This is a genomic window from Paenibacillus cymbidii, assembly GCF_004764705.1.
GTDB classification, from domain to species: Bacteria; Bacillota; Bacilli; order Paenibacillales; family NBRC-103111; genus Paenibacillus_AN; species Paenibacillus_AN cymbidii.
In genome coordinates this window covers 57,672-288,357 of record NZ_SHLX01000009.1, presented here as the reverse complement: position 1 = coordinate 288,357, position 230,686 = coordinate 57,672, and the positions used below count along the sequence as shown (strand labels likewise).

General features: G+C 58.1%; 187 protein-coding genes (2 of these 187 only partly in view). 26 read left to right on the top strand and 161 right to left on the bottom strand.

The features are described 5' to 3' along the window. The 7 genes from EXY20_RS15030 to EXY20_RS15000 all read right to left on the bottom strand — a co-directional run. A protein-coding gene (locus tag EXY20_RS15030; protein WP_167859244.1) for a glycoside hydrolase family 32 protein crosses the window boundary here: on the bottom strand, positions 1-948 show its 5' portion. The gene continues 459 nt to the left of window position 1, outside the view; only the first 948 of its 1,407 coding nucleotides appear in the window; its start codon is at positions 946-948; its stop codon lies off the left edge, out of view. 157 nt (positions 949-1,105) lie between these two features. Next, positions 1,106-2,656 (bottom strand): hypothetical protein, encoded by a 1,551-nt coding sequence (locus tag EXY20_RS15025; RefSeq protein ID WP_135552431.1) that lies wholly within the window; start codon positions 2,654-2,656, stop codon positions 1,106-1,108. Further along, entirely contained in the window at positions 2,653-4,182 is a 1,530-nt protein-coding gene (locus tag EXY20_RS15020; RefSeq protein ID WP_167859243.1) for a glycoside hydrolase family protein, read from the bottom strand. The genes EXY20_RS15025 and EXY20_RS15020 overlap by 4 nt, the downstream gene beginning before the upstream one ends. Before the next feature lie 72 nt (positions 4,183-4,254). Beyond that, a complete protein-coding gene (locus tag EXY20_RS15015; RefSeq protein WP_135552427.1) occupies positions 4,255-5,646 on the bottom strand; it encodes a glycoside hydrolase family protein in 1,392 nt (463 codons plus the stop codon). 82 nt (positions 5,647-5,728) lie between these two features. Continuing rightward, positions 5,729-7,354 carry an extracellular solute-binding protein gene (locus EXY20_RS15010; RefSeq protein ID WP_167859242.1) on the bottom strand — a complete coding sequence of 542 codons (1,626 nt, stop codon included), beginning with the start codon at positions 7,352-7,354 and terminating at the stop codon, positions 5,729-5,731. A 164-nt stretch (positions 7,355-7,518) separates the two neighbouring features. Further along, the gene (locus EXY20_RS15005; protein ID WP_135552422.1) at positions 7,519-8,415 is read right to left on the bottom strand and encodes a carbohydrate ABC transporter permease; all 897 of its coding nucleotides are present in this window, start codon (positions 8,413-8,415) and stop codon (positions 7,519-7,521) included. After that, a complete protein-coding gene (locus EXY20_RS15000) occupies positions 8,409-9,332 on the bottom strand; it encodes an ABC transporter permease (RefSeq protein WP_135552420.1) in 924 nt (307 codons plus the stop codon). Before EXY20_RS15000 ends, EXY20_RS15005 begins: the two co-directional genes overlap by 7 nt. A 412-nt stretch (positions 9,333-9,744) precedes the next feature. Between EXY20_RS15000 and EXY20_RS14995 the strand changes: the two genes are divergently transcribed. After that, positions 9,745-11,823 (top strand): YheC/YheD family protein, encoded by a 2,079-nt coding sequence (locus tag EXY20_RS14995; protein ID WP_167859241.1) that lies wholly within the window; start codon positions 9,745-9,747, stop codon positions 11,821-11,823. A gap of 214 nt (positions 11,824-12,037) precedes the next feature. Here the strand turns inward: EXY20_RS14995 and EXY20_RS38935 are convergent, their stop codons facing one another. The 4 genes from EXY20_RS38935 to EXY20_RS14975 all read right to left on the bottom strand — a co-directional run bounded on the left by EXY20_RS38935 (position 12,038) and on the right by EXY20_RS14975 (position 18,663). Further along, complete coding sequence (locus EXY20_RS38935) at positions 12,038-14,035, bottom strand: S-layer homology domain-containing protein (RefSeq protein ID WP_167859240.1); 1,998 nt, start codon at positions 14,033-14,035, stop codon at positions 12,038-12,040. A gap of 280 nt (positions 14,036-14,315) precedes the next feature. After that, on the bottom strand, positions 14,316-14,474 hold the full coding sequence (locus tag EXY20_RS38930) for a hypothetical protein (RefSeq protein ID WP_167859239.1): 159 nt from the start codon (positions 14,472-14,474) through the stop codon (positions 14,316-14,318). A 62-nt stretch (positions 14,475-14,536) separates the two neighbouring features. After that, a complete protein-coding gene (locus tag EXY20_RS14980) occupies positions 14,537-16,585 on the bottom strand; it encodes an ABC transporter ATP-binding protein (RefSeq protein WP_135552474.1) in 2,049 nt (682 codons plus the stop codon). A gap of 305 nt (positions 16,586-16,890) precedes the next feature. Continuing rightward, the gene (locus EXY20_RS14975) at positions 16,891-18,663 is read right to left on the bottom strand and encodes an ABC transporter ATP-binding protein (protein WP_135552472.1); all 1,773 of its coding nucleotides are present in this window, start codon (positions 18,661-18,663) and stop codon (positions 16,891-16,893) included. A 261-nt stretch (positions 18,664-18,924) separates the two neighbouring features. On the opposite strand from EXY20_RS14975, the gene EXY20_RS14970 reads away from it, so the two are divergent. Then, entirely contained in the window at positions 18,925-19,947 is a 1,023-nt protein-coding gene (locus EXY20_RS14970; RefSeq protein ID WP_135552411.1) for a D-2-hydroxyacid dehydrogenase, read from the top strand. 75 nt (positions 19,948-20,022) lie between these two features. Here the strand turns inward: EXY20_RS14970 and EXY20_RS14965 are convergent, their stop codons facing one another. From EXY20_RS14965 to EXY20_RS14940, 6 genes are all read right to left on the bottom strand, one after another. Then, positions 20,023-21,054 (bottom strand): Ldh family oxidoreductase, encoded by a 1,032-nt coding sequence (locus EXY20_RS14965; protein ID WP_235885920.1) that lies wholly within the window; start codon positions 21,052-21,054, stop codon positions 20,023-20,025. A gap of 91 nt (positions 21,055-21,145) precedes the next feature. After that, entirely contained in the window at positions 21,146-22,747 is a 1,602-nt protein-coding gene (locus EXY20_RS14960) for an extracellular solute-binding protein (RefSeq protein WP_135552407.1), read from the bottom strand. Positions 22,748-22,837: 90 nt separating this feature from the next. After that, positions 22,838-23,710 (bottom strand): carbohydrate ABC transporter permease, encoded by an 873-nt coding sequence (locus tag EXY20_RS14955; protein ID WP_135552405.1) that lies wholly within the window; start codon positions 23,708-23,710, stop codon positions 22,838-22,840. Positions 23,711-23,726: 16 nt separating this feature from the next. Then, positions 23,727-24,632, bottom strand: coding sequence for an ABC transporter permease (locus tag EXY20_RS14950; RefSeq protein ID WP_135552470.1), 906 nt, complete (start codon positions 24,630-24,632; stop codon positions 23,727-23,729). Positions 24,633-24,671: 39 nt separating this feature from the next. Further along, positions 24,672-25,745: a sialidase family protein gene (locus EXY20_RS14945; RefSeq protein WP_135552403.1), complete on the bottom strand. Its 1,074-nt coding sequence runs from the start codon at positions 25,743-25,745 to the stop codon at positions 24,672-24,674. Positions 25,746-25,785: 40 nt separating this feature from the next. Further along, positions 25,786-26,706: a dihydrodipicolinate synthase family protein gene (locus EXY20_RS14940; RefSeq protein WP_135552401.1), complete on the bottom strand. Its 921-nt coding sequence runs from the start codon at positions 26,704-26,706 to the stop codon at positions 25,786-25,788. Between the two features lie 143 nt (positions 26,707-26,849). On the opposite strand from EXY20_RS14940, the gene EXY20_RS14935 reads away from it, so the two are divergent. Further along, positions 26,850-27,815 (top strand): hypothetical protein, encoded by a 966-nt coding sequence (locus EXY20_RS14935; RefSeq protein ID WP_135552399.1) that lies wholly within the window; start codon positions 26,850-26,852, stop codon positions 27,813-27,815. Positions 27,816-27,891: 76 nt separating this feature from the next. Then, a complete protein-coding gene (locus EXY20_RS14930) occupies positions 27,892-28,707 on the top strand; it encodes an IclR family transcriptional regulator (RefSeq protein WP_135552397.1) in 816 nt (271 codons plus the stop codon). Positions 28,708-28,770: 63 nt separating this feature from the next. Here the strand turns inward: EXY20_RS14930 and EXY20_RS14925 are convergent, their stop codons facing one another. Both EXY20_RS14925 and EXY20_RS14920 read right to left on the bottom strand, forming a co-directional pair. Continuing rightward, positions 28,771-31,287: a DUF3656 domain-containing U32 family peptidase gene (locus tag EXY20_RS14925; protein WP_135552394.1), complete on the bottom strand. Its 2,517-nt coding sequence runs from the start codon at positions 31,285-31,287 to the stop codon at positions 28,771-28,773. 321 nt (positions 31,288-31,608) lie between these two features. Then, positions 31,609-33,612 carry a hypothetical protein gene (locus EXY20_RS14920; protein ID WP_135552392.1) on the bottom strand — a complete coding sequence of 668 codons (2,004 nt, stop codon included), beginning with the start codon at positions 33,610-33,612 and terminating at the stop codon, positions 31,609-31,611. 170 nt (positions 33,613-33,782) lie between these two features. Here EXY20_RS14920 and EXY20_RS14915 point away from each other — a divergent pair, with 170 nt between their 5' ends. The 3 genes from EXY20_RS14915 (at position 33,783) to EXY20_RS14905 (ending at position 37,043) form a co-directional block, all read left to right on the top strand. After that, positions 33,783-35,078 carry a glycosyltransferase gene (locus EXY20_RS14915; RefSeq protein WP_135552390.1) on the top strand — a complete coding sequence of 432 codons (1,296 nt, stop codon included), beginning with the start codon at positions 33,783-33,785 and terminating at the stop codon, positions 35,076-35,078. Positions 35,079-35,339: 261 nt separating this feature from the next. Continuing rightward, the gene (locus tag EXY20_RS14910; RefSeq protein WP_135552388.1) at positions 35,340-35,960 is read left to right on the top strand and encodes a DUF47 domain-containing protein; all 621 of its coding nucleotides are present in this window, start codon (positions 35,340-35,342) and stop codon (positions 35,958-35,960) included. A 78-nt stretch (positions 35,961-36,038) separates the two neighbouring features. Next, the gene (locus EXY20_RS14905) at positions 36,039-37,043 is read left to right on the top strand and encodes an inorganic phosphate transporter (RefSeq protein ID WP_135552386.1); all 1,005 of its coding nucleotides are present in this window, start codon (positions 36,039-36,041) and stop codon (positions 37,041-37,043) included. A gap of 46 nt (positions 37,044-37,089) precedes the next feature. On the opposite strand, the gene EXY20_RS14900 is transcribed toward EXY20_RS14905, so the two are convergent. Then, on the bottom strand, positions 37,090-37,842 hold the full coding sequence (locus tag EXY20_RS14900; protein ID WP_135552384.1) for a sugar phosphate isomerase/epimerase family protein: 753 nt from the start codon (positions 37,840-37,842) through the stop codon (positions 37,090-37,092). A gap of 195 nt (positions 37,843-38,037) precedes the next feature. Between EXY20_RS14900 and EXY20_RS14895 the strand changes: the two genes are divergently transcribed. From EXY20_RS14895 to EXY20_RS14855, 9 genes are all read left to right on the top strand, one after another. Further along, positions 38,038-41,274: an FG-GAP repeat domain-containing protein gene (locus EXY20_RS14895; protein WP_135552381.1), complete on the top strand. Its 3,237-nt coding sequence runs from the start codon at positions 38,038-38,040 to the stop codon at positions 41,272-41,274. A 36-nt stretch (positions 41,275-41,310) separates the two neighbouring features. Next, a complete protein-coding gene (locus EXY20_RS14890) occupies positions 41,311-41,562 on the top strand; it encodes an acyl carrier protein (protein WP_135552379.1) in 252 nt (83 codons plus the stop codon). A 6-nt stretch (positions 41,563-41,568) separates the two neighbouring features. Then, a complete protein-coding gene (locus tag EXY20_RS14885; RefSeq protein ID WP_135552377.1) occupies positions 41,569-42,759 on the top strand; it encodes a class-II aminoacyl-tRNA synthetase family protein in 1,191 nt (396 codons plus the stop codon). A 55-nt stretch (positions 42,760-42,814) separates the two neighbouring features. Then, complete coding sequence (locus EXY20_RS14880; protein ID WP_135552375.1) at positions 42,815-43,735, top strand: hypothetical protein; 921 nt, start codon at positions 42,815-42,817, stop codon at positions 43,733-43,735. Positions 43,736-43,812: 77 nt separating this feature from the next. After that, positions 43,813-44,967, top strand: coding sequence for an MBOAT family O-acyltransferase (locus tag EXY20_RS14875; RefSeq protein WP_135552373.1), 1,155 nt, complete (start codon positions 43,813-43,815; stop codon positions 44,965-44,967). A 58-nt stretch (positions 44,968-45,025) separates the two neighbouring features. Next, on the top strand, positions 45,026-45,994 hold the full coding sequence (locus tag EXY20_RS14870) for a sugar phosphate isomerase/epimerase family protein (protein ID WP_135552371.1): 969 nt from the start codon (positions 45,026-45,028) through the stop codon (positions 45,992-45,994). A 148-nt stretch (positions 45,995-46,142) separates the two neighbouring features. Continuing rightward, positions 46,143-47,096 (top strand): lysylphosphatidylglycerol synthase transmembrane domain-containing protein, encoded by a 954-nt coding sequence (locus tag EXY20_RS14865; protein ID WP_135552369.1) that lies wholly within the window; start codon positions 46,143-46,145, stop codon positions 47,094-47,096. 104 nt (positions 47,097-47,200) lie between these two features. Further along, positions 47,201-48,502 (top strand): DUF3900 domain-containing protein, encoded by a 1,302-nt coding sequence (locus EXY20_RS14860; protein WP_135552367.1) that lies wholly within the window; start codon positions 47,201-47,203, stop codon positions 48,500-48,502. 615 nt (positions 48,503-49,117) lie between these two features. Next, the gene (locus tag EXY20_RS14855) at positions 49,118-49,885 is read left to right on the top strand and encodes a transposase (protein ID WP_167859238.1); all 768 of its coding nucleotides are present in this window, start codon (positions 49,118-49,120) and stop codon (positions 49,883-49,885) included. Here the strand turns inward: EXY20_RS14855 and EXY20_RS14850 are convergent. From EXY20_RS14850 to uvrB, 18 genes are all read right to left on the bottom strand, one after another. After that, entirely contained in the window at positions 49,817-53,233 is a 3,417-nt protein-coding gene (locus tag EXY20_RS14850) for a glycoside hydrolase family 44 protein (RefSeq protein ID WP_135552363.1), read from the bottom strand. The two genes, EXY20_RS14855 and EXY20_RS14850, sit on opposite strands and share 69 nt — an antisense overlap. 126 nt (positions 53,234-53,359) lie before the next feature. Beyond that, positions 53,360-53,515, bottom strand: a complete 156-nt coding sequence (locus tag EXY20_RS38925; RefSeq protein WP_167859237.1) for a hypothetical protein — start codon at positions 53,513-53,515, stop codon at positions 53,360-53,362. A gap of 266 nt (positions 53,516-53,781) precedes the next feature. After that, complete coding sequence (locus EXY20_RS14845) at positions 53,782-56,382, bottom strand: glycoside hydrolase family 15 protein (protein ID WP_135552361.1); 2,601 nt, start codon at positions 56,380-56,382, stop codon at positions 53,782-53,784. Next, positions 56,382-56,921 (bottom strand): CBM35 domain-containing protein, encoded by a 540-nt coding sequence (locus EXY20_RS14840; RefSeq protein ID WP_135552359.1) that lies wholly within the window; start codon positions 56,919-56,921, stop codon positions 56,382-56,384. Before EXY20_RS14840 ends, EXY20_RS14845 begins: the two co-directional genes overlap by 1 nt. 27 nt (positions 56,922-56,948) lie before the next feature. After that, entirely contained in the window at positions 56,949-58,787 is a 1,839-nt protein-coding gene (locus EXY20_RS14835; RefSeq protein WP_135552357.1) for an alpha-amylase family glycosyl hydrolase, read from the bottom strand. Between the two features lie 349 nt (positions 58,788-59,136). Beyond that, complete coding sequence (locus tag EXY20_RS14830; RefSeq protein WP_135552355.1) at positions 59,137-60,981, bottom strand: glycoside hydrolase family 13 protein; 1,845 nt, start codon at positions 60,979-60,981, stop codon at positions 59,137-59,139. 41 nt (positions 60,982-61,022) lie between these two features. Next, positions 61,023-61,841 carry a carbohydrate ABC transporter permease gene (locus EXY20_RS14825; protein ID WP_135552353.1) on the bottom strand — a complete coding sequence of 273 codons (819 nt, stop codon included), beginning with the start codon at positions 61,839-61,841 and terminating at the stop codon, positions 61,023-61,025. 4 nt (positions 61,842-61,845) lie between these two features. After that, on the bottom strand, positions 61,846-62,730 hold the full coding sequence (locus EXY20_RS14820) for a carbohydrate ABC transporter permease (RefSeq protein WP_135552351.1): 885 nt from the start codon (positions 62,728-62,730) through the stop codon (positions 61,846-61,848). A 1-nt stretch (position 62,731) separates the two neighbouring features. Then, complete coding sequence (locus EXY20_RS14815) at positions 62,732-64,084, bottom strand: ABC transporter substrate-binding protein (RefSeq protein WP_135552349.1); 1,353 nt, start codon at positions 64,082-64,084, stop codon at positions 62,732-62,734. 115 nt (positions 64,085-64,199) lie between these two features. Beyond that, a complete protein-coding gene (locus EXY20_RS14810; protein WP_135552347.1) occupies positions 64,200-65,771 on the bottom strand; it encodes a response regulator in 1,572 nt (523 codons plus the stop codon). Beyond that, entirely contained in the window at positions 65,768-67,591 is a 1,824-nt protein-coding gene (locus EXY20_RS14805) for a cache domain-containing sensor histidine kinase (protein ID WP_135552345.1), read from the bottom strand. The genes EXY20_RS14810 and EXY20_RS14805 overlap by 4 nt, the downstream gene beginning before the upstream one ends. Positions 67,592-67,734: 143 nt before the next feature. Further along, entirely contained in the window at positions 67,735-68,091 is a 357-nt protein-coding gene (locus EXY20_RS14800) for a YmaF family protein (RefSeq protein ID WP_235885909.1), read from the bottom strand. Positions 68,092-68,237: 146 nt separating this feature from the next. Beyond that, positions 68,238-68,462: a hypothetical protein gene (locus tag EXY20_RS14795; protein ID WP_407944916.1), complete on the bottom strand. Its 225-nt coding sequence runs from the start codon at positions 68,460-68,462 to the stop codon at positions 68,238-68,240. Positions 68,463-68,669: 207 nt separating this feature from the next. Beyond that, a complete protein-coding gene (locus tag EXY20_RS14790; RefSeq protein ID WP_135552341.1) occupies positions 68,670-69,845 on the bottom strand; it encodes a Ger(x)C family spore germination protein in 1,176 nt (391 codons plus the stop codon). Then, a complete protein-coding gene (locus EXY20_RS14785; RefSeq protein ID WP_167859236.1) occupies positions 69,842-71,278 on the bottom strand; it encodes a spore germination protein in 1,437 nt (478 codons plus the stop codon). The genes EXY20_RS14790 and EXY20_RS14785 overlap by 4 nt, the downstream gene beginning before the upstream one ends. Further along, positions 71,275-72,357: a GerAB/ArcD/ProY family transporter gene (locus tag EXY20_RS14780; RefSeq protein WP_135552337.1), complete on the bottom strand. Its 1,083-nt coding sequence runs from the start codon at positions 72,355-72,357 to the stop codon at positions 71,275-71,277. The genes EXY20_RS14785 and EXY20_RS14780 overlap by 4 nt, the downstream gene beginning before the upstream one ends. 137 nt (positions 72,358-72,494) lie before the next feature. Further along, the gene (gene uvrA / locus EXY20_RS14775; RefSeq protein WP_135552335.1) at positions 72,495-75,470 is read right to left on the bottom strand and encodes an excinuclease ABC subunit UvrA; all 2,976 of its coding nucleotides are present in this window, start codon (positions 75,468-75,470) and stop codon (positions 72,495-72,497) included. A gap of 91 nt (positions 75,471-75,561) precedes the next feature. Next, positions 75,562-77,559, bottom strand: coding sequence for an excinuclease ABC subunit UvrB (gene uvrB, locus EXY20_RS14770; RefSeq protein ID WP_135552332.1), 1,998 nt, complete (start codon positions 77,557-77,559; stop codon positions 75,562-75,564). A gap of 226 nt (positions 77,560-77,785) precedes the next feature. Here uvrB and EXY20_RS14765 point away from each other — a divergent pair, with 226 nt between their 5' ends. The 3 genes from EXY20_RS14765 to EXY20_RS14755 all read left to right on the top strand — a co-directional run bounded on the left by EXY20_RS14765 (position 77,786) and on the right by EXY20_RS14755 (position 80,838). Continuing rightward, on the top strand, positions 77,786-78,580 hold the full coding sequence (locus tag EXY20_RS14765) for a flagellar motor protein (RefSeq protein ID WP_135552330.1): 795 nt from the start codon (positions 77,786-77,788) through the stop codon (positions 78,578-78,580). After that, complete coding sequence (locus tag EXY20_RS14760) at positions 78,564-79,412, top strand: OmpA/MotB family protein (protein WP_135552328.1); 849 nt, start codon at positions 78,564-78,566, stop codon at positions 79,410-79,412. Before EXY20_RS14765 ends, EXY20_RS14760 begins: the two co-directional genes overlap by 17 nt. A 109-nt stretch (positions 79,413-79,521) precedes the next feature. After that, positions 79,522-80,838 carry an ABC transporter substrate-binding protein gene (locus EXY20_RS14755; RefSeq protein ID WP_167859235.1) on the top strand — a complete coding sequence of 439 codons (1,317 nt, stop codon included), beginning with the start codon at positions 79,522-79,524 and terminating at the stop codon, positions 80,836-80,838. A 68-nt stretch (positions 80,839-80,906) separates the two neighbouring features. Here EXY20_RS14755 and EXY20_RS14750 read toward each other — a convergent pair whose 3' ends face one another. The 5 genes from EXY20_RS14750 to EXY20_RS14730 all read right to left on the bottom strand — a co-directional run bounded on the left by EXY20_RS14750 (position 80,907) and on the right by EXY20_RS14730 (position 89,526). Further along, positions 80,907-81,308: a DUF6220 domain-containing protein gene (locus EXY20_RS14750; protein ID WP_135552324.1), complete on the bottom strand. Its 402-nt coding sequence runs from the start codon at positions 81,306-81,308 to the stop codon at positions 80,907-80,909. 12 nt (positions 81,309-81,320) lie between these two features. After that, entirely contained in the window at positions 81,321-81,833 is a 513-nt protein-coding gene (locus tag EXY20_RS14745) for a hypothetical protein (RefSeq protein ID WP_135552322.1), read from the bottom strand. A gap of 46 nt (positions 81,834-81,879) precedes the next feature. Further along, the gene (locus EXY20_RS14740; RefSeq protein ID WP_135552320.1) at positions 81,880-82,611 is read right to left on the bottom strand and encodes a response regulator transcription factor; all 732 of its coding nucleotides are present in this window, start codon (positions 82,609-82,611) and stop codon (positions 81,880-81,882) included. Further along, positions 82,608-84,131 carry a sensor histidine kinase gene (locus EXY20_RS14735; RefSeq protein WP_235885908.1) on the bottom strand — a complete coding sequence of 508 codons (1,524 nt, stop codon included), beginning with the start codon at positions 84,129-84,131 and terminating at the stop codon, positions 82,608-82,610. The genes EXY20_RS14740 and EXY20_RS14735 overlap by 4 nt, the downstream gene beginning before the upstream one ends. A gap of 415 nt (positions 84,132-84,546) precedes the next feature. Continuing rightward, positions 84,547-89,526 (bottom strand): tandem-95 repeat protein, encoded by a 4,980-nt coding sequence (locus tag EXY20_RS14730; protein ID WP_167859234.1) that lies wholly within the window; start codon positions 89,524-89,526, stop codon positions 84,547-84,549. Positions 89,527-91,002: 1,476 nt separating this feature from the next. Between EXY20_RS14730 and EXY20_RS14725 the strand changes: the two genes are divergently transcribed. After that, entirely contained in the window at positions 91,003-92,130 is a 1,128-nt protein-coding gene (locus tag EXY20_RS14725; RefSeq protein ID WP_235885906.1) for a response regulator, read from the top strand. A 28-nt stretch (positions 92,131-92,158) separates the two neighbouring features. On the opposite strand, the gene EXY20_RS14720 is transcribed toward EXY20_RS14725, so the two are convergent. The 5 genes from EXY20_RS14720 to ftsE all read right to left on the bottom strand — a co-directional run bounded on the left by EXY20_RS14720 (position 92,159) and on the right by ftsE (position 98,805). After that, on the bottom strand, positions 92,159-93,478 hold the full coding sequence (locus tag EXY20_RS14720; protein WP_135552316.1) for a PDZ domain-containing protein: 1,320 nt from the start codon (positions 93,476-93,478) through the stop codon (positions 92,159-92,161). 871 nt (positions 93,479-94,349) lie between these two features. After that, entirely contained in the window at positions 94,350-95,810 is a 1,461-nt protein-coding gene (locus tag EXY20_RS14715) for a S41 family peptidase (protein ID WP_135552315.1), read from the bottom strand. A gap of 129 nt (positions 95,811-95,939) precedes the next feature. Beyond that, positions 95,940-97,163: a murein hydrolase activator EnvC family protein gene (locus EXY20_RS14710; RefSeq protein ID WP_135552314.1), complete on the bottom strand. Its 1,224-nt coding sequence runs from the start codon at positions 97,161-97,163 to the stop codon at positions 95,940-95,942. A 51-nt stretch (positions 97,164-97,214) separates the two neighbouring features. After that, positions 97,215-98,129 carry a permease-like cell division protein FtsX gene (gene ftsX / locus EXY20_RS14705; protein WP_135552313.1) on the bottom strand — a complete coding sequence of 305 codons (915 nt, stop codon included), beginning with the start codon at positions 98,127-98,129 and terminating at the stop codon, positions 97,215-97,217. Further along, entirely contained in the window at positions 98,119-98,805 is a 687-nt protein-coding gene (gene ftsE / locus EXY20_RS14700; protein ID WP_135552312.1) for a cell division ATP-binding protein FtsE, read from the bottom strand. Before ftsE ends, ftsX begins: the two co-directional genes overlap by 11 nt. Positions 98,806-99,164: 359 nt before the next feature. Between ftsE and EXY20_RS14695 the strand changes: the two genes are divergently transcribed. Continuing rightward, complete coding sequence (locus tag EXY20_RS14695) at positions 99,165-99,875, top strand: phytanoyl-CoA dioxygenase family protein (protein WP_167859233.1); 711 nt, start codon at positions 99,165-99,167, stop codon at positions 99,873-99,875. A gap of 119 nt (positions 99,876-99,994) precedes the next feature. Here EXY20_RS14695 and EXY20_RS14690 read toward each other — a convergent pair whose 3' ends face one another. The 12 genes from EXY20_RS14690 to EXY20_RS14635 form a co-directional block, all read right to left on the bottom strand. Then, a complete protein-coding gene (locus EXY20_RS14690) occupies positions 99,995-100,867 on the bottom strand; it encodes a helix-turn-helix transcriptional regulator (RefSeq protein WP_167859232.1) in 873 nt (290 codons plus the stop codon). A gap of 53 nt (positions 100,868-100,920) precedes the next feature. Then, entirely contained in the window at positions 100,921-103,377 is a 2,457-nt protein-coding gene (locus EXY20_RS14685; protein ID WP_135552307.1) for a glucosidase family protein, read from the bottom strand. After that, positions 103,374-105,197, bottom strand: coding sequence for an FAD-dependent oxidoreductase (locus tag EXY20_RS14680; protein WP_135552305.1), 1,824 nt, complete (start codon positions 105,195-105,197; stop codon positions 103,374-103,376). Before EXY20_RS14680 ends, EXY20_RS14685 begins: the two co-directional genes overlap by 4 nt. A gap of 71 nt (positions 105,198-105,268) precedes the next feature. Continuing rightward, positions 105,269-106,516, bottom strand: coding sequence for an alpha-L-fucosidase (locus tag EXY20_RS14675; protein WP_135552303.1), 1,248 nt, complete (start codon positions 106,514-106,516; stop codon positions 105,269-105,271). Between the two features lie 59 nt (positions 106,517-106,575). Then, on the bottom strand, positions 106,576-109,488 hold the full coding sequence (locus EXY20_RS14670; protein WP_167859231.1) for a glycoside hydrolase family 2 protein: 2,913 nt from the start codon (positions 109,486-109,488) through the stop codon (positions 106,576-106,578). 163 nt (positions 109,489-109,651) lie between these two features. Further along, positions 109,652-113,332: a carbohydrate-binding protein gene (locus tag EXY20_RS14665; protein ID WP_167859230.1), complete on the bottom strand. Its 3,681-nt coding sequence runs from the start codon at positions 113,330-113,332 to the stop codon at positions 109,652-109,654. Positions 113,333-113,360: 28 nt separating this feature from the next. Then, positions 113,361-114,734 (bottom strand): family 16 glycoside hydrolase, encoded by a 1,374-nt coding sequence (locus tag EXY20_RS14660; RefSeq protein WP_135552296.1) that lies wholly within the window; start codon positions 114,732-114,734, stop codon positions 113,361-113,363. Positions 114,735-114,818: 84 nt separating this feature from the next. Then, positions 114,819-116,744 carry a type 2 periplasmic-binding domain-containing protein gene (locus EXY20_RS14655; protein ID WP_135552294.1) on the bottom strand — a complete coding sequence of 642 codons (1,926 nt, stop codon included), beginning with the start codon at positions 116,742-116,744 and terminating at the stop codon, positions 114,819-114,821. 63 nt (positions 116,745-116,807) lie between these two features. Next, on the bottom strand, positions 116,808-117,716 hold the full coding sequence (locus EXY20_RS14650; protein ID WP_135552292.1) for a carbohydrate ABC transporter permease: 909 nt from the start codon (positions 117,714-117,716) through the stop codon (positions 116,808-116,810). An 18-nt stretch (positions 117,717-117,734) separates the two neighbouring features. Then, complete coding sequence (locus EXY20_RS14645) at positions 117,735-118,619, bottom strand: ABC transporter permease (RefSeq protein ID WP_167859229.1); 885 nt, start codon at positions 118,617-118,619, stop codon at positions 117,735-117,737. Positions 118,620-118,794: 175 nt separating this feature from the next. After that, positions 118,795-120,627, bottom strand: coding sequence for a sensor histidine kinase (locus EXY20_RS14640; protein WP_135552288.1), 1,833 nt, complete (start codon positions 120,625-120,627; stop codon positions 118,795-118,797). Between the two features lie 16 nt (positions 120,628-120,643). After that, positions 120,644-122,290 carry a response regulator transcription factor gene (locus EXY20_RS14635; protein ID WP_167859228.1) on the bottom strand — a complete coding sequence of 549 codons (1,647 nt, stop codon included), beginning with the start codon at positions 122,288-122,290 and terminating at the stop codon, positions 120,644-120,646. 105 nt (positions 122,291-122,395) lie between these two features. Here EXY20_RS14635 and EXY20_RS38920 point away from each other — a divergent pair, with 105 nt between their 5' ends. Next, positions 122,396-122,566, top strand: coding sequence for a hypothetical protein (locus tag EXY20_RS38920; protein WP_167859227.1), 171 nt, complete (start codon positions 122,396-122,398; stop codon positions 122,564-122,566). Further along, the gene (locus EXY20_RS14630; protein ID WP_167859226.1) at positions 122,556-123,449 is read left to right on the top strand and encodes a helix-turn-helix transcriptional regulator; all 894 of its coding nucleotides are present in this window, start codon (positions 122,556-122,558) and stop codon (positions 123,447-123,449) included. Before EXY20_RS38920 ends, EXY20_RS14630 begins: the two co-directional genes overlap by 11 nt. 21 nt (positions 123,450-123,470) lie before the next feature. Here the strand turns inward: EXY20_RS14630 and eno are convergent, their stop codons facing one another. Genes eno through EXY20_RS14615 form a run of 3 tightly spaced genes read right to left on the bottom strand, consistent with a single transcriptional unit; the run spans position 123,471 to position 126,493 of the window. After that, complete coding sequence (gene eno / locus EXY20_RS14625; RefSeq protein ID WP_135552282.1) at positions 123,471-124,763, bottom strand: phosphopyruvate hydratase; 1,293 nt, start codon at positions 124,761-124,763, stop codon at positions 123,471-123,473. An 18-nt stretch (positions 124,764-124,781) separates the two neighbouring features. Beyond that, positions 124,782-125,783 carry a phosphotransferase family protein gene (locus tag EXY20_RS14620; protein ID WP_135552280.1) on the bottom strand — a complete coding sequence of 334 codons (1,002 nt, stop codon included), beginning with the start codon at positions 125,781-125,783 and terminating at the stop codon, positions 124,782-124,784. A gap of 47 nt (positions 125,784-125,830) precedes the next feature. Then, entirely contained in the window at positions 125,831-126,493 is a 663-nt protein-coding gene (locus EXY20_RS14615; protein WP_135552278.1) for a GntR family transcriptional regulator, read from the bottom strand. Between the two features lie 220 nt (positions 126,494-126,713). Between EXY20_RS14615 and EXY20_RS14610 the strand changes: the two genes are divergently transcribed. Further along, positions 126,714-128,033 (top strand): M20 family metallopeptidase, encoded by a 1,320-nt coding sequence (locus EXY20_RS14610; RefSeq protein WP_135552276.1) that lies wholly within the window; start codon positions 126,714-126,716, stop codon positions 128,031-128,033. A gap of 24 nt (positions 128,034-128,057) precedes the next feature. Beyond that, positions 128,058-128,813 carry an SDR family NAD(P)-dependent oxidoreductase gene (locus EXY20_RS14605; protein WP_135552274.1) on the top strand — a complete coding sequence of 252 codons (756 nt, stop codon included), beginning with the start codon at positions 128,058-128,060 and terminating at the stop codon, positions 128,811-128,813. 241 nt (positions 128,814-129,054) lie between these two features. On the opposite strand, the gene EXY20_RS14600 is transcribed toward EXY20_RS14605, so the two are convergent. The 24 genes from EXY20_RS14600 to EXY20_RS14485 all read right to left on the bottom strand — a co-directional run bounded on the left by EXY20_RS14600 (position 129,055) and on the right by EXY20_RS14485 (position 155,905). After that, a complete protein-coding gene (locus tag EXY20_RS14600; protein WP_135552272.1) occupies positions 129,055-129,912 on the bottom strand; it encodes a phytanoyl-CoA dioxygenase family protein in 858 nt (285 codons plus the stop codon). 17 nt (positions 129,913-129,929) lie between these two features. Beyond that, entirely contained in the window at positions 129,930-130,814 is an 885-nt protein-coding gene (locus EXY20_RS14595; RefSeq protein WP_135552270.1) for a phytanoyl-CoA dioxygenase family protein, read from the bottom strand. 66 nt (positions 130,815-130,880) lie between these two features. Continuing rightward, entirely contained in the window at positions 130,881-131,708 is an 828-nt protein-coding gene (locus EXY20_RS14590; protein WP_135552268.1) for an HpcH/HpaI aldolase family protein, read from the bottom strand. A 276-nt stretch (positions 131,709-131,984) separates the two neighbouring features. Beyond that, positions 131,985-132,443 carry a YhcH/YjgK/YiaL family protein gene (locus EXY20_RS14585; protein WP_135552266.1) on the bottom strand — a complete coding sequence of 153 codons (459 nt, stop codon included), beginning with the start codon at positions 132,441-132,443 and terminating at the stop codon, positions 131,985-131,987. An 88-nt stretch (positions 132,444-132,531) separates the two neighbouring features. Next, entirely contained in the window at positions 132,532-133,338 is an 807-nt protein-coding gene (locus tag EXY20_RS14580; RefSeq protein ID WP_135552264.1) for a phytanoyl-CoA dioxygenase family protein, read from the bottom strand. Between the two features lie 77 nt (positions 133,339-133,415). Next, positions 133,416-134,594, bottom strand: a complete 1,179-nt coding sequence (locus EXY20_RS14575; protein ID WP_135552262.1) for a sialidase/neuraminidase family protein — start codon at positions 134,592-134,594, stop codon at positions 133,416-133,418. Positions 134,595-134,608: 14 nt separating this feature from the next. After that, positions 134,609-135,085 carry a YhcH/YjgK/YiaL family protein gene (locus EXY20_RS14570; protein WP_167859225.1) on the bottom strand — a complete coding sequence of 159 codons (477 nt, stop codon included), beginning with the start codon at positions 135,083-135,085 and terminating at the stop codon, positions 134,609-134,611. Next, positions 135,082-136,266, bottom strand: a complete 1,185-nt coding sequence (locus tag EXY20_RS14565; protein ID WP_135552258.1) for a sialidase/neuraminidase family protein — start codon at positions 136,264-136,266, stop codon at positions 135,082-135,084. Before EXY20_RS14565 ends, EXY20_RS14570 begins: the two co-directional genes overlap by 4 nt. A gap of 90 nt (positions 136,267-136,356) precedes the next feature. After that, the gene (locus EXY20_RS14560) at positions 136,357-137,298 is read right to left on the bottom strand and encodes an aldo/keto reductase (RefSeq protein ID WP_135552256.1); all 942 of its coding nucleotides are present in this window, start codon (positions 137,296-137,298) and stop codon (positions 136,357-136,359) included. Next, entirely contained in the window at positions 137,295-137,774 is a 480-nt protein-coding gene (locus tag EXY20_RS14555; RefSeq protein ID WP_167859224.1) for a YhcH/YjgK/YiaL family protein, read from the bottom strand. Before EXY20_RS14555 ends, EXY20_RS14560 begins: the two co-directional genes overlap by 4 nt. Positions 137,775-137,807: 33 nt before the next feature. Then, positions 137,808-138,596 carry an SDR family oxidoreductase gene (locus EXY20_RS14550; RefSeq protein ID WP_135552252.1) on the bottom strand — a complete coding sequence of 263 codons (789 nt, stop codon included), beginning with the start codon at positions 138,594-138,596 and terminating at the stop codon, positions 137,808-137,810. Between the two features lie 42 nt (positions 138,597-138,638). Next, the gene (locus EXY20_RS14545; protein WP_235885904.1) at positions 138,639-139,562 is read right to left on the bottom strand and encodes a carbohydrate ABC transporter permease; all 924 of its coding nucleotides are present in this window, start codon (positions 139,560-139,562) and stop codon (positions 138,639-138,641) included. Between the two features lie 2 nt (positions 139,563-139,564). After that, positions 139,565-140,497, bottom strand: coding sequence for an ABC transporter permease (locus EXY20_RS14540; RefSeq protein WP_135552250.1), 933 nt, complete (start codon positions 140,495-140,497; stop codon positions 139,565-139,567). A gap of 133 nt (positions 140,498-140,630) precedes the next feature. Continuing rightward, positions 140,631-142,370 (bottom strand): type 2 periplasmic-binding domain-containing protein, encoded by a 1,740-nt coding sequence (locus EXY20_RS14535; protein WP_135552248.1) that lies wholly within the window; start codon positions 142,368-142,370, stop codon positions 140,631-140,633. A 95-nt stretch (positions 142,371-142,465) separates the two neighbouring features. Then, positions 142,466-145,228: a cache domain-containing sensor histidine kinase gene (locus tag EXY20_RS14530; RefSeq protein WP_135552246.1), complete on the bottom strand. Its 2,763-nt coding sequence runs from the start codon at positions 145,226-145,228 to the stop codon at positions 142,466-142,468. Then, the gene (locus EXY20_RS14525; RefSeq protein WP_135552244.1) at positions 145,225-146,064 is read right to left on the bottom strand and encodes a response regulator transcription factor; all 840 of its coding nucleotides are present in this window, start codon (positions 146,062-146,064) and stop codon (positions 145,225-145,227) included. The genes EXY20_RS14530 and EXY20_RS14525 overlap by 4 nt, the downstream gene beginning before the upstream one ends. A gap of 176 nt (positions 146,065-146,240) precedes the next feature. After that, positions 146,241-147,656, bottom strand: a complete 1,416-nt coding sequence (gene argH / locus EXY20_RS14520) for an argininosuccinate lyase (protein WP_135552242.1) — start codon at positions 147,654-147,656, stop codon at positions 146,241-146,243. 461 nt (positions 147,657-148,117) lie between these two features. Then, positions 148,118-149,356, bottom strand: a complete 1,239-nt coding sequence (locus tag EXY20_RS14515; protein ID WP_135552240.1) for an argininosuccinate synthase — start codon at positions 149,354-149,356, stop codon at positions 148,118-148,120. Positions 149,357-149,437: 81 nt separating this feature from the next. Further along, entirely contained in the window at positions 149,438-150,388 is a 951-nt protein-coding gene (argF, locus tag EXY20_RS14510) for an ornithine carbamoyltransferase (protein WP_135552237.1), read from the bottom strand. A gap of 46 nt (positions 150,389-150,434) precedes the next feature. Continuing rightward, positions 150,435-151,631: an acetylornithine transaminase gene (locus tag EXY20_RS14505; RefSeq protein ID WP_135552235.1), complete on the bottom strand. Its 1,197-nt coding sequence runs from the start codon at positions 151,629-151,631 to the stop codon at positions 150,435-150,437. Positions 151,632-151,674: 43 nt separating this feature from the next. Next, complete coding sequence (gene argB / locus EXY20_RS14500; RefSeq protein ID WP_135552233.1) at positions 151,675-152,475, bottom strand: acetylglutamate kinase; 801 nt, start codon at positions 152,473-152,475, stop codon at positions 151,675-151,677. 19 nt (positions 152,476-152,494) lie between these two features. Further along, positions 152,495-153,718: a bifunctional glutamate N-acetyltransferase/amino-acid acetyltransferase ArgJ gene (gene argJ, locus EXY20_RS14495; RefSeq protein WP_135552459.1), complete on the bottom strand. Its 1,224-nt coding sequence runs from the start codon at positions 153,716-153,718 to the stop codon at positions 152,495-152,497. A 65-nt stretch (positions 153,719-153,783) separates the two neighbouring features. Then, the gene (argC, locus tag EXY20_RS14490) at positions 153,784-154,833 is read right to left on the bottom strand and encodes an N-acetyl-gamma-glutamyl-phosphate reductase (protein WP_135552230.1); all 1,050 of its coding nucleotides are present in this window, start codon (positions 154,831-154,833) and stop codon (positions 153,784-153,786) included. 202 nt (positions 154,834-155,035) lie between these two features. Beyond that, positions 155,036-155,905 carry a YitT family protein gene (locus EXY20_RS14485; RefSeq protein WP_135552228.1) on the bottom strand — a complete coding sequence of 290 codons (870 nt, stop codon included), beginning with the start codon at positions 155,903-155,905 and terminating at the stop codon, positions 155,036-155,038. Positions 155,906-156,780: 875 nt separating this feature from the next. Here EXY20_RS14485 and EXY20_RS14480 point away from each other — a divergent pair. Next, on the top strand, positions 156,781-157,026 hold the full coding sequence (locus EXY20_RS14480; RefSeq protein ID WP_135552226.1) for a hypothetical protein: 246 nt from the start codon (positions 156,781-156,783) through the stop codon (positions 157,024-157,026). Positions 157,027-157,191: 165 nt separating this feature from the next. On the opposite strand, the gene EXY20_RS14475 is transcribed toward EXY20_RS14480, so the two are convergent. The 74 genes from EXY20_RS14475 to terS all read right to left on the bottom strand — a co-directional run. Further along, entirely contained in the window at positions 157,192-158,721 is a 1,530-nt protein-coding gene (locus EXY20_RS14475; RefSeq protein ID WP_135552224.1) for a glycoside hydrolase family 10 protein, read from the bottom strand. A 37-nt stretch (positions 158,722-158,758) separates the two neighbouring features. Then, entirely contained in the window at positions 158,759-159,649 is an 891-nt protein-coding gene (locus tag EXY20_RS14470; RefSeq protein WP_135552222.1) for a carbohydrate ABC transporter permease, read from the bottom strand. A gap of 13 nt (positions 159,650-159,662) precedes the next feature. Next, positions 159,663-160,592: an ABC transporter permease gene (locus EXY20_RS14465; RefSeq protein ID WP_235885897.1), complete on the bottom strand. Its 930-nt coding sequence runs from the start codon at positions 160,590-160,592 to the stop codon at positions 159,663-159,665. A 91-nt stretch (positions 160,593-160,683) separates the two neighbouring features. Further along, positions 160,684-162,240, bottom strand: coding sequence for an extracellular solute-binding protein (locus EXY20_RS14460; RefSeq protein WP_135552220.1), 1,557 nt, complete (start codon positions 162,238-162,240; stop codon positions 160,684-160,686). Positions 162,241-162,449: 209 nt separating this feature from the next. After that, complete coding sequence (locus EXY20_RS14455) at positions 162,450-164,831, bottom strand: helix-turn-helix domain-containing protein (RefSeq protein WP_167859223.1); 2,382 nt, start codon at positions 164,829-164,831, stop codon at positions 162,450-162,452. A gap of 249 nt (positions 164,832-165,080) precedes the next feature. Continuing rightward, on the bottom strand, positions 165,081-166,343 hold the full coding sequence (locus EXY20_RS14450; protein WP_135552216.1) for a J domain-containing protein: 1,263 nt from the start codon (positions 166,341-166,343) through the stop codon (positions 165,081-165,083). A 13-nt stretch (positions 166,344-166,356) separates the two neighbouring features. Further along, positions 166,357-168,246 carry an Hsp70 family protein gene (locus EXY20_RS14445; protein ID WP_235885895.1) on the bottom strand — a complete coding sequence of 630 codons (1,890 nt, stop codon included), beginning with the start codon at positions 168,244-168,246 and terminating at the stop codon, positions 166,357-166,359. 16 nt (positions 168,247-168,262) lie between these two features. After that, positions 168,263-168,904, bottom strand: a complete 642-nt coding sequence (grpE, locus tag EXY20_RS14440) for a nucleotide exchange factor GrpE (protein WP_135552211.1) — start codon at positions 168,902-168,904, stop codon at positions 168,263-168,265. Positions 168,905-168,948: 44 nt separating this feature from the next. Continuing rightward, positions 168,949-170,065, bottom strand: a protein-coding gene (gene prfB, locus EXY20_RS14435) for a peptide chain release factor 2 (RefSeq protein ID WP_135552209.1) whose coding sequence is annotated in 2 segments (ribosomal slippage) — positions 168,949-169,992 and positions 169,994-170,065 — 1,116 coding nt in all. Because the reading frame shifts where the segments join, the coding sequence is not laid out codon by codon here. Between the two features lie 69 nt (positions 170,066-170,134). After that, positions 170,135-172,636: a preprotein translocase subunit SecA gene (gene secA, locus EXY20_RS14430; protein WP_135552206.1), complete on the bottom strand. Its 2,502-nt coding sequence runs from the start codon at positions 172,634-172,636 to the stop codon at positions 170,135-170,137. 145 nt (positions 172,637-172,781) lie between these two features. Continuing rightward, entirely contained in the window at positions 172,782-174,335 is a 1,554-nt protein-coding gene (locus EXY20_RS14425) for a hypothetical protein (protein ID WP_135552204.1), read from the bottom strand. A gap of 4 nt (positions 174,336-174,339) precedes the next feature. Further along, the gene (locus tag EXY20_RS38915; protein ID WP_167859221.1) at positions 174,340-174,498 is read right to left on the bottom strand and encodes a hypothetical protein; all 159 of its coding nucleotides are present in this window, start codon (positions 174,496-174,498) and stop codon (positions 174,340-174,342) included. A 241-nt stretch (positions 174,499-174,739) separates the two neighbouring features. Then, complete coding sequence (gene hpf / locus EXY20_RS14420) at positions 174,740-175,288, bottom strand: ribosome hibernation-promoting factor, HPF/YfiA family (protein WP_135552202.1); 549 nt, start codon at positions 175,286-175,288, stop codon at positions 174,740-174,742. A gap of 166 nt (positions 175,289-175,454) precedes the next feature. Continuing rightward, complete coding sequence (locus EXY20_RS14415; RefSeq protein ID WP_025847772.1) at positions 175,455-175,652, bottom strand: cold shock domain-containing protein; 198 nt, start codon at positions 175,650-175,652, stop codon at positions 175,455-175,457. A gap of 101 nt (positions 175,653-175,753) precedes the next feature. After that, positions 175,754-179,500: a hypothetical protein gene (locus EXY20_RS14410; protein WP_135552200.1), complete on the bottom strand. Its 3,747-nt coding sequence runs from the start codon at positions 179,498-179,500 to the stop codon at positions 175,754-175,756. A 134-nt stretch (positions 179,501-179,634) separates the two neighbouring features. Next, complete coding sequence (locus EXY20_RS14405; RefSeq protein ID WP_135552197.1) at positions 179,635-179,973, bottom strand: hypothetical protein; 339 nt, start codon at positions 179,971-179,973, stop codon at positions 179,635-179,637. Next, positions 179,966-180,352, bottom strand: coding sequence for a flagellar export chaperone FliS (gene fliS / locus EXY20_RS14400; RefSeq protein ID WP_135552195.1), 387 nt, complete (start codon positions 180,350-180,352; stop codon positions 179,966-179,968). Before fliS ends, EXY20_RS14405 begins: the two co-directional genes overlap by 8 nt. Positions 180,353-180,363: 11 nt before the next feature. Then, a complete protein-coding gene (fliD, locus tag EXY20_RS14395; RefSeq protein WP_135552193.1) occupies positions 180,364-181,863 on the bottom strand; it encodes a flagellar filament capping protein FliD in 1,500 nt (499 codons plus the stop codon). A 23-nt stretch (positions 181,864-181,886) separates the two neighbouring features. Next, the gene (locus EXY20_RS14390; protein ID WP_235885893.1) at positions 181,887-182,288 is read right to left on the bottom strand and encodes a flagellar protein FlaG; all 402 of its coding nucleotides are present in this window, start codon (positions 182,286-182,288) and stop codon (positions 181,887-181,889) included. Positions 182,289-182,364: 76 nt separating this feature from the next. Then, positions 182,365-183,078 (bottom strand): acylneuraminate cytidylyltransferase family protein, encoded by a 714-nt coding sequence (locus EXY20_RS14385; RefSeq protein WP_135552191.1) that lies wholly within the window; start codon positions 183,076-183,078, stop codon positions 182,365-182,367. Continuing rightward, positions 183,075-184,124: a nucleotidyltransferase family protein gene (locus EXY20_RS14380; protein WP_135552189.1), complete on the bottom strand. Its 1,050-nt coding sequence runs from the start codon at positions 184,122-184,124 to the stop codon at positions 183,075-183,077. The genes EXY20_RS14385 and EXY20_RS14380 overlap by 4 nt, the downstream gene beginning before the upstream one ends. Then, entirely contained in the window at positions 184,121-184,753 is a 633-nt protein-coding gene (locus EXY20_RS14375) for an acetyltransferase (RefSeq protein ID WP_135552187.1), read from the bottom strand. The genes EXY20_RS14380 and EXY20_RS14375 overlap by 4 nt, the downstream gene beginning before the upstream one ends. After that, on the bottom strand, positions 184,750-185,829 hold the full coding sequence (neuB, locus tag EXY20_RS14370) for an N-acetylneuraminate synthase (protein WP_135552185.1): 1,080 nt from the start codon (positions 185,827-185,829) through the stop codon (positions 184,750-184,752). Before neuB ends, EXY20_RS14375 begins: the two co-directional genes overlap by 4 nt. After that, on the bottom strand, positions 185,826-186,500 hold the full coding sequence (locus EXY20_RS14365; RefSeq protein ID WP_135552183.1) for a PIG-L deacetylase family protein: 675 nt from the start codon (positions 186,498-186,500) through the stop codon (positions 185,826-185,828). The genes neuB and EXY20_RS14365 overlap by 4 nt, the downstream gene beginning before the upstream one ends. Next, positions 186,500-187,663: a UDP-N-acetylglucosamine 2-epimerase gene (gene neuC, locus EXY20_RS14360; RefSeq protein ID WP_135552181.1), complete on the bottom strand. Its 1,164-nt coding sequence runs from the start codon at positions 187,661-187,663 to the stop codon at positions 186,500-186,502. Before neuC ends, EXY20_RS14365 begins: the two co-directional genes overlap by 1 nt. Positions 187,664-187,668: 5 nt before the next feature. Continuing rightward, a complete protein-coding gene (locus EXY20_RS14355; protein WP_135552179.1) occupies positions 187,669-188,322 on the bottom strand; it encodes an HAD family hydrolase in 654 nt (217 codons plus the stop codon). After that, positions 188,303-189,196: an ATP-grasp domain-containing protein gene (locus EXY20_RS14350; protein WP_135552176.1), complete on the bottom strand. Its 894-nt coding sequence runs from the start codon at positions 189,194-189,196 to the stop codon at positions 188,303-188,305. Before EXY20_RS14350 ends, EXY20_RS14355 begins: the two co-directional genes overlap by 20 nt. 32 nt (positions 189,197-189,228) lie before the next feature. After that, the gene (locus EXY20_RS14345; RefSeq protein WP_167859220.1) at positions 189,229-190,344 is read right to left on the bottom strand and encodes an ATP-grasp domain-containing protein; all 1,116 of its coding nucleotides are present in this window, start codon (positions 190,342-190,344) and stop codon (positions 189,229-189,231) included. Positions 190,345-190,389: 45 nt separating this feature from the next. Next, positions 190,390-191,061: a class I SAM-dependent methyltransferase gene (locus EXY20_RS14340; protein WP_135552172.1), complete on the bottom strand. Its 672-nt coding sequence runs from the start codon at positions 191,059-191,061 to the stop codon at positions 190,390-190,392. A 21-nt stretch (positions 191,062-191,082) separates the two neighbouring features. Further along, positions 191,083-192,270: a LegC family aminotransferase gene (locus EXY20_RS14335; RefSeq protein ID WP_135552170.1), complete on the bottom strand. Its 1,188-nt coding sequence runs from the start codon at positions 192,268-192,270 to the stop codon at positions 191,083-191,085. Next, a complete protein-coding gene (locus EXY20_RS14330) occupies positions 192,267-193,271 on the bottom strand; it encodes an NAD-dependent 4,6-dehydratase LegB (protein WP_135552168.1) in 1,005 nt (334 codons plus the stop codon). Before EXY20_RS14330 ends, EXY20_RS14335 begins: the two co-directional genes overlap by 4 nt. 22 nt (positions 193,272-193,293) lie before the next feature. Then, positions 193,294-195,012, bottom strand: a complete 1,719-nt coding sequence (locus EXY20_RS14325; RefSeq protein WP_167859219.1) for a motility associated factor glycosyltransferase family protein — start codon at positions 195,010-195,012, stop codon at positions 193,294-193,296. Then, entirely contained in the window at positions 194,997-195,473 is a 477-nt protein-coding gene (locus EXY20_RS14320; RefSeq protein ID WP_135552164.1) for a hypothetical protein, read from the bottom strand. The genes EXY20_RS14325 and EXY20_RS14320 overlap by 16 nt, the downstream gene beginning before the upstream one ends. A gap of 138 nt (positions 195,474-195,611) precedes the next feature. Then, on the bottom strand, positions 195,612-196,424 hold the full coding sequence (locus tag EXY20_RS14315; protein ID WP_135552162.1) for a flagellin N-terminal helical domain-containing protein: 813 nt from the start codon (positions 196,422-196,424) through the stop codon (positions 195,612-195,614). 212 nt (positions 196,425-196,636) lie between these two features. Next, the gene (csrA, locus tag EXY20_RS14310; RefSeq protein WP_135552160.1) at positions 196,637-196,870 is read right to left on the bottom strand and encodes a carbon storage regulator CsrA; all 234 of its coding nucleotides are present in this window, start codon (positions 196,868-196,870) and stop codon (positions 196,637-196,639) included. 15 nt (positions 196,871-196,885) lie between these two features. Then, complete coding sequence (gene fliW, locus EXY20_RS14305) at positions 196,886-197,332, bottom strand: flagellar assembly protein FliW (RefSeq protein ID WP_167859218.1); 447 nt, start codon at positions 197,330-197,332, stop codon at positions 196,886-196,888. Between the two features lie 77 nt (positions 197,333-197,409). Next, positions 197,410-197,979, bottom strand: coding sequence for a DUF6470 family protein (locus tag EXY20_RS14300; protein WP_235885914.1), 570 nt, complete (start codon positions 197,977-197,979; stop codon positions 197,410-197,412). Positions 197,980-198,000: 21 nt separating this feature from the next. Next, positions 198,001-198,924 (bottom strand): flagellar hook-associated protein FlgL, encoded by a 924-nt coding sequence (gene flgL / locus EXY20_RS14295; protein WP_135552156.1) that lies wholly within the window; start codon positions 198,922-198,924, stop codon positions 198,001-198,003. Positions 198,925-198,976: 52 nt separating this feature from the next. Then, positions 198,977-200,521, bottom strand: a complete 1,545-nt coding sequence (gene flgK, locus EXY20_RS14290; RefSeq protein WP_135552154.1) for a flagellar hook-associated protein FlgK — start codon at positions 200,519-200,521, stop codon at positions 198,977-198,979. 24 nt (positions 200,522-200,545) lie between these two features. Next, a complete protein-coding gene (locus tag EXY20_RS14285; protein WP_135552152.1) occupies positions 200,546-201,046 on the bottom strand; it encodes a flagellar protein FlgN in 501 nt (166 codons plus the stop codon). A 33-nt stretch (positions 201,047-201,079) separates the two neighbouring features. Further along, positions 201,080-201,358, bottom strand: coding sequence for a flagellar biosynthesis anti-sigma factor FlgM (flgM, locus tag EXY20_RS14280; RefSeq protein ID WP_135552150.1), 279 nt, complete (start codon positions 201,356-201,358; stop codon positions 201,080-201,082). A gap of 150 nt (positions 201,359-201,508) precedes the next feature. Further along, the gene (locus EXY20_RS14275) at positions 201,509-201,928 is read right to left on the bottom strand and encodes a TIGR03826 family flagellar region protein (protein WP_135552148.1); all 420 of its coding nucleotides are present in this window, start codon (positions 201,926-201,928) and stop codon (positions 201,509-201,511) included. A 499-nt stretch (positions 201,929-202,427) separates the two neighbouring features. Beyond that, positions 202,428-202,691 (bottom strand): hypothetical protein, encoded by a 264-nt coding sequence (locus EXY20_RS14270; protein ID WP_135552146.1) that lies wholly within the window; start codon positions 202,689-202,691, stop codon positions 202,428-202,430. Beyond that, a complete protein-coding gene (locus tag EXY20_RS14265; RefSeq protein ID WP_135552144.1) occupies positions 202,681-203,055 on the bottom strand; it encodes a hypothetical protein in 375 nt (124 codons plus the stop codon). Before EXY20_RS14265 ends, EXY20_RS14270 begins: the two co-directional genes overlap by 11 nt. A gap of 206 nt (positions 203,056-203,261) precedes the next feature. Beyond that, positions 203,262-203,888, bottom strand: a complete 627-nt coding sequence (locus EXY20_RS14260; RefSeq protein ID WP_135552142.1) for a hypothetical protein — start codon at positions 203,886-203,888, stop codon at positions 203,262-203,264. 6 nt (positions 203,889-203,894) lie between these two features. Then, entirely contained in the window at positions 203,895-204,287 is a 393-nt protein-coding gene (locus EXY20_RS38910; RefSeq protein ID WP_167859217.1) for a hypothetical protein, read from the bottom strand. Positions 204,288-204,525: 238 nt separating this feature from the next. After that, positions 204,526-205,713 (bottom strand): hypothetical protein, encoded by a 1,188-nt coding sequence (locus EXY20_RS14250; protein ID WP_135552138.1) that lies wholly within the window; start codon positions 205,711-205,713, stop codon positions 204,526-204,528. Positions 205,714-205,855: 142 nt separating this feature from the next. After that, the gene (locus EXY20_RS14245) at positions 205,856-206,593 is read right to left on the bottom strand and encodes a DUF1906 domain-containing protein (protein WP_135552136.1); all 738 of its coding nucleotides are present in this window, start codon (positions 206,591-206,593) and stop codon (positions 205,856-205,858) included. After that, a complete protein-coding gene (locus EXY20_RS14240) occupies positions 206,577-207,050 on the bottom strand; it encodes a phage holin family protein (RefSeq protein WP_207671273.1) in 474 nt (157 codons plus the stop codon). Before EXY20_RS14240 ends, EXY20_RS14245 begins: the two co-directional genes overlap by 17 nt. A 74-nt stretch (positions 207,051-207,124) precedes the next feature. Next, positions 207,125-207,346 (bottom strand): hypothetical protein, encoded by a 222-nt coding sequence (locus EXY20_RS14235; RefSeq protein ID WP_135552133.1) that lies wholly within the window; start codon positions 207,344-207,346, stop codon positions 207,125-207,127. A gap of 69 nt (positions 207,347-207,415) precedes the next feature. Beyond that, positions 207,416-208,030, bottom strand: coding sequence for a hypothetical protein (locus EXY20_RS14230; protein WP_135552131.1), 615 nt, complete (start codon positions 208,028-208,030; stop codon positions 207,416-207,418). A gap of 64 nt (positions 208,031-208,094) precedes the next feature. Further along, positions 208,095-210,197, bottom strand: coding sequence for a phage tail spike protein (locus EXY20_RS14225; RefSeq protein WP_135552129.1), 2,103 nt, complete (start codon positions 210,195-210,197; stop codon positions 208,095-208,097). A gap of 11 nt (positions 210,198-210,208) precedes the next feature. After that, entirely contained in the window at positions 210,209-210,967 is a 759-nt protein-coding gene (locus tag EXY20_RS14220; RefSeq protein ID WP_135552127.1) for a phage distal tail protein, read from the bottom strand. A gap of 61 nt (positions 210,968-211,028) precedes the next feature. After that, positions 211,029-211,163, bottom strand: a complete 135-nt coding sequence (locus EXY20_RS14215) for an XkdX family protein (protein WP_135552125.1) — start codon at positions 211,161-211,163, stop codon at positions 211,029-211,031. Continuing rightward, complete coding sequence (locus EXY20_RS14210) at positions 211,156-211,461, bottom strand: hypothetical protein (protein ID WP_135552123.1); 306 nt, start codon at positions 211,459-211,461, stop codon at positions 211,156-211,158. The genes EXY20_RS14215 and EXY20_RS14210 overlap by 8 nt, the downstream gene beginning before the upstream one ends. Positions 211,462-211,472: 11 nt before the next feature. Beyond that, positions 211,473-212,588 carry an NHL repeat-containing protein gene (locus EXY20_RS14205; RefSeq protein WP_135552121.1) on the bottom strand — a complete coding sequence of 372 codons (1,116 nt, stop codon included), beginning with the start codon at positions 212,586-212,588 and terminating at the stop codon, positions 211,473-211,475. A 12-nt stretch (positions 212,589-212,600) separates the two neighbouring features. After that, entirely contained in the window at positions 212,601-212,945 is a 345-nt protein-coding gene (locus EXY20_RS14200; RefSeq protein ID WP_135552119.1) for a hypothetical protein, read from the bottom strand. Then, a complete protein-coding gene (locus tag EXY20_RS14195) occupies positions 212,946-215,465 on the bottom strand; it encodes a hypothetical protein (protein ID WP_135552117.1) in 2,520 nt (839 codons plus the stop codon). A 14-nt stretch (positions 215,466-215,479) separates the two neighbouring features. Further along, positions 215,480-215,875: a phage tail fiber protein gene (locus EXY20_RS14190; RefSeq protein WP_135552115.1), complete on the bottom strand. Its 396-nt coding sequence runs from the start codon at positions 215,873-215,875 to the stop codon at positions 215,480-215,482. Between the two features lie 19 nt (positions 215,876-215,894). Continuing rightward, entirely contained in the window at positions 215,895-216,449 is a 555-nt protein-coding gene (locus EXY20_RS14185; RefSeq protein WP_135552114.1) for a phage tail domain-containing protein, read from the bottom strand. Then, the gene (locus tag EXY20_RS14180) at positions 216,446-221,032 is read right to left on the bottom strand and encodes a hypothetical protein (RefSeq protein WP_135552112.1); all 4,587 of its coding nucleotides are present in this window, start codon (positions 221,030-221,032) and stop codon (positions 216,446-216,448) included. Before EXY20_RS14180 ends, EXY20_RS14185 begins: the two co-directional genes overlap by 4 nt. Before the next feature lie 341 nt (positions 221,033-221,373). Next, positions 221,374-221,676 carry a hypothetical protein gene (locus EXY20_RS14175; protein WP_135552110.1) on the bottom strand — a complete coding sequence of 101 codons (303 nt, stop codon included), beginning with the start codon at positions 221,674-221,676 and terminating at the stop codon, positions 221,374-221,376. An 8-nt stretch (positions 221,677-221,684) separates the two neighbouring features. Then, entirely contained in the window at positions 221,685-222,464 is a 780-nt protein-coding gene (locus EXY20_RS14170) for a hypothetical protein (RefSeq protein WP_135552108.1), read from the bottom strand. A gap of 30 nt (positions 222,465-222,494) precedes the next feature. After that, a complete protein-coding gene (locus EXY20_RS14165; protein WP_135552106.1) occupies positions 222,495-222,689 on the bottom strand; it encodes a hypothetical protein in 195 nt (64 codons plus the stop codon). 6 nt (positions 222,690-222,695) lie between these two features. After that, positions 222,696-223,139, bottom strand: coding sequence for a hypothetical protein (locus tag EXY20_RS14160; RefSeq protein WP_135552104.1), 444 nt, complete (start codon positions 223,137-223,139; stop codon positions 222,696-222,698). Positions 223,140-223,142: 3 nt separating this feature from the next. Beyond that, positions 223,143-223,727 carry a hypothetical protein gene (locus EXY20_RS14155; RefSeq protein ID WP_235885891.1) on the bottom strand — a complete coding sequence of 195 codons (585 nt, stop codon included), beginning with the start codon at positions 223,725-223,727 and terminating at the stop codon, positions 223,143-223,145. Further along, positions 223,724-224,281: a hypothetical protein gene (locus EXY20_RS14150; protein ID WP_135552102.1), complete on the bottom strand. Its 558-nt coding sequence runs from the start codon at positions 224,279-224,281 to the stop codon at positions 223,724-223,726. Before EXY20_RS14150 ends, EXY20_RS14155 begins: the two co-directional genes overlap by 4 nt. Then, positions 224,281-224,670, bottom strand: coding sequence for a hypothetical protein (locus tag EXY20_RS14145; protein WP_135552100.1), 390 nt, complete (start codon positions 224,668-224,670; stop codon positions 224,281-224,283). Before EXY20_RS14145 ends, EXY20_RS14150 begins: the two co-directional genes overlap by 1 nt. A 14-nt stretch (positions 224,671-224,684) precedes the next feature. After that, positions 224,685-225,254, bottom strand: coding sequence for a hypothetical protein (locus tag EXY20_RS14140; RefSeq protein ID WP_135552098.1), 570 nt, complete (start codon positions 225,252-225,254; stop codon positions 224,685-224,687). Further along, entirely contained in the window at positions 225,251-226,216 is a 966-nt protein-coding gene (locus EXY20_RS14135; protein WP_235885889.1) for a hypothetical protein, read from the bottom strand. The genes EXY20_RS14140 and EXY20_RS14135 overlap by 4 nt, the downstream gene beginning before the upstream one ends. Before the next feature lie 39 nt (positions 226,217-226,255). Next, the gene (locus EXY20_RS14130) at positions 226,256-227,065 is read right to left on the bottom strand and encodes a 3-oxoacyl-ACP reductase (protein WP_235885887.1); all 810 of its coding nucleotides are present in this window, start codon (positions 227,063-227,065) and stop codon (positions 226,256-226,258) included. A 247-nt stretch (positions 227,066-227,312) separates the two neighbouring features. Beyond that, positions 227,313-228,638: a phage portal protein gene (locus tag EXY20_RS14125; RefSeq protein ID WP_135552094.1), complete on the bottom strand. Its 1,326-nt coding sequence runs from the start codon at positions 228,636-228,638 to the stop codon at positions 227,313-227,315. Between the two features lie 23 nt (positions 228,639-228,661). Further along, positions 228,662-230,062: a DEAD/DEAH box helicase family protein gene (locus EXY20_RS14120; RefSeq protein ID WP_135552092.1), complete on the bottom strand. Its 1,401-nt coding sequence runs from the start codon at positions 230,060-230,062 to the stop codon at positions 228,662-228,664. Then, positions 230,046-230,686, bottom strand: the 3' portion of a protein-coding gene (gene terS, locus EXY20_RS14115) for a phage terminase small subunit (RefSeq protein ID WP_135552090.1). 115 nt of this gene lie beyond the right edge of the window; 641 of the gene's 756 nt are visible here — the last part of the coding sequence; the start codon falls outside the window, past its right edge; it ends in the stop codon at positions 230,046-230,048. The genes EXY20_RS14120 and terS overlap by 17 nt, the downstream gene beginning before the upstream one ends.

Below are 230,686 nucleotides of genomic sequence, written 5' to 3'. Positions count from 1 at the left end.
TTCGCCGGTCACTTGTCTAAACTGATTATACCGGACAATTCCCGAACTGTTAAAGGGAGACAGGAAAATTTCCGGACATTCGAGCGTCAACGTCCCGTCCGCTCTTTGGCGAAGCTCCCGCGGCGTGACGAACGTTCCTCCCCACAAAGCGGAAGCGGCGTCGCGGCCGCCCGCCAATTCGCCGCACCAGCCGAGCAGGAAGCGGCGATTGCCGTCAAACACCGTTTTGGCCGCGTAGAAGAAGTAATCGCCGGCGTCGAAATGGGGGGACGCCGGCGTCTGCCACGGACCGTGCGGCGAACGCGCCATGCGGTACTCCGTCCGGCCGAACTGGGAGAACAGCAAGTACCACCAGTCGCCGATCCGGAACAGGTCCGGACATTCGAGCGAAGGATACTTGCGCGGCGCGTACAAAGGCGGACGGAACTCCCACCGCTCCATATCGGCGGACACGGCAAGGCCGATAACGCCCCGGCGCACGCCGCACAACGGGCGGCGTTCCCCCGCCGTAAACAGCATCCAGTAGCAGCCCTCTTCCTCGTTCCAGAAAACGTACGGATCGCGGAAATCTTCCCCGGCGCCATAATAGGAATCGTCCAACCGCAGCACCGGATTGGCTTCGTTCTTGCGGAAGCGGATTCCGTCCTCGGAGACGGCGTGCATGATCTGCTCCCTGCCGGCAGGATGGCCCGGGCTGAACCCCGTATAGAAAATGTGGATTCGTTCGCCGCGGCGGATGACCGAGCCGGTGAAGCAGGCGCCGCCGTCCGGCGCGTCCTGCGTGCCCGTCGCCAGCGCGTCGGGCAGCTCCTCCCAAGCGGACAAATCGCGGCTGCGAATATGCGCCCACGGCGTATGGTGCCGGCTCCATCCCGAACCGTCCGCAAATCCTTTCAAATAAAACGCGTGATAGTACCCGGTATCGTAAAAAGGGATTATGTCCGCCACAATGCGACCCCGATCAGCTGCATAACGCAATGCCATAGTGTCCTCCTGATCCGTATCCATTAATGATATCGTTGTCACATTTAATCATTATTATAGAGGATTAATACGAGCCATGTAAATCAAATTAAGACTTTCCCTGTTGGCAACGTTGCCACATTCATCCGCCGGGCTCGTTCAACTCATAAACCCTGACGTTGTCGAAGCCGGCGCCGTCAGCCGAGGCGAAGACGCCGAGTTCAGCCGCCGACAGTGCATAAGGAATGCGGGCGGCAAGCGAATACCGCTCGTTCAGAAACAATTCGAGCATATCGCCTTCGATGACGACCCGCAGCTTGCCGGGAGCGGCGAAGACGTCCGGAGCCACCGCAAGCTCGCTGTAGACGGTCCCGCTTCCCGAGCCGTTCGTGCCGCTGCCGACGCGAAGCGATCCGCTCTCACGATCGAGCGCCACATAAACGGCGTCAACTGCGGCCGAGGCCGTGGCCGTGGCTGCCCCGGACGGGCCGCCAACGATCGTCAGCCCCGCGCGCGAAGCCGTTGGCCCGAGACTCACGTCCAGCTCGAGATCGGCATGGGCGTATGTTCCCGGCAGCCGGGCCCCGGCCGCGAGCGGAGCGCCAGCTCCGACGGCGTACAGCAGCCGGCCGCGAATCGCCGCGCCGAACGCCGGCTCCAGCCGGGAAGCGAGCGTGCCGTCGGCAAGCGGCACGATTTCGCGCGGGAAGCTCAAGTGGCCGCCCCACGCGTTGCCTTCGGCCTGCTGCGGAATCCAGCCGAGCAGCAGCCACCGGTCGCCGCTCGGAACCAGCTGCGCCGCCGCCAAATCTTCGCCGTCCAGGCTGAAACGGGGCTTCTCCTGCCAGTTGTCGCGGTCGATCGGCGTGCCGGCAGCGCCGATCCAATAGCTCGGTTTGCCGACATGGTGCACGGATTGGCCGGCGATGCTGGCCAGCAAATACCACCGGTCGCCGATCCGGGCCAGTTGCGCCACTTCCGGGTCCTGCGCCTTGGCAAGCGGCACGTCCCGGTTCGGAAAACGAACCAAATCGACCGGCGGTCCCCAATCGGTCAAATCGCCGTCCCGCGCCGTCGACAGTACGATCGATGCGTCCAGACCGCTGCCGACGCCGCTTTTTTCCTTCGTGCGGTAGGCTGTGGCGACCATCCGGTACGAAGCAAGATCCGGGTCGTAGAATACGTACGGATCCCGCGTGCCGCCCGGATACGTCTGCGCGTCTCCGGGGATATCGTAAGTAAAGTCGGCATTGGTCCAGTGCAGCAGATCCGCGCTCTCGGAGCCTTTCATCCGGAACTGGCTGCCGTAGTAGCTGCGATACAGCCCGTCGGCGCGGTCCCGAAACACGCCTAGGGCGTAGTAGGGCGCGAAGGGGGCAAGACCGCCGCGAGTCAGCTTCGCCTCCCGCCAGTCGATCATATTCTGCGAAGTCGCCAGCAACGACTCATAGTTGCCCGGCTTCAAGAAGAACAAATAATACGTGCCCGCTTCATAAAAAGGATGGACGTCGCCAAGCGCAAACGCCTCCGGCCGATAGTGAAGCAGCGCGCGCTTCGCCGGCTCGTTTGCCGCCGGGGCAGCAGCTCCGGTTTCGCGCTGTCCGGTCGAAGCCGGCCAACCGGACACCGCCGCCCAACCAGCCGCCAACAACAGCGGGGCCGCCAGCAGCGCAAGCAGCCTGCGCTTGCTCATGGCTCATCCGAGCCGGCGGCGAGCGCATAAATGCCCAGGCCGCCGATCGTCGCAACGGCGCGGTCGACGAACAAGCCGACGCTCGGCCGCGACGCATCGGCGAACTTGCCGCCGAACTGCAGCGCCAGCATGTCGTCGATGTACACTTCCACGCGCGGCCGGCGCACGACGACGCGCATATGGCAGGCGCGCCAATGCTCGATGCGCCAGCCCCGGCTCCACGGTTCGCCGAACTCGGCGGCGATGCCCGCCCGAACGACGCCTTCGTCGGCATCGATCATGACAACCAGGTCGCCGCTGGCGTCAGCCTTCTCTGTGTCGGCGCGCCAGACGAGCCCCGCCGCAACGCCCGACTCAAGCGTTACCTCCGCTTCAATCTCCACGTCGGCGCTGCCGATGCCGAGATCGGCGATTTGCCAGCCGCGCCCTGCCGCAACGCCGCGATACGCTGCGGCAGCCGCGTCCATTTCCCATGCGCCGCCGGGAAGCCCCCAGATCGCGTGGCACCAGGGCAGCCGGACGATGCCCGGCAGCTGTCCGGGGGCCGACACCGTGAGCTGCCGCCAGCCTGCGGTGAGCGGGCTGTACCTTAGCCGCAGCCAACCCTCGCGGGTTGCGGCCAGCTCCATCGGCGGCGAAATCGTGTTCTTCCCCCGTTCCGTATACAAGGCGTAGCGTTTGCCTTGCCACAGGAAGCTGCGGCACGAATAGCCGCACGAATAATCGCCGGCGAGCAGCAAGTGGTCGTCCGGCAGCTCGCGGTACGGCCCCTCGATCGAATCGGCGACCGCGTAAATCGTGCCGCGAAACGCCGCCCTGTCGGCGAAGATGCCGCGATTGCCGTAGCCGTGCCCGGTCAGGCACGTCATGTACCAGCGCCCGTCGATCGCAAACACGTCGGGCACTTCGACGACCGCGTACTTGCGCGGCACGAAGGCGGGCGGCAAGTGCTCCCAGTGCACGAGATCGTCGCTGCGGACGACGGCGATCGCCGCCCCTTCGGTCAGATCGTCCGCCGGAACGCGGGCGGCGTAGAAGCCGTACCAGCCGGTCCCGTCGGGATTGTCCACGATGACCAGATCGCGGCAATCGACCACCCCGCCCGGCAGCGGACATTCGCGATCGACATACCAGCGAGGGTCGGGAGCAATCACCGGGTTGCCTTCGTACCGGCGAAAGCGTGTCAGATCGTCGCTTGTCGCCAGGCCGATGTGCTGCGTTCGCGCCCCGTCCCGGCTGGAGCGCATCGTGTAGTACAAATAATACGTGCCGCCGTGCTCGTACAGGCAGCCGGTCCACGGCTGCAGATCGTCAAGCCCGCCCTCCTCGCCGGGAGCGAACGCGGGCGCCAGCTCGCGCCAATGCAGCAGGTCGTCCGAAACGGCGTGGCCGAGACTGTCCGCCTCGAGCCGGCTGCGCGCCGACTCCGGCGACAGGAACTGCAAATGCAGCATGTGCGCCCTGCCTTCGCGCTCGATGCACCACGCATCCCACATTTCCAGGCCATGCGGCTTGTAGCCCAACATCAACGAACCCCTCGCCTTCCTTGCGTCGTTTGCTTCCTTCGCATTCATCGCGCCACTTCTGTCCGCCGCCGATCAAAATCCGGGCCGCACCGTCGGTTCAATACCTTCGTGAACGTAACGCCAGCATTGCCCGGCATACAGCGAGGCGATTTCGCCGCGAATGGCGTACAAGCGGGCGTTCAGCAGCTCCACCTCGACGCGGATCGCTTGCCCCGCCAGCTCGTCGATGCACTTGCCGCCCTGCCACTGCGGCTTCCACGCCGGATCGTCGCCGCTGAACGGCAAACTTTCGTCGAAGGTGTAACCCTCCAGCGGCTGCCCCGACCAGTCGGTGAGCTGCACCTTCGCATAGCCGCCCTGGCTTTGCACGTTGAATTCGATGTCGCCGCCCCGGTACAGCAGCGGTTTCGTCCCTATCGTTCCTGCGCCGCCGTTGCTGCGCAAGTATGCGAACCCATCCCGGCGCAGCGCGTACGTTATAATCGACGTCGCGCCGGGCATGGCATGTTCGTGCGTGCTGGCGGATGCATACAGGAGCAGCGAGCCGTCCTTCAGTTGTCGAAGGTGCGAAGGATATACGCAGCCCGCATCGGGCTCGCCCGGCTCGCCGTTCGTCACGAACGGCGTGCGCAAGCCGCGCATGAAGTGGCGTCCGTTCAGGCTGTACGCCAGCTGGCAATCGACGTTGCCGCCAAGAAACTTATGCGGCGAGAAGCCCTTCACTTCCTGCGACGGATGATACACCCACAGGAAACCGATGTAGATGCCTTCGTACGGGAACACCGGCATGCCGTAAAGATTGGCGAGCGGCGTATCGAGCGCGTCGGCCTGCAGCGCCAGCTCCGGCTCGGAGAACGTTCGCCAATCTTTCGTTTCGTACACCGTCAGCCGGCGATCCGTCCAGTCCGGCCGGGACACGAACGTAAAGCTTTGGCGCGCTTCGTTCCAGAAAGCATGCGACAGCGGATCGCCGGCGATGCGCTGCCACTCCGCTCCCGGCCGTTCCGTCCAGCGTACGCCGTCGGGCGACACCCACAAGTGCGATTTCAGAAAATGACGGCTCGTATGCTCGACCACCAACCCCTTGTACCGCTCTTCGGGCGGCGCGTACGGGTCGATCACCGTCGTCGACCACTCCGAAAACTCATCGACCGGCAGCAGTTGGTTATCGCGCAAACGGCCCGCGATCGCCACCTCCCGCGTCGTATCCCGCGGTTGCCAGCGCAGCCCGTCATCGCTTTCGGCCAGCAGCGGAATTCGCGGGAACGTCGTGCTGCAGTGCTGGTAAGTCATCCGCCACTTGCCGCTCGCCTCGTCCCGGAATACCGTCGGATAACCCCAGGCGATTTCATTCAGCGGATCCCGGTACGTATATTCGTCCAGTCGCTGCGGACTTCCGATGCGGCGTTCCACATTGCGGCTCAAATTCAAATGATGATCGTCCAGAAACAGCAAGGTTGCCATGTTGTCCTCATCCTCCCGCAATCGCGCAATCAGCCGAAGCCGGGGAAGGCTGCCGAACAGAAGCAGCCTCCCCATTCCTGCTTTATTTGATTGCCTTGTAGCTGTCGTACGCCTCCTGGTACACCTGAAGGTACGTTTTCAGCCCGATTTTGTCCAGTTCCTTCAAGTAATCGTCCCACTTGCTTAGCGGGGTCTGGCCGGTGATGAATTTGCCTTCCATCTCCTGCACGTAGTTAAACAAGCTGCCTTTAACCGTGCTAAGCGCTTCGCTTTGCTTCTGGCTGAAGCGCAGCGTCGGATACACTTCCTTCGGGAAGTACGGTTCGTACATTTTGGTGTGGTCGATGTAGGCCTGCTCGATCGGCGAAGACACTTTGCCTTTCTGGTTCAGCGCTTCGCTCATCCAGGTCAGCCCGTAACCGCCGGGCGAATTGCCGTTGCGGAACGTGTTGGAATTGACGCCCGCCGGCGGCGGCAGCACTTCCCATGTGCCATCGCCATTCCATTTCCAGGCCACGTTCTCGGGACCGAAGTTGAATTCCAGCGCGCCCTGTTCGGTGAACATGTAGTCCAGCCAACGAATGGTGTCCTCGGGATGCTTGTTTTTGTTCGTGATGACGAACGTATTGAGCATCAGCCGCGGAAAGTCGATTTTGGTCGCCAGCTGCAAGCCGTCCGGCCCTTTCAGCACCGGCACGGCGACGTAGTCCTTGAACCGGTCGGTGCCGACGACATAGTCGCCGATGTGGCGGATGAAGCTGCCCACCACGACATCTTTGCCGCTGCCCTTGGCCGTAAGCTGCTGATCGGTTTGGGTAAACACCTCCTGATCGATCAGCCCTTCCTTGTACAGTTTGTTCAGGAACTCGAGGCCTTTGCGGTATCCTTCCTGGGCCGGTACGAACACGACTTTGCCGTTGTTCAGCATCGTGTGATCGCGCGCGTTGTCGGGCACGCCCCACGAGCCGAACAGCGTGTCCAGGCCGTCGTATCCGCCGGCGACCCAAGTCGTGAACGGGATTTCGTCCGCCTTGCCGTTGCCGTTCAGATCGTTCGCCTTAAATGCCTTGAGCACCTCGTACAGCTCGTCGGTCGTCGTCGGCACCTTCAGCCCCAGCTTGTCGAGCCACACTTTATTAATGTAAAACTTGTGCTCGGTCTGAATGTGATAGGCGCTGGCCGGGTTCGGAATGGAATAAATTTTGCCGTCGACCATGCTCCTCGCCCTTGCTCCGGGCACCGTGTCGAACATTTTTTTGATATTGGGCGCATACTTGTCGATCAGATCGTTCAGCGGGAGGAAAACCCCGCTTCTGCCGTACATCTCGTCGAGACCGGAGTTTTCCATGCCTCTGCCGTAGAACGCTTCCGGATAGTCGCCGCTTGTCAGCATCAGGTTCCATTTTTCGGTAAAATTTTGCTGCGGCACTTCCACCCAATCGATATGAATGTTGCTCTTCTGCTCGTAATCGGTCACGACCTTCATCGTTTTGAAGTCGCCGTGATCGGCCGCCTTCATGATGCCCATCTTGATCGTGACCTTCTCCTTGGCCGGCGTTGCCGAGCCGGCTGCGGACGGGGCGGCGCTGCCCGAGGGAGCCGCGCTGCTCTTGCTTTCGCCATCGCTTTTGCCGCCGCTGCATCCCGCCACGGCCGCCGCCAGGAGCGCCGCCGCCAGCAAGGCGGTTCCATTCCTGCGCATATCCATCGCCATTCCTCCTTGTTTCTTGCCAACGTCATTCCTATTTGCGGTTTTTGCCGCAATCCCCTGTTATCGTGCGTCGTTAGACTCGCATTCCGTTTTTTCCGTTCCTGGCTGACAGCCGCTCCCGCCCGGCCGCGTCCGGCCGGCGGTTCCTTGCCTCCTCCGCGCTATCCTTTGATCGCGCCGATCATCACCCCCTTGATGAAATATTTTTGCACGAACGGATAGATGACAAGCATCGGTACCGAAGAGACGACGATCAGGCCGTATTTGATCACTTCCGCTATCCGGTCCTGTTCGGCAAAATCGGTAAACTGGTCGAGCATTTGTTCCGACAGCATGTTTTTGATCAGAATGTTGCGCAAAATAAGCTGCAACGGGTATTTGTCCTCGTCGTTCAGGAAGATCAGCGCGTCAAAAAACTTGTTCCAATGCCCGACGCCGTAGAACAGGACGAGCACCGCGACGATCGGCTTCGACAGGGGCAGCACAACGCTGAGCAGGTAACGGAAATTGCGGCAGCCGTCGATTTGCGCCGCTTCGTAAAGCTCGTTCGGGATCGACATCTGAAAGTACGTGCGCGCCACGATAATATTCCAGATCGACACGGCGCTTGGAATGATGAGCGCCCACATCGAATTGAGCAGCCCAAGCGACTTGACCACCATGTACAACGGAATGAGGCCGCCGCTGAAAAACATCGTAAACGCGAACAGAAACATGAAGAAATTACGCGCCATAAAATTGCTTCGCGAGAGCGGGTAAGCCGCCATAATCGTCAGCACCACGTTCACCGTCGTGCCGACGAGCGTATACACGATCGCGTTTTTGTAGCCGTTCCATATGTCGTCGCTGGCGAAAATTTTGTCGTATCCTTCCCAGGTGAAGCCGACCGGCCATAGCAGCATTTGCCCGTTGGTCACCGCGTAAGGGTCGCTGAAGGATGCGCTGACGATGTACAGCAGCGGGTACAGCACGACAAGCAGCAGCAGCGCAAGCAGCACATGCACAACGATGTCGAACGCGCGGTCCGAACCTCCTGCGGCAATCCGCCTTTTTACCATAATCCCGTCCTCCCCATCTTTTTCACCAGGCCGTTGGCCAGCAGCAGCAGGGCAAAATTGATGACCGCATTAAACAGCCCGATCGCCGTCGCGTAGCTGTACTGCACGCCGACAAGCCCCACGTTGTACACGTACGTCGATATGATTTGCGAGCTGGATACGTTCATGCTGTTCTGCATCAGGAACACTTTCTCGAAGCCCACATCCATGATGTGGCCGATCTGCAGCACCAGCATGATCGTGACGATCGGCATGATACTGGGCAGGTCGATCGACCATATTTTGCGCAGCTTGGTGATGCCGTCCACCTTGGCCGCCTCGTACAGCTCCGTATCCACCGACGCCAGAGCGGCGATGTAGATGATCGCGCCCCAGCCCACCCCTTGCCAGATGCCGGAAAACACGTAAATGCTTTTGAAATAGCCGGGGTTTTGCATAAAATGGATCGGCGCAAGCCCCACCTTCTGCAGCAAAATGTTGATGATCCCCGAAGATGGCGACAGGAAGGCGATCAGCATGCCGACGAACACGACGGTGGAAATAAAGTGCGGCGCGTAAGTGACCGTCTGCACCAGTTTCTTGAAGCGCCTCGAGGTGACTTCGTTCAGCATCAGCGCCAGCACGATCGGCGCCGGAAAACCAATCGCCAGCGAATACAGGCTGATGAGCACCGTATTGGCCACAATCCGGTTGAAATCGTAGGCATGGATGAAGCGCTCGAAGTATTTCAGCCCGACCCACTGGTCGCCGAAGATGCCGTGAATGGGCGAAAACTCCTTGAACGCCAGCTGCACGCCGATCATCGGGACGTAATGGAAAATAATAAAATAAGCAACTACCGGCAAAATCAGCAAATACAAGTCGTACTCGCGAATCACATTGTTCAGCAGCCTCTTGCCGAAACGGGTTCCTCTCATCGTCCGCCCCTCTTCGTCACATCCATTCGAAAGCGCTTTCCAAGCGGTGCGAAAGCGATTATTGCGCATGATGCCACTCCGCTTCGCACCTTGCCCCGGGATCTTGTGCAAGCGTCGCAGCCGCCCGGAACGTGGCGTCAAGCGATAGCCCCACTCTGCTTCGAATATGTGACAACGTTGTCTTACTTTCTTTAGTCACATTATAGGTTCGTTCATTTGAACTGTCAACAGCGCATTTTGAATTTGAAATGCATGGATGATATCGTTGTCACATTTCGCAAGCATAATGGCGCCGCATGCTGTCGGAATCCCCGTTTCCTCCTGCTCCTATCCGCGTTTCGCAAGGCTTGTTATAATGAAGAACAGAAGCTTGCCCGTCAGGCGGGACAGTCAACGAAGGAGGAACATCACGGTGCAGTTGGGCGTTTTTCATCCTCACGATCCTTTTGCGGTTATGCCCGAAGGTCGCGTTCAAGCCATCGCGGAAGAAGCCGTTCGCCAACACGCGCAAGCGGTTTTTTTCAACGAATCGGGCATCGATTTGGATAAAAGAACCGTATCTGGCCGCGTATTTGCCGGCGGCGGCTGGGAAACGGGGGTGTTTCCGTTTCCGCAGGCCGTCATGAACGTCAGGCCGTGGGGACCGCGCCGGCGGTCGGATCGGGAGCTCATTTTCCGCAAAATGGTGCCGTTCACGGCCTTCCTGATCGACGACAAATGGGCCGTGACGAACATGATCGCCTCCGTGCCTTCGCTTGCGCCGCACGTTGTCCCGACCGCACTCCTGCGCGATGCGGATCAAATCGACGATTTGTTCGCGTCGCACGACAAGCTCATCCTCAAGCCCTCGCAAGGCAGCCGCGGCGCGGGCGTGCAGGCGCTTGTGCGCGAAGGGAGCCGGTACGGCCTGCAGCGAGGCGCGGAGTGGGTTTGGCTGGACCGCGGCCAACTGGCCGAGTTCGTCCGCCAGTTAAGACGGGATTATTTGATCCAGCCGTATATCGTATGCCTGACTCCGGAGGGCGAACCGTACGACTTTCGAATTCTCGTTCAGCGGGACGGGACGGGCAACTGGGGCGTCAGCCTGATGTATCCGCGCATCGGAGGCAAGGATACGGTGACGAGCAATGTCAGCGTTGGCGGTCGGACCGAGCCGCTGGGCGATTTTTTGCAGCGCCTGTTCCCGAACGATTGCGCCGCATTCCCGCAGCGCCTGGCCGAGCTGGGCCTGGCCATCGCCGTTTTCCTCGATTCCCGCTACGCCCATCCGCTCGACGAGCTTGGCATCGACCTGGCCATCGACGCGCAGCGGCGCATCTGGTTCTACGAAGCCAATACGTGTCCCGGGACGTTGTTCTATGAGAAAGAGCGCGCCGTGCAAACCGTAGCGTATGCCAAATACGTCGCCGCACAGGCGATGAACGCGCAAGCTTCGATCGGCGCGGCACCGGGAGCCGACGCTACGCTCGGGCTGCTGCTCGGCCGCTCGTCCTCTCCCGGGGAGCTTGAGGCGTATGTGGATGTCGCAAGGAATTACGGCGTGAAGCTCGCTTATTTTTATTTGGACGGCGTCGGCTTCCGCTCGAGCTCGGTAACCGGCTTCCGGCACGACGGTCGGCAATGGCAAGCCGCCACCTTTGCCGCTCCCGACATCGTGTACAACATGCTCGATGCCGCAGGGGCGGAAGCGGACGCGTCGCACGCCCTGTACCGCCCGAGCTCCAATCTGCCGCTGACCTCCCGGGAGCCAAAAGGACCGATTCCGGCCCCGTTGTTTTTTGCCATTGCCGCGCGGAATCCGCAGTTGGCGGGGCATCTGCCGCACTTCCTGCGGCCGTCCGACCCGCAAGCGGCCAAACGTTTCGTCGACCGCCACGAATTCGTTGTGATGAGATCGGATGCCGCTTCGCAGACCGGGGACATGCTGCTGCTCAAACGATTGCCCACGCATTATGCGGTCCACGAAGCCGCTCGGATGCACGCTTTCAACGAGGCCGAATTTCTCGAATTCCTCGCGTTGTTCGACGACGCCAACTATATCCTGATCGAAAAAATGGACAGCCGCACGCATGACGGACATGCGCTTCATATTCACGCCAACTTGTCGAGACAACCCGGCGGCGGCTGGGAAGTCGCCCGAATCGTCCCGCTGCTGGCGCTGGCTTCTCCCGATCCGACGAGTGCGCTTCCTTTTGCCGCCGACTGGGACTGGCTGCTCGACCGGGAATACGGCGAAGCGGCCGAGACGATCGATGCGCAAATCCGCGCGTTGGCCGGCACGTCCGCCAAACAGCTGCAAGCGGCCAACCGCAACCGGCTGCATGAGCTTGTGCTCGATTTTGCCATCGATGCCGAACGTGTCCCCCGTCTTCTCGGCGGGGAAATCGACGGCCCGGGAGACGCCGTTCATCCTTACGACAATGCCCGGCGCGTCATCCCGTTCGCGCTGTCGCTGCTGCAAACGCGGTACGAAAAAGCCAGCAAAAGCTGACACGGGGGAGGAAGCAGCTCGTTCGGCCAAATGCTGCAGGCGAGCGCGAATAACGGGAAAACCTCCCGCTAATTTTCGCCTTTTCCCCGAAAACCGGGGTTTGGCGCTGAAATAGCAGGAGGTTTTCCCTCTAATTTCGATTATTCGCGAAAATACGAAAAAATAACGGCAGGTTTTCCAGTTAAGCCTTGTTGTTAAGCCCGCTTGCGCTTACTTAATTGATCAGACCGGTAACCTGCAGGAAGCGGCGAATCAGGGCAACCGCCTCGGCACGAGTGCCCGGTTGCAGCAGGCGGACCGTGCCGTTCTCGTAGCCGGCAATAATGCCCGCTTGCCCGGCCTCCCGGGCATCGGCCTCCGCCCACTCCGAAACAAGGCCGCCGTCGCTGAACGCGGACAACCGAACCTCCGCCGAGGCCGAGCCGGTGTCCAGATCGAACGCGCGGTAGAAGCGCATCAGCACGGCCACAATTTGCTCTCGCGTCACTTCCTGATCGGGAGCGAAAATGCCGTCCGCCACGCCCTCGAACAGGCCGGCTTGCGCGGCGATGCTTATGCTTTCCCGGGCAGCGGCGTCGCTCGGCAGATCGGTAAATGCCGGCCCGCCCGCCATCGCCGTCTTCTGATGACCGAGTCCGAACGATTTGACCAGCAGCTCGGCAAATTCGGCCCGGGTCAGCTTCGCGTCCGGCTGATAGCTGCCGCTGTCGTCGCCGTCGGTATTCCCTTTATCCGCCATCCGCACAATATCGTCATAGCCCCAATGCGTCTCCGCATTCGGGAACCGTTTGTCGCGCTGAATCAGAATTACCGTCGCATTGGTAGGCGCATGGACGAGCGCATGGCCGTCGTCCACGATCCGCACGGGGGCCGGCACATACTTGCCGTCAAGCATAATGACCGCGCCGAGAGAATGCGCATCCCTCACTCCCGCGGGAATCGGAATCGTCATATTGGCATAAGCGTTCCCGTACTGCACGACAGGAGTGGAGACCGTTCCGTCGTTCACCTGCAGCGAGAAGCGGAACGGCTCGCCGACAACGGACGCCCCTTGCGCCGCCACCCATCGATTCGCATCCTCTTTAACGGCAGCCGGTTGCTTGGCAATCGTCAGTTCCAGCTTCAAACGGTCGACCGGCACGCCGCTGCTCTGCGCAAGCGCACCGAGCGGAATCGACGCCGTCGGGAACTCGATCGCCACGTCGCCGGTAATGACGGCCAAGCGCTGCTGATTGGCCTGCAGCGTGGCCAGCGCGTCGCCGGCGATATCCGCCAGCACCGTATTCGCGCCTCGCAGTGTTGCGGCACGAACCGCTATCGTTTCCTTCTTGCTCGCATCATGCGAGGAACGAACGACTCCCTCCGGAACGAAGTGGAAAGAAGCTCGCTCAATGCCGTTGCCGTTTCGGGTCAGCGTCAGTTTGGCCGAATCGTTCGTTTCGACATTTTGCTTGACCGCCACGACTTCAATCAACGACTCCTCATCTTGCGGTAAGGGGGTCGGCGTTGGCGCAGGCGTTGGCGTCGGTGTCGGTGTCGGTGTTGGTGTTGGAGCAGGAGTTGGCGTTGGTGTTGGTGTTGGATCCGGCGTCGGCTCGGGCGTTGGTTCCGGCTGGACGGCGCTAGTCGCCGCGCTCTTCGTCTCCTCCCCGTCAAACGGCTCTACCTTCGAGCGCGGCGTGACGGCAAAGGTAATGTATTTGCCCCCATCGGCGCCGGTCAATGTGTAGGAAGCGCCAGTCGCCCCCGGAATCGGCGTCCAGTTGAGCGTCTGCTCCGCATTGTCCGAACGGTACCACTGGAATGTCGTTCCCTGCTCGTTATGGTCGCTGTCGGAGTCGTCTTCGTCGCGATAATCGTACGCTCCGTGCAGGATCTGCCCGACCATGGCAGTTCCGGAAATGCGTACATTATCGGCCGTTGGCGGGGCTCCTTCCCCTACGCCCAACGTATGGTAGCCCGATTGGGGCAAAAACTGGTTTCGAAAGTAGTCGAGCGAATTGCCGGTGTACGGAGTCGGCGACGGAGCCGTCAATTGCTGATTCGGATCGCTCGCGTTCGGCTGGTCCGCATTCGCCGTCTGCACAGCCAACCAGTTGACGCCCATCGTAACCGCCAGCATCGACGTGCGAGCGATTCTCGCCGCCTTCTTCATCGCCGCTCGTTGGCGCTCGGACGCCAGCACATCATCATTGTCCCGTTTGTCAGCCATCGTCAGTTCTCCTCATTCTGGATGGAAGTCTACCCACATGCCGTAACAATCAACCATGAAACGCCAAAACTTTCGACATTTTCCGGGACTTTTTTCCTGCTTTTAGGCACGAAATTTGTCGTTTGTGGTACGATTATAGCATACTCATCCAGACATGTAAGGAATATTTACAAGACAATTCCCATCGCCGAACCACACCTCCCGCCAAAATAGCCCATAAAAAATGGCCAATTTGCCCATTTTTCCTCCGCCGTTGGCAATTAGCCAGCAAAAATACTGGCTATTTCCACCAAACCAGCTCGAAATCGAACATTTCATTCAAATAGCCAGTGATTTCGCTGGCTATTTCGCTGCCACCCACCATTTTTAATGAAATAGGCAATAAATCATGGCTTATTTGAAAATACTCGGGCAAATGGACGACAAAAAGAGCCGACACAAGTCGGCTCCTTCAATCGCCGCCCCGTCTTCGGGGCGCTCCGCTTCGATCGCGGATCGCAGCTATTCCCCCGCCGCCGCCGGCGCCGCGTCGCCGAACTGCATGCGGTACATCTGCGCATATTTGCCGCCGCGGGCGAGCAGCGACTCGTGGTCGCCGCGTTCGGCGATGCGGCCTTCGTCGAGCACGAGGATCAGGTCGGCGCTCTTGATCGTCGACAGCCGGTGGGCGATGACGAACGTCGTCCGCCCTTTCTTCACGACCTCCAGTGCGTTCTGGATGACCGCTTCCGTCTCCGTGTCGATGTTCGACGTCGCCTCGTCGAGGATCAGAATCGCCGGGTCGTAAGCGAGCGCCCGCGCGAACGACACGAGCTGCCGCTGGCCGGCCGACAGCGTGCTGCCCTTCTCGATCACCGGCTCGTCGATGCCTTGCGGCAGCTGCTCCAGCAGCCGCTCCGCGCCGACATCGAGCAGCGCCTGCCGCACTTGCTCGCGGCCGATCGCCGGGTCGTCCAGCGTCACGTTCGACGCAATCGTGCCGGTGAACAGGAACGGGTCCTGCAGCACGATCCCCATATGCCGGCGCATCCCCTGCCGCGGCAAACCGGCGATGTCGACGCCGTCGATCGTAATTGCGCCGCTGTCCAGGTCGTAGAAGCGGAACAGCAAGTTCAACACCGAGCTTTTGCCCGAGCCGGTATGGCCGACCAGCGCCACCGTCTGCCCTTGCTTCGCTTCGAACGAAATGCCTTTGAGCACCGGCTCGCCTTCGATATACGAGAACCAGACGTCGCGGAACGCAACATCGCCTTTAAAGCGCGGCACTGTAGCGTCGGATACCGCTTCGCCGTCTTCGTCCAGCAGCTTGAACACCCGCTCCGCCGAAACGAGCGCCGTCTGCAGGTTCGGCAGCTGATTGACGATGTTGACGATCGGGTTGAACATCCGGTTCAAGTAGTCGACGAACGCATACAGCACGCCGACCGACACGATGCCGGCCCCGCCCGACAGCGAAGCGCCGCCGAAATACCAGATCAGCGTCACGTAAGCGACGTTGCGAATGAACCCGACGAGGTTGTGGCCCGTCACCGCGTTCAGGCTGAGCAGCTTGTTCTGGAACGTGAACAGCCGCGTGTTGTGCGTCTCAAATTCGCGCTCCGTCGTCTTCTCCCGGCGGAACGCCTTGATCACCGGCATGCCTTGAATCGCTTCGTTGATCATGCCGTTGATTTCGCTGACCGTGGAGCGAATGGTGCGGTTGTACCGTTTGGCCACGCGCCCGTAAGCGTAAATCCACACCGCCAGCACCGGCAGGATGAACAGGCAGATCGTCGCCAGCTTCGCGTTCAGGATGAACAGCGCAACGAAGATGCCCGCCAAATAAACGCCGCCGGAAAAAAAGTTCGTCAACACCGTCACATACAGCTCGCGGATCGTTTCCGTGTCGTTGGTCATGCGCGAGACGATTTTGCCGGCCGGGAGCCTGTCGAAATAGCTGATCGCCAGTTGGTTGATGCGGCCAAGCACGTCGAGCCGCATGCGACGGATGATGCGGTTTGCCGACGCCTGCAGCAAATAGCGCTGGCCATAGGAGAACCCGGCCGACAGCACAAGCAGGCCCAGATAAAACGCGCACAATTGCAGCACGCCGGCAAATTCCGGCTTGTAGAAAGCGTACAGCTCCGCCGTACTCAGCTTGCGGGCGTCGTACACCGCCTCCGCGCCGTCCGGCGACGTCACGGCCAAGCGGCCGTCGGCCCTGACGCTGCGCTGGCCGGCAGCGACCGCGCCGGCGACGAAGTAATAGCTCTTGCCGATCTGCAGCACACGTGCCTCGGCGCCGCGCGTCTCGCCGGCGGTGAAACGGTCGCCGCGCTTGTAGGTGCCGCCGCCGTAGGCGACCGCATACGCGCTGCCGGAGTCGGCGGCCGTTTCGTACCACGGCCGCTCCACGCCGGCGATATGCTCGTCGATGAGCCGCTTCGCCACGAGCGGGCCGGCCAGATCGGTCGCCACGGCCAGCGTGAGCAGCAGCAGCGCCGCCAGCAGCGGCTTCTTGAACCGCAGCGCGTAGCGGAACAGCCGCTTCGCCACCGCCCCGCGGTTCATGGCGCCGCCTTCCTCCGCCAACAGTTCGTCGTATTCCCTATCCTCATGCATGGATGAAATCACCTGCTTGCTTGTAAAGTTCGCGTTACGTTTGTGTCGATTCCGCATTAAAATCGTGTTCAAAAAGTTGGCTTTTCAGCACCGAGAAGGTTGCGAGAACCTGAAGAAGGAGTAGCGGAGTTTAGGCAAAACCCAATATAGGGAGTTTAGCTTGCTAAACTCTCCCCGCTAACGAAATGAGCAACGCACTTCAAGGGTGAACGCAAGATTCGATGCCGATTGTGCTTCCCGATTATACTTCGTGATCAAAAGCCGACTTTTTGAACTTCCGCTTGTTGGCGCTCGAATTGCTCGCGATACCAGCCTCCTGCGGCCAACAGTTCGGCGTGGGTGCCTTGCTCGACGATGCGCCCTTCGTCGAGCACGAGAATCCAGTCCGCGTGTTCGACGGCGGACAGCCGGTGCGTGGCGATCAGCGTCGTTTTGCCCGCGCGCTGCTCGCGGATGTTGGCGATGATCTCCGCCTCCGTGCGCGCGTCGACCGCCGACATCGCGTCGTCCAGCAGCAGAATCGGCGGATCGGCAATCAGCGCCCGCGCGATCGAAATCCGCTGCTTCTGCCCGCCGGACAGCTGCGCTCCCTTTTCGCCGACGAGTGTCTCCAGCCCCCGCGGCAGGAAGGCGGCGTCCTTGGCGAACGCCGACATCGCCACCGCGTGCGCCAGCTCCCCGTCGCTTGCGCCGTCTTTGCCGAAGCGAATATTTTCGCGCACCGTGCGCGAGAACAGAAACTGCTCCTGCGGCACATACCCGTACCACGATTTCAACCGATCGAGCCCGATCCGGTCGATCGGCACATCGCCAAGCGCAATCTCCCCGGCATCCGGCACCGGATATTCGCGCAGCAGCTGTTTGATCAGCGTCGACTTGCCGCTGCCCGTGCGGCCAACGATGCCAAGCGTCTGCCCCTGCTCCAGCGTAAACGTAATGTCGGCCAAATTGTCGGCTATCGCCGACGGGTAACGGAACGTCACCCCGCGGAATACGATCGCGCCCGGCTGCGCCGCTGCGGCATTGCCTGCCCCGGCAGCGGCATCGTCAGCCGGTTCCGGTACGTCCGGCTTGTAGCCGAGCGTTTCGTTCACCCGGTCGAGCGAAGCGTTGCCGCGCTGCATAATATTGATCAGTTCGCCGATGGCGAACATCGGCCAGATGAGCATCCCCAAATAAACGTTGAACGACACCAGCGCGCCGACCGTCAATTCGCCCCGGTACACAAGCAAGGCGCCGTAGCCAAGGCCGATCAAATAGCTGATCCCGACCAGCACCTTCACCGTCGGTTCGAACAGCGCTTCGATGCGGACGACGGCAAGGTTTTTGCCGAGCACCTTCTGCGTAATTGCCGCAAACTGCCGCTCCGCCTCGCGCTCCTTGACGTACGCGCGAATGACGCGGATGCCGCCGATCGTCTCCAGCACGCCGTCGTTCATTTCGCCGAACGCGTCCTGCGCCTCCATGAACCGGCGATGAATGCGCGAGCCGTACAGGCTGAGCAGCCCCGCCATCAGCGGCAGCGGCAGCAGGCACGCCAGCGTCAGCTTCCACGACAGGCCGATCGACATGACGAGCAGCAGCGTCGCCATCCACAGCGTCGAGTCGATCAGCGTCATGATGCCGAAGCCGGCCGTCTGCGCCACCGCGCTCAGGTCGTTCGTCGCCCGCGCCATCAGATCCCCGGTCCGGTTGCGCGCGAAGAACGTCGGCGTCATCCGCAGCAGCTGCCGCATCAGCTTCGAGCGCAGCATGCGCTCCACGGCGAACGAACCGCCGAACAGCTTATACACCCAGAAATACGATATGATATAGACGCCGATCGTAATGCCGCCAAGCTGCAGCAGCGTCGTCGTCATCGTTTGCCAAGTCAGCGTCTCCAGCTGAATCGCATCGATCGCCCGCCCCACCAGCATCGGCGGCACAATTTCCATCGCTCCTGCCGGAATGAGCAGCGCAATGGCCAGCGCGTACCTTCCCCATTCCAGCCGGAAAAACCAGCCCAATTTCCTCATCACCGCAAACATGCCGCTTCCCACACCTCTCTCCCACAACACGCAGCGATCCCGTTCCGAAAGCCGCATGCGTTCATGCGTTCCCCCTATCATACCTGTTTCTGACGCATCAACGCCATGGGAAGTTCCGCTATAACAGATGTATGCCGAAACGAGTTTGATAAAACCCGAAACATCACTATTTCTACGGTTCTTAATTGCATATTATGAATATTAATTTTATAATTTGATATATAATTTCATAAAAACCCAAGAAAGGAGCCCCACCCTCCCATGGTCAAAAGCATTCTTGTCGACGTGCACGGCTCCCCGGAAGCGTATCGGCGGCTGCAGGCCGTACCCGGCATTCGGGTCGAAGCGATCGAGCCGGACGAAACCGGCCGACGGACGCTGCCCCGCGCCTTGCTGGCGCAGCAGCACGCGCTGGTCTGCATGTATCCGCCGCTGAACATCGCGGACATGGCCTCGCTGGAATGGATCCAGCTCGCTTCCTCCGGATATTCGCAGCTGTTCGGACTTGGCCTGGCGGAACGGGGCGTACGCGCGGCCAACTGCCGGGGCAATGTCGACGTGCCGATTGCCGAATGGAACCTGGCGATGATGCTGAACCTTGCCCGCGATGTGCCGGGCATGCTGCGCAACCAGTCGCAGCGGTTGTGGCGGAAGGAAGAGCGGTATTCCCGCGAAATCCGCGGGCTCGCCGTCGGCATCTGGGGGTACGGCTGCATCGGGCGGGAGACGGCCCGGCTTGCCCGCGCGTTCGGCATGCGCGTGCGTGCCCTGGACCGGCACTTCTACACCCGAAACGACGGACCGCTTCTTTACGAGGTACCGGGCACGGGCGATCCCGACGCCGAACTGCCGGAGGCCTTCTATTCGCCGGGAGAGGAAGAACGATTTTTGCGCGGGCTCGATTACCTCATTCTGACGATGCCGCTCACCGAACGCACGCGGGGCATCGTCGGCGAACGCGAGCTGCGCGCGCTGCCGCCTCACGCGTACGTGCTCAACCCGGCGCGCGGGCCGCTGATCGCCGAAGACGCGCTGCTGCGGGCGCTGCGCGAAGGCTGGATCGCCGGCGCTGCGCTCGATACGCACTACTATTATCCGATGCCGCCGGAGCACCCGCTCTGGACGATGCCGAACGTCGTCATGACGCCGCACGTGGCCGGCTCGCCGTTGACGCCGCATTTCCGCGAGCGGCTGTGGGAAATGATTATCGCCAACGCGGAGCGTTTCGCGGAAGGCCGGCCGCTGTTGAACGAGCTGAGCCCGGAGCAGCTGCTCGGACGCTGACGAAGCAGCGCAATCAGCCGGCCCCGCCGGCGGAGCGATCCGCCGTTGGGGCCGGCTGTTGCATGTGGCCGTCGATTACACCGCGCAGCCGACCGAACGCGCCGCTTCGGCGATCGCCGCCCAGGTCGCATCGTCGATCGGAATGCCATCGCGCAGCCGCCGTTCCTTGACGCGGAAGTTCGGCGCGCCCGGCAGCTGCACCGCTTCGAAGCCGGGAGCCGGCGGGCACGAGACGATATACGCGCACCACTCGTCCATAAGCCGGACGAAACGCTCCCGGCCGACAAACGCATCGGGATCGATCGCGATCAGACACAGGCCGTTCGTATAGTCCGTATCGTCCGGAATGGACACCCCGGCCAGCACGCTGCCGAGCAGATCGACCAGCAGCCCGAGGCCGAAGCCCTTGTATCCGTGTGCGCCGCCGAACGGCAGAATCGTGCCCCGGGGCGGCCCGTAGAAGTCGTCCGGGGCGACGCTCGGCCGCCCTTCCGCATCGAGCATACACCCCGGCGGCACCGTTTCGCCTTTGTTGCGCGCCAGCCGGATGCTGCCTTCGGCGATCATCGAGGTCGCCATATCGAACACGATCGGCTGCCCGCCGCCGGTTGGCGCCGCATACGCAAGCGGGTTCGTCGCCAGCCTGCCTTCGCGCCCGCCCCAGGGGGCAACGACGTGCCCGCCTTTATAACCGCCGGCGAACGCCAGGCCGATCATGCCTTGCTCCGCGATTTGCTGCACCCAGGCGCCGAGCCGCCCGACATGCCGCGACCGCCTGCCGGTGACACAGGCCATATGCGAGCCCGCCGCTTTCTCCAGCGCAATCCGGGCCATCCGGTCGGCGCTCACCGCGCCGAAATTGTGCCCGCAATCGACAATTGCGGAAACCGCCGTTTCCTGCACAATCGCGATCGGTGCGCCGGGGACGATTTTGCCGCTGGCCACTTCGCCCACGTACTGCACGATGCGCAGCGCGCCATGCGAATCGAACCCCATCAGGTTTGTCTCGACCAGTTCGTCCGCCACGATATCCGCTTCCTCCGGCGGCGCCCCGCAAGCACGCACAATGCCGGCGATCAGCCGGCGCAGCTCGTCGGCCATTATCACTTTCAAGTTCGACGCCTCCTCGCATCGCCCGGCCGCAAAAAAGACGCCGCCGCCACAGCGAACGGCGCCTTCCCCGCACAGCGACGACGGCTTATTTTAAAATGCCCGCCTGAACCAACTGCTTGCGATACGTTTCCATCAGATCGCCGAGCTTGAACTTGCTCTCCAGCGTCTTGACGTAGTCGTCCCACTTGCTTAGCGGCTCCTTGCCGGTAATGAACTTGATGTTCATCTCCTGCACATATTTGATCCGATCGGTGTACAGCGTATCCGCGGGGTCCTGCGACAAGTACGGGAACACCGGATTTTCCTTGATATACTTGCGGTTGATCGCCTGGTAGTCATTCGTTTTCGGGTTGCGGATGTTGAAGTACAGCGGATCGTCTCCCTTGCGGACGAAGGCGTAATGACGGATCCAGAAATTGTTCGGGTCGAGGAAAGCGTCGGTCGTGGCGATTTTGCCGCCTTCTTCTTTCCAGTGCACGTCCTTGACGCCGTAGGCCAAATACGGATAAATCTCCTTGTCGGTATAGAAATATTCGAGCATCTCCATGATCCGCTTCAGCTTGCCCGGGTCTTTGGCCGCTTCCTTGGAAATGACCCACATGTTTTTCTGAAACTTCTGCACTTCCAGCGCCTGATCGCCGCGCGGGCCTTTCATCGACGGAATGACGACCCACTCGGGCACCGAGCCGCCGATGTCCTGCATCTGCTTCGTATAGTTCGGCTCCATCAGCCGCCAGTCGTTCAGCGTAAAGCCGACCTTGCCTTTGAAAATACGCTCCTTGAACTTGGCGTCGTCAACCAGCGTAACCCAGTCGGGGTCGATCAGGTTTTCCTTGACTATCGTGTTCAGATAGCCAAGCGCGTCCTTCATCCGCGGATCGGCATTGTCGTAGACGAGTTTGCCGTTGTCCAGGCTGACGTAAGGAGGGTTGACGTCATGGAAGGACGGGTTGACGCCGAACATCAGGCTGAGCTGGTCCATGCCGCGGTTGGCGCCGACGAGAATGCCGTACGTATCCTTTTTCCCGTTGCCGTCCGGGTCGTCGTTCGTAAACGCACGCAGCACCTGCAGCAGCTCGTCGGGCGTCGTCGGCACCTTGAGGTTCAGCTTCTTCAGCCAATCGTTGCGGATCCACCAGCCGTTGATGCCGGAGATGTCGTCATAGGAAGGGATGCCGATCGTTTTGCCTTCGAACTTCATGCCTTGCCACCACTTGTCGTCGTAAAGCGCTTTCAGCTTCGGCGTCTGGTTCAGCGCCTCGTCGAGCGTCGCCACGACGCCTTGCTGGTACAGCTTGACCGCTTCCGCCCGGTTCGACCAGATCAGGTCGGGCGTGCTGCCGCCGGCGATCATGACGTTCAGCTTGTTGAAGGCGTCCTGCGCCACGATCGTCAGATCGAAATCGATGTTCAGCTTCTTTTCGATCATTTGCCGGATCGGGTCCTGTTCGCGCGGAATGTGCGGCCGGTCCAGCGCGAAGCCGGCGTTGTACACCTTGATCGCATACGACTTCGTATCGACGGCTGCGGCGGTCGGCTTGGCCGATCCCGCCGGCGTGGCGGGAGCCGGGCTGCCCGTCCCTGCCGCCGTCCCCCCTCCGCCTCCGCCGCCCGAACAGCCGCCGAGCACAACGGCGGCGCCCAGCGTCAAACCGAGCAAACGCATCTGCGTTCGTTTGATCTCCATCGTTTTTGTCTCCCCTTGGTTTCGATTATAGTAAGGTGGCCCTATGGCTCTTAATACCGCCTTGCATCGAACGGAGCCCGCCGGGCCCGATCAGCCTTTCACCGAACCGAGCAGAACGCCTTTCGTAAAATATTTCTGGATAAACGGATACACGAGCAGAATCGGCACCGTCGTCGTGACGACCGCCGCCATCTGAATGGCGATCGGATTGACGGCGTCTTCCGGCAGCGGCGTATATTCCGCCGAAACGTCGGTCGCCCCGAGCAAAATGTTGCGCAGCACGATCTGCATCGGAAACCGCGTCGCATCGTTGATGTACAGCACGGCGCTGAAATAGCTGTTCCAATGGTCGACGGCGTAGAAAAGACTGACGGTCGCCATAATCGGCAGCGACAGCGGCACGATGACGGCGAGCAGGATGCGAAGCTCCCCCGCCCCGTCGATGCGGGCCGCGTCGTCGAGCGCTTCGGGCAGCTGCTCGAAGAACGTCTTGACGATCATCAGGTAAAACGCGCTGACCAGCCCGGGCACGACCAACGACCAGACGCTGTTCAGCAGCCCGAGCTGCTTGACCAGGATGTACTGGGGAATGAGCCCGCCGCTGAACAGCATCGTAAACACGATGTACAGCAGCGCCGCATTGCGGCCGGGCAGCTGCTTGCGCGCCAGCGGGTAGGCGGTGACGGTCGTCACCAGCACGTTGAGCGCCGTGCCGACGATAGTCACGAACAGCGTGATGCGGAACGACTGCAGGAGCATGTCATTGGCGAAAATTTCCCGGTAAGCCGCCGCCGTCGCCCGGTGCGGGATGAGCACGATGCCCCGGCGGGCGGCTTCCTCCAGCGTCGTCAGCGAAACGCCGACGGCGTACAGGAACGGGAACACGCAGCTGGCGCCGAGCAGCGCAAGCAGCGCGACGATCAACCATTGCCCGGCTTTGTCGCCGAGCGTTCTTGTAAGCATGGGCCTCACCTCGCGATTACCAGATCTGGCCGTCGTATTTTTTGGCGATGCGGTTGGCGCCGACGATCAGCGCGAAGCCGATGACCGATTTGAACAGCCCCACGGCGGTAGCCAAGCCGAGCTGCATCTCCTGCAAGCCGGCGCGGTATACCCAGGTTTCGATGATATCCGCCTTCTCGCGGTTAAAATTGTTGAGCATCATGAACACTTGGTCGAAGCCGACGTCGAGCACCTTGCCGAGCCGCAAAATGAGCATCAGCACGATCACGTTGCGGATGCCGGGCAGCGTGATGTGCCACAGCTGCGACCAGCGCGTGGCGCCGTCCACGCGGGAAGCTTCATACAGCGAAGGATCGATCCCGGTCAAAGCGGCCATATAGATGATTGCGCCCCAGCCGATCTCGTGCCAGACGTCGGAGCCGACAATAATGGCGCGAATCCATTCCGGTTCGGTCAGGAACGAAATCGCCGGCACCTCGAACCGGGCCAGGATCAGGTTGAACAGCCCTTCGCCGGGGGAAAGAAAAGCGATCAGCAGCCCGTAGATAATGACCCAGGACAGGAAATGCGGAATGTACGACACCGACTGGACCAGCCGCTTGAACCAGGCGACCCGCACTTCGTTCAGCATCAGCGCCAGTACGATCGGCGCCGGGAAGCCGAAGGCGAGCTCGTAAACGGAAATAAGCACGGTGTTCCGTAAAATTTGCCAGAAATACACGCCGTCGAAAAACCGCTGAAAGTTGGCCATGCCGACCCAGGGGCTGCCCCAGATCCCGTCCGCCAGCCGGTACTGCTTGAACGCGATCGCGATGCCGCCCATCGGCACGTATTTGAACAACGTAAAATACAGGATGCCGGGCAACAGCAGCGCGTACATCATGCGATGCCTCTTCCAGATTGCCGCAGCGCTTCTTGCCATCCCCAAGCAAACTCCTCCTTTCCGGCTGCGGCGCCGGCCTCAGTACCGGTACCGGTTCTCCTGCAACCGGCGCAACAGCTTCTCCCAGTCGAACGCCAGCCATACAATATCCGGCGTTTCGCCGGCGACCGGCGGCGCATAGGTGACAACCGCCCACCTGGTGCGTCCGTCGTCCGCTGCGCAAAAATACCCTTCGGCGTAATACGACTCGCCGGGGGCGCCGTCGTTCGTGTCGAGCAGCGCGTTTGCGACCGGCAGCAGCCGCTCCGGGTCGATCTCGTACAGCTGCAAGTCGCCATGGTTGTTGCCGGCGGCGATATTGCGGCACAGCACGTAGTAACGGCCGTCCCGTTCAAACAGCTTCGGCCGGCCGACGTAGTCGATCGCCTCGCAACGCTCCGACCAGTTGCTGGCCGCTTGCACGCGGAACTCGCGGTCGGTGCGGTACGCCCGCGTACTGCGGTCGTACCCGCGCGCGACCAGCAGGTAGCCGTCGGCATAAGGCAGCAGCGTGCTTTCATTAAAGTCGAAGCCGAATTCGTCGTTCAGGTTGCGAACATGCGTCCAGGTGGCGCCGTTGTCGGCGGTGCGAAGCGCATGGACGGCGCGAACGCCGCCCGCAAGCTCGGCGAACGACATGACGAGCATCGTCACGCGGCCTTCGTCGTCCGTCGCGTCGTCGAACGAGTAGCCGTACTCGTAGCCGCCGGCTTGCGGGAACGGCCCGCGGTCGCGAAACGTTGCGCCGCCGTCGCTCGAAGCGTACGTCCACAACCCGGTCCGTTCCTTGCGCCCGCTGCGCTGAATATCGACGTACAGCATGATCGTCCCGTCCGGCATCCGCATCAGTTCCGGGTTCTGGTTGTTGCGCCCCGGCGTGCGGTCAACCGTGCGCCGCGACCGGACTTGCCCGGTTGCCGGGTCGATGGACAGCAGCTCCAGCGGCGCGCTTGCGTCGGCCATGTGGGCTTCGCCGTCCTTGAACGCGACAAGCACCTCCGCTTCGCCGCTGGCGAGCAGCGACGGAAACGCGTAGTACCGGCGCCGTCCGCCGGAAGCGCCGGCATCGCTTATCGTCCGTTTGGTTTCATAAAGGCTCGCGTTTGTTTGCATCGCTGCGTCCCGCTCCTTTTTGCTGCAAAATGGTTGGCGGTCACGCCGTCACAACTGCGGCTTCCGCGACGTAGCGCATGATTTTGTCGTGCACGCGCCGGATGGCCGGATAGTTGTCCGCCGTCGCCGGCGGAAGCGGCAGCCGCGGACTGCCGCAGTCGACGCCCCGCAGCTTGATGATCTCTTTCACGGCGGCGAACAAGCCGATGCTGCGAATGTCCGTGATGATGTCGTTGACGACGAACTGCCAATATTGCGCCCGCTGCATGTCGCCCTTGCTGAAATAATGTTCGATCTTGAGAAACAATTCCGGCATCACCCCGTACGTGCCGCCGATGCCGCCGCTTGCCCCCATGGCGCGCCCGGCCAGATACTGCTGGTCGGGGCCGTTGAAAACGACGAAACGATCGCCGCCGATCGCTTTGAACTGCTGCAGCTCGTACGTGCTGAACGTGGTGATCTTGATGCCGGCGAGCCGCTCGTGCGACGTCAGCTCCTTGAGCAGGCCGGACGACATCTGGAAGCCCGTCGCCGCCGGAATGTAGTAGATGAAGAACGGCAGCGACGTGCTGTCCATCATCGACAGCCAGTATTGCTTCACCGCCGCCTCCGTATAGGAGAAGTAAAACGGCGCAATCGACGATATGCCGTCAATGCCGACCTTCTCGGCGTGCCGGGCCAGCTTGACGCTGTCTTCGGTCGTGATCGCGCCGATATGGGCGATCACGGTGACTTCGCCCTTGCTCTCCGCCGCCACCGCCTCGAGCACCTCCATCCGTTCCTCAGCCGTCTGCAGCGGCCCTTCGCCTGTGCTGCCGCCCACGTACAGCCCCTGCACCCCCTTGTCGATGAGAAAACGGGTCAGCTTGCGGGCCGCTTCCGGGCTTACTTTGCCATCCGGGCCGTAACACGAATTCATCGCGACATGAATCCCGGAAAATTTGTTTGCTTCCTTCCCCATTGCCGAATCGCCCCCAGCCAAAAATAAAATGCCGTCTTCAAATCGGGAACTACGTGAGTAATTGTAGTACACGATATTGTATATTGCAATACAATTTTATATTATGAGATTATAATTCTCAAAATCGAAAATGGAGGCGCGCCATGCAAACGAACGAACCGCCACGACAGATGGCCCCGGGGAGTGTCCGGATCTACCGTTACGAACGAATGGAAGGAACGGGCGAAGGCGGCGACGAAACCGGGAGCGAGGGCGAAATCGGAAGCGAGGCCGGCGACTGGTGCTTCGTCCGCCTGCCGCAGCGTTATGCCGCGGACGGCCCGCCTTGCCCCTGGATCGTTTGCAACCATGGAAACGGCTGGCGGATGGACGGCTCGGAGCGATACGCGAACTTCTCGGGGAAAACGCAATACGGCGTCGACCCGCAGCGGGACGGCGCGTATTTGCGCCCGGATCTGGATGGAGGGCGCTTCCGGCTGTATTCCAATCCGACGATCGAAGCGCTCCTCGCGGCAGGCTATATCGTCTGCGGCGCTCAGAACGGCGGCGACCTGCTGTACGGCAACCGGGCTTGCCGTCTGGCATGCGCGGCATTCGTCCGCCATATGAAACGGACGTACCGCGTGGAGGAGCGCTGCGCGATGCTGGGCGTTTCGAACGGGTTCCTCACCTCGCTCGGGGCCGCGGCCGAGCTCGGCGGCGCCGGCGCGGTGTCGGCGCTGATCGGCCTTTACCCGCTGTGCAACCTGCGCCACGCCTGCGAGCATACGCATCGCGACGGAGTGAAGCGCGCCTTCGGCATCTCATCGGACGATCCCGGCGAATTTGCGGCCAAGGCGGGGGCGTTCGACCCGTGCGGCGACCGCAACGGGAGCGGCAGCGCAACCGCCCCGGCGCCGCAGTATCCGCCGACGCTGCTCGTCTGGTCGGCGACGGATCAGGTTCTGCCGATGGGCGAGCATGCGGTCCGGCTGGCCGCGCGGCTGCGGGCGGACGGCGTCGACGCCTGCGACATCCGGATCGATGGCGACGGGGAGGTTTGTTTGCATGGCGATTGGCGGCATTTTATGCCGGAGCGGTTCGTCGCCTGGTGTGAAAGGAATCGATGAATGGATACAGTCAGTTTTTTATAGTAGAATGGACATGTAAATAGGGAAATTTGATTTTACGGAAGGAAGATCGCTGTTGAAACCCGACAAAACCGACAAGGCCGACCAGTCCGGCGCCATGCTTACGCAAAGCGTCACGCGCGCGCTCGGCATTCTCTCCTGTTTCTCCAACGAATACCCGGAGCTGCGCGTCATCGATTTTGCCAAGATGCTGAATTTGACCCAAAGCAACGTGTCCCGTCTGCTCTCGACCATGGTGTCGCTGGGCTATGTGATCAAAGACGACATGACCGGCTATTACCGGCTCGGCAACGAAATCATTACGCTCGGCGGCATTGCGCTCAACCATTACGAAATCCGCAAACAGGCGCTGCCCGAGCTGTACGAGACGGAGAAGAAGCTCGGCTTCGATACGAACCTCGCGATTGTGGACCGGAAGACGCTGTTCTACCTGGCTCATGTCGACAGTTACGGTTCGCCGCGGATGTATACGTTTATCGGCCGGCGCAACCCGCTGCACGCCACGGCGATCGGCAAAGTGCTGCTGGCCCATATGGAGCCGGAGGAAGCGTCCGAGCTGCTGGCCGGGGAGCCGCTGAAGGCGTACACCGACCGGACGATCGTCGATATGGCCGCCTTGACGGAGCGTTTCGAGCTGATCCGCAGGCGCGGCTACGAAACCGAAATCGAGGAACTGGCGCTCGGCCGCGCCTGCATGGCCGCCCCCATCTTCGGCCGGACCGGCAAAGTAGTGGCGGGGATGAGCATATCCAGCTCTTTGTCCAAAATCAACCTGAAAGAACGCGAAGAAGAGTTGGCCGGCTATTTGATCGAAATGACCGACCGGGTGTCGATGAAGATGGGCCGCATTTCGGCCACTTATTCCGGCTGATGGTGACGGCTACTAACGCGAAAAAGGCGATGCAGGGTTCGTTCCCGCATCGCCTTTCTTCGTTTACTTCACCAACTGGCCGCGCGTGACGCCGAGCTGGTTCGTCGCCTTCAGCTTGCGCCAGACGTCGCTGCCGCCGATGCGGCCGCGCAGCGCCTGGCTGTACAGCCGCAGCACCTCGGCTACCTTCTCCGGCGTTTCTTCGAGAAATTCGATCCGGTACGAGGCGACGCCGAGTTCCATAAACGTCGTCAAATATTCCGCCCCCGATTGTTCAATGGCGTTATAGACCGTATTGCGGCAGCCTTCGTCGACGCGCACCGGATGCGACATGCCGATGCGGTCCTGCAGCGAGGCGCGATGCTCCTCGCACGGCCGGCCGCAGTTCGTGTAGTCCGTGCCTTTGCTCAGGAACGTGCAATAGACGCAATGCTCCGTATGGAACATCGGCATATGCTGGTGCAGCACGATCTCGAGCTTGGACGTGTCGGCCTGCCGCAGCATGTCGACCATCTGCTGGATGTTGAGGTCGTAGGACGGCGTCACGACACTGCAGCCGGCATCGACGAACAGCGCCGCCGTCTTGTGGTTGGCGACATTCAGCGAGAAGTCGCCGATCAGCTCGGGATGGCGCCGATCCGGATGCTCGGCGCGTTCTTTCATGTAGTAGTAAAGCGCGCCGGTATTGCGCACGAGCACCGCATCCGGCTGCAAGTTGGCGATATTGCGGAAGTAGCCGGTTTCGCCGGGCATGTGGATGCGCGGCGTCGCCAGCGCAATCTTCGCGCCCGCGGCCCGCACCGCTTCCACCGCAGCCGGAAACTGCTTGATGAACTCGAAGTCGGCGTAGATCATGCCGACTCCCGCTTCCAGCGCCGCATGCACCTGCGGCAAGCTGCGGCACAGCACGGTCAGCCGCGGCTCGCTCGCGCCGGCGCTCCAGCCGGCCGCCGACGCCGGTTGCGCAGCGTCGGCGTAAGCGTCGACCTCGCGCCGCGTATACGCGCGCGGCTTGCGCCGGGCCGCCTCGAGCAGCTCCGCCGCGCGGCGGCGCATCCGGTTCAGCTCGCTCATCGGCACGATGACGGCGCCTTCGAGCGCCGCTTCCAGCCCCGCGAGCGCAAACACCGTGCCGCCGAGCCGCCCGAACTGCTCGGCGAGCAAAGCCTCGTCCATCGGCCGTTTCTCGGCCTCGGCCAGCGGCAGCTCCGACGCCACCTCGACCGTATTCCCGGCGGCGACGTCGGTCCACCGGCTGCGCAGCGGCTCGCCTGCGCGGCCTTCAACATGCACCGTCACCGGGAACGTGCGGTACGGCTTGTCGGTTTCGAACGTTTGGCGCAGCCGCTTGTCGAGATGCGGGTCGTTCGTTTTCCAGATGCGGTCGCCGACGTGCAGCCGCGACAGCTCGACATCGTTTCGGCCGCAGACGATTTCGATCAGGCCGCCGGGCGCTTCTCCCTCCAGCTTGACGCCGCGGCGGCGGATGTCGTATACGCGTCCGCCCTCTTCCTTCTTCGTCGGGTCGCCGGCGTCAAACACGATGCCGTCGCCGCGCTTCAGCGGCGCTTCGAGCTCGCACTCGACGCCGTCCCGGAGCAGCCGCTTCACCCGGCCGAGAAACACGCCGCGGCTTTTCGGATACGTGCCTTCGACGAGCTTCTTGTTGTTCGTGCCTTCGAAGAAGCCGTGCGTAAACCCGCGCGAGAAGCTTTGCTCCAGCTCGCGGACCTCTTCCTTCGACGGCGCGGCGTCCTTGCCGGCGAAATAACGATCGATGGCCGCGCGATACTTGCTCACCACATTGGCGACATACTCCGGGCTTTTCAGCCGCCCTTCGATCTTGAACGAGTGCACGCCCGCCTCGATCAGCTCGGGCATGATGTCGATCGCCGCAAGATCTTTCGGCGACAGCAAATACGCCACGTCTCCCATCGGCTTCTGCGCGCCGTCGACCATCAGGTCGTACGGCAGCCGGCACGCCTGCGCGCATTCGCCGCGGTTGGCCGAACGGCCGCCCCACATTTCGCTGGTCAGGCACTGCCCCGAATACGATACGCACAACGCGCCGTGCACGAACACCTCCATCGGCAGCTTGGCTTGTTCGCCGATGGCGCGGATGTGCTTCAGGCTGTTTTCGCGGCCGAGCACGACCAGTTCCAGATCGAACGGCTTCGTGAACTCCACCGCCTCCGGCGATGTAATCGTCATCTGCGTGGAGCCGTGAATCGGAAAATCCGGCGAAATGTCGCGAATCATTTTGACCAGCCCCAGATCCTGGACGATGACCGCGTCGACGCCGGCGGCGATGCATGCTTCGATCAGCCGCTTCGCGTCCTCCAGTTCGTCCTCGAATACGAGGATGTTGAACGTAAGGAAGCCCTTGACGCCATATAGATGAAGAAAGGACATGATGTCCGGCAGCTCGTCCGTATGAAAATTGTGCGCCCTTGCCCGTGCATTAAACTTCTCCACGCCAAAATAGACCGCATCCGCCCCGTTCGCCACGGCAGCCCGCATGCAGTCCCAATCGCCGGCCGGCGCCAGCAGCTCGACGTCTTCCCTTGTTTTCGTTGTCATTGCCATCCCCCGCGCTTCGCTTGTCATCCTCCTAGTGTACCAGAAATGCCGTTTCTTTCGCCAATGGAGCCGACTGCCATCCCAGATGGGGCGAGAGGGGCGGAGCGGGCTCCCGTTCGGGTGCGCCCATTTTCTGCACGTCATGCATATATGCAGATGGCGCAGAAAAGCAAGCGCCCGGCCCCAGCGCCCCATTTCTGAGCATCATGCATATATGCAGATGGCGCAGAAAAGCAAGCGGCCCGGCCCTGGCGCCGCTTTCTGAGCGTCATGCATATATGTACATGGCGCAGAAGAGCGTCCGGCTCGAAACCATCGGGGTCAAGGCCCCTCCGGTTTCAGCCAATTTCCCACAACCCGGATCACCTCGCCCCGCATCCGAAAATACGTCGCCCGGCTCACATGCAAACGCTCGGCAGCTTGTTCCGCCGACAAGCTGGCCTGCTCGCACATTTGGCGCAGCATCTGCTGCATGCGATCGTCGAGCGGATAAACCGGCGCGCCCTCCAGCAACTTCTGCAGCTTCTCGTGCAACTCGCCGCCGCCAATGCCCAGCAAACGGGCGAGCTCGGTACGTTCGAGACGATCCGGATCCAAGGCGAACGGCAAAGCGGATCGAATCATTTTATCGGGAATCGCAGGGGCATCCACGGTAGACGGGGCAGTCGCGTCCATACCCGGCATGCCAAGGATCACGTCGCCGATATCCACGGTGCGCCAATCCAACTCGCGGACTGTCGCACGGCTGAACGGATGGTCTTCCGGGAGCCCGGACAGCGGTCTCATCCGGTAACCCAATTGCAGCAACACTTCATTTAGCCCGTCAAACGTATTAATCATCACCGCCCGCATCCCGGCCGAGTGGACAATCAACCAGTACGATATAACAATGCCGATCAGTTCCAGAAAAGAATAGTCGGGATTGTGCACTGCCGTACCGGCCAACAATTGGTAAAACGTATCCGCCTGTTCCGCAGTCCGGCGGCGCATGGCTTCGATTTCGTCGGGATAAGCCCGCTCCAACACGCCCGGGAAAAACGTTTCATGAAACCGGGTCGTGTCCCGATCTAAATAAAATCCGGCGCAAAACGCAAGCGGCACCCCTTCCCTGGAACGGAAAACGCGAATGCACGCCGGGAATTGCTCTGCAAGCGCCCGCAACACGGCCAAATCGCGCTCAATCGAGACGGCCAGCTCGCTTTGTTCCTGCAGGATGCGTTGCAAATACGGCAAATCGTTTTGCCGGAACGTCTCCATCTGCTGTTGGTCCGCGTGCTGCGGAAGGACAGAGATTGCCCCGATCCGGAACGCGTCCCTGGTGACGGACAACAGAACGGCGACCAGTTTGCTGCGCCCATACGAATCCGTTGCGGCCTTAATGTCTCCAACCAAATCTCTCGCGATCTGCGCGCGCAATCTGCTCATCCGGTCCGGTTCCCGGCGCATGAAGTCTTCCTTCAAGTAATATCGCGCAACGTCGTGCAAAGCCAAACCTTCCTCGGTAGGACGAACGAAGGAAAGGCGGCTTAGCTGCAACAAACGGTCGGCTCCCAAAGGAACGCGAAGCCAACGGGCGAACCATTCCGGAGCAGCTTGCGGCAGAATGCATAACAAATCCAGCGTTTCGCGCAGATCGGGCGACGTCACCTCGCGCAGGAGATCGGCGCTGATCCGCAGCGCAAGCGGCCACGTCTCCGTACCGGAAAGACGCCGCTTTTCCGCTGTAACGGCCAAAGCCAGCGGCAAACCTTGCGTCTCCGCCATCAGCCGTTCGATATCGCAAGGCGCCACAGCGCTATTGCGCGTCCAGTATTCGCTCGCTTCCTGCCTGGAAAATGGCTGCAGCGTCATATGCCTGACCCGGCTTCGCCAAGCCAGATCGGTCAGCCACGATTCCGTCAAGTTTTGCCTGGAGACCAAGAGAACCAGCAGACCGACATCGGGCATTTGCGGGAGAAACGCTTCCCGAAGCCAGCTGTCTATCATATGAATCGTGTCGTAGTTGTCGACGCAAAGGATGGACTTGGTCCTGAACATGGCGCGAAAAGACGTTTGATCGGCAGACACCGCCTCGATAAACCCCGCCGGCGATTCCCGGCAAGTCCGGCCGTCGATCCATATCGTCCCCAGACCGGCTTGCGCAGCCAAGTCGAGCGTTTTCAACAGGAACGAAGTTTTGCCTACTCCGCCGATGCCCGAAACGAACAACACGCCGGTTGGCGCCATACGGTCATGAATCCAAGCGCGGATCGCGGCAAATTCCGCATTCCGTCCAACGAACAGCCGGCCTCGTTCGATGGCAAGCGTTTCTCCCAACCTTCCCACGCGTTCATCACCCTAGCGTTCAAATCCATTTACATTCCAATTCGGCAATACGGGACATTTTCCTCCAGCATGCGCCATATGAATGAGACGAAATTGAGACACCACGGCGGCCAATCCTTGTTATACTGGGAGAAGTCAATCTTTTAATTTGGGTCCGGGAGCTTGATACCATGAAAATTACGCTGCTGGCGATGGGCACTTTCGGAGATATACGGCCCTTTCTCGCCCTGGCCTACGGGCTGGAGGAGCAGGGGCATCGCGTTACTTTGGCCGGGCCGGAAAATTTTCACGATTACGTCGTCCATTCCTACCGCAGACCCTACCATCCGATCGGCATCGATTCCCAGCAAGTGTTGGAATCCGAAGAGGGCCGCAAATGGATGGCGTCGGGCGACGTCAAACAATTTTTGAAACAATTGAATCTGATCAATCACCAGAATCGGTTTGCCATGCAGAAAGATGCCGCCGCCGCTTGCGCGGATGCCGAGCTGATCATCGCCCACCCGCTCCAGCTGTATTTTGGCTGCTGCCTGTCGGAGAAGATGAACATCCCGATTATTGTCGCCAACCCGTTCCCGGTTGCGCCTGCGACCCGGGCGTTCCCGCATTTCCTTGCGACCGCGAAGGGGTTGCCTCTCGCCTTTCTCAACAAAGCTTCCTATCGCCTGGTTGCCAGCGCCTATGAAAAAGGGCAGCGCCCCGACATGATCGAATGGAGAGCGCAGCTTGGACTGACCCGTCCCCGGGGAAGCCTGTTCAACAAGATCGAAAAGCAGCGCATTCCGGTCATGCAAGCGTTCAGCCGCGAGCTTGTGCCGAAGCCCGCCGATTGGGGCGATCTCGTCGAGGTGACCGGTCCATGGAAAATACCGAACCGCTACGTACCGGAACATGAGAAGGCGCCGCTGGATGCGGATCTGGACGGCTGGCTGCAAGAGGGCCCTGCGCCGATTTATTTCGGATTCGGCAGTTTGCCGGTATTGGAGCCGCGCAAGATGATCGACATGGCGATCGAGCTTGCACGCACGCTGCAAACGCGGGCGATTATCGCTTCCGGTTGGACCGTTATGGACGGCGTGGAAGGCACTCTTCCCGATACGGTGCGCATGATAAAGTCGGCCAATCATGAACGGCTGTTTCCGCGATGCAGCGTCATCGTTCACCACGGGGGAGCCGGCACGACGCATACGGCAACGGAAAGCGGCACCCCCTCCATCGTATGCTCCACCTATGCCGATCAGCCGTTCTGGGGGGAACGATTGGCTACGCTTGGCATTGGCCGGCACATCCCGTTCCCGAAGCTGGCCAAGGAAAAGCTGCTGCAAGCCATCCGCGAGCTGCAAAACCCGGCTGTCGGCGCCAAAATCGCTCCAATCGCCAAACGGATGAAGGCAGAGAACGGTCTGGAGTCGGCGCTGCAATTTTTGAACCGCTGCATGGAATCTGCCCCCGTTTATCGAAACTGAATGCGAACCAAATTAGCGTGTACGGCTGAGCGGATTAACGCTCGGCTTTTTTGTCTATCCCGCCCTCGCCGCATATTTTCCAGCCGCATTTTGCAAGCTATAGAAGCCGCCCTTTGTCACCGAACCTTCAAACTTTGACGCATGCGGCAAAATAACGCCTTCCCTCGTATTTACAAAGCATTTACGAAACCTTTACAATAAATAAGATCGACATGATCCGACATATAACGGCGATCCGTAATCGATGGGGGTTCAACTCGCATGGTGTTCCGCAAAAAAAACGAAGTCAATTTTCTGCTGCTGCTGATCCAGGCCGCAGACAACACGCTGCAAGCCGCACAAATGTTCCGCAGCGCGATGATGGGAGACAAGCCCCCGGCGTCCTACTACGCGGCGCTCAAAGAGATGGAGCATAAAGGCGACCAATTCACCCACGATATTATCAAAGGGCTGAACCAGGTATTCATGACTCCGCTCGACCGCGAAGACATTATGGAGCTGGCCCTCAAGCTCGACGACGTCATCGACGGCATCGAGGCGTGCATCGCCCGATTCGATTATTTGAATATCTCCTACACCGACGATTATATGAAAAATTTCTCCGCCATCATCGTATCGTCGTGCAACCATATCCTGTCCGCCTTCAAGCTGCTCGAGGCCAAGAAGTTCCTGCCGATCCGCGAGCACACGATTGCGCTCAACAAGCTGGAGAACGAAGCCGACACGCTTATGCGCGAGAGCATCCGCAACATTTTCACCCATCCCAAAGATCCCTACGAGGATTTCAAGTTGAAAGAGCTGTACGAACGTCTCGAAGAAACGACCGACCGCTGCGAAGACGTCGCCAACATTCTCGAGAGCGTGCTGCTGCGCTACTCGTAACCGCCGATCGAAACGCATGCAAAGGGGGACGGAATTGCGTAAATTCGCGGTTGCACGGATTTTCGCAATGAACAAAGGATGGATTACGGGCTAATCAGCATTATCGTGGTCGTCATTTTGGCGCTCGGCTTCGACTTTATCAACGGCTTTCACGATACGGCCAATGCGATCGCCACTTCGATCTCAACCCGGGCGTTAACGCCGCGGCGGGCGATTCTGCTCGCGTCTACGCTCAATTTGGTCGGCGCGCTCGTGTTTACCGGCGTCGCCAAAACGATCGGAGGCAGCATCGCCGATCCGGCCAAACTCGAGCACGGCATGGAAGTCGTCATGGCCGCCTTGATCTCCGCCATCGCCTGGAACTTGATTACGTGGTGGTTCGGCATCCCGTCGTCGTCGTCGCACGCGCTGATCGGCTCGCTCTCCGGCGCCGTCATCAGCAACGCCGGCATTCACGGCATCAACGGCTCCGGTTTCACCAGCATTGTCAAAGCGCTTATTTTTTCGCCCATCATCGCCTTTGTGGTCGGCTTTCTCGTCATGACCCTATTAAAACGCCTGTTCGCTTACTCCAGCCCGCACAAGGTCAACAAAGGCTTCCGGTTCCTGCAGGTGTTCTCCGCCGGCCTCCAGGCGTTTACGCACGGCACGAACGACGCGCAGAAAGCGATGGGAATCATCGTATTTGCGCTTGTGGCGGGCGGGTTCCAGACGGAAGGCGTGTCGACGATCCCGCTCTGGGTAAAACTGTCGGCGGCGCTCGCCATGGCGCTCGGCACGTCGGTCGGCGGCTGGAAAATCATCAAGACCATGGGTACGAAAATGTACAAAATCGAGCCGATCAACGGGTTTGCGGCCGATCTGACGTCTTCGAGCATCATTTTCGCTTTCACGAAGCTGGAGCTGCCGGTCAGCTCGACCCACGCGATTACTTCGGCCATTCTCGGCGTCGGCGCGTCCAAACGCGCTTCCGACGTCAACTGGGGCATCGCCGGCCGGATCATCGTCACCTGGTTCATCACGATTCCGCTCACCGCCGCTTTTGCCTGGCTTGTATACCGGGTGTTCGCTTTGTTCCTGTAAAAAAAGCAGCCTGCTCGCGGATGAGCAGACTGCTTTTTTGCATTCGTCATGTTCCCGGCTTGGCCCAGTAACGCTGCAAATAATCGTGCGCTCCGGCCAAATACCGCAACGTGTTTTCGCTGTCCTTCACTTCCATCTCCACGACGATGTTGCCGCGGTAATCGACGCTGCGCAGGTGGGCGAACAAGCCGGGCAAATCAATTTCCCCGGTTCCAAAAGGCACCGACTGCGCGCCGATTTGATCCTTGATATGCACGAGCGCTATCGACTCGGCGAGCAGTTCGCAGCCTTCGCGCCAGCTGACGCCGACCGAATGGAAGTGGCCGACTTCCAGCAGCGTTTTCATCCTTGCGTCGCCGATGCCGGCGATCACTTCGCGAAAATCGGCCAGAGTGGAAATGGCGGTGCCGGCGTGATTTTGCAGCACGGGAGTGATGCCGAGGTCCGCCGTCGCATCCAGGAACGGTTTCGCCGCGGCGATGTAGAGCGGCCGCGTCTTCGCTTTGAACAGAACGACGCCGGCGCCGAGTTCCTTGGCAAACCGTGCCGCGGCAATCGCCTCTTGCAGGCTCTCCTCCACGTCTTCCGTCACAGGGGGAAGATGATACGAACTGAACCGCATGCCGTACCGGGCGGCAAGCGACGCATAAGCGGCCGGATCGCGGCGATAATCGAGCGCCGACCGGGCCCAGCTGGAGAACCCTTCGAACTGCCCGAAGCCAAGCGCGGCATATTCCCGCAGCGCCGGCTCCAGCTCCAATTCCGGATTGCTGCAAGGGCTGATGGCAATTTGTTTCATGGCGGACCTCCTCCGAAATGATTCCTCATTTTCAACTATAATTCAACAGTGTTGAATTAGTCAATCCCGTCGCCATGCCGCTGTCGAAACGGGCCGGTCGGCCCCGCTTCTTTAACAACGCCGTCGAAAAATGGTATACTAGGCGTATTGCTGTACGTCAGTTACCACTCAATTTGCCAGTCAGAGGGATTTCCGTTGAAATATGCGAAACGTATTTGTTACGCGGCGGGCGGCTTGTTGCTGCTGCTCGTCGCTGCGCTTTTTTTCGTGCCGAAGAACGACGAGCTGCGCGTGCTGTACGCCACCGGCGATTCGTTCGACGCCGCCGCCTACGACGGCTTCCGGCAGACGCTCGTCGCGAATGCGGCGATCCAGAAGTGGAAGCTGCGCGACTTGGGCAGCCGCAAGCTGGCCGGGTATGACGCCGTTTATGTCGATCCCGGATTGGCCGGAACTTCCGAGTTGGCGCAAGAGAGCGGGCTCTTGATCGACTACGTCCGCCAAGGCGGTCGGCTGTTTCTGGAGAACGGGTTCGCGGCCGACTTCCCCGCCGACTTCTTCGGCGCGACGAAGCTGGTCGACATTCCTACGCCCGGCGTCGGCGTCAAGGAAGCGTTCGCGTACCCTGCGGTGGAGCCGGATTTGCAAGGCATGCAGGAGGTGTTTCGGCTGTTTGCCGACAGCGCGGTGAAACGCGAGCTCGATTTGCCCGGCTTCCGCTGGGGCAAAGGCATCCAGCCGGCGCCGGGCGCCGCGGTCGAGACGCTCGCCGCCATCAACGGCGTGCCGGCGATGGTCGCCAGCCGCTACGGCAGCGGCACGGTCGTGCTGGCCAGCGCGTTCCTGCCGAACCGCTACTTCATCACCGGCGCCGACATGACCAGCGGCATGGACGCGTCGCTCGGCTTCGCCGAATACGCCCGCGTCTACGAGGCTGCCGTCGCCGGCGCCGAGAAGAAAGAACGGGTGCAGGCGCAGAAGCCGGAGAGCGGCCGCGCCTACTTCCAGTTCAAGCAGCAGGCTAAGCTGGAGCCATACTTCAGCTTCTCGTTCGCGGCGGCCAACGCGCAGCTGCGCAGCGCGTTCCTGACCTTCGCCTCGAAAGACCGGTTCGGCTACAGCGTCACGAAGACGCTTGGCCCTTACGGCCGGCCGGCGATGGCGTTCCAGAACCATTTTGAAGCGCTGCCGGCGTTCCAGGGCCGGGACGGCATCCAGTGGGCGGAATTTCTCAAGAAGCGCAACTTCGTGCCTTCCTTCTCGCTGGTCCGCGCTTCGTACGACTGGGGCCATTGGCAGGAAAGCGTCATCGTCCATTTGAATGTCGGCACGTCGACCGAGCCGCATTTTATCGGCGACTATGACAATTCGTTCTACAGTTCCGGCGCGCATCTGTCGGCCGGCGGCAAGTACGCGCTGCTGGCGCCGTACCCGGACTACCGCGAGCTGGCCGGCCGCATCGAGCTGCCGTACCGCGCGTATCCGGCGATCGCCGATCTTGACGGCGACGGCAAGCCGGACCTGCTCGCCGGCAGCGCCGACGGCAGCGTGTACGCGATGCGCGGCCTGGGCTCCCAGCCCGCCGCGTACGCGAACCAGCCGCTGCCGCAAGGGCTCGCCGCGCCGGACGCTTTCGCCGCCGCGGAGAAACTTTCGCTGCCGCCGCCCGCGGACGCCGCCGCAGGAGCAGCAGCCCCCGGCTACGCCGCCGTCGCAACGCTGGACGCGAACGGCGACGGCAAGCCGGACCTGCTGCTCGGCTACGGCGATGGCGCCGTGCGGCTCGCGCTTGGTCTCGGCGGCATGGCGTTTGCGCCGCCGCAGGTTGTGCTCGCCGCAGGCGAGCCGCTGCGCGTGCCCGCGTATGCCGCGCCGGCCGTCGCCGACATCGACGGCGACGGCGTGCCTGATCTTGCCGTCGGCGATGGCGACGGCAAGATCAGGCTGTACCGCGGCGAGCGCGCAGCGGACGGCTCGCTCGGCTTTGCCGCAGGCGCCGCCGTCGCGGAGCTCGGCGGCACGTTTGCGGCGCCGTCGCTGCGCGACATGAACGGCGACGGCAAGCTCGATCTGGCCGTCGGCACGGGCGAAGGCGACGTGGTCGTGTTCGTCCGCCAGGCGACGGCGGACCCGTTCGTCGCCGCGAGCTGGACGAAGCGCGGCCCGATCGAAGGCCAGACGACGAACCAGGTCGGCTCGAAGGCGCTGGTCGGCGGTCATAACGCCGTGCCGATGTGGTATGATATCAACCATGACGGCAAGGACGACCTGATCGTCGGCCAGCTCGAATTCGGCATCGCCTACACCGTCGACGATCCCGCTTTCCCATACGCGGACGGCTTGCGCGAGTTCCTGCAGTACACGCGCGACAACAAACTGGAGCTGGTGCCGCATACGTTCGTCACCGGCTACCGCAGCGCCGAGCAGGAGAAACGGGAACTGGCGCTGCAGCGGCAATCGTTCGACAAGCTCGGCATCCCGTGGACATTCACCGGCACGAACCAGCACACGTGGCGGATTAACAACGCCGAACGGCTGCAGACGCTGGAGAACGAAAGCGAGGCCGGCATCTGGTACAACTTTGGCTTCCGCCCGTCGCAGTCGCCTTCGGATCCTCCCTGGGGCCTCGGCTACATGTGGGGACTGCCGTTCCTGCTGCAGGACGACAAGCTGGAGCAGCCGATGCTGTTGTACACGCCGGCTTCGCCGCTGGACAGTTCGCTCGGCAACGCCGATATATACGAAGCGTACGCCAAGCTGGACATGCCGATTGATTATTTCGAGCATATCGAGTATCATTTTCCGGCCCGTACGGACGATTTGGAAACATTCGTCGACTATCTCGACAAGCTGCGCACCGCGCAGGATTACAACGCCATGAGCGAGCCGCAGATGGCCCGTTCCTTCCTCACCGCCTTGACGGCGAAGGTGACGATCGGGCAATCGTGGGGCAGCTACTATATCGACCGGCTGAAGGACAAGCTCCGCTCCGGCAAGCACAAGTCGCTGACGATCCGGGCGCAACTGGCCGGCGTGCCGAAGCAGGCGGACAATTACCGCGACACGCTTGGCCTGGCGATCGAACGCGGCAGCCGTATGGGCGACTATCCGCTCGGAACGGACGCTGACATCTTCATGCGCCGCGGCGACACGCTTTACACCGCCGTGCAAGGCAACACCCGCTTCACGTTCGTGTGGCACGACAAGCCGCGCCATATCCTGCGCGCCAACGTGCCGCTCGCGATCGACAAGCGCGGCGAGCGCTGGACAATCTCGCTGGAAGGCGAAGGCATGCAGCAGTTCAAGCTATACAGCGAAACGCCGGTGAACGTCACCGGCGACAGCCTGATCGTCGAGCGCAACGATGCCGAGCATACAGTGACGGTCACCCATTTCGGCGCCAAAACGAAGGTTGTCGTCGAACCGCAATGACGGCTATCCGCAGCAGAATCATTCAGGAGGAACAACATGCAGAACATCGCCGAGCAGCTTGACGCTCACATCCGCATTCGGTACGAAATCGACGAGGACGACGACGATTTTACGCCGGACGTGCATTTGTTCGATTACGGCTATCTCGATTCGGTCGGCGCTACGGCGCTGATCGCCCATATCGAGCAAACGTACGGCATCGCCGTGACCAACCAGGATCTGATGCTGCATTCGATGAACACCATCAATGAAATCGCCGCTTTTATCGGCACGAAGATCGCGAGGTAACCGAACATGGAATGCATCATATCGCTGGAACGGCTGTCGCCTTCCCAGTACGGCCAGTTGAAATACTCCTGCGCCTTCGTCGACGAGCAGATCGATGACATCCTCATTGAAGGCGCCACGCTGCGCATTGCGCATCATTCGCCGCACGGCGAACGCATCGCGGCGCGCGTCGAGCGGTTGATCGACCGTTTCAACAGCGGCGACTACGGCTTCAAGGAAAACATCATTTACACGAACGAAGGCGCCATGCCTTACCGGGGCGACATCATTGCCGAACTTGCAGCGACAAAAACGATCAAAATGCTCGAGCCCGGCATGTTCATTTTCCGCGAGCCGTTTTCGAGCCTGATGCGCTTTTTCGACTATTCGTTCGTTACCCGCATCGCGCGCCGCTTCCCGGTCAAGGAAGAAGCGTATCCGGCCGTCATCCATTGCGACACGCTGAACAAAACGAACCACTTCACCTCGTTTCCCGAGCACATTCACTTCGTGGCGCATCTGCGCGAAGATCTTGACGTGATCGAGCGGTTCTCGCAGTCGATTCGCGACAGCGGCGGCTGGAAACACGAAGACGCGCTGGCGCTGGACGAGCACTTGCCTAAGCCGAAGCTGGCGATGAATCCGGCGACATGCTACCACTGCTACGAGGGTCTGCAGGACGAAACTCTCGAAGGCGACGGGGTCATCGTCACGGCCATTTCCAAGTGCCACCGCTTCGAGTCGAAAAATCACGCCGATTTCGGCCGCCTGCTCGATTTCAGCATGCGCGAAGTGATTCTCGTCGGCAAACCGGAGTTCGTCAAGGAAAACCGGATGAAGGCACTCGGCTACGTGCAGGAGCTTGCCGCCGAGTGGGGCATCGACTGCTTCATGGAAAACGCGAACGACCCGTTCTTCACCAACGACTATCAAGTGAAGGCCTCGTTCCAGCGCAACCAGGAGATGAAGTTCGAGCTGCGTCTGACCGTGCCGTATTTGGACAAGTCGCTCGCCTGCTGTTCGGTCAACTTCCACAGCAGCACGTTCGGCGCCGCCTTCAACATCAAAGCCGGCAAACGCACCGCCGTCACCGGGTGCATCGCCTTCGGCATCGAACGCTGGACGTTTGCGTTCCTGTCCCAGTTCGGCCTCGATCCGGCGAATTGGCCGGCGGCCTTCCGCGAGCAATACGACGCGTGGCAAGAAAAGGCGCTGTAAAGCCAAATCTGCTGTTTCCGGAGTTTCCAGACACGCCCAAAAGTGGTGAACGCCCTTGTTTTCCTTTATCCGCAAAAACAGCTTCATCCTGCTCCTCTTGCTGCTGTTCGTGCTGTCGGACCTGCTGATTTCGCGGTGGGATCCGATGGCGCATTCGCGGCGCTTTTACAAAAACGACTTTACGAAAACGTTGTTTCATCACAACTGGCAGGATACGGGGCCGGTTTTTTTCGGCAATTCCGCGGTGACGGCTTCCTACATCGAAGAGCAGTCGACCCACAAGCTGACCGAGTTCGGCCTCTCCTACGGCAAAATCACCGACCTGAAGCAAATTCTTGCCCACCCGTGGTACCATGTCGAAGGCGAGTTGGTCGTCGGCATCGACGTCCATACGATGATGGACGCTATGGAAACCGATCCGACCTACCAGTGGCACAAGAAGTGGTACCAACCGTACATCTACGCATACCGGGATTATTTCCGCGATTCCGGCAAGGAGTTTGCCCGCAATCTGTATGCCGGCGTCGTCGAGTTGAACCGCAACAAGCTGCTCGCGTACGAGCCGCGCTGGATCGACAAGGAGCTCTACTACGGCAACCAGTCCGATCAGTGGCTGAAGGACAAATGGGATGACTACGACAAGCGGTTCGGCTGGATGACGACGGAAGATTTCCGCGGCAATCTGGATGCGCTTGAATGGGTCGTGAAGTATGCCGCGGCGCACGATTTGCATCTGAAGGTCGTCTGGATGCCGTGGAACAAGGCGTATCCGCTTCCTCCGTACATGCCTGCGCTGAAAGATGAAGCGAACCGCATTCTCGCCGCCGGCAACGTGCCTGTTTTCGACGTGATGGACCGCTACGATCCGAAGCTGTTTCACGACCTCGTCCACTTGAACCGCCATGACGGGGCGCCGATTTTCACCCGGGAGGTGGACGCGTGGCTCAATTCTTTCGCAAGTTCGGCGAAGCCTTGATCTATCTCGTCATGCTGTTGTTTGTGCTGGCTTATTTTACGGGCAAGGGCTTGTTCATTTACGAGGGGTTTTAGACGATGTGGTATTTAAACATGAACGCCGTCGTCGCGATGGCGGCGATGGTGGCGGCGCTGATGCTGACGCGCCGGTGGCCGGCTAACAAACGCGTGCTGCTGCTCGCGTTCAACCTCGGCTTCCTGTACGTGTTCAGCGAGAAGCTGGCGCTCTTTTACGCGGCTTATACGCTGCTCAATTATATCGCCTATAGTTTTCTGTGCCGCGTCCCGTCGATGCGCCGCATGTGGTTCGTGCTGTTTATCGCGCTGAACGTTGCCGCCGTGTCGGTGCTGCGGCTGTTCGTCATGGGCGAACTGCATCATCCGCTGTTCGAAGCCGTCATTACGCTCGGCCTCATTTACAACGTGCTGAAAGTGATCGACGCGCTTTATTTCGCCTACTTCATCGGGCGTGACGGGCAGTGCAAACTGATCGATTATGCCAACTACGTGCTGTTTGTGCCGACGTTTACATCAGGGCCGATCCTGAAATTCCGCGACTTCATCGCCGATGCGAAAAAGCCGTACGCCGTCGATGCAGCCGCTTTCGAAATGGGGATCAAACGCATCATCCTCGGCATGTTCAAAAAAATCGTGCTCGTCGCCTGGATGACCTCCGTCTTCGACCACGTCATGGGCCGGGAGCTGCATACGCACGAGTCGTTGTTCCTGATGATCTGGTTTTATGCGCTGATCTATTTCGACTTCTCCGGCTACTCCGACATTGCCGTCGGCATGGGCCGTCTGTTCGGCTATACGATCCCGGAAAACTTCAAGAAGCCGTTCCTCTCCCCTACCCTGACCCAATATTGGCGCAACTGGCACGCCACGCTAGGGGACTGGTTCCGCGACCATATCTTCATGTTCTTCTCGCGACGCGCGCTGACGCGGGTCGAAGGCGCCGGCTTGTCGCTGCTTGTCATGACGCTGATCGGCATTTGGCACGGCTTCACGTGGCCGTACATCGCCTGGGGCGTCTACCACGGCTTGCTGCTGGCCGGCGAGAACCTGCTGCAAAAGACGACCGTGAACAAAAAGAAAGTGTCGCGCGCCTACTATTGGTTTCGCATCGCGCTCACCCAGGCGTTCGTCACCTCGGCGATTATCGTTTACGGGGGAGCGCCGGAAACGGTGCTGAAGGTGTACCGGGGCTTGTTCCATTTGCCTTCATTTTGAAGATGGGGCATGATATAATCGAGTTTGGAAAAGGAAACCCAATTCGGAGGTGCCATTCATGAAATTAGGCGTTTTTACCGTCTTGTTCGGACAACAATCTCTCGAAGAAGCGCTCGATTACATTGCATCCAAAGGACTTGACGCCGTCGAGATCGGCACCGGCGGCTGGCCCGGCGACGCGCATTGCAAACCGGCGGAGCTGCTCGCCGACGCCGGCAAGCTGAAAGCGTTTCAGCAGGCGATCGAGTCCCGCGGTCTGACGATCAGCGCGCTGAGCTGCCATAACAACCCGCTTCATCCGCAGAAGCATATCGCCAAGGAAGCGCAGGAGACGATCAACATCACCGTCGAGCTGGCGCAGCGCCTCGGCGTACCGGTCGTCAACACGTTCTCCGGCTGCCCGGGCGACCATGAGGACGCCAAGTATCCGAACTGGCCGGTAGCGCCTTGGCCGAACGATTACCAGGAAATACTCGACTGGCAATGGGCGAACAAAGTCATTCCGTACTGGACCGAAGCCGGCAAATTCGCTGCAGCGCGCGGCGTCAAATTCGGCTTGGAGCTGCACGGCGGCTTCTCCGTACATACGCCGGCGACGCTGCTCCGACTGCGCGAAGCGGCAGGCGACGTTATCGGCGCCAACCTCGACCCGAGCCACATGTGGTGGCAAGGCATCGACCCGGTGCAAGCCGTGCAAATTCTCGGCCGCGCCGGAGCGATCCATCACTTCCACGCGAAGGATACGTCGATCGATCCGATCAACGTCAACCGCTACGGCTTGACAGACATGCAGTCATACGCCAACATGCTTGACCGCGCCTGGCAGTTCCGCTCCGTCGGCTTTGGCCACGACTTGAAGACGTGGGCCGACATTATCAGCGCGTTGCGTCTCGTCGGATATGACTACGTCGTCAGCATCGAACACGAGGACGGTTTGATGTCGGTCAACGAAGGCTTCTCCAAGGCGGTAGCGAACCTGCAGCAAGTGCTGATCCGCGAACCGCTCGGCGATATGTGGTGGGTATAACGATCAGCAACGGGAAGTAACGACAATCGCGTTTCCGATCGACACGACACGAGCCTCAGGCCATGCGCCTCAGGCTCTTTTTGTTGCCCGTATGTGTAACCCTTCCGCCGGAAAAGATATACTGAATAGGAAGGAGGCGACGATACGGATGTTTTCGTGGAAAAAAGCGCTGCCCGTTCTGATTCAACTCCTCATCGCCGGTATCGTGGTCTATTTTGTCGCGGCCAATTTGCCGCTCAAGTTTGTCGAACTCCTCGACTACTTGAAGCATACGGGCTACTTGTTCTATAGCTCGCTGGCGCTTTTCACCATCTTTCTGTCGCTGCAGGCCGGCATTTGGGTGCTCATTTTGAATGACACCGGACGGCAGCTGACGATGCGGCAAGGGCTCACCGTCTTCATCAACTCGCAATTCGCCAAATATATCCCGGGCGGCATCTGGAACTACGCCGGACGTGTCGTGCTGGCCAGTCGGCACGGCGTTTCGCTGGCCTCTCAGACGACGGCGCTGCTGTACGAAAATGTGCTGCTCATCCTTGCCGCCTTCCTTTATTCGCTCGTTGTGATCGTCGATGCCGGGATGGCTTCGTGGCCGGTCGTCGTGCTGATCGCCGGCTTGCTGCTCGTTTTTTTCGTGTTTTATACCCCGCTGTTTGCCGCTTTCGGCAAAGGCTTGCGAACGCTCCTCGGCAAGTTTCCGCTCAAGCGGTTTACTTCAAGCTTAAGCGCCTTGGAAGTCGCGATGCCGCGCAACCGGTTCTTTCTGTACCTCGGCTGCTTTCTCGCCAGTCATTTCGTGATGGGCGTCGCCTTTTGGCTGCTGCTTCGCAGCTTTGGCGTTTTTCATGTCAACGTGTTTTTTGCCGCAGGCACTTTCGCTGCCGCATGGCTGCTCGGCATGCTCAGCCCGCTTCCGGGCGGACTCGGGGTGCGGGAAGGATTTCTGGTGTATTTTCTTTCCTATCAAATGGATACGACTACCGCGCTGCAAATATCTGTCATCGCACGGGTGTGGAACATCATGAGCGAAATTTTGTTCTTCCTCGTGTTGAACGGAATGAACCTCGTGTTTTCCTCGTTGCGGCCGCGGCAAAAAGCGTGAAGCGGCCTCCGGCTCGCCGCGGCGCCCCCTTCCCTACTCCGATTCCTCTATGGTACAGTTAAGGATGTTGTTTATTGACGTCATGAACTGCCGGGGTGCCGACCATGGATTTTACCATTCAATATCTTTCCTTCTTCGTCATTCCGACCGAGGAACGGGAGCCGGAAACGGCCAAACGATACAAACATTACCAGACATTGGACCGCGACGACTATGAGGAAAGCGAAATCAAATCGTTCCTTGACGGCGAATTCGCGCGAATCGGCAAGCGAAAAGCGGAGTTGAATGCCGCCAGCGAAAACGCCCCGACGAAAATCGGCCGTTTTATGGCGGAGCCGGGCCAGGAGTTGGCGAGCAATCCCAACTATAATTTGTTCCAACGTCTGCGCACCGCTCACGGCAAAGAATCGTTCCAGGAAGCGGGCGACGAGTTGGCACGGATGTATGTGGACACAAGCGCGGTCAGGGGCGGCGCGCTGATTGTGGCCAGTGCCATGTTGACCCGGTATTTCGACGAGCCGTTCGTTTTTGTGCTGAAATGCGATTTCGAGTCCAAAATCGCCCGCGTCTCCGACGAGCGCAGCTTGATCTCCCGCGTCGAAATGGCCATCAGCGCCCGCAACATCAAATCGATCCAGTACCCAAACATGCCGGAAGAAGGCATGCGGGACGAATGGGAACTGAAAATTCATCAAGCGTCGCATGCTCGTTACTTCGAAGACTTTTTGCGCTATGTCTCGTATGAAAAGTCAATGCCCGAAATTGTCAGCGAGCGGGTGCTCGGTATGGTGCAGCAGTATGTGGCGGAATCCGGCGGAGAAGCTGCCGCTTGGCCGCCCATTCAGGCGCCGGCGGCTCAGGATGCGAGTCCCGTTCCTGTCTCCGCTCCTTACAACGGCCCTGCCGATGAAGAGATCGGTGCAGCATCGCATTCCGGTTATAGCGAATGGAGCGAAACAACCGGAAGCCAGGCTGACGACGGTTATATCAATAATGGGCAGCCGCCGCTTTATGCGCAGTCTGCCGCTCCTTCGTTGCCCGGTAACGCTCGTGGACCTGCGGACGAACGACTGGAGCGTTGGGCGTACAGCGACAAGCGCGGGCTGCAGGAAGAATGGACACACGAGCGGGTAGCCGAAGCGACCGCACAATTGGTTGAGCTGCAGCCGGAATTGGAGCTGAAGCTGAAGCTCGACCATGTCGTCGTCCGCGGCAAAATGGCCGACTACGGCGACCGTGTCCATCTTGCCCGGATCGGCGACCAGTATGCGGTCGTAATCGTCGGCGACGCTTTCCAGTTCGACAAAGGCGTATCTCCGGTGGAATTGCTCCAGCCGGAGGAACTCGAGCAAGTGGCAGGCCGGATCCGCTCATTGGCGAAACGGCGAAGAGAGGACTCTTTTTAACTTGTATGTAGAGACGGACTGACAGGGGTGGCCCCTTCAGTCCGTTTTTTAGTGCCGCCTTCTCTCCTTGCTTCCCCCTTCTCGCTATTCCCTCCCACACTAATGCTTTAACACATGGAATTGTTGAGGCGTGTATATCTCGCCGCCCTTCTTTCTGCATGTTATGCATATATGCACTTTGTTACGAACTTTCTGCACGTTGTACATATATGCAGTTCGTTACGAGACTTCTATTCGTCATACCTACATGGCTCCATTAAAGGAATATCTGCACGACATGCATATATGTATTTAGTTACGAACTTTCTGATCGTCATGCATATATGCATAACGCTACGGAAACAGCGGCGCGCGAAACAAAACGCTCGACCGGCTCCAGTTATCAATGCCATCAATGATACACTGCGTAAGCCATTATCTCTGATAACCGCATTATATGAAGAGGCACCTTGTTGAGCACGACAGCAGGCTTGACAAGAACCCAAATTTTAACTATGATAATCAAAATAAGAACACATGTTCTAATTCATGGAATCTACTTCAGTGTTTTTATTTAAGATTAGGGGGCAATTGGAGGTATTTATGAAGCAGGAAATAATGGAGCAATTTAACAAGTTGTTTCCGGACGAAGCGGCGTGCCGCGAGCATTTGTTCCGCGTACGTTGGCCGCAGGAAGTTTTTTGTCCGCGCTGCGAAAACGAAAGCTGCTACCGCATTCCCAAGCGAGGACTGATGCAGTGCAAGGAATGTCGGCTGCAGTTTTCCGTTACGACCGGGACAGTCATGCATAGAACGAAGCTGCCCGTGCGGCACTGGTTTCTGGCGATGTACTTGATCGCCGCCGACCAGCCTTGTTCCGCTCGGTGGCTCGCAGCCAAGCTTGCCATCAATTATCGTTCGGCGCTTGGCCTGCTTCGTAAGATCCGATACATCCTCAGCCAAGAGAACGGCCCGCATCCGCTTAGCGCGGCTGCACTGGGCAACCGGCCGATCGACGCGGTGCTGCGCAAACTCTTTCCAGACAAGCATGCCGAGGAAGAAAACAAGCGGAACAGCACCCCTGAAGTCGTACAGCGTGCCGTGCGGATCATGCTGGACCGTGCGGCCGGTTTTATCCGTACCATGTATCGCAATGTGTGGCCGGAGAATGAGCAGATTTACGTGGATGAATTTTATTATCGCAGCACAAGCAACGGGGCTCCGGAACGGTTTGGCCGCCTCCTGGATACGAGTGTCATGTGTACGCTGATGACACATATGCCCGCATGCGTAATGAAGGCACGCCCGTTAGAGGGCGTGCCCGGTTTGTACGCGTCATGGAATAACAAGCAACGTTGCCGAACGTTTGGGAAGCCGCAGCGCAATCGTCCCATCGTCGGATGATGCCACCGTTCCTGCAGCCGCCAGGCGGGTATTGGCATCGAACCGATACACGTCGGCTGACGTATCGCCGGTGGAACCCGTCTTTACATTCACTGCGCGGGTTACGGTATCTTTGTTAAACAACAGCACGTATTGCTTGCCGTCATTTCCGGCGATGGTGTAGGAGCCAATCGCATCGGACAAGGTTGAGCTTGTCGGCACGCTGCTCCCTTCGATTTTCGAGCCGTTGCCATCGTAGTTGAGAAACAGCTTGAACGCGTCCTCGATCGGCGTACCGGCTTGGAAGTTGCCGAACCGGGTCGCCAGATCGACTCCCTCCCGGCCGAAGATCGCCAACGCTTCCGCTTGTGCCAGTCCGGCCGTAATGCCGTCGCCATTGCCGAAGTTGTATTCGGTAATCGCCAGTTTGACACCCGGCAGCTGTTCGGCAATCGTTTCTTTCATTCTCGGGATGAGCCGGATCGGCTCCTGAATCCACGACTGATCGACAAAGTTGTCATCATAAAGCGACTTGAGCGCCTGGAACCGGCGTTTGGCCGTTGCCGGACTTTCATCCGTAGAAGGCACGCCGTCTTCCTGGGAGTAATAATGAATGTCCAGATAGTCGATCAGACGGATGCCGGTTTGTTCTTCATACGCTTGCGCTTGCTTCAGATACCAAGCAAGGAACGGCATGCCTTCATGCGCCTGCCGATCCGGTCCGTCCGCGCAATTGTCGGCCGACGAGTAGAAGTAAGCGCACCAGCCCCAGGATACCGGACCGAACAACTGCGCTGCCGGATCTTTCTGCTTGATCGCCGTCCCGTATTGTACGGTTTTGTTCCACAGTTCATCGTACGTCGGCGCATTCGGATGAACGTCTCGGTGCGTCACGTGCCAGATTTCCGGCTCGTTGTCGAGCGCATACATATGAACGCCGCCGGCCGTTTGCTGTGCAATATGGTCCATCCAGCGGGTCACAAAGTCGGGACCGATCGGCTTGGACGTATCGTAGGGATCGTTGCCAGTCACGAGGCTGCCGCCTGGGAACACGCCGCTGCCCGCATCGCGAAGCTCCGGCGCGCCGCTCGTTTGCGTCCCATACTTTTGCTGCGAGAAGCCGTAGCGAACGACACGATCTTTAGGCGTCCAGCCGATCGTCGGCACCGTCAGCAGCACATTGCCTCCGGCGCCGCCGTTGCTGCCGTCGCCGCGCACCATGTCGATGAACCGGTCGGCCATCGACCCGTTCGGCAGTTGCTCCGGTTGATCCGTTTCATACGGATAGTTCATGAAGTACCAGTCCGACGCACGGTTAGCCACGTCAAGCTCCCAATTGTAGCGCGTCGTTTGGTTGCCGCCCCAGCGCTGCACCGGGAACGGCAGCTTCGAGTCGGTCGGATGCGATTCGTCGTAGTTAATGCCATATATATTATTGCTGATCGGCTTGCGCGCCGCTTCGGTGTCGACCGTGACACCGATGATCGGCAGTTCCGGCTCGGGCAGTTGGCCCGGGTTCGGATTGCGCAGCAATTCGATATCGTCGATGTATACGGCGTCCTGATTCCCTTCGGTTGCCGCTTGCAGGATGAAACCGTCAAACGAGCCTGTTTCCAAGCCGACATCGGCCATATTGACCGTTATTTCCGTCCATTGCCCGGGCAGCAAGCCGCCTTCCGGCAAATAGCGGTTCACATCGATTGCGCCTAGCGAAGTACCGCCTTCGTAAATGTGAAACAACAGCTTCTGCCCGCCTGTTGCCCCGCCAAACAAGCGGAACCGTACGCCGTAATAATCGGCAAGCGCCTTCTCTGCCGCGCTGGCGATCCATACGCCGTCCCAGCCGTCGGGCTCAAACTTGATCGATCGCATACCGCTGTGCGCCTGCTCTGCATTGGCGAAGTCTTTGTCATGCCAGCTGAGGTTGCGGTACCCTTCCTCCAGTTCATCGGCATAAACCGGTTCCGAGATAACGTCTGTCACTTGTACATATGCCTCGGCATGCAAACCTTTGTAGGTTGCCGTCACCTTGGCGATACCCGGTGCAAGCGCCGTCAATCGCCCTTTCTCGACCTGCAGCACGTCCGGCCGGTCGGTCGACCATTCGGCTTGCTCAGTCACGATACCAGTGTCCCCCGAAGCGAGAAAAGTTTCGCTTTGCAAGGTCTGATGTTCACCGGGCAGCATAACGAAGCGATTTTTATCCATGCGCACTTCAACGACAGCGGCTTGTGCAACCTGTTTGGCCATCAGCGCCATGTCGTCCACGTACAGTGCCGCTTGTTCGCCCGGCACCGTGCCGGCCAGCATGATGCCGTCGAACAATTGCCCCGGCAGTTGGAGGTCCGCCAGCGCAATGTCGACAAGCGCCCATTGTTCGGCAGGAATGCCTTCCGGCAGCCAGTCACTCAGCGAATGTTCGGCAACCGCCTGGCCGCCCGACAGGAACACAAGCTTCACCTGTTGGCCGCCCGAAGCGCCGCCATTCACCCAAAGCTTCAGCCTCTCATACTCTTTGGTCAGCACAATGCGATCGCTGTACAGATACAACGCCGCGTCCCCATCTGGCTGGAAGCGAATGGAACGCGATCCGGTATGAACGGTTTCGCTCTCTTCCAAACTATGCTGCGCCCAGCTGTAATCGGTGAACGAATCGGCGAGCGCATCGTCGAATACGTACAAGCCTTCGACGGGCTCAATCGGATCGCCCGGAGCTGGCGAGGATGACGGCGAAACCGAAGGTTTCGCCGTCGGTCCTCCGGAAGGCGACGGCGTCGGCGACGATGTTGGCCCCGGCGTCGGCGACTGTCCTGGCGCCCGCACGGTGAAGGCGATATCGTCGAGATAGAGCGGCTCCTGATCGCCGGCTCCCCAGATCAGGATGCCGTCCAGCAAGCCGGTCGCACCATAATCCGCCAGCGGCACGTCGACCTGCTGCCAAGCGCCGGCGACTCCTCCTGCCGGCAGCAATGCGTTTGACGGAATTTCCGCCACGGCTTGTCCGCCCAACGTCAATACCAGCGTAAATTGCTGGCCGTGGCCGGCTCCGCCATGGATCCAGAATCGCAAGGAGCCGTAATCGGCCGCGTTTATAATCCGGTCTTTATAAAAATACAAGGCCTGTCCTTCGTCCGGATCGAACCGGATCGCCTGCGACCCGCTATGCACGATGCCCGTTTCCGCCAAGTTATGTTGTGCCCATCCATAGTCGGCAAACTCGGCGGAAAGCGCGTCGTCATAAACGACCAACTCCCCTGTTGCCGCCTGTGCAGGCTGTACGGGCGCGATGCCAAGCGGAGCCGCCAGCATGGTCGCCAGCAGCAGGCCGGACAACAGGCGCCGCCATGACCGTTTCTTGTTGATGCTCATCTTTCGTTCCCTCCTGTTTCTGGGCGGGCTTTCGTCTTTCCACTCCCGCCAGCATCATCATAACGAAAGGGACCGCAGGCGAACAGTTACGGATTGTCATCGTTTTTGTCATGGCCATGAACGGATTTATTGCATCGTCACCCCGTTCGCTTGCAAATACTGCATCGCCCCACGCAGCAGCGCGTCCACCTCGCCATTCGGCGACTCTTCGTCGACGATCAAGAATGCCGAACGCCGTAGCGGTTCCCCGCGCGCGTTCGAAGTCGAGGTCGCAGTTCGCAACAATTTCCGCGCCTTGCAGCCACGAGAAGCAAGGATATACATTGTGGGCTGCGTGCCGGCCCGCGCCAATCATGCAAAGTCGGATTGCCTGATTCATCATGGGTCTCCCCTTTATATTCAATAGTGTTTCATTTTGTTATAAACTGTTTAACACAAGGGAACGGTTGCAAAAAGCCTGTTCGGCCATAACTTCAGCCAAACAGGCTTTTCACCATAACCATTCGCTCTAGCTTGGTTGACTCGACATGGCGTTACTCAAAATGGTGTTACTCAAAATCGCCGAACAACCAGGCAGTACTGCTGCCGGTCACGCGGTAATGGTTGGCGAACGCGTCCAGATCCGTCCACGTGCCGCTGACTTTCTTGCTCAGTACTACCTTCAGGCGAAACCAGTCGTTCGATCCCGGCGTCGAATGGCCGATGGCGGACAGCGGAATTTTCACCTCGATGCGGCCGGTCGCCGTGTCCCATTCGACTTGCCCGCCCGAGACAGTGCCGGCCGATGTCCAGTTGCCGCCCGACACCGTATATTTGTTGAAATTGTTCGAGTCGCTGTCGCGCTTGAACAAATACGCCATGTTGCGGCCGAGCGCGGTGCCGTTGATCGATGTGTTCTTCGTCGCGTCAGTGCTCGTGAAGTCCTCGGCGTACACCGATACTTGGAACAGCTTGCTCGGATCGTTAAAGCCCGGCAGCGAACCGGATTCATTATCGATGCGAAGCACCAGGTTTGTGCCGTCGTTAGCAGCATAAACTTTCCGGATCGCGATGTCGCCGTCGCTCGAATCGCCCGCGGCGTCGAGATAGTACGGCACGTACTGGTACTGCGGCCAGTCGCCGGTTGTGCCGGCGGAGACGGTCAGCGCCTTGTATGCGCCGGCGTTCGATTCATCCGGCACGATGCGCATGTCGATCGCGCCTGTTTTGGTCAGCGCGGCCAGCACGAATGCAGCCGCGGTCACCGGTTCGCTGGCGGTGGAAACGATCGGCTTCTCGGAGACGTCGCTGACGGCTTCCCCGGTCACCATCCAGCCGGCGGCGGTGCGATGCTTGAACCAGTTGAAGATATTGGCCGCCTCGGTACTTTCGTTGTTGTACACGTGCGTGATCGCGTTCCAGGCCGACATTTGCGGCCAACTGGGCGATATTTCGAGCGCTTCGTCGCCAGCCGGCGAAAAATAGGAATCGCCCGAGTAGTACGTGTCGTTGCCGAAGCGCGCCAGCCCATAGGTGTCGGACCCGAGGTCGGCTTCGAAACGATCGACCGTGCTGGCGGTCCGCGACGAATGCGGGTCGATGACGCCGAGCGTAAACAGGATGAGGCCCGACGCGTCCTCCATCGTGCTGAGCGTGCCGTCGTAGCGAATGCTCTTGTCGTAGTAGCCTTCGCTCCAGTTCCACAGCCCGACGTCGGACGCGGTGTCGTCGCGGTTGATCGCCGTCTTGATCGTGCTGGCGGCGCCGTTGTAGTTGTCGGCCAGCGTGCCGAGCCCTTTGGCCGCCGCCATCTTCGCCGCCGCTTCGAGGCCGGCGACATAAAGCGCCTGCGTATACGCATAAATGCCGTAGTTGTCAAGATCCTCCCAGATCGAGAAGTCCTGCGGCCCGTAGCCGTCGGCGTCGATATTGTTCATGATGTAGTCGGCGGTCGCCTTCAGCTGCGTCCAAATGTCGTCGCGCAGCGTATTGTCGCCCGTCTCCAGCCCATGGCGGTAGACGCCGTAGAGGAACCAGCCGAGTATATCGTGCTCCGGTTCGATGAACTCGACGCGCGCGTTCGTCCACACGTTGATCGTCGTGTTGAACTTGCCGGCGTCGCCGCCCGTCAGCTGCCGCGCCGCCAGCCAGCGCCAGTAGCGCTCGCCTTCGTCCGCGAAGCCGGCGGCGTCGAGCGCCACCGCCGTCGTGGCGGAATCGCGCGTCCATACTTTGTAGCTGTACGTCGCCGGGTTCGTCGTTGCCGGCATCGCCCCGTCGCCGGTCGATGTTCCGGGACGGATCGCGTTTTTGATCATGACAAGATTGTTTTTGTACAACGCGGTCAAATCGCTGTCGCCCAGGCTCGGCACCGGCTTGGCGTTAGCGAACCAGTCGTCGTAGTCGTCCGCCGTCTGCGTGAACCAATAGTCGCCGGTATGCGCCCGCGCAGTATCGGCGACAGCGTTGACTTCCGTCGCGTCTTCGCCGAGCGCCAGATAGAAATAAACGTACTCGGTCGTTCCTCCCGCGACGGACACGCTTTGGTTGAAACCGACGGAGATGTCCTGCGCCGTCACCGAACCGTTGTTCTTGAGCGTGCCGTTGTTGTCGAACGTCACCCACGGCGAAGCTTTTGCATCGGCCGTATTGGTGACCGTGTCGTCGGCCGACTGATAACCGGTCGGCGTGGCGAATGCGCCGAGCGCCAGGTAATATTGCGACGCTGCCGACATATTGACGACCAGCGCCTTGCGCGTGCCGTCGTAGGAAGCGCCGATGCTGCTGCCGCTCGTGTTGTTGACGTGCAGCATGTCGAGCACGTTGACCGTTTTGCTTGAACCGCTGTTGTTCTTGAGCGCGTAGCGGGCGACGATAAACTTCTCGTGCGGCACCATCACGTAATCCCGAGACAGCTCCAAATTGGATGGATAGGACCCGTTGTACTTGAGGTAATCGGCACGAAGCACTCCCTCTTCGTCGAAGTATGCCTCGCTGTCGAATTTGGTGCCGTCGTTGTATTTGACGCTCGCCGTCTCATCGCGAAAAAACCCGCTCCAATCCTTGATCTGGTTCGTCTCCCAATCGTCCGCGTAGTGCAGTTCGTCGATGCGCGGACCCTTTACCGCCGTTTCCGCGTCGTTCAGCTTCGCGGCTTTCCAGATCGCCATCATGTCGTCCAGTTCGACATATAAAAACTGCGGGTCGATTCGTGCTTCGGCGTCACGAGCAGGTTATCGAGATTGATCGCGTGATTGTTGTACGCAATTTTGACCGTATGCGAGCCGGAGCTCAAATACGTGCCGACTTCAGCCGTTCCCCACGCATCCCAGCTCACCAGATCGGGAAATACCGCCAGCGCCGTGTCGACACCGTCGACGTATACCCGGTGGGACGCCTTGTAACCGGTATCGTTGGCGTAGCGGAACAGCAGCGTATAGTCGCCCGCTGCGGCGACGCTGATCGAGAACTGCACGTAGTCGCCGCTGGCGCTGAAGCCGTCAACGAAGCCGCTGCCGGTGTATCCGGTATGGTTCGTATTCGTCGACGCGTTGTGCAGCGTTGCGCTTTCCGCTTCATAGACCGTTTCGCTGTACGTTTTGGCCAGCGCCCGGTTCACCGGAGCGCCCAGGCCGAGGACGAGCGCCGCCGCCGTCGCGGCCGCAACGGCGGACGACAGCCATCTTTTTCCACTGCGTTTGCGTTTCATAAGGTTACATCTCCTTTCGCTCGCGAATTAGAAACTCGGATAAATGTCGACCGTGCTGCCGGCGGTGACACTGTGGTTGCCGCCCGTTTCCCATGTGGAATCGTTCAGCAGCACCTTGAACTGGATCGTACCCGACGTCGGGCGCTCCATGACGTACTGCCACGTGTTCGCATCGACATTTTCCGCCTTTTGCCCCCAGGTCCAGTTCAGCGGTGTCGTATCCCCGCGGACGGAAATGGAGTTGCCGAAGCCGGCGTTGTAATGCACGATGATTTTCGTCTGTGTCGGCGAAGGCGGCGCGTATTCGGCCGGATAGCCGTTCGTCAGCAGCATCGCGGAGTTGCCGGGGATCGTTACCGTGATTTCGCGCGAATTGGCCACAACGCCTTCCGCAACCGTCACCGTTGTCCCGGTATTGAGCAAGTCGGTCAAATGCGTGCCGATCGTCCAGCTCGACGTTGCCTGACTGATCGCAATCGTTTTTGTTTGCGGGTTTGGCGACTTGTTGAAAATGCCGACCACTTCGTCCCCCGTGCTGTCGTTGCGCCGGCTGACCGCGTAGACCGGGTCGGAGCTGTTGTAGTAAATTTCGCGCTGCTTGCCGTTGACGAGCGCCGACTTGTAATCCTTGCGGATCTGGTTCAGCCGCTGCACCCAATTGAACGTTGCGCTGCCATCGCTGAACGAAGGCATCACTTCGCGATTGACCGTATTCTGGATGTCGTCGCTATACTTGTGTTCGCCGGCCATCCCCTGCTCGGTGCCGTAGTAGACATCCGGAATGCCGCGGACCGTGTACAGGAAAGCGAGTGCGAGACGCGATTTCGCATAATTGTCGGCGCAATTGTTGAGGAAACGCGGTCGGTCGTGGTTGTCGAGGAAGGTGACCAGTTGGTTCGCTTTTTTGTACTTGTAATCCTGGTCGAACACGCCCTTCACGTCGCTCCACGACGTATTGTTGCAGAAGACATTGTTCATGCCAAAATAAAGCGGGAAATCGAGCATGCCCCAGATGTAGTTTTGCAGCCCGGAGACGACGTCGACGGAAGACGTGTACGCTTCGCCGAACGTCTTTTTGCCAATGTGGCCTTCGAACGCCTGGAGCTTGTCGGTCGGAATTTCCAGCACCGCGTCGATGCGCCCGCCGTCGAAGCCATAGTCGAACCAGCCGTCGTAAGCGTCCAGCAGCGCATCCCACGTGTCGGGATTGCTTTGGTCGAGGTCGTCGAGGCCGCCAAGGCTGTAATTGAGCAGTTGGTAGCCGTCGTTAAAATCGGTGATATTCGGGTTGTTGTGGTACCAGGTCGGATCGTCGAACGGCGCCGCAGGCTTGTAGGTGGACGGGCTGTACGACGTCGACGGATAGGCGAGGTAGTCCGCCGTATGGTTGAGCTGGGCGTCGATGATCACCTTGATACCGCGGTCGTGCGCTTCGTCGATCAGCGTTTGCAGTTCGGTCGTTGTACCGAAGTGATCGTTCACATCGTTAAAATCATGCGTAAAATAGCCGTGATAACCGGCTTCGTCGCCGCTGCGGCTGAACTTTTCATTGTCCTGCGGCGGGGAAATCCAGATCGCCGTGAAACCCATCTCCTTGATATAATCGAGCTTGTCGACGAGCCCTGCCCAGTCGCCGCCTTGGTAATAGTGCATATCGCCCGGACGGTAATCGTCGGTTAGCGTGCCATTATTGCCGCTGTCGCCGTCGTAGAAGCGGTCGGTCATTACCATGTAGATCGTGTCGGACGTCCCGATCGAGCCGATGCTGCTCCCGCTTGCGTTTGCCGGGGCTACCGGCGGCAGGCCGGCGGCGCAGACGAAGACGAGCGCGAGCAGTGCGGCGAGCCATACGTGTTTCCGTTTCATTCGTCAATCCCTTCCTTTCGCCTGAAATTGGATGCTGATTTGCGAGTGTGCCGATTCATGCGTGCAAGCGATTCCACGATTCTTGCAAACTGCCTGGGCAAAACAAGCCAACCAACAACGATGATTGTCTCTTTTGCAGCATCACCCCCTTTCGGAATTCGGTTGAAAATACTATATTTTACATTTCATCTAAAATGAGTGATGTTCAGCAGCTCGACTATTGCGGGCAAGTACTTTCTGATCGTCATGCATATATGCATGACGATCAGAAAGCCGCGGCGCCGGATATAAAGCTCCTCCCCCAGCCCCGGCAGGAGGCTTATCGGATGACGGCAATAAAAGCGCCGGCTCAACGAGTCAACAGACAGGCTTGATAAGGCGCCAACGTCACCCTCACTTCGCCCGTCCAGCGATACAAATCGTGATTGCGGTGCTCCCGCCCTGGTTCCGGCAAGCCAAGCGGAGCCACAGGGAACACCGCTGCCTGCCCCTCATCGGCAAACCGGTCGTGCAGCTGGGTGCCGACTGCCTCTTTCACCGGCAACGCCAGCGTCACCGCCGCAGAACCGGTATTAAAGACGGCGTAGACGCGCATCGTAGCGCCGGGGTCACCGCCGTCCGCAGTACCGGCCTCATCCTCGCGCATGAAGCCGTACCCGCTGCCGCTGCAATAGCTGCTCGCATACGAGCCGCTGCGCAATACCGGCAACTCGGCGCGCAGTCGCGCGAGCCGCCGGAACCATGCCAGCAGTTCCGCGTCCTGCCGCTGCGGATCCCACTCCATCGCCTTGCGGCAGCCCGGATCGCGTCCGCCGTCCAGCCCGACTTCGTCGCCGTAATAAATAACGGGCACGCCGGGGAAACAAAACTGAAACGCCGCCGCCGCCATCAGCCTGCCCCGCTCCCCGCCGCACAGTGTCAGGAAGCGCGCCGTATCATGGCTGCCGAGCGGGTTGAACAAGATTTCCCGGGCGATGAGCGAATACGCGCCGAGCATCCGGTTGATGCGTGCATCGAACGCCTCGGCATCGATCGTGCCTGCCGCGAAGAAGTCCGCTACCGCATCGCGAAACACATAATTCGTCACCGTGTCCATCTGGTCGCCGCGCAGCAAATCGCGGTTTTCCTTCCACGTCTCCGCCAGCAGCAGCGCCTCCGGCGCTACCGCCTTCACCGCTTTGCGCAAATCCTGCCAGAACGTGTAGTCGACTTCTTCGGCAACATCGAGCCGCCAGCCGTCGATGCCCGCTTCGCGGAGCCAATACAGCGCCACGTCAAGCATATAAGCCCGCGCCGTTTCGTGGCGAAGCCGCACTTTCGGCATCAGCGCATAGTAGCCGATCGTTTCGTAATTGAGCCGCTCGGGATTCAACGGAAATTCGTCCGCGTAAAACCAGTCGCGATATTCCGACCGGCGCCCTTTCGCCAAGACGTCCCGAAACGGCGGGAATTCGAATCCGCAATGATTGAACACCCCGTCAAGCATGACCCGTATGCCCAGTTCATGGCATGTCCGCACTAGGCTGCGCAAGTCGTCCATCGTGCCGAACTGCGGATCGACCGCATAATAATCGGCCGTGTCGTATTTATGGTTGGACGGCGCCGCGAAAATCGGGTTCATGTAAAGCACCGTCACGCCAAGCGCATACAAATACGGGACGCGGCTGGCAATGCCGGCCAAATCGCCGCCCATAAAGTTGTCGCGCGTCGGCTCGCTTCCCCAGGCTGCGGCTCCCGGCGGATCGTTGGCCGGATTGCCGTTGCAGAACCGTTCCGGAAACGCGTGATAAACGACCGCACCGCGCACCCAGTCCGGCACGACGAACGGCTCGCCTTCGTTCGTATAGCAATATTCGTAAAATCCCCCCTCCGGTTCCCCGTTTCCTGTACCGTAATACGTTTTCCGCAAAGTTCCATGCGCGCTTTCCACTTCGAAATAGTACAAAACATAACGCGTCGCCTTCTCCGTTTCGATGACGGCTTCCCAATAATCGAACTCGTCGTCCCGCGCATAACACGCCAGCGGCGTTCGCGCCGGATGCTTGCTGTCCCCGAGATTGCGGTTCCAATGCAGCACCGTGCAGCTTCCGGCCGACGCCATGCCGCACGACACGCGCAGCCGGATCGCCAGCCGCGTACGGCTGAGCGGGTAGGCGTATTCCCGTGTCGGTTCGTGCAAAATCAAACCGGCCATACGCGACCTCCCCTCCGTTATTAATCGACGGTCGGGAGCGCTTACGTTTTCAGCGCTCCGGCGACCAGGCCTTTGATGACGAACCGCTGCATCAGCAGGAAAAACGCCACAAGCGGCAGCGTCGAAACGACGAAGCCCGCCATAATCAAATGCCACTGCTGGTTGAACTTGCCGTAAAAATACATTTGCGACAACGGCACGGTCAGCGGTTTGGCCAGGATGAGGTAGGGCAGCAGGAAGTCGTTCCAGATCCACATCGCGTTCAGCACCGCAACCGTTGCCGTGATCGGCAGCAGCAGCGGCAGCACAATCCGCAGCAGCAGCTGAAAGGTGCCGCAGCCGTCGATGATGCCGGACTCCTCCAGTTCGATCGGCAGCGACTTGACGAAGCCTCGGTACAAAAACAGCGTCAGCGGGCACATGAGGCCGCCGTATACGGCGACGAGCCCGGCGAAGTGGCCGGTTGCGCCCACTTCCTTCGCGGTCATGACCAGCGTAATCATGATCGTGTGGAACGGCACGAACATCGAGCTCATGAACGCGAGCATGAGCCAGCCCGCCGCCCTGCGCCGCCACCGGGCCAGCGCGTAGCCGCCGGCTGCGCTTACCGCCAGAATGAGCGCCACGCTTGCCGCCGTCAGCAGCACGCTGTTGACGAAGACGCGTCCGAAGTGGGCGGTCGTCAGCACCGTGCGGTAATTGTCCAGCCGCAAGGCGGACGGAAACGCCAGCGCCGACACCAGAATCGCGCGCTTGTCTTTGAACGAATTGAGGATGGCGATAAACACCGGGAACAGGTACAGCACCGCAAGCAGATAAGCGGCGGCGGTTGGCAACAGGCGCGACCCAAATTTGCTCATGCGGCTACACCTTCTCTTCCCGGGCGCGCAGCGCCGCCAGCAATCCCGCGGTGACGAGCGCGATCAGCACGAACAGCAGCACCGACACCGCCGTGGCGTACCCGGTCCGCTGCGAGCGGAAACCGAGCGTATAAATGTAGTAGGCGACCGTCGTCGTCGCCGTGCCCGGTCCGCCCGACGTCATCGCCAGCGGGAAGTCGAACGCCTTCAGGCATGTCGTCGCCGACAGGATGACATTCATCACGACGACCGGCGACAGCAGCGGCAGCTTGATCCGCCACAGAATGTCGCGCGCCGTCGCGCCGTCGATGCGGGCCGCTTCGAGCACGTCGCCCGAAATATTTTGCAGGCCGGCCATGTAAATGACCATCGTATAACCGGCGCCTTGCCAGATAGCGGCCAACCCGATCGAATAGATCGCCATCTCCGGATTGCCCAGCCAACTGATCTGCAGCGTTTCCGGGCTGCCGAGCGCACGAACGAACGAGCGGAACACGTCGCCGTACAGAAACGTCCAGACAAAGCCGACGATAATCAGGCTCATCAGATTCGGCAGGAAGAAGATGGCCCGCAGCGCATGTTTGCCGGCAATGCGCGCGCTGTCGGCCACAAGCGCCAGTGCCAGCGCAAACGCGTTGCCGGCCAGCGCAACGAAGCCGGTGTATTTCAGCGTCACGACCAACGCGTCACGGAACGTGGCATCGCCAAACGCCTCGACGAAGTTGCCCAGCCCGATGAACCGGATATCGGGGTTGTAGCCGTATTGATCGGTGAACGACACATACAAGCTGCGAGCGAACGGCACGAGGAAAAACAGCCCGAACAGAACGAACGCCGGCAGCAGCAGCAGCGCATATGCGGCGTCCGTTCGCCATTTGCGGATGAGCATCTTATTTCGCCGCTTTGGCCGCGTTGGTCCAAGCCGCGTCGAGCTGCTTCAGCGAATCCGGCACGTTCCGCTTGCCGAGCAGGAACTCGGAAATCGCTTTGTCAAACTCCGGCTGGAATGGCGACGGCCAGCCGCGGTCCGCTTGCGAGACGGTTTGACCGGCGGCGATCGTCTTCTCGACGTCGGCGGCAACCGGGTCGAAGTTGGTCGAGACTCCTTTGACGGCGGAGAACAGGCGTGCCTTGTTGCTCCACAACTGGGCGATTTCCGGCGTTGTCATAAACTCGAGAAATTTCTTGGCTTCCGCCGTATATTTGGACTTGCTGGAGATGCTCAGGCTGAAGTCCGGGAACACGTGCAGCTTGGCGTCGTTCGCGTCCTCCGACGTCGGCATGGCAATCAGGCCGATGTCGAGCGTCGGCGCGATTTTGCGAATCGGCTCCAGCGCCCACAGCCCTTGCGGCATCATCGCCGCCTGGCCTTGCGCGAACATCGCCACGGCGCCGTTGTAGTCGGTGTCGAAGGCGGTTTTTGTATTGCCGGTGTCATAGATCGTCTTCAGGTTGTTGAAAGCGGCCGCCCATCCGGGCGTGGCCTCGAACGTCGTTTTGCCGGCGTTTTTGTCGGTGTCCCAATTGATGTTTTTGCCGTAGACGGCAGGCGAAAAGGAGCTGATGATCGCCATCTTGATCGTCCAGCTGTCTTTGAAGCCAAGCGCAAAGGCGGGGATATTTTTGCTTTTGAACGTGTCGGTCACTTTCTTCAGCTCGCTCAGCGTGCGGGGCGGGGTCAGGCCGTTGTCGGCGAACATTTTTTTGTTGTAGAAAATGCCGATACTGCTGCCGTCAACCGGCAGCGCCCACGTTTTGCCGGAGGCGTCGGTGAATGAAAGCGATTTCAAAGAGGTGTCGACGATATTTTTTAAATACGGCTCGTTCGTCAGTTCCGCCATATACCCGCCTTTGGCGATATCCATGACTTCGATGCCGGCGCTGAAAATATCGGGAATTTCATTGGTGGCGATACGCGATTTGAGCACGGCGGACGGATCGTTGGTCACGACCTCCTGCGTCACTTTGATGTTCGGATATTTGGCGGTAAATTTCTGGATGATTTCGTTGAATGTATCTTGCGCTTCCTGCTTGCCGTGAAACAGCTTCAGCGTCACGGGAGCCGCCGACGGGCTGGGCGTTGCGCTCGGGCTTGCACTGGCCGAGGCGCTCGGCGCCGTGCTTGCGGCTTGGCTCGGCTTGACGCTGGGCGACGCTCCCGAGGAGCTGTCGTTTTTGCTGCAACCGGCGGCGAGGCCGGCTGCCAATGTGAAAGCGGTAACAACTAGCGGTAACTTGCGCATGGACTATCCCCTTTTCCACCTTGAAAGTGATCGCACACGGCCATGTGTTCCTCTCCATCATAATCCGCCTGGAGCCGGGGAAGTAGATACGAAATAAACCTCTCATTGAAAAAAATTAACTTTCCTGCAGATCGGCAGCACTGCCCTCATCCGCGCCGGCAAAAAATTTCCGGTAGCTTCTGGCGAAGTAGTACGGGTTCTGATAGCCGACCATTTCCGCCACTTCGCGCATTTTCAGCCCGCCGTGCCGCAGCAGTTCCCGTGCCTTGTTCATGCGAATGCGCGTCAGGCAGTCGATGAAGTTTTCGCCTGTCTGCTGTTTGAACAGCCGGCTGAGGTAAATGTGGTTCATGTAATATTTGCGGGCCAGCTCGATCAGATGGATGTCTTCCGCATAGTGGGCTTCGAGGTATTTCTGGATCTCTTGCGCGATATCGACGCCGTTGCCGCTGCGGTTGCGCATGTAGCCCGCCGTTTGCTGCATGGCGTCGACGCTCCACGCCTCGAGCGCCGCCAGCGAATGGATCGCTTCCACGCGCTCCAAATAGCTTTCTCCGCTGCCGGTGAACGCGGGCGGTTCCGCTCCGGCTTTGCGGCAGCAGCTTTCGGCCGCCAGCAGCAGCGCGATGACCGCCTTGTGCAAATCGGGCAGCCGCACAACCCGCCGCTCCCGCTCCGCCGCGAAGAAGGAGCGCAGCAAACCGGCCAGTTCGTCCGGTTTACCTTTCTCCAGCAAATAGGCAATCTGGCTCTCTTCGACGATGCGCATATCGTCCCGCGCCGACAGATGGCGCACCTCGTCGTACGCCACGACGTCGGTCGCGCCGATACGCTCGAAGCGCAGCGCCCGCCGCGCTTCCTCATGCGACGGCCGGATGCCCGCCGCGCCGGCTTTCCAGCCGCCGATGCCGATCCGCGCCGCCACGCCAAAACGCTCCGCCAGCGAGCCGGCAATCGCCTCCGCCGCCTCCCTCTGCTCCGCCGCCTGCCGGCCCGGACGCTGGCCGTCGCCGCCCCACAACACAAGCGCCATGCCGTCCGCGCTTGTAAACACAACCGCCTGCCGCCAAGGCCGGGCCGCTTCGCGAATGACAGCGGCCAACTGCGGCGGCCCTACCGAACCGGCGGCTCCCCACGGCGCCACCGCTTCCTTCGGCAATGACAGCACCGCCATTACCGAAAACGACACCCACTCGCCGAGCGACGCCAACGGCTCCGGCAACGACGCACCGTCGGCCGTTTCGCCGGCGATCAGCCGCACAAACGCCTGCTCGGCCGCTAGCGACGAGCGGTCGCCGCGCTCCTTGCGCTTCCGCTCGATCCGCTCCATCGCGTTCGCCAGCGCGGCGTTCAGCTCCGCCGCATCGACCGGCTTGAGCAAATATTCGCACACGCCCGAGTGAATCGCCTGCTTCATGTAACCGTAGTCGGAGTAACCGCTAAGCACGATGATTTCGCAGCCGGGTTCGATCGTCTCCAATCGGCGCAACAACTGCAGCCCGTCCTCCTTCGGCATCTTCATGTCCGTGATGACCAGTGCGGGCCGCACCGTCTCGATCAGCCGCCACGCATCTTCGCCGTTCTCCGCTTCTCCCGCCAGCGTCAAGCCGTGGCGCTCCCAGTCGATCATGCCCACAATTCCTTTGCGCACCCAGCTTTCGTCTTCGACGATGATCGCCTGGATCATGCCGCTCCCTCCCCTTCTCCGGACGCCGGCAGTCCCGGCATGCGCACCGTCACGCACGTGCCGACGCGTTCCTCGCTTTCGATCGCCAGCGTCGCCCGCTCGCCGTAGCAAATGCGAAGCCGCGCGACGACGTTGGCGATACCGATGCCAACTGATTCGGCGCGGCTGATCGCCGCCAACCGCTCGGGCGGGATGCCGGCCCCGTCGTCGGAGACGTCGAAGACGAGCGTGTCCCCTTCCAGTCGGCCGACGATGCTGACGATGCCGCGCTCCTCCATATTCGCGAAGCCATGCAGAATCGCGTTCTCCACCAGCGGCTGCAGTGTAAATTTGAGCATCGGCTGTGCCCTTAACTGCGGCGGCACGTCCAACTCGTAGCCGAGCTTGTCGCCGAAACGGATTTGCTGAATCGCCAAATAGCTGCCGACATGTTCGATTTCTTCCCCGACCGTAACCAGGTTTTCGCTCGTGCGGATGTTGTAGCGCATCATTCTGCCTAGCGATTTGGCCATGACGACGATTTCGCCGATGCCGTGCAGATGGGCAATCGCCCCGATCGACTGCAGCACATTGTACAAGAAGTGCGGGTTGATCTGCGACAGCAGTGCCCGCATTTCCGCCTCCTGCTGGCGGATGCGCGCTTCGTATTCATTCGTGATCGCGTTGTTCAGCTTCGCCATCAGCCGATTGAAGCTGCGTGCCAGAATGCCGATTTCGTCGCGACTGGAAACGTCGGCGCGAAGCTCCAGGCTGCCGATATCGATGCGGTTGATGACGCGGGTCAATCCTTCGATCGGGCCGGAGATATAACGCGACACCAAATAGGTGACGAGCACGGTGAACATGGCGCCCAGCAGCACGATCAGCAGCGCGCTGTTGGTAACGGCCGCGATGCCGGCCGCATACTCCTGCTGCGGAATGAAGTTGACGACCTTCCAGCCCAGCGTCTCGCTTGTCGTATATACCGCCGTCCAGCGGCTCCCGTTCAGAGTCAGCTGGCTTTTGCCGCCGCCGCTTCCCGCATTCAGCTTCTTGAGCGCCGCCTCCTCCAGCTTGCCGCCAATCCGCTTCTCCGTCGATTCGTACACGATCGTACCATCGCCCGCGACTATGTAGGTTACAGCATCCGGATAAGGCCGGATTTCGGAGGAAATTTTGCGCAGCGTCGTCATATCAAGATGGATGAACAACGTGCCAAGCGTCGCAAAGCCATGATCGACATCAAGAATGTGGCGGGCGATGCCGTACACCTTCTCATCCTGCGGCGTTACTTTGAAATCGAGCGGAAGATGGCCGCGCGTCGGCACAATCGCCTGGCCGTTCTCCGGCTGCAGACCGGTCACCGTGTCACGCACGCCGTCCGGCAGCGAACCGGTGTCGAACCGGGAATAGCCCGCTTCCGTGCGCGTCGTGTAGACGAGATAACCGTTCCGGTCAAAATAAACCATGCTGAATATATACTGCCGGGTATTCAAGTAAGTGTGCAGCATGTTTTTGATGTCGGTGTAGCTTTGTACGACGGCGTAGTCGTCCTGGGTGCCGCCGGCTCCTACCGCTTCGTGAAACCGGATGAAGGTGCCGAATTCCTTGTTGAGGTAAATCGAGCGGAAGATGTTGTCCACTTCGCTGATCGACGTTTCGAGGTTGTTTTTGCCGAGTTCGACCAGCTTGTTGTTCAAGCCGACGGACTGATCGCGGATAATGCCGGTGGAGTTATGATAGGCGATATACATGACGGTGACGAGCAATGTCAGTGAAAAAAGCAAAATGAGCAAGGCCAGCTTATAACGAATGCGGTTCATGCGCAAACGGAGCAGCATGAGGCTTTCCCTCCCGGGGTTCCCGACTGACGTGCGGCGACGTCACTTAATAAAATACCAGATTTTCGGGAAAAGGGAATGGGGTGCAGAAAGAAGAAAACAACGCCCCACCGCATGAAGGTGGAGCGCTGCTTCGTTACCTGTCACACAAGCGGCTGTTGAATCAAGGTGCTGAAATTGAATGGATGCCGATGGCCTTCTCTTACTGTCGTCATGCCGGACACGAAATGAACATGCTTCCCATTGCCGACCGGAATGGCGAGTCCGGTGCGAACTCGTTTCAGGTTATGAAAATGGTCTAAAAAATCGGTATGATTCAAGACGATTTCATGAACATGGCTTTTGCCGACCGGGATGACTTGCCCGGTGACGCCGGCAAACCGATGGTTGTGCCGATCGGCCCCTTGCTCCGCCAGCTTCGTGCTCCCTTCGAACTCATGCACGTGCGTTTGCACCTTCCCGATTTTCGTCCTGCTGCTTAGCCTCAATTGCCTGTTCATCATCCCAACTATCCCCTTCCTCTGACCTTCACCGTCAGTATAGGGAAAGCGATGGTTGTCCGGTAAGGGGCGACTGTCGCCGCAAACAAAAAACAGCCTTTCGCCGCGAGCCGCGGAAAAGGCTGTCCATTCGTTGCCGGCTGCCGTTACAGCAAGCCGAGCCAGTTCTTCACCATGACAAAATCGAGGAACAAAAACACGAGCAAGCTGACAACGCCGACGGCGATGGCGAACTTGTTCTTCTCTCTGGCCCCCAGGGAACGGAAAACGCCGATGGCGATAATGATCGTAAACACAATAATAAACACGTCAAACGTATCGAATTTTGATGGTTCCGAGGCTGCTGCCGCCTCTTCGGCTAAGTATATCACGGAAGACCCTCCCTTGGGCTGCAAAAGTGGCTTATTTGTCCCGTTCACGGTCATAAGCATTCTTATTCTATGTTAGCCGGTGTTGCTTGTCGATGCAAGCGGTTTATCCATCTGTAACAACTTTGTCAATTTTGCGCAAGCTGCTTTTACAGTATGTCCGAATTCGCGGCGCTTCATGTTGAAGCGGCGGGACGTTTTTTGCGCCGCTCAGGTCGGTTCTTCTTTCTCCGCAATCTTCGCCTTGTATTTGCCGGAATACCGGATCAGCACATGCGCATTGATTTCGCCCAACTCGAAATTGTCGCGGCGCAGATCCCCGTCGCCGAATATGCGTTTCCACTGCTTGTAATGATGGCGGTGCAAATGTTCGTTCAAGTTGAACACATCCGCATGAATGCTTCGCCCTTGCTCGAACGTATACCGAATTTGCTCCTGCAGCTTGCGCTCCAGCGCTTTCTTCAACTCGTGTTCTGCCGCGTTGTCCAGCATTTCTTCCATGTAGGTATCGATGCGATAGTCCAGATCATACACCACTTTATCGCCGACCAGACGATGTTTAATCGCATATTTCGGCGAAATCATCACAAAACCGGCTGTAGGTTTGCCGTCCTTGTCGAGTCTCAGCAAAGCCCGATTCATTTTTTTGTTCATGAACGGGGCTCCGCTCAACTGCTTGCCGGTCAAATGACCGATATAGTGCCGATTGCGGAAGAAGTATCCGCCGTCGATAACGAGTTCCCTCGTCTTCTTCTCCCCTTCTCGCCAATGCGAGTCCGTAAGAGTCAGGTTGGGAATCGTCATCGTCGTTCCCCGTTCGAACAAGTCGGATAATGCCCGGTAGGTGTAGATCGGCTTCATGTAAGAATATTGCCGGTACGTATCCTGCGGATGCAGCATCAGCGAATCGTAAACCGACAGATTGAAAAAGTTGTGCGCTGTCATCAACTTGTCGATCGGTTCTTCCGTCCCGTAGAGCCAGATGTTGTAGCGAATTTCGCGGTAACGGTTGAACAAATCGGTCAAATCGATAAGCCCTACATGCTCCAGCGCCGTTTTGCTAAAAATCAACCCGGTCAGGTGCCCCCAGTACATCCGAAATTGTTCCGAACGATACAGGTCGAAGATCGCTTGACCGAGCGATGGGCCGCGGCTGATACCAATCAACGAAGGAATCGTTTCCGGCAGCCGACCGCCTTCTTGCTTGGCGATGCTGTTGAAATTGAGCGATTGCACATACAGCACGAACTCGTCTTGCTGGTAATCGACGCCAATTGTGACCGAATAATTAAGTTTATGAATTTCCCGATAATCCCAACAGGCCGGCAGCGTAACCAACAGGACCGCCGCAAGCAGCAATTTTGCCATCAGGCGCAGCCGCATCATGGACGATCCGCCCGTTTCCGTTTGCTCAAATAAACGGGGACGAAGGAGCGCAAGTTCCTTGGCAGCAGCAGCATCGACCTTGCCACATCTTTGAGCGTAATCGGCGTGATCGGCGCCAAATACGGCACGCCGAAGGAAGTAAGGCCGGCCAAATAAACCGTTACGAACAGAATCGACAACATGAATCCGTACATGCCCAGCAGCGACGCAATGAGCAGCGCGCCGTAACGGAGCATGCTGACGGTGCTGCTCAGCGTTTGGCTGATCAATGTGGAGCCGGCGACGACCGAAATGGCGGAAATGACGACCATCGACGGCGAAGTAAGCCCCGACCGGATGGCTGCGTCACCGATAATCAAGCCGCCGACGACCGTCAACGTTTGCCCGATGGAGGAAGGCAGCCGGAAGCCCGCTTCTTTGAACGTTTCGAGCAGAAACAGCACTACAAACATTTCAATCGGCGTCGTGAACGGAACGCCAAAGCGGGAGACGGAAATGGTGGCGAGCAGCGGAAACGGAATTTGATCTTGATGGTACCCGGTCAAAGCAACAAAAAAGCTGGGCAAAAAAATCGACAGCAGCAAACAAACGAGCCTCAGCACCCGACCAAACGAAGCGGAAACGAAATTGAAATGGCTGTCCTCCGGCGTTTTGATCAGCAAGAACAGCGACGCAGGCGCAATCATGGCCCCTGGCACGCCGTCGATCAGCACGGCGAACCGCCCTTTGAGCAAACAAGCCGCAATGAAATCCGGTCTGCCGGAATATACCGTCAGCGGGAACACACTGTGCGGATGATCCGATATCAGTTCCTCCAGTTGGCTGGCGCTCAGCACATCTTCCACCGCCTGCTGCACAGCGGTCAGCCTTTCGTCGATTTGACGCAGCGTATCCGGATGAAGCACCTGTTCGTCGTAAATCAGCGCCGTTTTCGTCTGCGTTTTCGTCCCGATGGTATAGAACCGTACGGATACATTCGGATTCGGCAAGCGCAAGCGAATGAGCCCCAGATTGGTGTGCAGCGATTCGACCAGCCCGTCCTTGGGGCCGCGAATCGACACTTCGATGTTCGTCTCTTCCGTATTGCGCTGCGGCAAGGTGGCGAACGGCACGGCAAACCACAGATCGGGAACGGAAAACACAACGATCGCCGATCCGTTGAACACCAGGGAATCGAGATTCGTTCCTTCCCGATTCGATATGGCTCTCATCCCCAAGGTTTGGTTTTCCTCCACGGCGACGATATCGGCCAAATGCTCCTGCTCCTGCAGGCGGCGCAGCTGCGGCATCAGTTGGCGATCGATCGCCTGCAGGTCGCATAACGACTGATGGCCCACCACGATGACTTTCAAACCTGCAAGCGGGTATTCTTCGATCGCGACGTCGGCGCATCGCTCGTATCGCGCCAGCAACTCGGGCAATGTCAAACTCACGCGGCTTCCCTCCGTATCGGCTTCTTCCCGATGGCGACGAGCAGCGTGATCCAGAGCAGCAAGAGCAGCATGCCATAAAACGTCGCCGGGAAGTAGAAATCGCGCAAAAAAGCAAAAAACTTCATATCGCCCAATGGATATAAAATGATCATAAACATCGCCACGCAGAGCGCAAACACAATCCGCTTGCGATAAACGAGCGGGAACGACTCCGAAACGATCAGCAGCAAAAAGCTCATGCGTACAAAAGCGCCGGTCACCCATTGAAAAATCGACAAAAAGTCGACATGCGAAATGTAGCTGCCGATCTGGACGAGCCTCCACTCTTCGAACGGAGGATAACGCTGCATTGCCGCTTCCACGGGACCAAATTCGGCGATAGAGCCGGTCACAGGCCCGACAGACAGCCCCAACAGCAGCAAACCGAGAATGATCACGTGCCGCCGCTTGACCGCGGTCGACAGATGGTGCTGCAAGAACAGCAGCAGCGTCAGCTCCGCGAACCCGGTATCGGCGCACAAAAAGCCTTTCCACATCCGCTCCTGGCCGTATTCGAATACAGGCAGAAGCATATCGTACTCCTTGTGCTGGAAGTTCGCGAACATCACGAATTCGCCGAACAAGACGACAAACGGCAGCAGCATGGAGGCGCAATAGGAAACGGTGCGAAATCCTTTCCACACCGCATAACCGGCGATCAGGATAAGCGTCGCCACAATAATCACGGACGGCGTTGCCGGCAAATACGAAGCGGTCGTCCAAATTTTGACGTCCTTGCAAGTCACCATAAAAGAGAGCAGCATGAACACGCTGGCATATACGGCGATCGTATGCGCCATCCAGCCGCCGTAACGCTCCGCGATCCAGCCGAGCAGCGGCTTCTGCTCCGTGCGCCGGATCAGACTGGCGATCAACCAACTGACCGGGATGAAGGTGACGCCGGCAAGCAGGACGGACAACCACGCATCGCGCCCGGCTACGTCCATGAGCACCGGGATGAGCAGCACGTGATTCATCAAGCCGATAGAGAACAGAAACAGGCATGAAATTTGCACGAATGAAAACGTTGCATTACGCATGACGGCCCTCCTCGGGGTGGAATGAAAGGTCCCGTTTTACTATGTCCCGTGGCGGCTGGAATATTCGGCTAACGCAGGAAAAGAGCCGGAAGCATCCGGCTCATGGGTGGTGGGATATTCGAACGGAAGGCGTTTCGCTAAACGGCGGTATGTTCCGTTTCTTCGGCGAGGGCGACTTCTTTTTTGCCTTTCTTCCTCTTGCCGCCCGCTGGGCCGGCTGGCACTTCTTCCTTGGCGGCAGCCGAGGCCAACGCGGCTGTCGTTTCCGCAGCAGCAATCGTACGGGCGCGGTCCCGCTCCAGGATCGGCTTCAGGTAGCGGCCGGTGTACGAAATTTCCTCCTTGACGACATCCTCCGGCACGCCGGCAGCAATAATCGTTCCGCCGCGGGTGCCGCCTTCGGGGCCGAGATCGATCAAATAATCGGCCGTCTTGATCACGTCGAGGTTGTGCTCGATGACGAGCACCGTTTCGCCGCTGTCCACGAGCCGGTGCAGTACGGTCAGCAAGCGGGCGATATCGTGAATGTGCAGCCCTGTCGTCGGCTCGTCGAGAATGTAGATCGACTTGCCGGTGCTGCGCCGGTACAACTCCGCGGCCAGCTTGACGCGCTGCGCTTCGCCGCCGGACAACGTCGTCGCCGGTTGGCCGAGGTTCATGTAGCCGAGACCAACGTCAAGCAGCGTTTGCAGCCTGCGATGAATGCGCGGCAAGTTTTTGAAAAACTCGGTGGCGTCTTCGATTGTCATCTCCAATATTTCGGCGATGTTCTTTCCCTTGAACTTCACTTCGAGCGTTTCGCGGTTGTAGCGTTTGCCCTTGCACACTTCGCACGGCACGTAGACGTCCGGCAGGAAGTGCATTTCGATTGTGATGATGCCGTCGCCGCGGCACGCCTCGCAGCGGCCTCCCTTGACGTTGAAGCTGAAGCGGCCTTTCTTGTAGCCGCGGATCTTCGCTTCCTGCGTATTGGCGAACACATCGCGAATATCGTCGAACAGGCCGGTATACGTGGCCGGGTTGGAACGCGGCGTGCGCCCGATCGGCGATTGGTCGATATCGATGACTTTCTCCACATGCTCCAGGCCGAGCACTTCCTTATGCTCGCCGGGGCGCACCTTGGCGCCGTTCAACTCGCGCGCCAGCGTCTTGTACAGGATCTCGTTGATGAGCGTGCTCTTGCCGGAGCCGGAAACGCCGGTAACGCAAGTGAACACGCCTAGCGGGATCCTGGCATTCGTATTGCGCAGGTTGTTTTCTTTGGCGCCTTTGATTTCCAGCCACTTGCCGTTCGTCGGCCGGCGCTTGTCCGGCACCGGGATGAACATCCGGCCGCTCAAATATTGGCCGGTCAGCGAGTTCTCGTCAGCCATGACCTGCTGCGGTGTGCCTTGCGCCACGACACGGCCGCCGTGAATGCCGGCGCCGGGGCCGATGTCAATGATGTAGTCGGACGCCAGCATCGTATCTTCGTCATGCTCGACGACGATCAGCGTGTTGCCGAGGTCGCGCATGTGCTCCAGGGTGCGAATGAGCCGGTCGTTGTCGCGCTGGTGCAAGCCGATGCTCGGCTCGTCGAGGATGTAAAGCACGCCCATCAGGCTCGAACCTACCTGCGTCGCCAGCCGGATGCGCTGCGCTTCGCCGCCGGACAGCGTTCCCGCCGCACGGCTCATCGTCAGGTAGTCAAGCCCGACATTGACGAGAAAACCGAGTCGCGCCTTGATTTCCTTCAGGATCAAGTGGGCGATCGTCATCTCGCGTTCGGTCAGCTGCAGCGAATCGAAAAACTGCTGCGCCTCCCCAATCGACAGGCTTGTGGCGAAAGCGATGTTCTTCTTGCCGACCGTAACGGCCAGCGTCTCCGGTTTCAGGCGCTGCCCCTTGCACTTGTGGCAAGGCTTGGCGCTCATGTACGCTTCGATATATTCACGGATGCCGTCCGACGCCGTTTCACGGTAGCGGCGCTCCAGGTTCTTAATAACGCCTTCGAACGGCACCTGCGCTTCCCTGCGGTGGCCGAAGTCGTTCTCGTACAGGAAACGGATCCGTTCCCCGCCGGTGCCGTACAGCAATACCTTCATCTGATCGGGAGTCAGCTCGGCTACCGGCTTGTCGACCGGGATGCCGTAGTGGCCGCACACCGCTGCCATAAACTGCGGGTAGTAGTTGGACGTGCTGCCCGCCCACGCTTCGAAAGCGCCTTGTTCGATGGACAGCTTCGGGTTCGGCACGAGCAGTTCCGGGTCGACGATCATCTTCACGCCGAGGCCGTCGCAATCGGGGCAAGCGCCAAACGGACTGTTGAACGAAAACATCCGCGGCGACAGCTCTTCGATGCTGAAGCCGCATTCCGGGCAGGCGAGGTTCTGGCTGAACAGCAGTTCCTCGTGCTCCATGACGTCGACGATTACGCGGCCTTCGGCCAGCTTGAGCGCCGTTTCGAGCGAGTCGGCGAGCCGCGTCTGCACGTCGTCCTTGACGACGATGCGGTCGACGATGACTTCGATCGAATGCTTCTTGTTCTTGTCCAGCTCCAGCTTGTCCGTCACTTCGTGCGCTTCGCCGTCCACGCGGATGCGGACGAAGCCTTGCTTCTGAATATCGGCGATCAGCTTCGTGTGTTCGCCCTTGCGGCCGGAGACGAGCGGCGCCAAAATTTGCAGCCGCGTCCGCTCCGGATATTCCATGATCCGGTCGACCATCTGCTCGACCGTCTGCGACGTAATTTCAATGCCGTGCTCCGGGCAATGCGGCTTGCCGACGCGGGCGAACAGCAGCCGCAAGTAGTCGTAAATTTCCGTGACGGTGCCGACCGTCGAACGGGGGTTGCGGCTCGTCGTCTTCTGGTCGATGGAAATCGCAGGCGACAACCCGTCGATCGAATCGACGTCCGGCTTCTCCATCTGGCCGAGAAACTGCCGCGCGTAAGCCGACAACGATTCGACGTAACGCCGCTGCCCTTCCGCATAAATCGTGTCGAACGCGAGCGACGACTTGCCGGAGCCGCTCAATCCCGTCAACACGACGAACTTGTCGCGCGGGATCGTGACGTCCACGCTCTTCAGATTGTGCGCGCGGGCGCCTTTGATGACAATATTATCGCTTGCCACTCCACTCATCCTTTCTCGAATGGGCAGTTCAAAAAGCCGACTTTTTGAACACGCATTTAAATGGGCCCCTTCATCCCGCCGACGAGGCCGCTCAATCTTGCGCTTTCAACTCCAGCAAGGCGTCGCGCAGTTCGGCGGCACGCTCGAACTGGAGATTCTTCGCCGCTTCCTTCATCTCCGCCGTCAGCCGTTCGATCACGCGCTCGCGGTCCTTCTTCGACATCTTCTCTTCCTTGATGCCGGTCAAATAATCCGCCTTCTGCTCCGCAACCTTGGTCGCTTCGATGACGTCGCGCACCTTCTTGCGGATCGTCTGCGGCGTGATGCCGTATTGCTCGTTGTGCGCCACCTGCAGCTTGCGGCGCCGCTCGGTTTCGCGAATCGCCTTGTCCATCGAATCGGTGATCTTGTCGCCGTACATGATGACCTTGCCTTCGGCATTGCGCGCCGCGCGGCCGATCGTCTGGATGAGCGAACGCTCCGCGCGCAGGAAGCCTTCCTTGTCCGCGTCGAGGATCGCCACCAGCGACACTTCCGGCAAGTCGAGCCCTTCCCGCAGCAAGTTGATGCCGACAAGCACGTGAAACACGCCAAGCCGCAAATCGCGCAGGATCGCGAGCCGCTCCAGCGTCTTGATATCCGAATGCAAATAGCGCACCTTGATGCCGACATCCTTCAGATAGTCGGTCAAATCCTCGGCCATCTTCTTCGTCAGCGTCGTAACGAGCACGCGTTCGTCCTTGGCGATGCGGTCGTGGATCTCGCCGATCAGATCGTCGATCTGCCCCTTCGTCGGCCGCACCTCGATCACCGGATCGACAAGCCCCGTCGGCCGGATGATCTGCTCGACCATCTCCGGGCAATGCTCCAGCTCGTAAGGCCCCGGCGTCGCCGAGACATACACGATCTGGCTGATTTTCTCCTCGAACTCCTCGAACCGCAGCGGCCGGTTGTCGAGTGCCGACGGCAGGCGGAAGCCATGCTCCACCAGCACTTCCTTGCGTGCCCGGTCGCCGTTGTACATCGCGCGGATCTGCGGCAGCGACACGTGCGACTCGTCGATGACGAACAGCATGTCCTCCGGAAAATAATCCAGCAGCGTATAAGGCGTAGCGCCCCGCTCGCGGAACGTCAGCGGTCCGGAGTAGTTCTCGATACCGGAGCAGAAACCCATCTCCAGCATCATCTCCAGGTCGTAGCGCGTCCGCTGCTCGAGCCGCTGCGCTTCCAGCAGCTTGCCGGCGCCGCGCAGCTCCGCCAGCCGCTCCTCCAGCTCGCGTTCGATATTGACGACGGCCCGCTTCATCGTGTCCTCGTGCGTGACGAAGTGAGACGCCGGAAAAATCGCGATATGATCGCGCTCGCCCAGGATTTCCCCGGTCAGCACGTCGATCTCCACGATTCGTTCGATCTCGTCGCCGAACAATTCGACCCGCACGGCATGCTCGCTGTGCGAAGCCGGGAATATTTCCACCACGTCGCCGCGCACGCGAAACGTGCCGCGCGTGAAGTTAATGTCGTTGCGCTGGTACTGGATGTCCACCAGCCGATGCAAAATTTCGTTGCGCGGCTTCTCCATGCCGACCCGCAGCGACAGCAGCAAGCTGCCGTATTCGCTTGGCGAGCCGAGGCCGTAAATGCACGAAACGCTGGCGACGATAATGACGTCGCGCCGCTCGAACAGCGCGCTCGTTGCCGAGTGGCGAAGCTTGTCGATTTCGTCGTTGATGCTGGAATCTTTCTCGATGAACGTGTCCGAGGAGGGAATATACGCTTCCGGCTGATAATAGTCGTAATAGCTGACGAAATATTCGACCGCGTTGTCCGGGAAAAACTCCTTGAACTCGCTGCACAGCTGCGCGGCCAGCGTCTTGTTGTGCGCAACGACGAGCGTAGGCCGGTTCAGCTGCGCGATCATGTTGGCGATCGTGTAGGTCTTGCCCGTCCCCGTCGCCCCAAGCAGCGTCTGATGCTTCTTGCCTTCCGCAATGCCTTCCACGAGCTGGCCGATCGCCCGCGGCTGGTCGCCCTGCGGCTTGTAATCCGACTTCAGTTCGAATTTGCGATTGCTTACGATCAACTCGCTCATGCCCCGCATCACCGCTGCCCTTCGCTAGATTCCTCTAAACTTTCTTTCGCCAATTTCCGATATAAAAATAGTAACTCCGACATTGGACGAAAATAGGAATATTTGTTCTCATTATTATACCTCTTTTACCCTTTCGTTGCAAACGATTGGGAACGAATTCCGACGCTTCGCATTCGTTTCCGGATCCGAACCCATACCCACACCAGATGATTTAGGAGGTCCCGTTGTGGATTTTACAACGATTCTAGGCATTGTTCTCGGCATCGGTTCTTTGCTTCTCGGTTATGCGCTCGACGGCGGCCATCTGTCCGCTCTGTACGTGTTCAGCGCCATCCTGATCGTTGTCGGCGGCACGATCGGCGCGGTCGTCGTCGCTTTTCCCTTTTCCAAGCTCAAGGAAGTGCCCAAGGCTCTCGGCATGGCGTTCAAGGAAACCAAAAACGACCCTTCCACCATTATAGAAGAAATCGTCGATATGGCGACCGTGGCCAGACGCGAAGGCGTGCTTGCGCTGGAGCAGCGGGCGCAGGAGCATCCGAACCCGTTTCTCAAGGACGGCCTGATGATGGTCGTCGACGGCACCGATCCCGAACTGACGCGGCAAATTTTGGAGCTGGAGATGGATGCGCTGGAGCACCACCATGAAGGCTACGCCAAAATTTTCGAATCCGCCGGCGGTTTTGCGCCGACGATGGGGATTATCGGTACGGTCATGGGGCTTATTCACGTACTCGGCAACTTGTCCAGCCCCGACTCGCTCGCTCCGGCGATTGCCGTCGCTTTTACGGCTACGCTGTACGGGGTTTCGACCGCTAATATTATTTATTTGCCTATCGCCAACAAGATCAAAATCCGCAGCCGCGAGCAAATTTCCCAGATGGAACTGATGCTCGAAGGCATTCTCGCCCTGCAGGCGGGCGAAAACCCGCAGCTGATCAAGAAGAAACTCAGCTCGTTCATTCATCAGAAGAACAAGAAAGCCGTGACGGAAGCGGGGGGAGACAATGGCGAGGAGAGGTAAGCGGAAGGCGGCCGCGGAAGACCACGGCGGCAACGAGCGCTGGCTGATTACGTACGCCGACTTGATTACGCTGTTGCTCGTGTTTTTCGTCATCATGTACGCCATGAGCAAGATCGACATCGCCAAGTTCGACGTCATCGCCCAGAGCCTTTCCTTCCAGTTCAAGAAGTCGGACACGCTGCTTCCGCACGGCAACGGCTTTCTCAAGCAATCCGGACCGGGAGCCGGTTCGGGCGGCGACGCCAGCAAGAAGAACGACAGTACGGAAGAAGAGCAGTTCCCCGCGGCGAAAACGAAGGAAGAAATCATCAAAGACGCCCAGCGTCAGGAGCAGGTGCTGCAGGAGCTGAAGGAGAAGCTGTCGAACTACGTCGAGGCGAACAACTTGCAGACGCAGATTCATGTAACCGACACGCCGCGCGGCATCGCCGTTACGCTGGAAGATTTGTTCCTGTTCGATCTCGGCAAGGCGGATCTGAAACAACCGTCCTTCCCGCTGCTCGACAAATTGGCGACTTTCCTGCCCACACTGAACTCGAAAGTCAGCATCGAAGGGCATACGGACAATTTGCCGTTAACGACCGGGGCGCTTTATAAAGACAATTGGGACTTGTCCTATTACAGGTCGAAATCCGTGCTGGATTATTTCGTTAAGCAGAAGCTGCCGGACAATATGTTCGTCATTCAGGCAAAAGCCGATACGGAACCTGTAGCGCCGAACGATACGCCGGAGCACCGGCAGCAAAACCGCCGCGTCGAAATCGTTGTGCTGCGCGACCAGGTCGATCCGAATGCGGCCGCCGCCACCGATACAGCAGTGAAGGCGGAATAAGCCGCCAAGCAAGGACATCACCGTCGATTCCTCCTTCCGAAGGGGAACGGCGGTTTTTTATTCCATTCGAATCGTGTGGGGGGAAAATATGAACGATAAACGCCATTATTTGCTCGCGATTATCTTGATTCTCTTTTTGAGCGGGTGCACTTTATTAGGCCAATCATCCAAGAAGGCGACCGAAGAGGAGCCCGCAAAACCGCCGGAAACCAGCGAACTTAGCGGTAAAGTAAAGGTAGCCTACCTTTTGAACGCGGATCAGTTTATGCGCGATTATGGCAAACTCCTTCAGACGAAGTATCCACAAGTAACGTTCGAAGTCATTCCGCTCCCGTCGCTTAGGCAAGCTGATTATGAAAGTACGCTAAAAAAATTAATCGAGGAGAACGAGGTCGATCTTGTCTATCCCCTCACGTCCTTTCAATACCTGGCGGCAAACAATGAGTTGTATGAGCTGAATCCGTTAATCAAACGCGACAATTTTGATTTGTCGCACCTCTATCCTCCGGTTATCGGGAAACTGCAACAATTGGGTGGCGACATCAAACTTTACGGCCTGGCCCCCACTTTTCTGATGAAAGGGCTGTATTACAACAAAGATTTGTTTGACAAGTATGCGGTTCCGTACCCGAAAGACAATATGACCTGGATGGATGTCCTGGCCCTTTCCAGAACGTTTAATGCCAAAGCCGCCGCCGATCATGTCGTCGGGCTGTCCATTGGCGATCCAAGTCTGTATCAGTTGGTGCGCAACATTGCGAATTCGGAAGGTTTGAGCGAATTTGACGCATCCGGCCGGTTTGCGATTTCGACAAAAGAATGGATGTCCCTCTGGGACTTCGTCGTCGAGCAAATTCGCTCCCGCAACATCGTGATGGAAGGGGAAAAGCAAATCGGGGCTACATTGGAGCAAACGGTTAATGCCTTTCGCCAGGGCTCGTCCGCGATGACGATCAGCAACAACGTAATGGTTCGCGAATTGTTTCAAGCCGGCGCGTCCTTCGATTGGGCGGTCGTAACCGAACCTGTCAATAAAAACTTCCCCGGCGAATCGGATTCCTTTGTTTTAACCGATGTATTCAGCATCTATGCCAAATCGAAACAAGTCGATCTCGCCTGGGAATTGCTCAAGTTTCTGCATAGCGATGACGGCACTGCGCTGCTGCAGCAACAAAACAACTACGTACTCACGTCCCATACTCCATATGTGAAAGAAGTACGCGGACGCGACGTCAACGCCTTTTACAAGCTGCAGCTCAAAAAAACGATTCCCGACCGGGTGCCGCCCAGCTTCTATGCGCAGCTCGACGCTCCGTCCACAGCCGAAATCGCCGATATGGTCAAAGGCAATAAATCGATCGCCGACGCCATCCAGGCATTGGAGAAGAAAGGCAATGAAATCTTGCAAGCTTTTGCCGCCAAATAGGATGCCGCCAAAGGCTATCGCATTGCAGCACATCTGCAAGCGATAGCCCTGTCTTGCGCTTTCGAACTCTATGCGGCGATCGTTCCGGAATCCTGCCGCAGCAAGAGCCAGCGCCACGATTGCCGGACGCCGTAGGCGGAGAACATGAACAGCAGCATCGCGATGATCGGATGCAGCGCGCCGAGCACCCACACGTCCGCCAGCAACTGAACGGTAATATGCTGCAGCGAGCAAAGCACGAACAGCACCAAGCCGAGCCAGCGCATCAACCCGCGAATGCGCCCCGGGAAGGCAAGAATGAACATGAGAATCGGGACATATTCAAAATAGTTGATGAAGCTGCGGTGCAAACTCCAATCGCCGACATGGACGAACAGCGCCATGCCCGCCAGAAACACCTGCACGACGATCGCCGCGGCGAACACCAACGCCAGCAGCGCAAATACGAATCGCACAACGGGAACCCTCATGACAACCCCTCCTTATTTGGCCGAGACCGCAGCTTTCCGTTTTCCCCACGGTTTATATACCGACAGCGCCATCATCGCCACCAGCGAAACGAGTTGGATCACAATGCCGGTCATCAGATACAGCCGATTCGTTTCAAAAGGTGTGCCGGTGACCAACCCGACGCCATCATGCATCATCGTCAAGCCGCGCAAGCTCCAGACGTACATGCCGTAAAGACCGGTGGCGATCGTCACGAGCGTCAGCAGCTCCTTGGCGATGATCCAGTAATAGCGGAACAGCCCCCAATGCGTCCATACCGACAGCAGCACGCCGGTGATGACCGTGCCGATCGTCGATGCGCGCATGGACGTGTCCGACAACAGGTGCATCGCGCGATAACACGCTTCCAGGATCGACATGTCGTGTGTCGACGCCGCCACGAGACTGAAGATGAAGAAGGCGACCGAACCGCCCAGCATAATCGCGGAAAAGATGATATGCAGCGTCAGCAGCAGCTTTCGGCCGCCCATCGAGATCGGTTTCATTCGCGCCCTCCTCCCGCCGTTCCGTAGTCCGTTCACGTTCATCCGTTTACCCGTTCATACGGTAGCCGACTCCCCAAATCGTTTCGATATAGCGCGGCTTGGCGGGATCGCGTTCGATTTTTTCCCGCAGCCGGCTGATGTGCACCGTTACGGTCGGCAGCTCGCCGAGCGAGTCGAGCCCCCAGACCCGCTCGAACAGCTCTTCTTTGCTGAACACGCGATTCGGGTGCAGCGCCAGAAACAGCAGCAGCTCGTACTCCTTGGCCGTCAGCGCCGCTTCCTTCTCGTTGATGTAGACGCGCCGGGCCAGCTTGTCGATGCGGATGCCTTGCACGCGCAGCTCGTCCTTGTCCTTGTCGGCGCCAGCCGTTTCTCCCGCCGCGTTTCCGCCGCCGGCGCTGGCGCGATGGACGAGCCGGTCGTAGCGGGCCATGTGCGCTTTCACCCGCGCGACGAGCTCGCCCAGGCTGAACGGCTTGACGATGTAATCGTCGGCGCCGAGGCCAAGGCCGCGAATTTTGTCCACGTCCTCCTTGCGCGCCGACACCATCAGCACCGGAATGTCGGAGACGGCACGCACTTGCCGGCATATTTCGAACCCGTCGGTGTGCGGCAGCATCAGATCGAGCACGATCAGATCGTAGCCGCCCGCCAGTGCAAGGCGCAGCCCTTCGTCGCCGGTCGCGGCGATATCCGCGGCGAAGCCATGGGCGGTCAAATAGTCCCGCTCCACCTCGGCAATGACCGATTCGTCCTCAATAATCAGAATGCGCTTCACACCGTCTCCTCCTCGGCCGCCGCTGTGGGCAGCGCCACATAAATCGTCGTTCCCGCTCCTTGCTCGCTCTCCGCCCATACGCGCCCGCCGTGCTCCGCGACGATCTGGCGCACGATCGCCAGCCCGAGACCGCTGCCTCCGGTTTGCGTATTGCGCGACTGCTCCGCGCGGTAGAACCGCTCAAAAATATGCGGCAGCGCCGCCTGCTCGATGCCCGGGCCGTTGTCGCGGATCGAAACGATCGCCTCGCCGCCTCGTTCCTCGAGCCGAACCGTGATCCGCCCGTCCGCCCGATGCATATACTTCAGGCTGTTGGCCGCGACGTTCGCCAGCGCGCGTTGCAGCTTCTCGCCGTCGGCGTTGACGAGCAGCGCTCCCTCCTCGCCGCCCGGCGCAGCGTTCTCGAACGCGACCGTTACGCCGCGGCGCGACGCGTCAAGCTCCAGTTCCTCCGTATAATCACGCAGGTACCGGACCAGATCGACCTTGGCGAACGTAAACGGCAACCGCCGCAGATCGAGCTTCGAGAACAGGAACAACTCGTCGATTTGCCGGTCCATCTCGTCCGCTTTCGAGGCGATCATCGCCAGATAGCGTTCCCGTTTTTCCTCGGTGTCGGCCACGCCGTCACGAATGCCTTCGACACAGCCTTTGATCGCCATGATCGGCGTCTTCAGGTCGTGGGAAACGTTCGCCAGCAGCTCCTTGCGGTTCGTTTCGTATTGGTCCCGCAGGCGGACCGATTCCTGTAACCTCCCGCGCATCTCCTCGAACGCATCGCCGAGCGCGCCGATTTCATCCTTGCGCCCGAGCCGCACGGCCTGGTCGAGGTTGCCTTCCTTGATCTGTCCGGCGGCGCGCTGCAGCGCCTGCAGCGGCCGGATGATGCTTCGCGAAACGGCGTACGTGAGCAGCCCGTTAGTCAGCGCCAGCACGGCCAGCAGCGTCAGCAGCATAAACGGGATGAAGCGGTGGAAGAAGCGGCTGGCGTCGTTCGTTTCGGCGAGCCGGTAGATCGCGCCGGCGGTTCGGTCGGCGAAAGAGACGTTCACGCTGTCCACCGCATACATGCGGCCGCCCAGCTCGATGGAAGTCGCGGAAGCGGAAGCCGCGCCGTCCTGCGGCTGCTGCGCCAGCATGTCCGCCACGCCGCCCTGAACCTGTTGCAACTCCGGCGACATATACAGCGCCTTTCCTTGCTTCGCGACAACAAGCAGCGCGTCGTTCTCCGCCAGCTGCCGGTCCGCTTCCCGCTGCCAATCGCCGCTGTCCAGCTTGGCGGGGTCGGCTTTCGCTTGCTCGGCCAATGCGGCGAAGCGCTCGTCGCCCGCCGCGGCGCTGCCGCCGCGCACGGCCCACGGCGGCCCGTCTTGCGACGACCAGGAGCCGCCAGTGTGCCGCCCGTCGGTGAAGCCTCCTCCGGAAAGCGAAATGAACAGCGCGATCGAGCAGCCGAACAACACCAGCGGAATCACAATCATCGCGATGTAGGACAGCACCAGCTTTTTGCGGATCGACATGGATGTTCCTCCTTGCCTATGTCATCAGGCTTGCGCCCTCTTTATCGTAGCAAGCGATTCTAACCCCCGCGTAAAGCAAATCTAACGAAAGTATAAAAAAAGCTTCGGGGGAAGTCTATATCGGGGGAGTTGGGTTGGTGGTGGTGATGAGTTGTTGTGAAAATTGGTTTGTTTTAGTGTGGTTATTTTCGCTGCGATGACCCGGTGCAAACGTGGCTTTGCGGCCGTCAGGACTTTTCCCGACTTTTCCCCGAAATAGCCAGCAGTGAAATCGCTGGTTATTTCCCCACACTCCCCTCTTTTCGGCGCAAAAAGACCATATAAAATAGATTGTATCTCCATTACCAGAAAATTCTTATACAGCCGAAAAACGCGGCCACCCCTATCGGGCAACCGCGTTTCGCATTCCTTATCTTTATTGCACGTTGTCGTTCACATGCTGCACGAACACTTCGCTGCCGTCTTCCCGCCGCGTTGCGTCGTGCGATTGACTTGCCTCTTCGACGTGGCCGAAGCCCCAATTGTCCTTCGGCACATCCGGGAAGGACGGCTCCACACTGGTCAGCGGGCCGCGGAACAACATCCGGTTAATCAGCGTCACGGCTTCCAGCCGGATGATGCTGCCCGCCGGTTGGAACGTGCCGTCCGGATACCCTTGGACAAGACCGTTGCGGTACAACGCTTCGATCGCCGTCGTCGACCAGCGGTCGCTCGCGTCAGCGAAATGTTGGTCGATCGATTGCGGCGTGTCCAGCTTCAGATAACGCGTCATAACGGTTGCCAATTCTTCGCGCGTCACCGGTACGTCCGGATGGAACGTACCATCCGTAAAGCCGGTAAAGATGCCGGCATCCGTAGCAATCCGGATATAGCCGCTGGCCCAATGCGATGCAGGAACATCGCTGTACGCTGCCTTCTTGTCCGTGTTCCCGCCATTGATCAATCGCGCCACGATCGCGGCCAGCTCCGCTCGGCTGAGCGAGCGCTGCGGCTTGAACTCGCCGTCCGGATAGCCGAGGATATAACGCGTATGCTCCACTGTGCCGTAACGATTCGAGAACAACAGCAGCTTGAGCGAGGACCTGGCGTTGGCCTTGTTGGCCATCACGCCGGATACGGCCATCGATGTTTCGACATCTACGGTTTGTTCCGCTGCCTTCGACGCCGGGAACTTCACTTTAATAAACCGGCTGCCTTCGCCGCCCGCCGCCAAATCGACGATGCCCCAGGCAATTTTATTGCCGTCGACTGTGCCGCCGTCAGGATCGACGATCGTCACGCCTTGCGGCAGCGTCACCGTCAGCATTCCCGCCGACAGCGGTTTGTCGCTGATGTTGACGTAGTCGATCTTCAGCGGCACCAAGCTTCCCTCTTCATAGGAACTGCGCGCCGTAGTAATGTTGACCGCTACATCCGCGTCGACCTTTGGCTCCGGCGTTGGCGTTGTTGTTGTCGGCGTCGGCGTTGGCGTCACAACCGGAGCCGGAGCTCCGCCGCCTGTAGCTGGCGGAACCGGCGTCATTTTGATATCGTGCCGTACAATGGCGTAATCGACGGAAATGGTCGGACTCGTGTACGGCTCATATCCGTCCTTGGTGACACGGATGACATACTGCGTTGTCGGATACACCATGTAGGCGTATTTCCCGCCGTTTTTGCTTGTTTGCGGGTTGGCGTTATCGTTCGGATCAAAGCCGACGATCGCCGGCAGCCACACTTGCTGCCCCTCTTTACCGACATTGCCGGGATAGGCAGGATCGCTCGTGCTGGCATAATATAGCGTGACGGTTGCGCCGTCGATCGGCGCGTTCGTTGTCGCGTCGGTGATATCGCCGTACGGGTCGATCAGTTCGGAAACGATGTTCAGTTCGCCGGTTGCCGTTACCGTCACGACCGGAAGCGTGCCCGCCGCGTCAAGCGCATTAATGATAATTTCCTTGTCCAGCGCATGATTGGTCGGATCTGCCGCATTCGGAACGACGAACCGGACTTCCAGTTCGTAATCGCCGGCCGGGATTTCGGCGTTAAACACGCCATTATCCAAGGTAAATGCGGTCGGTGTCGCGTTGCCGCCTACGTAAGTGCCGGTGGCTTTATCTTTCAAATACACCTTCACCGCATTTTTCATCTGGTTGTTATTGTCGATTACTTGCGACTGGCCTGCCGGAGGTTTCAACGCGATAACGCCCGTTACCGCCTGATTGGAATCGTAGTTGACTCCCGTTCCGGTAACATTTCCGACTGGCGCATTTTGCACGAACGTAACCGATTTTTCCACGCCGTCGATCACTACCGGTTTCGTTACTTGCAGCTTGTAATCCTGGTTGCCCTTCGGCACCGCGATCGTATAGTTGCCATTTTCGTCGGTCACCGCTTCCGCGGCGAAATCGATGATACCGTCATGATTGAAGTCTTCGACAATTTTTACCGTTACGCCAGCCTGTGTCACGCCATTCTGTTTAATGACGCCTTTGATCGACGTCGGCTCGAAAGTAACGATGATCTGCTCCTGTGCGTACAAGCTTCTGGCCGGATCGTCCGCCGTCGCCGTAACGGGAATTTGTTGCGAAATGACGCCTTCGATCGCGGCCGATTTATAATAAATGTACGCTTCTCCAAACGCATTCGTAATCACTGTATTCGGCAATGGGGAAGAAATGTCCCCCGCCAGCTTCTCGAAAGTGCCGACGCTCGCCGTGAATGTCACGGGCACATTCGCCAGCTCGACGCCGCTGCCGTTGCGCAGCACCGCTTTCAGCAACGATTTGGAGTTGCCGTCGCCAACGATTGAGCTCGGATTGGCCGTCAATTGCAAATTATACTCTACCAGCGCAAAATCTTGCCTGATCACCGTCGCATCCGGGTCGGTCGGAAGCGTGTTGACAATCCGCTTCTGTGTTCCATAGCCCGTCTTCTCCACCACAATTAAATATTGTTCGGTGGCAACGCTAGGGAAGTTGTAGTTCCCGTTCGCATCGGTTGTCGTTTCCGCGACCTTGACAGTGCCGGTCGGATCGTACAGCGAAACCTTCACATTGGCGATCGGTGCGCTCGGCCCGTTCGTATAGTCGTATACGTTGCCTGTCACTGCGATACGGGCAATGACTTTAAACTTGTTGTTCGTAAGCTTGGCTGCCGGTTCTGCAAGCGCAGGCGTCCATGTCCCGGGAGATGTTTCAATATACGTGGCAAACTGCGCCTGATAAACGCCGGTTGTCACAGTATAAGGCAAACTATACGTAGTAGCCTCCCAACGCTGCGTACCGTTGTTCACGGCACCCACAGGCGACAGTTCCACCGCCGTGCTGCCGCCCTCAAAGTCAAATGTTGCGCTGACTTTCCCTACTGCTGCCGGCGCAAAGGCGGACAGCTTCAACGGCTTGCCAGGCGCCGCCACCCATATTGGCGACACGACTTCGTAGCCGCGGCTTCCGGCCCAACCTTCCAACTGCTCTACCGTAAGGATGACGTTGGCATCCACTGCAGCATAATCTACTCCGTCGTTCCCGTTCCAAGCGAAGCTTGTCGTGCCATTCCAGTCCGCATTCGGCTCGAACGTCATTCCGCTCAGCGCTACTGTGTTGATTTCCTGATACACCGTAACGGCGACGCCGTTAAGCTTGAGCGTACCGTGTTCCGGCAATGACATGACTTTTACCCTGCTCAGCTCATCGCCGTCGAGGTCCGTAAACTTGTTTTCAAAATCCGTTGCGCTAAACGCGATTGGTGTGCCATCGCCGCTCTTGGCGATGTCGGCAACTATCGGCTTGTCGTTCACCGCCGCGATCTCGATCGTCACCTTCGCATCGAGTTCCGCATAGAGGGAGCCGTCCTTGCCATTCCAGTGGAACGTTGTCTCACCGTTCCAGTTCGGGTCCGGCGTGAACTTCAGGTTGCCAAGCGCCGACGCATCGATCTCCTGATACACTGTAACAGTGACGCCGCCCAGCTTCAACGTGCCGTGCGCCGGCAGCGACGTAATCTTCACTTTGCTCAGCGAGTCGTTGTCCACATCCGTAAACTTGACCGTAAAGTCGTCTGCTGTGAACATAACGTCCGTGTCCTCGGTGCCATCCTTATCGATGTTCGCTACTACCGGCTTGTCGTTCTCTGCCGCGATCTCGATCGTCACCTTCGCATCGAGTTCCGCATAGAGGGCGCCGTCCTTGCCATTCCAGTGGAACGTTGTCTCACCGTTCCAGTTCGGGTCCGGCGTGAACTTCAGGTTGCCAAGCGCCGACGCATCGATCTCCTGATACACTGTAACAGTGACGCCGCCCAGCTTCAACGTGCCGTGCGCCGGCAGCGACGTAATCTTCACTTTGCTCAGCGAGTCGTTGTCCACATCCGTAAACTTGACCGTAAAGTCGTCTGCTGTGAACATAACGTCCGTGTCCTCGGTGCCATCCTTATCGATGTTCGCTACTACCGGCTTGTCGTTCTCTGCCGCGATCTCGATTGTCACCTTCGCATCGAGTTCCGCATAGAGGGCGCCGTCCTTGCCATTCCAGTGGAACGTTGTCTCACCGTTCCAGTTCGGGTCCGGTGTGAACTTCAGGTTGCCAAGCGCCGACGCATCGATCTCCTGATACACTGTAACAGTGACGCCGCCCAGCTTCAACGTGCCGTGCGCCGGCAGCGACGTAATCTTCACTTTGTTCAGCGAATCGCTGTCCACATCCGTAAACTTGACCGTAAAGTCGTCTGCTTTGAACATAACGTCCGTGTCCTCGGTGCCGTTCTTGTCGATGTTCGACACCACTGGCGGTGCGTTTACGGTAATACTCACCGTAGCCTGAGCGCTTTCCAGACCGGCCTTGTCCTTCACCGTAAACGTAAAGCTATCTGAACCGGTATACCCCGTCGCCGGAGTATAGGTCACACCGCTGCCGGTGCCGCTCTGTACAAGCGTACCGCCTTGCGCGGTAGTCAAACTCGACAATTGATACAACAAATCACCTGCCGCCGTCAGCGCGTCCGAGCCGCTTAACGTGATCGACTTGGCCGTATTTTTATCCGTAACAACGGACTGGGCATTGGCGGTTGGCGCCGTCGTATCCTTGACGGTCGTATCGTTAGCCGTGGTAGCCGGGTTACCGGCCGTATCGACGACATCCGCATTGACCGAGATCGTGCCATCCGCAAAACCCGACAGATTCGCCGAAACGGAGTAAGTACCACCGGACAGGACAGGCGCTTGCAGCACAGTCACCACATTCGTCGAGCTCGTCAGCGTCAGATTAACGGTTTGCCCGACTTGTGCGGTAGTCGTTCCGGAAATCGTCACCTGCGTCAAATTTTGCGGCGCGGACAAAATCCCGTCCCCGCCGTCGTCAATCGCGACGGTAATCGTCGGAGATATCGGATTGGGGACGCTGACCGGAGTCGTAAACACACCGCCGGGCGCACCGAAATTAAGCGAAAATTGCCGGGCGGTAGAACTTGTATTATTTTTACCGGTACTACCAATGACAAAACTCAAGGACGAAATAGGGGCTGAATAATAAGCGATAAAAGATGCTCTGTCCTCGAAGCTGACGCCGTCAAGCCCATCTTGTATCGATAAAAACCGGGTTCGCCCTTGGTATGCCGCATCACTGCTGATTGTCAACTCGTTCAGACTGGAAATCTGGTAACTGGCATAGCCCGATATTTCCACATACTCCCGATTGGACGAACTTGCATAGTCAATATCAACGGCTGTCAAATAAAAATTTTTTAGATAGACAGGCGTCTGAGTATCGTGAAGCAGGAAATCAACCTTGTACGTCAGCGACCCTCCAGAAGAATCATTCGTCGTCAGTTGCGGATTGAATCTGGATTCCGGACCGGTCGTCTTCTGGTCGTAGTCATACAGCGTCGTGTTTCCCGTCTTGCCGGTAACTGTGATCAATGCATCGATCGAAATGGCAGAACCGGAAGTATCATTTCCCTGGTAGACGTTTTTGTACAAAAAGGTAGTCCCGACTCCCGCGGGGATCGTCCGGCTGGAAGAAGGCGAAGGCGCGGGACTGACCACAGCCGGATTGCCAAAATCCATTAGCTGCCCGGCGATATCAATAAAGTGAGGGGTGGGGCTAGTCGCCTTCGCTGAACGCGGCAAAATGGTCAGCGTACTGAAGATCAAAGCCACAATCAATATTACGGACCAAACTCTCTGCCGATCTCTGAAACGTGAACCGAATGCTGAACCCATGAGTTAAATCCTCCCAATTCGTTATACGATAAGGCTGAAGCACGTTCGTAAAGGCATAGCGGAAAACGGTTGTCTTTCACCCGTGAACGTTATATGGCAGATAAACATTGCTTTAGTAGAAAATCAGCCAAAAAAACAACAAAATTCGACATTTTCCACCACTTTCGAACCATACCTATCCTACTATAATAGTCCTGGATAATGAACAAAAACTGAACAACGATTGATTGCTGTAGTTGTAAAATTCGACAGCCTACAACATTTGGCGCCGCCTTGCGTATAACTAGCTAGATCGAACTTCCTTCGGTTGAACAAGGATGAAGATACTTCGGGGTTCCCGATGCCGCATGAAACAGCCCCTTCCAGGTCGATCCGACCCGATCGGCCGGTACCAGGAGAGAGGCTAGAGTCTCGGCTTGCGTTATCATAGCTTGACAATCTGAACAAAAAATGAATTCATTTGCAACTTGTGACACTTTTCGTAAAGTTTCATTTCAGTTTCCATAACCTCAGGAACGCCTATTAACTGAATACGCGTTTAACCCGATATTGTCAGTAGGGGCTTCAACCGGACGTACCATGCACCTCTCCCTGCATCCTACCTTGCCTGCACGCCTGACGATAAACGATACCGCACCATTAACGTTCCTGCTCACGAGAATGAGGTGACATTGTTTGAAAGCCATACTAGTGGACGATGAAATGCTGGCGCTGCGCGATCTGGAGCGGCAGCTGCAGAAAATCGGAGGAATCGAGGTCGCGGATAAATTTCAGGACGGAGCGAGCGCTCTGGAAGCGGCTCCGGGCATTCAGCCGGACGTCGTGTTCCTCGACATCGACATGCCGGAGATGAACGGCGTGGAGCTGGCGGAGCGCATCCAGGAGCTGCTGCCGCGAACGGAAATCGTATTCGTTACCGCCTACGAGGAATTTGCGGTCAAGGCGTTCGAGCTGAATGCCATCGACTATGTGCTCAAGCCGGTGCACAGCGAGCGGCTGGTGCGCACGATCGCCCGGTTGTCCAGCCGCAAGGAAGCGGCCGACGAGGAAGACACTCCGGAGGACAAGCCGACCCTGATCCGCTGCTTCCAATGCTTGCAAATCGATTTTGCCGAACCGGAATCGATCCCGTGGCGCACGTCGAAATCGCAGGAGCTGTTCGCGTATCTGATTCACCGGAGGACGCAGCCGGTGCGCAAGGACGCGCTGCTGGACCTGCTCTGGCCGGAAGCGGATTTGAAACGCGGCTATACACAGCTGTATACCGCCATCTACCAGATCCGCAAAACGTTGACCGCACGCGGCATCGACATCCAGATCGGCAATCACGAGAAAGGTTACCTGCTTCACCTGAACGGTCTGAAGCTGGACGTGGACGAGTGGGAACGCGGCCTGCAGCAGGCGCCGCCGCTGACGGCGGATACGCTTGCCCAGCATATGGCGCTGGTCGACTTGTACCGCGGCGACTATTTGGCCGAATACGATTATTTGTGGGCGGAGGGGGAGCGCGAGCGGCTGCGCCGGGCATGGCTGGGCCATACGATGCAGGTCGGCAAGTTTCTGACCGAAACCCGCGCGCTGAGCGAAGCGGTGGCTCTGTACGGCCGAATGAAACGGCTGCTGCCCCATGCGGAGCAGGTTTATTTTGCACTGATGGAGACGTATCACAAGTTGGACGATTCGGTCGCCGTAGTGCGGGAGTATACCAGTCTGTGCGACATGCTCGACACCGAGTTCGGCACCAAGCCTCCGGCGCAAATCGAAGCCTGGTATCGCGAGTGGAAACAAAACAGCGGCCGCTGACCGGCCGCTGTTGTTCGTATTTCTCACGTCACGCTTCTTCCGAATGCGTATGCGATTCTCCGCGTCCTCCCCGCCTGACGCCGAACCAGCGGCGCGCCAGCAGCGCGGGAAGCGGCACCGCCTGCTGCTTCTCCGGCACATAATACGGCGCCTGCTCGTCCGGGCACAACAAGATGCCAAGTTGATGATGCTTGTCCGCAAACACCGCGCTGCCGATGAATTTCACATGCCCCGCCAAATTGACGACCTCCAGCTTGCAGAACGCCGGATTGAGCCGCATCGCCAAATGCATCTCTTCCTTGTTTCTCACCCGCTCGCCGTTTACCTTGCTGATCGTTTCGCCGACAGCGATGCCCATCGCTTCCGCCGCGCTGCCCGGCAACACGGCGAGCACCTTGAGGCCGCTCTCGTCGTGCACATACAGCGGGCTGCGCCGCTCTTCCTCGCGGCTGCCGTAAGCGATCAGCGCTTCATGCAGCGCGATGACCGTCACCGACGCAGCCAGCGACAGCAGCGGCAGCGACCAATAATACGCCGCATAGGCGAGCAGCAGCACTACCGGCGCATAGATCGACAGCCGGAGCGCCACCAGACGCATCTTCGCCCGCGGCAGCAGCGACTGCGTGCGGTCGGCGAAGCCGATCACGACCGGGAAAGCGACGAGCCCCCAGCCGAGCGTTGCGCCGCCGTCCATCAGCAGCGGCTGCCACGGCAGCGTCAGCCCGCTGCCTTCCAGCGGCACCAGCAGGAACAGCGGCACCGGCCAGAAGCCCAGCAAGTTGTAGCCGCCGACCGCGCGCCCCCGCTTGCCTTCGAAGAACAGCGGCGTTGCCATGCGATGCCCCTGCAGCCGAACCAGCAGCGCTTCCGCCAGGTGCAGCGCCCCGACCAGGGCAAGCAGCGGCGGCAACTCGATCGCGGCCAGCGAGTTGGCGGCATCCTGCAGCACGCTTGCGCTGTTCAGCGCCGCTTGCGGCAGCAGTTCGGCCGCCGCCTGCAGCACGCCGATGATGCCGACCGCGTAAGCCAGGCACAGGAAACGAATGCGCAGCCAGACGAGCACGAACATGATCGCCCACAGCCACAGCAGCGCTTCGAACGACACCGCGGCGCCGACGAACGCCATGGCGATCGACGCGGCAATTCCCGCCGCCCAGCCCCATAGTACCGTCCGCCACGTCTCGCCGATAATGGAATGCAGCCTCGTGTGCAGCAGCTTGCGCTCCAGCGCCACTTCCCGCCGATATTGCAGCACCACGAACACGATGCCGACGTAATAAAACGGATTCGCAAGCATACGCAGCAGCGACCAGCCCGCCTCCGCCAGCCAATCTTGGACAAGTGCCATCGACTGAGCTCCTTACCGTCTATATTTCCAAATGGTCTTGAATTCGAAAAAAAGAAGGTCGGGTTCGCCAACCTTCTCTAGTACATTCGACGCGGCCCGCACGATTCCTTCCCTCGCCCGCCGTGCGCCAACCGGTATTTATTTGGTAATCGCGGGCTATCGCAGAATCTCCTCCTCCCGTTCCACTTCGGCCGGCAGCATCATGGTCCTCATCATGCGGGCGTCGCCGGTTCCGCTGAATGTAGAGTATGTGTACTACCCGCGCTCTTAACCCGGCCATATTGGGGGATCTCCGTAACTTCCTTTCTGCCCGTTATCCCCTTGACTCAATCTCAAGCATCAACAACTTGAACTTGTACCCATCTCTAGAAAAGCGCCCCCTACGATGCAGTGAAACCATTCAGATAAACGCTTCCAAACCCGATACATCCCAACGCCACCTTGAGCCAACGGGATAACCAGCAAACACGTTCTTCCGTTAACCACCGCCGCCTAGCTCCCTCCTTTCCCCATATACTTCACTGCTGCACCAGTCTGAGCCGGCGGGATAAGCTTGAATTGATGGGATAACACTCTTAACCTGACAACATTGGGGGTGGCGGGCTTGGCTCGGGGCAAATAGGCCATAAAAAGTGGCTTATTGGCCCCATTTTGAAGGTTTCATCGAAAATAGCCAGTGAAAACACTGGTTATTTCGGCCAAACAGCCTCAATCCGGGCAGATTTACGCGAATAGCCAGTGAATTCACTGGCTATTTTGCGGCGACTACCCATTTTGGACGAAATAGGCCATAAAAAGTGGCCTATTCCGCCATTCCTTTGATTAAGGGAGGTCAGCAAAAAACCAGCCTCGAATCGGCTGGCTTTTTGCGTTATTTCTTCGCTATCGTTTCCTGCAAGTAAGATACGGCCGCTTTCAGCTGCGTATCGTTTTTCGGCTCGCGGATTTGCGCGACGATCGCCTTCTCCAGCTTATCCATCGTCGCCGTGTCAACTTCCCCGGTCATCGGCAGCTCCTGCAGCCGCTGGAACGCTTTGACCGCGGTGGCCGTCTTCTCGCTGAAGTAGCCGTCCGTCCGGTCCGTCGGCAAGCCGAGGCCATTCAGCATCAGCTGCAGGCTCCTGACGTCGTCGCCGGTCATGTCCGCTTTCAGCGTCGCCTTGCGGCTGAACGGCGCCGCCTTGAAATAGGCGGGAAGCTCGACCTTGAGGTCCGGTTCGATGCCCTTCTGGTGAATCCAGTTGCCGTTCGGCGTCAGCCACTTGTAAATCGTGATCTTCAAGTTGCTGCCGTCGCCCATTTCTTCCGCGAACGTCGTCTGCACCGTGCCTTTGCCGTACGTTTTCTCCCCGATCAGCTTGCTGCCGGGGACCGCCTCCTGAAACGCGCCGGCGAGAATTTCCGATGCGCTGGCGCTGCCGCCGTTAATCAATACGGCCACAGGATATTTCTTCGTATCTCCGGGATTCTCCGACAGGGTCGCCTTGCGGTTGCCTTGCCGGTCTTCGATCTGCACGATCGGTTTGCCTTTGGCGACGAAAGGCTGGATAATATCGACCACAACGGGCAGGATGCCTCCCGGATCGTTGCGAACGTCGAGAATCAGCCCTTTCATCCCTTGCGCCTCCAGCTTGCCCAACTCCTCCTTCACCCGATCGGCCGTCGAATAGGAAAACTGGCGGATTTCCAGCTTGCCGATCTGGCCGTCCAGCATCTCGGCATAAACCGTCTCGACCGGAATTTCGTCGCGCACGACGATAATTTCGATCGGCTCCGTTGCACCGCCGCGCAGGATGCCAAGCTTCGCTTGCGTTCCTTTCGGTCCGCGGATTTTGGCTACCGCCTGGGTGAGCGTCAAGCCGTCCAGTTTCTCCTCGTTGACCGACACGATAATGTCGCCGGCATGAAGCCCCGCCTTCTCGGAAGGAGTGCCCTTGATCGCCGATACGATCGTGATGTTCCCGTCCTCCTGCGCCACCTCCGCGCCGATGCCTTCGAACGACGAGGTGACGGACTGGTCGAACTGCTTCGCTTCCTTCGCGTCCATATACAACGAGAACGGATCGTCCAGCGCGCCGATCATGCCGTTGATCGCTCCGTCGAGCACTTTGTCCTTGTCGATCTGCGTGTAGTACTTCGTCCGGATGAGTTCATACGCCGTGCTCAGCTTGGCCAGTTCCTTGGCCGAGAGCGACCCCGAGGATGCCGCGCCGGCGGCGTTGCCGCTTGGCCTGGCGAGCATCGCCGGATCGACGAGCGTCAACGTCAAAACCGCCGTGGCAAAAACCGCCAGCAGCACAAAAGCCAGCACGGTGCGCCCGCGAAACACCATCGTTCCCTCCACCATCCGTTCCCATTGTGGCGTAGCTTGCTCCGGGACATTGGAAACGGCCGCTTGTCCGGCGGCCGGTCCGAGTCACGTTTAGTATACGATGCCGATTGGCGGAATATGCCAAGCCGTTTATTTGGCGCCCAGGTACGGCATCGGATCGGTCGCCTCGCCGTTGATGCGCACTTCAAAATGCAGGTGATTGCCGGTCGAATCGCCGGTCGAGCCGACTTCGGCGATCTTCTGCCCCTTCTTCACCGTATCGCCTTCGTCTACCTTGATGCCGTTCTCGCGGATGTGGCCGTACCAGGTCCAATAGCCGCCCCCATGATCGAGGACGACCGTATTGCCGTAGCCGTTCGTCCACGAAGCGATCAGCACCGTGCCCGCCTCCGCGGCAAGAATGGCCGTTCCGTTCGGAGCGGCGATGTCGACGCCCTTATGCAGCTTGCGCACTTTGGCGATCGGGTCGATCCGGTAGCCGTACGGGTCGCTGATGATCCCGTTGATCGCCAGCGGCCAGCCGAACTTGCCGCCCTTGAACGCCGGCGTCTGGGCAGCCTGGGCGGCTGCCTTCGCCCTGTTCTCGGCCGCCTGGGCCGCCTTCATCTCGTCATTGAGCGCCTGCCGCTGCTTGGCGAGCGCCACGATCTGCGCTTCAGCTTCGTCGCTGATGCTCTCTTCGGTCTTGACCTGCTTGTCCAGGCTCGCGATCAGCACCTGCTTGCGTTTCTCCTGCGCCTGCAGCGTCGCCTGCGCTTCCTGCGCCTGGGCGTACAGCGTCTGCAGCTGCGCCAGCTGCTTCTCTACTTCCGCCTTCTTCACCACGATCAGATCGCGGTCCTGCTTGTTCGCTTCAAGAATCGTCTTGTCCGAGCCGACGATCGTGCCGAGCTGGGTGAACCGATCGATAAAATCGGCGAAGCTCTTCGCGCTCAGGATTACGTCCAGATACGAAACCGAACCGTTCATATACATGAGCCTTACCCGCGACTTGAGCAGCTTGTCGCGCGAGTCGACGCGATCCTCCGCCTCGTCGAGCTGCTGGCCCGTGGCTACCAGCGTCTGATTAACGCCGATAATTTGCGTGTTCAGGTCGTTCACCTTGTCGCCTTGCACCTTCATATCGGCGCGCAGCGCGTCCAGGTTCGTCGCTTCCTGCTCCTGCTGCTTCTTGAGCGAAGCCGCCAGCTGATCCGCTTCCTGCTGCTTCTTCGCGTTTTCCGCTTCCTTCTTCTTCGTTGCGTCGATCTGCTTCTGTATTTCCACGCTGGACCGGGCCATACCGCGATCCGGCAGCGCGACGGAACCGATCAGCGCAAGGGCGACAAACAGCGGCAATAGCGTTTTTTTCACAGGCATACCCTCCTGGTAATAAAACGGGCGCCGTAACGCCCTTGGTCGCAACTACACTTTCAGAAACTTGCGCACCGACAGCGTGCTTCCCCAGACGCCGATCAGCACGCCGAGCAGCAGCAGCATGCCGCCGAGCGGATAGCTAAGCTCCTCGAACGGCTTCAGCTCCATGAAATAGCTGAATTCCAGATCGGAGACGCTCATCAGTTCCCAGTAACCGTAGGTGAGCAGAATAACAGGGATGAGCGAGCCGACGAACCCGAGCAGCGCCCCTTCGATAAAAAACGGCCAGCGAATGAAGCTGTTGGTCGCGCCGACCAGCTTCATGATCCGGATCTCGCGGTTGCGCGCCATAATCGTCAGCTTGATCGTATTCGAAATAAGGAACATCGCCGTCAAGCCCAGACAAAGAACGAGCGCGATGCCGATGTAACGGACGTAGCGCGTGACGGTGAACAGCGTTTCGACCGTGCCTTTGCCGTAGTCGACCTTGATGATCGGCTCGGGATTGCTTCCGGTCTTGATTGCGGCGATGGCGGCCGCTGCTTCGGCGACTTGCCGCGGTTCGCGCACTTCGACATTAAACGAGTCGTTCAGCGGGTTGTTCTCCCCGTCCAGCCCCTCCAGCAAAGGGCGGCCGCTGTCGCCCATGCGCTCGCGCATGATTTGCAGTCCTTCGGCCTTCGACACGAACGTGACCTTGCCGACCTCGGGCATTTCGGTCATCGTTTGCTGCAGCGAATCGATCGTAGCTTGCGGGGTGTTCACGTCGAGGAAGACGCGGATCTCCACCTGGTTTTCGATCTGCTTGGCGAAATAATCGACATTAACGGCAACAACGACAAAGACACCGAGGATGAATAGCGAAATGGCGATGGAACTGACGGAAGCGAACGTCATCCAGCCGTTGCGGACGAGGCTTTTGCCGCCTTCGGCGATGTGACGGCCCATCGTGCTAATTTTCATAGCCGTACTCTCCCCTCGCTTCGTCGCGGGCGATAAGGCCCTTCTCGATGGCAATGACGCGTTTGCGGAGGGTGTTCACGATTTCCTTGTTATGGGTCGCCATGATGATCGTCGTGCCGCGATAGTTGATCTCCTCCAGCAGCTTCATAATGCCCCAGGAGGTGTCCGGATCGAGGTTGCCGGTCGGCTCGTCGGCGATGATGACGCTCGGGCTGTTGACAATCGCGCGCGCGATGGCGACGCGCTGCTGTTCGCCGCCGGACAGCTGGGTCGGCAGCGAGTTCGCCTTCTCCTTGAGGTGGACGAGCTCGAGCACCTCCATCGACCGCTTCTTGATCAGCTTCTTCGGCGTTTCGATTACCTCAAGGGCGAACGCGACGTTCTCGAACACCGTCAGCTTCGGCAACAGGCGAAAATCCTGGAAAATAACGCCGATGCTGCGGCGCAAATACGGAATTTTCCGCTGCTTGAGCTTGCCGAGGTTGAAGCCGCTGACGTAGATCTGCCCCTTCGTCGGTTTCTCTTCTCTATAGATCATCTTCATGAACGTCGATTTGCCGGCGCCGGAAGGCCCGACGACGTACACGAATTCATTGCGGTCCACCTTCAGGTTGATGCCCCGAATGGCGTGCGTGCCGTCGGGGTACGTCTTCCATACATCTTGCATTTCGATCACGCGATCACATCCGTTAAAAAGTTGTCTTGCCCAAGATGCTATAGTCCGTGCTGCGCATAGGAGAGTCGTCAAAAAGCTCAAGGCAGACTATATGATTTCGACACCGGCTGGCAAAATCCTTTCTTCCGCCGACATTTTCCGAATATTTTCACATTGGTTCCTTGATTGTAAACGAACGGAAGGATCGGGACCTTAAAAGGGGATTAATTTGCGATGAGCCTTATGTGAACAAAAGTACCAGCGATCATGCCGAAATGGAGCGGCGCGGGCGAAGCGAAGGCACTACAATGAGGACGACGACAGAAAACAAGGACGGCGGCCGGACGGCCGGTCCGCTCCGAAAAAGGGAGGAAAACAAGATGTCGAACGCTGTTGTGTCGCCCGACTTTACGCTTGCGGAGGAAACCGTCGAAGGCTTTTACCGGGACGGGTACTTTTATGCACCCGGATTGCTTACCCGGGATGCGGTCGACCGTTTGAACGCCGAAAGCGCGCCGTACGTGAGCGCGATTCAGGAGGGGGCGGAATGGAAGGCGCGGTCCTTCTCGCATTTCGACAAGCATGAAGCCGAGATGCCGGAAACCGCCCGTTTGCTGCGCGATCCGGCGATGGTCGGCGTGTTCGAGCGGGCGCTCGGCGGCAAAGTGCGGCTATGGGTCGGCATGCATGCGATTGTCGCACCTTACGGCAGCGGCCTCGAATGGCACCAGGACAACATGTATACTCACGTGCTCGGGCATATCATGAATGTGTTTATTGCGCTCGATTTTATTACGCAGGAAAACGCCGGCCTGTGGATTGCGCCGGAGTCGCACCGGCTCGGACGGCAGCCGAATCTGTTCGACGAAAACAACCCGCACCGCAAGGCCGCCGAACCGGCCAACGGCATCCCTTGCCAGCCGATGGCGCCGGGCGATGCGGTATTCTTCTTCCGCGACACGCTGCATCACAGCAAGAAGAACCTTACCGACAAGCCGCGGCGCGCGCTGGCGCTGCAGATAGCCTCGGACACGTGCCGGATCGCGGCATCGGGCAAACGCGTGGACATGCGCCAGATGCTGTCGCGGTAAAACGGACGGTGTACGAAAGCCGGCAATCTCACGCGCTGCAGCCAGGCGCACCGCAACAAAGCCGGAGAAAGCAAGCGGATACCCGCTGCCTTCCCCGGCTTCTCCGCACGCTGCCGCGGCTACACGGACAGCAAGCGGCCGGAGGCGCCCGCGCCGAGCAGCTGCTGCCGCCGTTCGCCGGGAGCAATGCCGATCTGTTTCTTGAACTGCTTGTTGAAATAGCTGAGCGACTGAAAGCCGCATTCGAAAGCGATTTCCGTAATCGAACAATCGGGCCTGGCCAGCAGAACGAGCGCATGCTGCAAGCGCAGCCGATTGAGAAACATGTTGGGCGACAGCCCCGTCGCCTGCTTGAACAGGCGATAAAACTTCGTCTTCCCGTGTCCCGACCCGGCAATCAGCGCCTCCATGTCGATCGGTTCCGTGTAATGGCCCAGCACATGCTCCACGGCGGCAGTCACACTGCAGTCGCTGTACTCGACGTTCCGTCCGCCGCCGCTTGGCACGGTTTCGAAATAGCGGTGCACGTGCAGCAGAATGGCGACCAGATGCATCCACGCCCCCGTCTGCCAGCCTGCCTGCCGCGCCCGTTCCTCCTTGACCGCCTCTTCGGCGTGGTACTGAATGGCGGCGGCATGAGGCGTTTCCGCCGGGATTAGCGGAGAAACGAGATCCGCGGCGTAGAACGGCGCCAGCAGCCTGCTCCCGCCCGGGATCGTGCGGGCGATCGACGGCGCGAACAGCACCTTCGTCCACGAGCAAGGCGTGCCGGCCTGCTTCGCTACGTTCGCGTGCGGCTCGAACGGGCGGAAAATGCACACGTCGCCCGGCTTGCCGGAATAGTCGCATGCCGAGGTGCGGAACAAACATTCCCGCTCCTTCAGCACGCTGATTTCCAGCACGTCGTGCATGCTAAGCTCGCGACCGATCGCCTCCTCCCGGTTCGACTCGAACCGATATTCCCGCTCCAGCTGGACCCGCTCGAAATGCATGGCTCTCCCTCCGCATGCCTCCGCCGGCTGCCGCCGACGGACTTCTCGGCCGATCATGAAGTGGATAATTTCGTCCCGATGCGGATTGCTTTCTTGATGCCGGGTATGCACTTCATTTCCACCATGGCCGTTTGGTTATGTTCGTCGTATGAGGCGTCGACCGGCTTGCCGTCGACATGAACGACCGGCCGCCGCGGCGAGCCGATTGTCAGCCGGACGGTTCCGGCTCCTTCCGCCTGCGCCGAAATGCCATCCGCTCCGTACGAAAAGTCGATCAGCCGGAAGCCGTAGCCATGGATGATATGCAGCGGATGCGGATTGACTCCGGTCCGGTTGACGCGAATCGCGACCGCTTCGCCTTCCGCCTCCGCAATCAAATCGTCGGGCACCTTGTTCGTGCCGATGACCGTTCGTCCGGCGATTTCAATCGAAGCGACAAAACGGCCGGAGCCTTTCATTTCAATCGTCAGCTTCTTGCCCCGGTAATGCAGGTTGCGCAGCGTCAACGGTTCTCCGGCGTAAGGATAGACATGCAAGCCGCCGACCTCCGCATCGACGCCGACGACGCCGTGAACGGCGGCCTGGTACCAGCCGCGCATGCTGTACGCCTGCCAGGCGCCGCGCAGCGAATTCCAGCGGTCAAGCTCGGGCTCGGCCGACTCCGTATACAGCGGAATACCCTCGGGGCATGTCAGATGCCGCGACCAGTAGCCCACCCAGCCGATCCACTGCGCGATCCGGTCGCTGCGATTCATGGCGTTGATGAGCCGCATGTAATATTCGCCGGTCACCGGCCACCAGCAGTGCAGCTGGTTCGCGTCGGCGTCGAATGCGCCGCTCCAGAGCGGAATTTCGCGCAGCCCCGACGGCGTGACCGCGTGCTCCTCCAAGAAAGAGAGACAGCGTTCGTGCACATCGGCAAGCAGCTCGCGGCAGTAGTTGTTGTCCCACTTGACCGCGTTGGCGTTGAACGAATCCCGGCGCTGCAGCGTGACCGCATCGACAGAGCTGACGGGAAACCCTCGCGCTTCGTCAAAAAACAGCGGAATAAAATGCTCCTCGAACCGCCTGAAGATCGCTTCCGCCCCGGCCGCCGTTTCCACGTCCTCGAGAAGGGCCGCGAGCTGCTCCATCGCCCGCGCCGCCGCATAGAACATCGTATTGTTCATGCCGCTGAGATCGCGCCCGGTCTCGCGCATGAATCCGGGAAAATCGGGAAACAGCGAGGTGCCCTCGCACAATCCGGTGCCGCCGGCCTCCAGCGCCGCAATGCGACCGAACACGGTGCGGGCGAACGGATACCGCCGCCTCACCTGCTCCAGATCGCCGGTCATGGCGTAATATTGCAGCAGCAGCGAAATATACATGCCCTGCGCCGGCAGGGCGCTGGCGCTGATTGGCCGCATATCGTGCCGATAGGCATGGGCGATGCCGAGCCGAGGGTCGGCGGTTTCTTCGTAGAACCGCAGCATGTCGGCGACGAAGCCGGCGTCGCCCCAGTACATCGTCGCGTGGTTGCTCGTCAGCCCGTCCCAGCCCCATACCCAGTATTCCATGTTTTTCGCCTTGATGGCGCCCGGCCTGTCGGTCACCTTGCACGATTCATGGTACATCGGCAGCAGCGCGAAGTAGTCGTTCAGCGCCGGATACGGACTGTCGAGCACGGGCATGGCGTCCGCCACGCGGCGGTAACGATCGAATTGCCGCTCTATCGCCGGCGCCGGCTCCCACGGCCGAACCGCTTCCTCGCGCGATTGCGCGAAGGTAACGACGAAGGCGTATTCGCCGTTCGGACGAAGCGGTTCGGCGCTCGCCAGCGTATACTTCGTATTGACCGTCGTCCGCGAAAACGCCAGCGGAAAGTCCGCGCGAATGCCGACATGCTGTCGGGAGACGAAGGAACCGGCCGCGTCGTCCACCTCGTGCGCGCCGGACGTCTCGCGATGCGCCTCCGCGGATGCGGCCGGCGTTTCGCGAAAGCCGCCGGACAACGCGTTGGCAAGCTCGTCGAACGTCCAGGCCTCCCATGTCCTCACCGCGCCGCGGCTGCCGAAGCGGGGATCGTGCGCGTCATTGGGCACCAATGCGAAATGCTCGTAAAACTCCAATTTCCACTTTACGTTAACCGGAATGATGTCCGGCGTGACGAGTTGAATAACGATTCGTTCTTCCACGGCCATGATTCGCAGCCGGAACGCAACGTCAAACAGCTCCCATTCCGCTTCGATTCCGAACGGCCAGATGCGGGTGTTCCGGTACGTCGGCCGGTAGTTGCGCAAATCCCGTTGCATGTAGACGCGGAAGCCGTCCCACAGCCGCTGCAGAAACAGCGTCTGATTGCCCGACCTTTGGGCCGGGCTGCAATAGCCGACCCGGGTCACGCCGGCTTCGTCGAGCTGGAACGACAGCCGGCTGTCGGAAAACCAGCGCGGCGCTTCGGGAATGCCGCTTGCGCTGCAAATGACGCCTTGTTCCACGGTATAAGCGATCGATCGGGTCGAGGTTGTCATTGGCAGCGCACCTCCATCACTCGAGCATGGTCGAGGCCGTTCGTTTCCGTCACGCTCAGCCGCAGGCGGGTGACGCCGGACAGCTGCGTCTCGAACGTCAGTTGGCGCGTGTAATTGTCGCGTACGTCGGCAATTTCGATTTCGCCGGCGGCCGTATGGGCCAGCAGCCGGAACTTTTTCAGCGTTTCCGGCTGCGCGCCCCATACCATCAGCGGCTGCGCGCTTGCCGACTGCGACATCGTCAGCACGCGGTGCAGCCCGGTATCGAGCACCAGCGTAATGCGCCGCAGCTCGATCGGACGGTCCCAAGCCAGCTCCAGCCACGGCGCCGGGTCGGCCGGATCGGACATCCAGCGGTGCGACCCGGGCGCGGCCAAGTCCGGACGAACGCCTTTCGGTCCGCTTACGGTGCGGGTATGGCCGTCCGCTACGTTGCTTGCCGGTCCCGCCGGCTGCTCGGAGGAGGCGGTGACGGTCGCTTCGGCGGCAAGGTTGCGGTCCGCCAGCCATTGTCCCGGCAGATAGGCGCCTTGCCGCAGCAGTTGCTGCTGTGCTTCGCGCACGATCGCCGGTTCGCGCCAGGCTTCCTGCGCCGTCTTGCCGCTCAGCAGCGCGACGGCGGCGAACGTGCCGAGCCCTTCGCCCATTGACGCGCAGGTCGCCATAACGCGAGTGCTGGAGAAGGCGACGTGCGTCGCCGACATGTTGCGGCCGGCAAACAGCAGATTGGCCACGTTGCGGCTGACGAGCGACCGCAGCGGAATGCCGTACATGTACGGCGTGTTCGGCTGGCTGCACGGCTCTTCTTCCCTGGCGTCGATGCCTTGCGGCGGATGCGTGTCCATCGGCCAGCCGCCGTAGGCGATAACGTCGGAGAAGTCGACCGCCTGCTCCAGGTCGTTCTGCGTCAGCACATGCTGCCCGATGAAGCGGCGCGACTCGCGTTTGCCCGGCAGGAAGCCGAACCAGTCGAATGCCCAGTTTGCCGATTCGGGGTGATTCCCGCTGTTTTTGATGTGGTCCCAAACGCCGAGCATAATCGCCAGCAGCTCGTCGCGGATCGTTTCGTTGTCCTTGATCGTGTCCAGCATGCCGCCAAACTCGACCCACCAGTAGCCGTACTCCCAAGTATCGTGTCCGCGCAGCTTCAAATCTTCTTCGCTGAACTTGCGGATCCACGGCGGCGCGACAAACGGGATCGGCCGGCCCATGTCGCGCGTCGTAAACATGATCGACGAACCGAGCCGGTACGCGTCGCGATTCGCCTGCGCCGCCGACTCGCCGTATTCCCCGGCCGCTTCCCGGCCGGTCGTGAACGCCGCGCCGGCTTCGAAGCCGAGCCGGCCGTCGCCGGTGCAGTCGGCGAACAGCTCCGCCTCGAGCTCGAACCAATCCTCCGTGCTTTCGCGGCTGGCATATGCGCTAACGATGCGGTCCCCGTCCATACGCACCCCGACGACCGTCGTATTGAGCAACAGCGTGAGGTTCGGCTCGGCGCGGCATTTTTCGTACAGGATCAGGTCGAGCATGTTGGCGCAGCGCTGCTGGTTGCGCACCGCATTCTCCAGCGTGATTTCCTCGAGAATGCCGCTTTCCCGCGCCTCCGTCTCGAGCTCCTTCCCCCGGTGCGAGGAGCCGACGATATGCATGCGGATTTCCGACGAGGCGTTGCCGCCGAGTACGGAGCGATCCTGGCACAGGATCACGGTCGCTCCGTTCCGCGCCGCCGCCAGCGCGGCGACGACCCCGGAGGGGCCGCCTCCCGCAATCGCCAGCTGCGCGCGCAGCTTCTTGCGCTCGCGCGCGATTTCGACTGCCATGGTTGTTCCTCCCGTAAGTATGTCTTCACCAGCAGTTGAATGGGGCCGCATTCGCCGCCGGCAGCTCGCCGCTACCGAATCGCGCCGGCCCGATACGCCGCGAAGCTGCGGAACAGCGGCTCCGCTTCCGCCCGCTGCACTCGCACGCGCAGCACATCCGTATCGACCGCCTCGAAGCGGTCGATCTTCTTGTGCCCGATCGCGCTGCCGCGAACGAGCTCGCGCCACGAGCCGTCCTCCCGCCGCGCCTCCAGCACGTAGTCGCGCACGCGCTCGCCGCCTTCGATCCTCTCGGCGAGAATGACATGATCGACGGCTTGACGCTCCGGCAGCCGCAGCCGGATCTCGGAGCCGGCGCCATCTATCTGTGCGAGGGGCGAGACGAACCGGCGGCGCATTTCGTCGAACAGCCGATAAGCGGCGTTCGCGTCGACGTCCGGAATAAGGCCGCGGTTGTCCGGCGCCAGATTCATCAGCAAATTGCAGCCGTGGCCGACGGAACGGTAATACATGTCGATCAGCCGCTCGTCGCTCCACAGCTTGCGATGGCCGTCCGGGTGCCAGAACCACGCTTTCTCGCGGATCGGCACGTCGCATTCGGCCGGCACCCATTTCGGCGTTTCCGGCAGCCAGGTCAGCATATCCTTGGTGAACATGCTCGCCTTCGCCTCCGTAGCCGCGTTCCAGCACGGATACGGCGCCACGCCGTCCTCGTTGCCGACCCAGCGGATCGTCGGCACGCCCATGTTGAACCGCATCGCGTCGGGCTGGTATCGCTCGACCAGCGCAATAATGCGGCGCCAGTCGTATTCGCGGCCTTCCGAGCCGGCGCCGTCGAACCATACTTCGACGAGCGGGCCGTAGCCGGTCAGCAGCTCGGTCAGCTGCGCCGCGTAAAAATCGTCGTACGCCGCCTTGTCCGGATAACACGGCTCGTGCCGGTCCCACGGCGACAAGTACAGCCCGAACGGCAAGCCGGCTTCCCGGCATGCGTCCGCCACCTCGCGCACGACGTCGCCCTTGCCGTCTTTCCACGGGCTGCTCGCCACCGAATAGTCGGTCGTGCGCGTCGGCCACAGACAGAAGCCGTCATGATGCTTGGCCGTCAGAATCAAGTAATTGAACCCGGCGCGCCTCGCCACCCGCACCCATTGCCGGGCGTCGAAGGCCGTCGGATTGAACAGCTCCGGCGAATCCGTTCCATCTCCCCACTCGTTGCCGGTGAACGTGTTCATTCCGAAGTGGCAAAACATGCCCAGCTCGAAATCCTGCCAGCGCCGCTGCTGCGAGCTGGGCGTCGGTAGCAAATCTGTCGTCATGGCGAAACGCTCCTTTTTTATCGTTGCGATTATCGTTGCAGGCATCGTGGCGCCTCTCGTTATGCGGAGGCGGCGTTCTCCAGCAGCTGCGCCAGCATGTACTCGCCGGCCGGATCGTCGAACAGGCGAAGCGTGCAAACGACGAGCGAGCCGCCGCCGACGCGGGTCCGCAGCAAGTAGGCCCGCTCCTCGGTATCAATCTGCGGCATGACCCACTTCTTCTGCTCGTTGCGCGCGTTCGGGTCTTGCAGCACGACCGAGCTGCTCACATCCGTCTGCATGCGCGGCACGGAACGGACAACAACCTCGCAGGGCGACCCGGTCGCCTGCGACAAGGCGGCAACGCGAAGCGGCCTCGCATCCTGCACCATATGATAGAACTGCACGTCGCACATCGCCTCGTGCGGAAAATCGCCGAGCAGATCGTTCTCATGGACAACCGTGGCGATATTGCCGCGGTCCCATCCGGCGCGGAAGCTGGTGAACTGGAGGTAATACTCGTACGGCATCGCGCTTTCCGCGCCCGGGTGCCATTCGCCGGGGAATTGGCCGGCATCGAGCAGCAGCACGGGCACGCCGTCTTGCAGCAGCGCTCCCGCCAGCGCGTCGAGCCGGTCGGCCACGAACAGCCGCGGACGCAGACGACGGATCGATTCCTCCGCGTTCATCCCTTTCCACGAGTAACAGCCTCGCAGCATCGAATCGTAATCCGCCAGCCGCATTGCTTGCGGCGCGCGGGCGCGGAAATGCCGGGCGGTCTCTTCGTCGGCAAAGTCGTACACGATCAGGTCGCAGGCCGTCCGCCCCCCGCCCGGGAAACCCCAATAACTCCATTCATTGAACGCCAGCGCCCGCCCGTTCTGCTCCACCCGCAGCGAAAGCGTCAGCTTCGACGCCGTATCGCGAACCGGCAACGCATCGCGAATGGTGCACGCCTCCCCGTTCAAGCCGTCCGCCCAGTCGATGCCGGGAATCGTGCCGGCAAGCCAGACCTGCCGCTCGTCGGCCAACCGCCATTCGATGACAGCCCCCCGCAGAGCCGCGCCGGAGAAGTTGGACAAATAAACGCCGATGTTTAGCCGGCCGCCCCATTGCACCGTACGCCGGTCATAATCGCCGTCAACGAGCACCGCCAGCGGCGCGTTGCAACGCTCCCGATAAAGCGCGGGATCGTGATCCGGCCGTTGCCCCATGTCGTCGACGAAGCCGGCATTGCGCGCCCCGTTGCGGAAAAACGTCCACATGACGTAACCGTCGACGTTCGGCTGCCGGCGCGCCATTTCGATCGAGGTACGGTTGCAGATGAAGTTCAGCCGCCTGGAGTTGACGAGAATCGTTTCCTCCAGCCCGCCGATGCCGGAGCGGTCGAGCGCCGCCCGCCCTTGCTCGCCGAACGGAACGGCATATCCGTTCGCCGGGTACAGCGGCTGCTCCCGCTTGTCGGGCCAAACGCCGAATTTGCCGTACTCGTGCACGATGCACGGCTTGACCGCCGCCAGCGGCTGCATGACTCCCCACGGGATACGGCTCAGCCCGTCGTACGCCCAGCGGAATTCGTGGCTCCACAGATGCGGGCTTTCGATGTCGTTGGCCAGCTCCGGCAGCTCGCCCTGCATGCCGAAGGCGATCATCGCCGGATGGTGCGGCGCATGCTCCTTGATCACGGCGTACCCTTCCGCGGCATGCTGCCTTTCGATCTCCTGGTACGCCATCAACTGACTGCCCTCGTTGCCGAGGCAATAAATGCCGAGCGACGGATGATTGCGGGTCGCCTTGACATGCTCCGCAAGCAGCGCCAACCCCGCATCGAACGGGAACGTTTTGGCAAAGTTGGACACCAGGCTGATCTCCGACGCGAGCACGAGCCCCAGCTCGTCGGCGACGTCCAGCTCCTCCGGCGTCGGCGTATACGTATGGCAGCGGAAGAAATTGAACCCGTGCGCGATCACCGAGCGGAACCTCGAACGAATAACGGAACGGTCGACCAGCGGACATATCGCAGGCGAAAAAAACTCCTGTCCCGTCCCCCGCGCCAGAAACGGCTTGCCGTTCCAGCTCAGGCCGGCCCCCTCGACCGCAAACGCGCGCATGCCGAAACGCTCGCGCCACTCGTCGACGGTCGCTCCGTGCTGCCGCAGCAGCACGGACGCCACATACAGGTCCGGCTGCCCGCCGCTCCATCGCTTGATGCCGGGAACGTCGACGGTGAAAACAAACGGCGTGCTGTCGCCCGCGCCAACCTTCCATCGCTCCGGAACCCGGCCCTCATACCGTGCGCATTCGCTGCCGCCCTCCGTCCAGGGGAAAATCGAAGCCGCCAGCTCCGCTTGCTCATCCAGCTCCGAGTCGTTATGGATTCGCCCGCTGACCTGCAGGCGCTCGCCGGCCAGGTCGGGAATAAGGAACAGCTCCTCCAGCCGCAGCGTTCCGCCGATTTCCAGCTCAACGGACCGGTACAGACCCGACCAGAACATTTCGCCGAAACGCAAGCCGCCCAGCATGCCCTTATCCTCCTCGACGATCGCCACCGTGACGCGGTTGTCTCCGCCGCGATTCAACAGCTCGCCGATGCTCCATTTGACGCTGACGGGCGCAAGTCCGTGGTACCCGACATAATGCCCGTTTACCCACAGATGGGCCGCGGGCGCAATACCGCCCAGCTTGATCCAGACTTGATCGCCGTTTCGCAACGCAGGAGGTGCGAACGTACGTTCTAACCAGGCCGTGCCCTGATAGGCGTTCCTCATGCCGACAACGGAGGGATACGTTTCTCCCAGTTCCGCAAGCGACTGGATGCACCCGGGCACGGAACAGCGCAAATCGGTTTCCAGCGGCTTCCGCGCCCAATTCTCGGCCAATCCCGCGTTGTTTGGATCGAGCTTCAGCCTCCACTCGCCGTCCAGCTTCGTCACGCGTCTTGCGGTGCCTTGTACGACCGCATTTACCGCTATGCCGCATTGTTGTCTGATCATCCTTGTTGCTCCTCCCCGTTTCCTTGCATGCCAAATCCGGGGAAACCATCGTCCTGGTTTCCCCGGCCGGCCTGCGCGCGGAAACGCCATCGCTTCTTCGGCACGGCCTACCGCCGTCGCCAATGTCCGGAAGCCGCCCCATCCGCGCGCTGCTTATCCGCAGCTAATCCAGCGCCGCCACTTTGCCGCTGTCCAGCAGCGGCTGGGGCACCGACAGCGGAATATCCACGCCGTCGAACTGGTTGCGGTACAGCACGACGCCGCCGACGCCGCCGCTGATCGTAATCCCCCTCTCTCCATCGCGGAAGGTATTGCCGCTGATGACGACATCCCGCATGCTCGTGGCCGGCGTGCCTCCGGCAATGAGGACCGTGCTGTTCTCGCTCAGCAGGTTGCGCCGCACCATCGTCCCGACCTGCAGCGTATCGTTGCCCTGCGCCGTAATCCGCAGCGCCGAGTAGCCCGACCATCTGTCGCCGATGCCGTAGAAGTGGCTATAGTTCCCGTCGGCCAACGTATTGCTGTCGACGTCGATGTACCAGTCCGGTTGATAGCCGTTGTACAGCAGTCTTCCCCAGGCGTTGAAGCCGTAGGCTTGCGTCAGCTCGTTGCCGTAAACGACCATATTGACCGCAGCGCCGTAAAATTGAAACGGGCCCGTATTGTCCAGCCGGTTGTTCACATAGAAGCTGTCGCGCTGAATCGCCGTGATCGAGATGACCGACGTGGCGTCGGGCGCAACCTCGAACGGACTGTCGAGCTGGACGACATCCTTGGTGTGGCTGACAATCGCTCGCAGTTGTCCGGCCCCTTTGCCCGACAGGATGAACACCCCGCCGCCGCCGTTCCAGGTGTTCGGCACCCAGCTCGCATTTTGGCCGCCTTCCGGAAGCGTCAGCGTCGTTCCGTCGATTGCGCCGACAGGCCCGTAATAAGCGCCGCTGCCGCCGTCGTTGGTCATCGCTTCGCGGTCCCAGCCGACCGTGTTTTTGAACGTGTTCCGCGCGAAATAGACGTTCTGCACCATGTGATTGATCGGCTTATCCACACCGCCGCCCGTTGCCGTCATATGGGCGGTGGTAATCGTATTGTCCTCGAACAGCAGGCCGTTCGGTCCGCTCAGGGAATACCACCCGGTATAGCCGTTGTAGAGCATGTTGCCTTTCACCAGTGCCCCTTCCGCATGAACCAGGTTCAGCGGACGATTCGGTCCGTACAGGTCGCTGTCGACAATTTGTACGTTTTTGCCGCCGATTTTGAGCAGATCGATCGTGCCGCGCGCCCGGATTTCGTCGGCGATCATCTTCTCCTGCTCTACCGACGGATGCCCGGCGAACGGATTGGCGCGTATCCGGATATTGCGGATGAATACGTTGCCCGCTTCCGGCGTGTCGACGTCGGAGACGATGAAGTTTCCGGTGCGCGTCGCATTCAGGCTGATGTTCTCGATCGCAAAATGGTGCGAGCCTCTGATCATGGAGGCCGGCAACTCGTTCACATCCCACTGGAACGGGGAGAAAAACAGCTGCGTCAGCTCCCGCGATTCCCCGCGGATGGTTGTATAAGCCGGAATCGTCAGCGTATTGCTCAAATGATAGCGGCCGCGCGGGAAATAAACGATGCCGCCGCCCGCCTGCCCGGCCGCGTAGATGGCGTCGCGCACCGACGCCGTATCGTTGAACGTGCCGTCGCCCCTGGCGCCGTAATCCTTGACATTGAACACCGTTTGCGGCCATGCCTCCTGCGGCTCGACGCGCAGCGCGACCGGATTGCTCCAGGCATACGCGCCGCCCTGCCCGTTGTGCAGGTACAGGCGATACTCGCCCGCAGCGAGCGATGCCGGCACTTTGATCTGGACCGCATAAGCGTCATAAACGGTGTCGGCCTGAACGCGTGTCAGCTCCCCGCCATCAACGGCCTCGAGCACGACCTGCGGCGTATGCCCGGATACGGCCAACTGGCGCCCGACCAGCCTTATCCAGCCATCGGGACTGGCTGTGTCCCCCTGGTCGCCTTGCGCCCAGACGAGCTCGGGCGCATTCGCGTACAGAACGGCCGTCTCCTTGCCGGGAACGATCGGCCGAATGGCGTATACGCCCGGCGCTTCCGTCTCCGGCACAATAAACTTCAGCCCTTGCTGCGTCTTCTGCACCGTCGTTGCCGGCAGAGCCTCCGATTCTTCCCAGGGAGCCGCCGTCGCCCGCGGATTGGCGTCCGACACGAACGGGGCGTCCGGCTGGGGACGACGGACATAGGCGGGCTCCAACCCGTCCACGTTGTCGTCATCGAGCCGGTATAGCTCGATGTCCGCAATCGTGCCCAGGTTCTCGCCGATCAGCATGCCGATGTCGCCAGGCTGCAGCGCGCCGGACAGCCAGAAGTAGCTCGGCAGCGGCAAATCGTCCAGCGTCAGAGTCAGCAGATGCGCCTCCTCGGTATTGCCGGCCTTGTCGATCGACCGGTAGCGCAGCTCGAACGAGCCTTCCTGATTGAAAACGACCGGCGCGCCGTACGTTTGCCAGGTCGCGCCCCCGTCCAGGCTGTATTCCGTGGAAGCGACGCCCCGGTAGTAGTCGTAGGCCGACAGCGTAACCGTCACCGCCGACGTATAGTAGGAGCCGTTGTATTCCCCTGCGACTGTCGCCTGTGTAATCGGTGGCGCGGTATCCGCGATGCTGTAGGTGCGGTTGAACGCGAACCAGTCGATGTTGGCGATGCCGGCGCCGCCGATCAGGACGAGATAGACGTCATGCACGCCGCTTGCCCCCGCAACCGTTGTCGCCTGTTCGGCGGTAATGCCGTAGCCGCCGGTCGATTGTGTGATCAGCGTGCCGATCAGTGTGCCGGTCGCGCTATCAAGCCGCATTTCGATATGACCGCCCGCAGCAGCCGCAGGCAGCCCGAGCTTGAACACAACATCCTGCGCCCCCGTATCGAAATCGATGTTGTTGTAACGAATCCAGTTGCCGCCGAACAACCCGCCGAGCACATTGCCGATGACCGTCGCACGCGAGGCGTCGTTGTATTGTTCGGCCTGAATCGCATCGAACGCGCTTCGGCTGCCATACATCTCCACCTCGAACGACAGCATGTGAGCCGACTCCGTATTTCCCGCCTTATCGGTCGAACGGTACTGAACGTCATATGCGCCATCCCCGTCGAACACGAGCGGCGCGCTGTAGATTTGCCAGGTCGCGCCGCCGTCCAGACTGTATTCGGTGACATCGACGCCACGATAGTAGTCGTAGGCCGACAGCGTGACCGTCACGGCGGAAATGTAGCGTCCGCCCGAATAGCTGCCGGCCGTCGCCGCCTGCGTAATCGGAGGCGCGGTATCCGCGATGCTGTACGTGCGATTGAATCTGAACCAGTCGATATTGGCGATGCCGGCGCCGCCGACCAGCACCAGATACACGTCATGCACGCCGGTCGCCCCCGAGACCGCCGTTGCTTGTTCGGCGGTAATGCCGTAGCTGCCGGTCGATTGCGTGATCAGCGTGCCGATCAGCGTGCCGGCCGTGCTGTCCAGCCGAATTTCGATCTTGCCGCCCGCCGCCGCCGCCGGCAGCCCGAGCTTGAAGACGACATCCTGGGCTCCCGTATCGAAATCGACGTTATTGTAGCGGATCCAGTTGCCGCCGAATAAATTGCCGATGACATTGCCGATAATGCGCACGCTGGACGCGGCGTCGTACACTTCCGCCTGAACCGTCTGATAAGCGTCCCGATTGCCGTCGGCATAAACGCGTTGCTTGCCGAAGCCCTGCAGGTTCAGGCTCGATACGAGCAGCAGACAAACGAGCAGCTTCAGCAAGCCCTGCGGCATGCGATGGAATGCAGTCATGACCGGTATCCTCCTCTGTCTCCCGATTTTATTGCGCAGGAGCGGGCTTGTCGAAATTGCCGCCGACCTCGTTGTCGTAATCCCCGCCCAGCGGATCGTTAAGCTTGGTAACGATAACATTGTCGAGCAGCACATTGCTTTCCTCGGTGCGAATGCCGATGCCGCCTTTCAGATTGGGCAGCAGATCGTCGGTATATTGCAGCTTCAACTGTCCGTTCAGATACACGTTGATTGTATTGTCCAACACCCGCACCTTGAGCGTCCGCCAGATACCGTCGTTGACGTTGTCGATCGCCGCTTCCTTCAGCCGGGACAGTTCGCCCTGCGACACCTTCTCCAGCACGAGCTTCGAGCTGCCGGAGAAGCCCGCCGCATAATAGAAGTTGCCGTATAGCTTCGTATCCCTTCCCCGCACGATCAGCTCGGCGATATTTTGCCCCGTGTTGTCGGGATCGAACTTCGCCTCCATGCTCGCCTCGTAGTCGGTCCACGTCTTGCTGCCCGTCAGGACGATGCCGTTCATCGCATAGCGCGACCAGGCGCGGTTGCCGTCGTTCTCCTGCATGACGCACGCGTAATTGACGCCTCGCCATACCGGATTGGCGGCGGTTTCCGGCACATTGGTGCCGGAGCCGTCCTCGAACCGGTCGCGCAGCAGCAGGTCGCCCGGCACGGGCTCGGTATCGGTATAGCCGCCTTCCATCGGCGTATAGTTGTTGACGCCGACGACGTCGACATGGCTGAATACCGCCGCAATCGGATTGGACGTTACCGAAAACCCGCCGATCCCGGCCATCGCGTCGGCATCCATCCCGACCGTCACGTACCGGTGCAGCTTCCATTGTCCGCTCTGCTTGTAATAAGCCGTAAACGTCGAGCCTTGCCGAACGAGCTTCAGCTCCATCGGGAACGCGAGGGTTGGACCGCTGATGTTGCCGGAAGCGCCGCCGTCCGCCGTCCGGTACGTGAACCGCGTCGCGCCGTTCGGCAGCACGCGCCACATGACGTTTTTCGAGCCGGCCGTGTCGCTGTCGCGGAACATGAGGCCGGCCGACGCATTCACGTTTTCGTAATTCGATACCGACTCGATTGTCGCCGTAATGGTAACGATGCTGCACTCGTCATAAGGCGACTCCTCGACCCGGGAGACGAACGTAAACTCGTCCTCCGTCCCCCACACATTGTAACCGTTCGTTTGCAGCGTGTACGTGCTGCCGCTGGCCGAAATGCTTCCCGTCGCATTGCCGTATTCGGTCAGCGTCCATGAGTCCGGCGAGAACGCCGCATGCGCCTGCGGAAGGCCTCCCGGGGCGATCAAGCCCGACAAGCCGGCCGGCAGCAGAAACGAAAGGATCAGACATAATCGCGCACAGGCCCTCCGAATCGATTGCAACTCCAACATCATCCACGTCCTTTCATTGAATTTGTATTGTGCAAGGAAAGAAGGGGACTTGCCGGGCAAGCCCCTCTTTCCGGGCAACCCCGGTTATTTCAGCAAATTGGGCATATATACGGCGTTCGACTTGCGGAATTCGGCCTCCACCTTGTCCTTCACATCGTCGGTGTAGCCGTTCTTCTCCGCCGCCGTAAGAAATTCCGTGAACAGCTTCTCGAACTCGTCGTCGTTTTTGGCGACGAGCACCTTGGTCAGCGCATCCTCGAACGCTTTGCGCGCCTTCCACGCTTTGTCCGCCTCCGGCACCGTCAAAAAGCTGTAAAATTTCGGCGGCAGCGTGTCGGTGGACGGCGATCGTTCCACACGCATCATATCGAAGAAAGTAACCGCTTCCGAAGCATTGATCGTCTTGTTGTACCAGTTCGGCGGGTAGTATCTCCCTTTCCCCGTATAGCTGATATAATCGCTTTTGCTGCGGTCGTCGTTGGACTGGTCGGACAGCTTCAAGCCATACTGCTGCGCCTTCGTGCCGGGCTTGCCGTACACCATTTGCTCCTCAAGCTCTTTGTCCTTGTAAACGCGCTTGCCGTCCTTTTCCTCGAACAGGCCGGCACTTTTCGGCCCCCAGAACCACAGCTTCTCGCCGGCGTCGGAGACGAGGAAGTCGAGCCAGCGCAGCACCTGCGGCAAGTCCTCTTCCTTGACGGAATCCTTGAAAATGCCGATCCGCGTTCCCGAATCGGGAAGGGCGGAAGGGAAAACGAACTGATCGTTCTTGAACGGGATGTCAAGAAACACTTTGCGATACTGATACGGTTTGCCCGCCTTCTTCAGCGCGTTGTTGTCCGGCACGAGATAACCGTAGGATACGGCATAAAGTCCGTTGTTCAGCTTCTGCTGGAACGTCGTGTACGGATCGACAAGCGCCTCCTTCGAGGCGATGCCGTCGCGCAACAGTACGTTCATCTGCTTGGTCAGTTCTTTGAAGAATGGCTGCTTGAAGCCCCATTCGACCTTTTTCGTTTTCTTGTCCCAATAAGTGAAATACGAGTTTTCGCCGCCGGGGCTGTTGCTGCCGTTAAGAACGCCGTACAGGGCGGTCATCAAGCTCCAGTTGTCCTGACCGGAATAGGTGAAGAACGGCGATACTTCCTGGTTGCCTTCCTTGATGCCGAGCTTCTTGATGTCGTACAGGAGCTTGAAGAAATCCGCCTCCGATTTGATCGGCACGTCAAGAATGTCCTGTTTTGTGAATTTTCCGTTCTTGACGTACAGCGCTTCGATTTCCTGCATCGTCTTCGCTTGCGGGTACAACTGCTTCAGAATGTCGTCGCGGACATAAATATAGCCCATCTGGTTGGAAACCGGGAACAGCTGCGAATCGAGACTCGGGTCGAGAATCGGCAGCGCATTCTCGTAGATCGACGCCGGAATGGCGTACACCTTGCCGTCCAGGCTGATATATGGTTTATCCCACACCGTGCTCAGCGACTTCGGAATTTTTTTCATCAGATTCGGCGCGTATTTGGGCAGCAGGTCGGTCAGATCGTACAGCTTGTTGTTGTCGACGAGCGACTTCAACTCGTTGCCGTTGACAATGAGATCCGGCCAGCTGTTCGTGGCGGCGAGCATGCCCATCTTGACCGCGCCCGTCGAGTTGCCGCCGTTGTCGAACGAGTTGTCGAGATCGATATGAACGCCGGTCACGCGGGCGATCTCTTTGGTGACGATGTCGTCCTTGTACTTGCGCGCGCCGGCGAATACGCCGCCAGTGCCCTGGTCGAACCATACCTTCAAATTGATCTGCTTGCCTTTCCAATCGGGCAAATCCGAGCTGTCCTGAATGTTCGTCGGAATCGTGGCCGATTGGGCCGCCGATGCCGATGCCGATGCGGCCGGCGATCCCGCGGACGATGCCGCAGGGTCCTCCGTCTTGCCGCTGTTGCAGCCGCCGAGCGCCGTTACTCCGAGCGCTGCGACGAGCAGGATCGAGCTCGCTCGCTTCCATGCTGCCATTGGTTGATATCCCCTCTCGTGTGTGGTTTATCTAAAATTCCAAACCGGTTTGGAATCTTAGGCCTACTCCTTGACCGAGCCGATCAATACTCCCTTGATAAAGTGCTTCTGCAGGAACGGGTAAACCAGAATGATCGGAATCGTCGTGACGATTACCTGCGCCGCCCGAATCGCCTCCGGCGTGACGCGCACGATCGGCGCGGAAGTCGATTCTCCCCGCATCGCGGCTTCCTGGATGAGGCTGGCAATCATATCGCTCTCCTTGATCATCAGCATGAGCTTGAACTGAATCGTTTGCAGGTCCGGCTTGGTGATGAAATTGAGCGTCGTCGTCCAGTCGTTCCAATGCGTCACCGCCGTCCACAGTGCGATAGTAGCGAGAATCGGCCTTGACAGCGGCAGGATGACCCGCCACATGACCGTCAGTTCGTGGGCACCGTCGATCTTTGCCGATTCTTCGAGGCTCTCGGGAATCGTATACAAATAAGTGCGAATGATGATGACGTTAAAAAAGGCGAAAGCGCCGGGAAGCACGTAGACGAAAAAGTTGTTCAGCAGGCCGAGCTTCGAATAGAGCAGGTAAATCGGAATCAAACCGCCGTTAAAAAACATCGGCACGATAAAATAGAACAACAGGGCGCTGCGTCCGACCATTCGTTTCTTGGTGAGCGCGTACGCTGCGGAAAATTGCACGACCAGATTGAGCAGGGTGCCGCTTACGACTTTGGCAACCGATACGAACAGCGCCCGCACGATCGAGTCGTCCCCGAGCAGAGCGGCGAAGTTGCCGAGCGTAGGCTCGCGCGGGAATAACGTGATGCCTCCCAGCATGCTGTCCTGACCGTCGTTCAAAGCGACGGCGAGCGTATTCAGATAAGGGTAAAGCGCCGCCAGCGACAGGAGGGCAATGAACGCGACATTGCAAACGGAAAACAGCCGATAGCCGAAGCCGCTACGGTTCATGGTGATCATTCGTTCCTTTCCTTGTTGTTACCAGATGCCGGTACTGGTAAGCTTCCTCGAAATCAGGTTGGCGCCTGCCGTCAACGCGAGTGCAATAAGCCCCTGAATGAAGCCGAGCGCCGTCGACAACGCGTACGCTCCCTGCTGAATGCCTTGCTTGTAAATCACAGTGGAGATAACTTCCATATTGACGTACGGATTTTGCAACCCGTAGATGAGCTCGAAATTGCTTTGGAACAGTCCGCCGAGCTGGAAAATGAGCATGATCATCACCGTCGGCAGGATGCATGGCAGCGTCACGTGCAGGATTTGCCTGAATTTGCCCGCACCGTCCATATAAGCGGCCTCGTACAGCTGCGGATCGACGGAGGCGATGGCCGCCAGGAAAATAATCGTGCTCCACCCCGTCTCCTTCCACAAGGACAGCATAAGCACGTTCGGAACGAAGAAACCGGGCTGCGACAGGAACATGACCCGCTCCGTATCCGCGCCGAACAGCCACAGACGCAGATCGTTCAGCGGTCCGTATATCGAATAGAATGCATACGCGATGCCGATAACGGAAATCCACGACAGAAAGTGGGGCAAATAAAGCAAGGTTTGCGCAATCCGCTTGAACAACTGCCGCCTCAGCTCGTTCAGCAGCAAGGCGAGCACAATCGGCGCCGGAAAACAGACGAGCAGCGTAAGCGTGCTGATCAGCACGGTCTTGCCGATCGCCTCCGTCATCATCGGCAGCTCGAACACTTCCCGAATATGCTTCAGACCGATCCAGGAGCTGCCCCAGAAGCCCTTGAACACATCGTAATCCTTGAATGCGACGAGGATGCCGGGCAGCGGCATGTAAGCGAATACGAAAACGAACAAAATGGCCGGGGCAAGCAGCAGATACAAATATTTGTCCCGTCTCATTTGCCGCCATCTCCATGAGCCGACAGACGCGGATGAACGGATCGGCGATTTCTCTTTTGATGTAAGCACTTTCATCTCGTGACGTTCCCTCTTTTCCATTTTTTCGGTTTTATCCGCTGTCTCCTCTCTTATTTTCGATGAATACGGATACGCGCACAAGACGCGATTTTTGCAATTAGGGAACGGGATATTGCACTTTCGGTTCAGCGGTGCCCAGCGGTACGGTCAACGTCACCTTGGTGCCCGCTCCCGGCTCGCTTGCGATGTGCAGACCAAACGCGTCACCGTAATACAGCTTGATTCGCCGTCGGATGTTTGCGAGCGCATACCCGCTGCCGGACGGTTTGAGCGCTGGCGGCCAGTCGGCATCCGCCGTTGCGAGCCGCTCGGCCAAATGCCTTTCCATGCCCGGGCCGTTGTCGGACACCTCGATGACGGCGCGCTCTCCCTCCTCACGCGCCGCAATCGAGATCCGCCCGCCGGCGGCAAGCCGGTTGATCCCGTGAATCAGGCTGTTCTCCACGACCGGCTGCAGCGTATTGCGCAATATCATCGCGCCGGCCAACGCTTCGTCGATGTCTACCTCGTATGTGAAGTCCGATTCGTAGGAAAACTTGTGCATGGCCATGTATTTCTTGACCATCTCGATTTCTTGCGCCAGCGGAGCGACCGGTTCCCCCCGGTTCAGAAAGAGCCGATAGAAGTCGACCATGTCGTCGATCAGCTGCCCCAGCCGTTCGTCCTCGTACACCCATTTGATCGCCGACAGCGTGTTGTACAGCACGTGCGGATTGATGTTGACCTGAAGCAGCTCCGCTTCCATCTGCCGCTTGCCCACCTCGTAAGCCGCCGTTTGCCGGTAATGGTCCCGGATCTGCACCACCAGCCCGTGGAACGCCCGGTCGAGCTGCCCCAGCTCGTCGCCCGCCGCCCCCTCGGCCGGCGCGGCTTCCGGACCGGCAAATTCGCGCCCGCCGGCGAATGCGAAAGGATCCGCCGACGGAAGCGGGCCGGCGTCTAGCGACGCAATTTCGCCCCGAACCGTGCCCATCAGCTCGGACAGCCGCCTCGTCAGCCCGAACGTGACGAATTTGATCGAGAAGAAGATCGTCAGCAGCAGGCCAACCAACATCACCGCCGGCCAGGCGAGGGATTCCGCCAGTTTCAGGTAGACGGGCGTCCGGTCGACGAACAGCAGCAGATCGTCCTGAGCGGCATTGATCCGCATCGGTACAATATAGTAGCCGCGACTTCCGCCGACCGTCACATAGCGCTCGGCCGCCCGCTCCGCTTCCGCATCGTCGATGCCGTTCGTCCCGATCAGAAAACGGACGCCGTCCTTCTGCCGGTACATGACGAAGCTGCCGTTCGTCACCGTCCTGCGGATCGCCTCCAGCGACGAGTCGAGCGGGAACGTCACCTCCGTAATAGCTAATGTTTCTTTCAAGTCCATAATTTGGCTGTAGATGCGTACTTCCGTCCGCCCGTCATCCAGCTTCACGAAGGTACGGACCGGATACGCATCCTTGTTGCTCATCACCCGTTCGCGAACGGATGGATCGAGATCCCCGATTTTGCGTATGTTTTCGGTGCGGTACAAGGACGGATTGACGCCATATACCGCGACGCCGCTTTGCAGCTCGTCGGATTTGAGCGCCTCCAGCACGCCCTGCACGTTGGTCAGGTTGTTCATGTAGGCGAGCAGATCGTCGGAATAGTCCTGACTAAGCAGTTGAATGACCTGCAGATTGTTCGAGAGGTAGATCAGCTTCTTGATGCCGGCGTAGAACATTCTGTCGAGCTGCTCCACCTGCGCGTCGTGGCGGCCGATATTGCGCTCCATGATCGCCTGCAGCTTGGCGCGCGCGTAGGCCGACATATAGACGGCCGAAAGCAGCAGCAGGGGGACGAGCGCCACCATCGCGATGGTGACCAGCAGTTTCTGCCGGTATTGCAGTCCATTGACAAACGATCGGAACCGTCTGCCGATTCTCCGTATGAACGACATGCCAGTGCTCCTCCTGCTATTCGTATTGGCTTTTGTATTCTGAAGGCGACAGTCCCGTATGCTTTTTGAAAATGAGGCAAAAATGCGACTTGTTCGCGTACCCGACCCGCTGCGCCACCTGGTAAATGCGGCTGTCCCGGTCGCGCAGCAGCCGCTTCGCCTGATCCATCCGGAATTCGGTCAAGGAATCGAATATTTTTTGGCCGGTCTTGGACTTGAAAATGTTGTTGGCGTGGCTCAGGCTGAGAAACACCTCCTCGGCGATCTCCTGGATCGTCACCTGCTCCGCATAACGTCTGGCAATAATCGCTCTGATCTGCTGCACCACTTTGTCGTAGTACGTGGTCTGCTCGCCTAACAGCTCATCCCGCGTAAGCGCTATCAACTGACTGAACGATTCGCGAAAGTCGCTGACCGTGGCGGATTCATCTATTCTGCTCCAAATTTTTAACGATTGGGCTATGAATCCGTTAAGCGGCTTGCCCGCCTCGATGTATAACTGCTGCAGCGCGTTGGACAACAGCAGCATGAACGCCTTGACCTCGCGGTCGTTCAGTCTGTCTTCCGCCATCCCGAGGCGGCCGAGCAGCTGCAGCGGATCCGGATCGGCTTCGGCGAATACGGCTTCGCGCACCTCCTGGCGCAGCAGCTCCGCATCGGTCAGCCTTTCGTCGCCTCGGGTTTCGTCGTTGTCGATCTCCTCGGCGAACAAAATGCGCGGCTGCCGGTCGCTGTACACCTTGGCCTCGCCCGCACGCACCGCCTGCGCGTACAGCTTCGACAATTCGGCGAACCCCCCGGCCCGGCTGACGCCGATCGACAGCTGCATCGGCCCCCTCTTGTCGGTGTCTTCCTCCGCCTGAAGAATCCAGTCGAGCGCCTGCAACTCCTCCGGCTCGCCGTTTCTTGCGCCTGCAGCTCTTCCCGGGAGGCCGACAATAAAAGCCAGCTGCCGTTCCGTGACAGGCACCATGCGGATAAACAGCCCCCGCTGCCGCTCCTGTCCGGCCATCTGCCGCTCCAGGTGGTGCATCAGCCGCAGGTAGCCGGGGATGTCCCGCTGTCCGGCGCCGGCGTCCGTCAAACGCAGCAGCAGGACGCGGTAGCGGCCGTCGGCCGGCATATCCAGCTCCAGCAGCGCCATCCGCCCGCGAATCGCCGCGGTATCGGCCGCTTCCGCGTCTGCCGTGCCGAACAGCAGCTCGCGCAGGAACTGCTCCTGGTGCAGCGGCTGCGAATGCCGCAGCATGGCGAGAAACGCTTCGCGCTCGTGGCTTTGCTCCCGCTCCGTCGTCAGCTTGCCCGCCACCTTCGCCACCGCGGCTTGCAGCTCGTGCTTCCGGATCGGCTTCAGCACGTAGTCGCCGGCTTCCAGCATGAGCGCCGAACGCGCATACGCAAAGTCGTCGTGGCTGCTCATGAAAACAAGCTTGATCTGCGGGTAGCGCTCCCTGAGCACGGAGCCGAATTCGATGCCGTCCATAACCGGCATCTGCACGTCCGTCAGCACGATGTCGGGCTGCAGACGGTCGATCTCGTCCAGCGCTTCCATTGCACTGGCGCACGAACTGGCCACCTGCACCCCGAGCGATTCCCATTCGCATATGCGGGCAACCCCGCGCCGGTCGAGCGGATTGTCGTCAACGATCATCAGTTTGTACATCGCTTTCATCCTTTCCGTAGTTGCATGCGACGCGCAACGGCCTCGCATTATAGCCTTTATCGTACCCGTACAGCAGCGATAAGTAAATCCCTGGCGGTTGCTTCCATGTCTGTTGGCATGCGACCGGCCGGCGGGCGCAAAGCGAAGAAGCCGCAGCGGGAAAAGTCCGCTGCAGCTTCTTCGCACCAGGGCCTCGAGTCGGCGATTGCCGCCGCGCGCCGCCTATGCTACCATGGCATCAACGAAGGATGGAGTGACGCCTGCCATGCGCTTTGAATTGAAGGATGAGCTCGTCATCGACGGCCTGCATTCGTTTCACTATTTCGAGCTGGCCAAAGATTTTGTCTTCGCCGGGGAACAGCACGACTTCTGGGAATTCGTCTACGTTGACAAGGGCGAACTGGAGGTGTCCGCCGACTTCCGCGGCTTCCGACTGCGCCAGGGGGACATCATTTTCCATAAGCCGAACGAATTCCACAGCATCTGGGCCAATCGCGTCATCGCGCCGAACGCGGTTGTCGTCACCTTCTCCTGCCGGTCGGAAGCGATGAAAGCGTTCGAAGGCAAGCTGTTCCGCCTGGGAGACGCCGAACGCAACCTGCTGTCGCTGCTGGTCAAGGAAGCGCTGCAAACGTTCGAGCCGCCGCTCGACGACCCTTACCACAACGCGCTGACGCGCAAGCCGGAGGCGCCGTTCGCCGCCGAGCAGCTCATCAAGCTGTACCTGCAGCTGTTTCTGCTGCGCCTGCTGCGCGACAACGAGCGGCAGGAGCGGAACGTGCGGGACAAGCGACTCTCCTCCATCGCCGCGGAACGCACCGAAACGGAGCTGGTCGGCCGCATCGTCCGTTTCCTCGAGTCGAACGCGGAGCAGCCGCTGACGCTGCAGGACGTGGCCGAAACGTTCCACCTCAGCAAAAATCATCTCAACAAACTGTTCACGCTCCGCATGGGCGCCGGCATGATGCACCACTTCCGGCTGCTGCGCATCGAGCGGGCGAAACGGCTCATCCGCGAAAGCGGCGGCACCGTCGCCGAAATCGCCGAACGGCTGCAGTACAGCAGCCCGGGCAATTTTGCCCGCCATTTCAAGCAAGCGACCGGCATGTCGCCGTCGGACTATGCCCGCTCCATCCTGTCCCGGGCGAAACTCGACTGACACCCGGCCGACGCCGCCGCCTTACGCGCCAAAATGGCAAAAGCCCCCCTGCAGATGGTCGTGAATACGCAGCAGCTGGTTGTATTTCGAGCATCGCGAGGAGCGGGCGAGCGAACCGATTTTGATCTGGTCGCCCGCCAGGCCGACGGCCAGATCGGCGAGTACGCTGTCCTCCGTTTCCCCCGAACGCGCCGACACGACCGTAGCGAAGCCGGCCGCCTTGGCCAGCCGCACCGCTTCGACCGTTTCCGTCAAGGTGCCGATCTGGTTCATTTTGACCAGCACCGCGTTCGCCGCTTGCCGTTCGATTCCTTCGCGAATGCGCGCCGGGTTCGTCGTGAACAAGTCGTCTCCCACCAGCTGCACCCGGTCGCCGAGCCGCGCGTGCAGCGCAGTCCAGCCTGACCAGTCGTCCTCGGCCAAGCCGTCCTCGATCGACACGATCGGATACGCTTCCACCCAGGCCGCGAGCAAATCGATCATGCCGCCGCTGTCCGTCTCGCGCCGATCGGACCTCAGTCGGTACAGCCCCGTCCCCTCCTCGTAAAAATGCGTGGACGCCACATCAAGCGCAATCCCCATGTCTGCGCCCGGCCGGATGGAGGAAGCGGCCATCGCTTCCGCGATAATTTCCAGCGCCTCCTCGTTGGCGGACAACGCCGGGCCGAAGCCGCCTTCGTCCGCGAGCAGCGTAGTATAGCCTTTGCGGCGCAGCTGCTCCTTCACGTGCCAATAAATCGCCGAAATCATTTCCAGCATGACCGGGTAATCGATCGTTGCGGCAGGCATGACCAGAAAATCCTGCAAATCGATGTTCCCGCCCGCATGCAGGCCGCCGCTGACGATGTTGACCATCGGCACCGGAACGCGCAGCCGCGCCTGTTCCTCCGCCGTTAAATACCGCTCGGCGACATACCGGTAAAACGGCACTCCCGCCGCCACTGCGGCCGCGCGGGCAACCGCCATGGACACGCCGAGCAGCGCGTTTGCGCCCAGGCCCGACTTGTTGGCCGTGCCGTCCAGCTCCAGCAGCAGCCGGTCCAGCCGCTCCTGCTCCTCCGCCGGGAAGCCGCGCAGCGCCTCCGCCAGCGTCCCGTTGACGGACGCGACCGCTTGCCGCACCCCCAGCCCGCGAAACCGCGTCCCTCCGTCCCGCAGCTCGACGGCTTCGTGCTTGCCGGTCGACGCGCCCGACGGCACCATCATGCGGGCGCTGTGCCCGCCGCTCAGCTGCACATCCACCTCGACGGTCGGATTGCCGCGGGAATCCAGCACTTCCCTTGCTCGAATCGTACGTATCGTTGACGTTGCCATATGGTATTCCCCTTCCTCTTATTCGGTTTCGTGTGCGTGCAGGAACCGCGCAAATGCTTGCAGCGGCGCTTCCTCCTCCGCCTCTTCCGCGAGCCACTCGGCAGCCCTGCGGCGAATGTCCGGCTTCAGCGCTTCCCCGATGTATTCGGCCGGCGACTTGCCGTCCATACGCGCCAGCAGCAGCGCCCCGACATGCGGCAGCAGCCGCGGCGTCTTGCGGCCGTAAGCGGCGAGAAACGCCGCGATCAGCTCCAGTACCGCCGCCGGGGCGCCAAGCTTTCGCCCTTTCAGCAGCAAGTGCGTCACGCAGAACGCGACATCAAAAACGGAATTTCCCCAATGAGCCACTTCGTAATCCAGCACAATCGGCGGACGTGCGGCGGAGACGAGCATGTTTTTCGGCGAAAAGTCGCCGTGCACGATCGTGCTCCCCGCCCGGTCGTCGCCGCTGCCGGCCAAATCCGCGACAAGCCGCTCCAACCGCGGCGCGAGCGCCGGGTAGGCAGGGTACAAGTGCCGGTAATACGGCTCGATGCGCAGCTCGCGGAAAAAGGAATCGTCAGCAAGCATTCGACGCTCCTCCTCCGACATGCGTGCTCCCGCCGCATGAAAACGCGCGAGAAAGCGGCCGACATCCGCCGCAGTGGCGGCAACGAAGCGGCCGTCCATCAGCTCCTGCTTCCACGTCACCATATCGTCCGGCGCGCACGCCATCACCAGAACGTAATCCTCATCGTTCCAATAAAATAGTTCCGGTATTTGCTCGCCCTCAAAATACCGCCCGGCCAGCCGCATCGCCACCCGCTCACGCACGATCCGCGCCGGGTCGGCTTCCCAGGTCGCCTGCACGGCCAATTGAGCGCGCGCCTGCTTCAGCACCCAAGAGATACCTTCGCCTTCGATGCGCCATACGTTGCCGGACACGCCGCCGGCAAGCCGCGTCACCGCCAGCGGCACGTCCGCCGCAACCCAGCCGCGGCGAACCGCATAGGCCGCCGTCTCCGCCCCGCTCTCCAACATCCTCGCTCCACCTCCGGTATTCTGCGCTTCCGCGCCGCCAGCCGCGACTAAAGCTTGAGCGCCGCCAGCATCGTTTGTTCGCCTTCCGCAATGTGCGCCTGCAGGCTGTCCGCCGCGCCGGCATAATCGCGCCGCAGCAGCCGCTCGGCAATGTCCCGGTGCATGTCCGTCTGCCGGGAAATGTCGCCATAGTGCCGGGCGATCAGCTCCATAATCGTCGTCAACGGGCCATAAATCGACTCCCACAGCAAAACCAGCGTCCGATTCCCGCTCATCGCAACCAACTGGGAGTGGAACCTCAGATCGAGCTCGACCGCCTCGTCTTGCCGGTGCGGATCGCCTTCGAGCGCCACCATCCCGCGCACCAGCTCAAGCAAACCGTCCAACCGGCCGGCCGCCGCCTCCCGCTTGGCGGCAAATTCGTCGATCGCCAGCCGTTCCAGCGACAGGCGAATCCGCATCCAGTCGCGGAAGCTGTCCCGCGTAAAACCGGTCACCTGCGTCCGGCCGTTCGCAAACGTTTCGACAAGGCCTTCCTTCTCAAGCAGCTTGATCGCGTCGCGAATCGGCCCGCGGCTCAAGTTCAGCTCGCGGGAAACCGTCACTTCGTTCACATGTTCGCCGGGCTGCAGCTCCTTCAGCAGAATGCGGCGGCGCAGCAAATGGGCTACCGCTTGGAAGAGCGGCGTCTTGATACTTTTTTGCCTCATGACATGTCACCTTCGCTTTAAAAACTGGCAACAAATTTGCCGTTAATGATAAATGTTAACATTTAACGATATCATAACATCAACGGCAAAAGTGTACAACTGATATATTCCGCTTTCATTCTGATATGGGCATCGTGGCGTTCGGAAGGTATAGTGGGATCACAACCATCCGGCAGAAGCAATCGTTTTCGTTCCTGCCTGCAAACGGAGGATTTCACTCATGGACAATACCGCCTTATCGCCCGAAATTGCAGCACGCATCGATCGGCTCGTCGACGACGCCCGGGACGAACTGATCGGCTTCGCCGCCAGGCTCGTGCAGATCCCGACGGAAAACTACCCGCCGCACGGCAACGAACTCCCCGGCCAGGAAGCGCTGCGCGCGGAAATGCTGGCCTCCGGCTTGACGGTCGACATGTTTACGCCTGACGACGTGCCGGGCCTGCGCGAGCATCCCGCTTTCTTCGCGACAGCCGACGGCCGCGTGCGGGAGTATGCCAACCGCCCGAATGTCGTCGGCACGCTGCCGGGCACGGGCGGCGGTCGCAGCCTGATGATAACCGGCCATATGGACACGGTCATCGCCGGCTCGCTGCCTTGGGAAACCTCGTTGCCCTGGTCCGGCGCCGTCATCGAGAGCAAGCTGTACGGCCGCGGCTCTCTCGACATGAAAGGCGGGCTCGCCTGCGGCCTGTTCGCGATCCGGGCCGTCCGGCAGCTGGGGCTGCCGCTGCGCGGCGACGTGCTGCTCGAAAGCGTCGTCGACGAAGAATACGGCGGGGCGAACGGCACGCTTGCCTCCCGTCTGCGCGGCTACACGCCCGACATCGTCATTTGCCCGGAGCCGACGAATATGGCCGTCTGCCGGGCCCATCTCGGCTGGCTGTCGTGCAAAATCACCGTAGCGGGCGGCGATGGCGCCGGTTTCTCCAGCCAATACAGCGCCGAGACGGCAAGCCCGTTGGATATCGCCCAGGAGCTGGTTGCGGCGGTGCGGCGGTTTTCCGTCGACTATCCGCATCGGCTGCCTTGGTCGCAGCCGTCGTTCCCGGAGCAGCTTCCCGTTTATCTGATGCAGCTGAATACGGGGGAAGCGGACTTCGCCCATGGCCTCGGCGTCCCGCAGCAAGTGGTGCTGAATCTCGGCATCACCACCTGCGAAGGAATGACGGAGGCGATGGTTGCGCAAGGATTTGCCGACTATTTGCGCGCACATCTCGAGAGCAAAGGAATGGACTGGGGGCAGGTGCGCATCGAGCACCCGATTCGCTATTTGCATCCGAGCGGCTTGCCTGCGGAGCATCCGATTTTTGCGGCGATCGGCGACGTGTATCGCGCCGGCGGGCTGCAGGCGCCGCAGCCGGAAACGTGCCCGTTCGCGTGCGACGCTTTCATTTCGAATTTGCATTTCCCCGCGCCGACGATCAACTTCGGCCCGGGCGGCGCCAACATCCATGCGCGCAACGAATACGTGCTTGTCGACGACCTTGTCGCGCTGACCAAACGGTTCGCCGCCCTGATCGTCCGCTGGTGCGCTTAATTCACTTCGAAGGAGATTTACCCTATGACCACGATAGCCGGACAAAAGGCGCTGATCACCGGAGCGACCCGGGGAATCGGCAAAGCGATCGCAAGCGCGTTCGTCGCGGAAGGAGCGGCCGTTGCGATCTGCGGCGTGGAGGAGCGCGAGCTGAATGAAGCGGTGCGCGAACTGAGCGCGGGCGGCGGTACCGTGCACGGCTTCGTCGCGGACGTGTCCGACCCGGCGAGCGCCGCCGCGTTCGTCGAGCAGGCGAACCGCACGCTGGGCGGTGTCGACGCGCTCGTCAACAACGCGGGCATCGCGCCGTTTTACGATTTTCTGACGATGCCGCTGGACGTCTGGGACCGTACGCTCGCCGTCAACTTGCGCGGCAGCTTCATCGTCGGCCAGGCCGCGGCGAGGCTGATGGCCGAACAGGGCGGCGGCGTCATCGTCAACATGTCCTCGACGAACGGCCTGTTCGGCGAAGAGCGGCTGGCCGCCTACAACGCTTCCAAAGCCGGCGTCATCCTGCTCACCAAAACGATGGCGCTCGAGCTGGCCAAACATAACATCCGCGTCAACGCCGTCTGCCCGGGCTTCATCGGCACCGATCTGGCGCTGAGCGGCGGCTCCGGCGACGGCTACCTGGCTGAAGCGATGGCCAAAATCCCGCTCGGCCGCTGGGGAACGCCCGCGGAAGTAGCCGATCTGTTCCTGTTCCTCGCGTCGTCCCGCTCGTCGTTCATCACCGGCCAAACGTTCGTCATCGACGGCGGCCAAACGACTAGCCAGTAGGCCGATTCGGCCGGGTCGAAAATAGGCCATGAAAAACGGCTTATTTGCCCTCTTGCGCCCGTCTCCCCGAAAATAGCCAGCGAAAACACTGGCTATTTCGGCCAAATGGCCTCGATGCGGGCAAATTGATGTGAATAGCCAGTGAAATCGCTGGCTATTTTGTGGCGACTGCCCGTTTCAAGGCAAATAGGCCATAAAAAATGGCCTATTTCGTCATTTGCAGTTTAATATCCCTCGCAGATCAGAAGCCGTAAGGGTTCATATCGGCCAGCGCCTTGCGGCAGCTGCCGAGCCGATACAGCTCGTGCAAGTCCTCCAGCATCATCTGCTCGAAGCCGAGCAGCCGGCGCTGGTCGTCGGTCAGCTTGCTCGCTTCGACATAGCTCATCATCCGCGGGTAATTGAATTCCGTCTTCATATACGGACGGCAGTAATAATTGATAATGATCGGCCGATCGTTGTCCGTGCGATTGGCCGAACCCGAGTGGATCAGGTACGGGTTGAACAGCACGATATCGCCTTTTTTCACGTCGATGTACTTGGCTTCCCGCTTCGCCGCGTCCGCCACCGGAATGAACTCCTTGTGCGTGCCCGGAATGTAGCGGGTTGCCCCGTTCTCCTTGTTCGAATCGCACAAGTAGTGCAGGCTGTTCATCGTCATGTAGTAGTTCGGGATACGCTCGTGGCCGTCGTGATGCCAGTTGCCGTCGCCGGTTCCCGGCGGCGTGACGCGGCCTTCGCAGCTGTACAACGTCATGCCCGCGCCAAGGAACCGGCGAAAATAATCGATCACGGGCCGATACGCGATATGCGCCATAAATTTCGGGTGGCGCGCCTGCATGTTGTACACGGTTGGTCCCGTCACCTGGATGCGCCGTTCGTTCGCCAGCCGCTCGATCGGACTGGCGCGCCGAATTTCCCCGTTGATCAGCTCGACGAACGCGTCGCAGTCCTCATGAGCGATCGCTTCGGCCAGCACCACCACGCCGACGGCGTCCATCTCCTCGTCGCAGGCGGCGAAGAAGCCGGCGATTTCGCGCTCAGGCAGCCGTTCCCAGTTGGCATAGTCGAATACCATTCGTTTCGGTTCCCTGCTCATGGCGGTTTCGCTCCTTGTCAGCACTCGGCGTTGGTCATTTCGTTGGTGAAGATGCGTTTGTACTCCTGCGGCGTCAGCTTGACCGCCGACTCGGGCGCATAATGGATCTGCAAAGCGCGGCGGCGCTTGGGCGTAAAATTCGGCGGCGTGCCGTGATGCAGCAGGCTGGAGAACAGCAGCGCCCCGCCCGGCGGCAGCGGCACCGCGACATCGCGCTCCACGCGGACGCTGGTGTCGCAGATTTGCCAGTCGCGCACGGCGTAATGCGGCACCCCGCCGTCGCGGTGGGAATACGGGATGATGTGCATGCATCCGTTGTCCAGCTCGGCCGGATCGAGCGCGATCCAGATGCCGAACACCGACTTGTCGTAGGCGAAGTTGCCGTACGCCATATCCTGGTGCCACGGCTTCTCCGCGCCGCCGCCGGGCGGCTTGAGCAGCGCCTGGTCGGCGATCATTCGACCGGTTTCGCCGAACAGCCGGGCGACCAGCCGCTCGATGTCCGGATGATGCGAAATAGCCTGGAGCCGCGGCTCGTATGCGACATAATTGGTGACGACGCGGGCGGACAGTTCCTTCTCTTCGGCGGTCCAGTCGTCCCGCCGTTTGCCGACGAACTGGATGCGCGGCCCTTGCACCGCGCCGGCGATAATGTCGGACAACGCCTGTTTGGCCGCCTCAATCAGCTCCAGGCCGATCAGCCGGTCGATGACGACATAACCTTCGCTCCAAAACCGTTTCACGTCGTCGTCCGTTACCGCATCGATCGTCGCAATTCGTCGCTCCGGCAGCTGGTCGTACCGGTAAAGACTCGTCGCCAGCCGTTTGGCCTGCTCGTAGTGCTCCTCCGATTCGTAGGCGTGCAGCGGGTTTTTGTTGTAATGCTGTTCGGGTGTCAGCATCGTTCTCCCTCCTTGTGTTTTACCGTTTCGGGTCGTTCCCGGATGGTCGGCGGTCGGCCGCTCTCGTTACGCCTTGCCTCCGTAAATGCTTTTGTTCAGCGCTTCCTGTTTGCCGGACAATTCATTGAAGAAGTGATTGTAATAGTCGTTTAACCCGATGACGTCAGCGCCGATGCTGATGAACCGGTAGCCCATGCCGACCAGTTCCTCCAGGTTGCCGACACCGCCGACGGTTGCGGCGATTTTGCCGTGCTTGATCGCCAGATCGGCGATCCGCTTGCGGGTTTCGACAATCAGCGGATGGTTCCATTCGCCGGGAGCGCCGATGCCCTGGCTGAAGTCGCCCGGACCGAAGAACACCGCGTCCACGCCGGGCAGCGAGATGATCGCCACAAGATCGTCCAGCGGCTCGGGGTCTTCGATCTGCAGCATGTTGAACCGTTGTTCGTTGGCTTGCGCCATGTAGTCGGCCATGCCGAGGTTCGTGTATTTGCCGTCGGCGTTGCCGCCGTCGATCGGGCGCCGGCCGATCGGATGGAATTTGGTCAAATGCGCGATTTGCCGCGCGTCGTCCGCGTTCATCACGTGCGGCACCAGGATGCCCGCCGCGTCCAGTTCGAGCGGTTTGATCAGCTCGCTGTAAGAGCCTCTGGACACGCGGATCATCATGTCCACATCGTACGCCTTGGCCGTCATGATCTGCCGCTCGATCGTCGACCAATCGTTCGGCACATGCTCCATATCCGCCCAAACACAGTCCATGCCGGAAACCATACAGGCTATTTCCACGACCCGCGGATCGGCGAGGTTGATTTTGGTCGCATAAGCGACTTCGCCGGCCCTCAGTTTCTTCCACACGCGACTTGGCCGCATATCGAACGATTTGCGTTCCATTGTCCGTCCTCTCCCATCGTCCCTTTATCGTATCTCTTCCATCTTCCGCCGCGCCGATGGATACCGATTATCCTCAGCACTATCGCGCAACGGGCAGTTCGTTACTATTCACAGTCCCCGCAAAAAAATGATAGGTGAAAAATCACATCTAATTGCCTGATGAGCGAAAGTGGGGGCCATTGGGGTGCCCCGCATCGGGTCAAATCCGGGTTGCTGACCTTTCCTCACCAAACATTTGCTCTGTTCTTAGGGCTGTGAATAGTAACGGCCGTTCATCTATACGGCCACCTTGACGACCACTTTTTTGATCGTTTTGACCGGCTGCGGATTTTCCACGAAAGTGCCGGTTTTGTGCGCATCGTCCGGACCGAAGATCGCAAACGTGCCGCCTGCGCGCTCCTGCGTGTTGCCGCTCCCCGACAGCAGTTCACAATCCGCTGCGTCGTCGTACTCCCGCTGGACGGTCATATCGGGCGCGAAGGCATAGAAAATACGCTCACGGCCTTCGATGACATATTGCACGTCGACATACCGACGGTGCGCTTTCCACTGCGCCTCGCCCCGCAGCTTGAGGTCGAACTGCTGCACGACGGCAAATACGCGGTCGCCGTCGATTTCGTACTTTCCCGGCGGCAGCTTCTGCAGGTCCGTTTCCTGCAAATACTTGAGCGCCTTTTCGATGCCCGGCCCCAGTTTGTAATAGAAAGGAGCGTTTTCGATTATATCCAACACCATAGCGATGACCTCCCGAAAGGTATGCGAAGCACCCTCATCTCGACTTGCGTTGCGTCCAAGTACATTCGGCCTGCATCAGCCTGTCCGCTCAGTTTGACGCCTCCGTCTTCCGGATGCGCCGATTCGACTCCTCCGGCCGGGCGAACCGTTCGATTGGCACTTCCCCCTGCTCATGCCGCTTGAACTCGTCGACTCCCCGCATCATATACATGCGGAAGTCCGGATAGTGCTTCGGGTCCCAGTAGACGCCGGTTTGCGAATACCGAATCACGAAACCGATGCGCCAGCCATCGGAAACGTTGGGACCGGAACCGTGAATGATCGCGTCGTCGTGCATCGAAATGCATCCCGCCGGATTGACCAGCGCGATCGCATCATTCTCGTTGAAGCTGCCGCGCTCCAGTTCGAACGAGAGGATGGAGTCCTTTCCCGCGATTCGATGCTGGATAATGCCGGCGTTGTGGGTTCCGGGAATGACCTTCATCGCTCCGTTCTGCTCGGTGACGTCGGAGACCGCCAGCCATACCGTAACCGTTTTGCTTTTTTCCGTCGACCAATAGTAGGAATCCTGGTGCCACGGGACGATTTTGTCCGATTTCGGCGACTTCGTAATGAACTCGGTTCGCGCCATATAAAAATTCGGGCCCAGAATCCCCTCGACAAGATCCAGAATACGCGGATTCGCGCAAATGTCGTACAGCCATTTGCTCGTCAGATGCCAATTCATAATATCCGACGGCAATTCCCCATCGTACAAAAGCGAAACGATCCGTCGGTATCCCTCTTGCAGCTCCGCAACCTCTTCCCCGGTATACACAGGGGCAAGCCCGTTCAAGTATCCGTTATCCGCGTAAAATTGCACCTGCTCCGGAGTCAATCTTGTTGTTGCCGCCATGCGCTTTCCCCTCCATCTGTCGCTGCAGTGCAGTCTTGATTTGCCTCTCGCCGGAACGACGTCACGAATCACGGATTTCACAACAGCTTATTCGGTTTGTTCCATTGCAGCCTGACCGCGAACACGCTGCCGTCGCTGCCGTATTGCTGGCAGCCCGGCGCAATCAGGCACTCGTTGGCGAAGACGAACGAAACGTCCGAGCTCACGTTGATCGTGCTGAAATTGCCCAAATCGGCCCCTCTGTCCGGCACCAGCACCCGTTCCGTATCGCGCAGCAGCACGAGCCGGTCAGGGTCGACCCGGGCGATAAACAACGGCGAACGGTACCGGCACACGTGGCTGTTTCCGCCGGTCTCCCGCGTATAGACGAGAAACAGGCCGTCGCTGTGCGTTACCCAATGCTGCTGCGTGTTGTAGGAGCGAAGGTCGCCGCCGTCGTCCCATTTCCACGCCTGCGGCGCATCGTAATGCAGCCCGTCGTCGCTGGCAGTCACATAGCCGACTTCCCCCATTGCACCGCGCAGCGTCATATAATATTTGCCGCCGAACCGGGTCAACGACGGCTCGACAAGTCCGCTGCCTTCCGGGACCGTCAACAGCGTGCCGTGTTCGATATAAGAAAGCGTTTCTCCGTCGAATCTGCAGCGAAAAACGGCGCACCCCCACCGGCTGAGCTCCCACGAGCTCGATTCGTCGATCCGGTAATACGTCGGTACCAGAATTTCGCCATTCGGCAAGTCGATGCGCTGCGAACAGCCCGAACCGGAGCTGTAAAATTTCGGATCGGGAACAGTCATCATCCGAAACGGCGACCATGTGCGCGCGGCTTCGTCATATACCGAATAAGCGGTATATCTCGGCAGCTTGCGGGTGCGGTACAGCGGAACGTCGACACGATCAGCGTAAATGACGGTATGCCCGATGCCGAGCAACTTGCCCGTGGCGGTATGCCAGCCGGGCGTAAAATCGCAGATCGCGATTTCCGTCCCGTCCTCCTGCTTGTAGCGGCCCAGCGTTTCGGCGTGCTCGAACGGGCCGGTCCAAGATTGCCCGACGTCGTCCGTACGCATCTCGAACACGGGGCCAAAATAATCGTCGCCAATTCGGAAATATTTTTGCAGCGCCAGCACGACGGAAGCCGGATCGCCGGGTATCGCGCCTGCTCGCGGGTGAACCCAATAATACGTCTCGCCGATGGTCGAATAAATCGTATCCAACCGAATGGCGTAATCCAAGTCAGCCTGCTCCGCCCGCATGCTTTTTCCTCCGCTCAATGACACCGTACTTTGACCACGACTTTGGTTACCGGCTTCGGCGTGTCGACGGCGATGCCGATCATATGCGCATCCTCGGGGCGAAAGATGAGGAACGTGCCCGGGCTGACGACAATCGTGTTCTCGCCCGTAGTTACGTTGGTGCTCCCGCCGCCCCGCAGCAGCATATAATCCGCGGTTTCGTCATAGCCCCGGTACACATCCAGGCTGTCGACCGGCGCATAAGCGATCCGCTCCTTGCCTTCGACCATGTAATGCACGTCGATGTATTGGCGATGCGCTTCCCATTTGCCTTCCGATTGCGGCAGCAGGGAAAATTGCTGTACCAGCGCATATACGTTGTCGCCGTCGATCGTATACTTGCCCGGTTCTTTGCCGCTCCAGTCGGTTTCCCGCAAATAAGCCAGCGCTTTGCCGAGCCCAACGCCCAACCCGCTGTACATCGCGGCGTTTCGAATGTTATCGATGATCATGGCCCCATCTCCCCGTTCGGCTTGTTCCACTGCAGCTTGATGGCAAAAACGCTGCCGTCGCAGCCGTATTGCTGGCAGCCCGGCGCGATCAGGCATTCGTTGGCGAACACGTACGAAACATCAGCCGTCACGTTGATCGTGCTGAAGTTGCCAAGATCGGCTCCCCGGTCCTCGAGGAGCACCCGCTCCGTATCGCGCAGCAGGACGAGCCGGTCGGGATCGACCTGGGCGATAAACAGCGGCGAACGGTGCCGGCACACATGGCCGTTGCTCCCGGTATCCCGCGTATAGACGAGAAACAGACCGTCGCTGTGCGTGATCCAATGCTGCTGCGTATTATAGGAGCGCAGATCGCTGCCGTCGTCCCATTTCCACACCTGCGGCTGGTCGTAATGCAGCCCGTCGTCTCCGGATGTGACGTAGCCTACCTCGCCCTTTTGGCCGCGCAGGGTCATGTAGTACTTGCCCTTGAACCGCGTCAGCGACGGTTCGGCCAAGCCGGACCACGTATCGTTCAGCAGCTCCGTGCCATGCTCCAGATAAGTGACCGTTTCGCCGTCGAAGCTGCAGCGCAGCACGGTGCACGCCCACATCGTGCGTTCCCACACGAACTCGCTGCCCAGCCGGTAGTAACAAGGCACGAGCATATCGCCGTTCGGCAGCTCCAGACGCTGCATGCCCGCACCGCCGATGGCATAAAACTTGTCGTCCGGTATTTCAAGCAGCTTGAACGGGGTCCAGGTATGGGTCGCTTCGTCGTAGACCGAATAAGCGTCGTAGACCGGAATATTTTTTGCGCGCAGCAGCGGCACATCCGTATTGTCGGCGTATATCGCCGTATGCCCCATGCCGATCAGCTTGCCGGTGGCGGCATGCCATTGCGGCGAGAAGTCGCAGATGACCATGTCCATTCCTTCTCCGTACCTGCGGCGGCTAAGCGTCCCGTCGTGCTCGATCGGGCCGACCCACGTTTGGCCAACGTCGTGCGTCCGCATTTCGAATACAGTGCCGAAATAGTCGTCGCCGATCCGGTAATATTTTTGCATCGCCAACACGACGGTCGCCGGATCGCCGGGTATCGTTCCCGCCCGCGGATGCACCCAGTAGTACAAATCGTCGATTTGCGAATAAATGGTGTCCACATGAATGCTGTAGTCCAATGGCACCTGCGTCCCTTGCATGTTGTCGTCCCCTTTGTCGTTCCGGAATCGTTTCCGGAAGAAGTTCGGCCTTGGCCGTCGCCGGGCTGTGCGGCTGACTTGCCATCGCCTTTACTTGCCGGCCAGCACCGTGCCCATGATAAACTCGATCGGCACCCGGGCCGACAGTTCCTCCAGCTTCGCCGCCGTCGCAGGGCTTAGGCGCGGGCCTTCCATCAGCCCGATATTTTCCCGGACCTGCTCCGGCGTTTCCGCGCCCAACACCAGACTGGCTACGCCTTCCATGTCGCGAATGTACGACAGCGCCAGTTGCGCCACCGACATCCCTTCCCGCTCCGCCAAGTCGCGCAGCGGCTGCAGATGCATTGTCGCCGGCGCATACCGTTCCGGCTGCAATGCCGGATCGAGGAAGAAGAACCCTTGCAGGAACACGCTTCGAACCAGGATCAGCTTGCCTGCTTCCCCAAGCTTCCGCAGCACCCCACTGCGCACGAGCCGCAGGTCGAACGCGTTCATCGGCACCTGAATCGCCTCGTACACGTCGTAACGCAGCATTTCTTCCGCTTCGCGTCCGTGATACACCGATACGCCGGCATGGGCGATCAGACCTTCGCGCTGCATGCGTCCGAGCGTGTCCGGCACAACCGAACCGTACAACGACATATCCGGCGCATGGTGCAGCATGTAGAGCGGAATGCGGGACACTCGCAGCCGTTCCAGCGATTGTTCCACGCACGCATATAACTGCTTCTCGATTTCCCGCCGGTCTGTTCCCCGCGCCGGATCGATCCTGAACTTGGTGACAAGAAACGGGGCGCGTTGCTTGCAGCCGGCGGAGCCCAAATAGCTCCCGAGTACATCCTCCGCGTCGCCGTAAGCGGCCGCCGTATCGATTGCATTCACGCCGCCCTCCGCCGCCGCGTCCAACAGCTCGAACGCCTTGGCAGGCGACGGTTTCCCGCTTCGATTGGCAATGCCGTAGTCGAGACCGAGCTGTGCGGTACCCAGCATCATGGCGGACAGCCGATGTCCGGCAAATTCGACGGTATTCATTGTGTATGGGCCACCTTTACGACAACTTTCCGCACCGGCTTGGGCGTATCGACCGTGATCCCGACCATGTGCGCGTCTTCCGGCCGGAAAACAAGAAACGTGCCGGGCGCGGCAACGATCGTATTCGTCGCCGTGACGACGTTCGTGCTGCCGCCGCCCCGCAGCAGCACGAAGTCTCCGTCCTCGTCGTACTCCCGGTAAACCTCGAGGCTGCCGACGGGGGCGTAAGCGATCCGCTCCTTGCCTGAAATGATATAATGCACGTCGATATAATTCCGGTGCGCTTCCCATTTGCCTTCCGACTGCGGCCGCAGCGTAAACTTCTGCAGGTGCGCAAATACAAGGTTGCCGTCGATATCGTACCGCCCCGGCTCTTTGCCGGCAAAATCGGTCTCCCGCAAATAAGCGAGCGCCTTGGCGATTCCTTCGCCCAGTTTGGCGTACAACCCGGCATTGTCGATGCGGTCGATAATCATCGCATGATCCTCCTGTCCCCGGAGCAGCATCGGCTACTTGGCCACATAACCGCCATCCACCGGAAGATTCGTGCCGGTCACATAAAGCGAGGCATCCGAGGCAAAAAACACGATCGCCCCCATCACGTCGCTGTTGTTGGCCATCCGCCCGAGAAACGTCCGGTCGCTGTACCGTTCCACGAACACATCCGTATGCGCCTCCGTGCGGAACCCGCCGGGGCTGATGCAGTTGCAGCGGATGTTGTGCTTGCCGTAATAACTGGCGGTGAAGCGCGTAAAGTTGATCATGCCGGCTTTATGGAAAAAATAATCCGGAATGAATCCTGTAAACGGCGTGTCTTCGTACAATGTCGTGTCCGGCCCGATCATGCCGTGAATAGACCCGATGTTCACGATCGATCCGCCTCCGGCCTTGGCCATTTCGTCGCCGAACGCCCGCGTAATCAGAAACAGTCCCGTCGCATTAATCTTCATGCTCTCCGCGAAGGCCGACGCGTCCGCGTCCCACGACTTCATCGTCCGGGCCAACGCATTGTTGACAAGCGCGTCGATCCTGCCTTCCCGCTCCATCACGGCGTCCCTCAGCTGCAGGATGGAGCGTTCGTCGCCGAGATCGAGCGGCAGCGCCGTCACGTCGTACCCGGCTTCCCGGTATTCGGCCGCAATCCGCTCCAGCTCCGGAAGCGAACGGGAAGCGATGTATGTCGTCGCTCCTGCTTCGGCGATCGCTTCCGCCACCTGCTTGCCGTACATGCCTTTGCCGCCGGCGATGACGACCACTTTGCCCCGCAGCGAAAACCGGTCGAGGATGTTCTCCCCCATGATCTGCCTCCTCATTGCCCTCCGGCAGCCGAGCGGCCGGAGCTACCCTTTTAACGAACCGAGCATAATGCCTTTGATAAAATAGCGCTGCACCCACGGATACGCCAGCACGATCGGTCCGATCGACAGCAGGGCGATGCCCGCGCGCACGTTGGCAAGCGATATTTGCGCATCCTGCGCCGAACGGTTGCCGGCCAGGTCGTTCGCCTGTTCGTTGGACGCCTGCAGCATCTCCCGCATGACGGCCTGAATGACCGTCAGCTTGCGGTCGCGAATGTAGATCATTGCGTCGAACCAGGCGTTCCAGTGCCCGACGGCCGCCCACAGGCCGATCGTCGCCAGCACCGGCACCGACACGGGCACAACGATTCGCGTGAGCAGCGTCCAGTAGCCGGCCCCGTCGATCACTGCCGATTCCTCGAGCGCCGCGTCGAGCGCCATAAAATAATTGCGCATGATGATGATGCTGAAGATCGAAACCGCCATCGGCACGACCAGCACGAGGAAGTTGTCGACCAGGCCAAGGCTGCGAATGAGCAGGTACGTCGGAATAAGCCCGCCGGTAAAAAACATCGGAATAATAAAATAAGTCGTCAACCAGCCGCGGTAAGGCAAATCGCGTTTCGCCAGCGGATAGGCGGCCAGCAGCGTAAACGCCAGCTCGAGCGCGGTGCCGGCGAGCGTACGAACGATCGAATTGGCGTACGGACGCACGATGGCATCGTACGAGAACAGGAAGCGATACGCCGCCAGCGTCGGCTCCTTCGGCCACAGATGCACCCCGAGCGACGTCGTTTCCTTTACGTTGGAGAAGGAAAGCACCGCCACTTGCCAGAACGGATACAGCACAAGCAGCGCAAACGCGAGCATCAGCGCATAATTGACGTAGTCGAAGGCATTCATCCGCTTCAGCTTGCGGCGGGGACGAACGGCGGCGGGCATCAGTTGTTTCTCCACGGTAGCCATCGTCACCACACCCCGTAATCGCTGCGCCTGCGCACGATCTGATTGACCGTGACCAGCAGCACGACGCCGACGACGTTTTTGAACAACCCGACGGCCGCGGCGTAGTCGAACCGCATCGAGCCGTTCGTGATATCGCCGAGCCCTACCCGGTACACGTACGTATCAATGATGTCGGCCACCTCGTAGACGAGCGGATTGTACAAATTCAAAATTTGATCGAAGCCCCCGGACAAAATATTGCCCAGCCGTAAAAGGAATAATATGGTAATTACCGGGACTAGTGACGGGAGCGTAATATACGCCATTTTATGGAAACGGTTGGCGCCGTCGGCTTCCGCCGCTTCGTACAGCTCGGGCGAAATCGCCGAAATCGAGGCCAAATAAATGATCGACGCCCAGCCGACCTCTTTCCACACGTCGGTTGCCAGCAGCAGCGGCACAAAATACAGCTTGCTGGCAAGAAAATTGACCGGATGCCCGCCGAACAGCGACACGATGTAGTTGACGATCCCCCGCTCCGGCGACAGCAGCTCCACCATAATCGAAGCCACGATTACCCAGCTCAGAAAATGCGGCAAATACGAGATGCTCTGCACGATCCGCTTGAACCGGCGATGCACCACTTCGTTCAGCAGCAGCGCAAAAACGATCGCCAGCGCAAAGCCGAACACGAGCCGCAGCAGGCTGATGACGAACGTGTTGCGCAGCGCCCGGCGGAAAGCGAAGTCGTGCACCATTTCCTGAAAGTGGGCGAAATGGTTCCAGTGGCTGTCCCAGACGCCGAGCCCGGGGCGAAAATCCTTGAATGCGATCACGATGCCGTACATCGGCGCATAGCTGAACAGGGCCAAATGAACGACCGGCAGCAGCAGCATCACGTACAGCATTTTCATTTGGTACAGCTTTTTGCGTTTTTTCGCCGCAAGCGATTGCATGTCGAACCCTCCACCTCATGCGCCCCGTCCGCGGGCGAGCGCGAAACGACCGCCCCGCGGTCGTGCGGAGCATTCGGCGGCTGCCGCCGAATGCCCACGCGAGCGCCCATAACCGCGCCGGTTTGCGCATCGCCTACTTTTTCAGCAGATCGGCTACCTTCGGCGCTTTTTCGATTTCCGCCAGCACGTCGCTGCCTCCGTTTTTGAGCCAATTGTCGACATACCCGTTCCAGGTGGAGTCGATGTTCACTTCGCCGATAATCGCCTTGAAGAAATATTCGTCGGTAATCGTCTTTAGCTTGGCGGACAGCTTCGCCCGCAGGTCGGAAAGCTTCGTTTCGTTGAACCGGTCGTATTTGTACGGGCGCAGCAGCGTCTTCTTCCCTTCGTCCGTGCCGGTGTACAACTCCCGCAGCTTCACTTTCGCTTTTGGCGTGTAGTATGGTGTCGTACTTGCCGGACGAATGACGAAGTTGTAGTAGGCAATGCCCTTTTTCTCGCGATCCGGGTCGGTATCCTTCGGCACGGCCGCCGATTTGTAAGGTTCGCCGTCCCAGGTAAAGTCGGTTCCCGCTTCGCCGAAATTGGTGAATACGAACGCTTCCTTGTCAAAGTTGATGTAATCCATGATTTGCAGCATGCGGATCAACTTTTCGTCCGAAACGCTTTTATTGACGACTACGTTGTAGGCCAGCGTGTCGGTCACCCGCTGCGCCGTCACCCCTTGCCCGCCCGGTCCGACCGGTCCGGGAGCGACAAGGAACTTCGCCTTCGGATCTTTGTCGACCAGATTTCCCGGCGGCCGTGTCATCGTATACGGAATCAGCGACACGGCATCGGGCTCGCCGATCGATACGCCATATTTGCCGGCGGCGTATTTATCACGGCTCTTTTGCAAATTGAGCGTCGTAAATTCCGGGTCGATATATCCCTTTTTGTACCAATCGGCCAATTTTTTCAGCAAGTCTCTGTACTTCGTGCTAATGGAGAATTCGACCGCTTTGCCGTTCTCTTCGATAAAACCGTTGTCAAGCGGGAACGCCCACGGAAACCCGAAAGCCCCCGCATACGTCACGAGCGAATAAAACTGGTTCTCGTTGTTCATCGTAATGGCATACGTATCTTTCTGCCCGTTGCCGTCCGGATCTCCGTTCACGAAGCTGTCGAACATCTTCTCTTCCTCTTCGAGCGTAAACGGCGTTTTGGTAAAAAAGACGCGGTCCGACAGCTGTTCAACCTGACCTTTCGGCTTGTAGCCGAACTTCTCCATCCAGTCGAGTCGGTACAACTGCAGCCAAGGCACGTCTTTCTGCGCATCCACCGATCCGGTCAGCGCCACATATTCGTTGTCTTTGCCCGGCGCCTTATTGATTTTCCATCCGGTTGCTTCGGCGTTCAGCAGCGCCGCATAGTTCGGCGCGTATTTTTCGATCAGCGCCTTCGGTACGGTACGGGTCATACCGTCCGAATACAGCTTGAACGGATCCTGATACAGGAACGCGATTTCCGGCAATTCCCCGGATGCGATCATCAGGTTCGACTGCTCGTTGTTGCTGAGGTCGACTTTTTTGTTTTCAAGCTTGACGTTGAACTTCTTTTCGATCATCTGCTGGACCTTGTTGTTGTCTTCGATTTTGCCGCGAGCGAGCGAGCCGAGCCACTTGATCGACAGCTGCTTGCTGTAATCGGCGCCGGCCGCCGGCTGCGACGCTTGCGGCGTGGCGCTGCCCGAAGCCCCTGCCCCCGATGCGCTTGGCGAAACGCTCGCCTCGCTGCCCGACTTTCCGCCTCCGGATGACGAACAGCCGGAGGCAACAAGAGAAAGCGCTAACAACATCGCCGTACCGACATGCAGGCTTTTCTGTTTTTTCATCGACAAACCCTCCCTTTCGTTTTTCGACTACATGTTGAGTATAGAGCCATTTCCCGGCGGCATCCGCCACAATCATCAACACTCGTTAACACGATCTACACATGTTGCTCGCGATCGTTCTCCGGCAGCAGCAGCGGCAGCCGCAGCGTAACGACCGTACCCGCCCCGGGGCCGCTGTCGATCGCAAGCCCGCACGCTTCGCCGAACTGAAGCCGCAGGCGGCTGTGCACATTGTACAGGCCGACGTTATCCCGGCCCCCGTCGCGCAGCCGTTCGCGCAGCACCGCGAGCCGCTCCGGCGGGATGCCCGGCCCGTTGTCGGCGACCGACAGGAGCAGCGAATCGCCTTCCCGGCGGCAGACGGCGGCGATGCGCACGCTTCCTTTCCCATGCGGCATGCCGTGCTGGATCGCGTTTTCGACGATCGGCTGCACGATCATTTTGACGGTGGCGCAGGCTTGCCACGCTTCGTCCGCCTCGACGGTGAAGTCGATCCGGTTCTTGAAGCGCAGGTTCATCAGCTTGACGTACGACTGCGCATACGCCAGCTCCTCGCCGAGCGTGGTGAGCGGCCGGTCCTTGCCCATCGCGTAGCGGAACAGGCGGCCCAGCAGGCCGATCATCGTCACCGCGCTGTCGCGTTCGTCGTCCTCGATCAGGTAAACGATATTTTCCAGCGTGTTGTGGAGAAAATGCGGGTTGATCTGCGCCTGCAGCGCTTCGATCTGCAGCATCATTTGCCGCCGGTCGGCGGCCACCGTGACGCCCACCAGCTGCTCGATCCGCTCCAGCATGCGGTTGAAAGAATGCTGCAGTTGATCGACTTCGTCGATCCGGTACGTATCCTTGCTGAAGAAGCGCTGGAAATCGCCGAGCTGGATGTCCATGTGGCGGAACTGCATCGACGCGAGCGGGCGGATCAAATATTGCGCCATCGCGTAAGAGAGCAGCAGCACGAGCAGGAACACGATAATCAGCAAATACACGTCGTTGTAGATCAGTTCCTGCGATTGCTTGCGGATGGCCGAATAGTCGTAAATGGAGACGAGGTGCCACGGCAGCGAACCGATCGGAGCGGCAAAATACAATGCCGACGCTTTCCGGTCGAAATACCCGTTCAGCGAGTCGAGCGGCGCCGGAAGCGTTTCGGTCCGGCCGAACGCTTCCGGATCGGCGTGCGACAGGATCCGGCCCTTGTCGTCGACGATGAACGCCGTATTGCCGTTTGCCTTCAGCTCGCCGTACAGGCTGGAGAAATACACCTCTTCCACATCCAACGTCAAATACCCGGTCGGATCGGAGAACCGGCTGAGCGGAACGATCGCCATGCCAAGGCTGACCGAAGGCGAACCGTTGCCTTGTTGCGGATGATAATAAATGTTTTTGCGCGTCAGCCGCATCTCGTCGATGTAATCCTGAGGCAGCCGCGTGTTCAGCTTGCTGCGGTTGGCATACACGAGCCGGTTGTCGGCATCGTATACGGACAGCATGTCCTGAGTCAACATCGACGGCTTCTGCGTCAGCACGAGCTGATCCAGCTCCTGCCGCTTCTTCTCGTCGGCCTGCTGGACGAAATCCGCGGTCCACGAGTCGAACGCGAACCGGGCCAGCATCGTTTCCCGCTGCCCGACAAACAATTCGATGCGATGGACGACTTTGTCGAAGGCGGCGGCGTACGTTTCCTTCAATTCTCGCGACACGACGCGGGACGACTGCACGTAGAACAACACGACGAACAGAACAATCGGCAGCATGATGGTCAAAATAAAATAAACAAACAGCCGGTCCCGCATCGTCATCCGGCTGTCCCGCCCCGCTGCGCCGCCTTCCGGCTGCATCCGGTCGTCGAGCTGGTCGTAGCGGCCGATCCAGCGAATCAGCCGGTGCAGCGGCAGCAGCATGCTCCCGCCGAGCAGCCGCGTCAGCAGCAGCGACAGCAGCGCGCAGCCGAGCAGGATGGCGGCGGCGTACAGGCCGATCAGCGCCAGCTGGCGCTCGTGAAAGCCGCTGCCGGCTTCGGCGAACACGATGCGGACGCCAAAGAAGCCGATATCGCGCACATGGTAGCGCCGACCCTGCGCATGCAGGACCGCGTCGCCTTCGGCGGTTTGCGGCTTGATGTCCGCCAGCAGCCCGGAAGGCACGCCGGACCCGCGATACATCACATCTCTGCCTTCGGTCAGCACGGCGAGCGATTCGGCGTACGGAATCAGCTTGCGCAGATTGGCCGGATCGAGAAACACAAGAATGACGCCGGCCAGCCCGTCCGCTTCCAGCCGGGAGGCGATATAGGCGGTTTCATTCATCCGATCCAGCGATAGCCGCTGCGGCGATTCCGTCAGCCATGCGCGTTCGATGCCGAGCATCCGGTACGTTTGCCCCGGAGGCACGAAACGGATCGGCTCCGCCTCCCGGAACAGCTGCGACGCGTAAGCTTCCATGCCTTCGAGGTAAGACTGGCGCGAGCTGTATTGCTCGGCGCCGGCAAGCACGACAACGCTGTCGATAAAATCGTTGTCGATCTTGATATTGAACAGCGACGACTCCAGCGTTTGCGACAGCACCACTTCCCGGTAAGAGTCGGTTTGTTTGCCGCTCAGCTGCTTCACCGTGTCCAGGAACGATTCGTTGTTGCGCAGCCCGTCGATCGCCTGCCGCACGTCCTCGAACTGCCGTTTAACGTCGGTTACGGCTTGTCCGATCTGCATCGTGACGATGTCGTCCTTTTTGCCGTCGATGAACGACTTGGTTTTGCCGTACAGCACCGCGCCGACGATGCATAACAGCAGCAGAACGGCCGTCAGCGAAAACAACATCAGGAACCGGGTGAATTTGACCGTGCGCCTCGCCCGGTTCACGGCGTTTCCTCCTCGGCGCCGGCGGCCTCGAATCGTTCGATGGAGGTCGGAGTGCCTCCGATCGCCTTCAGGGCCGCTTTTCCTTGCGATTCCTGATACGCTTGCGGCGTGACGCCGGTCAATCGTTTGAATATTTTATTAAAATAGGAAAAATTAGAGAACCCCACTTGCGTTGCAACGTCGCTTACTCTTTTGCCCGTGGCCAGCAGCAGGTCCATGGAGCGGCGAATGCGGATTTCATTGACGTAATCGATAAAGTTGTAGCCGGTTTCCCGCTTGAACAGCGTGCTGAAATAATTCGGGTTGATGTGCAGATGCTTCGCCACATCCTCGAGCAGAATGCGCTCCTTGTAGCGTTCAACGATATACCGCGCCGCTTCGGCGATGTACGGGCTCGGCTCCGCCTGCTTGACCGCGGGCTGCGGCATGTCCGTCGTCTCCTCGCGCCGTGTCGCCGCTTCCGCCGCCAACTCCTTGGCCATACGCGCGAATAGCTCCATCACCTCTTCGCGGATGATCGGTTTCAGCAAGTAGCCTTTTACACCGTAGCGAATGGCATCCTTCGCATAAGCAAAATCGTCGTAAGCGCTCATCACCGCCGTCTTGACCGCCGGGAATTGCCGGCTCACCTTGTCGATCAGCTCAAGCCCGGTCATGCCCGGCATGCGGATATCCGTCAGCACGACATGCGGCTGCGTCCGGCGCACCTGCTGCCATGCTTCTTCCCCGCTCTCCGCGCTGCCCGCCACCTCGAAGCCGATTTCGCCCCACGGCATTTTGCCTGCCAGCCGGTCGCGTATGTTTTGCTCGTCGTCGACAATCAACACCTTGTACATGGCGACCCCTCCATCGTTCGTTGCGTTGCCGTGTTCAGCTCTATTCTATCACACGGCCCGGCCGCCGGATGCCATTTCTCGCGCACGGCAAAAAGCCCCTTGCGTGGCGTACGGTGCAGTTCTGCAACCGTTCGCCGCGCAAGGGGCTTGGTTCGATAAGCGCGAAGAGTCGGGCGTTATTTGTTTTTCGCCGCGTATTGGTCGATCCAGGCCGTCGTTTCCGCCAGCTGCTTGTCCGCCCGGCCGATCGCTTCCGCGACCTGATTCGCCGCCGTGCCGCCGTATACGTTGCGTGCATTGACCACGTGCTCCGGCTGCAGCACCTCGTAGATGCGCGGATCGAACAGCTTCGAGAAGCCGCCAAACTCCTCGATCGTCAAGTCGAGCAAATACTTCTTGTTCTGGATGCAGTACAGCACGATTTTGCCGATCACTTCGTGCGCCTGACGGAACGGCATTCCTTTGCCGACGAGGAAATCGGCGATGTCCGTCGCGTTCGAGAAGTCCTGGTTGACCGCCTGGCGCATGCGCTCCTTGTTCACCTTCATCGTCGCGACCATCGGCGCGAACAGCTGAAGCGCGCCCTGCAGCGTCCTCACGGTGTCGAACATGCCTTCCTTGTCTTCCTGCATGTCTTTGTTGTACGCCAGCGGCAGTGCCTTGAGCACCGTCAGCAGGCCAAACAGGTTGCCGTAGACGCGCCCCGTCTTGCCGCGCACCAGCTCGGCGACGTCGGGATTTTTCTTTTGCGGCATGATGCTGCTGCCCGTGCAGAACGCGTCGTCGAGCTCGACGAAAGCGAACTCCGTGCTCGACCAGAGCACGAACTCTTCGCACAGACGCGAGAGGTGCATCATCGTCAGCGACGCGTTCGACAGAAACTCGACGATGAAGTCGCGGTCGCTTACCGCGTCGAGGCTATTTTCGTAGACGCGCGTGAAGCCAAGCTCCTGCGCCACAAAATGGCGGTCGATCGCAAACGTCGTTCCCGCCAGCGCGCCGGCGCCGAGCGGCAGCACGTCGATGCGCTTGTAGCTGTCCTGCATGCGCTCGATGTCGCGCTGGAACATCGACACGTACGCCATCAGATGATGCGCGAACAGAATCGGCTGCGCCCGCTGCAGGTGCGTATAACCCGGGATGATCGTGTCCGGATGGGCTTTCGCCTGCGTCAGCAGCGCTTCCTGCAGCTTGGCCAGCAGCGCCACGACTTCCACCGCGCGCTTGCGCAGGTACAGGTGCATGTCCGTCGCCACCTGGTCGTTGCGGCTGCGCCCCGTGTGCAGCTTGCCGCCGACCGGGCCGACCTCGTCCATCAGCGCCTTTTCGATGTTCATGTGAATGTCTTCGTCGCCGATCGTAAACTCCAGCGCGCCGCGGCGAATCATCTGCAGCACTTTGTGCAGGCCGTCCTTGATTTTCTCCACGTCGTCTTCCGGCAGGATGCCGCACTTGCCCAGCATCGTTACATGCGCCAGGCTGCCTTGCACGTCTTCCTCGGCCAACTCTTTATCGAACATGATGGAAGCCGTATACTCCTCCACCAGTTGATCGGTTTTTTTCGTGAATCGTCCACCCCAAAGCTTCGACACCGCTACAACTCCCTTCCAAATGCAACCCTTGCCTTCACCGTTGCCAGACGTCAGGCCTGATAAGTGCACGACACCATGGCTTCCTCAAAAATAGCCCATAAAAAATGGCTTATCTCTACATTTTCGCCCACTTCGCCGAAAATAGCCAGCGAAAACATGGCCTATTCCGCCCAAACCGCACAAAATGGCCACTTTTCTGTCAAATAACCAGTGATATCACTGGCTATTTGGCGACAGTAGTCTATTTTTCACGAAATAGTCCATAAAAAATGGCTTATTTCAAAACTCGCCATGTTCCGACCGCCCGCGCCTACCCAAGCCGCGCCCGACGCGCCCGACGCAGCAGCGAGCGCACCCGTGCGCCGTCCAACCGCTCACCTTTACCCCAAACAGCACGAAATTAACGGGAGCTTCTCCCGTTAATTCGTGTTCCCGCTATCGCACGGGCGACGGTCGCTTGCCTATTTCTTCGCGTTCTGCTCCACGCCGGAAGCGACCTTGAGCCGCAGCGCGTTCAGGCGGATGAAGCCGGTCGCGTCGTTCTGGTTGTACGCCTTCGTCGGATCGGCTTCCATCGTTGCGATGTCCGGGTTGTACAGGCTGACCGGGCTTTTCACGCCGGCGCCGATCACGTTTCCTTTGTACAGCTTCAGCCGGACGGTGCCGCTTACGTTGCGCTGGCTTTCGCTCACGAGCGCCTGCAGCGCCAGCCGTTCCGGCGCGAACCAGAAGCCGTTGTACACGAGCGAGCTGTACTTGGCGATCAGCGAATCGCGCAAATGCATCACGTCGCGGTCCATCGTCAGCGACTCCATCTTGCGGTGCGCGACGAACAGGATCGTGCCGCCCGGCGTTTCGTACACGCCGCGGCTCTTCATGCCGACGAAACGGTTCTCGACCATGTCGACGCGGCCGATGCCGTGTTTGCCGCCGATCGCGTTCAGCGTCTCCATCACTTCGAGCGGCGTCAGGCGGTTGCCGTTCACTGCAACGCATTCGCCTTTTTCAAACTCGAGCTCGATGTATTCCGCTTGATCCGGCGCTTTCTCCGGCGACACGCTGAGCACGTACATTTCTTCGTTGGAGGTCGCGCTGGCGTCGAACCACGGATCCTCGAGAATGCCGCTTTCGAAGCTGATGTGCAGCAGGTTGCGATCCGTCGAATACGGCTTGGCCGCCGACGCCGTTACCTTGATGCCGTGCTTCTCGGCGTAAGCGATCATTTCCGCGCGGCCCGGGAATTGCTCGCGGAACTCGTCGAGCCGCCACGGCGCGATGACGCCGAGCTCGGGAGCAAGCGCAGCCGCCGTCAGCTCGAAGCGCACCTGGTCGTTGCCTTTGCCGGTGGCGCCGTGGGCGATCGCCGTTGCGCCTTCCGCCCGGGCGATGTCGACCATGCGCTTGGCAATCAGCGGACGCGCGATGCTCGTGCCGAGCAGGTACTGGCCTTCGTACAGCGCGCCCGACTGGAACATCGGGTAAATGAAGTCGCGCGCGAACTCCTCGCGCAGGTCATCGATGTATACCTTCGACGCGCCGGTGGCAAGCGCTTTGGCTTCCAGGCCGTCTAACTCGTCGCCCTGGCCGATGTCCGCCGTGAACGTAATGATTTCCGCATCGTACGTTTCTTTGATCCATTTCAGAATTACGGACGTATCCAGGCCGCCCGAATAGGCGAGCACGATTTTATCTTTTGCCATGAGTCCCTTCACCCTTCACCTTTCTATTTCCGAAAAGTCTACCCGCCGAGATCCGGCACGGGAAGCCTGACACGGCCATCGTTACATCGTTGCCGCCATGATCGCTTTCTGCGCGTGCAGCCGGTTCTCCGCCTGATCGAACACGATCGAATGCTCGCCGTCCATGACGCCTTCGCTCACTTCTTCGCCGCGGTGCGCCGGCAGGCAGTGCATGAATACGTAGTCCGGCTTCGCGTGTTTCATCAGCGCCTCGTTCACCTGATATCCCTTGAAGGCGACTTCCCGCTCGCGTTGCTCCGCTTCCTGGCCCATGCTCGCCCATACGTCCGTGTACACGACGTCGGCGTCTTCCGCCGCCTCGCGCGGATCGCGGCATATGGTCACCTGGCCGCCGTATTTGGCCGCATTGTCGCGCGCCATCTTCGTTTCGACGGGGTTCGGCTCGTAGCCTTCCGGCGTTGCAACCGCGATGTGAAGCCCGAGCTTGGCCGCGCCCATCATCAGCGAATGCGCCACATTGTTGCCGTCGCCGATGTAGGCGATCTTCAGTCCCGCCAGTTTGCCTTTCTTCTCCAGAATCGTCTGGTAATCGGCTAGCGCCTGACAAGGGTGCGACTGATCGGACAGTCCGTTGATAACCGGCACCGTTGCGCCGCGCGCAAGCTCGATCACGTTGCGGTGCGCGAAAGTGCGGATCATGATTCCATCCAGATAACGCGACATGACTTGCGCCGTATCCCAGATCGTTTCGCCGCGTCCCATCTGGATGTCGTTTTTGCTCAGGAACAAGCCTTGCCCGCCCAACTGATAGATGCCCACTTCGAACGATACCCGCGTACGCGTCGACGACTTTTCAAATATCATGCCAAGCGTCTTGCCCTTAAGCGGCTGATAAACTTCGCCCGCCTTCTGTTTGCGCTTCAGTTCGATCGCTTGGTCGATCAAATATCGAATTTCTTCCGGCGCATAGTCGGCCATCGCCAGAAAGTCGCGGCCGCGCAAGTCGAGCTCCATTTGCGTTTCGTTGCCCATTCGCTCCCTCTCCCTTCGGTACTTCGGCAGTTCGACGCTCCGTTTTCTACGCTTTGACCGTTTCCGCTCCGTACGGCGCCAGCGCCGAGGCGATGATCGCCACCGCCCGGTCGATTTCCTCGCGGGTGACATAGAAGTTCGGCAGCAGGCGGATGACCTGCGGTCCCGCGGTAACGACCAGCAGGCGCTGCGCATGGATCGCCGCCACCGCCGCCGCTACCGGCTGGGTGCAGCCGATACCGATAAGCAGGCCTTTGCCGCGGATATCCTCCACGAACGAGTTCCCCGCCAGCGCTTCCTTCAGCTTCGCCTGCAAATAGTCGCCCAGCTCCGCCACGCGTGCCGGCAGCCCTTCGGCCAGCATCGTTTCGATCGTGGCGATGCCCGCCGCCGTCGCAATCGGCGTGCCGCCGAACGTCGAGCCGTGCGATCCCGCGGAGAACGCTTCGGCCAGCTTCTCTTTGGCGAGCATGGCGCCCATCGGGAAGCCGCTGGCAATGCCTTTGGCCACAGTGAAAATGTCCGGCTCGATGCCGTAATGCTCATAGGAGAACAGCTTGCCGGTGCGGCCCATGCCGGTCTGGATTTCGTCGACGATGAGCAGCAGATCGTGTTGTTCGCACAGCTCCGCGATCGCCTTGATGAATGTCGGCGTTGCCGTAATGACGCCGCCTTCGGCTTGCACCGTTTCCAGCATAATGGCGCAGGTGTTGGCGTTGATCAGGCTTGCCACCGCATCCGCGTCGTTGAACGGCGCGTAGACGAAGCCTTGCGGCAGCGGCGCGAAGCCTTCCTGCACTTTGCCCTGGCCCGTCGCCGTCAGCGTGGCCAGCGTACGGCCGTGGAACGACTGGTGGAACGTGATGATTTCGTAGCGGCCGTTGCCGAGCACCTTCTGGTTGTACCGGCGCGCCAGCTTGATCGCCGCTTCGTTCGCCTCCGCCCCGCTGTTGCAGAAAAAGACGCGGTCCGCGCAGCTGTTCGCCGTCAGCAGCCCGGCCAGCTTCTCCTGGTTCGGGATGTGGAACAAATTGCTGACATGCCACAGTTGATCGAGCTGTTCGTTCAGCTTCTCCTTTACCGACTGCGGCGCGTGGCCGAGGTTGGTCACCGCCAGGCCGCTCATAAAGTCGAGGTATTCATTCCCCTCATCGTCCCACAGCCGGCTGCCTTCCCCTTTGACCAGCGCCAGCGGGTACCGGCCGTAATTCGGAAACAACGCGCTTTTCCCCTGATCTCCCATGTCTTTCACTCCCTTATATTTACTCGAATGCCCGATTGCCCGGTTACCCTTCCTTCACGATCCGCGTGCCGATTCCGCCTTCCTTGACCGCACGGCTGAGCACCTCCGGCACCGAACCGTCGACGATGACAACTTCGCGCACATCGCCCTGGATGCATTGCACCGCCGCTTTCACCTTCGGAATCATGCCGCCGTAAATTTCCCCGCTGGCGATCATCTCGTCGATGTCGCGCACCGTTACGCTCGGCAGCACCCGCTTCTCGCCGTCCACCACGCGCATGATGCCCGGCACGTCGGTGACAACGATCATCCGGTCGACGCCAAGCTGCGACGCCACCGCTCCCGCCGCCGTGTCGGCGTTGATGTTGTAGCGCTGCCCGCCGCCTTTGCCGAGACCGACCGGCGCGATGACCGGGATGTAGCCCATCGCCACGATGCCTTCGATCAGCGCCGCGTTCACCTTCGTCACGTCGCCGACAAGGCCGACTTCCGCCGCGTTTGCGACCGGCCGCGCTTCGATCAAATGCCCGTCGACGCCCGACAACCCCATCGCTTTGGCGCCCGACAGCTGGATTTTGCGCACGATTTCCTTGTTGATCTGCCCGGAAAGCACCATCTCGACGACGTCCAGCACCGCTTCGTTCGTCTTGCGCAGCCCGTTCACAAACTCGGTTTCGATGCCGAGCTTCGTCAGCGTCTCGGAAATCGCCGGCCCGCCGCCGTGCACGATGACGGTGACAATGCCTTCCTCCTGCAGCTTCTTCATATCCGTATAAAAAGATGCCGGCAACGCGGCCAACGTGCTGCCGCCGCATTTCATCACAAATGTCCGTTTCCCGCTCATGTCGATGGTTCCCTTCCTTCTACGTCCGGTACGCCGCGTTGATGCGCACGTATTCGTACGTCAGGTCGCAGCCCCAGGCCGTCGCCTTGCCCGCGCCCATGTTCAGGTTGACATGGATGAGCACAAACTCGCCTTTCAAATACTCCGCCGCCTTCTCCTCGTCGAAGCGGATCGGCCGCGATTGCTCCAGCACCGTAATGTCGCCGAGCCGGATGTCGACCGTCTCCGTGTTGACCGGCTGGCCGGAGCGTCCGACGGCGGCGATGATGCGGCCCCAGTTGGCGTCGGCGCCGAAGCAGGCCGATTTCACCAGGCTCGAGCCGATAACCGTCTTCGCTATCGCGCGGGCCGCTTCGTCCGATGCGGCACCGATCACATTCACTTCGATCAGCTTCGTGGCGCCTTCGCCGTCCCGGGCGATCGCCTTGGCGAGATACTCGGCCACATGGCCGAAGCCCGCCGCAAACGAATCCCAGTCCGAATGCCCCGGATGCAGCTTGCCGCCGCCGCCCAGCCCGCTGGCCATCACGACGACCATATCGTTCGTGCTTGTGTCGCCGTCGACCGTAATCATATTGAACGACTCGTCGGTCGCCTTGTTCATCAGCTTCTGCAGGTCGATGCTGTCGATGTCCGCGTCCGTCGTCAGAAAGCCGAGCATCGTCGCCATGTTCGGGTGAATCATGCCCGAGCCTTTGGCAGCGCCGGCGATATGAATCGTTTGGCCGCCGACGTTCACTTTAACGCAAATCATCTTCTGCACGAGGTCGGTCGTCAGAATCGCCTGGCAAAAGTCGACGCTGCCGTCCGCCTTCACCTGCTCCGGCAACCCGGCGATGCCTCGTCGCACCTTCTCCATCGGCAGCGGTTCGCCGATCACGCCGGTGCTGGTCACGCCGACGAGGTGCTCCGCCACGCCAAACGCTTGCGCCGCCGCCGCGCGCATCTCTCGGGCGTCGGCTTCACCCTGCTTGCCGGTGCATGCGTTGGCGTTGCCGCTGTTGACGACCATCGCCTGCAGCTTGCCTTCGCGCGCGATGCTTTCCTTCGTGACGCCGAGCGGCGCCGCCTGAAACGCGTTCAGCGTGTATACCGCCGCTGCCGTCGCCGGCACGTCGCATACGATTGCGCCCAAATCATGGCGCGTCGTTTTTTTCAGCCCGCAGTGCAGGCCGCCTGCGCGGAACCCTTTCGGCGTCGTAACGCCGCCGTCCGCCACTACTGTAAATTGCTGCTCGCCCATCGAATGATTCACCGTTCCCTCTCCCATGTTCCCAGCTATGCTCCCCGCACAATGCCCTTTGACCGTTAAGGATAAACCGGCGTAAATTCCAGCCCCGTCGTTTCGTCCCAACCCATCATCAGGTTGAGGTTTTGCACCGCCTGACCGGCCGCGCCTTTCATCAAATTGTCGATCGCGGACAGGATCGTCACCCGATTCGTCCGTTTGTCGACCGACAAGCCAATGTCGCAATAGTTCGAGCCCCATACCTGCTTCGTCGCCGGAACCTGGCCTTTCTCCCGCACGCGCACGAACGGGCGGCCTTCGTAATACTGCCGGTACAGCTGCAGGAATTCGTCCTCTGTATGTTCTCCGACAATCGACGCATACGCCGTGCACAGAATCCCGCGCGTCATCGGCACGAGATGCGCCGTAAACGTCACCGGCACCTCGTAGCCGGCTATTCGCGACAACACCATCTCGATTTCCGGCGTATGCTGATGTTTATTCACTTTGTATGCATAAAAATTCTCGTTCACCTCGGAAAAATGCACCCCGAGCGACACCCCGCGACCTGCCCCGGATACGCCGGTTTTCGCGTCGGCGATAATCGTTTTCGGGTCGATCCAGCCTGCCTTGACGGCCGGGATGAGCCCAAGCAGCGTCGCCGTCGGGAAGCAGCCCGGATTGGCGATCAGCTCCACGCCGCGGCATTCCTCGCCGAACACTTCGGCCAGGCCGTATACCGCCCGCTGCAGGATCGCGTCGTCCGCCGGCTTATGCTTGTACCATTGCTCGTACACTTCGCCCGACTTCAGCCGCAAATCGCCGGAAATGTCGATCACCCTCAGCCCGGCCTCCAGCAGCTTTGGCGACAGCGTCGTGCTGACGCCATGCGGCGTCGCCAGAAAAACGACGTCGGCCTTCTCCTGCAATAACGCAACGTCAACCGCATCGAGGCGGTCGACCATAATTTCGGATAAATGCGGATACCCTTCCGCGATCGGCACTCCCGGTGTCGAGGACGACACGACCGACGTAATCGCTACCAGCGGATGACGCAGCAGCAGCCGAATCAACTCCACCCCGCCGTATCCCGTTGAGCCGACAATCGCGGCACGTTGTTGCTTACCCATCACCGATTTCCTCCCGCACGAATAAACTATGTATTATTATACATTTGACGGTATAATAATTCAATACGATTTTCATTGGTCGTCTTGGTCCGCTTTGGACAAGCGCCATGCACTATTGTACTCTTTTCGGGCGTGTTTGAAAACCCGCTCGGGTGCATCTTGCACCGCCCAATCTGCTATCCTCGGAACTTTCAAACACGCCTTAACCGTTCCGTTTAAAGCCCTCTCCTAAAACTTCCGATGCGCTGCTGATGAGCACGAACGCCTCCGGATCGATCGTCCGGACGAGCACCTTCAGCTTGGCTACCTCCCGCACATTGACGACAACCATCAGCACCGTACAGTCGTTGCCGGTGAAGCCGCCTGCCCCCTTGAGCCTGGTCAGCCCCCGGTCGAGCACGTGCAGCACCGCCTCCGTCATTTCCTCCCACTTGGCCGAAATGATATAGGCTACCTTCGAAGAACCGAAACCGACCTGGACGACGTCGATCGTTTTGCTGGTGACGAACAACCCGATCAGCGCATACAGCGCCTTCTCTGCGGTAAACACGGCCCCCGCCGTCAAAATAATCACCGTGTCCAGCATGGCCATCGCCGCGCTGAAAGCGATGCCGGTGTAGCGATGGATGAGCTGCGCGGCCAAATCCATGCCGCCGGTCGAACCTCTGCCGCGAAGCACAATGCCGACGCCGAGCCCGATGCCGATGCCGCCGTAAATCGCAGCAAGCATCGCGTTATTCGTCAAGGACGGCACGTCCGACGTGAGCAGCACAAAGAGCGGCACCACGAACGTGCCGACCGCCGTTTTGACGCCGAATTGTTTGCCGACCAGCCATACGCCGAGCACGAACAGCGGAATGTTGAGCGCCCACTGCGTATAGGCCGGCTTGATCCCGGTGCCGTGCTGCACGAGCACGGAAATGCCCGACACCCCGCCCGACACCACCTGATTCGGCACCAGAAACAAGTTGAACGACAGCGCCACGATCAGGCAGCCGAACAGCACCAGTCCGTACTCCACGATCATATGCAGCGGCGTTCCTTCGACTAGAAAAGGCTCCTTTCTACGCATCCCGACAACTCCCTTCCGTACAAAAAAACCTGCACCGCTAGTGTGCAGGTTTTGAGGCCGGGCTATGCTTGAAGGGCTTGATTATGCTTCTCCGTTACAGAAAGCGCTCAACTGCTCCATCCGCTCCCCCCTCGCCCCTGTTTGAGCCATCGCCAAACGCGGCGTTCCCCCTTCCGCCGGCATACCCACTCTCTTCCACGCAGCTCTGATAAAGCGTTTTGCAGAATAAGCCATGTTTCATTGCCTATTTCGCCAAAACGGGCAGCTCCTTTAAAATAACCAGTGAATTCACTGGCTATTTCGGTTAAAATGTCCGATTCGGGGCCTTGCGAGCGAATAGGCAATGTTTTTTCGCTGGCTATTTCCGACGAGGCGGGAGAAATCGAGCAAATAAGCCATTTTTCATGGTCTATTTTATGGTTGGCCTACCCCACCTGAGCAGTATGCAGCTTTGCCGCGGCCATAGTGGCATCGTCATCCCCACTTGGATACAGCTTTTCTTAACTGGGTGACGTTTCCGCAACCTGTTTGTTGATAGGTAACAAATTATACAAATAGAGTCATAAACCAAGGGGCCTGTTTTTGTGGTGTTTTGTAGTGGTCATTATAATTCACCCACTTTTGGGGTTGAAATATGGGAAATGGGCGCTAAACGCTCCGCGAAGCCACTGCAGCGCATGGAACATGCGCTAAACGCCCCGCGGGGGCCCAGCGAAGCCCCTCCAGCGCATGGAACATGCGCTAAATACGCCGCGGGAGCCCCGCGAAGTTGCTGCAGCGAATGAAACAACAGGGTTGTCCCTATCATTCGGATGACGAGGGGGCTGTAAGGGAACGGACCATAAAAGTTCCCATTTGCCTGGGGCCAGGCATGAATGTCCGCATTTCTTGTACCAATTCACTATCAGCAAAATAAGGCTGATTTCAGCCTTACAGACCTCCATGCCGCCGGGGCGGCACCACAGTGGAGTGAAATGTATTTCCAGGGTAGCGGCGTTTCGGCATACAGTGGACAAAATAAGGCCGATTTCAGCCTTACAGCGGCGTTTCGGCATGCAGCGGGCGAAGTAAGGCTGATTTCAACCTTACAGCAGCGTTTCGGCATGCAGCGGGCGAAGTAAGGCTGATTTCAGCCTTACAGTGGCGTCGTCGGCATGCAGCGGGCGAAATAAGGCTGATTTCAGCCTTACAGCAGCGCCGCGCAAGGGGCTTTTTGCGATAAACATCCGGGGTTACTTTCTCCCGCATATGGGCCACTCCGGGCCGTCGTCTCCACCAGCCGGCGCTTACTCTCCCGAGGCGGCTTCTCCCTGCCGCTCGAGGCGCAGCTCCACCCAATGAATCGTTGCCGAGGCCGGCCCCTCTTCCGCAATACACTGAAGATCAACGAGCTGATAGCCGTTCTTCAGCGCGCCAGCAGGGACGGCATAAGCATAAACCGCCCCGTCCGGCTTCGGCGACGGCAGCTCGACCGCAATGCCCGCCCCGCACGCTTCCCCGTTCGCGTAGATCCGCAGTTGCCCGTTGCCGCCGCGCCATTCCGCCGCGACAATTACCGACGCCCGCTCCCCCAGCTCCGGCTTCGGGCCGAGCGGAATGCGCACCTCGCGCTGACGGCCGTCCGCCAGCTCAATGGGCAGCGCCGCGGCGTGCGGTTCCCCGGGCGCCCAAGTGTCCGCGTACGTGAGCACATGGCGCCGCGGCTTGCCCCGCAGCGTGGCAAGCTCCCCCGCCTCCCGCAGCAGCGCGGGATAATGGTGCAAATCCGAAATGGCCGTGTGGTCGTCCATATAATTGAACAAATAAACGCGATCGGCGCCGCGCGAGAGATACGAAATCGCCGCCCCGCGCACCGTTTCCAGCGTGTTCGTCTGCCGCAGCGGGCTGGCCGGGTAGGCCCGGATCAGCAATTCAAGCCCAGCGGCCAACAGAACGCCGGTGCCTTCAAGCAACTGCTTCCACAGCTCGATCGGCATATCCGTTTCCGACGTCTCCCAGAAGGGCGTCGGCACGAGCATGTCGACGAGCCCGTCGCGTGCCCAACGCACCGCGTCCATGCCGAGATCGAACGCCGTCTGCGGCCGCGAAGGCACGCGGCAGCCCAGTTTGATACGAACGCCGCGCTCCGCTCCCTTGCGATCGAGCAGCTCCCGAACTCGGCGTACGAACGCGCTCAGATGCGCCCGGCCTTCCTCTTCTTCGCCCGGCCGGAAATGAAACGCAAACCGCATCCAGTCCAGCTCTAGCCCGTCGAAGTCGTATCGTTCCGCCACCTCCTCGATCAACCGGTAATGATGCTCGCGGACATCCGCCAGCCCGAAGTCGAACGCCTTGTCCGTCCATGCCGCGAAACGGTGCCGCACCCGCCGCAGCTCCGGCCGATCGCGCCAGAAGCCGGCGATGAGCGGGTGGGACTCGTCGTCGACGCAGTGCACGTCGTTCATGCGCACCGATACCCACGGCGACATCCCTTTCTCCCGGGCACGCTCCAGCAGAATGCCGCAGAAATCGAGTCCGTCCTGCTTCATCTTCCAGGCGCGGTGAATCCATGCCCGGGTCACGGCGCGGGATTCGGCCGGCAAGCTGCGAAACAGCGGCTGGTCGTCTCCCGCTTCAGGCTCGTAGCCGGTCCAGAACGAGTCCCACACCCGGCTGTCGAACACCGTACGCATCGCGTTCACATTGACGAGAAATTCGTTTACCTGGGTATCCCCATATTGATCGACGAGCGCTTCGACATCCGCGCGCGACACTTCGCGATCGCGCCGGCTATGATAAAAGTGATTGTTGTCTTCGTTCAGGCACAAACCCGCCATATCGTCCCACTCCCTAATCGCGTCGCGGCTTCCGCCGTCATCCTTTGATCGAACCGGTCAATACCCCTTTGACGAAATGCTTCTGCAAAAACGGGTATACCAGCATAATCGGCAATGTCGTCACGATGATGACGGCTGCCTTGACGCTTTCCGCCGTCGGCTTCTCCGACAGGCTCGCTATCACCGACTGGTTGATGTCGACGGTGCTGTACTGCAGCACGATTTGCCGCATGATCGCTTGTACCGGCAGCTTGTCGGTGTCGTTGATGTAGATCATCGCGTCGAACCAGGCATTCCAGTGGCCAACCGCGTAGAACAGCCCGATCGTGGCGAACGTCGGCAGGCTGAGCGGGAACACGATGCTGATCAGCACCCGCAAGGGCGTTGCGCCGTCGATCGTGGCCGATTCCTCCAGACTGTCCGGCAGCTGCGAGAAAAAGTTTTTCATAATGATCAAGTACCAGGCGCTGACCAGTCCCGGTATGACCATGACCCAGAACGTGTTGGTTAAATGAAGCCCCTTCATGAGCAAATAATGCGGAATAAGTCCGCCGTCGATCAGCATCGTGACGAACACGAGAGCGATCACCGCGTTGCGTCCGGGCAATTGCTTGCGCGCGAGTCCGTAAGCCATCATGGCCGTGACGATTAAATTGAGCGATGTGCCGATCACCACGCGCATAATCGTGATATAGTAGGCGTGATACAGGGACGATGTGCCGCTCAGCAGCACCTTGTACGCCGTGAAGTCAAACTGGTGCGGAACGAGGATAAAGCTGCCCCTGCGAATCAGTTCGTTTTCGCTGACGAACGAGCTGGACAGAATGACCAGGAACGGGAGCAGGAACGACAGCGACACCAGAATCAGAAACAAATAATTGCCCGTTTGAAACAGCCGTTCTCCGAAAGCGGCTCTTTTTCGTATCATGTTCAGCCACCCTCTACCAGATGCCGTCTTGATTCAGCTTTTTTGCCAAATAATTCGTGCCGAGCAACAGCGCCATCGCGATCACCGACTTGAACAGGGCGACGGCGGTGGCGAACGAATATTGCATCTCCACCAGCCCCTTGCGGTAGACGTACGTATCGATGATGTCGGCGACCTTGTAAACCGGAGGCGAATACAGCAGAAAGATTTGCTCGAATCCCGCGTTCAGCAAGCCGCCCGCGGCAAAAATAAACATGATGACGATAACGAACAGAATGCCGGGGATGGTGATGTGCCAAATTTGCCGCAGCTTGCCCGCCCCGTCCACAACGGCCGCTTCGTACAGCTGCGGATCGATGCCGGCGATCGCGGCGAGATAGATGATCGTTCCCCAGCCGATTTCCTTCCAGATGCCCGTCGACACGAGCACGCTGCGGAAGTACCGACCGTCCCCGAGAAAATAAAGCGGCTCGAAGCCCAGCCTATGCAGCACCTCGTTGATCGTCCCGCCGTCCAGCGCGAATACGGTCGTCGTCAGCCCCGCCATCACAACCATGGAAATAAAATGCGGCAGGTAAGAAATCGTCTGCACCACTTTCTTGAAAGCGACGATCCGCACTTCGTTCATCAGCAGCGCCAGCACGATCGGGGCGGGAAAGCCGAACAGCAGCCGATACAAGCTGATGATCACCGTATTGCCGAGAATGTCCCAGAAATAATAGGATCCCGTAAACGTATGAAACTGCTTCAGCCCGACCCATTCCGAAGTGAAAATGCCGCGAAAGCCGTCGAACGGCGCCACATCCTTGAAGGCGATAATGATGCCGTATAGCGGCACATAATGAAAAATCAGAAAATAGAGCAAGCCCGGCGCGATAAGCGCATAGTACAGCCTGTTCTTGCGCAGGAACGCCATGATGCCTTGTCCGGCTCGCGCCTCCATCCGGTGCGTCCTCCTTTCCTTGGATAGCCCGCGGCGGCGTTACGCGAGAGGCGCTTGCGCCGCCGGGACATCCCCTTTTCGCCTAACCCTGTTACTTCGCCGCTTTCACTTTCGCATTCTGATCGGAGTAGGCTGCGATCCATTTGTCGAGCCCGGCCTTGTTCAGCTCCTGCAGGAACTTGTCATAATCGGACATCGGCCTTGCGCCCATGATGAATTTCGTCACTTCTTCTTCCATCATCCGGTTGAGATCGGTCAACGTCGGCACTTGCTGCGCAATCGCGGCATTGTCGTATTTGTACGCCTGTTCGGCGTCGCCCGGCATAACGGAGCGGCTCATGTTCGTAATATACTTGCGAATGTAATCAAATTGCGGCGCGTTGACCGGGTCCTTCGTTTCGAATTGCACCGTAAAGGCGAACGTTGCTCCGGCGACCATTTCGCCCGCGTAATCGGTGTTCAGCGTTTCGAGCACGTGGTTCTTCTCGTCGACGTAGCGCCAATGCTTGCCCTTGATGCCGTAGAACGCGAGGAGATAGTTCTCGATATCCGAATGCAGCCAATTGATGTATTTGATCACCGCTTCGGCGTTTTTCGAATTTTTGCTGATCGCCCAGCCGCTCGTGTCGATGCCGCCCGTGCTGGTGACATTGCCTTTCGGTCCTTTCAGCTCGGCGGCCACCTCGTACTTGGCGTTCGGCTCGTTCTGGTTAAGCGCACTGATATTGGCGGCGACAATCGAGTACCAGCCGGCAAACGATGCCGTACGGTTCTGCTTGATCAGCTCGACCAACCGCTCGTTTTTGGCGGAGAACGCTTCTTTGAAGATGTAGCCCTTCTGGTACCAGTCGGCCATCTTGGCGACGAAATCCTTGTAGCCCGGATGCATGACCGCCGGCTTCACTTTGCCGTCCGTATCGATCCAGTTGCCGTAGCCGGTGCCCATGAAGCCGGCGGCGAGGGAGCCGTTCAGGCCGGCCAGGTTCGTGACCAGCGGAACCGTTTGCCCGGAGCTGGACGGATCTTTCTCCTTGAACGTTTTCAGCACGTTTTCGAGTTCGTCGATCGTCTTCGGCATGGTCAGCCCATATTTCGTCAGCCAGTCCGTACGCAAATAAACCGTGTTGCCCGACAGCGCCGGAAGCCGCGGGATGCCCCATATTTTGCCGTCCGGCGTCGAAACGGCCTGCCACGAAGCGGCCCAATCCTGCGGCCACAGTTTTTTGATATTCGCCCCGTACTTGTCGAGCAGATCGTTCAACGGCATCAGTGCGCCTTTGCCCTGGAAATTGGGCACCTTGCCGGCCAGAAACACGTCAAGCGGCTCGTTCGAGGCAAGCAAGATGTTCAGCTTCTCCTCTTCCGTTCCTTTCGGCGGAATAATCGGCACGACCTCAATGCCGATCTTGTCGATGATCGCCTGTTTGACGAGCTCGAGATCCTCCGGCTTGCTCTGTTTCGTTTGCGACACTTGGCCGCCGTTGGCGTAATAGTAAATTTTCTCTACCTTCTTCGGCGCGGCCGATTGCGCAGCTCCCGGAGAATTCGATGCCGCCGCGCCGCCGTTCTCTTTTTTGTCTGACGAACAAGCCGTGACGGAGACGGCGACAACGCCGGCCATGACGAGGGGGATTGTTTTTTTCAACATGCCTGGTGCCTCCCTTTGATTGATAATGCTCGGACATAACGTTGAACCTTGAGCCGCGGGTTCCGGAACCCGCCGTGCGGTTAACCATCCTCATCGTAGCCGGCGTTCCGCCGCCGCGAAAGGCCTTATTCTTGTTCGGCCGTCCCCGAATATGACGCAGGTCAGAAACCGGGCATCCCGGCAAAAAAGGGTGGATCGCTCCACCCTCACTATTCGGCATCGGCAGTATGGCCGTGCATTTTGCGAAACTCTCCCGGCGTCGTGCCCGTGCATTCTTTAAACAGCTTGATAAAATAATTCACTTTCACGTAGCCGAGCCGCTCGCAAATGTCTTTCACCATCAAATCGGAGCCGAGCAGCAGCGACTTGCTCTTCTCGATGCGAACCGCCGTCAGGTAGGCCATGAACGTCTGCCCGGTCTTCTCCTTGAAGCTGCGGCTGAGATACGATGGGCTCAAACCCAGACGCTCGGCGATTTGCGACAGCGAGACGTTGTCGCCGCAGTCCCGCTCGATGATGGCCAGCACTTCCTGCACATGCCGGCTGGACCGCTCCTCTTGCGCTTCGCCAATCGAATCGGTCATCGTATCCACAATGGCGGAGAACCAGGCACAGATGTCGTCAAAATCGCTCTTCTGCTGCAGCTCCGCATACAAATTGTGCTTCGCCTGCATCGTCTTCTGCAGATCGAGCTTATAATGTGCCGCCGTATCCAGCAGGCCGACCAGCAGCCGCATCCATAATTGCTGCGCCTGCCGGAACTGCGCCTTGCCCCCCTGCCCTTGCGCCGCTCCGCCGAGCATCTCGTTCAGCACGCGTCGCGCTTCCGACTTGTCGCCGGTCTTGATGTAATGCTGCAGCGCTTCTTCCTTATCCTTCGGGTAATAGAAGCCGTGGCCGTTCTCCGGCCGGACGTCCTCGATATAAATAACGTCGCCCTGGCCGGTCATATCGCGGTAGCCAAGCGCTTCCGCCGCCTCTTCATAGGCACGGGGCACTTCCGTAATCTCGCGGCAGTAAGTGCCGATGCCGACCGAGCAGTTCAGCCCGATTTCCTCGCGGATTCCCGAACGGATTCGCTCGGCGAGCGCGAAGCTCTCCTTGAAGCGCTCCTCCCGGCAGTTGACCAGCAGCGCAACCGTATCTTCGCCCAGTTCGACGAGCAGCGCGCCCGCTTGGCCCGGAATGGCGACGATCCGCTCGATCGTTTCGATGGCCCGCAGCTTGATCATGTTGCGCCACTCCACGTCGGTGCGCCGGCCCTGCGGCTCTTCGGCCATAATCATGAGCAGCGCAATGCCCTGCAGGCCGAAATCGATCTCGAGAAACCGCATGCGTTCGCTGATTTCTTCCTTGGAATACGTTCCCGCTTTGATCAGTGTGTGCAGAAACTTCTCCCGGTACGCCGGCAAGCTTTCCTTTAACCGGACCTGCAAGCTTTTGCGATCCTCGTATGCTTCCATCAGCCCGTTGCGGATCGTCTTCAGCTCGCCTACTTGCGATTTCCCGGCGGTGGTGGAGGAAGTGCCGCGGTTGCTGGCGACGAAATGCAGCAAATGCCGAATCGGATTGTAAATATGGCGGCTCGTCAAAAACGCCAGCAGCGCGGTTGCCACGAACAGCAGCAAGCCAACCGTCATCATAATGCCTCGCAAATTGTCGATGCTGGTATAGAGCACGTCCAGATCGGTCAGGCTGACGAATGTCCAGCCGAGGCGAGCGGACGTCGCGGATGTCGCCATCAGCCGGTAATTGTCCAGGCGAATTTCCGTTTCCTGCCCGGTTCCTTCCAGCAGCGCCGACTCCCGCAGCTCGCGATCGGCCGAAACGGCCAGCTTGTCGTCCCGATCGTACAGCATCAGCTTGCGCCCTTTGGAATAGACGGAGAAGCTGCCGCTCGTCTTGCCGTCCAGCTTCTTGACGATATTGTCGTAGACAAGCTGCGCATCCAGATTAAACACGACCAGGTTGTCTTCGTTGCTCGATTTGAACACGATCGGAATGACCAACTTGCGGGTACCGTTCAGCTTCTCCGCGTTGCGCACGTCCATAATAATCGGATACGCGTAATTTTGATCCGTCAGCCCGACGTTCCAGTCCTTGTCGTAAAATCGGTCGGCCGGGAACTGCAAATCGTTTTGCGTCAGCATCATATTTTTCGAGCGGTCGAACATGTAGACGGAATCGATGAAACTGCTCGACATCCGCAGGTTGTCGATATTGAAGCTCAGCTTCGCCTTGCTGGACAAATATTTCTGCAAACCCGGCATATCCTCCGCGTTGAAGGCGCCCGTCAACTGCTCGTAATATTCGCCGCGGGGAAACTGTGCGTAGTCACGATACGTGCTGTCGGTTATGAACTGCATGAAGCTGTTGCCGATCTGATCGATGACCAGCTCCATCGCATGGACCGACTTGTGCAGCGAGGCCAAATTCGCCGCCTGCAGCTCGGCTTTCATCGTCGACCGCGTATTTTGATAAAACAGCAAGCTTAGCAGAAGCAGCGGAACCACGGAGACCAGCAACGTATGCGTCACCAGTTTGATCAGAAAATTTCTCCCCTTGGATGCCCGCATCAATTTATGAAGCATAACCTCCCGCTCCTTTCGCCCGCTTCGGTAAAGTCGATTATAGCACATGGATTGTAACCGCATACAGCTTGGAAAAGCGGCTTCCCGCCGCATGACAAAAATCAGGCATCGCGAAAAAATGGGGATATTGGGGGTTCACAAGCAAAACCTGCGCTGGTTGCGCGCGCCAAGCAAAAACAGACCTCGCTTCCGCGTAACGGCGGACCTCGAGATCTGTTTTCTGCATCATCTATCCATCAAGCTGCCGCTTCAGCGAAACTGCCTGCGCATCTCGCGATTCATCCCGGCCGTGCTTTCTTCGAACAGCTTATCCCAATCCTTCTTGTACCTGTTGTATACGAGCGGGTATTTCCGTTTCAACCGACTGATGCCACTGGCGTAGGCTTCGTCAATTTGATCCAAACTCCGCTGGAGTTGATTGATCATGTCTTCGATTTGTTCGGCACCCTCCATATCGCCGCACTCTGACTGAAACCATCCATGCGCCTTCAAGCCAACCAACGGAAACAGCTCCTCGTCGCGGTCCATCCGATCCAACTCTTTTTCAATCCGCGCCATGTGCTGCAAGTCGCGCCGCCGCGCTTGAAGGTCCGGGTCCTTCGGGTTGACCAAGTAAGCCAGTTCGGCGAAAAGCTCGGCCTCGCGGAAGCGTCGCACCTCTTCGTATTCCGCACATTCCTCCATCAAGGAGGCGATTATGTCTTCCTTCTCTTCCTCATCCGTGAACGTTCGCAGAAACTTGCGGACTTTCGCTTGCAGTTGCCCCCAATACGACCATTTCTCCAGATCGATCATGATATTGATCCAATCGATGAACCGCTGCAGATGCTCCGGGCGATACGCTTCGGGGTCGGGGATCGAACGGCTGATCGTCTCCCATGCCTCTTGCTCTCTCCCCAGCTCCCGATAGACGGCCGCCGATAAACTTGCCATCCTGTGCGTATGAGAAGGATGCTGCTGCCTGGCAAACTCGATTGTCTCCAGCGCCTGCTGCGGATAATTCTGCTCCAGCAGCAAACTGGCCTTCGCTCCGAGCAAGCCTACTTTTTCTTCTTCGCTTGCAAACCGCTCGTAGGAATGATTCCAATGGAGCTGCGCTTTATCCAGGTCTTCCTGCAGGAGCGCGTGAAGCGCGCACACGAACCGCACAGCAGCGTTGTCGGGAGCGATCTGAATCGCACGTTCCAACAAGGGGGCCGCCTTCTCAAACCGCTGTTCGCCGATGTGTTCCATCGCTTCGTTCATGATGCCGTCCAGCTTATCGCCGTATTTGCGCATCATGTCGTACTCGAGGCGTTTCGCCGGATCGCGCAGCGTGTCATAGGCGCGACGAATCGCCTGAAACTCCTCGGGGTGCGTTTCCGGCGGATGCTGCTTGACCAGCGATACGTAGCTTTGGCGAATCGATTGCTGCGTGGCGTTGGCCCGCAGTCCCAGCGTCTTGTAATGATTCTCAAGCTTCGGCTTGCTTTTGCGACCTCGCTTCCGCTTGGCGGTTTCGATCGATTCCATCCTTCTCCCCCCCTTAGAACTCAAGCTCGATCAAGTCGTCCGTCGCCTGATTCACCGCTTCCTCCAGCGCTTCTATGGCGTCCGAATCGGCAAGAGCTTCCCCCAGCGCCTGTACGATCGCTGCGGCGCGTTCCCGGCCGGCAGCGTCCGGCAGCGTTTGCGCCAGTTCGTTCGCCCGTTCCCGCAGACGTTGTGCCTCTTCCTGAAGTACGCCCGGCTCTTCCTCGCCATCCGCATCCTCTTCCGACTCCGGTGCGGACAAGCCGTCGAACCAGTCTTCCGGCACTTCGTCGAGCTCCTCTTCATCGTCGAAATCGAATGCGTCGTCCGCCGACTCGTCGTCCTCGTCAGCGGCGTCCTGCCACAGCCGGTTCAACCGCTCGGCACTTTCCGCCAGCTCTTCCGGCGAATTGCGGTTCAAGGCGTCCTGTACCGTAACGGTCATCTCTTTCCCTGTCGAGACGCACAACGCGGTCACTTCCAGAATGCCGTTCAGATTATAACGGAAAGTAACGTCAATCGCTTCTTGATGCTTCGAATTGGCCGGCACGCCGTCCAGCAGAAACTCGCCAAGGCGATGGTTATGGCGCACCCATTCGTGTTCGCCCTGGTAAATTTCGATCGATACTGCCTGCTGGCCCGGAACCGTAGTCGAATACCGCTCCGTACGCGTAACCGGGATCGTCGTGTTGCGCGGGATGATAGCCGAAAACCCGCCCGGCCGCATGCTGGTGCCATACTCCCTTTCTTTCATCACCGCAATCCCCATCGAAAAAGGCGCCACATCCGTCGCTACCAATCCGCTGTCCGCCAGGGCGCCCGACTTCAGCCCCGCCTGAACCGCGGCGCCGAGCGCCACCGCTTCGTCCGGGTCGATATCGGCGCGGGGCGCTTTGCCGAAACGCTCGCGAATCAGCTCTCCCACCCGCGGAATGCGTGTCGAACCTCCCACCAGCAGCACTTCGTCAATCGCTTGCGGCGTCAGTTCGGCATCCGCAATGACCCGATCGACGCTGGCCATCGTTTCCGCCAAGAACGGCTCGATCAACTCCAGGAATACGCTGCGCGTCACTTCCGCCTGCAAACCGATCGGCCGGTTGTCCTTCACCGTAACGAGAGGCAGAGACACCTGAACCGTTTCCGCTGCGGACAACTCCTTTTTCACCCGTTCGGCCTCTTGCTTCAGCAGCGCCTTGGCGCGAATATCCTCGCGCGGATCGACGCCGTTCTCCGCAATCATTCGTTCCGCAAACCAGTCGACCAGCTTCCAGTCAAAATCTTCCCCGCCCAGAAAACGGTTGCCATGAGACGCTTTCACTTCCAGCAGGCCGCCGATCATTTCGACAATCGACACGTCGAACGTCCCACCGCCGAGGTCGTACACGAGCAGATGGCGGTCTTCTTCCATATTCGCCAGTCCAAAAGCCAGCGCCGCGGCGGTCGGCTCGTTGATAATACGCTCTGTCACGAAGCCGGCCAATTCTCCCGCTTCCTTGGTCGCCCTGCGCTGCTCGTCGGTAAAATACGCCGGAACCGTAATGACCGCTTCCTTCTCGCCTTCCCCGTACAACGCGTCTACGTATCGTTTCAGCTCACGCAGGATCGTCGCCGATATTTCCTGAGGCAGCAGCTCCTGCCCGCCCAGCGGAATTCGTTCCTCCGCCCCCATCTTGCGTTTCACCGCCGCAATCGTACGATCCGGCATCGCTACCAGCGAGGCGCGCGCATCTTCGCCGACTACGACCTTGCCCTGCGGATCGATCAGCACAACGGACGGAATAATGCGTTCTCCTCGCGGCGAAGCGATGATTTCCGGCTTTCCGTTACGAATATAGGCAACCGCCGAGTTTGTCGTACCCAGATCGATACCGACTATGGGACGAAATCGTGCTTCCTTCTCCACAATCATCATCCCCTCCCTATCCTTCGGAAATCGTAATCACTTGCGCTTTGCGGAGCAACCTGCCATCGCCCGTCACAAACCCCCTTCGCTCCACCGCCACCACTTCGTACGGCACGGTATCGCCGGTCCGGTCTAATTCATCCGCCTTCCCGGCAACCCGACGCTCCTCGCGTGTCGTTGTGGCAACCGCTTCCGCCACGCTCGGGTCGAAGCTGCGCCCGAGCACGTGCAGCTCGCGAACCTCCATCCCGGCGAGCAGCGCAAGCACCCGATCGGACCATTGCCGAATCACATTCGACCATGCATCCATTTCCGTTCCTTGCAGCCGCGTTCGCGCCAAGTCGAAATCGTCGAGCAGTCGGATCAATTCCTGCATGCCCGCTTCTTTCTCGCGAATCAGGTTGTCCAGTCGAGCTCGTTCCTCATCGCGTTCCGTCAGACGATTCGCCAGCGCGTCGATCCCGCCGCCAAGGCGGTCCATTTTGGCCAGCGTCTCCTGTCCGGACTTGTATTGCACGCGGGAGAGCTTGCCCAGTTGTTCCGCCATCATCTCGCCGAACGCTCCGAGCCGCTCGTCCCACTGCCGTTCCAGCCGCTCTACCGCTTCCAGCTCGGCTGATTTTTGTTCGTTCTGCCGCTTTCTCCACATATTCCACATGACGCCGATTCGATCTCCTTGTCTTTTCGTATCGATTTCGACCGTCAGCTTTCCTCCGGCTTCGTGATCTGGTGCCGCAGGTAAGCATCGATCAGGAAGTCGATTTCGCCGTCCATGACCGCGCCGACGTTGCCGGTTTCCGCCAACGTCCGATGGTCCTTGACCATGCTATACGGGTGGAACACGTAGGAGCGAATTTGGCTGCCCCAGGCGATGTCCGACTGCTCGCCGCGAATTTCCGCCAAGTGCTTCAGTTGCTCTTCGATCTTCTTCTCATACAGCTTCGAGCGCAGCACGGTCATGGCCCGTTCGCGGTTTTTGATCTGGGAGCGTTCGGTTTGGCACGTGACGACGATCCCGGTTGGAAGGTGCGTGATGCGTACGGCCGAGTCGGTCGTGTTGATGTGCTGCCCGCCGGCGCCGCTGGAGCGGTACGTGTCGATTTTGAGATCCTCCGTGCGAATGTCCACTTCGACATCGTCGTCGATTTCCGGCACCACGTCGCAAGACACGAAGGATGTATGCCGACGGCCGGACGCGTCGAACGGGGAAATGCGCACAAGCCGATGCACGCCTTTCTCCGTCTTCAGGTAGCCGTAAGCGTTGTAGCCTTTAATCAGCAGCGTGACGCTCTTCACGCCCGCTTCGTCGCCCGGCAGGTAGTCGAGCACCTCGACTTTAAAATCGCGCTTCTCCGCCCAACGGCGGTACATCCGCAGCAGCATTTCGGCCCAGTCCTGAGACTCCGTGCCGCCCGCGCCGGGGTGGATCTCGAGGATCGCGTTCAGGCGATCGTACGGCTGACTCAGCAGCAGCGTCAGTTCATAAGCTTCCAGCTTCTTCATCAGGGCGCCGACGCTCGTTTCCAGATCTCCGACCATCGATTCGTCCTGCTCTTCTTCCATCAGATCGAGCATCAGCTGCAGCTCTTCGTAATCGTTGTTCAGGCCGTCGAAATCTTCGACCACCGACTTGATCGCGTTCAGCTCGCCAATCACTTTTTGCGCCCGTTCGTTATCGTCCCAAAAATCGGGAGCGCTCATCTTCTCCTCATAATCGGCAATTTGCTCCAATTTGAGATCGAGGTCAAAGAGACCCCCTAAGTTCCGTTAGTCGCTTTGCCGCTTCCCGCAAATCCTGTTTCGCCCTCGTATCGATCATGATGCCACACCTTTCCCGTTGTCTAAAATGAGCCGGCCGCAGCGCGCCGCGGCCGATGGATTCTTTTTATTAGCGTCCGTGACACATCTTGTACTTCTTGCCGCTGCCGCAAGGGCAAGGGTCGTTTCGGCCGACTTTGTCCTCGACGCGAGTCGGCTTCTTGATGACGGCTTCGCCCGAATTGACCGACGTTTCCTCGGCCACGGCTTGGCGCTCCACATTTTGCTGCACATGAGCTTTCATAATATACGTCGCGACTTCTTCGTGGATGCTTTCGATCATCGTCTGGAACATCTCGAAGCCTTCGAACTGGTATTCGCGCAACGGATCGGTACCGCCGTAAGCGCGCAAGTGAATGCCCTGGCGCAGTTGATCCATCGCGTCGATATGGTCCATCCACTTGCTGTCGACGGCGCGCAGCGCAACCACTTTCTCGAATTCGCGCATCGTCTCCGAGCCGATCGCCTCTTCGCGTTCGGCATACAGCTGCTCGACGAGCGAATAGATATATTCGACCATCTCTTCTTTCTCTTTGCCCCACAGCGCGTCTTTGTCCAGCATGCCTTCGTTCAGGAACGTCGCATGCGCGTACTCGACGATCGCTTGCAGATCCCATTCCTCCGGAACCTGTTCGTCCGGGCAATGCGCCGCGACAATCCGCTCGATCACCGGCTTGATCATGCCGTGGATGATATCGCGAATATCGCTGGATTCGAGCAACTCGCGGCGCTGCTTATAAATGATGCCCCGCTGCTGGTTCATCACGTCGTCGTACTGCAAGACCACGCGGCGCACGTCGAAGTTGTTGCCTTCGACCCGCTTCTGCGCGGATTCGATCGCTTTGGTGATGAGCCGGCTCTCGATCGGCTGGTCTTCCTCGAATCCGAGCCGTTCCATCATGCCCATGATGTTGTCGGCGCCGAAACGGCGCATCAGCTCATCCTCAAGCGAAATATAAAATTGCGACGAACCCGGGTCGCCTTGCCGGCCGGCACGACCGCGCAGCTGGTTGTCGATCCGCCGGCTTTCGTGGCGCTCCGTACCTATAATATGCAGCCCGCCTAGCGCCGGCACGCCTTCTCCGAGCAAAATGTCCGTCCCGCGGCCCGCCATGTTCGTTGCGATCGTCACCGCGCCAGGTTGACCGGCCAAAGCGACGATTTGCGCTTCCTCGGCATGGAACTTGGCGTTCAGCACCTTGTGGCTGATGCCTTTCTTCTTCAGCATCTCCGACACGCGTTCGGAGTTTTCAATCGATACCGTACCGACGAGCACCGGCTGATTGTTTTTGTGCCGCTCGACGATCACGTCGACAACGGCGCGGAACTTGCTGTTCTCCGTCTTGTAGACGATATCCGGCATGTCGGTGCGGATCATCGGCCGGTTCGTCGGCACCACGATAACTTCCAGGCCGTAAATTTTCTTGAACTCTTCTTCTTCCGTCTTCGCCGTACCGGTCATGCCCGCCAGCTTCTGATACATCCGGAAATAGTTCTGGAACGTAATCGTCGCCAGCGTCATGCTTTCGTTCTGGACCTTCTGGCCTTCCTTCGCTTCGATCGCCTGGTGCAGCCCGTCGCTGTAGCGGCGGCCGGTCATGAGCCGTCCGGTGAACTCGTCGACGATGACGACTTCGCCTTCCTGCACGACGTAATCGACGTCCCGCTTCATGATGACGTGCGCCTTGAGCGCTTGCGTAATGTGATGGTTCAGCATCACATTCGCATGATCGAACAAATTTTCGATGTTGAACTGATTCTCCGCCTTCTCCACGCCGGCTTCGGTCAGCATGACCGTCTTCAGCTTCACATCGACCGTATAGTCATCTTCCTCGCGCAGACGGCTGACGAATCGGTCTGCAGTCAAATAAAGCTCCGTCGATTTGGCGGCTTGTCCGGAAATGATGAGCGGGGTCCGCGCTTCGTCGACCAGAATCGAGTCCACTTCGTCGACGATGGCAAAATTAAGCGGCCGCTGCACCATATGCTCCTTGTAGAGCACCATGTTGTCGCGCAAATAGTCGAAGCCGTACTCGTTATTCGTCCCGTAGGTGATATCGCAGGCGTAAGCCGCCCGCTTCTCGTCGTGGTCCATCTGGTTCAGGTTCAGCCCGACCGTCATGCCGAGGAAATTGTATACCTGGCCCATGACCTGGCTGCCGACCGTGGCCAAATAATCGTTCACCGTGACCAGATGCACGCCCTTGCCGCTGAGCGCATTCAAATAGAGCGGAAGCGTCGCGACGAGCGTTTTCCCTTCCCCGGTCTTCATCTCGGCGATGCGCCCTTCATGCAGCACCATGCCGCCGATCAACTGCACGTCGAAGTGGCGCATGTTGAGCGTCCGTTTTGCCGCTTCCCGTACCGTGGCGAACGCCTCCGGCAGCAAATCGTCGAGCGTTTCGCCCTTCTCGTACCTTTCTTTATATTCATCGGTCTTCGCGCGAAGCTGCTCGTCCGACAACGCTTGCATCTGCGGCTCCAACCCGTTGATCTCGTCTACCGTGCGCATCATCTTTTTGATTTCACGTTCATTGGCATCGCCAAATAGTTTTCTTACGAGTCCAAGCATGGATGTGCCCCTTCCCCAAAAACTTAGTTTGCATAAATTGTATCAGTTTGATGGGGGAGTAGCAACTGTAGCGGAGTTGCTTGACCATCGGCATAAAAAAACAACCCTTGCAAGGAAAATCCCTGCAAGGGTTGTCGAATCGTTTTTACTCGCCAGCTTTTACAGTGGTTTTGCTGAGCGTGATCGACTTGGCTTTGATAACTTGACCTTCTGCGTTGACTTCGTACAGTGCGATGTATTTGTTCGTTGTTGCGTCTACGCCTACGACATCAGCGCCGGAGGTGTAGTCAGCCACGTTCACCGTTTCCGGTTTCGCATCGTACAGCTTCAACAATGTAGGCGTTGTGCTGCCGTATACGATTTGCCATACGTTCGCAGCGTCGGCTTTAGGAGTTGTAATCGTGATTTTCGTCGAATTGGCTGCAGTGCCCGCCGCTGCTGTTGCAGCGATCGTTCCGGCGGATTTGGTCGATTTGGCTACCGACACGCTAGGAGATACCAAATCGTTGTAACCGGTCGATTTGGCGCCGATTACGTAGCTGCCAACCGGAAGCGAACCGGCCTTGATGGTGAGCTTGCCGGATCCGTAAGTATAATCCGTAACCGCCAACGTGAAGACATCACTACCGACTTTATACGTTACTTCTGTAACACCCGTGTGGAACTTCTTGGCCGGGTCCTTGAATGTAATGTTGAAGTCGGTGCCAACATTGGCGTTGGTCGGGACTTTGTAGTCGGTCAATGTGACTTTGCTGATCGTTGCAGATTTTTCCCCGACATTGCCGGCTTTATCTTCGGCGCGAACGACAATCGTCGAATCCGGTTGAGCCGAAGGCAACTTCACGCTAAACGTCGGGTTGCCGTTCTTGGCAGCTTTGGAAACACCCGATCCAAGCAAGGTATACGTTCCGTCAGTTACCGAGAATACGGAAATCGCGTAACCCGCTCCGTAAACGGTACCCGTGATCGTTGTCGTTTCCCCGGCAATGGTTTCCGGAAGAACGATGCCTGGGAAGTCCGGGTTGTTCGCCGTCTTCGTGCTCAGCGTATCGAGCGGAGCTGCCGTTTGACCTGCGGTTACGGTCAGGGAATACAACACGTTTTGGTAGTTGCTGTTCGCGCCCGTTACGATAAAGTCATATTTGCCCGAAGGTACGTATGCCTTGAACGCGCCCAGCTCGTTGGAGTAAGTGGTGTATGTAACGGAAGTGTTCTTCACGATCAGCTTGGCATCGTCCGAAACGCCGCCGCTGCCGTCCGTTACGATACCGCCAACTGCGCCGACTTTTTTCGTCGAAAACTCGTTGCTGTCGGCCCAGGTGAGCTTGGCTGTTTTCGCCTTGGCGCTGAACGACGTGATCGGCACCTTAACCGTAGCGTACTGAGTTTCGTCTTCGTTAACCGTAATGCTGTACGTGTCTTTCTTCGTCAAGTTGGTGATCGAATACTTGCCGCCGGATTCGGAAACGTTGTAGTCCGTATCTTTGGTAAGCACTTTGCCGCTGCTGTCCTGTACCACAACACTCAGTCCGGATCTTGTTTGCGTCAAAACTTTCGTGCCTTCATCGGCAAACTTGCTCACCGTCAAATCAATGGCTGCCGTAGTGACAGCTGTCGCCGCCAATACCGGCGCCGCCGGAATCGCGATTGCCGCAGCAAGCGTAAACGCCAGCAGCTTCTTGCTCAACAAGCCTTTCATGCACTCACATCTCCTTTTGTCGAATTCCTGAATAAATCGAAAGTCCTGCTCCCATTGTACCAGAAACGGTCATGAAATTGGATCCCCACGATTTATCGCGTAAAGCCGCCATTCTTAAGCTCGCGCTATTCCCGGTAGCGCGCGCAAATAAGCTGTCGTTCAAGGATCCCTCCTCCCCAAGCCTCTGCATCCATGCAGCTGTGAAACGATATTGCTTCCTGTTTCGACAAAAAAATAAGCGTGCGCATGTTTTGTCAAAACAGCACCTAATCTAACTATCGGAATCTGCCGACCGAAAAATTATACCAATCGTAAAAAAAATGCCCCCGACGGGGGCATTTTTCTTGCTAACTTTTTATTTTGTTAATTGCGCCACATAATTACGTTGGTTCTTTCCGGCGCTTCTAGGTAGCCGGCTCAATTAATCCGTATTTGCCGTCGTGGCGTTTGTACACGACATTCACCTTTTCGGTGTCGGAATTGGCGAAAACGAAGAAGCTGTGACCTACCATATTCATCTGCAGAATCGCTTCGTCGATGTCCATCGGCTTCAGCGTAAACCGCTTCGTACGAACCAGTTCGAACTCGTCTTCGTCTTCGTGCAGGTGAGACGGAATTCCTTCTATTTTAAACACATTCTTAAATCCGCTTTCCTGTCTGATCTTGCGATTGGCCTTGGTCTTGTGCTTGCGAATTTGACGTTCCAGTTTGTCCACGACCAAATCGATGGAGGCGTACATATCCGCGGCCCGTTCCTCCGCTCGGAGCATAAACCCCGTCAGCGGAATCGTCACCTCGACATTTTGCATTTCGCGCACCACGCCCAGCGTGACGCTAACATCGGAAACAGGGGGAGTTTCGAAATACCTTTCCAGACGGCTGAGCTTCTTCTCCACGTACTCTTTGAGCGCCTCGGTGACTTGGATGTTCTCTCCGCGAATGTTGAACTTCATAGGTATACCTCCTCCTTTCTCTTTCATTATACTTGATTTCGCCGCGGCGTTCAAAGCTCATTTACCATTCAATAACATGAAAAAAGCACCCCGAAATAGTCTTCGGGGTGCTGCTGCTAGCGTAGGTATCACCATCTATTCAAAGCGGCCGAACGCGGCCGTATGATTAGAGCTTAACGACGTTAGCTGCTTGTGGTCCGCGTGCGCCTTCAACGATATCGAATTCTACCGATTGGCCTTCTTCAAGTGTCTTGAAGCCTTCGGATTGGATAGCGGAGAAATGGACGAATACGTCTCCTCCGTCTTCGCGTTCAATGAACCCGTAGCCTTTTTCGGCGTTGAACCATTTAACCTTACCTTGCATGTAAAACATTCCCTTCGTCTTCAAATAAGTGTGCGAATTTCGCCACATCTCGAATATAGCATCCAGCCAATACGATTGTCAATTGGCTTGTGAAGCTGCGGTTACGTTGCCTTGTACGACCGTTCCGTTCGTTTGCTTTCCGGTTTCCCGGGGCTCGTTACGGTAACGTATACCTTCCCCGACGTCCCCAGCTGCGCCAGCGTCGCCGTGGCGGACGTCCCTGCCGCTACCGCGCCGCCGATCGGCATTTTATCGGATGAATTCGCGTAAATTTTGATCGCGTCTCCGGCAGTCAAACCGTTTACCGTAATCGTTTTGGCAATCGTATCGACCGCCATCGCTTCCGCCGCCGGGGCTGTGGACGTCTGCTCGGCGCCATATATTTTCCCGACTCGCGCGCTCTCCTGGCTCGTCGTGCCGGTAACCGTCACATACGCGGTTCCGCCCGCTTTGGCGAGATAAGCATACAGTGTCGCCGTTCCGCTCGACTCCGTCCCGCTCGCGATAGGATCGACCGACTTCGACGTCGCATAAACCTTGACCGTATCGCCCGCGGCCAGCCCCGATACCACAATCCGATCGAGCGTGCCTTCGCTGTTATTGTCGATCGAGATGTTGGCCAGCGTTGGCTTGGCGGCCGTCGCCTCGGCGATATACGTTTTTTTCAGCCGTTTGCTTTCGAGCTTGTCGGTTCCGGTAACGGCGACATAAACCGTGCCGTTCGCTTTGCCGAGCTGCTCAATGCTTACATCCGCGCTGCCTCCCGATGCCGTCGCGCTTCCAATCGCCGTCGTTGTCGTGTTGGTGGTGTACACGTTGACCCGATCGCCGTCCGTCAATCCGCTGACCGTCACATGATCGGCAATGCCGTAGACGTTGTTCGTAACGGTTACCGCTGCGGCCACTGGGGTGGCCGTTACCGGCTCGGCGGCAAATGCTTTGACCGTGCGCCCGCTCTCCGACTTGCCGCTAGCCGTCACACTGACATACACTTTGCCGGCCGACTTGCCGAGCTGGTAGACGGAAATCGTTACGGAATCGCCTGTCGTCACAACCGCCCCGGCCAGCGGCACCGGCGCCTTGGACGTGGCATACACCTTTACGAGATCGCCGGTCTCCAGCCCATTCACGGTTACGGTATCCATCGTCCCCGTCGGACGATTCGCCACAGCGATGGCCGAATCCGCCACGCCGCTGGCCAGTTCGGCCGCGACCTTCACCTTCAGCCGCTTGCTTGGCAGCTTGTTTTCATTCTGTACGGATACGTACACGGTAGCTGCCGTTTTGCTGAAGAACACCGGCACCTCCACGGTCGTGCCGCTCGTTACGGACGCCCACGCAAGCGGCGAAGCCGCTGCACTGGACGAAGCGAAGACATACACGGCATCCCCTACCGTGACATTGGAAACCGCCACCTTGTCCAGACTGCCGCCAGGGTTGTTGACAGTGTACACCGATGCCGTCACCGGAACCGCCGTCACCGGCTCGGCCGCATATGCCGCCGCCGTACGTTTGCTTTCCAGCTTGTCCGTGCTGGTAACGGACACATAAATTTTGCCTTTAGCGCTGCCAAGCTGCGCAATCGAAACGGAGGCAGTCCCGCCGGATTCGGTAGCCGAGCCCATCACCCAACCCGACGTTGCGCCTTCGTACACCTTCACGACGTCTCCCGCCGCCAGCCCCGATACCGTCACCTGATCGGCTTGATTGGCCGTCCCGTTGGTCACGGCGATGGCGGATGCCGACAACGTTGTTGACTGGACCGCATTTTTGTCCACGGCTACAGTCGCCTCGGCGGTATAAGAAACCGCGGTACGCGCGCTCGGACGTTTGTCGCCGCTCGTTACGGCCACATAAACCGTTCCCGCTTTTTTCCCCAGCTGTTCAATGGCGATCGTTGCCGTCGTGCCGGATGCCTCTGCAGTGCCCATGACGCGCAACGATGATTTGCTCGGATACACCGTTACGATATCCCCCGGTGCCAATCCGCTGACAGCGATCGTATCGGCCGTGCCTTCCGCCTCATTGGTCGCCGTGGCCGAAACCGATGCCGAAGTTTGTTCGGCCGTGTACGTTTTTTCGATGCGGGTGCTTTCGGCTTTGGGATCGGCAGTGACCGAAACAAACACTTTCCCGCTTTTCACTCCCAACTGCTGAACCTTGACAGTTGCCGTACTTCCTTCCGCGACCGTTCCGCCAAGCGGGAAAGCCCCTTTCGCTGTGCTGTACACCCGAACGATCTCGCCGGCGGACAGTCCGGTAACGACAATCTCGTCCGCCGTCCCCTCCGCATGGTTCGTCACCGTGACGCGGTCGGCCGTCAGCGCCGGCGTCGTTTCTTCCGCGGCATAAGCTTTGGCCGTACGCGGGCTTTCAAGCTTGCCCTGCTTCGTTACGGTGGTATAAACGCTGCCGGCTTTATTGCTCAAATACAAACTGACTGCGGCGCTGGTCTGGTCTTCGCCAACTTCGGCTTGCCCAAGCACAGCCGTCGACGATTTGGTTTCATAAACCTTAATGATGTCGCCTTCGCTCAGGCCGTCAACCGTTACGGTATCCAGCTCCGCTTCCACGCGGTTGACCACCGCAATCGAAGCCGCAGTCAATGCCGCGCTTACCTGTTCGGCAACATAAGCTTTGGCCGTTTTGGCGCTTTCCAGTTTGTTCGCTTCCGTCTGCGATACGAGAATGCTTCCTTTGCCTTTGCCCAGTTGGGCTACGCTCAAGACGACCGACGTCTCGTCATCGGCCACCGTTGCTTTGCCGATCGCAACGGCAGAGGCGGCAGCGTTATAGACCGTGACGACAGCACCGTACACCAAGCCGGTTACGGTTATCGTATCCGCTGTACCTTCGCGGTTGTTCTCCACCGTAATCGCCGAAGCCAGCGGCGCTGCCGTCGTCGGCTCTGCGCTGAACGACTTGGCGGTGCGTGGGCTTTCCGTCTTCGGCGCATTCGTCAACGTCACGTACAGACTGCCGGCGGTTTGCCCGATCTGCGTGATCGATACTTCGATGTCCGTTTCGCCGGCGGCAACGGTCGCAGCGGCCAACGGGACCGTATCGGTCGAATTGGCGTAAATTTTCACCACGGTACCTTCCGTTAATCCGGTTACCGTTACCTTGTCCGATGTCCCCCGCAAATTGTTATCGATCGTAATGTTTCCCGCAACAGGCGCCGTCGAAATGGATTCGGCCGCAAACGACTTGGCCGTGCGCGCCCCTTCCAGCTTCACAGGACTGGTCAGGCTGACATAAACGCTTCCCGCGGCTTTGGACAAATACAACGGGATATGGGCATAAGTGCTGTCCGTTATCGTCAGCGAAGCAATGGGATAAATCGACGTCTGCGTACTGTATACCTTTACCGTATCCCCGTCATCCAACCCGGCGACATGGACATAGTCCCACTCTTCTTCAATGTTGTTGTCAATCGTGATGTTGGTTGCGGAAATGGCAGCCGATATTCCTTCCGCCGTAAATTCTTTCGCCGTCCGCTCGCTCTCCGAATAGTCGCCGCTGCTTGTCACCGTAACGTACAAGGTGCCGCCCGCGGCTCTGCCGAGCTGGGTGATCGACACGATCGCCTGCGTACCGACAGCCGTCGCGCTGCCCCATAATTCGGCGCCGTCAGCCGACTTATATACGTTCACCAGATCGCCATCCTGCAATCCGGTAACCGTGACAGTATCATCCGTTCCCGTCGGATAGTTGACGACTGTGATATCGGAAGCCAGCGGCGCTTCTGTAGGAACCGGATCCGCTGCAACAGCCGCGCCTGTTGCTCCTGCGAACGTGTAGGCCAGCATGCTGGCGATAACGAGTTGTTTGACGGCTCGAAACCGCATGATGACACCTCCAAATCGATGTAGTTCTACTGGTTATATCGACAAGCGGGCTTGTTATTTGTATACCGGATGGAGGCCTTTGGAAAAAATGTGGCACAAAAAACCGCCCGGCCATAGCCCAGACGGCATTTTCCTTACTTTCTCTTGTCGATAAAATAGCTGTCTTCCACGTAAGCGGCCTCATAAACGCTCTTATTTTTCTTGGCGACCACAAATTTGTTGTGTTCCGTCAAGGCATCGTCCCGCAGCTTGGCCATGGCCGACTGGATGGTGAAATCGTAAGCAAGAATCGACTGCACCTTGCTCTTCTGACTTGCGCTTGCTTCCGACGTCGACTCCATCGCGGACCGTATGCCGGACACCAGGTGCTCGCGGCGTTCGGTAAAAGCGACCATATCGTCCGCATCCGCCGTATCCAACGCGGCAAGCATTTGTTTCGTCAGCCGCTCCAACTGTTCGATCAACTCATCCATGACGCACTCCGGACGCGTTGACGATTTTGGCCGCCTGGGTCCATGTTTCTTTCAGTTCGATCAAATATTGCAGCACCTCTTCGGCGGGTTCCGCATCTTTCTTGGAGTTCGCCTGAATGAGTCTGTAATTGAAATAATCATACAAGCGCAACAATTCATCGGCGATTGGCAGGGACCGGTCCAATGTAATGATGAACTCGTTGATGATTCGCTGCGTTTTGATGAGATACCGGTTCGCTTCGGCGTATTTCTTCTTCTTGATTGCTTCCGCTCCGGCCTTGCAGAACCGAATAGCACCGTCACACAACATTATAACGAGCTGCGCAGGCGTCGAAGTCTGGATGCTGTTCTCCAGATACTTGTTTTGCTGTTGGAGCATCTTGGTTCCTCCTATTGGCCGAACGCCTGTGCCAAATACCCGGACTGTGCATTGTATTTGTTGATGGCCGATTCCATCGCCTTAAATTGCGCGTAATATTTCGTTTCCAATACGGTGAGCCGCTTGTTGCCATCATCGATCTGCTTGCCGACGTCCGTCAGTTGCTTGCCGAGCACGCTGCTGTCCGTCAAAACGCCGGCGGTTCCCGACTTCGTCTTCAACTGGTTGGACACGTCGGCCAGCGAATCGTAGATCCGTTCCGCAACGCCGACATCGGCGGTGCCGTTCGTGCCGCTTCCCTTGGCGGAGAAAATGGCTCTGACGGCGTCCGGATTGTCGGCAATCGCCTTCCGCAGCTTGGTTTCATCGATATACAGCTTGCCGTTCTCATAGTACTGCCCCGTCGTAATGCCGATGGAAGCAAGCGTTTTGTAGCGGCTGTCGCCGGTATCGTCGACCTGGGCAATAATAGCCGATCTCATTTTGCTGACGACACCGCTCAGAATCGAATCGTTCTTCAGCATGCCGCTCTTCGCCTTGGATTCCCAGAGGTCGATTTCCTTCGTTTCCATTGCCTTCTTCTGTTCGTCCGTCAGCGGCTGGTAATCCCGATACTTCGGTTCGTTCAGCTTGTCGTTCAGCGCCTGCAGCATGGTGTTGTAGTCGTTGACGAAGCTCTTGATCGTATCGACCATCTTGTCCGTATCCTGCGAAATCGAAACGGTAGCGACGGAACTCGACGGCGACATAAGACTGATCTCGATGCCGTCGACCGTAAATTTGTTGGAGGACCGCGTTGTGGCGAGACCGTTGATCTCGAGCGATGCGTCGACTCCTGTCTTGTTCATATCCGTTACCCGGAATATATCCGACAGGAAACCGTCCGTATCCGTCAATTCGATCTTGGCGGCGGAGCCCGTATCCTTCGAAGTCAACGAAATTCTGCCGCTCTCTTTATCGTAGTAGGCTGTGACGTCGGTCTGCGAATTGATCCGGCTGATAACGCTGTTCAGCGAATCGGCCGTAGTGTCGACCGTAATCGTCTTGCCGTTGATATCGAAGGTATAGGAAGTTTGGCCGGCGATATCGCCTTTCAAGTTGGCGGCTTGCGTATCCAGCTTGGCCGTCGGATCGAATGCGGAAGCCGAACCGCCGACCAATCGGATGTCCTCCGCAGAGCTCGTCTGGGCCACTTCGGCCAATGTATTGACTTTGACCGTGAGCGATTTCGTGTTCGTCGAACCGGATACTTTCGCGGTTATGGAACTGCTGGCTCCCGTCACTGTCGCCAGCTTGGAAGCATAGCTGGAGTCGAGCCGCTGATTGAACAGCTTGTTGTTCCGATAGTCGTACAGGGTTGTATTCATGTCGCGATATGCGTCACGTTGCCATTCGATCGTTTGCTTCTTCTGGTACAGCTTGTCCACAGGCACACGCGCCGCCTGCATCATCTTCGCCACCATGGCGTCGATATCCATGCCGGACGACAAACCGGTAATACGGTTTACCATGTCGATCACCTCGCTTGTTCAAATTACCCGCGTTTATCCACCAGAATGCCTGCCATTTCCCACAGCTTGGCGAGCAAGTCCAAATTTTTCTCCGGGGGAATTTCGCGAATGACCTCGCCTGTATCTTTATCCAACACTTTGACCACGATCTGCTTCGTCTTCTCATGAACCGAAAAGTCAAAGGTAGTCGTCGGCCCTTGCATCGCTTTGATCGCCCGATCGATAGCGCGGATCAATTGCTCGTCGCTGATCGGAATGCGTTCCCCTTGCAATTCCGCCTTCCTCACATCGGCCACGCTGTGAATTTGCTTGGCGGCCGAATCCACCGCCAGCTTCGCCGGCTTCGGCTCTTCCTTCACGGTCATCCTGGCCGCTTCGGCTACGGGCGGAGCAGCGTATTTATTGATTGCAAAATCCGAAGCCATGAACATTCCTCCATCCGATAATTCCATTACTCATTTTATCGGAATGCCGGCCTCATTAGTTTAGCCGTCGGCAAATTTAATTTCCGCGCTCGGCCGGAACCGGCTTGTCCCTCGCGGCAATCAACGCTTCGAACACGACAAGATCGATCGGGGCGTCGATGTCGACAGAGCGTTCGCGAGGCATGACATAGGCGATCGTTTCCTCGCCCATGAACGTTCGGCTCTGCAGCAGCCACTTCCGTTCCGCCAGGCAGATGGCGCCGTTCAACGTGTACGTGTCCGGCAAGCTTTGACGCGGCAGCAGCTTGTTGCGTTCCAGCAGCGGGCTCATGCGCTGCCGCTCGTCCACCGCGTACATCCAATGAGGGCTGGCCGCCAGCTTGGTTACGGACACGCACGCTGCCGCCCCCCTGCTTTCGGTCAGTTCCAGCGCCAGGTCGATATCCTCGGACGTGCGCAACGGAGAGGTCGGCTGCAGCTGCAGGATATAGTCGTAGGCCGGCATATTATGTACGGTATGCATCACCATGTCCATGCCCGGCGTATCGTCGCGCGCCAACTCGGCCGGCCGTACGAAAGGAGCTTCGCATCCCCATTCGCGGGCGACGCCGATGATCGTTTCGTCATCGGAGGTCAAGATGAGCCGGTCAATATACCTCGAGCCTCGGGCCGCTTCGATCGTCCACGCAAGGAGCGGTTTGCCGGCGGCCATCGCAATATTTTTGCGAGGGATGCCTTTCGACCCGCCGCGCGCCGGGATGAACGCCATCACCGTTTTTCCGTTAATCATAACAATCCCTCTTTGACGTCGATGTTGGCGCGCTGGAAGTCGTCCATCCGGCCGATGTCGAGCCAATACTCGCGGATCGGATACACCGACGAATTTTTGTGCAGCGCGATCGCTTTGTCGAACAGGCTGGGCATATCGAAAAACGTATCCTTCGGCACCAGCGGCAGCAGCTCGGGGTCCAGCACATAAATGCCGCCGTTGATGAAGTAGCGCTGAATCGGCTTCTCCTCGATCCGCATGAGCCGGTGATCCTCCGCTTTGACGACGCCGTACGGAATTTGGAATTCGAATTCCCTGACGCACATCGTCGCATCGGAGCCCGTTTCAAGATGAAATTCCAGCAATTGTTCAAAATTCACCTTGGTCAGCAAATCGCCGTTCATGACCAGGATCGGCTCGTGCAGCGGCTCTTCGATCAGCCGCAGCGCACCGGCGGTGCCGAGCCGCTGATTCTCGTGAATGTAGCGGATTTGCACGCCCCAACGCGAACCGTCGCCGAAGTAGTCCTTGATCATCTCCGCCCGGTAATTGACGGACAAATAAAACCGGTAAAAGCCATTCTCGATGAAATTTTCGAGGATCGTTTCGAGAATCGGCTTGCTGCCCACTTTGAGCAGCGGCTTCGGGCAATCGTCGGTAAGCGGACTGAGGCGCGTCCCGAGCCCGCCTGCCATCAGCACGACCCAGTTCGGCTTGCGAACCAATTGCTGCAGGCGGTCCAGCAGTTCAAGCCGCACGACCCGACCGTTATCGTCGACGATCGGCAGATGCCGGCGTTTCCTGTTCTTCATGATCGCGATGATCGTTTCCCGGCTCTGCGTTTCGTATGCCGTAATCGGATTCGCATTCATGACCTTCGATACATCCGCATCCAGCGGCAACCCGCGCAAGATGCCCCGGCGAATGTCGCCGTCCGTCACCACGCCGAGCAGCACGTCGTCGCTGCCGACCACGAGGGCGATCTGCAGCGCTCCCGTATCGATGACATCGAGCGCTTGCAGGATCGTCGCCGAAGGCGCTAATGCAATTTTCCTCCAATGGTTCATCGTGCGACCTCCTTGGCCGGTACTCCCATCACTGTTGCGCCGGATGCAACGTCTTTGACGACCAACGCGCCGGCGCCGATGACGCTGCCCGTTCCGATCCGAATGCCTTGCAGCACTGTCGCTCCCGTGCCGATATGAACGGCGTCGCCGATCTGCACTTCGCCGCAGACGGTAGCGCCAGGGGCTACATGCACATGCGTGCCGACGCGCGTATTGTGATCAAGCGACGCCTTCGTATTGACGATGGAATTGGCGCCAACCACGCAGCCCGGTTGAATAATCGCTCCCGCCATCACCTGGACGCCCTCGGCCAAGGCTGCGCTGCCACTTACTGCGGCTGCCGGATGAATGACGGCGGCAAACGAATAACCGCGCTCCCGCAGCTTTTCGAACAGCAGCCGTCTGACCGTCGGAACCGCCACGGAGCCAACGCCGTTCAGCAGCGTTACTTCCTCCGGCGCGAAGTCGAACAGGGCTTCGTCCGTTCCCAGGCAAGGCAGGTCCAGCTTGCTCTCCGTTGCCGGATCGGGCAGCGTCATGCCAATCACATGCAGCCCCTGCAGGCGCGCCATTTCGACGACGACCTGCGCGTGTCCGCCGCCGCCCAGGACAATAGCGGTCCGTTTCATCGTTTGATCGGCTCGTCCGTCCGGTAGGCCCCATTCGCCCGGGTGCCGAGCAGATCGAAGAAGTGGAGCGGCGAAATGCCGTCCCCGGGACGTTTCACGGTCAAGTTGTGCGCGGTCAGCGTTTCTCCCGCTTCGATCGGTTCGGCGGCGACGATGCTTTTGCGGGCAACCGGCATGTTCTTGCGCTCCGATTCCGTCGGCGTCTTCCGGAAGGAGCCTAGCGCGGCTTCCGTTTCGCGAATCGCCTGCACCATCCGTTTCAGTTCGTCCGGCTCGAGCGAGGCGCGATGATCGGGTCCGGGCAGCTGGCGGTCCAGGGTGAAATGCTTCTCGATCACTTGCGCGCCCAGCGCCACCGCCGCAATCGGCACCGTGATGCCCATGGTGTGGTCGGAATAACCGACTTTCAGCCCGAACGCGCCGGCCAGCGTCGTCATATTGTTCAAGTGCACTTCGTCAAACGGGGTCGGGTATTCCGTCGTACAGTGCAGCAAGGCAACCTTCTCGCGCAATAGCGCTTGTCCTTGTGCCGAACCGTACGCTTGACGGAATGCCGCTGTGCCGGGCGTTCCCCCGGGTTCCCGCAAATAGCCGAACGCCACGACGCCTAGCGCGGCTTCCACTTCGCCGAGCGTAGCCATGCCGGTCGACAGGATCATCGGCTTGCCCGTTTGCGCGACTTGCAACAGCAACGGCGCGTTGGTCAGATCGCCCGAGGAAATTTTCACCGCCGGCACATCGAGCGCTTCCGTCAGCAGCCGAACACTGTCCTCGTCGAAAGGGGTAGAAAGAAACTGAATGCCGCAACGCAAGCAATGGGCCACCAATTCGCGGTGAGCTTCCATGCTCAGTTCCAGCTTCTTGATCATATCGAACTGCGATTCCGCCGCATCGGTCGTTTCGGTTTGATAGGCCGCTTTGGGAGCGTCCCGGTTAAGCAGCTTGTTCGTATTGAAGGTTTGAAACTTCACCGCGTCGGCGCCTGCTTCGCGGGCGGCCTCGATCAGCCGCTTTGCCAGGTCGAGGGATCCGTTGTGATTGACGCCCGCTTCCGCAATGACATACGTTCTGCTCATGACACGATCTCCTTTAGCAACATGAATGATTCTGCCGCCATCGTACCCGCCATCTGCCCGCGCAGCGTTGCCAGCGCCCGGAGCGATTGCTCGCTGCGCGGGAACGGGAACGGCGCCATCTCGCTTTGGAATACCCGCATGATGTCAAGCTTGCGCTCCAGATAAGGCGAAATATCGACCAGCACGTTGGCGCGGAAGCCGTTGTTGTCCGGGTTGATGCCAAACTCGGTTTCCGATAACGTTTCATACGCGAGCACCCGCTTGACCGATGGGTAGCGGAACCACTTCGTGCAGGACACCGCCGCATCGAACACTTGCTTGTGATCGGTATGCACATCGCCGCGGTAAGGGACATACACGCATTCGGGCAACACGTCGCGAAAAACGGCGCTGATCGCCTCCACCAAGTCGCCGATCGCCACGGTATCCAGCCGGGTAGCCGGGAAGCCGAGCGTGTGCGTGCCCGCAAACCCGTACATCGCCGCCACCGTGTCGATCTCGCGCTGTCTTGCGGCCCGCCGTTCGGCCGCGTTCGGCCAATGGGAAGGCATCTCCGTCACGATCAGCCAGTGCACCCGGTCTCCCGCCGCGATATGACGAAGCAATGTGCCTCCGCATCCAAGCGTTTCATCGTCGGGATGGGGGGCGACGACGATCACATTTTTTCCCATCAGTACGTCATATCCTTTATCAATAGTTTATCATCGATGGCGATGCCCGCCAATATTTCGGCGATTGTTGTCGAACTGTTGCCGTCGCCGTACGGATTGCGACAAGCAGCGACTTCGGCGCGATAACCGCTGTCGAAGACCGCCCGCTGCACGGCCTGTACGATCTGTTCCCGGTCGTGCGGGACGAAAGCGACATTCTCCGCGTGCAGCCGCCCTTTCTGGCGGTTGCCGACGTTGATGACCGGCAGCTTCAGCAGCGGCGCTTCGAGGATGCCCGCGCTGGAATTGCCGAGCATGCAGGACGCCCTCCGCATCAGGTTGACGAACTCGAGCCGGGGGATGTTGCGAGCGGTATACAGGAATGGCAAGTCGGCGAATTCGCCGATCGCCCGCATGAGCTGCTGGCTTCCGGCGTCGGAATTCGGGTAGCTGAGCACCGTCTTGATCCCGAGCCGCCTCACCGCTTCCATCGTCTCTTTCATCTGGTCGTAGGCGTATTCGATCTCCGTCGAAATGACGTGCTGGATCAGCATCACCAGCGGCTCGCCTTCGGCAATCTCGAAGCCAAGCCGCTCCGACAGTTCCGCATCGCTCAGGGAGGGAACGCTCAAGAGGCGATCGAGACCCGGATTCCCGGTATTGAATACCCGGAACGGCTGCTCCCCCAGGCCAAGCACGCGTTCGGCGCTCTCCTGATTGGTGACGAAATGGAGATGCGCCAGCTTCGTCACCGCATGCCGCACCTGATCGTCGACGTTGCCGACGACACGATCGCCGCCGGCCACATGCGCCACCGGAATGTTCAAATAGGCGCCAACGAGCGCCGTTGTCATGGCTTCTTCGCGATCGCCGAGAACGAGCAGGAAGTCCGGACGAACGCGGCATGCCGTCTGCACCATCCCTTGCAGTTGAATCGCCAGCCCCTTCACCCGCGATGCGTCGCGGTCGCCGTTAATCAGGCTTTCGATTTCGTCGGCGATGACGAACCCGTCCCGCTTGATTTCTTCGACCGTCAGCCCGTACGTGGGCGACAAATGCGCGCCGGTGACGATCAACTCCAGCTCGAGAGCCGGGTGCTCTTTAATCGCGGCAAAGACCGAAGACATGATGTCGTATTCCGAACGGATGCCCGTGACGCCAAGCACCTTGCGTTTGTTGTTCATGTGGTTCAACCCGCCTCGTTCCGATTGATGGCCCTGATGAAAGCAAAGCCCGCCGCCTTGGCGAACTGCTCGTCGACATCCCGGTCGCCGATGTAGACGACTTCTCCCGGTTGGATGCGGCCTTGCGAGAACAGTTCGATAGCGTCGAGCAGCTTGGTGGACGGCTTCTGGCAATCCGCTCCGTAGCAGCCGGATATCGCCGTATTGCCCGGCGCGATCCAGCGGGACAACTGCAAGGCGTCGATCTTGGCCTGCTGCAGGGCAGCCTGGCCGTCCGTGACAAGAAACAACGCGTAGTTCCCGGCTGCGTCATCCAGCCATTTGGCCGTCGTGTCGGCCAACCGGAGCATGGGGCGAAACTGCCGGAACAATTGCACGCAATGGCGAATCCATTCTGTGCTTTCCTCCCGCCCTCCGCTGCCGAAACGTTGGATCGCTTCGCTGAAAATGTACGGATACGAGCTGCCTTTCTCCCGCCATCGCTGCAGCATCCACGCATAAAGCGCTTCCGCTTCGCACGACAGCTCCCCCGCCAAATACAAACTGATCGGCCGGTATACCTGCGCGATAAAATCCGCTTCGTCGTAAAGCGTGCCGTCCATATCAAGTCCGATCGCCTTGACGGCCTGCCAGTCCGGCTCAGGGGATAAAAACTTCATGATAATACCTCATCATCTTCATGCCGTATTGAATCGGCTTCGGTTCGATCGGTTGTCCGTCCGTCAAATGGCGGACGATCGCGCCAATCCAGTTCTCCGTCGCGGCGAATCCGAGCGCCATGCCTCCCGCGATGCGGGGGTTGATTTCGACGAATCGCACTTCTCCTTTGTCATTCAGGAAACATTGCATGTTGACCGGCCCGATGAACGGCAGCTTCGCGCAGATGGCGCGGACCCATCGCTCGATCTCCGGCTGACGGACGACAACGCCGCCGGTCGACTTCCCTTCGCGCACCTTGAGACGCTTGCGCGGCACAATGTACTGCGGCACGGCATGCTTGTCGCATAGCACATCGACGGTGTATTCCTCGCCGGTCAGCAACTCCTGCGAAATCATCCCGTTCATGTCGACCGCTTCCGCCGTCACCTTCACGCCAACGGCGCCGCGCCCTTCGCGCGGCTTGACGAGCGGGTAGCGCTGCTCCAGGCTCGTGGCCGGCGTCGGAATGCCATGACGGACAAAAAACTGATACGTCTCCCATTTGTCCTGGCATACCGCGATCGTCGCGGGATCGGAAAGTACAACGCGGATGCCTTGTTCGCGAAACGACTCCTTGCGTTCGCTCCAGCCAAGCAACATTTCGTCGAAGGAGGGGATCACGACGTCAACACGGTGCAACGCAAGCAGTTGCCCGACTTTCTCCCATAGCGCGGGATCGTTCTTGAACGGCATCCTGATAAAGTCGTCGGCCAAATAACGGCCGGCGTTCTCTTCGTCGACATCGGACGCCAAGGCGGAATAGCCGGCCTGCTGGATGGAGCGGATCAGATAGCCGGACGTCAGGCTGCCGGAAGCCTCTGTCAATACGTTCATGGGGTTCCTCCGTCTTCCCTCCGCCGCTGCCGTTACCGGAGCGCGCCGACGATCAAACGATTCACTTCGTCATGGTTCAGATCGAGCCGGTTATGAAAAAATCCGGCAATATTGTCCAGATTGCTGGTCGGCCGACGTACGACGTCGCCAGACTGTTTCGTCTGTACGACGATCGCCCCCGGAAAATGCGCATTCACGACTTCCTGCACCTGCTGCCAATCCACGACATACGGAACTTCATCCGGATTGAAAATATAGTCGAAGCAGCGGTACGTTCCGCCGGCTTCGCTTCTTCCTTCCACCCGCTCGCCCAACATCAAGGCGATATATTGCGATACAAAGTCGTAGCCGAAGCAATGCGGCGCCATGTGCGTTTCGAAATAGTCGCCGGCAATGCAAAAGTCCAGTTCGATTATTTCCACTTTATCTTCTGTTGCGATACAGTCGATCTTCATGACCGCATCCGTCAACCCGTACGCTTCGACCAGCCGGATAACCAAATTTTCCACCCATTCGGGCTGTTCGAAAACGGGCACAAGCCGGGCGGTAAAAACGGTTTGGTACAAATTCAGTTTTTCAATCGCCGCCGCAAACCGAATTTGTCCTTCCTGTACCAGCACTTGCAGCCGGTACTCGCGCCCGTCCAGCCATTCCTGCACGATAACGTCAAGGCCTTGCGCGATGTCCGGATGCCGGCTCAACTGGGCGCCCTCACAGACGGTGATCCCTTTGCTGGAAACGCCGCGAACCGGCTTGACGATATACGTCGCATCCCGTTCGATTGCGGCGTTGCCGGCCGCTATTTCCGCTCCTGCCCATTCCTTCATGCCGCTGAGTTCGGCAAGTTCGAGCGATTGGCGAAGATAACGCTTGTTCTCATTCAACTCGAAAAACAAATCCGGCAACCGGGCCGGCAACCGGAAGCGAGCCGCGATCTTCTGTTGTGTCGTGAGCGCCTTCCCGAAGGAGAAGCAGCAGACAGCGGCCGGCCGACACGCCAGCTCTTCCAGCCAATCGATCGCCCGATCGAAATCCCACGTGCTGATCGCGGCAAACGAGGAACAGTACGGCTTGCCGACTGCATCGGGATTCAGGTCGAAGCCGATGACGCGATGCCCCATCTCCCGAAGCTTGCGAATCAACGGCAACTGATTAACGCCTGCGCCAACGGAAACAACATCCCCCATGGCGGATTATTTGGTCGCAGCGATCAGCCAATGCGCGGTTTTGTTGGCCAATTTGCCCATCGGTTCGATCGTGCGATGCCCCATCGTAATATCGGAGAACGAGCGGAAAAATCCGCGTACGCCGGCTTCATCCCAGAAATACATCAGCGTGTATTTCGGCGTTTTGGTGTCTTCGTCAAAATATTCGACTTTGTATCGGTTCGGCTCTACTTCGATTCCTTTTTCCGCGCGAGTGTCAACGGAGGAACGCAGGGTGCACAGCAATTTGCCGCCTGGCTTCAGGATGCGGCTTACTTCGGACAACACCTTGGCTTGGTCCTCATTCGTCAGATAGTGAAACAATCCCCAGACGATCGCAATATCGAACGACTGGCTTTCATGCTGGATATCCTGTGCCAGAATATTGGCAAAATTAACGTTGCTGATGCCGCGACGCGCCGCCTTTTCCGTAGCGAAGGCGATCGATGCGGAAGAACTGTCGATTCCGTGAGCCTCCAGCCCCATCTCGGCCATCAGGAACGTATGCCGGCCGGCGCCGCATGCGACGTCAATGCCGCGCTTCAAGCTGTCTTTATTGCGCACCAGGTACGTCACGACCGCTTCATCCGGGTATTGCAGCAAGCTTCTTCCTTCCGAATAAACGGCATTCCAGGTTTCCACGTTAATATTGGTCGACATAAGATTCCCTGCTTTCTGAGTTTAATTGGTTGTGTGCGATGCCATCAACTGCGGACTGCTCGGGATATTCACGACTCGTGCGGCCAACGATTCCGCGGTTTCCAGCGGCATGCGCGGACAATGGTCGTACATCGGCAGTCGATGCAACGGTTCCCACAGCGGCCGCGACATCAAGCCGGCGTCGTTCAGCATGCGCAGCAATTCGTCGCGGTGTGCCGCCAATGGCCTGTCAAGCACCAGGGCGTTCAGCCAGTAGTTGCTCCTGGCATAGTTCGGCTCCTCCAGAAAAGAAATTCCCGCCAGGGGACGGAGAGCCTCGCGATATCGATCCGCCAATTGCCGCTTCTGGTCCAGGAAACGGGGCAGTTGCTCCAACTGTGCGCATCCGAGCGCCGCATTCAGATTGGGCAAACGATAATTGTACCCGACGCGGTCGTGAATGAACGCCCATTCATGCGGCACTTTTGCGGTGGTTGTCAAATGCCTGGCTTCGCGGGCCAAGAACTCGTCATTCGTTAGAATCGCGCCGCCGCCGCCGGTAGTAATCACTTTATTGCCGTTAAAGCTGAGCGCCGCCAGTTTCCCGAAATTGCCCGTGTGTACCCCTTTGTAGGAAGAACCGAGCGACTCGGCGGCATCTTCGATCAATTCGAGGTTGTAGGTATCGCATATGGCCAGCAGCGGGTCCAGGTCAACGGGATGGCCAAAGGTATGCATCGGCACAAGCGCCTTGATCTTGCGGCCGGTCAGCCTGTTCCGGCATTCGCCTTGCTCCACGATCGCAATTTCGGTCAGATAGCGCTCCAGCTTCGCGGCATCGATGCCCAGCGACCGTTCTTCGCTATCGACAAAGTGCGGTATCGCCCCGCAATAAGCAACCGCATTGGCCGTAGCGACAAAGGAAAGCGAGGGGATCAGCACCTCGTCCCCGGTCTCGACGCCGGCTAGCAGCAAACAAATTTGCAGCGCCGCCGTCCCGTTAACGACCGGGATCGCGTATTTTGCGCCCGTGTATGCAGCCAACTCCTGTCCGAACCGGGTCACATACTCACCTACGGACGACACCCACCCCGTATCCAGACAAGACTTGACGTACTCCCACTCGTTCCCGGCAAAATATGGCTCATGCAGCGGTGTAAACGGCTTGCGGTCCGGCAATACCTGTTCGATGGCCGCCCGTACCGACTCCATCCATGCCGTTTGGTTCATATATTGTAAACCTCGGGCCGGTAGAGGCGCATGTTGTCTTCGGCAGAGAACCAGTCGATTGTCGCCCTCAGCCCTCTCCTGAGCCCGTCGATGCCTGCATACTTCGGTTCCCAGCCGAGCAACTGCTTCGCTTTCGCATTGTCGGCCCACAATCGTTCTACTTCACTCTTCTCGGGGCGCATCCGCTCTTCATCCGCCACGATTTCGAGCTCTTGGCCCATCAGTTCGGCGATCAGCGCGGCCGTTTCGCCGATCGAAATTTCGTAGTTGCTGCCGATATTGATGACCTCTCCCACGGATTGCTCCGCATTCATCACCTGAATAAATCCGTCCACCGTATCGTCAACGTAGTTAAAATCTCTTGTCGGGTGCAAGGAGCCCAGTTTAATCGACTTGAACTGTCTGTTTAACTGAGTAATGATCGTGGGAATAACGGCGCGAGCCGATTGCCTCGGTCCGTAGGTGTTGAACGGACGAACGATCGACACCGGCGTCCGAAAAGAGCTGTAAAAGGACATCGCGATTTGGTCCGCGCCAATTTTCGAGGCGGAATACGGCGATTGTCCCTGCAGCGGATGGCGTTCGTCAATCGGCACATACTGCGCGGTGCCATACACTTCGCTGGTCGAGGTGTGGACGACCTTCGCAACCTCCAGCTCCCTGGCCGCTTGCACCACATTGAGCGTCCCTTTGACGTTCGTATCGACGTAAGTATCAGGGGAGTGATACGAATACGGAATGGCGATCAGAGCCGCCAGATGGAGCACAACGTCGCAGCCTTTCATCGCATGCTTCACGCCGTACGGATCGCGAATATCCCCAGCAAAAATTTCCATCTCGCTGACGATTTCTTTCGGACTGCTGTCCAGCCAGCCTCGGGAATTGAACGAGTTGTACAGCACGAATGCCCGCACGTCATGGCCGCTCCGCACGAGTGCCTCCGCAAGATGCGAACCGATGAATCCGTCGGCACCGGTAACCAGTATTTTGCCCCGTCTCATGGTTTAGCACGACTCCTTCTGTTCAACCAGCTTCATCTTCCTTCAGAAAACACTCCAGTCGCGAATCGGACAGAACGTCGCCGAGAAACTTTTCGACCTCGAGGAACAGCTTTTTGATTTCACTCGTCATTGTCACACGGTCTTCATTGGAATGGACGGCATTGTCCAATTGATATTCAAAAATATTGTTCATCTTCTGAACCGTAAACGAAAACTGCGCCAAAAATACGTTTTCGAGCAACGGATTTTTCCTGACGCGCTTCAGCGCCCGCAACGTTTTCTTCAAATCATCGAACGATACGACGCGTTCCTTGATATAGCTGAGCCGCTTGTTCGTTCGCTTCATCAATTCGGACAACCGCTTGAACTCGTCTACTATTTCGTGTATATGCTTAATCCCTTCAGCGGACGCAAGTTTCGGCTTCAGGACAATGTGCTGCTCCTCACGCGGCGGCAATTCCGGCAACTCCTCGACCGGCAAGTATGGAACGCCTTCAATCTTGGCGCCATGCTTGGACAAATTGTACAATTGCATCTTCGCTTTATCGATTTGGCGCACCATGCCGACAAACGTTTGCAAAAACGTGTTCAATCCGTAAGTCGTTCCCACCATCTCACCGGAGTTGCTTTCTACCTGCAACGAGATTTTTTGCTTTCCGCTGGTATCGGTCTGGTGAACCCCATCGGCATAATATTTGCCGCCAACAAGCGCCAAGTCCTGTCCGATCAGGTAAACCGTTTCAAACCCCAAATATTGAATGACCTGCAGTGTAAAAATAGCAACCGACGGAGCAGACGGGAAAATGGGCAAATCGGGAATGGCGAGCTTCGTTACATCGTCGACGAAACATCCGACCGCAATCGCCGTACCCTGATGTTCGCGTAATATATTGGAATTAAGAATCGGTTGGTAGATGAGAGGACCCTGAAAGCCCGTATCTTTGAAGTGCGATTCATAGTTAATAATACTGGAGTCCAAGCTTACGGCGTAATCGGGGGTGATGCCGTTGTTGAGCAACCCGTTCAAAGCGGACCCCGCCGCAAAAATATAAGCCGACTGCTGCAGTCGCTTCACCGTCTCGATATTTTCCTTCAAAGACGGCCCCGCCGCGGCCAGCACCGCTTTCTGTCCGGCGAACTTGCCTTTCAACTCGCTGATTAACGTTAATCCCGCCGTGTACTCCAGGTTCAGCAGCGGTTCCACGATCCAGTCCTTGCGGAACTTCTTCTGCGTATTTTGGTTAATGATCGACATTTTGGAGCTTTCGCTCAGCCTGGCGATCGTATCTTTTAAATATTGCGTTTGCGTTTTATCGTAATGCGGATGGAGGATAACCTCGAATTCGACGCCCCCGAATTTCTCGATCATCGAACGAAATTTCATGGTAGACGTAGACAAGTCGCGCAAATATTCGAAGGCGACTTTTTTGTTCGCGGCAAGAAGTGCCTTTAGTTCATCGTCAAACTCCAGTTCCTGGAACGGTTCGATCACGTACAAATAAACGAAGGCGCTTTCCATTCTCAGCCACTCTTTAAGCAGCGCCCCGTTTCCTGTCCCCACCAGTGCAAAAAACTTCTTCTTGTCCAGATAAGGCTTCAGAAACCGCTGCGCTTCCCTTGCGGGCGAATAAAGCGAGTTGAGCGGTACGGTCTTCCCGTCCGGCTCCGTATATACATACACCTTCTCGCCGGAATCCGATAGCTGCTCCGTTATGGTGTACCCGGTCAGTTGATTTTCCATTGTTCCAATGACTCCCTTATCCGAAGTAGCAAAGGCAGACATTCGAATTCAAACAGGTCGATTATGTAGCTGGAGTTGTCCAATTCGATTTGTTGCAGCGCGCGCTCGGACAAGATCTTGATTCGCTCCGCGGACACGTTCGTAATGCCAAAATATTGCGTCACACTTTCGATATATTGAAGGGATTCGATCATTTCCGCGAAGGCTTGATAAATAATGCCGGCGTTCGTCTCCTCCACCAGTTCTCCAATTCGGATTTGCGCATGATCGATGTACTCGATCAAGGACGCAATAGTTTCCCTTTCGAGCTCTTGCACTTGCTTCACTTGAAAGGTTGCAATATCATGCTCGTTCAACCAATCGCGGATTTGCTCTTCATCGAGCGCCTCGCCTTCTTCATTGGTCACAATGACCTGTTCATCTCTCGCATATTGGCGGATCATCGCCAAAGTATCTTCCATATTCGACTTTCTGGAAAATGATTGCTCGCCAATCCTGATCACTGCAGTCACCTCAGTCCGTTATAATAATTATAGATAGCCCGTATCGGGCTATCTATAATTATAAACCATGTGAAACTGTTCTTTCATTGCCAATTATTAACGGAGAAGCTGGAGAACGCCTTGCGGTTGTTGATTCGCTTGCGCAAGCATCGCCTGAGCCGCTTGGGTAAGAATGTTGTTTCTGGTGAAGTTCATCATTTCTTTCGCCATATCCACGTCACGAATACGCGATTCGGCGGCAGTCAAGTTCTCGGAAGCCGTTCCCAGGTTGTTGATCGTGTGCTCCAGACGGTTCTGGATCGCACCGAGGGAAGCACGCTGCGACGAAACTTGGCTGATTGCCTTGTCGAGCACGGAGATTGCCGAGTTGGCGCCGGTTTGACCGGAAATGCTGATGCCGCTGATACCCAGAGCGGAAGCCGCCATGCTGGTGATCGATACGGACAGGTTCTGGCTGATGTTCGCACCGATGTGGATCAGCTTGCCTGTGAACGTACCGGCAAGCAAGGTTTGCGTATTGAACTCGGTGTTCTTCGCGACACGGTTGATTTCTTCAACCAGCGCGTTAACTTCCTTCTGCAGCTCGGCGCGGTCTTCGTTCGTGTTCGTGTCGTTCGCCGACTGAACAGCGAGTTCGCGCATACGTTGCAGAATCGAGTGAACTTCGTTCAACGCGCCTTCAGCCGTTTGGATCAGGGAGATACCGTCTTGCGCGTTCTTCGAAGCCATTTCCAGACCGCGAATTTGGCCGCGCATTTTCTCGGAAATCGCCAAGCCTGCAGCGTCGTCGCCAGCGCGGTTGATCCGCAGGCCGGACGACAGTTTCTCCAGCGATTTCGAAGAGTCGAGCGAGTTCATGGACAATGCGCGATGCGTGTTCAGTGCAGCGATGTTGTGGTTAATTCTCATGTCAATTCTTCCTCCTTGAAGTTGTGTTTTCCACATCCGTGTGGACATAGTATTACTATTCCGCAGGTCGGCCGCCCTGCAAAATAGTGTCTAGTATCTTTATCGTAATCCGTTTGCGAGAAATGAAGAGGGAAATTATTTTTTTTCGCGAGATTTCGCGGAATTTCCGCATCATTTTGACGGTTGAAGCAACCCAAATCACAAAAATCGTTTTATTTGGATTTTTTTCGCAGCATGTCGCTCAACCGGCCCGAATTTTGCGCCGATTGCGATGCCTCCACATTCGTTTGACGGATGCTGTCGTAGATTTCCTTGCGATACACTTCGACATCTTTCGGGGCGCTGATGCCTATTTTGATCGTGTCGCCGTCCACGCTTAGCACCGTAAGCTCGACCTGATCGCCGATCATAATGGACTCGCCTTTCTTGCGTGCCAATACCAGCATGCCGCTCCCCCTCTCTTATACCGTCGTCGCCTCTTGATTCGACAGGCCTGTTAACGGATGTTTCGTTTTGTACGCCGACTGGTGCAGAATGATCTGTCTTCCTTTTTTTGCATCGATGTTCAGCACAATCGGGGCCAGCAAATTGATCGTCGCTTCCTGTCGGTCTCCCACGCTGACGATGCACCAGACGGCGATCGCGGAATCCGATCCGATCAGCAGTTCGTCCTTGACGGCTTGGCTGAGATCGAATTGGTAATCCGGGAACAACAGGAACGGGTTCATCACAATAAACGAGATGCTGGCATCCTCCGTCGATTGCATGAAGCAGAATGGAAGCTCGCGATCCGGCTGAATGACAAGATAGCGCTGCAGTTCTTCGAAACCGGGCACGCCCTGTTCAAACGAATAGACGTCTTCCTCCCCGTACTCCACAGCCCCCAAGCTTAGCGTTTCCAATTTCACGGTCGATCCTCTCCCGTCCATCTCCCAGAATAGAAAAAAAGCTATGGCTTTCGGCCTATAGCTTTGATTATACCCGTTTACAGCTTCAAATCAATTTGCGGCGGCATGATGTCGACCTTGCCGTATTGCAGTACATAAATATCCAGCTTGCCCCGCGTATAATCGATTTCCGGCCGGTTCGGTCTGGCGTTTACTTCGATTCTTCCGTCCGTCACGACAATGTTAGGCTTGCGAGCATGGAATTCGACATCCACATTATCAATGGAGGCAGGACCGTAATAATCGAACTCCTGCCTGGATTGTCCCCATCGTTTCGCAATTTCCGCAATCGCATTCTCCCCGGTATGAATGGCGGCCATTCGGTTGCCGTCCTGCACGATCCGTTCGATCCCTTGCAGCGCCACGGTGCGCGCCTGCGCATAAATGCGATGCATCGATTCCAGCACATTGCCCAAACCGAGCGCGTCCCAGGCCCGCATCTGGTCGATCTTCATATCGGCTTGCTGCGAATGGATTTCCAACTGCGAAGGAATCCGTTTCATTTCGTACGTCGCTTTCGGCTGCCGGATGCTGTATTCGCCCAAATCCGCGTCGATGCCCAGCTTCGCCGGCGTTTGCCGAATTTCAATTTGCGGGAACGGAATCATCGTCACGAAAGGTCACCACCCTTACTTAAGGAAATCCACCAGACTCGGCTTAATCAGTTGGGCGCCAACAGAGAGCGAGGACTGGTATACGTTTTCGGCCATCTTCAGGTTGGTGATGACGCCGGGAATATCGGCATCCTCCGTCTTCGACTGAAGCGCCTGCAAGTTCGTGTCGATATCGGTCAGCCGCTGCTGGATCAGTTCGATCCGGTTCGACCTTGCCCCGACCTCCGAACGGATCTGGAGCATCTTGTCGATGCGCGAATCGATCTTGCCAAGCGCCTGCGAAACGCCGTTCGTATCGCCGTTGTTTAAGCTGTTATACAGGTCCGTAATAACCTGGAATGCATTATCCTCGTCACCGGCAGCGCCGAAAAAGGAGTCGCCGGTAATGTTGGTGGCGATCTGCGTCCCCGCGCCAAGCTGGTACAGGATTTCTCCGGTATCGGTGCTGTTGTCTTGCGCGTGAATCGCATCCGGATCGTCCGAAATCGGCTCCGTCGAGTACGGCTGTGTATCCGTCAATTGGCCGTTGAACACAAATTTGCCGTTGAAGCTGCTGTTGCCGATCCCGACCAGTTGATCGTACAACTGCTTGACTTCATTCTTGATGGCGTCCCGTGCCGTCTGCGGGTTCGTATCGGTTGCCCCCGATACGGCCAATTCGCGCAGCCGCTGCATCACTTCGCCGGCCTGATTCATCGTCGTGTCGACGTAATCCAGCGCCGAGATCGCCGAATCGACATTGCGCTGGTATTGGTCGTTGGCCGCCAGTTCGGTCCGGTAACGAAGCGAAAACGTAATGCCGACCGGATCGTCGGAGGGCGCGTTGATGCGGCGACCTGTCGTCAACTGGTTCTGCCATTTATCCATGCGCTGCAAATTGGAGCTCAAATTTCTCATGAGCTGGGCATTAATCATCCCTTGCGTCACTCTTGCCGGCATCGCGCGAATGCTCCTTCCTGACCGCTTGTCACGGAACTATCCTGTTATCTGCTTATCTGCCAACGACACCCATGCCGTTGATGATCTTGTCGAGCATTTCGTCGAATACGGTCATCACCCGGGCGGCGGCGCCGTAAGCATGCTGAAACTTAATCATGTTCGACATTTCTTCGTCGAGCGAAACGCTGCTCACGGCCATCCGCCGCGAATCGACCTGATTGACCAGAATTTGCTGATTCGTCGCTTGGCGCGTCGCCTCCAGCGTCTGCACGCCCAATTGCCCTACGAACGACCGGAAATAGTCGTCCACCGTCGCGATCGTGTCCGAGCCTCCTTCGCCTGAAGGGAACGTGAACTTCCGATCCTTCAACTGCGACATCAGCAGAGCCAGCGTGTTGTTGCCCTTGATTACGGGATCGTCAGCTTCCGTTCCCGTTGTACGCATGGAAGTGGCGATCAAGTTGGCGTTTCCTTTGATCTCCTCGCTGACCTGGAAGGAAGCCGCGTCCGTGCCGACAAAAAAATCGCCGCCCGCGTCCGACGTGCCGTCGAACGTGTAACCAAGCCTGTGAAGGCCGTTGATGCCGTTTACGGTTACGGTCAAATCTTCCGTGAGCAGTCTCGTATCTCCGGTGTACACGACACCGTCCAGTTCGGTGCCTTCCGGCAATATCGATCCCTTCGGGATCGTGATGGTAACCGCCCCGTTGGCGAACGTGTTCGCCAGCTTGTCCAGTTCCTGCTGGTAATTGGCGACGTATTGATCGCGCGAATAAATCATGCCGTATAGTTCGCCGCTGTTCAAATCGCCCGCGGAGAACGCATCCGTCATCATTTGCGAAGTCAGCTCCGTTGGCGTATCGAACTCGAGCAATTGCACGCTGCCCATCGTGATCGTATATCCCGTATCCGTATCCTGCACTTGAATATTCATGATCTTGGACAGCTGATCGGTCAGCAAATCGCGCTGGTCGCGCAGATCGTTGGCATTGTCGCCGAACGTTTCCACCCGCATGATTTCCCCGTTCAGGCTGGCAATGGTCGTCAGCAGCGTATTCGCCTGTCCGACGTTCACACCGATGTTCTGCGTCAAATCGCTGCTCAGATCGCTCAACTGCTTGCTTGTCGAATTGAACGCATCGGCCAGCGCAAGCGCGTTCTCGCGGACGATCTTGCGGCCGTCGGTCTTCTCCGGGTCTTTGCTCAAGTCCGACCAGGCTTTCCAAAAATTCTCCATTACGGTGCGCACGCCCGTATCGGACGGCTCGTTGATAATGGACTCCAGCTTCTCAAGCGTATCCTGGCGAACCGTCCAACTGCCGAGCGTCTTGTTCTCGTTGCGGAACTGGTCGTCGAGAAACTTCTCTCTTATGCGGGTAATCGATCCGAACTCGACGCCCGTACCGAGCTGACCGGGAACGGTCGAATGGGACATGCCGACGGCTTCGATCGGGCGAGTGGCTTGCATATTGACAACTTGTCTGGAATAGCCGGCGGTGTTGGCGTTGGCCACGTTCTGCCCCGTCGTCTGCAATGCGGCTTGCTGCGTGAACAACGCGCGCTGGGCCGTTTCCAGCAAATGAAATGTAGAACGCATTGGTGTTGTTCCCCTTCCCGCTTGCTAGGCTCTCGTATCGAACAGCCCCGAGCGCTGCGTATAGTGAGTCGTCTGGCCCGGGTGCTGGTAAGTAGCGCCGTTATCGTCAAAGCCGGTCATCACGTTGAGCGAATAGTCGATAAAAGACAGCGAGTGCTCGATCAGCTGCTGGTTAAGCGCGTTGCGTTCCTTGAGCTTCTGCAGCACACCGGCCAGCTCGGCCTGTTCGGCGAGAAGCGCCATCTTGTCCTCCGCGCGCGTGACGACTCTCGACAAGTCGCTGATCGTGACGTACGGATTCGGCTTATAGCCCTTGGCGATCAGAAACTGCCCGATCGCTTCGATGCGCTCGCGGTCCGTTTCGGTGATCAGCTTGATCAGCTTGGATTCCTTGTTCACGATCTGGTTGAGCTCCGCCACGCGGTTGTGCACGATCGTCTCGGTCTTGCGTTCGCCGAGCTCGAGCATCTCCCGGTGCAGCTCGACCAGGCGCGCCATCGATTGGATCAATCGTCCTGCCGGCATCGGCTTCACCCGTTCCTGTGAGAAAATGTTGACTTACTTGATGTATGGCAAAAGCCGTTCGGCGACTGTTCGCGGATCGACGGAATACGTTCCTGCGGACACCGAATGCTTGAGCTGCTCCACGAGCTGTCTTCTGGCTTCGCTGACCGGTTGCGCGGACGCTGCGCCCCTGGCGCCGAGAAGCTCCTTCGCCTCCGGCGAAATTTGCACCTCGTCCTTCATCTTCTTGCGGTCGGCCATTCCGGCCAGCTTGGCGTCGTGACGGCGGATCTGCTGCACCGCCCCTATGCGGCCCGTCTCGTTGATCTTCATGGACTGTCACCTCATCATCTATCGCGGAAAAATAAAAAGACCGATAATTGTTACTTCTATTATCGGCACGGAAAAGGAGAAACTTTATATTATGTTAAAAAAGTCACATTATTCGCGCAAAAATCGATCCAATTACCTACCGGGGCCCGATTAGCGGAAACGGTCCTGCAACCGGTCCTTGATGTTGAAGCTGATCTGGTTCTCTTTCAACCGATTGGCTTCCGCGCGCTGCCGGTCTTCGTCGGAATTCTGCATTTCTTTGGCCAGCCGCAAGCGGCAAGACTCGCACATTGCATGCTCGCGGATCGGCGTGCCGCACACCTCGCACGGATACCCGATATTGGGCGCGCTGCGGATCGAAATCCGCCCTTCCCGGATAAACCTCGTAATCTGCTTCACCGGCACATCGGTAGCTTCGCTCAACTCCGAGATGGTGCAGCCGCGGTTCTCTTTCAAATATTTGTACACGGTTTCGTATTGGTTGTCGATATCCTTCATGCACGCCGGACAAATATCGCGAAAATTTTTGGCAAATACCCTTCCGCAGCGCGGACAATTTTCGACATTCATCGGACTCCCCCTATCCAGCTTGCAACAATTCTACGACTAGTTTACCTTATTGTACGGCAAGTTGTACAGGTGACATCGGGAAAATATACCTGTAAGCAGGGCCAGAAGCGCGCCTGTTTTAAAATAGCCCATGTAAAATGGCTTATTCGTCCGCTTTCCCTCCGATCGTCAAAAATAACCAGTGAAAACACTGGCTAATGCAACCCAAACGCCTCAAAATCGGTCGTTTCACGGAAATAGCCAGTGATTTTACTGGCTATTTCCGTGCTGCCCGCTAATTTTGACGGAATAGCCAATCAAACATGGCTTATTCGAAGCAAGTACGCTTGCTGCAAAAACTATGACCGCGTTCTACCGCGCCCACGTAATCCCGTATACGTCTGCATCCAGCGTGCGCTCGAGCACCGCTGCGCATTCGTTAAGCGTGCTGCCGGTCGTCACAACGTATCCTGTTTCAAGAATAAGTACCAGAAGCCCCGAGGCAATTCTCGAGGCTTTATCAATCCGGCCATGCTCCCCATGGTCGTCCCGGTGCCTGTATTCCTGGTAGTTGGATAACCTTCGCGATCAGCGTCTTCTCTTCCCACTCCACATAGTGAGTCGCGGCCAACTCGCGCAACGAATTCAGTATATCAGGTTTCTTACGGCCGGAATACAGTTCCAGTTTGGCCAAATCAATCTGGATGGCTGTGTTATGATTGCAATTCCAAAGGATTTGCAGAATCTTGCGTTCAGTGTCCGTCAGTTGTCGCTCACTGTGCATGCCGCTTTTCCTCCAGATAAGTTTCCAGTTCAGCCATATAGCGCTCAATTATCGTTTTCGTTTCGAATTTTGCCGCAATGTTGTCGAGCCATATCGTGCGCTCCGATCCGCCGCGGCTCCGGACAATATATGCTTGCCTCGCCTGCTCGTTCGGCCCCAGTATAACCGTGCATCCATGGCTGCGAAGCTCCCGCGTCGCCGCTTGATAATCAAGTACGAGTCGATCATGCAGCGCCTTCGCCGTTAGGATGCATAGTTTTTGCAACACTCCAGCAGAGATATCACGTGCATTGCTGTGTACATCACGAATTGCGGCAGGCAGCAAGATACAATCGCGGATTAGTTCTTTCACAGCCTTTTCCATCGTCGGTCCGCCCCCAATACGAGAACATTTGTTCTTATATTATACGAACGAACAGAACGATTAATCAAGACGGCAAAATAAAAAGAGCCCTCAAGCGGTGCTTCCGCTGGGGCTCATTGCGCCGATTCTTTCGGACATTCTTAATATAACGTATTTGGTTTATGCTGTAAACACCAAACGGCGGATGATATGATCTAAAGTATAAATTAGTCCCAGTCATGATTGTTGAAATTCTTTAAAAACGTTTCACTCTGAGTAACAATAGATTTTAAATTCGCATGTATTAGACGATCGTATTTTAGAGTTAGCAATTGATTTATCGTTTTTTGTATTTCGATTAAATTTCCAATAAGGCTATGTAATTTCAAGTATTTTAGTCCTTTTAATTCTGCACGCAAATGTACCAAATATTCTATGTCAATCTTTTCGCTCATTAACATAATAGCGTTCATCATTATCTTGTCTTCAGCAATCAGTAATCTCGACAATTCTTCATACCCGTCAGGAGGTGGTATTGTATTCTTTATAAATTGAACGGCAGCAATGTTTTTCTCTAATTGATCTTTAATCATTAAGGATAACATGCTTTGATGTTCATCGTTTTTTTTCTTTTCTGATTCCACCATAGAATTAAGTTGGGCTAGAGCAATAAAAAAAGCTGAAATACCGCCAATTAAAGAACCAGTTACCCCAAAAACTCCAGCCCATAAAATATCCCAAGGCTTATCGAACAATTGTTCTTGAAAAACTAGCACTGTGGTAAGAAACGAGATAAATAGTCCTGTGCAGAATCCTAAGGTTATTTGCGAATAACTTGTAAATTTTTTGAGCATTGAATGTTATACCTCGTAAATGAAGGGAAGTTCAGAATAGAATTTAGCAATCATCGGAGAAATAATATGTCCATTGCCATCCACATTTCCTTCAAAAATGTGCTTCGCGGGGATTTGCGTGGGAAAGTCCCCTTCATCGATAATGTTCCGAGATTGATCATCTGAGGACGAAGGGGACACCTGCTTTAAATGATCGGGCAATCCTTTAAAGGCTTCATAAGTTGAATTAGAATCAGAACGTGTAAATGGATAATTATTAGGTTCTAATTCAATATGCGGTTTAAGCTTAAAATATGCTTTTAAGAAGGGTAGTATGTCATGAATTACGTATTCCTTTTCGCATTCTTGACATGTTACTGTATCTTCTGCAGAAGCTGAATGTACTTCTTTTTCATCCATCATTATCCTACTGTAACAAGTTGGCCGCGAACAATCAAAGAAGAAAATGACATCAAACACACCATCTTCTTGAGAAAAATATAAAAAAAACGGAATAACCTGCTTCACATTCATGTTGTGTAATTGCGCGAATGAGTAAGGATTTATATATTGTTTACCTCTTACTATTTGTGACCGTACAAATTGATACAAATCGCCTATAAGTTCGATTGGATAATATTCATGACAGCGGGTACTATTATAAATATTGAGTAACCTTTTGTATAACAAATTGTTCCTTCTCCCTTCTGCCCATCCTCATGCGATAATAATAATGCAATATGATTGTATCATTTCTTGATTCAATTCGTATATCTACAAATTCCTCTGGGTCGTCGCTACTCATAAACCAATGGAACCCCGCCTCGTACATTTCTTGTTCCCGATAAATTAGTTCCTTTAGCTGCCAAAAGGTCTTAGAGGAATACACAGGTAATTTGTTCTCCTGTGTTGATGATGCCCTAGTATGATCCCCTTCTCTGAAATGAAACCTAAACACCCAGCCGTGTTCGAATGTATCATCTCCGATCTCCTTGCTGATATCTTGAAACACAACCGCTTTTATTTGTTCAATATAATCATCTTCCACTTTTCCTATACCCATACTATTTAAAAATGCAATGATTTTGGCATCTGTTTCGGGATTTATTCGTGAATTTAGAAGATTTTCTGCTTCTCGGCTCAATTCTTCAAACATGAAGTATATCGCTTCCCGGGCTTCTTTATCACCAAGCGAAACTATATTAAGGTTTAACTCTGAGAATGGCTTTCCACTTTTCCCAAATCCCATTAAAACATTTTTAATCTCTTTAACCAGACTCAGTGGTTCCTTTCGGATTTCTTCAAACTGCTTGTAGTTGAATTTTATCAATAACACTTTATTTACTAAATCTATTGTGATGCCTATAAATACATTGGTTTCTCCAAATCGCGATTCAACCTTGCCCATCTGTAATATGAAATGGACAGCCTTTAATTTATCATTTTCAGAATCGATTCTTGTAGTATAAATATTATACTCAAGATTAAAATTCGGGGTGTTACTCAACCACCTATTGAATCTTAATTCAGTGATTCCTTTAAATGTAGCAATGGCATCATCTATAGAAGTATTAACTGACGCAAAAAAATTGTCGTATTTATAGAGGAATTGGTAGTTAGTATTTGAAAAAAACAAATGCTCAAATAAAAAGAGGTCAAACTCCGCCTTGGTAAACTTAGGTTTTGGATTCTTGAGTTCAGCATTTATAAAATTCAATATCTCTATATATTTACCCCTAGTCGAACCACCTGAAAATAGACTCGTGCGACCCGGAACCGCGTGTTGGGTAAAAAATTGTTTAAGCTCTTGAATTTGAATATTTAACAAAGTTTCAATTGTAAGCACCAAAGCATCCCCCTAATGACGTGTTTTACAAATTCCGACATGATCCAATGTACCTATAATGTATTATATTTACATTATAATCAATCGGGAACATATGTGCGTCACTAGGGGGATCAATGTTACTATTCAAAATAAGTCGTTGCTAACCTACCAGTTGTCCGCTCACCTTCCGCAACTCATTGGCGAGTCGATGAACCTCGTCTTTGGCTTCCTCGTTCGGTAGCATGTTCCAGACCGCACTTAGAAGCTCAATCACTTTGTTCGCATCTTCTTGTTTCATCACGTATTCTTCACTCCCGCTTTGCAAGCTCCAAAATCCTTCCGAACCATAAGATTCGTTTCGATCAATCCCGATTCCGTTTTCTTCAACATCATTTTCATACTGATATATTTGCGCCTTCCAAGATCGCTTTTTACCGCTCCATGCGTATGTCTGCCACCCGCGCGAACAAGCACCAGCAGCCAACACTGCCTCCACAACCTTGTATGACCCGTATACGCCCGTAGTATATCCGGGTGTCGCCTCCGCAAACGCTTTGATATACTCGATCACCGTCGACATTTGTGCGGCCGTGGCGTCAAAGTCAACCGCGGCATAAATACAACTGCCTTCCGGCTGACCAACCGCAGCCGCCACTTTCAGCGCCGTCGCCGCATCGGCCAACCCAGCGGCGCGCCCCCCCAGCGCCCGGTCGGCCGTTGTTTCGAACACGCTGACCAATTGCAGCCCTGCGTCGCTGATCAGTTTGGCTTCCGCTTGGGTCAGCGCCTTCCATCCCGACGGTACGAGATATCTGGCCACGAACACCATTCCATCACGAACAAACGCCGCGGCCGCGGCTGACGTAAGCGGCGACGCGCAATCAAACCCCTTTGCCATTGCCTTCCTCCCCCTCGTCCTTTTTTTGTTGTAATTGTTCGAGAAACTTCTTTAATCCATCAGGCAATGTGACGCCGAATATTCCGATGTTTTCAATGACAGAAAGCCCTTCTCGTCCAATATAAAAATACAAAGCTGCCGTTCGGAAAATCGGCGCCGGGTTACCTGCGAATTGATCGAGCTGGACGGCTATCAGTACCACGCCGAAAACGACGCCTTTCCGAATCCCCCCCCAGAACATCACGTCAGAATTCACGTTATGGTTTTTGAGAGCGCCCAGCAAGCCGGTGATGTAGTCGGCAAGCATGAGGATCAGCAACAATTTAACCGCTGTATCCCATCCGCCCATTGCCATCGTTGCTGCTGTTCCTGCTGCAGCTACAAGACCGCCAGCATAAGCCTCTTTTCCAGTTGCTCCGAATGCTGCCGATAACAAAAGAGTTCCAATAAATTTCACGGCCTTTTCCCCTCTCGCCTCATATGGGCATAAAAATAGCCCCGAATGTCGTCGGGGCGAAACTGCGCCTTTCCCTATTCACTTTCCGTGATCGTCTGATCCGCCTCCCTTCCGCGGCGGGCCATCTCCTCTTCAATACGAGAGATGACGCCAGCCATCCAAAGGTCGATTTCTCGAAGGATCGCGAGTTCCTTCCCTGGGTGCGAATTGACGATCGCGAGAATAACCTCTTCGGCTTCGGTTGCCGGTTTGGACAAATCAACGAGAAATTCCATTTTCGGTGTAGCTGTTGCCATGACCGTTCATCTCCTCGTAAAAAATACCTCCCCGTGTGCCGGAGAGGTTTCGCGATTCTCTTGATTATGCTACTGTTGTGGATGGTTTTTTAGATACTCTTCATTGGCTTTCTCCCGAGCTGCGTCAGCGGCTGCTCGATCTTCTTCGTGCATTTTTCGCTGCGCCTCGGAAGCCTCAAGTTCGGCTTTTATTTTGGCCTCATTTTCTTGCTGTTGTTTAATTTTTGCTGCTTTTTCCGCTTCTGCAACATCGTTCATATCTTTAAGTATTTTCTTGAAGTAGTTTCCGACCTTTTCTTCTGCCGTGTCACCGGGATAACTATAAGCATCGTTCACTTCTTGATCGGTCACGTCTGCATTTCCTCTTTTCATAACTTCCCTTACTCGGTCTTTCATGGTTTCTTCGCTCACTTTATTCGACCTCGACTTAAGCAGGATGTTATTGTCTTTAAAATCGACATCAAACCCGAACAACTCGCTCGCTGACCTCACAGGCAAATAACTGGTACCGTCTATAACAATAGCATCCTTCTCGGCTTGTTTCCCGTTGATTTGAACAGGGAAAGTCCCTTCAACTTTCTTGCCTATTAACGATGCTGCAGTCTCTTTAATGTCATCTGCATATGCCGTTGTCGCAATTGCCAGCAAGAAACCGAATATTGCGCCGATGATGTACCTTTTCATGATTCCATTCCTTCCACTGGGTTTTGTTTACATTATACGACATTTTCCAGCAGGAGGGAATTGGTTATACAAGTGGGATCGTACCGCGAAACGATCCGCCTTCGAAAACTTCAAGATAGTTTCCCGAACTAAAATATTGTATCTCTACGTTTTGTGATGCTGCTGACTTTACATACAAATTTCCATGTGTATGCCCAATATCTGATTTTCCATTTAGTGCGGCTTGGAGACCTGTTACATCGCTTATTGAATGAGTGTGAATAATTGGCGCCTTATTATCAAGCAAACCTTGCAAACCGGCTACAGAACTAATTTTCAATCCCGAAACAAGAGCATTCTGAAAATCCCAATTCCCCCACCCAATAACATACCGGTACGGACCGATGTTCAAATCCGCAGACCCACCAGAAACTGGGGCGATCCTTACTTGAGGAAATCCGCCTGACGACGAACTCATCCTTGTAACAACGTCCGATCCTTCGATAAAATCAATGGAGTTATTCACGGCTCCAATCTGTATTTTTGCGCCTGTACTCCGCGTACTCAGGTCTGCCCCAACAATGCTTCCGCCAGTGATCGTTCCGAAAGCGGTTATATTACCACTGAACGTTCCTCCAGTCGCGTTGATCGTGCCGGTAATATTGGCCGAACTTGCAAAGAGTTGCCCGCCCATATTGACCCGAAACGGGGCGCTGTTAAATACCTGGTTGCCGAGATAGATGCCGTTGGAATCGGATTTAAAGACATTGTCTCCGCTGCCGATCTCGATACGAATAAAGTTACCCAGAACGCCAACGACTCGTTCGGCAACGACACCAGCCGCGGTGACTGCCGCGCGGGCCGTAGCTCCTCCATCAGTCGTCAAATAAAGACCGTTGGATGACAAGATGACCTGGTTCAAGGCATTTACCTTGTCCTGCAGCACGATGCCGCGGCCGTCGTACTTGACCTCTGTCTTGGAGTTGTTGATGTCGATTACGGCCTGCCGGGCAAACGCTTCGAATGCCCCCGCCCGGACCACCCCGCCGCTCATGATGTTGTCGACGATGCGCTTCGAAGCATCGAAGCCGGCAAGGATGTCGGTCATGTCCTGGAGCATGTAGTTCGCCAGCGTAGCGTCGGTGTGTTTGTCGCGCGCGAAGGGGTACTCCGTCAAATCGACAATTCGCGCGGTCATTTTGTTGAGTTGCATATCCGGATCGATCAAATAAACCGTGTCGCCCAATCCCGGCTTTGGCTCTGTGTGATCGATCTTAAACAGGTCCGCCGCGTTGATCTTGACTTCAATCGCCGGGACTTCATTGATTTCCAGTTCCTTACGCATGGCCTTGAGCAGTTCGACGGGATCGTCGATATTCTGGTCGATATGCTCACCGTCGTAATACGTATTCGTGTCGTTGGCCCAATACGCCGCAAACTGCGAAATCAAATAATTGACCTGCAGCACTCCTCCGACAATTGCGCCTGGAATAGCATTCAGACGCGCGTATTCGTCCGTTGTGAGGTTTGACGCTGGCAGGCCGATGATGGATAATCCGTCCTTCATCTGTCCATACAGTCGCGTGACAAGCCCGTTCGTGCTGTTCTTGTGCTGGCCGCTGATGATATTTTTCCGATACCGATATTGCAAGCCAGCGTCGCCGCCGATCCGCTTCTTCAACGTAATGACAAAATTATTTGGATCGACCTCGCAGCCGTAGGCATCGATTACGGCTGCAAGCGCCTGCATGGCGTTCCCGCGGCCAAAATCCTTGATGTCCTTTAGATCAAACGTATCGCCGATGACAAACGTGTATTTGCCGTGAGTGGCGGCGGAAATCAGGTCAGTTAGCGTCGAAATGTTCACGCCATAGGCTTCGTCAATATACGAGGCGTAGGGCATCAAAAAATCGGTCAGCTTGAACATGACATGCGTGCAGTCGATTTTCGCCATGAGCCGATTCCCGGTCCGGTCGCGGCTGATCTCGTTCACAATGTAAAATTGCCCACGCTCGTCCTTGACATGGCCCTTAAGCATGATCTTGTCGTAATCCCCGGAAGTCATCGGCAGTGTGAATGAAAGGTTGTAGTCCGAATTGATCCGCCGTTTCCGCTGCACCTGGTCGGCGTCCTGGAGGTAACCGATCGGGACCATATTGCGATCGGCTACGATCAGATATTTACCCATACTCCCCTCCGTCAATACAAATATTTGTCGCGATGCGTGATACGAATCCGGACCGTGCGGGACGAACCGCCGTCTGCATAAACGATTGAATTCCCGCCTGGGCGGATGTTGAAAAAGTCTCCTTGCATGAGTTGGAACGCGTTTACGCCGTTACGGGTGACAGTCATTTTCTTCGCGTCGATGACAATCACGTCGTTCGGGGCAAAGTTCCCCGAAAACGAGATCGATTCAATGCGGAAGTGGGAGGCATTCGCCTCCATTAACCCGCTACTTTCGATGACGCCTGCCGCCGTTACCTCGCGTGCCAAATTCCCGGTAAGCGTGACCGTTCCGGCAATGACGTCTGAATGTTCGGCGAATATGACATTGGCCTTCCCCACCAACTCGCTGCCGACAGCGATGATTGCAGATGTTTCCATGATGATGTTTGCCCGCCCCGTAAAACCTCCAGCGCCATCAAAAGCTCCTGCCGCCGCCATCTGCAGGTTGGCCTTCCCGGTAAAGTTCCCGTCCCCTAATATGGCCCCAACTGCCATAAACGACATATTGCCATTGCCTATTAAAATGGCGTCGCCAGCAACGACCCCGCCAACTCGAAACTCGCGCATGATCGTCGCCGCGAGCGCCCCGTCCCCGTTGACGACTCCTTTTGCTCCGGCAACCATATTGGTTCGACCCGTAAACCCACCAGCGCCAATTATAAGGCCGCTGGCATAGACTTCGCTAAGGTATGTCGTATTAAACTCCAGGCCGTTAAAATCCCCGAGCATGTACGCCCCTTTCTCGCGAAAAAGATGAGGTCAGGAAAATTATCCTGACCTCTGTTCGCGCCTATTCTTCGTATGCAGAACCGGTAATTTGTTCGAATTGCTCCGGCGTGATCCAGCCCTTTTCCGCGACCGCTTTGCGCAAGCCTGCTTCGTTCAAACGAGAGGACTCATACAGCCTTTTCAGCGTCTCAAACACCAGAACCACCCCCTAAAGCGTCCAAAACAAGAGTGTCCAGGACCGCCTGCATTTGCTGCAGCTTCTCTTCCGGCGTTAGCGGCCGGTCGACTTCCTCGAAGGTGCTTTCGCCCGTCTGTGGATCGACGCACCAAATAAAGGCTTTGCCAAACGCAGGGACGGGGAACTCCGGCTCCTCCGTAATGACGACGCCGGATTCCAAATCCAACCCGGCATTGTCGGGATGATCGAGGTTGTACGCCATTTCGACGATCATGCGGCCGGGCGCCGTTAGCGTTCCAATCAATAATTTCGCCATGTACATGCTCCTTAACTTGTTATGTTATAAACGTTTGCTTGCTTGGATTTTCGCACGGCCTTGGTTGCGTTTGAACCAACGACGACATTTCCCGCAGGATCAAGTGCCACACTCCAAGCTGATGTCACATCGGAATACGCCCATACTTGAGTGCCGCTGGAGTCTAGTTTCATGACTCCTCCCCCGCCCTTTGCGACGTAAATATTTCCCTGGCTATCAGAGGATACGCCACGACAATCATAAGAATCTGTCTTCGCCCATACCTCATTGCCGGCCGAATCGAGTTTTCGAATGCGAGTGCTGCTGGATGCCGGGTAAGCGTATACCGCCAATACATTCCCGTTAGGGTCCATAGCAATGCCGTACCCACTGTCTACATCGGTCTTGTTCCATACATTTCCACCACTGGAGTTCATTTTGTGAACGCCGTTTCCTGTTACGACGTAGACGTTCGCACTTGTTCTATCCACCACGAGTCCGTTGGGAGTTGACCCGAAGGAATTGTAATACCAAACCTCATTCCCAGCCGAATCGAGTTTTCTGAGTTGCTTTGGACTGTCGTGCGCTGCATACACGTTGCCGAACAAATCCACTGTCACGCATGAAGGCCTGTTCACGTCCGCTTTATTCCACAACTCCGATCCACTGGAGTTGAGTTTTCGAATATATTTCGTCGTGCCGGTCGAACAGTATTGGGCACTGTACACATTCCCGTCAAAGTCCACTTTTACCGAAAGCGTATCATTCAAATCTGTTTTTGACCAAACTTCATTCCCGGCCGAATCGAGTTTTCTAACCCCTTTTACTCCAGTGCCATAGTGCGCCGCATAGATGTAACCATTCTGATCGCAATCTACCCAAAGACACACGCCGACGTCCGTCTTTGCCCACAATTCCGATGGAGTCTCGCCGGTCTTGGCAAGCTTCGTTTCGTTGATTGAGTCGCCCACGCCATAAATTTTGGCATAGGTGCCGATCAACTTCGCACCTTTAACGTAAGCCGTCTTGCCGGTGACAATATCGGCAGCGGTCGCCGTTGCATCGTTCGTGTTAACTCCCGCTCCGGTGTCCAGTCCCAGGGGCTGGCCGGTAATGCCCTTGACTTGACCAAATGGTTTATTTGCCATGAATGGTCCCCCTTACGCGATCTGCTCGACAACGCCGTACGCCGCGATATTGACGTCGGTGCCCGTATCCTGCTTTGCGGCAAGTGTCTGCGTGCCCGTAAAGATTAGCGCTTTTCCGGCCAGGTCAAGGAAGATAGAACCGTTCGCAGGCAGTTCGATTGCGCTGGCAATCATGTTCGCCGTTGCAGTGCCGTTTTTATAGAGCGCCACCGTTCGCGCCGTCGCGCCTGTATTGCAAAGCCAGATGCCGGTAATCTGCGTGCGGTTCGCGCTTGAATTTGTATATTTGGCCGTGGCCGCGTTGCTGAGCGCTGCCGGCGCTATAATCTCCGTTGGTGTGCGGTCGCCTACTGCCATTTACATCATCCCTCCTTGGGTCAACATGCTTGCCATGTCGCGATCCCGTTTTTTAAGTGCGGCGACGTCAATCTGCAGATTCGTGATATACGCTCCGTCCAACGTCAGCAGCCAATCGTGGACCGATACCTTCGTCGCAATGTCTGCCTGCTGCTGCACAACCGCGTCGAGCACCGTTTTGATGTTGGTATTGTAGGTCACGGCTACGTTGTCGACGGCGGCGGTCATGGCGTATTTGTCCAACATGATGTAGGTGACGGTGTACTGGGCGGTTGCGTCATATCCTGACTTGGAGATATAAAGATGTTCCATTCCGTTCGCGAAGCTTGCGTTTCGAAATATTGACCACGTATTGTCCTCAACGCCATTTTTATATATTTTCAGCGCCCGATCTACTCGCCGCTTTAACCAGGACGATTGAGGATCATCTTTATGATTGATTCTGAATTGTGTCGAGGTTTCGTACGGGGAAACAATCTCTCGCACAATAACGCCTTCGCCAACTTCGATGTAATTGCCACCCGGATGCAAGCTGATCGAACCTTCAACGGCGCCAGCCGGCAGCACCTCATCGAGCGGCGCGGCAAGCTGGTAGCTCAGTGTGCCCCACCCCGTCCAGTTTGGCGCTTTGTTGGCAGCTACGAAGGCTTCCGTATTTGTGCCGGGAGCCGTAACGCCGTCGAGGATCGACACCCATGAATTATAGACCGTGCCATTATTCCCGTTAGCCTGCCATCCATTCAATAATGCTTTTATTGAATTGGCATTTGGGATTATTGCATCTACCCATCCGCTCTCGGAGTTGGATACAGACATATAGTAAGAATCAGAGGTTCCCCATCGAAAAAAGTCCCCCGCGGTAATGCTTGCAACGGACAGTGGAGTGTATGTCAGTGGCTGTCCATTAAATTTTTCTACGTAGGCGAGATCATCATATTTTGCACCTGTAAAGTTCATATACTTTAAAACTTTAATGCCTGTATTGTTGGACCAATACGTCATAGCTAAAGAACCATCCAGAACGACTCCCGTTTTCCACCGCCGAAACGCCCGCCATGCCCCATCGCGCCAATAGATCGAATCCCGCACCGTGCCGTCGATGCTCCCGGCCAGCGTGATACCGCTGGTGTAGATGTAGTCGTCGTTGCGCTGTGCAAACTCTGTCTTGGTGCTGCCAAGTTCGAGTTGCAAATTGACGAATGTGTAGCTCCCTGGTGCAGTCGTTGCATGGATTGCGACAACAATAGAAGTTGTGCCAGCGGGAATCGTGAATGTCTTCGAACTATTGGCCGAAGTCAACTCCTCGATAAACGTAGTAACGAGAGGACTGGCATTATCGTTCTTGCCGATCCTGATACGGGCCCCGGACGGAACTGTACCGCTGATCGTATAGGATTGTCCCGGCAGTACAGTGAGACGGATGTCGCACGAATTATTTGTCGCTGTGGCATTGAGCGTCACGCTATACGGCGTGTTGATGACTGCCAACGTGCTATTTGTCCAATCGGTAAACGGCGGCAGCAGGTTTTTACCGTACTTTACCAACATCGGATTGGCAACATGCTTGACCCCGTCGACGTACGGCCATACCTCGTCGATGCTCGGCGTCGACGTCGCGGTGATCGTCGTCCCAATCGCGGCGTAGTCGGCGGCGCTGACTTCGTAAAAGCGGATGTCGTCGAAATAAGACACGGCCGCACTGTTATCTGTCCAATGTCCGAATGCGAGCACAAAACCATTTCCCACAAGGGTGTTCGACGTTGGAATTTTTACATATACAAGCTGCCATTGTCCGATTATCGATGTGTTGACGGAGGCAATATACCTTGTTGTACCTCCACTGGAATCACGTAGGCTTACCCGTAAATCCCCATTCGTATACGATTCGACGAACACCCATGCACACAACAGGTAATATTTAGCTGCGTCAAGGGTGTAACTGTAATTCCTGAATCGGATACGTGAATTTGTGGATGTGTCGAACTTGATCGAATGTGCACCGTTTCGCTTCTGCGTCGTTGAAAGCGATGATGTGCCGCCCGTTCCGCCTTCCGTAAATGGCGTCAAACTCTCGCAGTTGCCATCATTTCCGAAAATATTTGGCTGCGTCCGCCCGTTGATTGTCGGCAGCAATGGCCCGCCCTGATCGGCGGTTATCACGTTGCCGCCATGGCGCAGCGTCGCGGATTGCGTGTTGGCCGCTTGCGCGATGTCCTCAATATTCGCTTTAAACGCCGAATAATCATATGCCGTGAACCGCCGCGCAACTTTCGCGCCGAGCGGCCAGGATTGCGCCGTACCTTGAAACCCTCGCGTCACGCCCGACAAGGCGTTACCAGTCTTTCCGGTATACAGAATCGTTTCTGCGTTTTCGCCGGTGCCGATCGTCGCGAGGTTCGGGGCGGCGGGCAATGCCGCCCCATTCGCGACGCTGAAGCTTGTGGCCGTATCGTTGATTGCCACCGCCAGCTCCGTTACCGGGCTATTGACAATCGCCGGGTACATCAATTGTTGCGACATTCACCGCAGCCCCCTTAGTCGATGTCGATTTTCAATTCGCCCTGCAGGAATTTCAAAACGTCATTCTGCAACACAGTCCTCTGATTGGACAGCGCAGCCGAACCGAGAAGATTTCCGGCCGTCAGCGCATCCCGAATGCCGAAATGCGTCACGGTGCCCCAATCGGCCGTAGCCGTGGGAAATGTCCGATCCGCCGAATTGACGATTCGCGCCTTGCCGCCGACCTGGCTGGGGGCGTCGAACGTGACCGTTTGCCGGGAATAAGATCCGCCTGTAACCTCCGTCCCCGTGTCCGCGTCGGTCGGATCGGACGTGTACAAGGCGATGTAAAGCGTGGTTGGCGGCGTGAATGCAGTATTTCGAAACAAAGCGTTGATGACGGCATTTTCTGCGTAGTTGGAAAGACTCATTTCGTTCGTCTCCTTCTGGTCATTCGACCGGATATTCGATTTTTAAAGTAAATCCTGTGATCGTTGTCACGCCGGTATTTGTCAGCACAATAACGGGAGGGGTTTCAACCGTTCCGATAGACTCCACTTCCACCACTGCCGGCGTCGATGCGATTGTCGTTTCGACAATGTGCTCATCTCCTTCCGGATACGGATCGTGCATTTTCAGTGGGATGGTTACACGCCCGTCGAAGATGACTTTTTCGATTGGCATCGTACCGGCGTACCGTGCCTTGTAGCGTTTGCCTGGCAGGTCGGAGAAGGTATAAACAAGGTCGCCGCGCTTGGCATTGAACATCTTAGCCAGCGCGGCGACCTTATCTTGATAATCCATCGTGGCATCGTCGGCCATCAGCAAACATTCGAGGCTGATTGTTCGCGGGCCGTAGTCGCTGCCGAAATCCACTTCGCCATCCATACCGGATATCTCGGCGTTGTAGTCGCGCGTTGGCGGCAGTACGGGAATGTCGTGCTTTTGCACGGCCAGGCCGAGCGAGGCGAAGGAGACGCCGTTGACGGTTGCTTGTATCGTCATCTTTGCTTGCCTCCCCCTACTGCCTGCGTGCGGCGGATGAAGGTGTCGCGCTCTTGGAAATACGTCTCGATGTCCGCCCCGTCATGCAAATTCACGTCGCCGCTGGAAATCGTCCAGTGATTATTGATCGTCGTTGTCTGCGGCCGGGCGAAATCAAACGACGGGGCCGAGAATTGCAGTTTGGGCATGACAAAATCCAGCAAGCGGAACAAATTGCCCTGCTGTCGGTCATTCAGCACGATTTCGCCCGCATGCGCCATGATCGGGACCGGCCGGCCGCGGATACCGGCCACGCGGCCACCTACATCGAAGTGCTGCAGCTTGTCGGTATCCTCGGTGATGCCGTATTTCGCCCGCAACTCTTGGTTTCGCGCATTCAGCCGCGCCATTTCCGCCGTGTCACCGCGCGCGGAAGCATTCTCCCAGCGGTCCTTGTTTGAGTTGTATTCGGCAAGGTCAATGTCACGTTGCGACGTCTCAAGCGGCGCTATCGCGCTCATACGGCGTTGATATTCCTCGACAAAGGTGTCGAGGTTTTTCAAAATTTCGCTGTTCTTCTCCGCATCCTTCTGGATTTGAACGTTTTTCAACGCCTCGGCCCGACCTTCGACGTCGTTTTTGAACGTGTCGAAGGGCTTTAATAGCTCCTTGTAATAGTCCTCGGCCGCTTTCCGCTCCTCATCGAACGCCTTGCTCTTGCTGTCTTTTTCCTCCTGCAGCGCCTTGATATCCGCCTCGCGGCTGCGCTTGAGCAAATCGCGCTGGTGATCCAGTTCGATCTTCTCGATTTCCTTCGCCAGCTCCTTGCGTTCCCGAATGCCCTCGGGTCCGACCGCCGACTGCAGCAGTTGCAAGCGGGCTTTTTTCTCTTGAAGCTGCTTATCATAGTCGTCGTCGCTGTTCTGCTCGTCCTCGGCATCAATGAGCCGCTGAATGGCCTTTATTTTTTCGTCCTGGGCGTCGACATACGCATCGCGGTCATCCTGGATGCGTTGTAATTCAAGGTCGCGCATTTCGGCAAGCGAGTCCTTTTGCTTTGAAACGAAATCGTCGAAATCGGACTCTTCTTCGCGCAGCAGTTGCTTTTTCAACGCATACACCTGCTCGTCGAGCTTCATGCGGAGATCCGTTCCCTCCGCATAGCGCGACTGCACGTCGATCATCGCGGCCAGTTCTTCGCGCACCGACATGTCACGGATCGCCTTTTGGTGCGAGATCCAGTTCGTCGAAAAATCGTACGCCGCACGCTGAGCCTGCTCCCCTGCCTCCCGAATCGCCTTGGCGTCGTTCCACCAGGCAACCGAGTTTCCGTCGATTTCTTTCGTAAGCGACGCCATGCGGCTGCTGACTTCTTCCGTCTGCCGGTTATAGTCGTCGATTGTTATGCCGCCCGAACGGTACAGCCCATCCAAATAACTCTGCTTGTCCGACAGGTCGCCAACTGATTTTCGCAGCAGCTCATTGGACTGATGCAGTGCGTCCTGCCGGTTGCGGTACAACTCGATCCGCTGCGATGTATCATCGACAGCCGAAGCAAGCGCATCCGCCCTTGCCGTATAAAAGGCGATGACAGCATCCGCCGCGCTCGTCATGGACTGCGCCTGGCTGATTTGACGGTCAATCGCTTCAAGGGGCAAATTAAAAGGCTTTTCGTCGTCGCCCAGTTTACCCTTGCCCTCGCGGATAGCGACCATATCCTCCTCGACGCCCCATAAATCAGATGCGGCCAGTTGGTCTTGGTACTTCGACTTAATAGCTTGCAACTTCGCGAGTTGGTCACCCGCTTCGACGTACCCTTGCGCCTTAATCGCGACAAGATGGCGAAATTCGCTATAGTCATCTTGGAACGACTGTTTCATCGTCTCGTACGCTGTCGGAATGTTCTTGCCGCTGGTGCCAGCAAGCGGATCAGTCTCGATTAACGATTCCGCGATGTCTATCCGCTTCTGTTCTATTTGCCGCCCCCGATCCTCCAAAGAGTCGACCAGCGATTGCGCTTCCTGTAGTTTCTTTTCTTGTTTTCGCCGTGCTTGCTCTTCTGTATTCAGGTTGCCAAATGGGTTCAAGACATCCCAAACCGTCGCCTTTTTCTCAGGGTTGTCCTTCGCGTCCTGCAAGGTCTTTCGCGCAGCAGCGAGAGCGGTGTCGTTTTCCGACGCCTGCAAATCCAGATTTGCGGAGATTTGCTCGTTCAATGCACGCTGCCGCTTGTGCAACGATTCGATAATGGTGTTTGTCGCTTCGTCGGTATAGCCCGCCGCCCGAAGCTGCGCCGCACCCTCTTCGCCGATCGTTTGCTGCAGCGCCTTCGACACCTTATCAAGCTGTGTTTTCACTTCGATCTGCTGGTCGGCCGATAACGTACCACTGTCCATTTGCTTTTGCAGCGCCCGCTCCGCGTTGACCAATTTCGGCAAAAAGTCAGCTTGCCGCTCCAACTGCCCGTATTGTTGCTGCATCACCGCGATTTGACGGTCGCGCGCATCGGCCAGTTCGCGTTCCTTCTTCTCGGCGCTACCCAGCGACATCAGATAGATGCCAATCACGCCGACAATCGCACTAATGCCAGCCGTCGCCAACGCCGTCATACGGGCGGTATTCGCCGCTGCGGCGCTGTAGATGACCATTTCTTCCGTCGCGACGGCCTGCGCAGTGGCATGCAACTTGATTGCCGTTGTCAGCGCCGTTTCCGCCTGCTTCCACGCCATGAGCGGCGCAATGATGAGCTTATATGCGGCGACCAACCCGCCAATGGCGGCAATCGTCTCGAACGTCCCTTTCGGCAATTTGCTGATGCCGATAAGCAATTGGTCAATGACGTCCAGCGCATCCTTAAGCGAACTTCGCAATCCATCGTCGCCGGCCTTGCTAAAAATTTCGATCAACGACGTTTTGGTCTGAGACGCCTTGCGCTGGATGGTGTCCATCTGCACCGTCAAATAGTCCAGCGTGGAGCCGGTCGAATTGATCGACGCCGACATGCCGAGCAGTATATCGCCTGTGTTCAGTGATGCGGCCAATTTCGCATACTGATAAACGCCGCGTGAGATATCCGCGTACGATTCTGTCAGGTCGTAATTCTTTTCGGTGACGGCGATTGATAGGTCGAGCAGGATATCTTCCGCTTTCCGCCATTGTTCCGTTCCGTCGACCACTTCTTTCGTTGCCACGCCCAGGTTTTCCAACTCATTTACTGCTTTGTCGGTTCGGATCGTGCCAAGGACCGTTTTCCACATGTTTCCGAGATTCGCCCCGCCCAAGGCAGTATTCCGAATGCCCGAGGCCATCAGCCCATTCATAAAGTCGAAGCTGACGCCTACTTCATCGGCGATTTTGCCTGTGCGTTCGAATGCCGCGCCGATTTCCTTCGCTGGCGCCATGGTGTCGTGTGCTACCTTCGACCAACTGTCGAGAATGCGGCCACCTACCACCATCGCGTCATTGACGTTGTTGATTTGTACACCGTACTGCGCCAACGTACTTTCCGTCATCTTTGTCGACTGCTCCAGTTCGACCATGTCGATCGTGGACAGCATCGAAGAGTTTCGAACCATCTCCTGCACAATGCCGACATCCTTGTACATGCGGCCCCACAACCGGGCTGACTCGGTGACATCGTTAATTTCCAAGCCAAGTGCATGCGTCGTGTGGAGAAACTGCTCCGTCTGCGCGTTGATTTTGTCGGTATCTTTGACCATTTTGCCAGTGCCTGCGGCATAGGACATGAAATAGTGCTCATTGGTCTGCACGTACCCGGCCATGCGACTCTCGATGTCAACAAGCCCGGTCCGGATCGCATCTTCCGCCGCGTGGATGGAAGAATAGACCACGGCGAATGCTGTCGCATGCAAAGCGGCATTACGGAGGCGCGCCGAAACAGACCCGCTTGAGTCGTCGAACAGCGTCGCTTGATTGGCGCGGCGGAACCGCTCGTCGGCACGTTGCTGTTCCAGGTCGATCGCGCGCCGAATGCGCTGTTCCTGCTGCAGCGCACGTTCCCGCTCACTGGCTTCACGCTGGATGCCAGCAAGTCGCTTGCGCTCGGCATCCTCGTCCATCTGCGCCAGTTTACGGCGAATCGCCTGCTCTTCGCGCAGCACCCGCTCCCGCGTGGCGTCATCCGTGCCGGTCGCACGCCCCGCCCGCACAGAACTGGCAGCGGTTTGATTCTGCAGCCGCGCCATTCGCTCTTGGTGTTCCCGCTCTTGCTGCTCGATCGCAACTTCCCGCTTCTTCTGTAGCGCTTGTTGCGTTTGCAGCTTGGAGTCGACAAGTTTGTTCGCGGCATCCAGTTGCTGCCGCCTGGCGGATAGGAGTTCGGCGGCTGCATTGCGCTGCGATACAAGCGCAGACGACTCGTCCAGCATCTTCTTTCGACGCTCGTCCGTCGTGAGCGCCATCTTGTCCATGGATTTCGCCAACTGCGAATACGTGCGCTCGGTCTTGACGATTTCGGTGTTAAGCGCTTCGAACGAGGCTTTGTTTTGCTTGGCCCCCGCATCGATCTGCTTGAACGCGGCCGGCATCTTGGATACATCAAGATTGAGCCTCGCGCCAAGCACATCCTTATTTTCCTCGGCCACGGCCGCACCCCCTTATAAAACATCTATGTCAGCGCATAAGCGCGGATATTCATCACAAAGAGGCGCCTTTATTCTGGCGCCTCGATTGTCAACGGTTGAAATGCTGCAGGATTTCCGAGATGCCGGTGCGAGAAAGCTTTTTCGGCTCTTCGACTTCGCCACCATGCAGGCGGATTTGATACTTCATTTCCTCGGCCACATCGTCAAATATGGCCGCTATTTCGTAGTAATTATGGTCATGCCATTCCTTTTGCAGCGGACGGCGTGATAAGCGGCCGTAAACCTGTTCAATCGTCAGTGGATCTCCGCCGCTGTCTTGCTTTTTCGAGGGGGGGCCGGCGCTAACCGAAAAGAAATCGGTCGACAGCGGATTCCATTAATTCCGGAACGCTGTCCTCGAACTCCTCCCGGGTGAATCCCTCAATCAAAACAAGATTGAGGATTTCCACCCATTTCGTGATTTGCTCCTCCTGCTCGGCACCTTCGCGCATAACGGCCGCTTTCGCGCGGAGCAACTTGTCCTTGTACAACGCACCAACGTCGCGAATTTGCTTAATCGTGCCGACGCGCAAACGTTTCGTGATGCCGTCGCCGAGTTGAACTTCCGGGCCGATGCCCGTCAGAAGATCCATTTTATCGTCCATGCTTCCTCCTACGCTGCGATAATGTCGATAACCTTGCCGTCCGCGCGGCCGGGATCGAGCACAGCCAGGTCGAGCGTGTTGGTTGTCGCACTCTTACGCTGCATGTCAATCGTGAACGTGCCGAGCATCTGCGCCTTGTAGATAATGACCGTCACGTTAAAATAAACGTTCAGTTCGTCGTCGAACGCGCGGCCATACGCCACAAACTTGTACGGCTTGTTCTTCGTCGTGGTGACGACAGAAGCTTTCTCCGCCGAAGTAGCGGTGTAATCGTAGAAAACGCGGACATCCTTGCCGTTAAGGCTCGTGTCGCCCAGCGTAATGACGCCAGCCGCAATGGTATATTGCGTTGCCGTCGGCGCGGAAGCAACGCGCGACAACTGAACGCCGGAATTGGTCAGTCCCTTCGTGGCGACGACAACTTTCTCCGAATCAGTGACGAGCGACGCCGCCTTGCTGAGTGTCACCGTGCTGCTGCCGGAAACGGTTTGCAGTTCTTGAGTTGGGACGACAGAGGAGCCGGTGGAGACAGAAGCGCCGGTCGCGGCAATCAATTCATTGAAATCCATGACGGCGTTTTCGATCTGCACCGCGGATTCGGAATCCTGTTCGGTCAAGTGAAACGCAAACCTGCTAGTGCCGCCATATTCGCGCTGCTGCTTCGCGTCGATGGTGATCGTCATTTTTTTCAATCTGTCCATAAATGCAACTGGGTCGCCAGTATTCAGGTCAAACAGCGCTGCGTTTGCGATGTCGTCGATAACCCATCTTTTCGTCGATTGTGCCACTGGTTAGTCCTCCTTTGAATGTGAAAACGCCTACCGGTTAACGATTTCCGTCAGGCGTTTGTCGATTTCTTCAATGCGTCGGGACTGGTGCGAGGCCTCATACCCTTCGACCGGATTGAACGTCCCCCAAATGCCGATTTCTTTGGCGAGTTGGATTTTTTCTTCCTCCAGCGCTTCCTTCTCGGAAGGTGCCGGCACTTCCTGCTCAGCCGTTTGTCGCTTCAATCTCGCTCACTCCATTCCCACAAAATAGTCGACATCATAATAAACCTCGTGCCCGCGGATGCCGGTTACAGAGGTTGCGAAGTCGTTGGCAGATGCCAGGTAGCAGCGGCTAAGCGAACGGAAATCGCCATACGCAATATATTTGCCGTGGAAGAGACGCTGGACACTCTCGGCAATTTCCATAGCCCCCGACTGGGTTTTGTGCAATATCTCCACGCAAAACTTGCCTTCGAAGGCGTATGGGTTTGCACCGAACCGGCCCGGCTTGATAGCGATGTAAAGACGCGGCACAACTGCCGGGGTTAGCGGTGTGTCGGATTCATACCCTTTGACGATTCGGCGTTCCTTGTCCAGTGGCTGCGAACTCGGTGTCAAACCGAGCAGCGCCATGAGCGCGGCGTCGGATGTCAGCGTTTCGAAAATGGCGTTCATCAATTTCGCGACGTTCATGGCTCACCCACTCCGGAAGTATTTGTGATACGGGAAATCGTCAATCACACGCGCCAACCCGGCCAAGATGCGGTTGCGGTTGGATTCGAGCGCCTTACGCAGAAAGAACGTCGGCGGTGTTGGCCCGAATTTCTTGTCGATATCGCCACGCGCCGCCAGCTCCTCCAAGTCGACACCGCGGAACGATCCACCTGAATAGCGCACCGTCCCGTCAATGCTCTTGTACTGCCCTCGGCCGCGGCCGACGATTACCCGCTTCCCCGTGGAGCGAAGCCGGTTCCAGGCTTCGGAGTTCATGTACGAAACAAGGCCGGGGTTTTGATCGCTTCCGGCCATCAGCGAACCTTTTCCGAATTGCTCCAGCCACGCCTGCCAATAATTCGCCGTAACCTCGCCTTCGATCATTTGACCGACCAGCACATTCATATGCCGCTGCAGATGCCGCCGAACTTCGGCATAATACTTGACGTTGGACTTCGCCGTCTCCATGACAAGCCCGGTCAGCCCGGCAATTTCCGTGGAGAGTTTGCGCTCCAAGTCGCGCGCCGCCCGATCGGCGTCGTATCCGGCGATAATATGCGTAATCATCGCATATCCTCGGCAAGCTGCACGAACAAGAGATTCGGGTAACGCATCTTGTCGACTGACGCGACTTCGTAATTTCGCCCGCCCATGACAACCCGATCCGCCTTGTATAAGCTCGGGTCTTGCGGATCGCGAACATCGACGGTCGCTTGCACGATCAGCGTGTAATGCGTCTGCGGCAATAGGCCGGGGTCGTGTTGCCGCAGGCTGGCCGTGACGTATTCGGCATAAGCCCGTTTGCTGGAAACGACGGTCGAAAAGGCTGGATCTTCGTCGTCCACTTGTCCATACCGCTGCACACTGAACAAGGCATTTGCCTTGACCATGCTGCAGTAGTTGTCTCCGTCGACTGTTTTGCGCAGTGCAGTCACCAGGTATGCGTCCTCAACCATGACAATCGCGCCCGTCACGACGACGGACGCGGAAGAGAACAATCCGTTGTATTCGGACTCCTTCCCGCGCTGCGATGTCGCCTTTTGCTCACGCGACAAAATAACGGCTTCGGCTGTGCCGTCGACGCTGCATGTGCGGTGTCGGTGCGAAAACTGCCAAAACATCAGCTTTTCGCCAGGAGTGCAGCGGAAAAGGTGATGTCAGCCGTATCTGCGGTCAGTGTCCATGTCAGCCGAATTTCCTCGCCGAACGTGGCCACTTTTACTGTCTGATTGCTGATGGATGTGGCCGCCGTCAGTGTGACGGAAGGGATATCCCGCCACTGACCGTTCACCTTTGTCTGCAGTTTGAACGTGACGGAAGCCGTTTTCGTCGGCTTCGGGTTAATGGCCGTCACATCGATGTCGAGCAGCGCCTCGCGGTAATCGCCGACGACCTGCGAAACTCCTTCGCCGCTGGCGACCTCTTGGCCGGATGCATGCAGGATGCATTCGCGCGTACTGGCGATGGATACGTACTGTTCGACGTATCCGGGTTTGATTCTGTCAGGCATGATTTACACCTCTCTTATCGGAATGAGCATTGCACGTAAGCAGCCAGCAAATCCGCCACATCAGGCGTAATCAGGCTGGTGCCAAAATATTCAATCGTGAAATCGAAATCTTTCTTCATTTTGACGTTTGTGTCATGCGTCGAAGATAGCTTGCCAACCAAGATGCCGCATGCCACTTTCACGCTTTCCGGGATAGGCGACCAGCCGCTTGTATATTCGATCTCCAATTCGCCGTATCTCGAACCGAAAGGAGAAAGGCCACACCAAACCGTCCCGATGGACATGTCGATGTCTACGGCATCCGCCGCCAGCTCCTCGAAAGGGGCGGGGCCGAAGAAAGTGCCCATTGGCCCCGCTGTCGGCCTGCCCTTGACCGATGTCACCGCGACGACCGGCCAATAGGAGACGTGCCCCCGCTGCCGATCCGACAGCGGAATACGCTCCTTGTAGGATTTAACCTCTATGGCCCGCTTGCAATATCCGTCAATAATGGCGGACGCGCGCAAAACAAGCGCGGCGGTTGGCGTCACGCCTGGCGGGAAGTAGGCGGCGGCGCTCCCGTCGACGTCTAAATACTGGCTCATCCGATTTTCGAAAGCGTTGGGCGCTCGATCTTACCAAAGGCGTGGGCGTAACCCGGGCCTTTGGCAACCGGCGCGCCATACTTGATACCGATGTATTTTTGCTGCAGGTCGCTGACGGTGCCAAGTTCGAACAGGTAGATGCCTTTTTTGCCGACATAATGGTATTCGATCATTCGCTCCGTCACGATGGCGATACCATAGTCAGTGTTGTCCGGACGGTCTTCATTTTCCTCCGACAGCATAAACGGCTCGGGGATGAGCGGAAGTTTACCGGCCGCGGTCAAAATCGCATTGCATTCAATGCCCGCCACAACCGTTTTGCTCAAGCTGCTGACTTGTGTCGAGTTGTTCGACGCTTCTCGTTCCTCTTCCTCAAGGTAGTACAAGGCGATCGGATCGATATAGATAGCGGACGGGCGAAGCAGGTATTTTTCACTGGCAATCATTGCAGCGACTTTTGCCCGAATCCCGGCAACGATCGAAGATGTCATGCCGACGCGGAATATGTTCGTGATTTGCTTGGCGATGCCGCGATATTCCAGCGTTGTCGGCGACGACAAACTCGTGTCGCTCCCCCTCCACAGCGCTTTGCCGTGAGTCAAGCCGACTGCGTTCAGCATGTCGTCAAGGTCTTTTGCTTGCAAGTCTTCGAAGTTCCCCTGCTGTTGCCCCAGGGTGACGTCATAGTGACCGAAATTCACCTGGTTGGTGATCGCCTTCACCTTCAAACTGTGCGGCGATCGCGCGTTGGTGACCGGCGTCGCGGAAGGACTCCGCGGGTTCACGAACTCACCGCCATTGATTTCGTTTTGCTCGTAATACGTCGAAAAGTCGCCGGTCGCCGGCGTATATTCCAGCCGTCCGTCGAGTACCGAATTCCGACGCAAAGCATCGGTGATTTCCCGCTGGAAATCATCCGTGATGAGCGCGCCCGGCGCTTGGAACTGCGCCGCCGCCTCCAACGAAACGAATTGTGCTGTGCCTACGCGGTTGCTCATGGATTAGTTTGCCTCCTTCTCGGCCAGTTGCCTGCGGGCCTTCAGTTTGAGTCCGATCGATTCGGTTGTGTCGAGTCCCATTTTGTCGACGGCGGCGCAAAAGGATGCATATTCCGTGCCGTCTTCCGTTTCACTGGAAACGCCAGCCTTGCCGAACTTCGAAAGCGTTTCGCCAGCAGCCACCGTCTTGCGCTTCGGCTCCTTGTTCGCCGCCTCCAGGGCAGCGAGTTTCTCTTCCGCCTTCTGGGCGCGTTCCTGTGCGAGTTGCAACTCCGTTTTTTGCTCCTGCTGTGCATTCCCTGCCTTGATTCCGGCGACATCGGTTTCGATGGTGCCGATTTTCGTCGTCAACGTCTGCATGCCCGCCGTAATGGTGGTCATGCCCTCGGTAACGCTCTTGATGGAGTCTTGCAGGGCTTTCAATTCTTCCGGTTTCATGTCGTTTTCGTCCTCCTTTTGATTTCGAGCCGCGAAGCTCGTTTGCTTGAAGGCGGCAGCTTCAGCGAAAAGAATCGCCGCGCCTGTGCCGCAAAATTCGATCACGTCGAGCAAATCCTCCATATCGACGGCATCTTGTACGGCCGCATCCATTTCGAGCGAAGCGCCGAACTGATATTCGGACCAGTTGTATTCCGCCGCCAGGCCGTTGTAGTAGCGGATCGTCGCCACGACATCGGGAAAGTCCTTGCCGTAGATGTAGCCTTCGATCCATGCCATACCGTCCAAGGAACGATACGCCTTATCGATGACCGCCACTTTAAAACGCGGATCGTGATCGGCCATGCCATTCGCATAGTCGATATTCAGCGCCATGCCAACGAACGTCTGCAGATACTTGTCGCAGACGCTGGAGGAAATGCGAATTTTTTTGCCGCCTGCTCCACCAGGCGGACCGTCACTCGGAACGTCGACCGCAAACAGCGCGCATTTGAACGGCACTTTGTTCGGATGCGTGCCGGTATCGGAAAGGCTGAAATGCTTGACTGGCATTGCGCTATTGCCCAATTTGAGTTTTGCGAGTATGGTACTCACCCCCTTTCTGCGCAAAATAAAAACTCCATCATCCGGCGTCTTCGTCGCCCTTGTCGGGCGGTTTGCCTTTCGCCACTTCGGCGGCTGCATCGGCTTCTTGCTGCAATTGTTCTATCGTTTTGTTGATGTTGATGGCCTTGTTTTTAGACGGCAGCAGGATTGTTTGTCCGTGCCCGTTCGGGAGCGCGTCCTTCCCACGGTTGTCCCGTACTTCGTCGATGGTGTCCACGCCGCGGTCCAGGTAAATTGCGTCGATATCCGCTTGCGCCCTTTGGTCCTTTAACGATGTTGCGTACAGGAACTTGAATTCGATTTTTCCGCCGAGTTTGAAAATGCCTTCGATGATTTGCCGGTTGATGTGCTCGACGATGTTTTCCGCAACCGAAAATACCGTTGAGTCCGTGTCTTCGTCCTCGCTGTCAGCGGTGTTGCGGTTCACATCCTTCGTTTGGCCGAGCTTCTTCGGTGAAACCCCGAAGGCAATGGCGACGATTTCGATCAGGAATCGCTGCCAGCCAATAAAGAGCGCGCTATCGTCGTTCGCGCCAAGCCGCAGCACGTTAGGACTCTTCCCGCCGATGATCGGGGTCACCCCTTGGCCGCGAACCTCGTTTTCCCAGTAAGCGCGGTACGCCTTCACGTCATTGGCGGTGGCCCCTTCTCCGATGTTCAACACATCCCGCGGGCTTGGGTTTCCTGCTTCCTTGCCCGCTGTCCGGTGCGTGTAGATAAAGTTATTGACCGATTCCCACACGGTTTCGAGCGGCGACAAGCCGAACGGCGTGTTTGTCCTCGGGTTCATTCGGATATACATCATCTCGCTATCCGTCAGCGCGACCAACTTCCCGTTCTGCCGCTGGGCATACCGGTCCGAATCGGAACGTCCGTCCCAGTACGGGAATAATTCAATCGAAAATGTATCGGTCGGGTACATACGAAACGGCCGTTGCGGGTCGCCCGCGGCAATCACTTCCGATGATCCAGCACTCGCAACGAGCATATCCTCGACGATTTGCTCCAGCCACGTACGAAACGAATCGCCTGGATTCGGGCGAAGCAGCGCGTTGGTGATGACCTCGCAAACGTTTTGGAACGCTTTTGCCTGGCTCTTGTCGACGGCGGTCACGGTCCAGTTCAGTTTGGTGATGCCGTCTTTGATGATGTTGATGGCCCGCCGCGGGATCGGCGACTCGGAAAGCAGGCGCATATTGGCCGGCGACTTCTTCGGGGCGGATTGTTTATTGCCCGAATAGTTGCGGCCATACGCATACGGGAATGGCTCCGTCATGCGCTCCGGTTCTTTCCTTGGTCGACCCGCTTCCAGCCATGTCAGTACCCATGACCTTAATCCCACCTTCATTCCTCCTTTCCCAGTGATTAACCGAATGCGAAATCGGACTTCACTTCCACGTCCGCAAATGCCAACACAAAAGCGTCGGCTCGGTCCGGTGACGGCAGCCCACGCTTTTTCATATCCTTTTTGCTTTCGAGGTATATACGCCCATTGCTGCCCATGCGCCATTTGCGCGTGGTGAGCTGGGCGATAAGCTTCTCATCATCCGGCATTTCGATGACGCCGGGCTGGCCGAGAATGAAATTTGTCATGTTGGTTTCGAGCAACTCTTTCACGTCGCCCCACAACTTAGAGCCATGGTTGCCATAATACTCGTCATCAGTTGCGCCGCCGTTATGGACGGGGATGATGATGTATCCGAGGTTGCGCTCGTCGTTGATTTCGTTCAGCCGGTCCGTCACGCCGCCGCCGACACCGTCATCATCGATGCGGATTTCGACTTCGGTCACGTCATGTTCCCGCTTCGCATCGTCGATTACGCGGAGCACCCATCCCGCTGTCGTCATGGTGTCCTGCTTGTGGTGGTGCTTCTCGCCGACCCGCTTCCCGCCGATCCGCGCATAGATGCTCGTTTCGTCGTCTCCGAATCGCGCCACATCAACACCGACGAACAGCTTGTATCCTACCGGCTGGACGCGAACCTCCTTCGCAAACTCCGCCGTTTCCAACGCGATAAACGCATCGGATTCGCCGCGGGGAAAATCACCTTTCACGCGAACACGGAACACGTCGCTGTCTTCTCCGTACTTCCGCTTGAGCATTTCGATATTTTCCTTGCTGGTGCGCGGGCTGTCCAAACAGGAAACCTTATGCGTCTTATAGTCGGCGCGGTCCCGGTTGTGTGATTCATAGAACACGCCGGAGGTTCGCGTTGGGTTGCCACACATCAACAGTTTGTTATCCGGACCGGATAGTGTGCCGAGAATGGCTTCAAGGATTCGATCCTCTACGCCAGACGCTTCGTCCACGATGAACAGCATGTGTTCTTCGTGAAACCCCTGCATGTTCTCGGGCTTCACGGCCGTCCTGGCTGTCGCGAACCATCGATCTTCATGTCCTACCATGTATACCTTCGTTTTGCGCCATGTCAGGATTTTTTTGATGATTGAGCTTTCAAGCCATTTCGCAACCTCGGCCCAAAGCACGTCATTAAGCTGCGGCATCGTCGGGGCCGTGCAAACGACGCGGCAATTCGGACGACAGCACAAAAACCATAGGACGAGCACGGATTCGAATCCCGTCTTTCCGACACCTTGGCCGGATCGTACACTCGTTAGCCGGTAACGCGCTACATCCATCATAGCTGCGGCTTGCCACTCGTCCGGCGTGAAGCCGATCAGGTCGATTGCAAATGAAACGGGGTCGTCCCAATAGACGTCGATCAGGTCGACGAGTGCCGACGTGACGCTATTCTTTTTTTTCATTTGCCTTGTTCACCGCCTTGCGCCGTTCCGCCGCTTCCTTCAACGCGCCAACCCAATCTTCGGCCTCGTTCTTATTGCTGTCGCCTTTGATCTTCGCGATTTCCGCCTTTGTCTTTTCGGCTTGGAGTTGCATATACTCCAGCTTAGCACGGCGTTCGTCGTTATCAGGGGCGGCGGATAGAAACTCGCGGATCGCCGAACGAAGTTCACGGGAAGCGACGGCAAATGTTTTAATGTCGGTCGCCTGCTTGTCATTCGCGTGTTGAAGTTCGTATTCGCGCTCCGTCGTGGTGTCGCTGTCCTTCGTGCGTTTCAGGACCTTGGTCATGTCGTCCTTGTCGCTGACAAATGTAATTCGATGTGCCCACATCATCTTCGAGAAGGCTACTTCAACGCTAAACCACATCATATCCAGCGGGTCCATCTCCTGCGCCATCCGAAGAAGTTCCTGGAATTCCTCGTTTTGCGGCATGAACTTGCTGTAAAGTCCATGCTTGAGGCCATTCTGATTTCCTTGGGGTGCGCCGCCATTGTTGCCGACCGCGTTCTTGTTCCCTTTCTGCGCGCCGCGCGGGCGCTTGGCCGGAATTTCATCCCACTTGTCGAGGAACTTCCACTTGCGTA

Coding starts and splice junctions, on each gene's coding strand:
- EXY20_RS15025 (WP_135552431.1), bottom strand. CDS start 2,656: ATGAGCAAGCGCAGGCTGCTTGCGCTGCTGGCGGCCCCGCTGTTGTTG.
- EXY20_RS15020 (WP_167859243.1), bottom strand. CDS start 4,182: ATGTTGGGCTACAAGCCGCATGGCCTGGAAATGTGGGATGCGTGGTGC.
- EXY20_RS15015 (WP_135552427.1), bottom strand. CDS start 5,646: ATGGCAACCTTGCTGTTTCTGGACGATCATCATTTGAATTTGAGCCGC.
- EXY20_RS15010 (WP_167859242.1), bottom strand. CDS start 7,354: ATGGATATGCGCAGGAATGGAACCGCCTTGCTGGCGGCGGCGCTCCTG.
- EXY20_RS15005 (WP_135552422.1), bottom strand. CDS start 8,415: ATGGTAAAAAGGCGGATTGCCGCAGGAGGTTCGGACCGCGCGTTCGAC.
- EXY20_RS15000 (WP_135552420.1), bottom strand. CDS start 9,332: ATGAGAGGAACCCGTTTCGGCAAGAGGCTGCTGAACAATGTGATTCGC.
- EXY20_RS38935 (WP_167859240.1), bottom strand. CDS start 14,035: ATGGCTGACAAACGGGACAATGATGATGTGCTGGCGTCCGAGCGCCAA.
- EXY20_RS14980 (WP_135552474.1), bottom strand. CDS start 16,585: ATGAACCGCGGGGCGGTGGCGAAGCGGCTGTTCCGCTACGCGCTGCGG.
- EXY20_RS14975 (WP_135552472.1), bottom strand. CDS start 18,663: ATGTTTGCGGTGATGAGGAAATTGGGCTGGTTTTTCCGGCTGGAATGG.
- EXY20_RS14970 (WP_135552411.1), top strand. CDS start 18,925: ATGGTCAAAAGCATTCTTGTCGACGTGCACGGCTCCCCGGAAGCGTAT.
- EXY20_RS14960 (WP_135552407.1), bottom strand. CDS start 22,747: ATGGAGATCAAACGAACGCAGATGCGTTTGCTCGGTTTGACGCTGGGC.
- EXY20_RS14955 (WP_135552405.1), bottom strand. CDS start 23,710: ATGCTTACAAGAACGCTCGGCGACAAAGCCGGGCAATGGTTGATCGTC.
- EXY20_RS14950 (WP_135552470.1), bottom strand. CDS start 24,632: ATGGCAAGAAGCGCTGCGGCAATCTGGAAGAGGCATCGCATGATGTAC.
- EXY20_RS14945 (WP_135552403.1), bottom strand. CDS start 25,745: ATGCAAACAAACGCGAGCCTTTATGAAACCAAACGGACGATAAGCGAT.
- EXY20_RS14940 (WP_135552401.1), bottom strand. CDS start 26,706: ATGGGGAAGGAAGCAAACAAATTTTCCGGGATTCATGTCGCGATGAAT.
- EXY20_RS14935 (WP_135552399.1), top strand. CDS start 26,850: ATGCAAACGAACGAACCGCCACGACAGATGGCCCCGGGGAGTGTCCGG.
- EXY20_RS14925 (WP_135552394.1), bottom strand. CDS start 31,287: ATGACAACGAAAACAAGGGAAGACGTCGAGCTGCTGGCGCCGGCCGGC.
- EXY20_RS14915 (WP_135552390.1), top strand. CDS start 33,783: ATGAAAATTACGCTGCTGGCGATGGGCACTTTCGGAGATATACGGCCC.
- EXY20_RS14910 (WP_135552388.1), top strand. CDS start 35,340: ATGGTGTTCCGCAAAAAAAACGAAGTCAATTTTCTGCTGCTGCTGATC.
- EXY20_RS14905 (WP_135552386.1), top strand. CDS start 36,039: ATGGATTACGGGCTAATCAGCATTATCGTGGTCGTCATTTTGGCGCTC.
- EXY20_RS14900 (WP_135552384.1), bottom strand. CDS start 37,842: ATGAAACAAATTGCCATCAGCCCTTGCAGCAATCCGGAATTGGAGCTG.
- EXY20_RS14890 (WP_135552379.1), top strand. CDS start 41,311: ATGCAGAACATCGCCGAGCAGCTTGACGCTCACATCCGCATTCGGTAC.
- EXY20_RS14885 (WP_135552377.1), top strand. CDS start 41,569: ATGGAATGCATCATATCGCTGGAACGGCTGTCGCCTTCCCAGTACGGC.
- EXY20_RS14875 (WP_135552373.1), top strand. CDS start 43,813: ATGTGGTATTTAAACATGAACGCCGTCGTCGCGATGGCGGCGATGGTG.
- EXY20_RS14870 (WP_135552371.1), top strand. CDS start 45,026: ATGAAATTAGGCGTTTTTACCGTCTTGTTCGGACAACAATCTCTCGAA.
- EXY20_RS14865 (WP_135552369.1), top strand. CDS start 46,143: ATGTTTTCGTGGAAAAAAGCGCTGCCCGTTCTGATTCAACTCCTCATC.
- EXY20_RS14860 (WP_135552367.1), top strand. CDS start 47,201: ATGGATTTTACCATTCAATATCTTTCCTTCTTCGTCATTCCGACCGAG.
- EXY20_RS14850 (WP_135552363.1), bottom strand. CDS start 53,233: ATGAGCATCAACAAGAAACGGTCATGGCGGCGCCTGTTGTCCGGCCTG.
- EXY20_RS14845 (WP_135552361.1), bottom strand. CDS start 56,382: ATGGCGATCTGGAAAGCCGCGAAGCTGAACGACGCGGAAACGGCGGTA.
- EXY20_RS14840 (WP_135552359.1), bottom strand. CDS start 56,921: ATGAAACGCAAACGCAGTGGAAAAAGATGGCTGTCGTCCGCCGTTGCG.
- EXY20_RS14835 (WP_135552357.1), bottom strand. CDS start 58,787: ATGAAACGGAAACACGTATGGCTCGCCGCACTGCTCGCGCTCGTCTTC.
- EXY20_RS14830 (WP_135552355.1), bottom strand. CDS start 60,981: ATGGCCGGTTTGATTTTGCACGAACCGACACGGGAATACGCCTACCCG.
- EXY20_RS14825 (WP_135552353.1), bottom strand. CDS start 61,841: ATGAGCAAATTTGGGTCGCGCCTGTTGCCAACCGCCGCCGCTTATCTG.
- EXY20_RS14820 (WP_135552351.1), bottom strand. CDS start 62,730: ATGCTCATCCGCAAATGGCGAACGGACGCCGCATATGCGCTGCTGCTG.
- EXY20_RS14815 (WP_135552349.1), bottom strand. CDS start 64,084: ATGCGCAAGTTACCGCTAGTTGTTACCGCTTTCACATTGGCAGCCGGC.
- EXY20_RS14810 (WP_135552347.1), bottom strand. CDS start 65,771: ATGATCCAGGCGATCATCGTCGAAGACGAAAGCTGGGTGCGCAAAGGA.
- EXY20_RS14805 (WP_135552345.1), bottom strand. CDS start 67,591: ATGCTGCTCCGTTTGCGCATGAACCGCATTCGTTATAAGCTGGCCTTG.
- EXY20_RS14800 (WP_235885909.1), bottom strand. CDS start 68,091: ATGAACAGGCAATTGAGGCTAAGCAGCAGGACGAAAATCGGGAAGGTG.
- EXY20_RS14790 (WP_135552341.1), bottom strand. CDS start 69,845: ATGATGCGGCTGCGCCTGATGGCAAAATTGCTGCTTGCGGCGGTCCTG.
- EXY20_RS14780 (WP_135552337.1), bottom strand. CDS start 72,357: ATGCGTAATGCAACGTTTTCATTCGTGCAAATTTCATGCCTGTTTCTG.
- uvrB (WP_135552332.1), bottom strand. CDS start 77,559: ATGAGCGAGTTGATCGTAAGCAATCGCAAATTCGAACTGAAGTCGGAT.
- EXY20_RS14760 (WP_135552328.1), top strand. CDS start 78,564: ATGGCGAGGAGAGGTAAGCGGAAGGCGGCCGCGGAAGACCACGGCGGC.
- EXY20_RS14750 (WP_135552324.1), bottom strand. CDS start 81,308: ATGAGGGTTCCCGTTGTGCGATTCGTATTTGCGCTGCTGGCGTTGGTG.
- EXY20_RS14745 (WP_135552322.1), bottom strand. CDS start 81,833: ATGAAACCGATCTCGATGGGCGGCCGAAAGCTGCTGCTGACGCTGCAT.
- EXY20_RS14735 (WP_235885908.1), bottom strand. CDS start 84,131: ATGTCGATCCGCAAAAAGCTGGTGCTGTCCTACATCGCGATGATTGTG.
- EXY20_RS14720 (WP_135552316.1), bottom strand. CDS start 93,478: ATGGCACTTGTCCAAGATTGGCTGGCGGAGGCGGGCTGGTCGCTGCTG.
- EXY20_RS14715 (WP_135552315.1), bottom strand. CDS start 95,810: ATGGTGTTTCGCGGGCGCACCGTGCTGGCTTTTGTGCTGCTGGCGGTT.
- ftsX (WP_135552313.1), bottom strand. CDS start 98,129: ATGAAAATTAGCACGATGGGCCGTCACATCGCCGAAGGCGGCAAAAGC.
- EXY20_RS14695 (WP_167859233.1), top strand. CDS start 99,165: ATGTCGAACGCTGTTGTGTCGCCCGACTTTACGCTTGCGGAGGAAACC.
- EXY20_RS14690 (WP_167859232.1), bottom strand. CDS start 100,867: ATGCATTTCGAGCGGGTCCAGCTGGAGCGGGAATATCGGTTCGAGTCG.
- EXY20_RS14685 (WP_135552307.1), bottom strand. CDS start 103,377: ATGACAACCTCGACCCGATCGATCGCTTATACCGTGGAACAAGGCGTC.
- EXY20_RS14680 (WP_135552305.1), bottom strand. CDS start 105,197: ATGGCAGTCGAAATCGCGCGCGAGCGCAAGAAGCTGCGCGCGCAGCTG.
- EXY20_RS14675 (WP_135552303.1), bottom strand. CDS start 106,516: ATGACGACAGATTTGCTACCGACGCCCAGCTCGCAGCAGCGGCGCTGG.
- EXY20_RS14670 (WP_167859231.1), bottom strand. CDS start 109,488: ATGATCAGACAACAATGCGGCATAGCGGTAAATGCGGTCGTACAAGGC.
- EXY20_RS14665 (WP_167859230.1), bottom strand. CDS start 113,332: ATGACTGCATTCCATCGCATGCCGCAGGGCTTGCTGAAGCTGCTCGTT.
- EXY20_RS14660 (WP_135552296.1), bottom strand. CDS start 114,734: ATGTTGGAGTTGCAATCGATTCGGAGGGCCTGTGCGCGATTATGTCTG.
- EXY20_RS14655 (WP_135552294.1), bottom strand. CDS start 116,744: ATGGCAGCATGGAAGCGAGCGAGCTCGATCCTGCTCGTCGCAGCGCTC.
- EXY20_RS14650 (WP_135552292.1), bottom strand. CDS start 117,716: ATGATCACCATGAACCGTAGCGGCTTCGGCTATCGGCTGTTTTCCGTT.
- EXY20_RS14645 (WP_167859229.1), bottom strand. CDS start 118,619: ATGAGACGGGACAAATATTTGTATCTGCTGCTTGCCCCGGCCATTTTG.
- EXY20_RS14640 (WP_135552288.1), bottom strand. CDS start 120,627: ATGTCGTTCATACGGAGAATCGGCAGACGGTTCCGATCGTTTGTCAAT.
- EXY20_RS14635 (WP_167859228.1), bottom strand. CDS start 122,290: ATGTACAAACTGATGATCGTTGACGACAATCCGCTCGACCGGCGCGGG.
- EXY20_RS38920 (WP_167859227.1), top strand. CDS start 122,396: ATGTCTGTTGGCATGCGACCGGCCGGCGGGCGCAAAGCGAAGAAGCCG.
- EXY20_RS14630 (WP_167859226.1), top strand. CDS start 122,556: ATGCGCTTTGAATTGAAGGATGAGCTCGTCATCGACGGCCTGCATTCG.
- eno (WP_135552282.1), bottom strand. CDS start 124,763: ATGGCAACGTCAACGATACGTACGATTCGAGCAAGGGAAGTGCTGGAT.
- EXY20_RS14620 (WP_135552280.1), bottom strand. CDS start 125,783: ATGTTGGAGAGCGGGGCGGAGACGGCGGCCTATGCGGTTCGCCGCGGC.
- EXY20_RS14615 (WP_135552278.1), bottom strand. CDS start 126,493: ATGAGGCAAAAAAGTATCAAGACGCCGCTCTTCCAAGCGGTAGCCCAT.
- EXY20_RS14610 (WP_135552276.1), top strand. CDS start 126,714: ATGGACAATACCGCCTTATCGCCCGAAATTGCAGCACGCATCGATCGG.
- EXY20_RS14605 (WP_135552274.1), top strand. CDS start 128,058: ATGACCACGATAGCCGGACAAAAGGCGCTGATCACCGGAGCGACCCGG.
- EXY20_RS14600 (WP_135552272.1), bottom strand. CDS start 129,912: ATGAGCAGGGAACCGAAACGAATGGTATTCGACTATGCCAACTGGGAA.
- EXY20_RS14595 (WP_135552270.1), bottom strand. CDS start 130,814: ATGCTGACACCCGAACAGCATTACAACAAAAACCCGCTGCACGCCTAC.
- EXY20_RS14590 (WP_135552268.1), bottom strand. CDS start 131,708: ATGGAACGCAAATCGTTCGATATGCGGCCAAGTCGCGTGTGGAAGAAA.
- EXY20_RS14585 (WP_135552266.1), bottom strand. CDS start 132,443: ATGGTGTTGGATATAATCGAAAACGCTCCTTTCTATTACAAACTGGGG.
- EXY20_RS14580 (WP_135552264.1), bottom strand. CDS start 133,338: ATGGCGGCAACAACAAGATTGACTCCGGAGCAGGTGCAATTTTACGCG.
- EXY20_RS14575 (WP_135552262.1), bottom strand. CDS start 134,594: ATGCGGGCGGAGCAGGCTGACTTGGATTACGCCATTCGGTTGGATACG.
- EXY20_RS14570 (WP_167859225.1), bottom strand. CDS start 135,085: ATGATCATCGATAACATTCGAAACGCCGCGATGTACAGCGGGTTGGGC.
- EXY20_RS14565 (WP_135552258.1), bottom strand. CDS start 136,266: ATGCAAGGGACGCAGGTGCCATTGGACTACAGCATTCATGTGGACACC.
- EXY20_RS14560 (WP_135552256.1), bottom strand. CDS start 137,298: ATGAATACCGTCGAATTTGCCGGACATCGGCTGTCCGCCATGATGCTG.
- EXY20_RS14555 (WP_167859224.1), bottom strand. CDS start 137,774: ATGATTATCGACCGCATCGACAATGCCGGGTTGTACGCCAAACTGGGC.
- EXY20_RS14550 (WP_135552252.1), bottom strand. CDS start 138,596: ATGGGGGAGAACATCCTCGACCGGTTTTCGCTGCGGGGCAAAGTGGTC.
- EXY20_RS14545 (WP_235885904.1), bottom strand. CDS start 139,562: ATGGCTACCGTGGAGAAACAACTGATGCCCGCCGCCGTTCGTCCCCGC.
- EXY20_RS14540 (WP_135552250.1), bottom strand. CDS start 140,497: ATGCAATCGCTTGCGGCGAAAAAACGCAAAAAGCTGTACCAAATGAAA.
- EXY20_RS14535 (WP_135552248.1), bottom strand. CDS start 142,370: ATGAAAAAACAGAAAAGCCTGCATGTCGGTACGGCGATGTTGTTAGCG.
- EXY20_RS14525 (WP_135552244.1), bottom strand. CDS start 146,064: ATGTACAAGGTGTTGATTGTCGACGACGAGCAAAACATACGCGACCGG.
- EXY20_RS14515 (WP_135552240.1), bottom strand. CDS start 149,356: ATGGCAAAAGATAAAATCGTGCTCGCCTATTCGGGCGGCCTGGATACG.
- argF (WP_135552237.1), bottom strand. CDS start 150,388: ATGGGCAACGAAACGCAAATGGAGCTCGACTTGCGCGGCCGCGACTTT.
- EXY20_RS14505 (WP_135552235.1), bottom strand. CDS start 151,631: ATGGGAGATCAGGGGAAAAGCGCGTTGTTTCCGAATTACGGCCGGTAC.
- argB (WP_135552233.1), bottom strand. CDS start 152,475: ATGAGCGGGAAACGGACATTTGTGATGAAATGCGGCGGCAGCACGTTG.
- argJ (WP_135552459.1), bottom strand. CDS start 153,718: ATGGGCGAGCAGCAATTTACAGTAGTGGCGGACGGCGGCGTTACGACG.
- argC (WP_135552230.1), bottom strand. CDS start 154,833: ATGGGTAAGCAACAACGTGCCGCGATTGTCGGCTCAACGGGATACGGC.
- EXY20_RS14485 (WP_135552228.1), bottom strand. CDS start 155,905: ATGCGTAGAAAGGAGCCTTTTCTAGTCGAAGGAACGCCGCTGCATATG.
- EXY20_RS14480 (WP_135552226.1), top strand. CDS start 156,781: ATGTCCGCATTTCTTGTACCAATTCACTATCAGCAAAATAAGGCTGAT.
- EXY20_RS14475 (WP_135552224.1), bottom strand. CDS start 158,721: ATGGCGGGTTTGTGCCTGAACGAAGACAACAATCACTTTTATCATAGC.
- EXY20_RS14470 (WP_135552222.1), bottom strand. CDS start 159,649: ATGATACGAAAAAGAGCCGCTTTCGGAGAACGGCTGTTTCAAACGGGC.
- EXY20_RS14465 (WP_235885897.1), bottom strand. CDS start 160,592: ATGGAGGCGCGAGCCGGACAAGGCATCATGGCGTTCCTGCGCAAGAAC.
- EXY20_RS14460 (WP_135552220.1), bottom strand. CDS start 162,240: ATGTTGAAAAAAACAATCCCCCTCGTCATGGCCGGCGTTGTCGCCGTC.
- EXY20_RS14455 (WP_167859223.1), bottom strand. CDS start 164,831: ATGCTTCATAAATTGATGCGGGCATCCAAGGGGAGAAATTTTCTGATC.
- EXY20_RS14450 (WP_135552216.1), bottom strand. CDS start 166,343: ATGGAATCGATCGAAACCGCCAAGCGGAAGCGAGGTCGCAAAAGCAAG.
- grpE (WP_135552211.1), bottom strand. CDS start 168,904: ATGTGGAATATGTGGAGAAAGCGGCAGAACGAACAAAAATCAGCCGAG.
- secA (WP_135552206.1), bottom strand. CDS start 172,636: ATGCTTGGACTCGTAAGAAAACTATTTGGCGATGCCAATGAACGTGAA.
- EXY20_RS14425 (WP_135552204.1), bottom strand. CDS start 174,335: ATGAAAGGCTTGTTGAGCAAGAAGCTGCTGGCGTTTACGCTTGCTGCG.
- hpf (WP_135552202.1), bottom strand. CDS start 175,288: ATGAAGTTCAACATTCGCGGAGAGAACATCCAAGTCACCGAGGCGCTC.
- EXY20_RS14415 (WP_025847772.1), bottom strand. CDS start 175,652: ATGCAAGGTAAGGTTAAATGGTTCAACGCCGAAAAAGGCTACGGGTTC.
- EXY20_RS14410 (WP_135552200.1), bottom strand. CDS start 179,500: ATGCGGTTTCGAGCCGTCAAACAACTCGTTATCGCCAGCATGCTGGCC.
- EXY20_RS14405 (WP_135552197.1), bottom strand. CDS start 179,973: ATGGATGAGTTGATCGAACAGTTGGAGCGGCTGACGAAACAAATGCTT.
- fliS (WP_135552195.1), bottom strand. CDS start 180,352: ATGCTCCAACAGCAAAACAAGTATCTGGAGAACAGCATCCAGACTTCG.
- fliD (WP_135552193.1), bottom strand. CDS start 181,863: ATGGTAAACCGTATTACCGGTTTGTCGTCCGGCATGGATATCGACGCC.
- EXY20_RS14390 (WP_235885893.1), bottom strand. CDS start 182,288: ATGGCTTCGGATTTTGCAATCAATAAATACGCTGCTCCGCCCGTAGCC.
- EXY20_RS14385 (WP_135552191.1), bottom strand. CDS start 183,078: ATGATTAACGGAAAAACGGTGATGGCGTTCATCCCGGCGCGCGGCGGG.
- EXY20_RS14380 (WP_135552189.1), bottom strand. CDS start 184,124: ATGAACCATTGGAGGAAAATTGCATTAGCGCCTTCGGCGACGATCCTG.
- EXY20_RS14375 (WP_135552187.1), bottom strand. CDS start 184,753: ATGAAACGGACCGCTATTGTCCTGGGCGGCGGCGGACACGCGCAGGTC.
- neuB (WP_135552185.1), bottom strand. CDS start 185,829: ATGAGCAGAACGTATGTCATTGCGGAAGCGGGCGTCAATCACAACGGA.
- EXY20_RS14365 (WP_135552183.1), bottom strand. CDS start 186,500: ATGGGAAAAAATGTGATCGTCGTCGCCCCCCATCCCGACGATGAAACG.
- neuC (WP_135552181.1), bottom strand. CDS start 187,663: ATGAACAACAAACGCAAGGTGCTTGGCGTCACGGGCATCCGTTCGGAA.
- EXY20_RS14355 (WP_135552179.1), bottom strand. CDS start 188,322: ATGAAGTTTTTATCCCCTGAGCCGGACTGGCAGGCCGTCAAGGCGATC.
- EXY20_RS14350 (WP_135552176.1), bottom strand. CDS start 189,196: ATGAACGTATTGACAGAGGCTTCCGGCAGCCTGACGTCCGGCTATCTG.
- EXY20_RS14340 (WP_135552172.1), bottom strand. CDS start 191,061: ATGTCGACCAATATTAACGTGGAAACCTGGAATGCCGTTTATTCGGAA.
- EXY20_RS14335 (WP_135552170.1), bottom strand. CDS start 192,270: ATGAACCAAACGGCATGGATGGAGTCGGTACGGGCGGCCATCGAACAG.
- EXY20_RS14330 (WP_135552168.1), bottom strand. CDS start 193,271: ATGAGACGGGGCAAAATACTGGTTACCGGTGCCGACGGATTCATCGGT.
- EXY20_RS14325 (WP_167859219.1), bottom strand. CDS start 195,012: ATGGAAAATCAACTGACCGGGTACACCATAACGGAGCAGCTATCGGAT.
- EXY20_RS14320 (WP_135552164.1), bottom strand. CDS start 195,473: ATGGAAGATACTTTGGCGATGATCCGCCAATATGCGAGAGATGAACAG.
- EXY20_RS14315 (WP_135552162.1), bottom strand. CDS start 196,424: ATGAGAATTAACCACAACATCGCTGCACTGAACACGCATCGCGCATTG.
- csrA (WP_135552160.1), bottom strand. CDS start 196,870: ATGCTGGTATTGGCACGCAAGAAAGGCGAGTCCATTATGATCGGCGAT.
- EXY20_RS14300 (WP_235885914.1), bottom strand. CDS start 197,979: ATGATTCCGTTCCCGCAAATTGAAATTCGGCAAACGCCGGCGAAGCTG.
- flgL (WP_135552156.1), bottom strand. CDS start 198,924: ATGCCGGCAAGAGTGACGCAAGGGATGATTAATGCCCAGCTCATGAGA.
- flgK (WP_135552154.1), bottom strand. CDS start 200,521: ATGCGTTCTACATTTCATTTGCTGGAAACGGCCCAGCGCGCGTTGTTC.
- EXY20_RS14285 (WP_135552152.1), bottom strand. CDS start 201,046: ATGCCGGCAGGACGATTGATCCAATCGATGGCGCGCCTGGTCGAGCTG.
- flgM (WP_135552150.1), bottom strand. CDS start 201,358: ATGAAGATCAACGAGACGGGCCGCATAGGGGCGGTGCAGCAGATCCGC.
- EXY20_RS14275 (WP_135552148.1), bottom strand. CDS start 201,928: ATGAATGTCGAAAATTGTCCGCGCTGCGGAAGGGTATTTGCCAAAAAT.
- EXY20_RS14270 (WP_135552146.1), bottom strand. CDS start 202,691: ATGCACAGTGAGCGACAACTGACGGACACTGAACGCAAGATTCTGCAA.
- EXY20_RS14265 (WP_135552144.1), bottom strand. CDS start 203,055: ATGGAAAAGGCTGTGAAAGAACTAATCCGCGATTGTATCTTGCTGCCT.
- EXY20_RS14260 (WP_135552142.1), bottom strand. CDS start 203,888: ATGCTCAAAAAATTTACAAGTTATTCGCAAATAACCTTAGGATTCTGC.
- EXY20_RS38910 (WP_167859217.1), bottom strand. CDS start 204,287: ATGGATGAAAAAGAAGTACATTCAGCTTCTGCAGAAGATACAGTAACA.
- EXY20_RS14245 (WP_135552136.1), bottom strand. CDS start 206,593: ATGGCAAAGGGGTTTGATTGCGCGTCGCCGCTTACGTCAGCCGCGGCC.
- EXY20_RS14235 (WP_135552133.1), bottom strand. CDS start 207,346: ATGGCAACAGCTACACCGAAAATGGAATTTCTCGTTGATTTGTCCAAA.
- EXY20_RS14230 (WP_135552131.1), bottom strand. CDS start 208,030: ATGAAAAGGTACATCATCGGCGCAATATTCGGTTTCTTGCTGGCAATT.
- EXY20_RS14225 (WP_135552129.1), bottom strand. CDS start 210,197: ATGGGTAAATATCTGATCGTAGCCGATCGCAATATGGTCCCGATCGGT.
- EXY20_RS14220 (WP_135552127.1), bottom strand. CDS start 210,967: ATGCTCGGGGATTTTAACGGCCTGGAGTTTAATACGACATACCTTAGC.
- EXY20_RS14210 (WP_135552123.1), bottom strand. CDS start 211,461: ATGGCGAAATTATTGATTGGAACGCTAACGGCGCCCGGCCGCATGATC.
- EXY20_RS14205 (WP_135552121.1), bottom strand. CDS start 212,588: ATGGCAAATAAACCATTTGGTCAAGTCAAGGGCATTACCGGCCAGCCC.
- EXY20_RS14200 (WP_135552119.1), bottom strand. CDS start 212,945: ATGGCAGTAGGCGACCGCACACCAACGGAGATTATAGCGCCGGCAGCG.
- EXY20_RS14195 (WP_135552117.1), bottom strand. CDS start 215,465: ATGTCGCAACAATTGATGTACCCGGCGATTGTCAATAGCCCGGTAACG.
- EXY20_RS14190 (WP_135552115.1), bottom strand. CDS start 215,875: ATGAGTCTTTCCAACTACGCAGAAAATGCCGTCATCAACGCTTTGTTT.
- EXY20_RS14185 (WP_135552114.1), bottom strand. CDS start 216,449: ATGACGATACAAGCAACCGTCAACGGCGTCTCCTTCGCCTCGCTCGGC.
- EXY20_RS14175 (WP_135552110.1), bottom strand. CDS start 221,676: ATGGACGATAAAATGGATCTTCTGACGGGCATCGGCCCGGAAGTTCAA.
- EXY20_RS14160 (WP_135552104.1), bottom strand. CDS start 223,139: ATGAACGTCGCGAAATTGATGAACGCCATTTTCGAAACGCTGACATCC.
- EXY20_RS14155 (WP_235885891.1), bottom strand. CDS start 223,727: ATGATTACGCATATTATCGCCGGATACGACGCCGATCGGGCGGCGCGC.
- EXY20_RS14150 (WP_135552102.1), bottom strand. CDS start 224,281: ATGTTTTGGCAGTTTTCGCACCGACACCGCACATGCAGCGTCGACGGC.
- EXY20_RS14145 (WP_135552100.1), bottom strand. CDS start 224,670: ATGCCTGACAGAATCAAACCCGGATACGTCGAACAGTACGTATCCATC.
- EXY20_RS14140 (WP_135552098.1), bottom strand. CDS start 225,254: ATGAGCCAGTATTTAGACGTCGACGGGAGCGCCGCCGCCTACTTCCCG.
- EXY20_RS14130 (WP_235885887.1), bottom strand. CDS start 227,065: ATGGCGCTGAATATCGACTATGCGAATGGCATGGCCGATCACGATCCG.
- EXY20_RS14120 (WP_135552092.1), bottom strand. CDS start 230,062: ATGAAAAAAAAGAATAGCGTCACGTCGGCACTCGTCGACCTGATCGAC.